Raw genomic sequence first — 230,686 nt, forward strand, 5'->3', positions numbered from 1 at the left:
CTCCTTCAGCCTTCAGCCTTCAGTCTTCCCTCTTCCTCCTTCAGCCTTCCCCCTGTATCTTCCCAACAATTCAAAATCCCACACCGCTTTAACACAGCCACTCCTATCGCGTGCCTTGACAGACAGGGCAAGCGTTGTTACTTCATTAGCACTCTGTAACATAGAGTGCTAATGAGGTAAAACCAATGACTCTGAATAAAAGACAAACTGACGTACTGCTCACTATAATCAAAAACTATATTATGACAGGCCAGCCTGTGGGATCAAGGACTGTTTCCAAAGACTCAACCCTGAAACTGAGCCCTGCTTCCATCAGAAATATAATGGCCGACCTGTCAGACGCAGGCTACATTGAACAGCCCCACACATCAGCTGGCAGAATTCCCACGGCAAAAGGATTCAGAATATACTTGGATTCCAACCTTGAAGTGGAACCTGTTTCTTCGGAGATTCAGGAAAAAATAAAGGCCACGCTGACCAGTGTAGGCCCTGATCTGTCCCAGACTCTCAGTCAGGCCTGTAAACTGCTTTCTGTTCTGTCCAACCAGATCAGTCTCATCATTACTCCAAGTCATCAGCTCATAAGGTGGCAGCAGATTGATTTTGTTCTGCTGCGCCCTGGACTGGTCATGTCCATCCTCATCATGGAAGGAGGAATGATTCAGAATAAGGTCATCAAGGTAGACAAGGAAATATCATCTGATGATCTCATCAGGTTCAGCAATTATCTCAATGAGCATTATCAGGGCAAAACACTGCAGCATGTTCGAGCCGGAATTCTGGACCAGATGAAAAACGCCAGACAGCAGTTTGAACATCTTTATGAAAACGCCCTGAAACTTGCTCAGGAGTCTTTTCAAAACACCACAAGAAAAGTTTTTGTTGAGGGCACTCATTATCTCTTTACAGGAAATGAACATGCGGACATCAACAAAATGCGCGAGCTTTTCCGAATGCTGGAGGAAAAGTCCAAGCTTCTCAAACTTCTGGATCAGACCATAGAAAGCAGAAACCTGAATATCATTCTGGGCCAGGAACAAAAAATGGATGAATTAAGTGATTTTTCATTAATTTCATCACCTTACAGCTTACAGGACAATATCGGCACGGTAAGTATCATCGGTCCCACCAGAATGAACTATTCAAAAATAGTTCCGGCTGTTGACTTAACAGCAAAAATTCTTAGTCAGTTCCTGCAGGAAATATACGAAAATTCAGAAGCAGAATAGTGTCACTGAGTTGCAAACGTTCCGCCCCGACAAACCGAGACCAATCCTGCGAGTAGCTTAAAGTGAGTCATCTCTCTTAAAATTGAGACACTCCCTGTGCCAGGCACAAATTTTTGATCATTAAACGAAACTTTTTCGGTAATTGTTAATGGATTTCAGGAGAGCCCCCAAAAATTTCGAAAATGCATAGTTCTTAGCGGGTTTACCCACTACAAAAAATACTCTGGAGGTTAGGATATATGTCTGAAGAAAAAGACAGACTGGATTTTGAAGAATATGAGATGGAAGGGCAAGATGACCCTCAGGAGGAATTGGAAGAACACATAGAAATATCCTTTGATGAACTCAGATCTCTTTGTGAAGAAAAAATTTGTCCTGAATGCAGATTGCTCAAGGAAGAAAAAGATAAGGCGCTTAGAGCTGTGGCTGAGTCTGATAACTACAAGAAACGACTCAACAGGGAAAAGGAGGAATTCTGCAAATTTGCCGTATCTTCTTTTGTTGAGGAAATAATTCCTGTGGTGGACAACCTTGAACTGGCTCTCGAGCATGGCAGAAAGAATGATGCCTGCAAGGAACTTGTCAGCGGTGTGGATATGACTTTGTCCATTTTCAAGCAGATCCTGGAAAAAAACAAGCTTGTTCAGGTCGGCTATGTGGGAGAGCCTTTTGATCCGAACTTCCATGAAGCACTGGCTCAGGAAGAACGAGATGACATGGATCATGAAACAGTATGTCATGTCATGCAGAAAGGGTATGTCCTCAACGACCGCTTATTGCGGCCTGCAAAAGTCATGGTCAGCAAAAAATCTTGTTAAAATGTTTAATGCTGATCTTTACAACCAGAATATTATAATTATGAAAGGATTTATTTAATTTTTTAAAAATTGTATTTGTTTATAGTTTTCAAGTGTGACGGAAATCTGATTCACTTCAGTTGCTTTATTTTTCACACACCTGATGACATTTTCTTGTCTGCCGGATGTGGCTGCTGAAAATCAGATTCTTGTACTGCACTTGAAAACCCTGAACAGATACGACAAATTAAGGAGGCTCATAAATATGGGAAAAATAATCGGAATCGACCTTGGCACCACCAACAGCTGTGTATATGTCATGGAAGGCAAGGAGGCAAAGTGTGTAAGTAACCCTGAAGGAGGCCGCACCACACCTTCCATTGTTGCCTTTACAGACAAGGAGCGACTTGTAGGTGAAATAGCCAAAAGACAGGCAGTTACCAATTCGGAAAAAACTATATTTGCGTTCAAACGACTGATGGGGCGTCAATTCAATGATCCGGCACTGACCGACTGGGTAAAAAGCTGCCCTTATATAATTACAGAAGGCTCAGGTGGCGATGCGCACATTCAGGTAGGGGACAAGAAGTACAGCCCGCCGGAAGTGTCTGCAATGCTTCTGCAGAAACTCAAAAGTGATGCTGAAGCCTATCTCGGTGAAAAGGTAACAGAAGCAGTAATCACTGTACCTGCTTATTTTAACGACAGTCAGCGTCAGGCTACTAAAGATGCAGGTAAAATTGCCGGACTGGAAGTAAAGAGAATAATTAATGAACCTACTGCCGCATCTCTTGCGTATGGTGCAGACAAAAAGGCCAATGAAAAAATCGCGGTCTTTGATCTTGGCGGCGGTACATTTGATATTTCCATCCTCGAGGTTGGAGACAATCTTGTGGAAGTTCGTTCCACCAACGGAGACACCTTTCTTGGCGGCGAAGACTTTGACCATAAAGTAATTGATTACCTCGTCAGCGAATTCAAAAAAGAAAATGGCATTGATCTTTCCCAGGACAAGATGGCTCTGCAGCGTCTGAAAGAGGCTGCAGAAAAGGCCAAAAAAGAGCTGTCCACCACCATGGAAACAGATGTCAACCTGCCTTTTATCACTGCTGATCAAAATGGTCCCAAGCATATGAATATCAAGTTGACCAGGGGTAAGCTGGAAAGACTGGTGGAAGATCTGGTTGACCGGACCATCGGCCCCTGCAAAAAGGCTTTGAGCGACGCCGGGGTTTCAGCTTCAGAAGTGGACCAGGTTCTGCTGGTTGGCGGCATGACCCGTATGCCTCTCGTACAGAAAAAAGTAACTGAATTTTTCGGCAAAGAACCCAACAAAAGCGTCAATCCCGACGAAGTTGTTGCCATGGGAGCCGCCATTCAAGGAGGAATCTTTTCCGGAGATGTCAAGGATGTTCTTTTGCTTGATGTTACTCCTCTGTCTTTGGGCATTGAAACCATGGGCGGTGTTTTTACCAAACTCATTGACCGCAACACCACCATTCCAACACGCAAAAGCCAGATTTTTACCACCGCCGCAGACAATCAGCCTTCGGTTTCCATTCATGTTCTCCAGGGTGAAAGACCCATGGCCAATGACAATATGACTCTTGGAAGGTTTGAACTTGCCGGCATTCCCCCCTCACCACGCGGGGTTCCTCAGATTGAAGTTACCTTTGATATTGACGCCAACGGTTTAGTTAATGTCTCAGCCAAAGATACCGGAACAGGTAAAGAGCAATCCATTCGAATTACCGCTTCCAGTGGTCTTTCAGAAGATGAAATCAACAACCTGGTCAAGGAAGCTGAATCTCACGCTGAAGATGACAAAAAGAAACAGAAGCTCATAGAAGCCCGCAATCACGCTGATACCCTCATCTATACTACTGAAAAATCACTGAGAGACCTTGGTGATAATATTGATGCTGAATTGAAGGCTGAAATTGAAGCCAAGTCCGAGGACCTGAAAAAGGCCATGGAAGGAGAAGATGAGGCTGAAATTCGCAAGGCCACTGACGAGCTGTCCCAGGCATCCCACAAACTGGCTGAGAAACTTTACTCTCAAAAGACTCAACCCGGAGGAGATCCCGGAGCACAACAGCCAGGTCCTGGTCCTCAGGGGCAGGCAGGTGCAGGTCAGAAGGGATCATCAGGAGATGATGATGTAGTCGATGCTGACTACACGGAAGTCAAATAAACCTTGACAGCATCTTATGCACCTTTCTATTCTAGCCCGGTTCAAGTTTGAGCCGGGCTTTTTTGTATTATTTTTAAACTGAATTCTAAGGGAAATTCTGTCAGATGCATGTAATTAAATCCATTCTGATAATATTATGTCTTCTTACGCTTTGGGCCTGCGAAAAACGCATCATGCCTGAACCTGAAGCTCCGGAAGCACCCTTGATGCGTCAGGCAGCATCCTACTGGGACAGTAGGGACTATGCCATGAGCCGGAGCCTGTACAAGGAGCTGTCTCAGATTCCAGATCTGCCCCGCAGACAGAAAAACATCATTTTAAGACGCCTTGCCACCAGTTCGTATTACCTTGAAGATTATGAAAGTGCCGTTAACCAGCTTGAAGAATGGTCCAGAATTGATCCCTCAGCTGTAAGGTTGTGGTCCTGGCACGAGATGTATGCCGATTCTCTGAAAAAGGTTGTAGGCGAACAGCGATACTATCAATATTTTTCAGAACTGATCCGGGACAGACTGCTGCCTGCGGAGATACGCACGCAAGCAGTCATGGAGCTGACCAGGATTGATTTTGCCCGCCACAACTTTCAGAATGCAGCCCTGAATCTGCAAACACTCTATGCACAGCTTGAGACATTCCAGAGCAGAGCATCACTTGAAAACAAGTTCATCTCATATCTTGTATCTCTTCCTGCCAGCAAGCTGAACCAGGCTGCGCAGGCCCTGATTCCCATGGATCAGACAGATTTTCCCTGGAGTGTTTTTGCATGGCATTATCATGCCTTAGTGCTTGAGCAGACTCCTGGGATGTGGAATGATCTCCTGCCCAAGTTCCAGGCTCTTATTAAGCGCGGACAATTTGCCGATCCGTCCCCGTATCAGAATCAACTGCAGGCATGGATGGATAAATTTGGAGTTCCAGCCAGGGAAATCGCACTTCTACTGCCTTTAAGCGGCAATTTTTCATCAGCAGGCTGGAAAATAATGCGCGGAGCAGGATTGGCTCACTGGCAGTCTCTTTCTGACAGCAACCCCATAAAAATAAGATTCATCAATACTGATGAAGAGGGCTGGTTAGAAAAACTGCAAAACATGAACTCCGTATCTATGGTGGGTGGACCTGTATCAAGGGCCCATTGGGATGATATCCAGAGAGCCGGTCTTAACTCAGACAAAACGTTTTTTACTTTTTTGCCAGACATAAATGATGAAGGGCGCTCAGGCTGGAGATTTTTCACCAGTCACAGAGATCAGATACGTTCCCTTCTCATGAAGACAACTTCAGGTTTGAATTTTACCAATTTTGCACTTTTTTACCCTGAAGAAGAATTTGGAAGAGCTTATGCCCGAATTTTCCTGGAAGAAGCAGAAAGGCTGGGGGTAACAGTAAGTAATGTCAGCAGTTACCCGGCAGACGACCCTCAGCGCTGGAACCGCATCGTTGCCTCACTTTTGGATATTACCAACTTCAGCAGTCCTTACTTGCAACCCTCACCTGACTTTCAGGCAGTTTTCATACCTGACAGCCTTTCCAGAGCCAAGGGCATGCTTCCCCAGTTCTTTTATCACGATCAGAATCAGCTGGTCTTTATGGGGCCTATGCTCTGGTCGGAATCCCATTCACCAGGCTTTACTGAGCACCAGTACTTTTCTCTGTCCATGTCCCCGGGTCCCTGGGATGCGCAAAGCTCTAAAACAGCCTCCATTGATCTAATCCATGGCATGGAAGAGAATCTTCAGGATGAACCGGACTTCTGGGTGGCCTTAGGATATGATTTTATCAATTTTGCCATGCATACAGGTGAGTTGCCTGCCCCATCTCAGTACTATAACATTAATCAAACCCTTCATTCCAGCACTTTCAATCACTGGAGCATGGCCCCCATCACCTGGGACATGGAAGGAAATGCTTCACAGGACCTGTACATTTTTCAGCTGGAACGTAACGCATTATCCCGTGTAGATCTGGATTACTTTGACTCTCTGATTCAGATTCGAGAGCAAAGAAAAATTCACTGGCGGGACGAACTCTGGCAAAGACGGCAAAGCCAGGAGAATAACTGAATTTTAATCTCTCATTGAAGTTAAACTGTCAATGGTCTGTCTTTGTCAGAAACAAAATATTTAATTTGTAAAATGGAGCAAACAAGCATGGATATATCACCGCAGCAGATTGCAAAGATTGCCAGCCTTGCAAGGCTAGAATTAAAAGATGACCAAATCCTGAAATTCGCTCAGCAGTTTAATGATATCATTGGTTATATGGACAAAATGAACTCATTGGACACCCGGGGCATCGAACCTATGTATTCTCCATGTGAGAATACTTCTGTAATGCGTCCAGATGAGGTCATTAATGAACATGAACGCAGCAAACTGCTCAGCAATGCTCCCATGCAGGATGGCAAGTACTTTATAGTTCCCAAAATTATCTAATGCGAGCTGTGCCCACAACCCGGTTATGAGTTATCTGTTAATTATTATCAGGGTAAGGCTGTGGATTCAGGCTTTTGTTATTCAACGATTAACAATTAATTATTAGCTGATAACAATTTCTTGTTTTTTGCTACAGAATTGAAACGATAAATTTCTAACCTTCAAATACATATCAAAATCAGGATATATTATGACGGATATTGTGAAAAAATCCCTGCTGGAAATTAGAGAACTGCTGAAAAGAGGCGAAGTCAAAGTATTAGATGTGGTTAACAGCTGTTTTGATCAGTTAGAAAAGTCAGAACCAGTCATCAACGCCCTTGTAAGCTGGAATAAGGAAGCCTGCCAGACCATGGCTCAGGAAATGGACAAAACAGGCCCGGATAGTCAGAAGCCATTGTGGGGAGTACCAATCACCATTAAAGATGTCATCTGTACAAACGATTTCCCAACCACCTGCGGTTCAAAAATTCTGCAAGATTACAGACCATGCTATGATGCGACCCTGGTGGAAAAACTGAGGCAGGCCGGTGCTATCATCATGGGTAAAAACAACATGGATGAATTCGCCATGGGATCATCAACAGAGAATTCAGCTTTCAAAACCACGAAAAATCCATGGGATATCCAAAGGGTGCCCGGTGGTTCAAGCGGTGGCTCTGCTGCCAGCGTTGCTGCCTGGCAGTGTTATGCATCCATTGGTACTGATACCGGCGGCTCCATCAGACAGCCCGCTTCGTTTTGCGGCATTAACGGATTAAAGCCCACCTACGGCCGTGTCTCAAGGTTCGGGCTTGTAGCTTATGGTTCATCCCTGGATCAGGCCGGGCCCATGACCAGGAATGCCCGGGATGCAGCTCTTATGCTGAATGTAATCTCAGGCCATGATCCCAAAGATTCCACTTCTGCCCCAAAACATGTACCTGATTTTTTACAGGCTACTTATCAGCAGACCAGCCTTAAAGGCTTGCGCATTGGTCTTCCCAACCAGTACTGGAAAGGTCGTATGAGCCAGGAAACCAGCCAGTGCTGCACAAATGTTCTAAACGCTGCCCGGAACGCAGGATGTAAAGTGGTTGAGGTGGACATGCCCCATGCTGATATGGGCATTGCCGCCTATTATATAATTGCCATGGCTGAAGCCTCATCCAATCTGGCCAGATATGATGGAGTCAAATACGGGGTAAGGGATAAAGACAGCAAAGATATCCTGGAAATGTACCGTAAAACCAGATCCATGGCTCTTGGTGAAGAAGTACAACGCCGGATCATGATCGGCACTTATGTTTTGTCCGCTGGATATTATGATGCCTATTATAAAAAGGCAGCACAGATCAGACGCCTTATTCTTGAAGATTATATGCGAGCTTTTGAGTCCTGTGACATAATATGCGCTCCTGCGTCTCCATCCACTGCTTTTAAGATTGGAGAAAACATTCATGATCCCTTGCAGATGTATATGACGGATATTTTCACAACCTCACTTAACCTTGCAGGACTGCCTGGCATGACAATTCCAGCAGGGCTGGGCAATGAAAGCGGCATGCCCGCAGGTATTCAGATATTTGCCCCTGCTTTTCAGGAAGCAACCATTCTAAGCACTGCCCACATTCTGGAAAGCGCGCTGCCTCCACTTGGCATTCCTGCGGGGCTCACCGCTTCCTGATATATGAAAACTGCAGTGGCCTTAAGCGGCGGAGCTGACAGTCTTTATGCCTTACTCTCCCTTCATGAGGCAGGCTGGAAACTGATGCCGGTCCACGCCAGATTTTTTAAGACTGACCATCAAAGTCATGAAACAGAAAAACTGCTTGCAGATTTTTGCTCCACCATAGGTTTGCAATTGACAGTACTGGACCTGGCTAAGAAATTTAAAACCCTGGTCATGGATCCCTTTGTTCAGGATTATATTGACGGACTTACTCCTAATCCTTGCGTTACCTGCAACCAGCGGATAAAGTTCGGGCTCATCATGGATCATGTCAGATCTCTCGGAGCTGATCAGCTTGCCACCGGGCACTACGCACGAATTGATTCCAATAATGATATTCCAGCACTTTTTCGAGGGCAGGACCCCTTAAAGGATCAAAGCTATTTTTTATCCCTGGTTCCAGTTAAGGTCTTAAACCATGTAGTTTTCCCCCTGCAGACATCAACCAAGAAAAACATTTTAAAACTTCTCGGTGAAAAAGGAATCACCCCTCCGGTTCCCGGGGAAAGTAATGAAGTTTGTTTCATTGAAAATGACTACAGATCATTTATTCAGGAACAGAGACCAAACCTCAAAACCCTGAAAGGCCCTATCATGACCACCAATGGAACAGTGCTGGGACAGCATCAGGGACTATGGCACTACACTCCAGGTCAACGTAAAGGACTGGGCATAGCCTATAAACATCCACTATATGTCATTGAAAAAAACTTTCAAAACAACGCCTTGATTGTAGGCAATGCTCAGGAACAGATGAGCAGAGGGTGTGAAGCCAAAGATATCAATATCCACGTAGCTCCAAAAAACTGGCCCGAAACAGTCATGGTACAGATTAGATATCGTTCCAGGCCTCATCCAGCCATAGTGACCATCAATAAATCACGCATGACTGTCAAATTTTTAAACCCTCAGGATATTGCTGCTCCAGGTCAGATCGCAGCTGTTTACTCGCAGCATGGCCAGGTTCTCGCTGCAGGCATAATAACTTCTTCTAAACCATGAACTTCCACATCATCACCCTGGGATGCAAAATCAATCAGTATGAATCTCAGGCCATTACTGAATCCCTGGCCCGCAGAGGCTTAAACTGCTCCAGCACTCCTCAGGAAGCAGAGATCATTATAATTAACAGCTGTGCAGTAACCACGAGAGCCGTCAGGGATCTTAAAAAATGCTGCCGCAGAATGGCACGACAGAATCATACAGCAAAAATAATTGTCACCGGGTGTGCAGCACAAGTTTTTGAGCAGGAACTCCAGAGCCTTGATGAAGTGGCACAGGTAGTTGCGCAAACACATAAAACCAGATTCCTCCAGGGCCTTGAACAATTGGAAAGTACCTCCTGCCAGGAACAGGATTTTTTCATCTCAGACTTTTACAGGTCACGGGCCATTGTCAAGGTACAGGATGGGTGTGATCACAATTGTACCTATTGCATAGTTCCTCAAACCCGGGGGGTACCGAGAAGCAGGGAACCACAAATCATTCTCCAGGAAATAGAAGGTCTTTTGCAAAAGGGGTTTACAGAAATTATTATGGGAGGGATTAACTTGCGTCTTTATGGCAGAGATTTAAGCCCTCAGAAGGATTTCTGGGATCTCCTGGCCTTTGTTTGTCGCCAAACCATGGCTGCACCTGAAAATTTTCGGCTGCGCATGAGCTCTCTTGAGCCTTCAGAACTTAATTCCAAGGCGCTTGACTGCCTGAACAGGTATAATCAAATCTGTCCGCACCTGCATGTATCATTACAAAGCGGCAGCCCGGCAGTTTTAAAAAAGATGAACCGGTCTCACTGCAACCCTGCAGAACTGATACGTTTTTGCAATGACCTGAAATCCATCTGGCCTGTTTACGCTCTTGGCGCAGACCTATTAACCGGATTTCCCGGAGAAACCCATGAAGACTATCTTGACACTTTCAGGATTATGAACCAACTTCCCCTTACTTATGCGCATGTCTTTCCATTTTCTCTAAGACCGGGAACGCCCGCAGCCAGATTCTCAGGCCAGATCAGTTCTACTCTGAAAAAGGAAAGAGCAGCCTCTTTACAAGCAGCAGCTCTATGCTGCAAACAGAAGTTTCTGCAAAAAGTTCTCAGTCAGCCCAAGCTGCAAGTGGTCATAGAAAATGAAAACAGAGGAATGTCAGAATACTATATTGAATGTACTGTGCTTGATACTTTTCCTGAACTCCCCCCGAGAAGCATGATCCAGGCTCAGCCACTATCAGTGCAGGACAAAGGGCTTTGTGTAAAAGCACTGTAACTTACAAGCTCTTCACCCGGGCGGCCCGGGACCGAACATGCGAGTAACTGAAAATGAGTCTCCTCTATGGACATTGGGACAGTCCCCGCGAGGTACTATAAAAAAGATTGATGCTGCATTGGTTCCTGGAAAAAATTTGCTTAAATGATAAAATTTACACAGCGAGGGACAGTCCCAGTGCCAGGTGCATATTTCCCATCTTTGACGGAAATTTTCTGGCAAATGTTCATGTATCATAGGCAAAAATCGTATAAATGTGAAAACTGTAAACGTCAGATTTTGTTGATAATTTGGTTTTAGTTACTTAGAAGGATGAATAGAACCAGGAATAATGGACAGGGAACAAAAATTTTGACTACCAGCTACCAGCTACCAGCTATCAGCTACCAGCTACCAGCTACCAGCTAAAAACTACGAGCTAAATATCCATGAGTACACCCAAAATTCCTGAACCTGGCAAACTAATCCTGTCCATACTCAGTTCTAAGTGGTCGCACTTCTGGCCTGCACTTCAGTCAGACTTAGAAATTGAGTTTGGACCTGTTGACTACATTACAGATATCATTGATTTTACCGAAACCAGATACTACGATCATGAGCTTGGTGTACCCATTTTTCGAAGAATACTAACCTTTTCACCCCTGCTCCCATTAGACAGACTGGTTGATACCAAATTATTCACCAACACTTTAGAAAACAAACATCTTTCCAATGGCAAACGAATTTTTAATCTTGATCCAGGACTGATCACCCTTGAAAGGTTAGTGCTGGCCACAGGCAAAAACTTCACTCATCGCATATACCTGTCTCAAGGCATATGGGCTGATTTGACCATGATCTACACCAAAGGAGACTGGAAAGCTCTGGACTGGACATTCCCTGACTACGCATCCTCCAGAATAAAGCATCACTTGCGGATCATTAGAAATAACTATTATAAACAACTGAATATGGGCAAGGAAAATTAGCATGGCAATAAGCATGACCGGTTATGGTTCTAAAACCATGACCCGACCGGACTGGACAGTTACCTGGGAAATTCGCAGCGTAAATCACAGGCACCTTGACATCAAATGGAGAGTTCCACATACCCTTTACTTTTTGCAGCAAAAATGGGAAAAAATCATTCGCGCACATGCGTTACGCGGCAGACTCGATGTAAACCTGCACCTCAGAATCAACAACCCTGAGATACTGGGAATAGGCTTTGACCAGGCCATGGCCGGGGCCATGCTGACCCAGCTTGAAGACTTTGCAAGAAGCTCGGGTCATGACTTTGCACCGGACCTGAATCTATTTCTGAGAAACTCCTCATTATGGGTGGAGGAAAAGTCAGGCATTAACCCTGAAATGGAAGAAGATCTTGCTCTGACGCTTAAAACCGCTTTGAAGCACTGGAACGAGTCAAGGCAGACAGAGGGTCAAAACATGCTTAATGACATCGTCTCCCGCCTGGAAAGCCTGGAATCATTGCTTGAACATATGGAAAGTTTTGTTGCAGATAATACAAGCAACCGCTTCAATGATCTCAAGGACAAACTTTCCAGAATTATGAATGACTTGAATATTGAAGCAGACGAAAATCGTTTTCTCCAGGAGTTGATCATTATGACCGACCGACTTGATGTATCTGAAGAGATAACCAGGCTCAAAACGCATCTTAAGGCCATGCGCCAACTCACTGATCAACACAGTGAAATCGGACGCAAACTTGATTTTATGCTCCAGGAAGCATTTAGAGAAATCAACACCTGTGCCAATAAATGCCAGAATACAGACATCAGCCGGGTGGCTGTTGATTTCAAGGCAGAGCTGGAAAAATGTCGTGAGCAGGCCCAGAACCTTGAGTAAGTCAGATTAGCAGGAATATACTAACGCGGGCTGTACCCGCAACCCAGTAATCTGTTATCTGTTATCTGTTATTTGTTATTTGTTAATGATTAGTGGTTAATTGTTATCAGGGTAAGGCAGTGAATTCAGGCTTTTGTCTTCAACAATTAGCTTTAACTATTTTTGATAACAATTTCTTGTTTTTTATGACAGGGTTTCAGGAGTAAGTTACTAATGCAAGATAACAAACTTAATCTTTTAAATATCGGTTTTGGCAATTTTGTTGTCAGCTCCCGGGTTGTGGGCATTGTCAACCATGGTTCGTCTCCCATGCGCAGGCTCAGAGAAGATGCCCGCAATGCCAACATGCTTATTGACGCTACCCAGGGTAGAAAGACTCGGTCATTGATAATTACTGACTCCAACCATATCATTCTGTCAGCCATTCAACCTGAAACTATCTCCCAGCGTCTTGAAGGGACCAGGGGTAAATCCAATGAATAAAGGCATCCTGTTAATTATCAGCGCTCCATCAGGTACAGGTAAAAGTACTCTTATCAACATGCTCATCAAGGATTATCCTGACATTGGCTTTTCCATTTCATATACTACCCGAAAACCGCGACAGGGGGAAGTACATGGACAGAATTATTACTTTGTCACAAGAGATGAATTTCTAAATCTTCGAGAAGAGAATTTTTTTGCTGAATGGGCTGAGGTACATGGCAATTTTTACGGCACCCCTGCCAAAGAAGTAACCAGGGCCATTGATCGCGGAAAAAGCCTGATCTTTGATATTGATGTTCAGGGAGCTGCTCAAATCAGAAAAAATCTGCAAAAAGGAGTATTGATCTTTATTTTTCCTCCTTCACTGAAAACTTTAGAACAAAGACTTTCCCGACGCGCGACTGATTCGTCAGATATCATTGCCCGCAGACTGAAAAATGCTCAGGACGAAATCCTGCAAAGCACCATGTTTGACTACTGGATAATTAATGATGATTTGCATCAAGCATATGAAGATCTCAAGTCCATTGCCAGGGCTGAAAAATTAAGACCTTCGTGCCTGCCCAGTCTGCCGGAGCGTGTTGTAAAGTATGATTCCATACACACTGGATAGTAATTTTTTTTAAAGGTAGTGCAACAGCATGAGTAAAATTATCATTGCCTTAGACTTTGCTGAACCTGTCCATGCCTTGGATTTTGCAAAACAAATCCAAAACAAGAATGTATGGGTAAAAGTCGGGCTGGAACTTTTTATTAAAGGCGGGCAGCATATCGTATCCAGCTTGCGTGAAATGGGCTTTTCTGTTTTTCTGGATCTTAAGTTTCTGGATATACCCAACACTGTAGCTGGAGCTGTCAGGTCCTGTTCAGCCTTTGATGTTGACATGATAACCCTGCACATCTCGGGCGGCAGGCAAATGATTGAGGCAGCCATTGATGCTCGAAATTCATGTTCCGCACTTGACAAAGCTCCCCGGCTGATAGGAGTTACTCTGCTCACAAGCATGGATACCAGAGACATGCCTTTTGTTGAAAATATAAATGCCGGCCAGATTGCCCGTAAACTTGCCCTTGACGCTTATGCCTGGGGGCTTGACGGCTGTGTGTGTTCAGGACTTGAAGCAGCAGACATCAGAGAAAGCACGGCAACAGATTTCAAAATCGTGACTCCAGGTATTCGCCTGCAATCCATGGGCGATGATCAGAAAAGAACAGTAACACCGAATGAAGCAGTTAAGGCAGGCTCAGACTTTCTTGTCATTGGACGCCCGGTTACCAGAAGCTCTGATCCTCTACTCGCACTGCAAAAAATAATTTCTTCGATTCAAAGCTCAAACAATTGAGTATCTATGAACCTGATTTCATAAACGCAAAATACTCGCCATTAATTATGTTGCTAACAAAGCATTTTTAGAGTACTCTGAAAAAAGTAATCAAGGAGTAATACTCATGTCTACCAATCCTGAACAAGATATTCTCAAAGATCTTGAAGATGACAAAACCTTAATCACCGGAGTTTTTTCATCCCAGAGCTTAGTCAAGGTCGGCACCGGAACAACTCAGAAAAAAACCATCCAGAAAACCTACTGGTTTGTTAAAGAACTCGAAGACGACCAGGTGGAAATCCAGCCGTTGAACATCAACTATGTTCCATCAGGCCCCAAAAGTATTATCTCCAAGGATGATCTGCTGGAAAAGTTTTCGCCAGAGCCTGAGTACTACACCTATACTGTATATCCCAAGATGCGGGAACTCAACAAGACCATTGCCAGGGCAGACAGACACAGGCAGAAAGGTGAGAGTTTCAGCGCAGAGTTTGAATATAACAACGCCCTTAAGGTGGATGAAGAAAACATAAGAGCCAACTTCGGACTGGGACTTACTTATCTCGAAAGAGGCGACAAGGACAAGGCCAATAATATTTTTGAAAGACTGGTAAAATTAGACGCTGCCTTTGAAAAGGAACATAAGCATCTTTTTAATGATTTTGGCATTAACCTGCGCAAACAGGAGATGTATGCTCAGGCTTTGGAATATTATCAGAGAGCACTCCAGCTTGTAGAAAATGATGAAAACCTGCACTATAATGTTGCCAGAGCGTATTTTGCTTTTAAAAAATATCCCAAGACGCTGGAGCACCTCAAAAAGGCCCTGCAGTTAAATCCTGATTTTCAAGAGGCCATTAAGTTTGTCAAATACCTGAAACAAAAAAAACTGGTTAAATAAATTTTACCGACCGGAAGCTTTATCATGGACTTATACAGTGCGGAACAATTCATGGTTCAATTATCAGAAGTCGGCAATGAACTGCCGGTTTCTCCTGATATACTTGGAGCCCTTTTTCAAAGCACTTCATCATATTCCTATATGAGCATGGATGATATATCCATGCTCATATCAAGAGATCAGGGTCTCACAGCCAAAATCCTCTCCAAAGCCAACTCAGCCTATTACGGTTTGCAGGGTCAGATATCCTCAGTTTCACGGGCCCTCAATATTCTGGGCATGGCAGAGTTGCGAAGAATCATTTTGTTTATTGCCTTGAAATCCATGGGTGCCAAAATTAAAAATCAGGTCATTAATCTTGATGAATACTGGGATCACCAATGTACAGTGGCTGTAATGGCCGGAGAGATATGCTCCATGTGCGGACGCAATGACTCTGAAGATCTTTTCACCATGGGCATTCTGCATGATATGGGCAAGCTCATGATTGCCATGTGTCAGCCATGGACCTGGTCAGCCATCACAAAAATTGCCCGTAACTCCGGGATGAGTATTTATGATGCAGAACAGGATTATTGGGGAATTGACCATGCCATTGCCGGATCCATGGTTTTAAGACGCTGGAATCTCCCGGAAAATCTTACCGAAGCTATCAACTGGCATCATATCCCTGAAAAAGCAGCGGAAAAATACAAGGATCAGGCACGAATTATTTTTCTGGCCGATACATTGAGTCATCACCTGACCAACAGTGCTGAGCCATTAGACAACCAGGCTTTTGCCCGCTTAGATCTGGACCCCGACGAAACTTTGGATATAGCTGCCAATATATCTACTACTTCGCGCCTGACTAACCTCAAAAACCTCTTTATCAACTAAGGTCGTATACCTCTTTGACACTCCTTGTTAGATAATACCGGCAAGCATGTGTCTGAATGAGTCCATAACGGCCTGCCTGAAAATTATTCCGGACAAAAAACCTAAAATGCATTCCCATGTTTCTCAGAATACACTTAAATGGCGTGTTAAAAACACCGAAGTTTCAAAACAGTTTATATACGACCTGTCCAGGCGCTTGGAAATCTCACCCGTCTTGTGTCTCCTTCTGCACCAGAGAGGAATGACCACCTACGATGACATGCATTTTTTCCTGAGTCCGGGGCTCCGTTATCTTCCTCCTTTGCATGAATGGCCCTGCCTGGAAGAAGCCGCCCGTATCCTTGCAGCATCCATCGAAAACAAGGAAAAAATCGCTGTATGGGGTGATTATGATGTGGACGGAATCACATCTGTTGCACTAATTAAGGATTTTTTTAACCAGCGAGGTTATGAAATAACCCCCATCCTGCCCCATCGCATGGAAGACGGCTATGGTCTGAACATGCATGAAATGGAAAGCCTGGCAAAGGAGGGTGTCAAAACTCTCATCACTGTTGATTGCGGCATATCCAACTTAAAAGAAGTTTCTAAGGCCAGAGAGTTGGGCATAAAGGTGATTCTTACTGACCACCATCAACCTGGTCAGGAACTGCCCCCGGCCAACGCCATTATAAATCCCAAAATCAGCGGACCATGTCCGCATCCCGAACTGGCAGGAGTCGGCACAGCTTTTTTTCTTATGGCTGCACTAAACAGAATTCTTCCGGGAGATCAGCTTGATATACGCAATTTCCTTGACCTTGTAGCCTTGGGAACCATTGCTGACCTGGTCCACCTGGACCGTACCAACAGAATTCTGGTCAAGAATGGATTATTGCTTCTTGATAAGCATGAAAGGCCAGGCATAAAAGCCTTGAAAGAAGTAAGCGGCATCAATGGAAACAGCAATATAGGAGCTGGAGAAGTCGGGTTTGCTCTGGGGCCGAGAATCAACGCTGCAGGAAGGCTTGACGATCCAGCCATTGCCCTGGAACTTCTGCTTACATCTGATCACGACCTTGCTCTAAAACTGGCTCACAGACTGAACAAACTCAATGAGCAGCGCAAAAAAACAGAACAGATCATCTTAGAACAGGCCCGGGAAATGGCCTTAAAGATGATGGATTACAATAGTTTTGTGCTTTATCATCCAGAATGGCATCCTGGAGTTGTCGGCATTGTAGCCTCAAGAATTGTTGATGAGTTTCATAAGCCCTGTTTTGTTCTAACGCAGGACGGTGACTATTTAAAAGGCTCTGGACGCAGTATTGAAAAATGCAACCTCTATGAAAGTCTTTGCGCCGTCAGTCATGTTCTGGAAAAATACGGCGGCCACAGCCAGGCTGCCGGCCTTTCCATTGCCCCGGACAATCTTGAAGAATTCCGGCAGCTTTTTGATGAACAGGTTGTTAAAGCTCTTGGCCCAGGCCCGGTTTCAAGAGAAATTATGCTGGATGCTGCACTTAACCTGGATGAAATAAACCCTGAGCTCATTTCCGAGCTGGAACTTCTTCAACCTCTTGGTCCCGGCAATCCCCGTCCGGTGTTTCTTTCACCCGAACTTACAGTTCTGGACCAGACTTTATTTGGAAATGACAAACACATCCGTTTTCATCTCAAGGATGAAAATAGCGAAGTAGCCCTCCGTGCCCAATTCTGGAGAAAAGGCGATACATGGGGACAAAAATCCATTAAAGGCAAAAAAGTAGTTGTGGCCTATACTCCTGCTATTAATCACTACCGCGGAGTAACGAGCATCCGCTTGAATATCAGAGAAATTCTGAGCGTAAAGTAACAGACAGGCGAATTTTACAACCTTACTGGAACAAGGATCGACAGGCTGGAGTTTTGAGTTTTAAGTTTTAAGTTTTGTGTGTTAAGTTTTAAGCTTTGAACTTTAAGCGTTAACCTTTGAGCTTTAAGCTTTAAGCTTTAAAACATAGGCAGCCTGGATGAATTTACATTATACTGATTGCAATCAATCTCAGCAATTAACACTTACCCATAGAGGAGATATTTATGAACAGGCTGTTGTGGGTTTGGATTTTTTCAGGGTTGTTCTTTTTTATTGTTTCACCTGTAATGGCGCAAACTTTTAAGTCAGATCCAGATCGTATTTCTCTTAAGGCAGAAACTCAGTACAGGTTTAAATCAGGCATCAAAAACAGCCGTACCGATGTTTCCAGCACCAGATATAACATTTCAGGCTCATACTCATACTTTACTCTTGCATACGAACATACTCACTACTCGTGGGACCATGCAAACCGGTCTGAAATAAGCGATGCAGACAGTACTCCGTGGACCGGACTGCACCAGGTCACTCTGTCCGGAAGAAAATCATTTTTTTTGAGCCGGCAATGGATGATCAATGCAGGCTTCAGCTCTTACAGCGCATTTGAAAAGGAGCTTTCCAAGTCTTTCGGAGGTTCTGCCGACGTTTCTTTCATTCGAATATTTCCCAATGGATGGTCTGCCGGCGTTGGTGCAGTAGGACTTTACCATCCTGTACGCAGCTTTTTCCTTCCAGGTATCCAGGTCAGTTATGCGCCAACAGGAGAATCAGGTTTTTCTGCCCGTCTGGGGTTGCCCAGATCTCAAGTCAGATACGGATTTAACGAAAAAATTGCAGCTCAGGCATACGGATCACTGGCATCAAGAGTTTACAGACTCAAAGACAACAGCCCTGTAAGTTCCAAGGGCTACTATTGGGATAGATCAATCAAGCTGGGTCTGGAAATGGAACTCAAGCCTCTGGAGCAGATGACCATTAACTTTGGTCCATATATTCTGGTGGACAGGAAGTGGAAATTATATACGAGAAGCGGAAAACGCATCAGCACGGAAAAACTGGATAACACTCCGGGGGTACGTGCATCAGTGAACTGGCGATTTTAAGACAAATCAAATCAACCAAGAACTAAGAACCAGGAACTTTGAAATCTCAAGATGCAAGGCTATTTTAAAATAACCATTCTGTTAATGATTCTTGTAACAGGAATAGTCTTGCAGAAAACTGAGATTATCGACCTGAAAGATGCCCTGTCAAACCTCGAAATTCTGGCGGAATCATGGTGGCTGCCCCCCATAGCAGTGCTTATCCAGATAATCCTGTATATGCTGGCCTTTCCAGGTTCGCTGCTTATGTGGACTGTTGGAGTAATATACACTCCATGGGCAGCAACCTTGATTGTAACAGCTGGAGGACTTTTCGGCAGTCTTGCCGCCTATTACTTTGCATCACGCATGACTGACGGAGCGCAAAGGTTTCAGAAAACAAAAGTTTACAAAATCATGCAGAAAAATTCCGGATTTCTTCAGCTTTGCGCCCTGCGCTGTCTGCCGGGTTTTCCTCATTCCTTCATCAATTACAGTGCCGGTATTCTAAAAGTAAGGATGATTCCTTTTATTATCAGTACAACTCTTGGTTTTGCCTTTAAAGGATTTATCTATTGCTCAGCCATCTATTCAGCCCTGCACCTTGATGATCAACAGCCCATAATCACCATGAGCACTCTGCTGCCCCTCATTGTTCTGGTCCTGTTCTCCCTGCTGGGGGTTGTCATCCAAAAAAAGTACTTTCAGGCAGACACTCATAAGACTTCCGGGTAAAAAAAATTACAATAGTTGTTAAAGATTACTATAATATAACGATGACACTACAAATTATAAACAACCCATGTCAGCTTTTTCCTGACAACTGTTGAAATTGGAGAGGTGATCATAGTGCGTTACATAAAAGAACCCGCCTTCGTCAATCGGCAGGGCGAGCTGGATTACCTGAATTCCTGGATACAAGAACGTCCGGAGCACATTCTGTTCCTTTATGGTCCCAAGTCCAGCGGAAAGACGACGTTGATTTATCGGTTCATTGAGCGGAACCTGTCCCAGAAAGAATACGAAATCAAGCATTTCAACCTGCGCAGATTGTTGCTGGTCAACTATGAGAGCTTTTTGCGGGCCTTTTTCGAGCGCAAGAACAGCGAGCAGGTCAAAGAGACCCGACAGTATGATCTGAAGGTGTTCAAGCTCAGCGTGGAAACGCTCAAGGGGCTGGAAAGCAAGCAGCTGGATCCGTTCATCGTCATGAAGCGGGAATTGGAAAAAATCGCCAGGAAAGGCAAGCGCCCGCTGATCATCATCGACGAGTTACAGGCCCTGTCTGAGATATATTTCAACGGCGGCCGGGAGCTGCTCAACGAGATGTTTAACTTCTTCGTGGCCATGACCAAGGAATCACACTTGTGCCACGTGCTCATTGCCAGCTCGGACGGGTATTTCATTGAAAGGCTGTACAACGACAGCAAGCTAAGAAAAACCAGCGAGCTGTTTGAAGTGGACTACCTGCCGAAAGAGGATATTGTTTATTGGTTGAACAATCTGGAAAAAGAGTCGAGTATCACCGATTTTACCTTGACCAGTGAACAGATTGAATACGTCTGGGAGCATTTCGGGGGCAGTATCTGGGAGATATCCACCGTACTCGGGCAGTTTTTGAAGGTGTGCCGGGATGGAATGGTACCACAAAAAGAAATGGAGCGTGTTGTGGCCAGGTATGTCTTGCAGGCCATGAGCTATTTTGAGGAGTATGCCGCCCTGGATACTCCCAAAACGGAATTACTAAGGGAAATACTGAAAAACGTTCAGTTCATGGGATATGCAAAGGAATCCCGGATGGGACGTATTCTCGAGGAGAGTCACTTTCCGGACAAGGAATCCTTGCAGGAAGAACTTCATTACCTGGTTCAGCAAAATTTTCTTTACTACAACCCCACCCGGGGGGAATACAGGCTCCAGGGCAGAAGCATGGAGATCGGGCTCGAGATGTTTTTGCGGGAGATAGATGCGCAAATGGGATGAGAGCTGGGCGGTGATGATAGTCGGGGATAAAGGGCGAACATATGGTTCGCCCCAGTAAAACAACTAATCTAAATCTTAAACCTCTAAGCCACCCAGTCATCATCCTCTTCTATGGGAGCAAAACCTCTGCGCATAGTGTTCTCTGTCACGCATCTCGGGTCAAGGAACTGTACAAGATAATCAGGCCCGCCAGTCTTGGATCCCACACCTGACATTTTAAACCCGCCAAATGGCTGCCTTTCCACAAGCGCACCAGTGCTGCCCTTGTTAAGGTAAAGGTTGCCCACACGAAAATCTTTCCTGGCCTTTTCCAGGTTGCTGGGACTTCGACTGAATACAGCACCGGTCAGTGCAAACTGGGTGGAATTGGCCCATTCAACAGCCTGATCAAAATCTCTGGCTTTCATTACCGCCAGAACCGGACCGAATATTTCCTCCTGAGCTATTCTATGCTCGGGAGTTATACCGTCCACAATGGTCAAAGGAACATAAAAGCCTTTGTCCGGAACTTCAGAACTGTAAAGAATACTGCCCTCCTGCCTGGCCACATCAACATACTCCAGAATCTTTTCCTGAGCAGATTTATCAACTACCGGCCCCATATAGCATTGCGGATCTTCAGCTGGCCCAATTTTCACAGATTTGGCTGCTTCCACCAGTCGGGTAATAAACTTATCGTAAATATTTTCCAGAACAATAACTCTCGAGCAGGCAGAGCATTTCTGGCCCTGGAATCCATAAGCTGAATACAGCACTTCCAGAACAGCCTCGTCCAGATCAGCATCATCATCAACAATTGTGGCGTTTTTACCACCCATTTCAGCGATAACTCGTTTTACCTGCAATTGGCCCGGATAAACAACTGAGGCCTTGTTTACAATGCGCAGACCAACTTCCATGGAACCAGTAAACGCAATCAGGCTGACATCAGGATGCTCAACAATATAGTCACCGATAATTCTGCCTCGTCCCGGTATATAGTGAAATACTCCATCAGGTATGCCTGCCTGGCGGTATATTTCAGCCAGACCATAACCAATCACAGATGCCACTCCTGCAGGTTTGTATAATACGCAATTCCCTGTAACCAGGGCCGCTGAAGTCATTCCGCAACTGATGGCCAGAGGAAAGTTCCAGGGCGAAATAACCGCAGCAATGCCTTTGGACTGATAAAAAAGATGGTTGACCTCTCCAGGTGCCCTGCCCATGCGCCTGGGCGTTCCCAGTCTTAACATTTCCCTGGCGTAATATTCCATAAAATCAATGGCCTCACCCACGTCAGCATGAGCCTGATTCCACTGCTTACCCACTTCAAGCACCTGCCAGGCTGAAAGCTTGAAAATATCCTTGCGGGCAATATCAGCAGCCTTGAACAGGTAGTTGGCTCGATCTTCAGGACTCAAATCACGCCACATGGGCAATGCCTCTCTGGCACCATTGAGTGCCTGGTCAACCTCCTGCCTGGAAGCCTGACATACGTGTCCAACCACTTCATCAGGATCAGCTGGATTCACTGTAGTAAGCCGATCATCGGTTATGACCTCTTTATTGTTAATTATCAGAGGATAAACACCTCCCATTTCGTTTCGAACTTCTTTAATGGCTGCAGGAAAGGCTTCACGTTCTTCCAGCAAGGTGAAGTCAGCAAAACTCTCATTGACAAATGGAGGCACCTTGCCCTGAGGCTTTTCCTGAGGTGGTCTGGCTGCCTTTTCATTTTTAGCTGTGATCACTGGATCTTCAAGAAGTTTGTCGGTATCAGTGCCTTCTGCAAAACTCTGGCGCAGAAATGACTCATTGGCGGTATTTTCAAGAAGTCTGCGCACTAAGTAAGCCATGCCCGGCAGAATCTCCCCGTAAGGAGAATAAAGTCTGACCCTTTTGGCCACATTAAGCAGCCCCTTACGCACAGGTTCAGCCATACCGTAAAGGACCTGAAACTCATATCTTTGCTCAGGAACATTCAACTCAATGGCGGTCTCCATGACAGCAGCAATGGAGCGAATATTATGAGAACCGCAGGCATAATAACATATATCACTGTTTTCCAGAATCTTTCTGGACTGCCTTTCAAAAGCAGCATCAGTTTCAGCTTTTACAACATAAACAGGAACTTTCCAGCCTGACTGTTTGGCAATGACTGTTTCATAATCCCAGTAAGCCCCCTTGACCAGGCGAATGGCTATGGGCAAACCCTGCTCACGCGACCATGAAAGAAGCTCTTCCAGATCATTGTCTGTATCCACAAGATAAGACTGCAGCACAATAGCCAGCTCATGAAAATCCTTGAGATCTGCATCAGCCCGCAGCCTCTTATAAACCTCAATGGTAATATCCTTAAACTTGTACTGCTCCATATCAATACAAAGATGAGCGCCAATTTCTTTGGCCTTGAGAGCAACAGGTTTGAGCCTTCTGCATATTCCCGCTACTGATCCGGCAAAATCCGAGGGTCTGGCCTGAGAATAAAGAGCGGAAGGCTTAATGGACACATTGATCTTAGGCGCATACCCCCAGTCCTTATCACCCTCAGCACCAAGAGCTTTCCAGCTTCCCTGACTGGAAGCCAAACCATCCAGAAGTTCCAGATAGCTTTGCTTATACTGTTCTCCTTCAGCCTCACTGACAGTTGCCTCTCCAAGAATGTCTACAGCAAAGGCAAAATTATCCTTGCGCAGCTTGTTCAGACTTTTCTGAGCCTGCTTAATGTTTTCACCAATGATAAACTGTTTGGCCATGCTCTCAATATTGGATCGAATGGATTTGGCCATTAATTTTCCAGCAAGGCCGCCACCCCAGCCGGAACTTTTGGCACCCCACTTCAGAACCGAAGGAATATCCTGCCCTTCACCTCCAAAATATTCCTGGATATGCTTAGTCAGAGACTCTGAAGTATTCAGATATGGAAGGACATCCACAAATCGAAACAGCTGAACCTTAAAATCTTCATTGCGCATTGCCCAGTCCATTACTTTACCGGTCCACCAGCCTTTATTGAAAATTGACGGAGCCTCGCCACTGATGCTTTTAAAAAATTCCTGTCCTCTGGCTCTGATTTTCACATTCAGCTCATCGCTGTTCATTGGATATCCTCCTCTTAAAAAAGTTATCAGGCATCAGTTTTACGCCTGAAGCTGCTTGATCAAATAAGAATCTATTTCTTATGCAAGCGCGGTTCAGCCTGGAGATATAAACCCGCGCTTTCCTTAATTGTATTGAGAACAAAAGTAGTTCGAGTATCCCTTATACCCTGAACCTCACCCATTTTCTGCAGTAAAGCGGTCAAAGCATCAGTATCAGCCACTCTTGCCTTGACCATATAAGAATATTCACCGGCAATAAAATATACTTCCTGTATGTGCTGAATTTCAGCCAGTTCTTTGCCGACCCTGGTTGAACCTACATCTTCATCAGTCTTGATCAGGGTAATTACTGTCAGGGTCAGACCTATTGCCTTGGGATCAATCCTGAGCTCATAGCCCTTGATTACTCCTTTTTTCTCCAGCTTGCGTATGCGCTCCAGGATTGCCGAAGGAGCCATACCAAGACGCCTGGCAATTTCCGCATTGGATACACGGCAGCTTTCTTGAAGCAAGTTCAAAATCTTTATATCTTTTTCGTCAATCATTCTGTTTCTACCTGCTTTTTGTACACTATTATTCAAAATATTAGGCACGGTCAAGAACTTTCTGTTTTTTTTATAACTAAAGGGACAATTAATAAGGGCCTTTCATCCAAACAACATGAGGATGTTTGCCACCAAACTGTTGGCAAGGGACAAGCACATCTGTCTACCTTTCGATTACAAAAAAAAGTCATTTTATGAAATTTACAAAGAGTGTTTCAGCCAATACCGGTTACATAGCCATGAGCGAGAAAATCCAAAAAATAGAATCCCAGGGTCTGCCAAAAAATCTTGAAAAAATAGAATACCTTTTGCCTGAGCTGGAAAAACAATTTGAACTTTGTATGCTGGATATAGAAAATCACCTGAAACCTGAACAAAGAAGCTTTAAGAAGTGTGTCCGTATGACAAGATAAGTGCTCTGTCTACCCTGTCTGCCTTTTGAAAAAAGTTATAGCTTGTCAAGATGAAAAAAATTTGATAATGATAAGTTACAACCTCTCATGTTATAATCTCCTTGTCTGTTCACCAAGCTTATTTTTTCTCACAGGTTCGGTCCCCGACCGCCCGGGTGAAAAGCTTCTAAGTAACTAAAACCAAATTATCAACAAAATCAGACGTTTACAGTTTTAATGTTTTTACGATTTTTGCATATGATTGATGCACATTTGCCTGAAAAATTCCGTCAAAGATGGGAACTTTGCGCTTGGCACAGGGACTGTCCCTCGCTGTGTAAATTTTGTCATTAAAGCCAATTTCTTCCAGGAACCAATGCAGTATCAATCTTTTTTATAGTACCTCGCGGGGACTGTCCCAATTTCCAGAAAAGTGACAGACTCGTAAAGTTACTCACAGGTTCGGTCCTCACCAGGGATGCCTTGGGCCAAAGCTGTGAGCAACTTATACCCCTCGTCCCCCTGGCTAAAGCTGGGAACAAGCGCAAATATACTGAAGCTTGTAAGTGCCTGAATTTATATTTTATATAATTCTATGAAGTTATCGTAGAAAGGTGATGATCAGGAAGGTGGCGGATATGGTCAATCCCAAAGCCCAGAACATGAATCGGTCAAGGCGACGGTTTAAACCCTCGAAACGTTTATCCATGGCTTCAAAACGCTTATCCATAGCTTCAAAACGTTTTTCCATGGCCTCAAAGCGTTTATTCATGTTTTTTTGCATTTCTTCGAAGCGCTTATATGAGGCATCAAAACGTTTATCTATATTCCTTTGCATTTCCTCGAAGCGCATATTTGTCTGTTCTAACAGAGATCTGGTCAATTGCTCATGGGCGCGCTGGGCTTCTTCAACTCGGACTATACGCTCAATAAGCGAGACATGACTAGCTCGTTTTTCCTGAGTTGCTATGAAATCTGCCAGGATATCGGACAGTTCTTCGCGGACCATATTCTTGAATTCCGGACTGGAAAGGTAGTCCAGAGAATTATTTGAGGGATTGCTTGTTGAGGCTGTATGAATGTCCATAATTTTTTTCTTAATACGCCGAATAATAATCGTCCATACGAATTGCGTTACATGCAATATGACCTCAATTCTTTTTTGACAATTTTGAAGTAAAGGGAAAAAAACAGGGAGGCAAGTACTATCCTGACACCAGTATTATGCGTTTTAAGGTTTCAGGATCAGAAAACTTCAGCTGATAATCAAGGCAATAAGAGTAAAAAAGGCTGCATAAATAATTGAACTCAGCACAATAAGGTTTATGAGTTCATCAATCTTGGATTTTGAATAAGCATTATCACCACTGCCTATTTCCGGCTTGATGCGCGTCTTGCCGAAATAAGAAGCAGCTCCGCCCATGCGCACATTTAGAAGATGAGCAGCAGCAGACATTGTCCAGCCAGCATTGGGACTGTCTGTTTTGCGGGCATCCCCGGCAATTCTGGACCATGATACTGAACTTTCAAGACGCAATATTCTACTGGCCACCAGCATTGACAAGGCACCTGTTCTCGCCGGTATCCAGGCCAGAATATCGTCAGCCTTAGCCGCCGCATAACCCAGATCCTTCCAGTGCGACACCTTGTAACCCCACATGGAATCAAGAGTGCTGACAAATTTATAGGCCCAAACCCACGGAACTCCAAGAAGACTTAAATACATAAACGGCGCACAAAAAGCATCATTATAGTTTTCAGAGACTGACTCGGCAAGGGCTTGATAGAGCCCCTGCTGATCCAGATGTTCTGTGTCCCTGCTCACTAAACAGGCTACAGCCTCCCTGGCCTGCTGTATATTTTTGCCGGCTATGAGTTTTTGGGCTTTACGTGTTTCATGGATCAGACACCCAAGGGCCAGAGATGCGTAACCGAGATAAAGGGAGATGACCAGACCGAAAAAGGGAAGAGAAATACAGAGAGAAACAAGGAAAAGAATGAGAAAAACACCCAGGAAAAGAACGATAAAGCCGCATTTCCTGAGGCTGAAACCGGTTATTCTGCACTTATGCTCGATAAAGTTAATGGCTTTGCCAAGAACCTTGACCGGATGTGGCCAGGAGCGAGGATCACCGACGATCAAATCAACAATATAGCAAAATAAAAGAAAAATAATTATGTTTACAAACACTTATACGCTACTTTATTTCCTTGAAAAAGCGCTGTGAAAGTACAAAAAAGGGCCTGTTGAAAGCAGACCCTTTTTATAAAACTAAAAAAATGAGTGAGTTAATGACTCACAAGTATAAAAAACATCACGTACTACGCAGTCCTCAGAGCTTCAAGCTTCTGCCTGTCTCTTTTATTTTTTCGGTACTGATTTAAAATAACCAAAGTTACAAGGGAAATACCTATTATATCCTTCACAATATCAGGGCTGAAGCACAGATAAGTTCCAACACCGAAGACGATCCATTCGATAAGTGTGGTTTTCCTGACAAGATAAAACATGGACCAGGCAGAAAAGGCGATGGTACCAATGGTGGCTGCAAAGTAAACCATGGCAATTTCCTGAACACTGCCCTGCAGCACCATAGCCGGCTCATAAGCAAAAAGAAACGGCACAACATAAATCAGCTTGGAAAACTTCAATGCAGTCCAGCCCGTGCGCCACGGATCAGATCCGGCAATGGCCGCACCAGCATATGCAGCTACGCACACAGGTGGAGTTACGTTGGAGTTCTGACTGAACCAGTAGACTATCATATGCGCGGCAATGAGGCTTACGCCCAGCTCATGCAGGGCCGGCACTGCAAGCACAGCTACAATGAGGTAAGAAGCAGTAACTGGAACGCCCATGCCGAGAACAAGGGAGGCAAAGGCAATAAGAATCATGGCAATCAGCAGGTTTCCACCAGAAAGAGAGATAATCAGATCGGAAAATTTCAGCCCTATTCCACTCAAGGAAATTGTACCGACAATAATACCAATAACACCTACAGTTGCGCCAATGACCAGTGTATTACGAGCACCAACTACTATGGCTCTCCAAATTTGACTGGGACCCATACGATATTCTTTATCCACCCAGCTGATGACAACACAGGAAATAGTGGCCCAGAAAGCCGCCATGCCCGGAGAATATCCAAACAACATCATGGCTACAATAATGACAAGTGGCATGGCCTTGAACCAGTGCTGTTTAAAAACTTCTCTTGCTTTGGGTGAATTTTCATCCACAATGCCGCGAATATTTTGTTTTTTGGCCTCAAAGTGAATCATGACAAATACAGAAATAAAATAAAGAAGGGCAGGAAAAACAGCAATGGCCATGATCTGAACGTATGGAGTATTGGTCATCTCAGCCATTAAAAATCCACCCGCTCCCATAATGGGCGGCATAAACATACCGCCTATGGATGCGGCAGGCTCAATGGCTCCTGCCACATGCGGTCTGAAACCGGCCCTTTTCATCAAAGGGATGGTAAATGAACCTGTGGAAACTGTATTGGCGATGGCTGATCCGGAAACTGAACCAAAAAAACCTGACGCTACAACTGATACTTTAGCCGGACCACCAAGACTTCTGCCAGCAAGGGCCAGGGGCCAGTCAATAAAAAACCTGCCCACTCCTGACTGCTGCAGAAAGGAACCAAAAAAGATAAATATAATTACATAAGTCACCAGAACATTACACATGACTCCGAAAACACCGTCCTGAGTCAGGTACAAAAAAGTTGCCAGACGCTCAATATCAAATCCTCTATGCGCAATGATGCCGGGCATGTATGGACCAAAATAACCATAGACAAGAAAAAGCAGGCCTCCAATGGTGATGGACCACCCCAAAACCCTTCTGCTGACTTCAAGAGAAAGCACAATACCGACAATACTTACCCAGATATCCATCTGAGTCTCTGCACCCATTCTGTAGGCCAGATTTTCAAATTCCAAAATCCAGTATCCAACAACAAATATGGACGTAAGAGCTAGACCAATATCTACTATTGTCGGGCGATGCATGTTGGATTTGGACCAGAAGGGAAAAGAGATAAAAATCATCACATAGGTCAGCAGCACATAAACACCACGATGGTATTGGTCACTAAAGGGCTGTACACCTGCGGAATACAAGTAAAAGAATACCATTGCCGCACCCAACACACATACCAGTACATGCCAGAACGGGGTCAGCCTTCTACCAAACTTGGATTCCTTGGCCTTTATTTTTTCCAGCTCTTGTTTTTGTTCTTCTGTAAGGTCCTTGATATCCGACATCTCGCCTTTACACCTCATATTTTAAAAATTTGACAAAGGGGACACTACAGCGACATTCTGTGTAAATTATTGTCTGGCCATCGGGAACAGACACTTTTGCCGGACTCAAACCGTAAAACCCGGCGGCAATAGAGCCAGTCATCTTTACAATTGGTATCTGTTTAGCGCTTTTAAGGAAAGCAGGGGACAGGCACTCCGGGACCCACTTGATCATCAATTTGTGCTCAAAATGACTCATTTTCGGGATAAGCGGGTCCCGGAAGAGCAGTCCCCCTCCGGGCTGTATGCCTCCGGGCAGGAAGCCGTGCCACATGCAAAGCGCTAAACAGATACTACCATTGAATAAAGTATCACTGTAGTGGTAATAGTTTAGTAACTTACCGTTTCAATCCTGTAGAAAAAAAACAAGAATTTTTTATAACCTTGAAAGAGCAATGATGCCCAAGATCCTTATTCTTCAGCCTTCAGCCTGAAAAGTAAGGTTATCGCCCAAACTTAACTATTCTTGTTTAAATTGGGTCGTGGGCACAGCCCGCATTAGACCTGAAAAAAAAGAGAACCGGACTAAAAAATCCGGTTCTCTTAAAAAGATCATTACTTTACGGCTTCAAGTGCTCAGGAATATCAATACCCTGCTCGCTCCAGAAGCGATATGCTCCAGGATGCAATGGAACTGACGCACCCATAATGCCGTTTTCAATGCTCATTTCCCGGGCAGCACCGTGAGCTGTACGCATATGCTGCAGACCGGCTTCGGAAAAAATGGTTTTTACAGATTCATACACTATGTCTTCATCCACTCCTGCTCCGGCGCACCAGAATGTTGAGTCCTGAAAGGAGTACACATCGTTTTCCTGACCGCGATATGTTTCGCCGGGAATAACAACTCTCTCATAAAATGGGTATTCATCATAAAACCCGGACTCTTCAGCATCAATATGCAGATTGACAAGATCAATTCTGGTCTGGGTGGCAGCTTCAATAACCGAGGCATTGGGATAACCCACAAGCACCCAGAAAGCATCAATATTACCATCTCTAAAAGCAGATGCAGCAGGTGAGTAGCCTAAGAACTGAGGTCTGATGTCATCCCATATTCCAATGTGCCTGAAAAATCTTTCTGCAGACAGTGCAGCACCTGATCCGGCATTACCTACGGCCACTCTCTTGCCTACAAGATCTTTGGCTGAAGAAATCTCATCTCTTGCTCTTACAACCAACTGGGCAGGAGCACCGTACAAATAGGCCACAGACATTACATTTTCGTATTTCCTTTCGTCATTGGGAAGCAGCCCCAATCTGCCAAGGTAAGCATCCCCTGAGTAAACAATACCATAATCTATCTGACCGGCGTTGATTCTTCTAAGGTTTTCACCAGATCCTCCAGATCCCTCAGATGACATTTCAAGATTAGGCACGTGCCTGCCAAGATATATGGCCATGCCATTGGCAAAATAGTTGAATGTACCGCCGGTGGGACCGCCGCCAAAGGCAAGAAAAGCCCTTCTCTGAGCATCTGCCTTGTCAAAGCTCAAGCAAAAGGACAAAGCCAGAAAACCGGCCAGCAAAAAAATTAAACTACCCTTTTTCATTTAGACCTCCTAAAGTCTGGTTGAGTTAAAAAAGCTCTAATCTTATTTTGTTACATAATTAAAAACCTGAAAACGCTGTTTAAGTCAAGATTTTTTTTAAATATAATAAATTATTATATCAGCGTGCTCCATAAAACTCCGGGAAGTTACTGCATCATCCACTAAGACAAAATAGTGCCAACCCTTTATGAGCTTAACAAGATCAAGCCGAAAGCCTTGACTCTCAGACTGTCTCCATATTTTGGGAAGTGCTGCAAGGCTCCACACAAATGGCAATACCCTTTAACGAAGCAAATCTTGAAGCTTTCCACCCTATTATGTATGAACATCTTATCGGTTTCTCAAAAATTTTCAAGTTGTTCTTTTTTTCACTTTATACCGGTCATTGGAGGGAGTAATGGTAAGGGGTTGAAGGATGGAGGCTGGGGATTTAAGGTTATTTCCTAAGAAGCTCCTCACCCGGGCGGACCGGGACCTAACCTGTGAGTAACATAAAATAGCCTTAACGCGTTAGAGATTGCCGCGCTCGAAGACTCGCTCGCAATGACACCTGAGCTGTCAGGGATGTAGTTGCTCAAAACCTGTCACCCACGAGGGAGCCTAAGCGACCGAAACAATCTGTATGGTAAAACCATAATGCTGTGAATTTATTACTAATTTGGTTTTAGTTACTTGTAAGCTCTTCACCCGGGCGGACCGGGTGAGGAGCTTATAACTAAATAAAGTGTCGCTGTAGCGTTAAAGGTTTATCAATATTGCTACATATTGGCTTTGACCTTTTCCATCAGCCTCAGAAACTGATTGCAGAAACCGGCCTCATTGTCATACCAGATTATAAGCTTGACCATGGTTCCATTCATAACTGTGGTGGAAAGGGCATCAACTACACCGCCGTGAATGCTGCCATTGTAATCAATGGAAACCAGAGGCTTGACAGTATACCCCAGAGGGCCTTTCATGGGACCTTCGGCAGCAGCCTTGAGGGCATTGTTCACATCTTCTGCACTGGTGCTCTTTTCCACTTCAGCCACAAGATCAACAAGCGATACATTAGGTGTAGGAACCCTTACTGCCATTCCATCCAGCTTGCCTTCTAAGGCTGGAATTACCTGACTGACTGCCCTCGCCGCTCCAGTAGTGGTAGGGATCATGGACATGGCCGCAGCCCTGGCCCGGCGGATATCCTTGTGAGTTCCGTCCAGAATGCGCTGGCTCATGGTATAAGCATGAATTGTAGTCATAAGACCATGCTTGAAACCAAAATTATCCACCAGAACCTTGGCTGCCGGGGCAAGACAATTAGTGGTGCATGACGCGTTGGAAACAATCCTATCATCTGCTTTGAGAGTAGAATCATTTACTCCCATGACAATGGTTGCATCAGCATTTTTACCAGGAGCACTGATAAGCACCTTTTTGCCTCCGCAGCTTAAATGCTTCTCGCAGCTCTCGCGATCAGTAAACTTTCCTGTTGTTTCAAGAACCATGTCCACACCAAGATCTTTCCAAACCCACTCGCCAGGACCTTTCCTGGTCACCTGAACTTCCTGGCCGTCCACTGCAAAACCGTTGTCTGTGGGGCTGACTTCCTTACTAAAAGTTCCATGGACTGAATCAAACTGCAGCAGATGAGCCAGTTGTTCATTATCTGCTCTGGCATTGACTGCCACAAGCTCCATTTCCTTATTTCCGGCCAGAAGCCTGGCCATATACCTGCCGATTCTGCCAAAGCCGTTCATACCTACCTTAATGGCCATTTATATCTCCTTTATATCTTGTTTGATGATCCAAGAACAGTTTTGATTTTGTGCTGCACCATATCCTTGACTGCCTGGCGGGCGGGTTTAAGATAGCTTCGTGGATCAAATTCCTGTGGATTTTCCTTGAAAAATTTGCGAATAACAGCAGTCATGGCCAGACGAATATCTGTGTCAATATTTATTTTACACACACCCATGGTTGCAGCCTTGCGCAGAAAATCTTCTGGCACTCCCTTGGCATCAGCAACCTGTCCGCCGTATTCATTGGCCATGGCAACAAATTCCGGCAAAACCGAAGAAGCACCATGAAGAACTAAGGGATATCTCGGCAACATGGAGGATATTGTTTCCAGACGGTCGAAATCAAGCTTTGGCTCTCCTTTGAACTTGTACGCTCCATGGCTTGTGCCAATGGCAATAGCGAGAGAATCGCAGCCCGTACGTTCAACAAATTCCGCTGCTTCATCAGGCACTGTATAGACATTTTCTTCAGAACTTACTTCATCCTCTACACCTGCAAGCCTTCCAAGTTCAGCTTCAACCCATACATTTTTATCATGGGCATATTCCACAACCTGCTTAGTCAGCGCAATATTCTCCTCAAAAGACAGATGAGAACCGTCAATCATGACTGAGGTAAAGCCCCCGTCAATAACTTCCTTGCAGATTTCAAAGGTCTGTCCATGGTCTAAGTGCAGGACAATAGGCAGATCAGCTTCCTCAAGAGCTGCTTCCATGAGTTTAATAATGTATCCCTGGCCGGCATACTTTCTTGCACCGGCAGAGACCTGCAGAATCAATGGTGATTGCTCTTCTTCAGCTGCTTTGATGATTCCCTGAATAATTTCCATATTGTTGACGTTGAATGCGCCGATGGCATATTTACCATCATACGCCCGATCAAACATTTCTTTGGGTGACGTCAAGGGCATAACAGAACCTCCTTATAGTATACAATGGTTTGTTTGAAGCTTAAACCGTTTCCTGAAATCCGGCACCGGTTTTCAGGAAACGGTTTACATCTAAGTCTCTATATACCTGCCCGACCATAGTCAGCAGATTGCCATGACTATCTTCGAACCAGCCATGATAAATCAACAGCTGGAATGACTAATGCGGGCTGTGCCCACAGCTCAATTTAAACAAGAATAGTTAAGTTTGGGCGATAACCTTGCTTTTCAGGCTGAAGGCTGAAGGCTGAAGAATAAGGATCTTGGGCATCATTGCTCTTTCAAGGTTAAAAAAATTCTTGTTTTTTTCTACAGGACTGAAACGGTAAGTTACTATTAATCAGTCACAAATATCGCAAGAGCCTTATATCAGGGCTTTCCCCTGCCGTGCAGAAGGTTGTACCACCTTTAACACAGGCTGTTGTGTTGATTGAAATTAAGACATACTAATCGATTGAACAAGTTCTTGCAACTCATTCATGGCAGCAAAGTTGGTAAGTTCAAATCTAAGAGGAGTTAAAGTGATATAATCCTTGCTAAGCAGTGCCCGATCAGCTCCAGGATCAACCTTTTCCATGGGAATTTCCCCGCCCAGCCAGTAGTATGGTCTGCCTCGCGGATCCTTGCGGCAATTATAATAATCACAATAGACAACATTGGTCTGAGGGCAGACCTTGACACCTTTGACGCTACTCAACGCACAACTTGGAAAATTCAGGTTCAGAACATTTTGCGCCGGAAGCCTGTCCCATGGAAATTTCAAGAGCAGTTCAGCAGTCCAGGCTGCCTGGGCGCTCAGATCTGTCGGCCTGAAATCATCTATGGATACTGCAAGAGAAGGAATTCCAGCAAGAGCGCTTTCAGTTGCTGCGGACACAGTTCCTGAATAAAGAACATCAATACCCACATTGGCCCCGTTGTTGATGCCGGACACCACAAGATCAGGCATTTTATCAAGATAGGCATTCATGGCCCATTTTACGCAGTCCACAGGAGTTCCGCTCACTGCCATGCCCTTGTATCCATCCTCAGAGATTTCCTTAACTCTCACAGGAGAGAAAATTGTCACTGAGTGACCTACAGCGCTCTGTTCAGTGACAGGGGCCACCACACGAACAGTGTGCCCGGCCCCTGTCAACGCCCGGTAAAGGGCCTTGATGCCTACAGCATGTATGCCGTCATCATTTGTCAGGAGAATGTCCATTTTTCCGGAGCATCGGGGTAATCTCTCTTGGCCTTGTTAAACCCCGCATTATAAGCTTTAAGGTTAATATCAATAATTTTCGCCGGCAACGTGCTTTTAAGGCTTTTGCGCACTGAAGCAGGCTTCATAAAGGGCAGAAAATGAGTCAAAGCACCCAGGGTCACAATATTTGTAGTCTGCACCAGTCCGACCTTTTTGGCCATATCTGTAAATGGCAGGCCCCAATAAATATTTGTCGGAGTCTGAGCCACCATGGAGGTGTCTACCACCAGAAAACCGCCATTTTTCAGGTTGGTGAAAAACTTGTTGCACGCCTCCTGACTCAGAGCTACGAGAAGGTCTAAGTTTATGGTTTTAGGATAGCTTATGGTGGAGGAACTGATGACCAGATCTGACCGGCTGGCCCCCCCTCTCGCCTCAGGACCATAACTCTGAGTCTGGGTTACGTAAAAGCCGTGATCCAGAGCCAGCGCCTGGCCCATGATTTTTCCAAGAGTCAGAATGCCCTGCCCTCCAAGACCGGACAGGCGAATTTCAAACCTGTTCAACGGAGTATCTTTGATCATTTCCCACCTCCTGTAAGCTTTTGACGCGCCTCAATATATCTCTGTTCAAGTCCTGCGCAGTCCTTTTGCACAAAAATACCCGTTGAAATCCTGTCTTTCTGTTTTTCAGGGGGAAGTTCCCTGTACTTTTCGATGGGAGTGGCGTTTTTTTTCAGCCATTTATACATATCAACAGTGGTTTTATATTTGTTCTTGCGCCCAAACTGGGTATGACAGGGAGTGATAAGCTCGACAAGGTTGAACCCGGGATGCTCCAGGGCGGTGGAAATAAGTCTGTCCATGAGATTGGCCTGCATTACCGTGGCTCTGGCCACAAAGTTGGCCCCGCAGGCTCTTGTTACTTCAGCTATATCAAACTCCTTTTCCATTTGCCCGAAAGGTGTTGTGGTGGAATAGCAGCCAAAAGGAGTAGTGGACGAACTCTGACCTCCGGTCATGCCGTAAATATGGTTATTGAGGACCAGAGTAGTCAGCCCGATATTTCTGCGCGCAGCATGAATCAAATGGTTCCCACCAATTGACAGGGCATCTCCATCACCCATGATGACAATAACCTTGAGCCTGGGATTAGCCAGCTTGATTCCTGTGGCAAATGTCAGCGCCCGGCCGTGTGTTGTATGAACAGTATTAAAATCAACATAAACCGGAATCCGTCCTGAACATCCAATTCCGGCAACTACCACTATATCATCCTTGGGGATGTTCATGGAGTGAACACTTCTAATCAAAGAACCAAGTACAATCCCATGTCCGCATCCTGGGCAGAACACATGGGGAAATTTCTTGGTGTGCCTCAAATAATTATGTATGAGTTGAGTTACTTTTGCCATATCTTATCCTTTAAGGATTTTTTTAAGTATTTCGCCGGGCGTAATGATCTGCCCGTCAATTCTGTTCAAAGTAAGGACCTTGGTCTGACCATTGTTTACCCTTTTTACCTCACGGGAAATCTGCCCCATATTCATTTCTGGAACAAGAACCGATGAACACTGTCGGATCATCTTTTCCACTATTGGCCTTGGAAAAGGAAACAGGGTCCTGAGCTTGAGAAGACCAACCTTTTCTCCCTGTTCTCTGGCCAGCTGCACAGCAAGCTCAGCCGACCTGGCCACACAGCCGTAAGCAATTATGCAGCAGTCAGCATCCTCGCACTGCACTTCGTCCACCAGCTGTATATCATAAAAGAACTGGTCAATCTTGCGAAACAGGCGGTAAACAAAGTGCTCCACCTCTTTGGGTTTGGATGTTGGATAGCCGTGATCATCATGGGTCAGACCGGTGACATGATATCTGTAGCCAGTGCCCACTGGAGGCATCGCTGATACGCCCCGCATGTTGTCTTCAAAAGGCATGTACCATTCTGGGGGCATACTGGGCAGAAGCCTGGAATAGATGAATGCATCTTCTGGATCAGGAATAGAAATCTTTTCACGGGTGTGGGCTGTTATCTCATCCAGCAGAAGAATAACAGGAGTTCTGTATTTTTCAGCAAAGTTAAAAGCAGTAACAGTCATTTCCAGGCATTCCTGAACATCCCCGGCTGAAAGAACAATAATGGGATGATCCCCATGAGTGCCCCACCTGGCCTGCTGAACATCTCCCTGGGCCGGACTGGTGGGCATCCCTGTACTTGGTCCTGCTCTCATTACATTGACAAGCACCAGGGGGACTTCTGTAATGCACGCATACCCTATATGCTCCTGCATCAGGGAAAAGCCCGGACCTGAAGTGGCGGTCATGGCTTTTCTTCCAGCGAGAGAAGCACCGATTACTGTTCCTAAGCTGGCAATTTCATCCTCCATCTGAATAAAAACGCCATTTTCCAAAAATGGAAGACGTCTTGCCATCTCTTCTGCAATCTCAGTGGATGGGGTGATGGGATAACCCGCATAAAAATCACAACCTGCCAGTAAAGCGCCCTCGACAACCGCTTCATTGCCAAGAGCGAACACTTCATTTTGTCGTTTCTTTTTTGCTTTTGGTGGCATATTTTTTCCTGTAATTTATTGTTTTGTTATAGCAGTGCAGCCCCTTGTAAATGTCTGGGTGACTGAATTCTCCTGGGCATATGTTCTAAACTGGACAGTCAAAAATTCTTGTGCAACACTTTGGATTTATTGCCATTTTCCAAACTTTAGACATCCAGACGTCCTCAAAGCCTAACATTTGAAATCATAATGATTTTTATTCAACTAATAACAGTTAACTGATAACTTTCAACTCTCAAGTTCTGAAATACCAACATAAAATACCAACATTAGTGCAAAGCAGCCGCAGATAATCCAACACCCTTATTCCCTTTAAAGACTGCTGATAAGTAATCAGCCTTGCGAGGCAGCTGGCTGAGGATTGTCCGGTGTTGGAACTGCCTCAGGTTTTGCTGATTCATCTTCTCCGGCAGCAAATTGCCCGGCATCAGCACCACAATTGTTTGCATCCTGATTTTTGGGATAAACCATGATGGCAAAATCCGGACAGTGCACCTCACAGAAACCACAGTTTATGCACTCCTCCTCATTAACAACTTCTGCCTTGCCCTTTGGGCTGATTTTCAGTGTTTTGGTGGGACAAAAAGCTGCACATATTCCACAGCCTTTACACCAGTCCAGGTAAATCTTTACCCTGCTTTCTCCCTTTTTTTTAGCCATGTTCCATCCTTTTGTAATTATATCAACGTTTAAAATAATCAGTCCCGCCCTCCCGGGACTGACCTGCCATTTTGTTTTATCCTCTGACACAGGTAAAATCTATTTCGCCTTTTCATGCAGCATATATCCAGACTTTTACAAATATTCACTTATACATTGAGAGCATTACGCGTTTTCTTAAGTCTATAAATATGAGGTGATTGTTTAGCTCCCTGGGTGTGGCACTAAGGACTGTCCCCAGCCCATTATACAAAAAAGCCCGTAATAGTTTAGCCCTTTTCTAAGGTAAGCAGGGGACAGGCACCCCAGCCCTTGTTTTTTGTTGATGTAAAACACAGATTTAATAAAACAAGGGCTCGGAGAGCTATTCCCCCTCCGGGCTGTATGCCTCCGGGCAGGAAGCCGTGCCACATGCAAATGGCTAAACTGTTACAAAAGCCCAATATTCCCGGTACAATTTCTGCTGCAGCCATTTATGGGCTTTATTTCAATAAAAATCAATGATAATAGCAGTTCAACGTTACCTTCTTGCCGGATCCAGTAAAACAAAAATGATTCATACCCCGTAAGAACGAGCCCATACTTCAAGCTTAATTATTTGACAACAGTATGAAAGAGAAAAATTTATTTATTCAGGATATCCAGGATGGAATGAAAGTCCATGATCTGTTCATCGTAGTTGAGAGCAGGCTGGACCAGGCCAGAAACGGTCCTTACTGGCAAATGACCCTCCAGGACAGCAGCGGCACTATTCCAGCAAGAATCTGGAGCCCTTTAAGCCGCAACTTTGAACAGATCGCTTCAGAACAAATTATTGAAGTAACTGCCGCTGCCCAGAGCTTCAGGGATCAGCTTCAGTTGAATATTGAAACATTGAATTTTGTACCCCCTGAGCAGACTGATCTTTCTTTTTTTCTGCCGGTTTCCTCCATCCCTCCAGAGGAGCTTTACCAGGATCTGATGCGTCTTCTGCATCAAAAAGTAATATTCCCCCCCTGGACCAGGTTCTACAAAAAAATCCTGAAAAACAATGATATTCGTGAGGCCCTGGTAAAAACTCCCGGTGGCAAAACAATACACCATGCCTACATGGGAGGTCTTCTGGAACACACCCTTTCTGTATGCAGAATATGCGACAGTATCTGTGATTTGTATCCTGCCCTTGACAAAGATATACTCTTAGTCAGTGCAGCATTGCACGATATTGGCAAAGCAAGAGAAATTTCAGCGGGTGTTTCCAGAGAATACTCTACTGAAGGAAAACTAATGGGGCATATCTTTCTTGGTCTGGAAATGATCAATCCTTTTTTGAGCAAAGCACAGAATCTTTCACCAGAGCTCATCATGCATTTTAAGCATATCATTTTAAGCCATCACGGAGAGCTGGAATATGGTTCGCCCAAAAGGCCTAAAACACAAGAAGCCCTGCTTCTGCATTTTGCAGACAACCTTGATGCCAAGATGAATACCATTGATAATGCTCTTGACAACCCATCAGACAATCATGACAGAGCAGGACATTGGTCCCAGTTTCAGCGCAGCATGGGACGTTTTTTATACAACCCGCACCGTACACCAAAACCCGAGCAGCCTGAACCAGAGCCCAAACCTTCGCATTCATTGCAGAAAGTACGAAAAACTATAGCTCGCCAGCCTACTCTTGCAGCCGACCCAGATTTCTCAAGCTCTGACACGGATGCCAACTCTTGAACATGTATACAGAAAACTGCCGCTATGCCGGATTTGCTTAAGGAGGTAATGTGTTTATCAGTTTTGAAGGTATTGAAGGCTGTGGAAAATCCACCCAGGCCCAATTGCTCGCCGGGCACTTAGAAGAAAATGGTATTTCAACAATTTTGACCAAGGAACCTGGAGGAAGCAGGCTGGGTTTAGAGCTGCGCGACATCCTGCTTTCCATGGAAAGTACTGACCTTGTACCGGAAACAGAGCTGTTTCTTTATCTCGCCGACAGAAGCCAGCACGTGCATACCCTGATCAAGCCTGCCCTTAGTAAGGAACAGGCAGTCATCTGCGATCGCTTTGCTGATTCCATGATTGTTTACCAGGGGTATGCAAGAGGACTTGATATTAATCTGCTGATCCAACTGAATCAGGCCGCTGTGCAGGGAGTCGAGCCGGAGCTTACAATATTGCTGGATCTTCCTGCTGACGAAGGACTGAAAAGGGCTCTAAGCCGCAACATTCAGAAAAAAATGACCAAATCAGAAGGCAGATTCGAAGCTGAAAGCCTGGAGTTTCATGAGAAAACCCGCAAGGGATATCTGGAATGGGCCGGCATCAACCAGAACAGATTTCATATTATTGATGCCCGGAAGGGTGTCAGTGAAATTCATGAAAATATAGTCCAGCAGGTAAAAAAAGTTTTTTTCCAAAAATATTAAAAAAAAGATTGACAACCTGTTGCAAAGTCATTATTCATCTTTTTCTCGCATCGGGGGCGGGTAGCTCAGTTGGGAGAGCATCGGCCTTACAAGCCGAGGGTCACAGGTTCGAGCCCTGTTCCGCCCACCAGATGTTTTTCATATATGCGGGGCCGTAGTTAAGTTGGTTATAACGCTGGCCTGTCACGCCAGAGGCCGCGAGTTCGAGTCTCGTCGGCCCCGCCACAAAAAATACAGTGCTGTCAACACTGTTAGTTAAATAAATATTTTTGCACTGCGCAAACAAAAAAACCTCAGAACTCATTGTTTCTGAGGTTTTTTTATTCTGGAAAGCATCAACTGTGAGCCCTCCTGAAAATCAAAACCCGGACGAATCAAGCCCAACCTGCTCTTTATGTACCGGAAAATCACGACTATTTTTTCAAGGCTTTAATCGCAGCTTTTATATTTGTAATGTCTGCCAGCTGGTCTTTGTACCCCCATGGGAACACCTTACCACTGCACAGGAAAAAAAGAGATATCTCCTTCATAATAATGATCCCCGGGACAAAGGGTATCAGAATTTTTTAAAACCTGTCTGTCAGCAAGTGATGTTGCACCACAAACTGCCTGCTTCAGGTATGGATTTCGGCAGCGGAACAGGCTCTCCCCTTCCCATGATGCTGCAAAGCCAGGGGTTTAATGTAAAAGTATTTGATCCGCTTTTTTCACCAGACCATAAGTTACTGCACAAAAAATATGACTTTATCACATGCACTGAGGTTGTAGAACATATGCGCACACCAGGTCAGGATATCCTGACCATGTGGAACTTGATTAAACTTGGCGGATCACTTTATATCAAAACTCAATTTCGTCTTCCAGAATACGATTTTGGCCAATGGGCTTACATGAGAGACCTGACTCACGTCTGTTTTTACTCTAAAAAAACCATGTACTGGCTGGCCACATTTTTATCGGCAAACCTGCTCCTCCCAGGCAGCAACATCACCATCCTCAGTAAAAAAAAGTAATATACGCCAACGCCAAAGCTATCTTTTGATGCGCAAGGCAGTCAGCAGGGAGCATTGCGCGTTTCTGAAAAGTCAATTTGGGGACAGTCCCGAAGCCGGGGACAGTCCCCGTGCCATGCAGTTAAAATTAGATTTTAACCCCAAAATAGCTATGACAAACAGCTCATTTTTTATGTTTTCAGAAACGCGTAATACGCAAGGCAGTCAACATACGTCTGCATTTAAACAAAACAATCAAGGACAGCATGATGACCCATTCAAAGCCTGCCTTTTGAGTTGAAGCCACTGTACATCCACCTCCGGAACTGCTGCTGTCAGCATGGATGCAATCATCTATGCCGGTAACTTCTACGATCCAGTCGCAGTAATTTGAAAGCCGCACATACACTCCGTACACATCAGGCGTTCCGCATTCAAGACCCCAGCTTGTCACTCCCACCAGCACAAATTTACCCCTGTCATACACCACAAGAGGCCCTCCGGAATCACCATGACAGGTATCCACTGAACCGTCTCCTGGCCCTGCCCCTATCATATTGTCTGTAACCTCATTTACCCCTATGTACGCTTTGACAAGATCTTCCTGGTTGACCAGAGGAGTACTGGCCTTTTGGAGGTCTAAAGGGTATGTTCTATCTCCATCAAGTGCCCCCCAGCCAGTTATCCAGGCCGTGTTGCCTGGTAAAGCCCTGCTTAGAGGATCGCCTGATTCTATAATTGGTATATAGCCCCAATCCGTGGCAACATCAGGTGGATATTCAATATACAGCAAAGCAAGATCAGAATCATAATTATACGGATCATAGCCGGGATGCAGCACCTGCTTCTTAACCGGAATCATCTGGCCTGCTTCGTCCCTCAAATTACTTCGCCCGGTAAGCACAAGCATATCTTCGGGGGCGCGTTTCAAGGTGCCGCTCATATCCACAAGGCAATGCGCGGCAGTAATGATCCACTGCGGTGAAATAAAGGTACCACCGCAAAAATGAGCTCTATACGGATCACGCACATTGGCATTGAGCAGAGCTATGTTCCAGGGCCAATCAGCAATATCAGCATCCTCTCCACCTTTTATCTTTGGCAGTACTGACTCAAGCTCTGAATTTGCTTCAACATTCAGAGGCAGGATGGCAAAAATAAAAACAAAAAAAATCCGGAAAAAAATACTCATTGTGTTTCTCTTTATCACTACAGCTACATTATGTGTTAATTATTGCCCCGGACACCAGGGACAGGAACTTGTGGCGACTTCAAACCGCAACACAGATGGACTATCCAGCGGCAAAAGAGCCAGTCCATTGAAGCTAAAGTAAAGTGTAGCTGTAGTTTTACTGAACTCCACAATATTTTCTAAACACTCTCTTAAATTCTTCAATATTTACCGGCTTTGCCAGATAATCATTCATTCCAGCCTTTAAGAAGCTTTCTTTGTCTCCAGGCAGGGCATGAGCAGTAACCGCGATAATGGGAATATTGCTCTTGGCTCCCAGTTCTTGTGATTCTCTGACAGCTGCTGTTGCTTCCAGACCATCCATTACAGGCATCTGCACATCCATTAATACAAGATCAAAGTCATTGTCCATTATCAGCTGAACAGCCTGCAAACCGTCATTGGCCAGGACTATCTTGTGCCCCATGGTCTCAAGCATTTTGGAAATGATCTTCTGGTTTACAGGTTCATCTTCTGCCAGCAAAATCTTCAATGATGTCTGCCCGGTGTAAGCATCTGCATCGATAGTGTCATCTTCGCGACTCGCGTGAGACGTTTGAAAGGTCAGTGCCACATGAACTGCAGTGCCATACCCTTCCTCACTTTCCACGGAAATATTTCCGTCCATCATCTCCACCAGCCTGCGCACCAGCCCCAGACCAAGTCCTGCGCCCTCATGACGGCGCGAATATGATCCATCTGCCTGAACAAAAGGTTCGAAAAGCTCATCCAGCTTTTCACCGGCAATACCGGGTCCGTTGTCAACCACGGAAAAAAGAACTCTGCACTTATCCGGTTCCAATTGAGACAAGGTAGTGACAGACAGCTCAACCTTGCCCCGGGAAGTAAACTTGATGGCATTTCCCACAAGGTTAAATAAAACCTGCTGAACTCTTGTCTTGTCTCCAATTAGAGTCTCCGGCAGGTCAGGATCAACATGGCACTCATACTCAATTCCTTTTTCCTTGACTGAAAGCATGAACAGGTCGTTGACAATTGAAGTCAACTCTTTGGGGCAGAAATGTTTACTTCTGATGGCCATTTTACCGGATTCAATGGTGGATAGATCTAGAATATCTGAAAATAGACTGGCCAGTCTTTTGGCAGAAATGTTTCCAAGATCAATCATTTCCTTCTGATCGGGATTCATTTCCCAGGTGGACATTATTTCCATGATTCCGGTTATGCCGTTGAGGGGAGTTCTGATCTCATGGCTCATATTATTAAGAAATTGTGACTTGGCCAGACTGGCAGCTTCTGCCTTTTGTTTGGCCTTGAGCATTTCCAGCTCAGCTTTTTTCTGAGCAGTTATGTCTCGGCTTATGGCCAGTACAGACTGAATTTCACCTCTGGCATTCTTTTCAGGGAAAAGTCTCAGATCATGAAAAACAGGTTTGCTTTCAGAACCGAGAAGCATCTCTCTTTCCACGCGTTCACCTGTTGCAAAAACCCTGGATATAACTCCTTCCCAGAACATGCACATTGCTTCAGAAAACCCCAGTTCTCTATGCGTTTTGCCAATGTACTGTGCAGCATCAAGGTCGCTGATCTCTGAAATTCCGGAGGAAACAAACTGATGCCGTGCGTTGCTGTCAAAACGCATGACCACATCGGGAAGCTCTTCAATGAGCACTCTGTTGCATTCCTGACTCTGATGCAGCAATCTGCTCAGCCTGAGGTGAGTCTCCACCCTGGCATCCACTTCTTCAGGCTGAATTGGTTTGGAAACATAATCAGCACCTCCCACAGCAAAGGCACGAACCTTGTCTTGAGGTTCACTCAGGGCACTGATGAAAAGCACAGGAATATCCTTGAGTTTGTCATTACTTTTGAGCTGTCTGCAAACCTCATATCCATCCATTTTGGGCATGACAATGTCTAAGAGGATCAGATCAGGAGGATTGTCTTCTGCTGCTGCCAGGGCATCAGGTCCATTTAAAAAGGCTAAGACTTTGTAACCTCTGTCCCGCAGCAGGTCCATCAGTAGTTTAAGATTTCCAGGTGTATCATCCACCAGCATGATGTTACCGGTTCTTGGCATGCACTTCATTTATCATTCCTTCCTTGGTTGAGTGCCTGCTTATCCACAAGCACTGGATCATGTTCCTTTTTCATTTCACTCACCCTGCTTAAGCAACTGCCTTATCCCGGCATAGTCAAAATTTTCAGCTTTGGAACGTAATAATTGGGCACCTGCTTCATCTTCTAAGGCAGCATCATCTATCAGTTCCAGAAGACGGAATATATCACCCTGAGAAAGCACCTCAATAATGGATTTGCGCATTGTTTCTGAAAATTGAGGAGTAAAAGCAGATGGCCTGTCCGGACAGGGGATTGAGTCATGAGTCAGGGTATGCTTGTCCGGCAAAAGATATTCCAGATTCCATGCAGGGCGGACTGGTACTTTTATAGTGAACCGACTGCCCTGACCAGGAGTGCTTTCTACATGAATATTGCCGCCCATAATTTTAATATACTCTAAGCTGATGGACAGCCCCAGACCTGTGCCCCCTGCTGAAAGACCCTTTTCTGTCTGATGGAACGGATCAAAGATCTTTGAGAGCTCATGTTCGTCAATTCCTGGACCTGTGTCTTCCACCTCAATAATCAGGGTCTTGTCTGTCTGATTTTCCTCATGGGGCTGATCCATTATCCGGCATTTGAGTTTAACATGACCTTTATCAGTAAATTTAACCGCATTTCCCACTATATTGATTAAAATCATTCGTAATTTGGAATAGTCTGCCCGAACCTGTACGGGCAGTTCAGGAGACTTTTCAAGGCGCAGTTCAATACCTTCGGCACCGTGTGAGAACATTTTCAGAATATCGTCCAGCATTTCCGGAAGAAAAAAATCATCCTCATTCAAAACAAGCTTGCCCGCTTCTATTCTGGACATTTCAAGAATATCATTGATAAGGCGCAGCAGATGTCCGCCATTGTCCTGAATAAGTTTTATATAGTTGACATTTTTCCTGGAAAGCGAGGAGTCGCGCAGAAGGACATGGGTAAAACCCAGCACAGCGTTCATGGGAGTTCGGAGTTCATGACTCATATTGGCCAGGAATTTACTTTTGGTTAGATATGCTTCCTCAGCCCTTGCAGCCATTTTTCTAGCTTCCTCCATAGCCGAAGCAAGCCGCTGATTGGCTTCCATGATCTGTTTCTCAGCCTTTTTGCGCTCATAATTGGAATAAAGCTGTGCAATAATGGCGGCCACAGTAGTGGCGAAAGCTTCTTCATCAGGATGCCATCTTCTAACCGAACCTGCATGCTCAAAGCAAACAACCCCTTCCATTCGGCCTTCGATAAATATTCCGGCATCAAGCAGTGAGCGGACCTGCATTGGCTCAAGATATTCTTCAGAAAAACATCTCGTACGCGGATCTTCCAAAGCGTTCTCAACTGCTATCCTGTTTTCTCTGGCAATGGCTTCAATGTACTCTGAACAGTTTTTCGTCTGTATTGCCATATTAAATTGCGGTATGTTTTGAACACTGGAGAACTGCCCAACACAATTAAGCCATGCCTGATCATCAGAAAAATTCCACACACTTACGCGTCTGACATCTGTAACTCTGGTACTGACTTCAAGAATCGTTTCCAAGGCATTCTCAAGATCTCCTGAAGTTACGTAAGGATCTAAGGCAAGCCTGGCTATGGCTTTTCTCTGGGCAAACGCCCGTTGCTCGCTCAGGGCAAGAACCTGTTGCAGCTCCTTATGTTCCTGGATTTCCCTGCGCAGCTTTTCTGTACGGTCCTGAACCATAATTTCTAAATGATCTCGACTTTCCTTCAGAGCATTTTCAGCATTTTTACGTGCGGTAATGTCTACCACAGTCAATTGGCAATCATTGCCGGCACCTTTTGCGCAGAGATTCATGGTCACATGAGCCCAGAAATGCTCTTCCTTCTGCGGAGAAATCCTGATCTCCATAGACTGCTGCTGCCTGCTTTTGTAGAGCTTGTTGAATGCACGGACAAATACACTCTGATCCCCGGCCACGACAAAACGTACAAGGCTTTTTCCCAGCAAACCTGCACGGGGGGCACCCAGCATCCGGGACATTAAAAGATTGATTTCTTTTAATACTCCTTTCTCATCAACAGTACAATAACCAACAGGAGCAAGATCAAAAAGATCAAAATATTTTTTACGGACTGCCTCCACCTCCTGCTGCGCCTGGCGAAGTTCTTCATTCTGTGTGTCCAGTTCCACCTGATGGATCAGCAGTTCATTTACAAGTTTTCGAGCCTCTTCACCCGAAAGCTCTTTAACATCACTAAGGTCTCGAAGGTTATACGTCCTTGCAGGTTTAGAGCGGAAAATACTTAGAGCATGATTAGCGGGCAGATCACTTGAATTTATATTCTCCCTGGATGATATTTCCCAGTGCGGTGGTTTGCTTTTGTTTGTCATGGCAATATGGATGAAGTGCTAATCTGAACGTAAGGCCTGGATGGGAATAAGGTTGGCAGCTTGTCTGGCAGGATAAAACCCAAAAAAGATACCTACCGCTGCAGATACTCCCACACCTATAAATACCGCGCCGTAAACAATCATGAATTCCCATCCGGAGAATTTTGAAATTCCAAATGACACAGCTATTCCAATAATAATCCCCAGAAATCCGCCCAGCAATGACAAAATTACAGACTCCATAAGAAACTGACTTTGAATATCTTTTTTCTGGGCTCCCAGGGCCCGGCGGATTCCAATTTCTTTTTTTCGTTCGGCCACAGAAACCAGCATGACATTCATTACACCCACTCCGCCAACAATCAGAGAAATGCTCCCTATGGCCCCAAGCAGCAATGTAAACATCTGCATCTGTTTTTCCATATGCTCAATAATCTGCTCTGCGCTGCGCACAGTCACAGATTCAGGCCGTGACAGATTTTCAAAGTAATCCTGCATTCTTTCCTGAGCCATATCATGAGTCAGGTTAGAGTCCTTTACTACCATAACTTCTCTGATTGAACTGCTTTCACTCATGCGCAAGGCTGTAGAAATGGGTATCATCAAGCCTTCATTGCTTTCCCAGGGCCGCATGGGACCAAAAGCTACAGGTTCCAGTTCACCTACAACAGTGAACATGCGATCCTCAAAAAATATCTGCTGCCCCACCAGCTGTTCCATACCTTCCTGCCGCAGATTGTTGGCCAGTCCACCACCAATAACAGCCTGATACATGAGATAGTCCAGGTCAGAGATGAACCTTCCTTCAGCAACACGCATCTGATTAATATCAATGAATGACTGTGTAACACCGATGGCTGCTACATTAAATCTCTGTCCTTCCACCCTCAACACCCCATGCGCAGATGCATAGGGAGCAGCACTGGAAATACCTTCTATGTAGTATTCCAGATCCGTGACATCATCTAAGCGAAACCCTGTATTTTGTTCGCCCCTGCGCATATCTTTCTGCACCTTTAAAACATCTGTTCCCATTTCCATAAACTGTTTCATGCTCTCACGCTGAACAATGGTTCCAGTGGAAACAAGAGCAATCACTGAGCCAATACCGATAACAATCCCAAGCAGGGCCAGTATTGTGCGCTGCTTGGATGATGCCAGACTGCGAACAGCCTCTTTGATATTTGCCTTAATCATAATAAATTACAGCATTACGCCGTCGCGCATGCTCATTTTGCGACCGCACTGGGCGGCAATTTTGGGATCATGAGTGATGATGACCATAGTTATATGGCTTTTGCTGTTGAGTTCAAGAAACAAATCCATGATGTCCTGGCCGACTTTTGTGTCCAGAGCACCTGTAGGTTCATCAGCAAGGATAATGGCAGGATCAGTACTCAAGGCGCGGGCAATGGCTACTCTTTGCTGCTGTCCGCCGGAAAGTTCGGAAGGTTTGTGCTCACGGCGTTCATCCATATCCACCAGTTTAAGAGTGGCCCTGGCCTTTTCAACCTGATCCTTCTGCTTCATCCCCCGGTAAACTAATGGTACGCAGACATTCTCTAATGCAGTCAGTTTGGGCAGCAGATTGAACTGTTGAAAGACAAAACCGATCTTTCGGTTTCTGATCAATGACAGGTCATAGTCATTGAGGGTGGAGGTTTCCCTTTCTTCAAAGTAATATTTTCCTGAACCGGGAAGATCCAGAAAACCCATAATATTCATCAATGTTGACTTGCCGCATCCTGAAGTCCCTACAATGGCCGTCAATTCTCCGGCATGAACTTCCATGTTGACACCCTTGAGCACTTCCACATTCACTGGCCCCATTTTGAATGACTTGAAAACATCAACCATCCTGATCAGTGTCATATTAATCCTGTTGTCCCGGTTCTGTGTTAGTACCTGTTTTACCATTGAGCCAGTCTCTGACCAGCCTCGACTCCGGAAACAATTTCCACATCCCGCAACGTAGTGATTCCTGTTTCTACTTCCCTTTCTCTAACCTGCCCATCAGGCCCCACCAGCCTGACAAAGGACGCTCCCCGGACAACTCTTACAAAAGACAAGGGCACCATCATGGCATTATCGTTTTCATATACCACCACCTCGAGATCTGCAGACATGCCCACCCTTATATATTCGAGACTTTTCTCATCCAGCTCTGGAAAAGTAACTCGGACATCAAAGGTGGCACCCTGACGTCCAGAGCCTGCAACGGCCTGTGCAGATATATGTGAAACCTCTCCCTGCAAAGTTACGCCCGGAAACGCATCTCCCCTGGCCCTGACACTTTGTCCTGGAAAAATTTTTCGTACATCAACCTCGTCCACCTTGGTGCTCACGGTCATTCCCTTAAGATCGCCGACAGCAAAAAGACTTGTTCCAGCACTGACTCTGGAACCTCTCTCCAAAGCAGTCTTTTTGCCATCTTCACCAACAGGCTGGATTACGACACCGGAAACCGGGGCTCTAACCTTTCTTTGCTCGATTTGAACTTCCAGCTTCTCAAGGTTAACCCTGGCATTTTCCAGCTCCATTTCCACCAGCTCGATATTTTCCCTGCTGCCCTTTTCTCTTACAGTTTCAAGTTCATCCCGGGATGAACGTACCTCATCTACGGCATTCTGATGCTGTCGCTGGGCATTTTCCAGTTCCTGACCCGGTATAACCCCTTTTCCAAATAAAAGCTCAGCTTCCTCCAGTTTTCGCTCCTGCAATTCCAGCGAATCCTCAGCTCTGACTAAACTTCTTCGGGCTCTGGTCATTTCCAGACCTGTATCCCAGTTAAGAATTTCATTATAACGCTGCCTGGTTTTAATATAATCACTTCTTGCATTCCGAAGATTTATCTCCAAGTCTGAAGAGTCAATAAGTATGAGCACTTCACCCTGCTCCACCATTTGCCCGAAAGAAAAATTACGCTCCAGGATCCTGCCGTCAAACGGCGCTGTAACAACAATCTCTTCAAGGGGTTCCAAGCTTCCCACCAGGGAAACCGAAGTAGATACAGGGCGCGTGGAGACAGTTACGTGTACAGTTTCATCCTGTGATCTGGTAACATCATCGCTTCTTGCGCTCTGCACAGCCTTAAGCAGATTATCGCCTTGAAAATGATATATACCAATGCTTAGAAAAAGGCCGATGATGAGTAATGTGGAAACAAACCTGACAACCTGAACCCTTTTCGCTGCTTTTTGAAGCTCCTCATTTTTCTGTTCCAGATCCTGATAGGCCTTGCCAAGCTTGCGGGCATCTTCCTCCTGCCTGGCCTGCATCTTTTTCAACTCAGTGACATCTGAAAATACAAGAATAACACCTTTTTTATCCTTATCGTTTTCACTGAGATATGAAGAGCGTACTGACAGGGTAACAACCCTTTTATCGTATCGAGTAAAGTCAACAGTACTGCTTAACCCGATTCCCTGTTCATATACTGCGTCCAGGACCAACTGGTTAAAGTCATCATTTTCGTCCATCCCTGTTAGAAAGACCCGGGCAAAAGTATCATTGATGATTTTTTCAGGAGCCAGACCCAGCATGTCACCGGCAGCTGTGTTGAACATTATGATCCGACCCTGAAAATCAATAGCCATGACACCATCAGCCATATTTTCCAGGATATTTTCAAAAAAATCATGTTTAGACATTCAACACTCCAATGACTGTTGACGATCATCTGTTATCTGTTATCTGTTAATTGTTAATTGTTATTTGTTATCAGGTTAAGGCAGTGAATTCAGGCTTTTGTTCTTCAACAATTAACTATTGATTTGCTACAAGTAACTACAATCGTATATGTAATAAATTCAAAACATTATGGTTTTACCATACAGATTGCTTCGGTCGCTCAGGCTCCCTCGTGGATGACAGGTTTTGAGCAACTACATCCCTGACAGCTCAGGTGTCATTGCGAGCGAGTCTTCGAGCGCGGCAATCCTTGTTGCGAGCGAAGCGAAGCAATCTCGTGTTAAGGCTGATTTTTTAGTTACTCACAGGCTCGGTCCCAGGCTGCCCGGGTGAAAAGCTTACAAGTAACTTCAAAAAAAACTGGACCCCGGATCAAGTCCGGGGTGACGGTTGGAGCAAGTTTTTTACTCTTTACCGTCATTCCGGCGAAAGCCGGAATCCAGGTTTTGATTAGTGTGAGTTGCTCTTGTTCCTATGCTCCAGCTTTGGAACAAGAGGAAAAGTTCCGTCAAAGACGAGAACTTTGCGCCTGGCAAAGGGACTGTCCCTCGCTGTGTAAATTTTTTCATTTAAGCAAATTTTCCCAGGAACCAATGCAGCATCAATCTTTTTTATAGTACCTCGCGGGGTCTGTCCCAATTTCCAGAAAAGTGACAGACTTGTAAAGTTTCTCACACGCTCGGTCCCGGTCCGCCCGGGTGAGGAGCTGCTAATCCCCCAGCATCCAGGTTCTGTTCCCCAGAAATTCCTGCTCCAGATCAGCCCTGTTGGGTGTGAAGTCAATTTCCCAGGTATCTAAGGTAGTGGCCAGCAGTTGATCCAGCATGGTCAGAGAATTTTCATAACTGATAATGGCCTGGTTCAATGCTAATCGATCATCGCGCAGCCGATCCTGGTCCCTGACATAATCCTGGTTTGAAATGCGTCCCATGCGAAACTGGACCTGGCTGACTTCATAATTTTGCTCTGAAAGTTCCACAGTTCTTTGAGCCAGTTTAACTCTTTTTAAACTGGATTCTACACTGCGTACAGCATTTATCACCCTGTTCTCAAGATTTTCCATCTCATTGCTGATTCTCAAATCAACCTTTCTCAGGTTGATTTGTGCCGAAAGCTCAGCTGATTCATGCCTGTATTTTGGCTCTCCATAAATGGGAAGTGGAACTCGCAGGGAAAGACCAACATTCCACTCATCCCTTCTGTAGTCAGGGTCCTGCCTCCTGGAATGCCAGCCCTGCCTGTAGCCGGCATCAGCTGAAAGTTCCCACAATTTCTGATTTTTCGCCTGCATCAGGTCAAGTTGGGCAATTAGTTTCTCATTAAGCACACTAAGGTATTGTGAATTTCGCTCAAAAGCTATTCTGAGACAGTCATTAAGATCTGGCTCAACAGCCCTGAATTCTACCTGTTCTGTGGGAATGATTGTGATATCCTGTCCAATATTCAGTAAGCCAAGCAGGTTAAGCTGGGCATCATCCAGGCTGGCTCTCGCTGATTCAAGAGCAAGTTCCTGTCTGGCCACATTGGCTTCAGACTGGACAATTTCATTGGCTGCTCTTCTGCCTGTGGAAATAAGAAGTCTGGTCAGTTCCATCTGCTCCCTGGCCTGCTCTAAGGAAGCTTTCTGGATGTTCAAGTCCTGATATACATTCAGCAGGGTTCTATAGCTGGTAATAACATTGGTAACAGTATTTATGACCTGGTCCCGAAGGGAACGAACTGCATTTTCCTCACGAATCCTGGCCTTTTCTAAGGAAGCCCTGTTGTATTCAGTTCCACCTCCCTTAAGAAGAGGCTGTCTGATATCCACACCCCAGGCTGAATCCATGGGCTCATTTCTCATGGTATCCATCCTTGATGAACTTCTTGCTCTTTCAGCCCGGTTGTCCCAGATAAAGTTAATTTCTGCTCCTGTAGGTATTCTCTGCCTGACCCTGGTCTCCACGGAAGCACCAGACCTCCTTGACGAAATCCTGGCATCTTCCTGGGCACTGCCTCTATATCTTAGTTCATCCTCAGTATATTTGGTATCAGCCAGCAAATTGACCTCAAGATCAGGGTGAAACTCAGTGAGATCCCGGCGCAAGTTAAACCTTGCCAGCACCCTGTCCAGATAAGCACTCTCAAGATTTCGATTATGGCGAAGGGCCATAAAAACCGCATCAGTCAGGGTCATCTCCATAACCTGTGGATAGCCGGGACTAAAATCTACCTCCCAGGAATCATGAGCAAGGACTAAACCTGATAAAACAAATAATAGAAAAAGGAGAGAAGCAAGAGTGCAGCAAAGTTTTGTACCAACTCTAAAACGAATGTTTTTTTTGTCCTTTGCAAGCAGGGGCCCTAAGGGATTCAGGCTTGTGAAGCATGCCTGATTCACATGAGATGTATAATGCTGTTTACCGGGCATTATTGCAAAAATGAGTTTATTATGCATAAATAACGATAAGTTTAGTCAAACAGGATAGTTTGGTCATGGCTCAGGCCCCTTTAAGCTCTTTAACATGGGCCGCGCATGAAGCAGTCAGACCGGGAAGATCATAACCACCTTCCAACACAGAAACAACTTTGCCCTGAGCATACTGGTCAGCTATATCTAAGGCAATCCTGGTCAATACACTGAAATCCTCCACATCAAGTGCCATTCTGCACAAAGGGTCTCCACGCAAGGCATCAAAACCGGCTGAAACCAGTACAAGCTGAGGTCTGTAATTCTCCATGGCAGGAACCAGTCTGTCCTTGAAAGCAGCAATAACTTCACTGCCGTCAGTTCCGGCCGGGAAAGGAATATTCATGGTTGTGCCCTGCCCTTCTCCAGTTCCGGTTTCATTATAATTACCGGTGAAAGGATACCACATGGACTGATGGGTACTGAAGAAAAATACCTCTTTATACTCATAAAAAGACTCCTGAGTCCCGTTGCCGTGATGGGCATCCCAGTCAATAATCAGTATTCTGTCCATGCCATATTTTTCCCAGGCATACCATGCACCAATTGCAATATTGTTGAACAGGCAAAACCCCATTCCAACATTGGGGCGGGCATGGTGACCTGGAGGACGAACAGCACAAAAGGCATTCCTGCATTCACCGCCAACAACCAGGTCAATGGCATCCAGAACTGATCCAGTGGCTACAAGAGCTGCATCCCATGACCCAGAGCTTACTCCGGTATCAGGAAAACCAAGTGATGAATATCCACCTGCAATTCTCTCCTGCACCAGTTGCACATAAGGTCTGGCATGATTGTAAACAATTTCCTCAGACAGAGCCTTGCGTGGAACAGGATAGAGCAAGTCAGAAAAGTGTTCATGATTTTTCAAAGTATTCATGATTGCCCTCAGCCGGTCCGCGTTTTCAGGATGGCCTGGACCGGCTGAATGGGTCAGAAATACTGGATCATAAAATATTGCTGTCTGAGACATTGTTATTCCTCATCATAAGACTAATGCGGGCTGTCCCAAAACCCAGCTGACACCGGGATCGTCAGGGCACGGGATAACAGGACATTTTTTGTTGTAAAGATAAACACTCAAAGACTTTCATATTAGAAAAGCAGGCCCAACTCAATATTTTTTTATCATAATATTTTGAAATTGGTATCTGTTTAGCGCTTTGCATGTGGCATGGCTTCCTGCCCGGAGGCATACAGCCCGGAGGGGGACTGGCTCTTCCGGGACCCACTTGTCCCAAAAAATGAGATATTTTAAGCACAAAATGATGTTCAAGTGGGTCCCGGAGTGCCTGTCCCCTGCTTTCCTTAAAAGCGCTAAACAGATACTGAAGTTGAACTTTGTCCTGACTCTGGAAACCCAGCATCTCAGCAACAGAAATAATATAGTCCACCTACAGGGAATAAGTTTCGTAGAAACAATATAAAAACTTGAGTATTGGCCCTGATTCTGTAAAAATGATCCCATTCAGCACTTTGGAACTTGAGAATTCAAACATGAATATCCTTAAAATGAACAGAGCCAGCCTTCTGCTTGAAATGTATCAGGCCATGTACGACAAGCTTGGACCCAGCAATTGGTGGCCGGGAGAAACCCCTTTTGAGGTGGCGGTAGGCGCCATCCTTACTCAGAATACAAACTGGAAAAATGTAGAAAAGGCCATTCTCAACCTCAAATCCCGTCAGATGCTGGAACCGGATAAAATGTTTTTCATGACTGATGAAACCATGGCCTCACTTATCAGGCCTGCAGGATATTTCAGAATAAAAACCCGGCGTCTTAAAAATTTTCTCCTTTTTCTTCACAATGAATGCGGTCTGAATATTTCCGTATTGGAAAAATACAACGTTGATGCTGTTCGGGAAAAACTATTACTGGTCAAAGGAATTGGACCTGAAACTGCGGACAGCATTATTCTTTATGCCCTGAACAAACCAAGCTTTGTAGTGGACACTTACACGCAGCGCCTTCTAAACCGGCACGGCATCATCCACGAAGATGCCGGTTACGACGAAATAAGAGAAATGTTCATGTCTAACCTGCCTGAGGATACTTACCTGTATAATGAATACCATGCCCTGCTGGTCAGGGTAGCTAAAAAGTGGTGCAGAAAAAAACAACCCCAATGCGCAGACTGCCCGCTTGAAAGATTTCTCAGCGACAATGCAGCACTTCATACTCCATGATTAAAGCAACCTCTTTTCAGCGTATAGTGCTAAGCCTGAGTCTGGTCTTGATTTTTCTGTGTACAGGTTCCACTGATATGGCGGCTGAAAACATTGAGTCACAGATTGAACAGCGCCGTCAGGAACTTCTCAGACAGCAAAGAACTGTGGAAAGACTGTCCCAGCAGGAAAGAGAAACATATTCAAGGCTGGCCCGGGCAGAAGACCGGCTGGATAAGCTTGCTCACGACGTAGCCTCTCACGAAAAACGGTTAGAAGAACTGGCTGAGCGTGAACAGGAAATACGCAATGAATATGAAGCTCTGTCATCGCAACGAGCAGAAACAAGAGATGAGCTGAGTCTTATGCTCCAGAATATCTGGCCCATATTCCTTGAAAGTCGTGGATCAAGTGCGGCAGATATGCTCAAATGGAACGAGCTGGACCGGCATATATCATGGTTGCGGGCAATTTACGATGCTGCCCGTGAGCAATACGCTCTCTTGCAGACCCAGTCAGCTGACGTTGCCTCCAGTCTGGTCCGTCTTCAGTCCATGCAGGAAGAACAAAAGAATCAAATGCAGCGTACTGATGCAGTCAGAGGGCAAATGCTCAATGAAAAACTGGCTTATTTAAATGAACTGCAGGAAATACGGGCTCAAAGGCTTGCCGGAGAAGAGGTGGTCAATGAAATAATGCAGATCATCGAAAATCTGCGATTTCGCCTCCAGGCCGTTGAGGACAGAGAATTTCCAACTTTGAAAGGTACTTTGTTTCCCCCGGCTGAAGGCAATACCATTGCATCTTTTAATGCTTCTGCAGATCCCCCGCACAATGGACTTAGCATAGCTCTGATGGAAAACGCGCCCGTGCATTCGGTCTCCTGGGGCAAAGTGGTACATAACGGCACATTGCGCGGCTTTGGAAGAGTGGTTATAATACTACATGGCAATGATTATTACAGCCTGTATGCTTATCTCGCAGACAGCCACCTGCAGGTGGGCCAGGATGTGGAAAAAGGAGAACAGATCGGGTTGGCTGGATATTATCCTCAAATAAACTCCCACGGTATTTATTTTGAATTGCGTTTTAAGCAAAAAGCCATTAACCCTGACCCGTGGATAGCAGGCCGCTGATAAGAAGTCTAAACTGTTAATATAAATCTGCCACCATGAATTTTACCAATAAAGATCCCAATAAGCTGGAGGAGATAATGCGAGTCAACCATTTAATAGGTATTTTTGTAATTCTGTTTGTCATAATGATTCTGCCCTGGACAGGTCAGGCCAGAGAGGATCAATATGAAAGCCTGAAAAGATTCAGTCAGGTCATGCACCTGATAGAAGAAAACTATGTCCACGAAAAAGAACGGGAATATCTTCTGCAGGGTGCCATTGAGGGAATGCTGCAAAAGCTTGATCCCCACTCAGCTTATGTGTCCTTAGATGAACTGCGCATGATGCAGGAAGACTTTTCCGGAGAATTTGGAGGTATAGGTATTCAAATCGGCATGAGAGAAAATCAGCTCGTGGTCATTGCCCCCATTGAAGACACTCCTGCTCACAAGGCCGGCCTGCAGCCCGGAGATATGATTCTTGAAGTGGATTCCAAATCCACACAGGGCATGAGCTTGACAGATGCTGTTCGACTTATTCGCGGCCCCAAAGGTGAGGCAGTTGTGCTCACCATCTTGTCGAGAGAAGACAATAAGCCCAAAAAAGTGGAAATTGTCCGCGATACAATTCCCGTGCATTCCGTAAGAAGCTTAGAGCTGGAACCTGGCTATATTCAGCTGCGCATCACTGATTTCAAAGGCAATACTACTGATGACCTGCGCCAGGAAATTGAGAAGTACGCTTCTAACCAGATACTTAAAGGGCTGATACTGGACCTGCGCAACAACCCCGGAGGACTCCTGGATCAGGCTGTATCCGTAGCCGATCTTTTCATGGATCAGGGCTTGATAGTTTATACCCAGGGCAGAGATGAAAGGCAACGCAAGGACTACACAGCTGGAAGAAGGTCAGCTGATGCCACAACTCCCATGATTGTACTTATCAACGCTGGTTCAGCTTCTGCATCGGAGATTGTGGCCGGAGCGCTCCAGGACAGCAACAGGGCGCTGGTCATTGGTGAAAACACATTTGGCAAAGGATCAGTTCAAAGCATCATACCCTTGTCTGATGGATCTGCCATAAAGCTGACCATTGCCCTTTATTACACCCCCAGTGGAAGGTCCATCCAGGCAGAAGGCATATCCCCGGATCTGCGCATACCTTTTGAGCGAAAGCAGGTAAGTGAGGAGGAAGGCTCACAGCATCCGGCCCTGCGTGAATCCGGCCTGCAGATGCATCTGAGAAATCCGGAAATGCGAGATCAGGAAGATTTAGATCAAAGTGAGGAAGTAATGGAACTCTTGGCCCAGGATAATCAATTGCGTCTTTCTCTGGAAATCCTGAAATCAATGCCCAGAATAAAAGAGCTTACTACGACAAGATAATCCCATCATGGCCTCAGCAGCAAAAAAAGGAAAGAAAAAGAAAAAAACCACGTCCTCCAGGAAACGGACTCCACTTCTCGGAGTCCGTTCCCTGTTGTGGACTGCGGCTTTTGGTACAACTTTGCTATGCCTGATTGCCATCCTGCTTCTGCCTCATAAGCAGGACCCTGTGACAACCCATACTGTAAGCGAGAAAGCTCCAGCCCCGACATACAAGCAGCCTGAGCAGTCTGTTGCAGTTCGTGAACCTGTAAAGCCCGAACCTCCGGAGCCTGCTGCACCCAGACCTTTCATGTATGAAGAGCGCATAGGTGCCAACTTTGACCTCAGGGTCTGGGAGGCGGATATGGCCCTTTTACAGACCATGTCCCTCACTGATCAAACCAATGATCTCATGGTACACAAGAAGGTTGAGAACAGATTTTTTTACGGCACACCATATCATTATCAGGAAATTGAAATTTATACAGCAACCCCGAGGGACGAGTTCATTGGCAAGCTGGCCAATTCTCTGAAAAGATTTTTGTCCAATGCCACCCTTGAGCAGGGCCTTAATCCCAATGTCTGGAACATAAACATTGACGGCAAAAAGACCCATAAACTTTTTCTTGAAAAAATCATAGAAAAGCCCCTGCCCGGATCTGGCAAGATGGCCATTATTATCGACGATCTCGGAGGCAGTCTTGGATACGCCCGGCGGCTTGACCAGCTGGATTTCCCTGTGGTTTTTTCCATTTTGCCGTTCATGGACGGCACCCGCAGTGTATCTGATTACGCCAGGGCCAATAATGTTGAAATCATGCTTCACCTGCCCATGGAACCTCTGGGCTACCCCCAGGGTATTGAACCGGGCCCTGGAGCCCTTTTTGTGGGCATGGACTCCAATGAGATCAGAAAGAGAGTTCTGGACAATATCGAGCAGGTGCCCGGAGCCATCGGGGTCAATAATCATATGGGATCAAGATTCACCCAGGACTCGGATGGCATGTCAACAGCCTTGGAAATCATTGGCAGCAAAGGCCTTTTTTTCCTTGACAGTCTTACTACACCTCGCAGCGTAGCCAAAGATGTGGCAGCCCGGAAAGGAGTGGATTTTCTCAAGAGACATATCTTTCTGGACAATATCCAGGACAAACAGGCCATACTTTTTCAACTGAGCAAGGCTGAAAATCTGGCCATCAAACAAGGTATGGCCATTGCCATAGGCCATCCCTATCCTGAAACAATCCAGGCTCTTCAGCACTGGAGTAGAATTCGTAACAGCAATGTTGAGGTTGTCAGAATATCCGAGCTGCTTTCAGCCCAGAAATACAGTACAGCCACCCGCAATAATGCAGGCCGGATCAACTGAACCAGGCCATAACAAAGCCCTTCTCTTTATGGGCAAGAAAACTTTAATAAAGGAGTGACAATGACCCAGCAAACCCTGTCCATCATCAAACCCGATGCCACACAAAGAAACCTGCAGGGAGCAATCCTCAAAATGATTCAGGATGCAGGACTCAAAATTACTGCCATGAAAATGATTCACCTGAGCAAAAAACAGGCTGAAGGTTTTTACGCGGTTCACAGTGATAAACCTTTTTTTGACAGCCTGACCGATTTCATGTGCTCAGGACCAGTGGTGGTAAGTGTTCTGGAAGGCCAGGACGCCATAAGCAAATACCGGGAAGTTATGGGAGCCACCAATCCGGCCAATGCCGATGAAGGAACAATCCGCAAGGCATTTGCGCTGGATATTGAAAAGAACTCGGTACATGGTTCAGATGCTCCGGAAACAGCAGCAACAGAAATCGCATACTTTTTCAATCAGCTGGAGATAGTAAGGTCATGACCATTAGTATTGGTTTCATCGGGGCGGGCAACATGGGCGGCGCAATGATCGCCGGGCTTGCCCCGGGCAAGGATCTGCAAATTCATGTTTTTGATCCGGATCAGGACCGAGTTGGTGCTCTTGTTCAAAAGTACGGTATACAAGCCGCGTCAACCCCCATGGACGTTGCTGACAAGAGTTCGTACATTTTTTACGCAGTCAAGCCCGGGCTGATGAAATCGGTAATCCAACAGACTTTGCCTCTAATCAATGAGACAAAATGTATACTGTCCATAGCCGCAGGAGTGCAAATCAGGAACCTGATTCTGTGGTCGGACAACAAATGTCCGGTAGTTCGAATCATGCCCAACACTCCGGCTCTTGTGGACCGGGGTGTCTTTGCGCTTTGTCTGGAACACTCCCTTCTTGGTTCAGATCAAAAAGATTTAATTACTGCCCTGCTCAACCGTCTTGGGCAGACCTTCATCCTTCCGGAAAAATCATTTGATGCTTTTACAGGGCTTATCGGCTCTGGTCCGGCCTATGTATTTTATTTCATGGAAAGCATGGTGGAAGCAGGTGTGCTGGAAGGGCTGGATCGCAAGACAACAACAGCCATGGTCAGGGAGTTGTTCGCAGGTTCTGCCCAGATGACCTTTATGCAGGATACCTGCATTTCCGGACTGAGGGAAATGGTCACATCTCCTGGCGGAACCACCATCCAGGGTCTTAAAACCCTGGATAAAAGAGCGGTCAGGGCTGCCATTATGGAAGCCGTAGAAAAGGCAACTCAAAAAAGTGCTGAACTGGGCAGGGATTCATGACTTGCAAACCCAGCCCCACAGGACATTCAAAGGACGCAACTCATAGTAAATGATTGACCGGACCGTCACCATGTCCCAGATCAAAGCTGGTCTCAAGGGCCTTTTGCAGATAATCTCTTGCCTTTTGCACAGCAGCGGTTATGTCCTGTCCCTTAGCAACATTGGCTGTTATGGCAGCAGAAAGAGTGCAGCCTGTGCCATGGGTATTTCTGGTGCTTATTCTGGGTCTGACAACAGATACAGGATCAGCGCCGGCAATGCCCAGCCAGTCCACCATTTCATCCTGCACTTCAAAATGCCCGCCCTTTATCAAAACTGCTTTGACCCCCATATCCATCAAAATATTCATGGCCTGCAGCACATCTTCCATGGAATCAATGCTGATGCCGCACAGCAGTTCCGCCTCAGGCTTGTTGGGTGTGATTAGAGCTGCCAGAGGCAGTATTTCTTTTTTAAGTGCCTGCACAGCATCATCTTTGAGCAGTTTGTGACCTGTCTGGCTGACACAGACCGGGTCAACTACAAGGGGCAGCTGCTCGCTGCGCAGGACACCGGCAACTTCCTCAATAATCTCTGAAGAAAAAAGCATGCCTGTTTTGGCTGCTTTTACCGGAAAGTCTTCAAGAACCTTTTCAAGCTGCAGGGCTACAAAACCTGGATCAGGCACATAAATTCCATGCACTCCCATGGTATTTTGAGCAGTCAGCGCCGTTACCACAGAGAGCCCATAGACATGGTGCATTGTAAATGTCTTTAAATCGGCCTGAATACCGGCCCCACCCCCTGAGTCAGAACCTGCAATGGTCAAGGCACAGCTCACAGCTGCAGTCATATTTTTATCATTTTTCATGCTAAACCTACACTAAATTCTTACCGGAAGGAAAAAGGTATCTGTCTTACTTTTGTTTCTTAATCTTGGCCCAGGCATCACGCAAGGTCACTGTGCGATTAAAAACCGGATTGCCTGGCGTAGAATCCCTGTCAACACAGAAATAACCGAGTCTTTCAAACTGATAGTTTGTACCTGGATCAGGATTTTCCAGTCCGGGTTCAATGCGGCAATCATCTATGACTTGCAGGGAATCCGGGTTGATATGCTCTGTAAAGTCAATGCCCTTTTTCTCATCTTCAGCCGGGTTTGGCTTTAAAAAAAGGCGGTCATAAAGTCTGACCCCGGCTTTTGCCGCGTGCCTGGCTGATACCCAGTGCAGAGTTGCCTTGACCTTTCGTCCATCTGGAGAGTCTCCCCCTTTTGTAGCCGGATCATAAGTACATCTTATTTCAACAATTTCATTGGTTTGCGGATCTTTAACCACTTCCTGGCAGGTTACAAAATAGGCATATCTGAGTCTGACTTCACGCCCCGGAGCCAGACGGAAAAACTTTTTGGGCGGATCCTCCATAAAATCATCACGTTCAATATATAGTTCCCGGCAGAACGGAACCATGCGCGTACCCATAGCAGAGTCTTCAGGATTGTTAATGGCCTCAAGCATTTCATGACCATCTTCAGGGTAGTTGGTAATGACCAGCTTAACAGGATTAAGCACTGCCATAACCCGGAGAGCTTTTTTGTTCAGATCATCACGGACGCAGTATTCCAGCATGGACATATCTACTATATTGTCGCTTTTGGCTACTCCAATCATGGAGCAGAACTGTCTGATGGAACGTGGTGAATATCCCCTGCGTCTTAAACCCGAAAGGGTCGGCATTCTTGGGTCATCCCAGGACTGAACATAACCTTCGCTCACTAAGCGTGACAGTTTGCGCTTACTCATAACAGTATAGTTTAGATTCAGCCGGGCAAACTCTATTTGCTGCGGATGACATGGAACAGGAAGCTGATCCAGAATCCAGTCGTACAGTGGCCGGTGATCCTCAAACTCAAGAGAACATAATGAGTGAGTAATGCCTTCAAGAGCATCGGACAGACAATGGGCATAATCGTAGGTGGGATAAACACACCACTGATCACCGGTACGATGATGTGCGGCATGAAGGATACGAAAAATAACCGGATCACGCATGTTTATATTGGGGGAAGCCATATCAATTTTAGCTCTCAGCACATGGGTGCCCTCAGGAAACTCACCGTTTTTCATTTTCTCAAACAGATCAAGATTATCCTCAACACTCCTGTCCCTGTAGGGGCTGTTGGTGCCTGGTTCAGTCAGAGTACCGCGAAATTTTCTGATGTCTTCCGGACTCAGACTGCATACATACCCCTTGCCTCTCTTTATAAGCTCAACGCCAAAAGCATACAGATCACTAAAGTAGTCTGAAGCATGATAAAGATGTTCCCCCCAGTCAAAACCCAGCCAGCGGACATCATGCTTTATGGCGTTAACATATTCAGGGTCTTCCCTTTTTGGATTGGTGTCGTCAAAACGCAGGTTGCACCTTCCTCCATAATCTTCAGCAACTCCAAAGTTCAAGCAGATGGACTTGGCATGGCCTATGTGCAGATATCCATTTGGTTCAGGCGGAAAACGGGTTATGACATGTTCATGCTTGCCAGCGGCAAGGTCAGCCTCAATTATGTCTCTGATAAAGTTTGAGCGGGGTGCAGTTTCCATCCTTACCTCTATAATTTATGATTTGTTACTAATGCGGGCTTTGCCCACAACCCAGCTATCTGCTATCTGCTATCTGCTATCTGTTATCTGTTAATTGTTAATTGTTATCAGGGTAAGGCAGTCAATTCAGACTTTTCTTCAACAATTAACTAATAACTAATAACAAAAACTAATAACAAATAACTGATAACAATTTCATGTTGTTTTATGACAGGGTTACAGGAGTAAGTTACTAAAAAGCCTCAATGTACTTACTGACCATACCCATGAGTTCCTGATTATCAATAGGTTTGGAAAGGTAGGCGTTCATGCCGCTGTCAAAACATTTCTGCCGGCTTTCGGAATCAGCCAGTGCTGTCACAGCTATAACCGGTACATTGCTGATGCCTGAAAATTTTCCTTCCCGGATCATCCTGGTCAGCTCAAAACCATCATATTTGGGAACCATGATATCCATCAGCACCAGCGAAATATCAGGGCGGGACTGCATAACTTCAACAGCCTCATCCCCATCCATGGCCGTAACCACAGTATATCCTTTTTTCCTGAGCATCTTTTCTATCAGCATGAGGTTGATCTTTTCATCCTCAACCACCAGGATCAGTTTCTCTGTGTCATGAGATGGGACATAATCCTGAGCAGGGGCCGCATCCTCTACTTGAACTACAAGGTCCACCAGTACATGAAATCTGCTGCCCTGCCCATGAGTTGACTCGTATCCAATGCTTGCCCCAATGGTGTCGGCAAGCTGTTTGCAGACACTCAGACCTACACCATAGCCTGCCCTTCTTTTCTGATGAGCACTTTCGTTGATTCCAAAGGGTTCAAAGATATCATCAGAAACATCTGAAGGAATACCAATTCCACTGTCAATAACTTCAAACATCACAGACAAATGGCCATTATCACCTGCCTGACCACCTGCCGGGTCTAAATTTGTAACTTTAAGCAAAACCCCTCCTTTCTGGGTGAACTTGATAGCATTATCCATGAGGTTCCAGATGATCTGTCTGATGATGCTGATGTCACCAATAAGTCTGGGGGGCAGTTCTTCAGCAAGATCAAGATCCAGATAAAGATCTTTGTTTCTGGCAATGGGTAGAAAATAACCTGTAATTTTGGTCATTTCCTCCACAATGTCAAATGGTTGTTTGTGAGTGCAGTAAAGACCTTTCTGCAGGGTGGACAACTCCAGTATCTTGTTAATGGATACAAGCAGCTGCCTTGATGAATCAAGAGCCATTCCAATGTATTCTTTTTCAGATGGCTGAAGATCTGACTCCATAAGAGTCTGCAGGATACTCATAATGCCATTGAGCGGAGTTCTCAGTTCATGGCTCATGGCTTCAAGAAATTTATCCTTGGCCTGATTGGCGGTCTCAGCCCTGCTCTTGGCTTCCTCAATTTCCTGTTCCATCTTTTTTCTTTCAGTTATGTCAAAATGAGTGCCTACAATCCTTATGGGTTTGTTATCTGAATCTCTGGATACAATCTTGCCCCTCGCTAAAATCCAGCAAATATCTTTGTGTCTGGTCAAAGCCCTGAATTCAAGGGAGTAGTTCTCTCCGTCTTCCATGGCCTTGCCAAGCTTGTTTTCCACTGCATCGATATCATCAGGATGAACAATCTGTCTGAAGCTGTCATAGTTCATGGGCAGTTCGTTGGGCTCATAACCCAGCATGGTATACCATCTTGGACTGAAATAAGCATTGCCTGAAACTACATCCCAATCCCACAGGGCATCTTCAGTTGCTTCCATGGCCAGGGAAAACAGTTCATTGGTTTTTTGAAGCTCATTTTCCACCATTTTTCTTTTTTTTCTATGCCGCAAAAACCAAATCCCATAACCCATATTCTGAGCCACTCGTTCCAAATGGGCAATATCATCTCTGGAAAACTCAGCCTTCATTCCTCCATATATGCTTAATGCTCCAAATCCTACACCGGCATGAGCCACCGGCAGCGAAAGAATATATTTTATATCATACCTAGCAAATAAATCTTTCCATGGGGTTGTGGAAACATCGTTTACAGGGTTTTGAACCAGAATGCTTGTCCCGGTTCTGATGGCTGAACCGGTAGGTTCCTGGCCCATGGGATCAGCTGCCCAGGAAATTTTCATTTCCTGGACCATTTCTTTTTTCTCTCCGCCGCTGGCAATAATCCTGACACTGGATTCAGCATCCATTTCAGCGTAACCCACCATGACCAGGCAGTTTTCCAGACTTTCACCCAGAATAGCGCACACCTGCTCAAGCATGGCAATCTCTTCATTGGCCTTTATTATTACTTCACCACACTTGTTCAGGGCCTCAAGTATCCAGTTGGTGTGCCTCAACTGCTGTTCAAGGCCAGCCAGTTTGGAAACACGCTGACTGAGCTGTGCACCAAGATTCTGATTCATGGCCCTGAGTTCGCTGATCTTGATCAAGGCTTCAAGCTGTGCGGACAGGTAACTGTCTTCAAACGGGAAGCTCATGGTGCTGTCGGGTCCAATGTCTGCCAGGCCTGCATCTTTTTGCGATGACTGCTGGGAATAAACAGCCAGCACTGCTACACCATGGTTTTGAGCAACGGTCCTTAAAGATTCAGCAACATGCTGATAGTCTATTGAGGGACACCCTGTCTCCACAACAAAAATATTTATCTCATTGTGCAGGGATGTCCTGCCTGAAAATGAACTGATGGATCTTGTGGTTACCTCCATATGAGGCAAAAGCTCAGACATGGCTGATTTGATCCGGTTCTCCATGACCTTGTTTTCTAAAAGCAAATGAATTGCAGGCATAATAATAATCTCTTTATCCTATTCAGCTTTTTAGGATTAATTCCCCAGGTAGTTAACAATTTTGGTCACAAATTTTTCCAGATTGCTTTCAAATGCGCCAACTCTGGCCTTTATGCTTTCCATGTCTCCATGGGCAGCTATTTCTTCAATGGCGGCTGCCTGAAAGATTATTTCCTCGTTTTTAAACACAGATAATGCTCCCTTTACCCTGTGAGCAGCCATGACAAGAAGTTTTCTGTCGTTGGTGTCCATAGCCTTTTTAAGATCATTTAGATAATCTTCATTTTCCTGGATAAAAATGGAAATAAGCTCTTTTAGCAGTTCTGAATCTCCGTCCAGAGATTCCAGCGCATCCTCGAGCTCTCTGACAATTGAATCTCCTTCAGCTGAGGCTTCAGTTCTTTCATAAAGTCCCAGTCTGGCATTGAGCTTGGGCATGTCAATGGGTTTGGAAATATAATCATCCATCCCGGCATCAAGACATTTTTCCCGGTCCTGCTTGGTTGCATAGGCTGTCAAGGCAATAATGGGAATACGCTTCACAATTTTACTGGTCTGATCCGAATCCTTATGCTGTGCATCCAAGTCAGCAGATATATTAAGAACATTTTGCTCATATTCTCTGATAAGCCTTGTTGCTTCGAAGCCATCCACATCCGGCATCTGGATATCCATTAAAATCAGATCATATTGATTCTGCTTGAATTTTTCAAAGGCTTCCTGACCATTGGAGGCAAGATCCACAGTATGGCCGCGCTTGGCCAGAATCTTTCTGCTCAGCACCTGATTGACAGAATTGTCCTCAGCCACAAGGACATGCAGCTTCTTTGACGGGATAACATCTTGAGGCCTGATATCTCTATCGGCCACCGGCGCAGCCTCAACCTCTGCAATAGTCAACCCCATAATCGACGATCTGAAATCCTCAAATGAAAAAGGCTTGATAAGCACCTTTTCCAGTCCATGCTCGCGAAACCTGGCCATATCACCGGGCAGAATATTCTGGCACACACCTGCAAAATAAACATTGCCGCTAAGCGCTTTGCTCTCTACAATGGAAACCACCCTTAACTGTTCTTGCTGGTCATAATCAAGGTTAAGCACAAAAAGCACCTTTTGTTGCTGCAGTTCAGCCTGGCTTAAAGCCTTTTCCAGGGCCTGAGCACTGTCAATTTTTTCACCAGGTACACTCAGTTCCTTGAGATAATCCATAACAATGCATGCAGTAAGATCGTTTTGTTGGTAGACAAAGGCCCTGTCAAAACCAGCAATATATTCGGGCTTTTTCTCCCTCTTCCCTGGAGCACCCAGTTTGAGATTGAAACTGAATACACTTCCCTTACCTTTAATACTGTTCACATTGAGGGTACCGCCCATAGATGCCACCAATTGCCGGGTGATGGCCAGCCCAAGCCCGGTACCTCCGAATTTCCTGGTAGTGGAACTGTCCGATTGAATAAACGGGTCCATAATACCCGCCAATTTATCTTCATCAATCCCTATTCCGGTATCACTCACAGCAAAATCAAGCTCAATTTCTTTATCATCATGCTGCAAAAGACGAACTTCTGTAAGCACATACCCTGATTCAGAGAACTTTACGGCATTGCCGGCCAGATTGTAAATAATCTGCCTGACACGTACCGAATCCCCCACTACCAGTCCCACACGGCTGTCTACACGCAGAGCTATTTCCAGTTGTTTTTTTCCTGCTCCCGAGGCAACTGATCTCAAAGCATCGCGCACGCAACCAGGCAGGTCAAACTCTGCAGCTTCAAGCTCCATCTTGCCGGCCTCAATTTTGGCAAGATCCAGAATATCGTTGATTATGCCCATTAGTGCATGAGAAGATGACCGGATCATATCCAAGTACTGTTTCTGTTCCTCGTTAGGATCTGCGCCATAAAGCAACTCCACCATGCCGATTATTCCATTCATGGGAGTTCTGATTTCATGGCTCATATTGGCCAGAAACTCACTCTTGGCCCGGGAGGCCTTTTCAGCCATGTCCCTGGCTCTGATGATTTCCTGTTCAAGCTCCGCTTCCTTGGTGATGTCTGTCACAAAAGTGGCTTTTCTGGGTCTTTTGTCATCGCCTGTATAGTGGGCTGCGTCAGCCTTGATAGTAATCTCATGGCCATTTTTATGCCTGACCCGCCATTTGCCTTTAACCTCGCTGCCCGTGGTTAAAAAATCATGATGCCTTTGCATCCATTCCTTTTTTTCATCAGGATTAACCACCATGGTAAATTGACGCCCCAGGAGTTCATGAGGCTGCCATCCATAAATCTGGGTGTAACTGGGGTTTACATATTCAAAGACCCCATCTTCATTGGTAATGCAAATTCCAAGAGGAGTCCTTTCGATGATTTTGCGAAATTTTTCCTCACTGGCTCGCAAAGCCTGTTCCAGCTTTTTCTGGCTGGTAATATCCACAAAAGAGGTCAGACAGAGTTCAGCATTATGAGAAGCATCCATGGGACGGCTGTCCAAGCGGGCATAAATATATTTTTGTTCCCCTGACCTCAGTCTGACTTCACACTGAGCTGACTGCTGCTGGGAAAATACCTGCCTGAGATGATTGTGAAAAATTGAAAGATCATCAACAAACACATACAGATGAAAAGGACGATTTGTGATTTTCTGGCGATTTGTTCCCAGCTTGTTGACCGTAGTCAGGTTTGCGTCAACCACCAGGCCGTTCTCGCGCATAATTACGAAACCAACAGGCGCAGCCTCATAAAGATCAAAATATTTCTGCTGAGACTTTTCCAGATCCCCCTGGGCGGTTCTGAGCTCTTCATTTTGAATCTCCAACTCCACCTTATGGATATTGAGACTTTCCACAAGGCTTTCAATTTCGTCCATGGGAAAATCTCTAATATCAAGACCTGACTCTCGAATCTTGCTGTCAGCCTTTTCCTTTAGCTTTTTAAAACGAATGTCATCGTCCCAGTTAGTCATAATTTATTCTCCAAAATAGATTCGTGCAAAATATTTTTGCTCGATTCTTTCAAACAATCTGAACCAGCCCTTACCTCGCGTTCCAGGGACAATATAAAGTCTGCAGCAGTTCAAGTATGAAAACCGCTCCATTAACTGTCTTGTTATCTTCTGCAAAAATAGGAGCACCAGTGATGAGCAGATCTTTTTTCTCACCGTTTGAGGTTATTATGGAGTGCACATAATCTTCAATCTTTTTCCTGGACTTAACCACTCTGCTGAAAGGAAGATCCTCAGACGGAATGGGGTTGCCGTCAAGATCACTAATGCTGAAACCAGGATCATCATAGGTCATGGAATTAACTTTGTCCTTGTCAAAGCCCAGAATCTTTGCACATTCAGCATTCACATAAGTAAGCTTCCCATCCATATCCACCATGGAGACAGCAATGGGTGCAGCGCTCAATATACTGGAAACAACCTGTCGTTCCTTGAGCAGCTCCTTCTGGGTGCTGACCTTGTCCGTGATATCCACAAATGACAGAACCACTCCCTGGATAGAATCTTCTCCAGTTTTATAGGGTGTAACCTTAATCATGAAGTGCAGTCCTTCCCTGGTTTCAGCCTCTGTGTTGAATGCCTTTTCCGAATAAAGAACCTGACGCACATCCTTAAAAAAATCCGGATATTCAGGCATGTTATGAGAAAGATGCTCCAGAGGTCTGCCAATATCATTTTTCATTATATTGACAATTGCTGATGCCGGCTTGGTGAACTTCCTGATGACTAAGCTTTCATCCAGAAAAACAATGCCAATATCCATATTGTCTAAAAGATTAGCCATATCTTCATTGAGTTCTGTCAGCTCCGATATTTTGACCTGATATTCGGAATTAACTGTTATCAACTCTTCATTGACCGATTGCAGCTCCTGATTGGTACTCTGCAACTCTTCATTGGCAGCAAGTAGTTCTTCATTGGTGGCCTGCAATTCCTCATTGGAGGTTTCCAACTCTTCAATGGTAGCCTGAAGATTTTCCTTGGTGTATTGAAGTTCCTGTTCTAAGTCATTGATTCTTTTGCGGACGTTTTCCTCAAGATCGTACTTTTCAGCAGATTCATCGGGCCGCTCTCCATGGCCCATTGGTTCAAATACAATTAGAAAGTAAGGATTATTGGAATCACTGACAATGCGTTTGACTTTCAGATTGATGTCACTTTTACGCTTATTGTTCTTGTCCATAACCACAACATTGGAATAGTGGATATCCCTGCTTTTCTTGATAGCCTGCTGCAGTGCCGTGCCTAAGGGAATAGACAGCTCATCACGGGCCATCCTGGTAATATCAATATCCATTTTACCCGAAGGCAGGCGCAGAAATTCATTAATATTGCCAAAGGTATGCAGCACTTCCTTATTTTCATTAACCAGAACACTGGGTGGAAGATACTCGTTAATCAAGCCCTCAAAGACTTTTTCTACTTCATTGGCCAGTCTGGTATTCATATTGGGGACAGGCAGAAGCTTCTGGGAGTATTTCGACCACCTGGGCTCCTGGGATACATCATGTATATTAGTGGCCACCCGTCCTTCACCCACCCTTTGATAGATCTTCCACTTAATGTCCACCGGAGAAAAAAGTTTTCCGGTGTCTCCAACAGTTTCGCTGCTGCCAAGAAAAAGATATCCACTGGTATTGAGGGAAAAATGAAAGTTTTGCAGAACTTTTTTCTGGAGCACTGGCTGCAGATAAATCAACAGGTTACGGCAGGTGATGAGATCGATTTTACTGAAAGGAGGATCCTTGATAATATTATGATGTGCAAATATGACCCGCTCTCTGATATGAGACATGATCTGACAGTTTTCACCCTTGGGCACAAAATATTTTCTGATCCTGCCCATGGACGCATCTGCTGCAATACTTTCAGGATATATCCCTGTCGATGCATATTCCAGAGCATCGCGATCAATGTCTGTGGCAAAAATTTTGATATTATCGCGCAAGGAGTTTTCATCGCAGTATTCAGCCAGCAGTATGGCCAGACTGTAAGCTTCTTCACCTGTGGAGCAGCCTGTGACCCACACCCGAACCACATCTTTATCTTCCTTGCCCTCAAACAAATTAGGTATGACCTTGGTCTTGAGAACCTCAAAAGCCTCTGGATCGCGAAAAAACTTGGTCACCCCAATTAATACTTCTTTGTACAGAGTCTGTATCTCACCCGGATAATTCTCCATATAACGGACATATTCGTCTAAATTCTGGATCTGGTTGATGCCCATTCTGCGCTGGATTCGTCTGACAACTGTATTCTGCTTGTAAAAAGAAAAATCCACCCCTGTTCTGGCCCTGACCAGCGACAGGATCTTGGACATGCCTGTGGCATCTGCCAGTTTGTCATGTCTTAAGTTATCCGCAAGTTTTCTATTGCCTGATACATAACTGAGCAAAGCCTTGGGCATTTCTTCAGGCGGCAGGATAAAGTCAACTATACCTGTGGCAATGGCGCTGGTGGGCATGCCGTCAAACTTGGCTGTTTCCGGGTTCTGAACCATGACAATGCCTCCGGCCTCCTTGATGTTGCGCACTCCACGGGTACCATCGCTCCCAGTGCCGGAAAAGACAATGCCAATGGCTTTTTCCCCAAGATCCTCGGCAAGAGAATGAAAAAAGATATCTATAGGCAGGTTAAGCCCCTGTTCCTGATCGCGCAGAAGAAGCTTGCCATTGAAAATTGTCATATTGCTCTTGCGCGGGATGAGATAGATATTACCGGGCTTGACGCGCATACCGTCTGTTGCTTCCTGGATGGGAATCTTGGTGTGCCGGGAAAGAATTTCTCCCATGAGGCTTTTGTAGTCCGGAGAAAGATGCTGGACAATAACAAAAGAAAAATTCTCCACCTTGGGCAGGTTGTTAAAAAACAGCTCAAGGGCTTCCAGGCCGCCTGCTGAAGCGCCAAGCCCCACTATATAAGCTCTGCTGCCTTTATCGTTTCTGCCATCATCACTTTTTTTCATAATAACCTTCTTTTATGATAAAGCGGGGTAAGCCCGTAATCCAGTTATCCGTTATTTTGGGGACAGACACTCCGGGAGTTCCATTCCTCGTGCCACATCCAAATATCTGAACTGTTTTAATATTTAAAACGCTTTCTGCAGTCTGTAACGCAAATGCGTAAATCTTCTGCCCGAGCCAAGGTTTTTGATTCCAATGCCCATAGCCTTTTTGGAACCAACTATAATGGCCAGTTTTCTGGCCCTGGTCAGGCCTGTATAAATCAAGTTTCTCTGCAGAAGCATAAAATGCTGGGTAACCACCGGCATAACCACCGCCGGATATTCACTTCCCTGAGATTTATGCACACTTACAGCATAAGCCAGATTGAGTTCATCCACTTCATCCAGATCATATTTAACCTGCCTGCCTTCAAAATCCACCAGCACCTCGGAGTCTTCAGGGTCAAATCCGGATATCCAGCCAAGATCACCGTTAAATACCTCTTTTTCATAATTATTGCGAATCTGTAAAACCCGGTCCCTGACCCTGAATGTTCTATAACCCTTGACAATAACATCTGCTCCGGGATTGAGTTTTTCCTGAAGCACCCGGTTCAGTTCCTGAGTTCCAAGCTCTCCCTTATGCATTGGGCTGAGCACCTGAATATCACGCAAGGGGTTCAGGCCGTACACTTCAGGAATTCTCTCGCAGACCATATAGGTAATGAGTTCTTTGATGCGCTGGGGCTCATCCTGCACAACCCAGAAAAAATCCGCCTGGGGCGGATCTTTGGGAGAACTGACAGGAAAATTGCCTGTATTGATCCTGTGAGCATTGACCACTATGGAACTTTCTCTCGCCTGTCTGAATATACTGGTGAGCCTGGCACTGAGAAGAGCCTGGCTGGTAAGTATATCATTAAGAACATCTCCCGGGCCTACTGCAGGAAGCTGGTTGACATCACCCACAAGAATAAGACGACAGGTTACAGGAAGGGCCCGCAACAGGTGATTCATAAGCTGGGCATCCAGCATGGAGGCTTCATCCACAATAGCAGCATCCGCCTTAAGCTTGTTTTCCTCATTATGATCGAATCCTCCCGCAGGATTGTACTTGAGGAGGCGGTGAATGGTGGCTGCTTCAACACCAGTTGCCTGGGAAAGGCGCTTGGCAGCCCGGCCTGTAGGAGCAGCCAGCTTTACTTTAAGACCAAGATCCTGCAAGGTACGGACAATCATCCTGGTAATGGTGGTCTTGCCTGTTCCAGGGCCTCCTGTAATTACGTAGGCTTTGTTGATACATGCATCCAGCACTGCCTGTTTCTGCTCAACTGTAAGGCTGATGCCATATGAATTTTCAAGGGCCGCGATCCTGGCCCTGATCTTTTTTTCTGAAAGTCCGGCAGGATGGGTGGTTAATCCGCAGAGCCTTCTCGCGATCTCATTTTCCACCCGGTAAAATAAACTCAGGTAAACTGCCTGTTCTATCCCCTGTTCAGGAAGGTCTTCAATAACAATCTTTTTCCTTTCCTCTAAGTTCCTAAGAGCCTGCTCCACGCTTTGCTCTTCCATATCACCGAGGGCCTCAATTACCTTCTCAATCAGATTATGGGCAGGAAAAAAAAGATGTCCCTTTTCACTCAACTGAAATAAAACATAAACAATGGCTGCCTGCAGTCTTTGCGGACTATCCGGTTCAGTGCCCAGCTTGAGGGCCATTTTATCCGCAGTTTTAAAACCCACACCCCGTATATCATAAACCAGATTATAAGGGTTCTCAGTAATTATACTGATGGATTCTCCACCGTATTTCTTGTAAATTCGGCCAGCATAAGTGGTGGGAATCTGATGCGTCTGCAAAAAAAGCATCAAAGCCCTTATTTCGCGCTGGCTCTCCCATGATTCCCTGATTTTTTTAAGTTTTTTCGGCCCAAGTCCGTCAATCTCCAAAAGTCTGTCTGGATCTTCCTCCAGAATATCCAGAACTTCTTTGCCGAATTTTTCCACCATTTTATCAGCCATGATGGGGCCAACGCCTTTGATCATGCCTGAACTTAGATAGCGCTTGATACCGTTGACTGTAGCTGGAAAGATCTGTTCAAATTCGGAAACTATAAACTGTCTGCCGTATTTTGGATGATCTTTCCAGCTCCCTTTCAGGGACAGCATCTCACCAGGAACCAGTCTGCCCATAATCCCGCAGACTGTAATCACTCCAGGCTCTTCCGGCGAGGTTACCCTGGCCACGACATAGCCGTTATCTTCATTGTGATAGACGAGATTGTTGACTTCAGCCTTGAGCAGGTTCATTGACGATGAATAGTTATCTTGAGAGTTTAAATGTTATCAGTTGCAGCTGAATCAGTAGCTATGGGCATGGCTCAAGCTTTCCCTGAAAAAAGGCTTAACCGCTTCCTGGTTTTATTGCTTCCAGACCCCAGTCATTTGGCTGCTTTGGCCTGTAAAAAGCTCAGATTGGGTATAGTTCAGCCCTTTTCTAGAAAACTAAGGGACTTGCTTTCTTACAATCATGGGTCAATTACTAAACTGAAAAAGACATGTTCATTTTTCACAAGTTATTGATATTAACTTAAACTGCTCAGGATTACAAACAGAAAATCCCTGTATCAGGGCATTTTTTTCAATCAAATCAATATTTCAGCCCCCCCTTCAACCTCCAGCCTTCCCCCTCCATCCTTTCAGCCTTCCCCCTCCATCCCTCCATCCCTTCAGCCTTCAGCCTTCCCCCCTTCAGCCTTCCACCCTTCAGCCTTCCCCCCTTCAGCCTTCAGCCTAAAGCCTACAGCCTTCCCCATATTGATATCTATTTCAAAAAAAAACAAGCAAGGGGTTGTCAGGCGAAAGCATGTCGGATAAACTTCTTACCCTGCAGTACAGCTAACCTGGGTGCCAGGAGGAGATTGTTCATGAAAGAAAAAACCAAACTGCTTTTAATCATATTTGTGTTTCTTGGAGCATATCTCATTCCCTGGGACAGTGAAATTATCCGGCGATCAGGGCTTGAAGCATTTATGATGCTTCAGTATTACTCCAGAGAGCACGTCATCACCTGCCTCATTCCAGCTTTTTTTATTGCCGGAGCCATAGCTGTTTTTGTATCACAGGCATCAGTGCTTAAATATTTTGGTTCAACAGCCAATAAATTTCTGTCCTATTCTGTGGCCTCGGTTTCAGGCACTATACTGTCCGTCTGCTCATGTACTGTTTTACCGCTTTTTGCCGGCATATACACCCGGGGGGCAGGGATCGGACCTGCCACAGCTTTTCTTTATTCAGGACCGGCCATCAATATTCTGGCCATCTCCCTGACTGCCAGGGTGCTTGGCTGGCAAATGGGACTTGCCAGGGCGGTGGGTGCGATTTTCTTTGCTGTTATTATAGGTCTGCTCATGTCATGGATATTCTGCAAGGATGAACAACAGCGCCAGGAATGCGTTATGCACCTTCCTGATGAGGACGAAAAACCGCGTACCCTGCTGCAGGATTTCATGTTTATCATGGTCATGGTTCTGATTCTGATTTTTGCGGCCTCTACCCGGCCCAGCCCTGATGCACTGCAATTATGGCAGATCATGTACTCATTGAAATGGTTTATGGCTGGTTTTCTGCTTGTTGTTCTGGGTTTGATGGTCAAGTTCTGGTATCTGCCTCAGGAACGAAAAGAATGGATGCAATCCACATGGACCTTTATCAAACTCATTGCTCCCTTACTTTTTATTGGCGTACTGGCTGCCGGCTTTTTCCTGGGCAGACCAGGCTATCCTGCTCTGATCCCTGAACAGTGGATAGCAGGGCTTGTAGGCGGCAACTCATTATGGGCCAATCTCATTGCTTCACTTGCCGGTGCTCTTATGTATTTTGCCACATTGACCGAAGTGCCCATTCTGCAGGGACTGATGGGTTCAGGAATGGGCCAGGGTCCTGCTCTGGCCCTTCTTCTGGCCGGCCCTGCCCTGTCTTTACCCAATATGCTGGTCATTGGAAGCGTCATGGGCTTTAAAAAAACATTTGTTTTTTCTGTGATTATTGTCATCATGTCCACTTGCTGCGGTATGATATACGGCAGTTTTGCAGATTGAGCACCGTCATACATCTGCCTTTTCTCTCAGAACAGGCAAAGTGCTCCCCGCAGACTAATTATTCTAAAATCTGGAGGTATATATGGAAATCAAGGTACTGGGACCAGGATGTCCCAAATGTGATCAGGCCATGAACCTGGTAATGGAAGCCGTCAAGGAAGCCGGGGTTGATGCTGACATTGAGAAAGTCAGTGATACCATGAAAATAGCTTCCTACGGTGTTTTTGGCACGCCGGCCATTGTAGTTAACGGAGAGGTCAAAACTGTGGGTAAACTGCCGACAGTAGCTCAGATCAGGGAGTGGCTGTCCTGATTCTCGAACTGCTGGTTCTTGACTAATGCGGGATGTGCCCACAACCCAATTTTAAACAGGAACAGTTAAGTTAAGGCGATGACTGATTTTTCAGGCTGAAAGCTGAAGAATCAGGATCTTGGACATTATTTCTCATATCAAAGTAAAAAATTTTCTTGTTTTGTGCTACAGGATTGAGGCGGTAAGTTACTAAGTATTCAGGTATGCATAAATGAAAACAGTGCAGCCCGTTTTAAGCAAACACCTGATTCTGATAAAGCCCATATCAGGGCATTCACCAACCGAGGGTATTATTGATGAAAAAATTCGCAGCAGTCATAGTCTTTCTTGGAGCTGTATTTACTCTGATGTTCATGTACACAGCCCAGCAACAAAAGCAGGAGCAGGCATTAAGGGCCACTCTGCCGGACGTACCGGCCCAGGGCATGATCACCTTTATCAATCTCGGAACAGCCTCATGCCTGCCCTGCCAGATGATGGACCCGATTCTTGAAGAGCTTCAGGAGGTATATGTTGATCAGGTTAAAATCGCCTTTATTGATATTGGCAGACATGCAGATCAAAGCCAGCGATTCAGGATAACCAGCATTCCCACTCAAATATTTTTTGACCACAGGGGCGAAGAGTTCTTTCGACATCAGGGTTATATGGACAAGGCATCCATCGTCAATGTTCTTGAAGATCTTCTGAGCAGGCAGAATACAATGACCGACTCAGGCTCCATGTCTCCACAAACTTGAGGAGAAGCTGTCAATTATGCTGGAATCCTTTCTCATTTCCATAAATACATGGATCACTCAGGGTACAACTGCTGCTTTTGCCGGATCTTTTCTGTGGGGCATAGTGAGTGTTGCATTCAGCCCCTGTCACCTTGCTGCCATCCCGCTCATCGTAGCTTATGTGGGTGGACAGCAGAAAATTCTTGATTCAAAGGAAGCCAGTGCATATTCTTTACTGTTTTCCCTGGGCTTGTTTATAACCATTGCCATCATTGGCATCATATGCGCCGCTCTCGGCAGGGTTCTCGGAGATGTGGGAGGCTACTGGCAGATACTTATAGGAGCTATCCTGGTCTGGGTTGCTCTTGGAATGCTGGGAGTACCCCAATGCACCCTTCCAGGCAATTTTCTGCATAAATTCAAAATGCGGGGCTATCTCGGAGCTCTAAGTCTGGGATTGGGATACGGAGTGCTTTCCGGAATGTGCACATTCGGTTTCCTGGCCCCCATTCTGGCCATTATCACTGTTCAGGAAAAGGTTGGAACAGGCATTACCATGATCATTCTCTTTGCTCTGGGGCATTGCCTTCCCATTCTGCTGGCCGGCAGTTCCGCTGCTTTTGTCAGGCGTCTTCTTGAGCTGAGAGCCTGGCATGGAGCCGGTGTCTGGTTTCGAAAGGCTGCAGGCATCGTCATTGCCTTACTTGGAGTCTACTTCATTCTTAATCCCTTTTTCGCAACATAACAAGGACCACCGGGAACAGCCACTTTTGCCGACCTTTCAATTAGCTACAATCGAATATGTAATAAATTCAAAGCATTATGGCTTTGCCATACAGATTGCTTCGGTCGCTTAGGCTCCCTCGTGGGTGACAGGTTTTCAGCAACCACATCCCTGACAGCTCAGGTGTCATTGCGAGCGAGTCTTCGAGCGCGGCAATCCTTGTTGCGAGCGAAGCGAAGCAATCTCGTGCTAAGGCTGATTTTTTAGTTACTCGCAGGTTCGATCCCGGTCCCCCCGGGTGCCGAGCTTAAAACGCAATACAATCTGACTATCCGGGGAAAAAGAGCAGTCCCCTTACAGCTTAAAATGTCGCTGTAGTACTACTCTGCGTCGGGAAACAAAGATGAATGGTGCTCCACAATTAGCCAGTCGTCTCCTTTCTTATGATAAACAAAGGTAAACCTGGCCGGCACTGCTGCCCTGTCTCCACCCTTGACCACATAAAATGTATATGCTCCAGAATTGATGGCTATATCACCAAATATTCTGATATTTTCATGCTGCACTGTGCATGCCGGTTCTAACTGAACCAGAAATTCAAAATATTCCCTGATTTCATCACTGTTGCGCCTTATCCTGGCTGAAAGAGTCGGCAAGAAAAATGCATCTGAAGCATACATGGCCATGATTTTTTCAATGCTGCAGCTTTTCAGTGCGGAGCACCATCCCCGCAAAAAACTGGATATATCTTTTTTTTCCATAATAAAACTCCAAATTTACGCCACATGAAACTTAAAGCTGCAAAAAATCAGCCACTATCCATCGCAGCCTGAGCATCAATCAAAAGGCGGTTAAATTCAATTTCTGGTGGCAACAACAATTCCTGAAAAAATCATCAGTCCGCTGACAGCATGTATCCATCCAACAGGCTCTCCCAAGACAAGAAAAGCTCCCAATCCACTGAAAAGGGGAAGGCTGTAATATATAATTCCTGCCCGGGAAGGTCCTATTCTCGCTATGGCACCAGTCCAGAGATAAAACGAAATCAGTGAGGCACCTATGCCTATATACAATATTGAACCAATAACTTCCAGAGTGAATGTGGGCGCTCCATGAATGGCCATTTCCCATCCTGCCCAGGGAAGAAGCATAATCAGTCCCAGCAGAAAAGTAGACATGAGAAACACCCCCTGACTGACTTCTTCCGGTTTTTTGCGAATGAGAATACTGTAAGCTCCAAAAATGACAGCAGCCATAATCATCCACAGATCTCCCCCGGCAAATGACAAGCTTAGAAGAACTGACAAATCAGCCCTGGTAATAAGCAGAACCACCCCTGAAACAGCAAACAGCACACCCCCTGCCCTGGCTGCGGTTATTTTCTCACTTAGAAAAATTCGAGCAAAAATGATTATAAATATTGGAGTTGAAGTTGCAATCAAGGATAGGTTTAAGGCTGTTGACGTATGGGCAGCCACATAGATCAGTGTATTAAAAAGAGTCACGCCCAGCAATGAAGCAGCAGCGAGATAACCAAAGTGTTTAATGACAATATTTCTGGACTTCCACATACCTGGCCCGGCCAGGGGAAAAAGGGCCAGACAGGCGGTAAGCCATCTGAGCATGGCCAGAGTAGCCGGATTAACAGCTTCATTAAGCCCTCTGGCCACTATAAAATTTCCTGACCAGATCATGGTCGCACCAAGGGCAAAGGCAATTCCGGCCCTTTTATGGGTTATCACATTTTCTCCTCACAGCTCACTGCGCAAAGCTTTCCGCACATGGAGCATCCTTTTTTATCTTCAGTTATGACCAGCTTCTGTCTGACAAGTTCCCTGTCTAAGGAATTGCTGACTATTCCTTCCCAGTCAAGATTCTGCCTGCACTTAGAAATTGCCATATCCTTATCCCATGCCCCGGGCACTCCCTTTTCAAGGTCAGCTATATGAGCTGCTATGCGGGCGGCCATCACTCCCTGGTACACATCGTTTTCACCTGGCAGGCCAAGGTGCTCTGCAGGAGTGACATAGCAAAGAAAATCTGCTCCGGCTGCACCTGCTATAGCGCCGCCAATGGCAGATGTTATATGATCATATCCGGCTGCAATATCCGTAGGTAAAGGCCCAAGCACATAAAATGGAGCATTGTTGCAAAGTCTTTTCTGCAGCTGAATCTGACTTTTAATTTGATTTAAAGGAACATGCCCCGGTCCCTCAATCATGGTCTGAACCCCCCTGGCCACGGCTCTTTTGGCCAGCTCTGCCAGGATCATAAGTTCCTCAAGCTGGGCAGGGTCCATGGCATCAGCAATGCAACCCGGTCTGAATCCGTCTCCAAGGCTTAAAGTAACGTCATATTTTTCAGCAATATCCAGAAGGCTGTCAAAATCCTCATAAAGTGGATTTTCCCGGTCATGTCTTTTAATCCAGTTCATATGAATTGAACCGCCCCGACTCACACATGGCATGACCCTTTCAGACACCTCGAGCTTTCTGACAGAATCTCTGGTGATTCCACAATGCACTGTAATATAGTCAACTCCTTGTTTGCACTGCTCTTCAATTTCCCTTAAAAGCGTCTCACCATCAATGTCGCTCAAAGGCCTGCCGTCCCGCACCATTTTTGCTGCCAGACCGTAGATGGGCACAGTTCCAAGCATTGTTGACGAATTTTCAAGAAACATGGTCCTGATCTGATTCAGATCACCTCCGGTAGAAAGGTCCATTATGGAGTCCGTTTCTGCTTTAAGGGCCATGAACAGCTTGCTTTTTTCAAGCTCCAGGTCAGAGCTTTCACTGCTTGTGCCCAGATTGGCATTGACCTTGGTTTTCAGCCCCTGACCTATGGCTACAACTTTGGCAAAATCATGATTGATGTTTTTGGGGAGCACAGCAAGACCGGAGGCAATCAAATTGCGCAGCTTAGAGGCATCAATGCCTTCATGGTCTGCTGCCTTTCTCATTTCCGGGGTTATGTTTCCTGCTCTGGCCTGTTGAAGTTGCGTATTCATAAAAAAAACCTCCTGTAATTGGTTTCAGGAGGGACAGAAGTAAACTCCAGGTATAAGCTTGTATTTCTCACAAGATGCTGAAATCACTTCGCCAATCCCTCCGCCGGCATTATCCGGATCAGGTTCAAGGGGTACTGTCTCAGCCCATTAGATGGACGCCCCCAGGCGAAATTGCATTTAATCAGAAACACAGGGATAATACAACCAAATTCCCTCAAACTACTTTTTTCACAATTAATATCATTACAGCGTCAAACAGCTACCTTTTTTCATCATTCAGACGAAAAACGGAATCCAGGGTAAGCAAGAAAATAATTTGCTTCCTCAAACAGAAACCCTGTTGACTTTTACTATCTGCTGTCAGTAAAGTTTATCCAATACTGCACGTATCTGGTTAGACCTTTACATATGGCACGGAGTTTTGCTCCTGCCTTCATAGATGCAGGAAAAACACTTTAGAACAAGGACAGAACATGGATACAACAGCTTTGAAAGAAACCATAAAAAAAGAACTTCCGGAATTATTAAGGGATGATCCATCTCTAAGCGACTATATTTTACGCTTAACGAGAGAAGTCTATGCTGACAAGGATGAAACCCAAAAAAGTGTATCTGAAATACTGGATGAAATGCGTCGTGATCGGGAAGAAAACGCACGCAAGTGGGATGAACAAAACAGAAAGTGGCATGAATACAATAGACAATTAGATAAACAAAGCAAGAAATGGGACGAGCAAGACAGAAAGTGGGATGAAAATCAAAAAGTCATAGTAGCTCTATCCAAAAAGATTGATCGATCCATAGGAGCTTTGGGGGCAAGGTGGGGACTACGTTCTGAAAAGGCTTTTCGTGACGCTCTGGCAGGCATACTTGAAGAAAACTTCGGCGTAGAAGTCATCAACATTACTGAGTTTGATGATGCAGGCGAAGTGTTTGGAAAACCTGATCAGATTGAGCTTGACATCATCATCAAAAACGATCTGCTCATCATTTGTGAACTTAAGTCATCCATGAGCAAATCCGATATATATACTTTTGAACGTAAAGCTCGGTTTTATGAAAAAAGACATCAAAGAAAAGCAGACAAGCTAATTGTCATTTCTCCCATGATTGATGCCAGAGCAGAAAAAATTGCCAGAAAGATGAATATAGTGACCTATGGTGACTCCATCGAGGTAGAGCAACTCTGATATGGCCTCATTCACTGTAAACGAGTAATGCTCCCCTTTAAACATTGCCATATCGTTACCATTTTTCAGTATGAACTCGCTCAGGCTTAAACCTGCTTTCAGATTTTGGGCTTTGATCCGGATAACCTATAACAATATAAGCCAGGGGCACCACATGTTCAGGAAGGTCGAACAATTTTGAAAAACCTTGCTCCCTTTGTTTGATTGGGTGGATTCCTGTCCACACTGCACCCAGGCCGAGACCATGACTTGCCAGCAGCATATTCTGCACTGCTGCTGAACAGTCCTGCACCCAATAGCCGGGAAACTTTTCAAGGCTCAGATCACCACAGACCAGAATCCCCAAGGGAGCATTCTCTGCCATGCCAGCATAAGGGTTGATTTCTTTAATGGCTGTCAAAGCCTGTTTATCCCGAACAATAATAAACTGCCATGGCTGCGCATTTCCAGCACTTGGAGCCATCATGGCTGCTTCAAGAACATTTTTTACTTTCTCATCAGATACAGGCTTGTCCTGGTACTTCCTTATACTTCTCCTGGTCATTATTGCCTGAATTACGTCCATATTCACCTCCAGATTTTAAGTAGATAAGCAAATACCTACTATCCACTGCAATAATATGTTGTCAACTCCGGGTTTGCATTGTTCTTCAATTTTCTTTAAAAGCATCTCATCCGGGCGGACCAGGACCGAACCTGCGAGTAACATAAAGTAACATAAGATAGCCTTAGCGCGAGATTGCTTCACTTCGCTCGCAACAAGGATTGCCGCGCTCGAAGACTCGCTCGCAATGACACCTGAGCTGTCAGGGATGTAGTTGCTCAAAACCTGTCACCCACAAGTGAGCCTAAGCGACCGAAGCAATCTGTATGGTAAAACCGTAATGCTCTGAATTTATTAAATATACATTTGTAGTTACTTGTAAGCATCTCATCCGGGGAACCCTTTCAGGGAAAATAGACCAGTCCCCGTACAACATCCAGGGGCCAAACTATTACATACAACCTAATTCCCTCAAACTATATTTACTCAATGAATTCAAGAATAAATAAAATTTGTACCGCAGTTTTAACTGCCTGTCTCGCTGCCTATCCCCTTCCCATACTCAGCGCTGTGCCCATAAACAGCTTTCCTCATGAAATGAAGGCTGATCTGATCCTGGAAAACGATTTTTTCAAGGCCAATACTAAAGAACTGACAGGCACGCCCATAAATCATCCTGAGCAGCATATGGCTGCCCTGCAGCAAAAACTTATGGGAAACAGCCAGAGTTCTTCAGAAGAAGCTCATAACAAAACATTGGAGCTTATCATGAACAACAGTCTGTCAACCGCTCTTCCTTCTACCGCACCAGTTGCTTCAAGCTCAATTCCTCAAAGTGTGCTTCTAAGCAGAATAAAAACTCAGAATACTGATTCAGAAAAGACGGTTGGCAAAGATCCTGGCGTCATGGACGAAACGACTTCCGGTTCAAGGATAAGAATGGCCATATCAGCTGATACTCCGAGATTTCCAGTTAACAAAGTACGACAGAAAATTGACTTTCAGGCCCGCATCAACCAGCCAGACCTCCAGAATATGAACATTTCAGAGCAGGACGATCCTGCAATAAACTTCTTCAGCAATCTGGACGACCTGATTAACCATAGACGAATTAGCTCAGGTTTCAATTCCCTTTCACTGCAATCTACATTTATAGAAAAGCTGATCAGTCCTGCTCAGGACAATGTCGTCCCTCATCTTCTCAGACAGGAAACTCTCAATGAAATTCTGGCAAGAGTTCCACCGTTCAGAGAACATGAACCAGACCGCAAGGGCAAGGTGAATGTATTGTCAGATTACATGGAACATGCTGCATACAGGGCTCAAAATCCTGCCCAGCCTGCGCAGAGTGTTCAAACTGAAGCTGTAAGGCCAGGACAACTGGCGGCGAGATTTGAATCTGTCAACAGTTCTGCAGCCATTGGTTTCGACAGAAAGGGAGGAACATGCTATGGAATTTACCAGCTTTCATCAAAAATGGGAACCATGGGTGAGTTCATAGAGTTTCTTCATGACAAAGCACCTGATCTATCTAAGCGTCTTCGACAGTCTGGACCAGCCAACACTAATGGCCGCTCAGGCAAAATGCCTGCTGAATGGAAAAAAATTAATGAAGAATACCCTGAGCGCATAACTGATCTGCAGCATGAGTTTATTTACAGCAAATTTTATCTTCCTGCAGCCAGGGGGGTTCGGGCAAGAACCGGTCTTGACATGGAGCAGGCATCACCTGCTCTAAGAGAAGTGCTTTGGAGCACAGCCGTGCAGCACGGAGTTCATGGAGCCATGAATATTTTTCAGAGAGCAGCCACAGCTGTGAATTTTCAACCGTCTGACAGACAGGACCGGGAGATGATAATGGCTGTTTACAATGAACGATCCAGGAGATTCACAGGTTCAAGCGAAATTGTTCGAACCGCTGTCCTGATAAGATTCAGTATGGAGGTTAAAAAGGCCCTGGCCATGCTTAATGATTCTACTGACACTTAAGCCTCATGCATGAAGGCTGAAAAAACAGCAGCCTTACTGAACACCGGTTAGAACCTGTTGCAGCGGTGTATCTGGACATCGCTGATATAAGCAACGATGGCGTAATCTTCGAAATAAGTATAGGAAAGGTGTTCTAAAATCGACTGAGCCAGGGTGCTGTTGCAGATACTGGTGAGACAGATACTGCTGCTCTGATCAAAGCCGCCTTTACGCTTGCCCCGCGTGCCTTCACCCCGGACATCCCAGACTGTATAGCCGGTGACCCCAAGACTTTTAAGGTCCTTTACCAGCATTTTTTCCAGAGCAGATTCTGCAATAATGGTTACGAGTTTTCGTTCAACCGGTGACATAAGTTAGCCTCCCAAACCGTGGACAAAGCTCGCCATCGCATAATAGATGGGGATGCCCGCCAAAATGTTAAATGGAAAGGTGATGCCCAGAGCAGCTGTAAGGTACAGGGTGGGGTTGGCTTTGGGCACTGCAATACGCATGGCTGCAGGAGCGGCGATATATGAAGCGCTGGCAGCCAGGGTTGCAAGCACGGTAGTGCCGCCAAGGGAAAGCCCGCTCATGAGGCCGGCTACGGTTCCCATTGCCCCGCTGAACAAAGGCATGACAATGCCGAACACCACGAGAAAGGGACCTGTCTGACGCAAGTCAGCCAGTCGCTGCGATGTGATAATACCCATCTCCAGAAGAAACAGAGCCAGAGCACCCTTGAACAGGCCGGTAAATAACGGTGCAATGGCTTCACTGCGTTCAGGACCGCTGAGAAAACCCACCAGCAGTCCGGCTATAAGCAGGTAAATACTCTTGCCAAGAAAAACCTCATGAAGCAAAGGTCCTAATTTCATAGATGTAGTGCTGGCACGCATTCTGGCAATGAGAATGCCGATGGCAATGGCCGGAATTTCAAGAACAACCAGCAAAACCGTCATAAAAGATTCATAGCTTTGCCCCAAACGAACCAGGTACGCAATGACCACAGCATAGGTCACAGCACTGACCGAACCGTAATGTGCTGCTATGGCAGCTGCGTCGGGCCTGCTGAAACGGCCAAGACGCCGCAGCAGGGTATATGCAAGTACCGGTATAATCACACCGAGAGACACTGTGGCCAGCATGGGGACCACTACTTCCCCAGGGTTGGCACTGGACAGCTCGATGCCGCCCTTAAGGCCAATGGCAAAAAGCAGATAGATGCTCAGGCCTTCAAAAAGCTGAGGGGGGAATCGGAGATCAGTCTTGAGCAGCCCGGCAGTAACGCCCATGGCAAAACACAAAACCACAGGATCAAGCAAATTATCGAACATGCTCTAACCTGTTTTTCTGCTGGCTGTTTCAGATGAGTCCTGCTTTTTTTCCAGAGAGGCAGCCTTATCCAGCACGTTTTGTGTCTGGCGCTGCATAAAATCATGGACAGCCTCACGTAAATGGCCATGCTTGACGCCCAAAATACGAGCCGCAAGAAGCCCGGCGTTCTGCGCATTATCAATGGCCATGGTGGCCACGGGAACTCCCCTGGGCATCTGCACGATGGAGAGAAGAGCATCAAGACCTTTCAGGGCTGTGATATTAATGGGCACACCGATAACCGGCAAAGTGGTGCATGCAGCCACCATGCCCGGCAGATGAGCTGCCCCGCCGGCTCCGGCAATAATAACCTCAAGGCCCCGCTGCGCCGCATTCTTGGCATAATCAAAAAGTCGCTCAGGAGTACGGTGGGCAGAAACAATGGTCAGTTCGTAGCCAATACCAAACTGCGACAGAATATCAGCAGCCTGATTCATAACCGGCAGATCAGAATCGCTCCCCATAATGATGCCAACTTCAGCTTTGTTCTTCACTGTTTTCTCCATATATTCTCAGGATGTTCTTAAGATGGCGTGCTCTCGAAAGCGCCTGTTGGGGATCAGCATCAAGCACGACTGCATGTCCCATCTTACGGAAGGGTCGAACTTCATGCTTGCCGTAGATATGTACGCTAACCCCTGGTAGGGCGAGTGCCTGTGCAAGCCCTTGAATCAGAGGACGGCCCATTGCACCAGGCTCACCCACAAGATTGACCATGGCAGCAGGTGTATGCTGCTCAGTGCTGCCCAGGGGCAGACCGGCTATAGCCCGCAGGTGCTGCCCGTACTGACTGGTCAGGCAGGCTTCAATAGTGTAATGGCCGGAATTATGCGGACGAGGCGCCACCTCGTTAACCAATAGTCTGCCATCTGTGGTGAGAAACATTTCCACTCCAAAAACGCCCACTCCATCCAGTGCTCTGACAGTCTTCTCTGCCAGGGCTCGGGCTTCCCGAGCCAGATCATCACTGATCCGTGCTGGAGCAAGCAGAAGATCCAGAGCGTTGCTGCGCGGATCAAAGATCATTTCAGCCACAGGAAAGGTTCTTATCTCACCGTCAGCCGCACAGGCAGTCATAACGGCAATTTCCTTTTCCACGGCCACACATTGTTCCAGTATGGATGGAGTGTTCAGGGCAAATTGGAGATCAGTTTCATCACGCATAATAACGACCCCGCGACCGTCGTATCCACCTCTGCGGCTTTTCTGGACCAGGGGGAAGCCAAAGGCCCGGACAGCACTTTCATCCCAGGTATCCAGCCGTGCATAAGGGGCTTGAGGCAAGCCATTTGCTGTCAGAAGTTCTTTCTGGCGCAACTTATCCTGAATGATTTCCAGCAGAGACGGGGAGGGATGGATGACAGAGCCTTCTGCCTTAAGAACATGCAAAGACTGTGTGTCAATATTCTCCAGATCATAAGTGAGCACATCGCTTGCTTCAGCCAATTCACGGATCCTGGCTTTTTCAAAAAAACCACCAACAAACTGGTGATCACTGATCTGCCCTGCCGGCGATGCAGCGGCAGGATCAAGAACCAGCACTTGGCAGCCCAGTTTTTTGGCCTCCATGGTTAGCATTTTGGCCAATTGTCCTCCTCCAATAATCCCCAGGCGCAGGGGAGGACATAAGTGTTGTTTACGGATAAGATGTTCGTTTAAGTGTTTCATATTGTGAGAATAGTGCATCAATAAAACAGGCAGGCTATCCGGCGGCAAAAGAGCCAGTTCCCTTCCAGCTAAAAAAAGTGTCGCTGTAGTATTACAAAAAATGACAATCAAGTACCGTATAAAATAGCAAAATGATTTTTCAAGTCAAGAAAAGAATGACTCACCTTCAATGAATGTTTCAGAAAGTAACTGGCCCACTTTTTGAATTAAATCTCAATAATATTCAACCTGACTATGGAAGTATCTGTTTAGCGCTTTTAAGGAAAGCAGGGGACAGGCACTCCGGGACCCACTTGAACATCATTTTGTGCTTATAACATCTCATTTTTTGGGACAAGTGGGGCCCGGAAGAGCCAGTCCCCCTCCGGGCTGTATGCCTCCGGGCAGGAAGCCATGCCACATGCAAAGCGCTAAACAGATACACTATGGAAAAACCAAAGCCATAAATAACTACCAGATTTCAAAGGGAAGACTCTATGATTATCAAAAATCCAGAACAGCACATGGCTGCAATACAGGACAAAATTCAGCACAGCGGTCCCGTGTCCCGTCAAGATGCCCAGAACAGGCTGTTTGAACTCATCATGGACAAAAAACTGGCAACTGCTCTGCCATCTTCTCTACCCTCAGGTTCCACCACCCTTCCGGCAGGTGTTCTTCTCAATTCATATCCTTCAGGAACAGAGCCTGGAAGCCGGCAGGATTCCCAGGGTCTTACTCAAAAGTCAACAGGAACATCAAAGCTTAGACTTCCCATCACACAGGATACTCCGCGTTATGCATCCAACGCAGTGAGACAAAAAATTGACTTTGCTGGGGCTCATCCTGAAACAATGCCTGTACAAAAGGCAAAAACACAAGAAACAGATACACGACCTGCTCCTTTGCCGCAAATTTCAGATCCCGGTGACAGTATTCCGGCTTCGCTGGTCAGTGCCCTGAATACAGAAAAAATGTCAGGCTTTGATTCCATCACCCTGCAGTCAGCACATAACTATACCAATAATGCGCAATTTATAACACCTGCGTCAAACCAGACTGCCCAGACATCATTAGATCAACTCCTGAGCCGTGCAGCACCTTTCAGAGAGCATGATCCAACAATGAGTCACTCTAAAAGGAAGGCCTACTTAGAACACGCTGCTTATCAGAATATTGACAGATCCATGGCAGCTTCCAGAGCGCAACCCGGGGATGATTTTCAGCCCGGAGTACTTGCAGCACGTTTTGAATCCGCCAACAGTGCCGACGCCATCGGCTATGACAGGCGCGGTGGAACATGCTATGGTATTTACCAGCTTTCATCACGCATGGGTACCATGGGAGAATTTATTGAATATATTCAGGATAAGGCTCCGGATATAGCACAGCGTCTGCAGCAGGCCGGCCCGGCCAATACAGGCGGACGCTCAGGAGATATGCCTGAGGAATGGAAAAGGCTGAACCAGGAATATGGATCCAAATTTGCCGACCTGCAGCATGAATTCATTCATGACAAGTTTTATGTCCCTGCAGCCCGGGGTGTGCAGTCCAGGACAGGACTGCAGATGGACAATGCTTCCCCTGCCCTGCGCGAAGTACTATGGAGCACTGCGGTTCAGCATGGGGTTCACGGTGCCATGAATATTTTTCAGCGTGCTGCTGAGGCTGTAGAGTATACCAAAACCGACAATCCAGACCGGGAAATGATTCAGGCTGTTTATCACGAACGTGGTCGAAGATTCACAGGCTCCAGCGAAGCAGTTCGCACAGCAGTTCACAACAGGTTTGATCAGGAGATGAGAATGGCCCTGGCCATGCTGCCTGGATCCACAGATACTCAAGCCTGAAATGTAAACAAAGCACTCACAGCTGCATTTCGCTCAAGCACTCTCTCTTTCAGGAGAAACATATTCAAGGGGTTGCAACTCATAGACGATCATGAAACAAATACGCCCTCCGGCAGTTAAGAAAAAAAATATCTTGCCAAGTCCATGATGGCTACCTTAACATCTACATTTAAAAGCCTCATTAAATCTTTATTCCGGAGAATTCACCCCATGCCTCAAAACCATGATCAGTCAGTTACCCTGTCTAAGGCTGACTGGAAAATTGACAACCTCCATGATATTTTTCAGATGGCTCCCATAGGAATTTTTCAATCCACACCCCAGGGACGTTTTCTGCGTGTCAATCCGGCCATGTCCCGCATGTACGGTTTTGACCATCCCCAGGACATGGTCAATAACATTACCGACATATCCACTCAGATTTACGTCAACCCCTCGGACAGAAAAAAGTATGTTGAACTGCTGAACACTCATGGAAAACTGTCATCGTTTGAATGCAACCACAAAAAAACAGATGGCACAACCATCTGGGTATCCATGGATGTTCAGGTCATGCAGGACAGTTCTGGAGCAACAGTTTATCAGGGTTTCATTACAGACATAACCAGTCGGATAAAGGCTCAGCAGGAAGTTCAGCAGCAGCTCGTACTTAAGAGCACCATGCTCAACGCTCTTGGCGAGGGAGTTTATGGTGTGGACATGGAGGGCCGATGCACCTTCATCAACCCTGCAGCTCTTGAAATGCTCGGATTCTCTGAACAGGAGGTCCTGCACACCAACCAGCACGATCTTTTCCATTATAAACGTCTTGACGGCAGATCATACCTTCATGAAGAATGCCCGATTTACAAGACCGTCAAGGACGGAAAAATAAGAAAAATCAGGGAGCATTTTATACGTAAAAATGGTGATTTTCTTCCTGCACTCGTCACTGCTGCCCCTATAGTTTCCCAGAATGAACAGACTGGAGCAGTTGTGATTTTTCTTGATACTACCCAGGATCAGAAATACCAGCAGACATTGCAGACTATTGCTGAAAGCAACGTGGACCAGAAAGAGGACGTGTTCAGCTTTCTGGTGCGCAACCTGGCTGTTTCCCAGGGCAAACGCTACGCTTTGATAGGTGCCTTGAGTCCTCATGGCGATGAACTGATTAATACCCTTGCGGTCTGGGACACTCAAGGGTTCACAGACAATTTCAGCTATCACCTCAGTGGAACTCCATGTGAGAATGTGATTAATCGCGACACATGTTTTTATGAGGACCATGTTCAGTCAGAGTTTCCAGAAGATCACCTGCTGGAGCAGATAAATGCCAGAAGTTACTGGGGAACTCCCCTCAGAGACATCAGCGGCAAAGTGACAGGCATACTGGCCCTGCTGGACGATAAGCCCATGCGTCATGACAACAGAACTCTGTCTCTTCTCAAAAGCTTTGCCATTCGAGCCTCCATGGAAATGGAAAGAAGAACAGCCCAGGAAAAATATCAATTTTTATTTGAAAGCATGTCTCAGGGAGCTGTTTACCAGAAAACCGATGGAACCATTATTGATTACAACCCTGCAGCCCTCAAAATCCTGGGCATTACTGCCGACCAGATCACGGGCCGCAGTTCCATGGACCCAGCCTGGAAGACCATAAAGGAGGACGGTTCTCCATTTCCGGGAAAAGACCACCCGGCCATGCAGGCCCTGAAGTCCGGAAAAACTGTTATAGACCAGGTAATGGGGGTCTACCATCCTTTGCATGATCAATACACCTGGATCATTGTCACTGCTGTGCCCATTTTTTCTCAGGGGGCAGACAAGCCTTACATGGTCTACACCACCTTCCAGAATATAACACCCTTGAAAAATGCGGAGCAGGAGCTTGTTCAGGCCAAACAGGCTGCTGAAGCTGCCAATATAGCCAAGAGTGAATTTCTGGCCAATATGAGTCATGAAATCCGTACGCCCATGAACGGCGTCATCGGCATGACCGAGCATCTGCTGGATACTGATCTTACACAAGAGCAGCGCCGATATGCATCAATCATAAAATCCAGCAGTGAAGGACTTCTGGAGTTAATCAACGATATTCTGGATTTCTCCAAAATTGAAGCCGGAAAACTCGAATTGTTCCCTAAGCATTTTCACCTCGACCATCTTCTGAACAGTTTCAATCAGGACATGTCCATGAGAGCCAGAGACAAAAACCTTGAATACACGCATAACTTCCCGGACCATCTTCCATCATGCGTCAAAGGAGATGAGCTTAAAATCCTTCAGATTCTGACCAATCTCATGGGCAACGCCCTGAAATTCACAGAGCATGGCCGGATCAGTCTTGATGTCTCCATCTTGAATCAGGAAGACAATCATATCTGGCTTGAGTTTTCCATAGCCGACACCGGACCGGGCATACCTGAGACAAGCCGGAACTCTCTTTTTGAGAAATTTTCACAGGTGGATTCCAGTGCATCCAGGAAACACGGCGGTACTGGACTGGGACTTGCCATTTGCAAACAGCTTGTTGATCTTATGGAAGGAAAAATGGGAGTTGACAGTACTCCTGGCAAAGGATCACGTTTCTGGTTCCGGATTAAACTGCTGACCCAGAAAGTATGTAACCTTGAATCGGATCAATCTGCTGAAGACAATAAAAAAAGTTCTCAGCCCGCCAGCTCCGCTCCTGCCTCAATCCTTCTTGCTGAAGACAACGAAGTAAACCAGATGGTAGCTGAAAAAATCCTAAAAAAAATGGGACATAAATTAGACATGGTCAGTGATGGATATAAAGCTGTTGAAGCCTTTGAGCAAAAATCCTACGACCTGATCCTTATGGACATTCAGATGCCGGGCATGGATGGATTAGAAGCCACCCGAAAAATCAGGCAGCTGGAAAAAAACACTAACACCACCAGAATTCCCATCATTGCCCTGACAGCCCACGCCATGACTGAAGACAAAAATAAAAGCATAAAGGCCGGAATGGATGACTACCTGACCAAACCGGTCAGGACCCAGGACATTAGTAAAACTCTTCAAAAATGGATCAATATGAACACTGAACCAGCATCTCACCAGCCCAGGCCTGATATCCAGATACCTCGAGTCTTCGACCATGCTGCTTTTCTGGACAGAATTATGGATGATATTGACCTGGCCCGTGAAATAATTGCTGTCTTTCTGGAAACAGTACCTGACAAAATCGGCACCATAAAAAAAGAACTTGCTTCCGGACAAAACATAAGCATCAAAAAATCAGCGCATGCCATCAAAGGCACTGCAGCCAATACAGGCTGCAACACCCTGTCCGATATAGCTGCAAAGTTAGAAAAGGCCGGCTCCTCAGATGACTGGGATGCCATGAAAAACCTGCTCAAAGATCTGGAAGAACAGTTTGTGCTGGTGAAAAAAGAGATGGAGTGCTTCCTTGAGGATGCCTGAGCTTTAAAAGTCAGACCTGTCAGACCAGTCCGACTTGTCCGACCTGTCCGACTCCTCCCTCTTCACCGGCCAGACAGGCACATCCTCCCTGAAACCTTTCTTCCGGCTGGCCTGTCTCATACGGTACATTCGCTCGGTAAAGCCTCCCTGCTCCAGAAAATCTTTTTCTAAGCGCTGCAGCTGCCTGGCCAGCAGAAAACTGGCCTGATGAGTCATGCACAGCATAACATTGGCGGATACTTCCGGGGCAACAGTTTTCATGGCGTGCAGGGCTGCCAGAAGAGGCTCATCAAATACATCTCCTCGACTGGAGAGCTTTAAAGTTTCAATGTCAGGACTGCCAGCCGGAGGTGGGAGCTTACCTGCCAGCCTGGCTCTCATTTTTAGCACCCGTGATGAATCTTTATGCCAGATTTTCAGGTTATTCTGGCAGAGATAATCTTCATAGTCCCGGATAAGCTCCCCAAGACTCGCCCTTGCAATACTGGTCAACTTCAACTCAATTTTTCTGGAGGCCGCAGAACCCAGCGATCCTTCGGCAATATTCTGGACTCCACTTCTCGCTGCCTGCACCATTTGATCTTTCGTCCTGGACATGCGTGGAACAAACCGGTCACAAAAAATCACCGTTCCATCATAAACAGCCAGCGAAACCACAAAGCTGCGCAGTTTCCTGAATCCTCCATGAGCAGGAATAAGCCTGTCAATACTGTCTTTGATCATACCTGTCTCCAATGTATATAGTTTTAGATACAAAACTGAAATAAAGCCTGCAACAGCTTTATAACTCACAAAAAATCACAGTTTCATCATAAACAGCCAGTCAAACCACAAAGCTGCGCAGTTTTCTGAATCCTCCATGAGCAGAAATAAGCCTGTCAATTCTGTCTTTGATCATACCTGTCTCCAATGTATATATTTTCAGATACAAAACTGAAAAAAAGCTTGCAACTGCTTTACTGGCTACCATATAATAAACACATTTCAGACAGCCACTCCCATGCACATTAGAAGGACATACCAAAATGAAGACAAGCCCGTTACATCTCGTTGATGGCAAGTACACCTTCTCCGATCTGGTAGAATTGTCTGCCCTCAAGGCAATGTTTTATGATTTTTCCAAGGCAACCGGTATTTCTTCAATCCTGAAGAGCTATCCTGACCAGCAGATACTTATCAAATCCTGTGAGGGATTATGTACTGATTTTCACGGCAATGATGAAGAAACCAGAATTAATTGCCGGGAAAGCAGCCAGAGACTTACACAGGAACCATGCTCTCCCGGCGCCATAAGTATTGCTGAATGCCCCCTCGGAATAGTTGTTGGTTCATCAGCTGTCTTTATCAAGAGCGCTCATGTAGCCAATGTATTTACTGGCCAGGTCTTTTTTGAGGCGCCAGACAAAACTGTTTTCAGGGAAAAGGCAGAAAAATCAGGATTTGACGTTGCCCGGTATCTCAAGGCTGTGGACGATATACCAATTGTGTCCAGAGAGTCTTTTGAGCATTCATTGCGTCACTTAAGCCAACTGGCCATTATGCTTGGAGAGATCGGACTGTCCAATCTCAAAACAGCAGAAGTTCAGAAAAATCTCAGTCAGAGCGAGGCGAGATTCAGAGGCCTTGTGGAACACCTGCCGCACCGGGTCTTCATTAAAGACACTGACCTGAAATACATCTTCTGCAACAAGCAGTATGCCGATGATCTCGGACTGCAGAACCCCATAATGATCCAGGGTAAAAATGATTTTGATCTCCTTGATGATTATCTGGCCTCAAAATACAGGGAAGACGACACACAGGTACTTGAAAGTGGTGAAGTTCTCATTGTGGAGGAGCCATATTATACCGACTGGCAGGAACGCTGGGTCAAGACCATAAAAGTGCCTTACCGCAATGCCCAGGGTAAAATCATCGGCGTCATGGGAATATTTGATGACATTACAGACCAGGTTAATAACAGGAACGCTTTAAAAGTTCGGGAAGAACAGTTGAGCGAGGTTATTGAGAACCAGACCGAGCTTATCTGCCGTTTTCTTCCCGACGGGACCCTGACCTTTGTCAATGAAGCTTACTGTCGCTACTTTGATAAAACCAGGGAAGAACTCCAGGGCAGGCAGTTTCTTCCTCTTGTTCATGAGGATGACGAACAAATGGTAAATGAATCCTTTTCTTCCCTGAACCTGGAAAAGCCCCAGGTTACTTATCAGCACAGGGTTATCATGCCTTCCGGAGAGATAAGATGGCAGCAATGGACTGACCGGGCTTTTTTCGATCACCAGGGCCGGATAACCGGCTACCAGGCTGTAGGCAGAGATATAACCCAGCAAAAAGAGGCAGAAGAAGCTTTGAAAGCCAGTGAAGCCAGATACAGGGGGCTTATGGAATCCCAGCATGATCTCATTGTCCGGGTAGATACCGGGAACAGGCTGACTTATGTCAATGACACTTATTGCAAGACTTTTGGCAAAACCCGCGAACAATTGCTGAACCAGCCTTTTGCACCTCTGGTGCACGAAGATGATATAGAACATACCCTCAAGGCCATGGAAGATCTTTATCATCCCCCCTACAGAATACAGGTTGAACAAAGGGCCAAAACCGTTGACGGCTGGCGCTGGCTGCATTGGGAAGACAGTGCCATACTCAATGAGCACGGGGAGATAGTGGAAATTCAGGGTGTAGGCAGGGATATCACCGAACTCAAAAACCGGGAGGAAACCCTGCAGTCCATTTTCAAGGCCAGTCTTGAAGTAGCTTTTGTCATTACCGCCTTTGATGATCAGGATCTGTCCATCATGGAATTCAGTCCCGGAGCAGAGGAGATATTCGGGTACAAAAAAGAAGAGATTCTAAACAGGCCAGTTTCCATACTGCACTCAGCTGCAGATCCTGACACCATAAACAGTGCCCTCAATGACCTCAAAAATAACAGGTCATGGCATGGCAAAGTAACACTGGTCAGGAAAAATGGACAGCACTTTCCAGCCCTGTTTTCAGCGCATCCTTTCAGGATGAATGGTCAACCAGCCACTCTTGGGGTATCCATAGACATCACAGAGCTGGAAAAAACCAGGCAGGAACTTGTTGAGGCCAGAAAAAAGGCTGAATCAGCAAATCAGGCCAAAAGTCAGTTTCTGGCCAATATGAGCCATGAAATAAGAACTCCCATGAACGCTATTCTGGGCTTTGCTCAGATACTTGAAAGGGATGCGTCTTTATCTCCACAGCAAAGAGAACATATCCAGACCATCAACCGCAGCGGCAAGAATCTTCTGGATATCATCAATGATATCCTGGACATTTCCAAGATTGAATCCGGCCGTATCAAGAACAGGCCTGAAGATTTCAACCTGCATGAACTGCTGGATGATCTTGAAGTTCTGTTTTATGCCCGCACAGCTTCAAAAGGCCTTGCTTTGACTTTCAGCAGGCATGATCAGCTTCCTGAATATATCAGAGCAGACCAGGGCATGCTCAGGCAGATACTTATCAACCTTCTGGCCAATGCCGTCAAATTCACAGAAAAAGGGCACATATCACTGAATGCCGAGACCATCTCTGCATCCTCGCAGGATCACTCCAGCGGCGACAATCTGTTGTACATATCCATAGAAGATACCGGTGTGGGCATACCACCTGAAGACATAAACTACTTGTTTGAACCTTTTTTTCAGAGTTCTGAAGGAACCAAGGCCGGAGGAACCGGCCTGGGTCTGTCCATCAGCAGCCAGTTCTCCAGAATAATGCAGGGCAATCTTGAAGCCCGAAGCCAGCCGGGCAAGGGATCCATTTTTACTGTAAAAATTCCATTCACCCCTGCCCGAAACGTTATCCCAAAAAACCCCAAAAAATTGCAGCAGGCTGTCAATATCAAATCCCATTTTACAGCCCGCAGAATCCTTGTCGTGGATGACCAGAAAGACAATCGCGCGCTTCTGTCCAACCTGCTTGCCCCTCTTGGATTTCTCATTCAGGAAGCAGAAAACGGATCTACCGCACTGGAAATATTCCAAAAATGGCATCCTCATGCCATATTGATGGACATGCGCATGCCTGTAATGGACGGATACGAAGCTGTAAAAACCATCCGCTCTCACCCCAAAGGAAGGGAAGTCTATATTATGGCCCTCACTGCCAGTGCCTTTGAATGTTCCAGAGATGAAATTCTGCGCACCGGGGTTAATGAATATGTACGCAAACCATTTAATCCCGACGAACTTATCTCCATTCTTGGTGAAGCCCTGAAGATAGAATACCAGTACGTTCAGGTAGAGCCGGAATCCCATGAGAATAAAAATGGCTCTTCCCAGTCAGACAGTTTAAGCCCGGAAAAGTGGCCCCTGGAGACTGTCCAGCAGATGCAGGAAGCAGTTGAATTTGGTGACATAGCCGAGATTAAGGCGCTCATCTCCAGAATTGAACCTGTTGACCCTGCTGGAGCAACCCGGCTCAACAGACTCGCTGATACGTTTGATTATCAGGCAATGCAGCAGATACTTGTCCAGGCGGAGGAAAATAAATGAAAGATACCCGGCAAGATACCGTTATGATCGTGGATGATACTCCGGCCAACCTTAATCTGCTTACTGATATTCTTAAGTCTCAAGGCTACAGGGTTGCTGCCTTTCCTGCAGGGGAAGATGCTCTGAAAGCTGCCTCCAAAAGGCCACCAGACCTCATTTTGTTAGATATCAAAATGCCGGAAATGGACGGTTATGAGGTTTGCAAAAGAATCAGACAAAAGGACATCCTTGCTGACACCCCCATAATATTCATCAGTGCCCTGAATGAACCCGAAGACAAGGTCAAGGCCTTTTCCCTTGGCGGGGTTGACTACATTACCAAACCATTCAACGACCAGGAAGTGCAGGCCAGGGTGGCCACACATATCAGACTGCGTCATCTCAACAGGCAGCTTCAAACTCAAAACCAGCAACTGGAACAGCTTGTGGAAAATAAAGTCAGAGAGATTGCTGAATCCCAGCTGGCCACCATTCATGCTTTATCCGAGCTTGTTGAATCGCGTGATGTTGAAACCGGGGGGCACATCGAAAGAACCAGGCTCTACTGCAAGTTTCTGGCCTTAGAAATGAAAGAAAGCCCAAGATTTTTCGGCAAGGTTGGCAGCTCTTTTGTTGACAACATCTATAAGCCTCGCCATTGCATGATATTGGAAAGTTTGGAGTTCCAGACAGGATTCTTCTTAAAAAAGGCAAGCTCAACCGGCAGGAATTTGATGAGATTAAATCTCATGTAACCATTGGTCACCAGACTCTGATCAAGGCCAGAAAAAAATATCCCAACAACTCTTTCCTTAATATGGGCATTGAGATAGCGAGGTGGCACCACGAAAAATGGGATGGAACCGGATACCCAGACGGACTTTCCGGCACCCAGATTCCATTGAGCGCCAGGGTTATGGCCATTGCTGACGTGTATGATGCTCTACGTTCCAAACGTCCCTACAAACCGGCCTTCACTCACGAGCAAAGTGTTGAGATAATCAGGGATGGCTCAGGTACGCATTTTGATCCGGATATTGTGACATTGTTTGAAAAAATTGAAAAAAAATTTGCTGTTATTCATAACAGACAGAAAAACAGCCAGGAGGAAGACAGTATATGAGCCAGGACCAGCAACCAGCAACAGTCATGATCGTGGATGATACTCCGGCCAACCTGAATCTCTTAAAGGAGATGCTGGAGTCCGCAGGATACAGAGTGGTAGCCTTTCCTTCCGGTCCCATGGCCCTGAAGGCTGCTGTCAGAAAGCCCCCGGATATTATTCTGCTGGACATCAAGATGCCGCAGATGAATGGTTTTGAAGTTTGCCAAAGCCTGAAAAATCAGGAAAACACCCGGAATATTCCAGTCATTTTCATCAGCGCCCTGAATGAAACCCAGGACAAGGTTCGAGCATTTTCCGTGGGCGGAGTTGATTACATCACCAAACCTTTCCAGTCTGAAGAAATCTTTGCCAGGGTGGATACCCATCTCAAAATCCGCTCACTGCAGAAAAAACTTGTCAATCAGAATCGTAATCTGGAAAAAATAGTTCAGAACAGAACCAGAGAGCTTGTTGCAGCCCATGAAAAACTACTGGAACAGGATAAAATCAAAAACGATTTTCTGCACATGATTTCACATGAAATACGCACTCCAGCCAACGGTGTTCTCGGTATGGCTGAGATAGCCTTTGCCCTGTGCCCTGACTCTGAGGAAAAATCAGAATATGAAATACTGTTTCGCAAAAGCAGCCAGAGACTTGTTGATCTTATAGATGACGCCACCCTCATTGCGGACATGGAAAACCTTGACCTTGGCTCGTCAACAGGAAATGACATGCAGACTATTCTTGACCATGTCCGCTTGGAGCTTCCGGAAATCGACATACAACTCTCTTCGGGCACTAAACTCCGGGACATCCTGCTGGCAGGAGACCACACCCTGCTGCAAAGATCTCTCAGCACCATTTTGCTCATGGGGGCCAAATTTTCCAGAAATAACCAGCAAGTCCGGGTGAACATCCAGCAAAACCAGGATATGATCACCATAACCATTGATATGGACAATTTTTCACTTTCCCAGCACGAGGCAGAAGAGTTTTTTAACTTTGAATCACCTGTCAGATCATCTTCCGCCCTTCAGGAACTTGGCCTGGCCCCTGTGGTGGTAAGCAGGTTCATAAGCGCTCTCGGAGGTGAACTGGAATTGATCTGGCAGGGTGACTTTTCAGGACAGCTGAAAGCTTGCTTTTCATCTGCTGCAGGTTAGCAGTTGCACCTGCATCCGGGATCCGGGATCCGGGATCCCCCGGGCAAACCATAACCATTTACAGAAGGAGTACTGAGCCTTCAGCTGAATCCAGCAGCTCAGCCCAGTAAATACTACAGCCCCATGAGCAAATTATGAGTAACTTAGGACCCTACATCAGAAACAAAAGACTGGCTCTGCACGATAAATATGCAGGATATTCCATCCGCAACCTGGCCAAAAGAATCGGTATTCATCACTCATTCTTAAGCAAATTAGAGCGTGGCGAAGCTGACACTTTAAGTGAGGAAAAAATCATACTTATTGCGAGAGAACTGGGGGAAGATCCTGATATCCTCATGGCCCTGGGCGGCAAACTTTCAGAAAAATCCATCCAGATCATAAAAGAAGATCCAGCCAGCTTCATCAACACTTTACGCAATACACAACATCAGAGCACAAATGAGCCCGCCAAGCCTGATTTTTACACTCAACGCCTTGAGGAGCGCAAGGCTGAACTGGAGGAAATAACCATGCGCCTGCGTCAGGAAATGAAGGAAAGAAAGGAAGCTGTCAAAGCTTTACAATTAAGCGAGGCCAGGCACAGGGCCATGTTTGAAGCCAACGCCGCCATGCAGCTTATTATAGACCCTGATACCGGCAGCATCCTGGATGCCAACCCGGCGGCCTGCGCTTTTTATGGTTATGAACGAGCTGTCATGCAGTCTATGAATATCAGCGATCTTAACACACTTTCAGGACAGGAAGTGAGTTTTGCCCTGAATCAGGCCAGGATCCATCACCAGACAGTTTTCAGTTTCCCTCAGAAAAAGAGTTCCGGACGGACATGTGAAGTTGAGCTTAGATCAGCCCTGGTTCCTCACAATGATAAAATGGTTTTACATTCCATAATCATTGACGTAAGCGAAAGAAAACAGTTACAGGAATCTTTGAAGCGTGACTCCATAATCAAAGATGCTCTGGCCAGGGCATCTCAGAGACTTTTGGGAGAGGCTTTCAGCCTTGAGGACATTTCCCGCATCATATTGGACAAATCCAGAGAATTGACCCAGAGCAATCAGGGGCTTGTGGTTTCCATTGAACAGACCACCGGTTATGCCTGGGGATACGCCCACACACTGGACAGCAGTCCGGGCAAGGCAGGAAAGGGTATGATGAAGAAAATCTCCTTTATCCCCGACAGTCGAGGCCGGTATCCAGGTTTATGGTTCACCTCAATTAACTCAGGCAAAACCTATCTGACCAACAATGCCCCGGAAGACCACGACAAACATGAAGACTTGATTCTTGACCCCCCCAGGAACAGTTTACTTTCCATTCCGGTCATGGACAAGGACAGTCCCAGAGTTATCGGTCTCATAGCTGTCGCTGACTCTATCCGCCAGTATACTCCGCCGGACATCGGGGTGATTAACGACCTTGCAGTTCTTTATTCACTGTGTCTGCACAGACTTGGTGAAGAGAATGCTGCAAAGGAGAGCAAAAATTGAATCAGAACCATACAGATAAAGCAACCATTCTGGCTGTTGATGACGATCGCACCGCTCTGGACTTTTTAACCTTTCACCTTGAGAATGCCGGATACCATGTCCTGCAGGCCTCTACAGGCGCTGACACGCTGCAGACATTAAATGAACATAATCCTGATATCATTCTTCTTGATGTTTACCTGCCTGATGCCATTGGCATGGAATTGTGTTCATCCATCAAAGAGCAGAAAAAATCAGATGCTCCGTCCATCATTCTCATGTCCACCTGGGCTTCTTCAGGTGATATGGCGGAGAACCTGACCAAAGGTGCAGACGATTATATTCGCAAACCCATTGATCACAAAGAGCTTCTGCCCAAGATTAATGCAGTCCTCAAATCCAGAGAAGCTGAAAATGAGTTGCGCATGCAGGGGACCATCATGCAGACCATACTGGACAGTATCCAGGAAATGGTTGTCTACATGGACCTGGACCACGTAATTCGCTGGTCCAACAAAACCGTTTCCAAAGTAACCGGGTTGCAGCGCTCTGAGCTGGCCGGCATGAAATGTCATGAAATTATGCGGAAAATACCCGGAATATGTCATGACTGTCCCATAAGCCAGACTTTTCAGAAAGGACGCATGACCGAAGGCGTGATAAAGCTGGATTCCGGACAATACTGGAACATCCATGGCTATCCTATTCATGCCCCAGATGGCCGACTCACCGGAGTAGTCCAGATGTCCATTGACATCACAACTCAGGAACACGCCAAGCGTAAGATTGAATATATGGCCCTCCATGATCCCCTCACCGGAATTGGCAACAGAGCACTGTTTATGGATATCTTTTCCCAGAACCTCATCAGGGCCAAAAGATACGGGCATATTTTAGGCCTTTTATATATTGATCTGGATGGTTTTAAAGCCATTAACGACCAATACGGACATACTGCAGGAGATCACCTGCTGACCACCTTTGCCCGACGAATCAAAGAAAATATTCGGGAATCCGATCTGCCCGCGAGAATGGGCGGAGATGAGTTTGCAATCATCCTCCCGGAAATGACCGGTATGGACGAAGCCAGAAAGGTTGCTGCGAGAATTATCAATTCCCTGCACAACCCGGTCATGATTCAGGATACCCCGATAACAATAAAAGCAAGCATTGGCATCAGTGCCTATCCATATCACGGAGAAAAAGTGGATCAGCTTATTAAAATTGCAGATCAGGCCATGTACAGGTCCAAAAAGTCATTGGACATAAAGATAAGTGAAGGGGAAGACAGGGAATGATTGAACAGAGGAAGCCAGCTCTGGTCATGGTAGTAGATGACGAGCAGACAGCAAGGGATTTTCTAATCTTTCATCTTGAGAATCAGGGATTTGAGACCGCCAGTGCTGATTCTGCAGAAAGTCTTATGAAGGAACTGAAAACAGTCTTTCCCGACATTATCATGCTGGATGTCTATCTTCCTGATGCCAATGGTCTGGAGTTGTGCGCTGAAATCAAGGCCCTTTATAAGGATAATCCACCTGGAATCATTGTCATGTCCGCATGGGCGTCACCTGCGGATATGGCTGCTTACCTTAACTATGGAGCTGACGCCTTTATCCTTAAACCCGTGAACCCCAGAGAGCTTATCTCCCTTATGGAGTCCACCCTGTCCATCAGGAATAAGATCTCTGAACTGAGCAGGAAAAACCAGTTGCTCACGGATTTTGTTGACAATATTCCCGACCCGGTCAATATTAAACTGCCTGATCTTTCTGTACTTCGTTACAACAAGGCTGCCCTGAACATGCTCCAAAAAACCCACAGCGAGACCAGGGGCAAAAAATGCTTTGCCCTCATAGGCAGGGACAAACCATGTGAACCCTGTGCTTCCCTGCACACTTTGAAATCAGGCAAACCATCCTCTAAAGAAAGGTATATTCCAGAACTGGATATTTATCTCAACTGCAAGGTCAATCCTGTCCTGGATGAACAGGGCAACATTAAATATCTTGTGGAACTTATTCAGGACGTGACAGAGCGCAAAAAGGCACAGATGGCTCTAGAACAGGCCAAGGAGCAGGCTGAGGCCGCCAGTGCAGCCAAGGACCGTTTTCTGGCCAACATGAGTCATGAACTCAGGACCCCGGTTAATGGCATTATGGGCATGCTGCAGATTCTGGAAATGGAAACCAGCCATGAGGAGCACCTTGAATATATTGATCTTGGTGTGCAGTCCTGTCAAAAACTCACCACCCTGCTTTCAGACATTCTTGACATTTCCAGAATAGAAGCCGGCATCATCAGTCTCAATGAACTCAGATTTGATCTGTGGGAAACCATTAACCTGACCCGACAGCTGTTTTGCCTTGCCGCTCGCCAGAAAAACATTGCCCTGAACTCCTTTATTGACCCTGACATACCCCGACAAATGCTGGGAGACCCCATCCGGGTCCAGCAGATCCTGACCAATCTGACCGGCAACGCTATAAAATTCACTTATGAAGGACAGATCAGCATCCAGGCTCATCTGCTGACTCCTTTAGACCAGGACAGCCACAGGGTGCTTCTGACAGTTCAGGATACCGGCGTCAGCATACCTGACACTGAAGTAGAGAATATGTTTAATCCCTTCACTCAGGCAGATGACTCCCTTAACAGACCTTTTGAAGGAGCCGGACTGGGCCTTAGCATCGTCAAATCCATTATCGGGCTTATGAACGGCAATATTTCCGTAGAAAGTGAACAGGGACTGGGCACCACTATATATGTAAGTCTCTCATTTGGCAGGGTCCATGAAACACAAGAACAGAAAGAAACCATAATTCATGAAGAAACTCCCCTGGAAAAAACCTGCCGCAATCTCAATGTTCTTGTAGTGGAAGATGACCCGGTCAATCAGGAAGTTATGATGAAACTTCTTATGAAACTCGGGTGCAAACCAGATCTGGTCAATGACGGCAAGCCCGCTCTGGAAATTCTCGGCAGAAAACGGTTTGATATTATTTTCATGGATGTCCAGATGCCTGTCATGACCGGTATTGAAGCCACAAGACACATCAGAATGGCGGAAAAAAGACGGAAGGAAATAAAATCCGAACTCCGGGATCCTGACATAAACCGTCCGCTGGAAGCAAGACTGCATCCTGACCACCCTGAGAGAATTCCCATCGTGGCTGTAACAGCTCACGCCATGGAAGGCGACAGCAGCAAGATTATCTCCGCGGGCATGGATGACTATATTTCAAAGCCTGTAGAAATGCGTCATATACGGAATGTACTTCTCAAGGCAGGTTTGCCATAATGAACGACTATCTGGAAAGCCAGTCTCGTTCTCACTGGGAGTATGACAGCATATATGTGGGCAGACAACCGGTGTTTGATGCTGGTCTTAAACTTAACGGTTATGAGCTTTTTTACCGATCTGATTCCAAGGCTCCGACCGCCCTTTTCCAGGATGCGGAACAGGCTACCCTGAATGTCATTCAAAGCGCTTATGTTGCCCCGTTTATAGACATCAAGGACAACAACTTCATCATGGTCAATTTTTCCTTTCAGGCCTTAGAGACTCGTGCTCCTTACGCCCTGCCACCTGGAAACACCGTCATCAAGCTGTCCGGACACGCTGATAAAAGCCCCACAAGAATAAAGTATCTCCAGAACCTTAAGGATGAAGGCTACACCCTTGCCTTAGACGGGGGCATCATGGAATGCGCCCGCTGGAAAGACTACATGGATATCTGCATTGTGGATGCCCTGGATCCGCATGTAAGACAGATAATGAACCGGGCTGACCGCATCAGACAGGCAGGTCTGACCCTCATGGCCAAAAGAGTGGAGGATCAGGATAATTTTCATATTCTTAAAAATGCCGGATTCAGCCTGTTTCAGGGTTTTTTCTTTCAAAAACCCGAGACAGTAAAAGGCACCAACCTGTCTACACATCAGATCATGCGCCTCAAAATTCTGCAGGTCCTGCAGCAGATGGATCCGGATTTGAACAAACTTGCGGAACTGTTGGAAAAGGAGGTCTCTCTTGCCTACAGAATTTTGCGCTATGTTAACTCAGCCCATTTCAGCACACCGGTCAAAATTAAGTCCATCAGACACGCTCTGAGTTACATAGGCATAAATCAACTCAAGACCCTTCTTGAGGTTTTTCTCATCAGAGGAATGACTCCCAGCAGCAAACCAAGTGAACTGCCCTTTACTTCCGCGCTGCGGGGGCGCTTCCTGGAACTGGCTTCACGAACAAGGCCCGACCTGGCCAGGGAGTCAGACTCCTTTTTCCTGCTTGGTCTTTTATCTCTTTTAGATGCCATATTTGATATGCCCATGCACAAAGTGCTGGAATCATTACCCTTAGATGAAGATATCAGGAAGGCCCTGTGCCAGGAGCCAAGTCCTTATCTGCCCTGGCTTCAACTGGCCATTGGTTTTGAAGAGGCTCACTGGAGTAAAGTGGATAAACTCGTTGAAAAACTTAGCCTGGACCCCATAGCCACTGCGAAAAATTATTCAAAAGGACTCATGTGGACCAAGGATTTTTTCAGTTTGCACACTTGAAGCGCTACGGCAGAAGTTAGCTGGAATACATCATTATTTAAAAACTGCTCAGGAGCACTATGCTTTTTCTGAAGTCATTCATTTTTTTGCGTATGCAATCCCAGGTGTTCCTCAAACTGTTGCAGACTTTTATTCTTTTTGTTCTTTTGAGCATATTCATGCATGGTCCTCCTGCTCAGGCTGAATCGCATTTTTTCCCAGACTTTGAAGCTCTGTTTGAAAGACACGGATCAATTATGCTGGTTATTGATGTTGACACTGGAAAAATTGTCAGGGCCAACCAGGCAGCCTTAGACTTTTACGGATACTCTTCCAGTGAAATTAGACATCTGACCATCCATAACATAAACGCCCTGTCCTTTGCAGAAGTGGAAGCTGAAATGAGAAAGGCCATTTCTGAAGATCGAAACTTCTTCCAGTTCCAGCACCAGCTGGCCGACGGTCAGATCCGCCATGTTGAGGTTTATTCATATCCATTTAGCACTCAGGAGGGCAACCTCCTTTACTCCATTATAAATGATGTTACTGCGAGAAAGCAGGCCGAGCAGAACCTGAAGGCTGTCATTGCCGCATCAGGCATAATTTTTCTGCTGCTTGGCATGACCGCTTTAGGCCGTCACTTTTCCAAAAGCAGGATCGCTCAAAGACAGGCCTTGGAGCGAGAAGCAAAGCTGAGTGCTATATATAAAGCTGCCCGTAACATTGGCATTATTGTTACTGATCTGGATTTTAAAATTGTAGAGTTCAGTCCCGGGGCTGAAAAAATTTTTGGCTTTTCCAAAACCGAAGTGCTGGGCAAACACGTTGGAATGTTTCACAAAGAGCAGGACATTTCTAATTTTCCAGACTTTATAAAGCGCCTTAAATCCTCAAAACAGGGTTTTTCCATAGAAACCGAACTTCGCAAACGAAACAATGCAATATTTCCTGCCATCCTGACCATTGAGCCTTACCAGGATCATAACAACAATATTGTGGGAACTCTTGGCATTTCTATTGACATTACAACTCTCAAAAAGGCTGAGGAAAAACTCATCCAGAGCGAGGCCAGGTTCAGGCAGATGGCGGAAAACATTGACGAAGTATTCTGGCTGCGCTCTGCTGACAACAGGACAGTTCTTTATGTCAATGAAGCCTATGAAACGATATGGGGCAGGACGTGCCAAAGCCTTTATGACAATCCGAGCGATTTTATCTCTTCAGTGCATCCACTTGATAAACAAAGGGTCATGGAAGAATACAACAAGGAACTAAGTGACACATCTGATGGACGCTTCAACCTGGAGTACCGCATTCAGCGTCCTGACGGCAGTATCCGCTGGGTCTGGGCCAGATCTTTTCCTGTCAAGGATGAAACAGGGATTACTGTCCGTTATACTGGTATAGCAGTGGATGTCACTGAGAGAAAAATTGCTGAACAGGCCCTGGCCGGCAGTGAACTAAAGCTTCGAGGCATTACAGATTCCACTCTTGATGCTGTGCTTATGATGGATCATAACGGAAACATTTCTTTCTGGAATCCGGCCGCTAAATCCATTTTCGGCTATACCCGGGATCAGGCCATGGGACGTAACCTGCATATGCTTCTTGCTCCACCGGAATATCATGACCAATACCGCCAGGCCTTCCCTGAATTCCAGAGAACCGGAAAAGGAAGCGCTGTGGGCAAAAATATTGAACTGAAGGCTTTACGTTCCGACCAGACTGTTATTCCTGTATCCCTGTCCCTGTCTGCCTTTGAGTTAAATGGAAAATGGAACGCTGTCGGTATTGTCAGAGACATATCACAATTAAAGAAAAATGAGCAGGAACTTATCAAGGCCAAGGAGCAGGCTGAAGAGGCCTCCAAAGCCAAGAGCATTTTTCTGGCCAATATGAGTCATGAAATACGCACCCCCATGGCAGGCATTATGGGCGCTTTGAAAATGCTCTCCAGCACTGTCAAAGACCCAGATTCCCACAAGCTCATATCCATGACTCTGGATTCTGCTTCCTCCCTGAAACAAATAATCAATGACATACTGGATTTGTCCAAGGTGGAAGCCGGAAAAATGGAACTGGTCTTTCATGAGTTCAGCCTCAGGGAGCTTTTGCACAGAGTTGAGGGCCTGTTTTCCATTCAGGCTGAGTCAAAAGGACTAACCCTGTCATGCCAGGTATCAGATGAGCTTTCTGACAGGTTTATGGGAGACTCTTTCAGACTTGAGCAGGTCTTGCGCAATCTCGTGGGCAATGCCATCAAGTTTACTGATAAGGGCTGGATTATTATGCGGGTCAACCCATTAAAATCCACAGACCTCAAAACAACTCTGCTCTTTGAAGTTGAAGATACAGGAGAAGGCATTCCCCATGATCTCAAAACCAGAATCTTCGAAAGCTTCATCCAGGCAGACTCATCATATTCCAAAAAAATCAAAGGTACCGGACTGGGACTGACCATATCCCAGAAAATCATCAACATGATGGGAGGAAAAATTGAAATCAAAAGTCAACCAGGAGCAGGTTCCATCTTTTCATTCAATTTAGAGCTTGATGCATTGCCTGAGAAGAAACAAAAGGTTCGCTCTGCTGAATCCGCATCAGATGCCCCTGCCCCTGCATCATCACCAAAGTTGAATATCTTAGTAGCTGAGGATGTGGAACTTAATCAGGAATACCTGAAATTTGTTCTCAAAAATCAGGGACATCATCTAACCTTGGTTAATAACGGATTGAAGGCTGTTCAAGCCTTTAAGCCTGGAAAATATGACCTGATTCTCATGGACATCCAAATGCCTGAAATGGACGGCACTACAGCAGCTGAAAAAATCCAGACTATTGAGGCTGAGTCCGGCCTGGCACAAAAGACTCCCATCATAGCCCTGACTGCTTATGCCATGGCCGAAGACAGGAAAAAATTCATGAAGGCAGGGATGGCAGGATACGTGTCCAAGCCCATCAACAAGGACAGTCTTATAGGTGAAATGAAAAGGGTATTAAAGGAGCAATCATGAAAAATTTATCCAACAGGAATCAGGAAAATAAATATATCTGCTTTGCCAAAGATCAAAGAATTAGAACCCAGGATGCGTTTGCACTACTCTTCACATTTACTCTGTTTCTTTTTGCTCCCGGTGGGGTAAAGGCCCAGGAGAACCCGATAATAATTGGATTAAACGCAGACATGAGCACTGCTGATGCTGAATCAGGTCAATCCATTAAGCTCGGTGCCATGGCTGCCATTGAACAAATCAATGCCCAGGGAGGAGTTCTGGGCCGGAACCTGAGCCTGAAGATTCTGGATCATCGCCGCAACCCGGCCAGAGGTAAAATCAATATGCAGACCTTTGGCCGCAATCCTGACGTCATAGCAGTGCTGGGCGGCAAACACACCCCTGTTGTCCTGGCTGAACTGGAAACCGTTCATGAACTGAAAATCCCCTACCTTATTCCCTGGGCCGCTGGTACTACTATCATTGAAAATGGATTCACTCCCAACTATGTATTCAGGGTTTCAGTACGCGATGAATATGCCGGAGGATTTCTCGCTCGTTATGCGGCGCGCCAGGGTCTTGTCAGACCAGGCCTTGTGCTGGAGCAGACCGGATGGGGAAGATCCAATGAAAAATCCCTTGTCAATGCCTTTGATCAGCTTGGCATCACCCCAGCCTGGGTGGAATGGTTCAACTGGGGGGAAAGTTGTTTTATGAGTTCTTTAGAAAGGCTGCACAGGGCAGGAGCCGACTCATTTATTTTTGTAGGTAATTCCCCTGACGGAGTGAGTTTTATCCGGTCTATACTGCAACATCCTGAGTCCATGAAAACCCCCATCATATCTCATTGGGGTATTGCCGGAGGTGACTTTGAAGAAATCCTCGGGGCTGACCTTGACCGGGTAAATCTTGCATTCCTCCAAACTTTTTCATTTTTTGATCCTCCTTTCCCGGAAAGAGCCCAGACTGTTTTTGAACTGCTCCAAAAAGTTTCCCCGGACATTGCATCAGTAAGAGACATCAAGGCTCCTACCGGAGTAGCCCACGCCTATGACCTGGTACACATCCTGTCCAAGGCCATCAACCTTGCCGGCATATCCCGGCGAGAAGATGTCCGGGAAGCACTGGAAAACGTTCCTCCCTACCATGGTCTAATGCGTGACTATAAGCCTGCTTTCACTCCTCAAAATCATGACGCTCTGGATGCCGACGATTTTCGCATGGCCCGGTTTGTCCAGGGAATTATTAAACCTATCAAAGACTGACAGTCATGTTGTTCAAAGCGCCCAAAAAATTAGTAAGCCATGTTCTGGTCTGGATAATTCCGTCCACACTGATCATTCTGTTGATCACCGGGACAGTCATGCTTCATCTGAATAACAGAGCCATGGACTCAGAGGTGGAATCCAGGCTGGAACATATGATGAGGCACACCAGTGACCTGCTTCGGGAAAACATTACATCCATCCAGATTCAGACCTCCACTATTGCTCAAAACGAACTTGTCAGAAACGGTCTCATCGACACGCAGGAACGTTATCGTTATCTGCCGGTCATGTTCCGCTCACTGGGCAGGGTTTCCGGCTCTCAGACCCTGGCCAGGGTTTCTCTTCTGGATTTCATGGGCAACGAAATTATTTCCAACAATGTAGATCCAGGCCATACCATCCCCGGACTTGCAATGAACCACACCCTTGAGGAAGGCAAGGATGTTCTGGTGCTTGACATGAATGGGCTTCTTTATGCCACCCCCATATTTATTCATGGCTTTGTGGAAGGATCCATTGCAACATCCATGAATTATTCTTCACTGCAGGATCTTTTTGTTGACTGGGACCGTCTCAATTATGCTGTAAGCCTGCAGGATGAACAGGGTAATGGTCTGCTGACCAACTTATTTTACAAAGATCATGCTGGTTCTGACCAGATAAACAACAACCCGGACTGGGTAACCCTTACCAGACAGTGCTCAATTCCCGGCCTTGAAAATTACTACCTCATAGTTGGCCTGCCTCATACCATTGCTTACGCCAGTGGTATAAATCTTAGAAACCAGATGCTCATATCCCTTGGCCTGGCCTTGTTTTTTGCCATGTCTGCAGTCATCATGTCCGCCCGCATGACTGCCAGACCCATCAGGCAACTTGAGGCAGATGTCAGCTTCATGGCCGGAAAAAAAGACCTGAGCTTGAGACTGCCTGTTGCCGGTGTCTCGGAAATTCAAAATCTGGCCCAGTCCTTCAACCTGACCCTGGCCTCCCTGGAACAGGTATACACATCTAAAAAACGTCAGGATCAGCTTTTATCCGGCAGTACCGCTGTCATATATTCGGCTCCGCCGGACAAGTTTCAGGTAAGCTTCATCAGCAGCAATGTTTACAGCATTCTGGGATACACATCACAGGACATTCTGGACAATGAACAATGGTGGTTAGACAATCTGCACCCCGAAGACAGGGAACAGGTCCTGGAAACTGAAACCCGGTGGTACGATTCCAACGCTCCTCATCCATTAGTCATGAATTACAGGTTCAGGCACGCTCTTGGACACTGGATCTGGATTGAAGACCGCATCCAGGCCATTAAATCAAATGACGGAAAAATTCTGGAAGAAATCGGTTCACTGGTGGACATCAGCGCCCGCAAGAAAGCCCAGGAAAAGATTAAAATCAACGAAGAAAAATATAGATCTTTGGTGGAACAATCAGTTGACATGGTCTTTCTGCACGACCTCCATGGCAATATTATTGATATCAACCAGGCCGCCATTAGCCAAACCGGATATTCCAGGCAGGAACTATTGTCCATGAACGTCTTTGACCTGCATCCAGACGCATCCTCTAAAAATAAAATAATTGACGTCTGGGCAGACTGGCAGCCTGGAGAGTCCCAGACCGTTGAAGCCATTCATAAATGCAAAAATGACACTCATGTTTCCGTGGAAGTAACCACCGGCAAAATATCCATTGGCAGGGAACACTTCATTCTGGCTCTTGTCCGTGATATCACCCAGCGCAAGCAGGCTGAGCAGCAGCTTATCATGGCCCGGGATGCTGCACAGGCTGCCTCTAAGGCCAAATCCGAATTCCTGGCCAATATGAGTCACGAAATACGGACCCCCATGGCCGGAATTCTGGGAGCCTTGGACATGCTGTCCTCCAGAGTGAAAGATCCCTTCTCACAAAGAATTATTGCCATGACCCTGGAATCAGCCGGATCTCTGCATCAGATCATCAATGATATCTTAGATTTATCCAAGGTCGAAGCTGGAAAAATGGATATCCAGGAAAAAGAGTTCAACCCCGAGGCTATTGTCCACCGGGTTATTGAGCTGTATTCCATTGAAGCTCAAAAAAAGAACATTGAACTTATCAGAGAAATTGATTCTGACTTACCCATGCTGGTCAAGGGAGATCCCTATCGATTAGAGCAGGTTTTGAACAATCTGGTCAGTAATGCCATCAAGTTTACAGACCGCGGCACTGTTACTGTCAGCGTTAGACTTGTAGACCACGACCACAACAGTTCAGAGGTATCATTCGCAGTAGAGGATACAGGCACAGGCATTGCCGAAGAATTTACCCAAAAGATTTTTGACAGCTTTTCTCAGGCCGATCTTACTTATGGCAAAAAACATCAAGGCACCGGACTCGGACTGACCATCTGTAAAAATCTTGTTCATCTAATGGGGGGTGAAATTACTGTCTCAAGCAGACTCAACCAGGGCAGCATCTTTACTTTCAGCCTTCCTCTAAGCATTGTAAGACAAACTCCCCAACAGGAGCAAAATTCTGAGACCGCCCTGTCTCCTGGAACAGAACCACTACCTCTCAGGGTATTGATTGCTGAAGATATGGCCCTGAATCAGGAGTACATCCAGTACCTCCTGAATCAAAAGGGCTACCTGACTGAAATTGCCGAAAACGGCAGGCAGGCTGTAGATCTCTTCAGACAGGGCCGTTTCGACCTCATACTCATGGATATTCAGATGCCCGAGATGGATGGGCTGGAAGCCATGCGGGAAATCAGAAAGCTGGAAAGCAATCCAGGCCTGCCTGAATTCCAGAACTCCAGAATTCCTGTCATAGCCCTGACTGCTTATGCCATGAATGAAGACAGGGAAAGATTTATTGCCGCAGGAATGGATGGCTATGTCTCCAAACCCGTCAACCCTGAAATTCTTTTTGAAGAAATAAACCGACTGGTAAAATATCCTGTTCATGCAGATAGTAAATCTTCCGTCATCGCCCCGGAAGAAACAGAGCATCAGCCTGCACCAGAGCAGAGCTCTCTGTTTGATTTTAATGAAATTGATGAAAAATACGCAGGTAACAGGCAGTTCTGGCAAAAAATGTTCACTAGGTTTGTTGATGAGGAGCTGGACAGTTATATTCATAATTTAAAGAAGGCTGCTGAAAAAGATGATATGGACAACCTGTTTGCCCTGGCGCATAAGTTAAAAGGCGGACTGGGTACATTGTGCGCATCGGATGCGGCTGAGGCTGCCGCTAATCTGGACGGAGCTGTCCGCAACAAAGAAATTGAAAAAATCCCTGAGGCCATGCAGGAACTGCTTGAAGAGCTGAAAAAGGTTAATTCTTTTCGCAACAGTTTATCTTCTCCCTGACAGGCAGGGGCAGGCTTGTGCATGGTTTATCCTGTTCACGGACTGCAGCACTGAAACAGGAGATGCAAATTAATAACAGGGTAATAGTTTAGCCCTTTTCTAAGGAAAGCAGGGGACAGGCACCCCAGCCCTTGTTTTTTGTTGATGTAAAACACAGACTTAATAAAACAAGGGCTGGGAGAGCCAGTCCCCCTCCGGGCTGTATGCCTCCGGGCAGGAAGCCGTGCCACATGCAAATGGCTAAACTGTTACATAACAGGTATACCCCCGTCGGGTGTTAAAACAACAAATATTTTTATGACCCGTTCCCAACGTTTTCCCAAATCCATAAATTCAGTCATCATCCTGATTCTGCTTCCAGTATCATGGCTTGCTGCTGTGTCTTATCTGATTCATGAAAAAAACGCTGGTATTCAGCGCTACCTGCAGGAACAGACAGCAATTCAGGAAACCGCATGGAAAGCTACCACCAACCTGCATAAAGTAGGTATGAAGGCTTATTTTGAAGCTTATATTATGACTCCAGCCATCCTGGATATTCTGGCTTACCACCGCCATGAACCAAAGCGTATGCAGGTATCCAGAACAAGATTATATGAGGAGCTTCTGCCCCTGTATGAGCAGGTTCTGTCAGAACAAGACATTCAGCAGCTTCATTTTCATACCAAGCACGGCAACAGTTTCCTGCGTTTCCACTTTCCTTCACGTTATGGTGATCCCCTGGCTCATATCAGGCCAAGCATCAGAATCGCCAATTCCCGATTGGAACCGGTTCAGGGTTATGAAGTCGGCAGAGTGGTTTCAGGGTTCCGCAATGTATTTCCCATAATAACCCCGGAAGGCGAACATCTTGGCAGCGTTGAGTTAAGCCAGCCCATTGAGGCATTCAGAACAGCCATGGCCGAACTTGATGAAATTAGAGAATACACTTTTCTCATAAATGGTCCCCTGCTCATGCCCATGCTTTTTGAAGAGCAGAAAAGCTTATATGAGGCCAGTCCCATTCATCCTGACTGGTATTATGAGGATCCTCACAGAACTCTTCCTCATGCCCCGCCTCCCATGTCCAATACTGCCGAAATTCTTGCCGCCACCATGGGAAAACACGACAATACTTTTCAAATTATTGAGAATGGACTTTCCGGTTCCGTGGATCTTCGTCTGGGCAGGCACTATTACGTGGGTACTCTTACAGCAATACCAGATATTGAGGACAAGGTGGCTGCGTATCTGGTCTCATTTGCCGCTGCCCCTGAGCTTGATGCAATTAATTACAGATTTCTGGTTGATGTCAGTCTTTCTGTAATATTTGTCCTTGCCCTTGGCTGGACAGTCCTGGGACTCATCAGGGCCAGAAACGCTTCTGAAGCAGCATCCAAGGCAAAAAGCGGTTTTCTGGCCAACATGAGCCATGAAATAAGGACACCCATGTCCGGCATCATGGGCTCCATGCAGATTCTGGCCAGCAGGATCAGCGAGCCTGAATCATCAAGAATCATTGCCATGACTCTGGATTCTGCCAGGTCATTACAGCAGATTATCGATGACGTCCTTGATCTGTCCAAAGTGGAAGCTGGCAAGCTCAAGCTTATCAACCGGGTTTTTTCACCCTTGACCTTATTGCAGAAAGTCAAGGACTTATATTATTTTCAAGCCAGGGAAAAAGGTCTTGAGCTTAAAATAGAGGCATCACCTGATCTACCTGACTATTTATGGGGAGATTCATACAGACTGGAACAGATCCTGCGCAACCTGGTTAATAACGCCATAAAATTCACCCATTCCGGTGAGGTGGTCATTGGTGCCAAACCTTTAAAACTAATGACTGAAAAAGTCAGGATACGCTTTGAAGTTCGGGATACCGGCATAGGTATTTCTCATGAGTTCATGCCTCATCTGTTTGACAACTTTGCCCAGGCTGACATTACTTATGCTAAAAAATTTCAGGGCACTGGACTGGGGCTTTCCATCTGCAAGGAACTGACAAAAATTATGGGCGGAGATATTTTTGCAGAAAGCAAACCTGGACTGGGCAGTTCGTTTTCAGTCATATTGACCCTGCCTGTAGCCCAGGCCCCTGAAACTGATGAAAACACATCAGCAGAAAGCATGACAGCCTTGCCATTTTCAGCCCCCAAGCTTAAAATACTTGTAGCTGAAGATGTAAAAATAAACCAGGAATACATTAATTTCGTCTTGAAAAGGGCCGGGCACAGCACGGTTCTGACTTCCAGCGGAAAGGAAGCGCTGGAGGCTTTTCAAAAGGAACCCTTTGATATCATCCTGATGGACATCCAGATGCCTGAAATGGATGGCCTTGCTGCTACAGAAGCCATTAGACGTCTTGAAACAGACAGTGACCCAACCCCCACTATTGCTCTCACCGCTTATGCCATGGCTGAAGACCGTAAAAAATTTTTACAGTCAGGCATGGACGGATATATTTCCAAGCCCATTGACCCTGATCTGCTTTTAAATGAGATAGTCAGACTTGCCAGGCCTGAAACGAAAGCATCAGGCGTTTCTGAAAAGTCAATTGGGAACAGTCCCGAAGCCAGGGACAGTTCCCGTAACAAGTTGCTGAACGCTTCCCCCAAAACCTTGAACTCAGAAACACAAGATGATACCAAAATGAAAACAAAACCACAGATAAAGTCTGAAATAAATGGTTCCCGGCCTGAGGCGACTCAAAAAGATAAAAAGAATAATCTCTTTCAGAAGAGCCAGCCTCCGGTCAGCGCTCAGTGCATTGAAGAGCGATACGGGGAAAATGATGACCTGTGGCAGATGATGATGGACAGTTTTGTTGAGACAGAGATACCAGAGTACATGGAAGAACTTAAAAAGCATGCTGCGCAAAACGATATTGAAGCTACCTTTCGCACCGCTCACAAAATAAAGGGGGCGCTCGGAACTCTTTGTGCTGAAAAAGGTGCAGCCAAAGCAGCAGCACTGGACCATGCGGCCAGAAACGAACAGCATAACAAAATTCCACAGGCCTTAGATGAACTGCTAAAGGAACTGCAAAACATCAAGGATTATTATACAGGCATTTCTAAGTAACTACAAACAAATTGGCAACTAAATCAAAGCATTATTAATCAGGATAATATTATGTCAGTCAGTGATGATCTGAAGCTGTCCATGCAGGACATCTCAATACTTTGCGTGGAGGATGAATCATTTTCCCTGCGTTTTCTAACTGAAACCCTTAAACGCATGGTTAAGGAGGTTCATTCAGCCCAGGACGGGCAGGAAGGGCTTTATGCCTATTCCCGCTTTTCTCCGGACATAGTTATTACAGATATTGAAATGCCCAGACTCAATGGATTGGACATGGCTGAGGCCATTCGCGAGTCAGATCCTGAATCCGTCATCGTGGTTTCTACAGCCTTTGACAATATTGATTACCTCAAAAGAGCCATTACTCTGCGTCTTGATGAGTTCATATCCAAGCCGGTTAAACCTGCTGAACTTAAGAATGCCATTGTCAGAGGGCTTGAAAAGATCAATGTCAAACGAGAACAGAAAAGATACCAGCGCTTTACTGAACTGATGCTGGGGGGCATGCCTTTTCCAGTCATGCTCATAAACCACTCCCTGTCACGGGTGGAGATTGCCAATCCTGCTGCCAGGGCAGTCGGATATGATCAGCAGTCACCCTTGAAGGGAGGATTTTTCACTGACAAGATCAAGATGTTCATGCAGGAAATAGCTATACCCAAAACCATATTTCGTACCCATGACCAGCATGTTACATCTCTCCAGGCGTTTGATAAGTCATGGGATGTATACCTGAAACCAGTTGGCAGCCAGAACGTAATTTTTGCAGCTGTGGATGTCACCTGGCGTAACCACCTGGAAAAACTCCGGGATGATGTTGAGCGTATAACCAGGCATGATATGAAAACTCCCTTAAATGGTGTAATTGCCATACCAGACCTGCTTCTGGAATCCGACAACCTCTCGGAAGAACAGATCGAGCTGATTAATTACATTAAATCATCCGGACATACCCTGCTTAACATGGTCAACCTTTCCCTTGACCTTTACAAAATGGAACAGGGCAAATATTTACTCAAGCCTGAACGTCTTAATGTTCTGGAAACTATCAACAAGGTACTGGTTCAGCTTGGTCCTCTTGTCAGAGGAAAGAATATCACAGCTTCCATACTTTTTAATGCCCGCCCTTTGCATCAGGACACCGTTATTATGGCCATGGGTGAGGAGCTTTTGTGCTACTCCATGCTTTCCAATATTATCAAAAATGCTTTGGAGGCATCCCCGCATCAGGAAACCATCACCATCAATATTGAATATGTTCTGGATCAGGTCATGATTTCCATTCATAACAAGGGTAGTGTTCCAGAAGAAATAAGGGCATCATTTTTTGACAAACTGTCCACTGCCGGCAAAGATTCCGGCACCGGTCTGGGCACTTATTCAGCTCAACTTATGGCCAGGACCATGAAAGGACATATAGAAATGGAAACTTCCATTGACTATGGAACATTTCTAAAAATATTTCTGCCCAAAGCAGCTTAACAATTGCACGGGAGCATTACGCGTTTCTGAAAAGTCAATTGGGGGCATTCCCGAAGCCAGGGACAGTCCCCTTGCCAGGCCGTCACAATCGGGTTTTAACTCCAAAATAGTTATGACATACAGCTCGAATTTATAGTTTTCAGAAACGCGTAATGCTCCCCAATTGCATGCTGTGACCGGGCTTAACAGTCAAAACCAAGGAGAAATTATGATTGTAAGGATATGTGAAACCGGTAAAGCCAGTTCATTTATTACCAAACTCAAGGAAGTGGAAAAGCATCCCCAGGTAAAAGCCATAATGATACTTGCCTGTGATGCAAACGGCTTCACACCGGAATCTGTTGACCAGGCTCTTAAAGACTGCCCCCATCCTGTTATGGGTGGAATATTTCCCCAGATTATTGCCAATGCCGAAAATATGGAAAAAGGCACCGTCATTGCCGGTTTTTTTCATGACATGAAATGCTCTGTTGTCCAGGGCCTTAGTAATAATGATCTGGATCTGGATGACGCTGTTTCCGAATCTCTCGACGGCATTGACTGCGTGGGCAAAACCATGTTTGTTTTTGTAGATGGTCTGAGTACGCGCATCAGCGCTTTCATAGAAGGGATGTTTAATAATATCGGACTTATGCCCAACTATATTGGCGGAGGAGCAGGATCTCTTTCCTTTGAGCAGAAACCATGCCTTTTCAGCAGCGAGGGCCTTCTGATGGATGCCGCCATTCTGGGAGTTTCAGATGTTGCCAGCGGCATAGGCGTTGCCCATGGCTGGCATCCTGTGTCCAAAGCCATCAAGGTCACCCAGTCTGAGAAAAACAAGGTAATTTCCCTGAACTGGGAACCTGCCCTTCAAGTATACTCCAAAACCATCGAGGAACATTCAGGGTCATCTTTTGCTGACCAGGATTTTTTTGACATAGCCAAGGCTTACCCTCTCGGCATTGTCAAGTTAGACACTGAAATGGTGGTCAGAGACCCCATAATGACTGAAGACAACAGTCTTGTGTGCGTGGGAGAAGTGCCTGAAGGTTCTTTTGTGTATATTCTGCATGGTAATATGGAGTCTCTTATCCAGGGTGCTGTGCAAGCCAGAGATGCAGCAGTTGCCGACTATTCAAATCATGGCGATTCATCATTCTTCTTTATGGACTGCATATCCCGGGTACTCTTTATGGGCCAGTCTTTTGAAAATGAGTTGCAGGCTGTAAGCACTGGCAGTTTTTTGTTCGGCGCTCTGACCCTTGGAGAAATTGCCAATACAGGCGACTCTTATCTTGAATTTTATAATAAAACAGCTGTCGCTGGAATTCTAAACGATCCACTTAGCGGTTAGCTTTAAAACTAGTCGGGGAAGTATCCCCTGTTGTGAGTATTCACAGGCAAGCCCCGAGCCAGAACTGTGAGCAACTGAAAAGGTAGTGAGCATTATGCGCGATGATCTGTATAAAGAAGTTCTCCTGGAAATAGCTCTTTCCATCAGTGGAGAATTTGACCTTAAAGCCCTTCTCAAAAAGTGCCTGCCTCTTTTTCTGCGCAAACTGGACTGCACCGCCGCAGGTATCTACACTCATGGCCAGGATACCCCTGAACTGAAAATGATTATGCCCATGGCCATGAAATCCAGCGAGGCCATACAGCAACACGTGGCAAAATTCAGCCGGGATATTCTCCAGGACCCGGTTCAGGGCTGGTTTTTGTCCACGACAGACAACAGCCATTATTATTGTTTCCCCTTGAATGGATTCGGTTTTCTCATCATGGTCAAATCCTCTCCTTTTGAGCGTTACTTTATTAATGAATTTATGCCCCTGACTCGAATGCTGGCCAGAGCCTGCATATCATGCGGGGAAGTACAGAAAAGAATTGAGGCGGAACAGGGGCTTATGCGACAAAAGGCCCACTTTGAATCATTGTTTACCAACACCAATGATGCCATGGTCTATTTTGATAATAAAAACAGGATTTTTAATATTAACTCCCAGTTTACAACCATGTTCGGTTATGATGCCCGGGAAGTCATGGGGCAGGACATTAACAAAGTAGTTGATCCGCACCACAGGGAACATGAATATGGTTCTGAGCGCATCCTGGCAGGTAAAACCGTTGAGATGGAGGCCACAAGGTACACCAGGACCGGACAGCCTAGACAGGTTTTACTCAAGGGTGGTCCGGTCATGGTCAACCAGACAATAGTTGGCGGTTATGCCATTTATTCTGACATCAGCCACCGCAAGCAGGCTGAACAAAAGCTGATTCAGGCCAAAGAGGCAGCTGAAGCAGCCTCGAGAGCCAAAAGCGACTTTCTGGCAAATATGAGCCATGAAATCAGAACTCCCCTCAACGGGGTGGTGAGCATGATGAATATACTCAGTGAAACCAGTCTGAGTGCCGAACAGCGTGAATACGTTGACATGGCTGTTGTTTCTGCTGATTCCCTGCTGGGCATCATTAATGATATCCTGGACTTTTCCAAAATTGAGGCCGGCAAACTGGAACTTGTGGAAAGATCATTTGATTTGGAGCAGGAAGTCAACAGAGTTATGTCCATCATGTCCGGAAGGGTCAGGAACTCGGAGGTGGAACTTTTAATTAGCTACGATATCCATGCTCCGAGGATGGTCAAAGGTGACAATCTTCGACTGAGGCAGATATTGTTCAACCTTGTAGGGAATGCTGTCAAGTTCACAGAAAAGGGACACATTCTGCTGGAAATCAAATGCCTTGAACAAAGCTCTCAAAATGCGCGCCTTAAATTTCTTGTCCGGGATACAGGCATAGGCATACCTCCACAAAAACAGGAAGAAATATTCGAACATTTTACCCAGGCTGACTATTCTTCCACTCGCCGGTTTGGGGGCACAGGACTGGGACTTGCCATAAGCAGGCAACTTGTGAATATAATGGGTGGAGAACTCAAGGTCACGAGCAGTCCTGAACAAGGCTCGGATTTTTATTTTGAACTGGACCTTCCTCTAACCGACCCGACAGAAAGTCCTGCCCATGTCTCTCTCAAGGGTCTTACAGCTCTTATTGTTGATGACAACCCTGTCAACCTGAGAATATTGAGTGAATATCTAAAAAGCTGGGAAATGGAATATTTTTCAGCTGACAGTGCTGAAAAAGCCCTTGAGCTTCTTGAAGACAGCAGCAAAAGTAATAAAGATATCCATATAATTATTACAGATCATGGCATGTCGCCTGTTGATGGACTTGAGCTTGCTTCCCGCATAAAAAGTAAAAGCCAGTGGAAAGACATTCCCATGATTGGATTAAGCTCCTTCTGGGGCCAGGTGAAACCACAGGCTTTTTATGATCAGGGATTTCAATCCTTTTTGCCCAAACCCACCAACCGTTCCGACCTGTTGGAAAGCATTCAATGCTCGTTGAGTGGTGCTTGCGAAGTTGAAACAGACCAAACCACTGTTAGACCACAGAGCGTATCCCCTGCCGGCAATCCTGAGTTACAGTCATGCGACTTTAAACTGAACAAGGTTCTGCTGGTGGAGGACAACCATATTAACCGCAAATCAGTTATGATAATGCTGAGAAACAATGCGCAGGAGATTATCACTGCTGAAAATGGACAGCAGGCAGTTGAACTTTTTAAGCAGCACTCCTTTGACGTTATTTTGATGGATATTCAAATGCCGGTAATGGATGGTTTCCAGGCTGCCAGGCTTATCAGGCAAATAGAAAAGGAACATTACCTGGCAGGCCCGAGCAAGACCGAATTCAGCAGCGAGACAGAACCTGGCAATTCCCTGGCTGAACAGGCACCCCTCCAGGTTCCTATTATCGCTCTTACAGCCAATGCCATGGCCGGAGACCGGGAAAAATGCATTGAATCCGGCATGACTGACTATACCACCAAACCAGTTTCCAAAAAAATACTATTTAAGACCATAAGCAGACATCTACCTTGCCAGGCCTCATTTTCTCAAGTTCAAGTATCTAAATCTAAATCTGAATCTGAGCCCGTACGGTCTTCTCCGCAGGAAAACTATGACCTGGAGTCTGCACAAGCTATTGAGCCTGAACTACAAAAGACTCAAACCGGCGATCACAACATGGTCTTCAACCACATGGAGTTCATGGAAAGATATGAGCATGACCTGAGCATTGCCCATGATATAATGACAGATTTTTTTGAAGATTTGCCAGGTGCTGTATCGCGTATTAAAGAAGGTAAGGATGCCGCTGATGATACTGAAACCGAAAGAGCAGCACACAAGCTCAAAGGTTCAGCAGTTTACGCAGGTGCTGAAATCATAAGTAATGTGTGTGAGAACATAATGTGGCATGCCCTGCTCAAGGAGTGGGACGATGTCAACAATGAACTGCAGACACTCCAGAATGAAATCCAGATTTTCAAAAAACAGGTTGGAGATTTTTTTGAGAATCAGGGCATGAAACTGGAGATATAGACCATTATTCACAAATAAACCTTGCAACAAGGAGTTCAAACATGAAAACATCAAGACGAAACTTTTTTCAAAGCCTGGGCCTGACCATTGGTGGCATTGGACTTACTGCAGCAGCAGGAGGTGTATCAACAGCTGGAGCTGAAGAACCGGCCAGGGAGAAAAAACAGGGGCCGGGCAAGGTGGGGGTTGAGTGGCTCGGGCACGGCAGTTTTTTATTTGTATCCAGCGAGGGAAAAAGAATACTCTTCGATCCCTGGATTGCCACCAATCCATCCTGTCCTGGCAAATATAAAAGGAAAGGCAGTTTTGAAAACATCGACTACATTATCTGGACCCATGGTCATGTGGATCACTTCATGCTGGGTGATGCCCAGGATCTCATAGGCGACTACAATCCCAAAATTATTGCCCCCTGGGAACTGAGTTTTTTTATCAAAAGCGAGATTCCTCAGGCCAACACCTTGACTTTTACACTTGGCAACAAGGGCGCTACTTCAGATTTCGACGGAATCGGCATATCCATGGTTGAAGCCTTTCATTCCGCCGGAGCCCAGCTCACCGGTTTTGAAGGAACCAACCGGTTTGTAGGGGAACCTGTTGGCTATGTTTTTGAGTTTGAAAATGGTCTTACCCTGTATCATTCCGGAGACACCTCCCTTATGTCCGACATGAAAACCGTAATTGGCGATTACTACAAGCCTGATATCTCCATTCTGCCCATGGGCGGGGTGTTCACCATGGGACCTTCCGAGGCAGCGCACGCCTGTTCCATGATCAATTCCAAGCTTGTCATTCCTGAACATTACGCCACTTTTCCGGTTCTTGAGCCCAATGCAGAGAGGTTTAAGCAGGAAGTGGAAAAGCGAGCTCCCGGTGTAGAAGTTCTGGAACTGCAACCAGGCAAGATGGTCAGTTTGTCATAACTTGTTGTCTTCATATGTCAAAACAACCCCTGGGGCGAACCCGCGTGTTCGCCCTCAAACCAAAACCATTTTGCAACTTTTGGAGAAGCAGATGTCCGATCAAGCGGAAACAGGCGCATTTAAAATGCGCGTAAGCATTTTTCAGAAAATCATCATCCCTGTTCTGGCGCTGCTTCTTCTGGCCATGGGTGTGGCCACTTACATAGGCATCAACTTAGAAAGCAAAGCCCTCAAGGAACAGCTCAAAGAATCCGTCAAAACAACTGCCATGACCACAGCCACAATTTCCCGTAATGCCTTTAATTCTCTCAACTGGATTTATCTCGAAGAGTTTCTGCACGGAATTGATCCTGCCGGTTCTGGCGGCATTATCTCTGCCAAGCTGGTCAATGCTGATGGGGAAGTATATATGGCTCATGACCGGGAATATTACGGGACAACTATGGACCCTGAACTGCTTTCCAGTGACCTGACAATCCATGAAGATTATTTTTTTCAAGACTATGATATAAATGGGCTTTTAATAGTTTACCCCGTGCAGATCGGCCAGCAGCAATGGTATGTTTTTCTTGGAGCATCCCTTGCACATGTGGAAGAGGCAATAAATGAACTAATCAAGCGTTCAGTACTGTGGTCCATGATCATTGTGGTTCTGGCCACCATAGCCATTGCCTTCATCATTCGAACTATAGTCCGGCCAATTTCTTCTCTTGTTAAGTCAGTGAATAGAATTTCAAAAGGCGACCTGGAACATGAGACTGAAGTAACCTCAAAAGATGAAATCGGACTCTTGTCTCATGAATTCAACAAAATGGTCAAAAATCTGCGATCTGCCCGGGCTGATCTTGAAAATTCCATGCGTGAACTCGAAATTACCAACCAGCAGCTCGAGGAGGAAACCGCCCAGGCCAAGCGTCTCGCTGTGGCCGCCCAGCAGGCCAGTAAAGCCAAGAGTGAATTCCTGGCCAATATGAGCCATGAGATCAGAACTCCCCTCAACGGAGTAGTCAGTATGCTGAGCCTTGTGGAAGAGACTGAACTCAGTTCTGAGCAGGAAGAATACGTAAAAATGGCTGCCATGTCTTCTGAAACACTGCTGGCCATTATTAACGACATCCTTGATTTTTCCAAGATTGAAGCCGGCAAGCTGGAATTGACCGAAAGAGAATTTGACCTGGAAAATGAAGTGGCGGATCTTCTGTCAGTGCTGGCAGGCAAAGCAGGGGAAAAGAAACTGGAAGTGCTCATGCACTATGACTTTGATGCTCCAAGATTTATCAAGGGAGACAATCTGCGACTCAGGCAGGTGCTGTTCAATATTGCAGGCAATGCAGTAAAGTTTACAGACCAGGGCCATGTCCTGCTGGAGGTTAAATGTCTGCGAAGAGACCATGAGTCCGCACTCTTGAGAATCTCAGTAAAAGATACCGGCATTGGAATCGCACCGGACAAACAAAGGGAAATCTTCGAACACTTCACCCAGGCTGACTATTCATCAACCCGAAAGTATGGTGGAACCGGTCTTGGTCTGGCCATAAGTAAAGAAATTGTGAAACTCATGGGAGCAGAACTCAAGCTTGAAAGTACCCCTGGCCAGGGATCAGAATTCTACTTTGAAATCCGGTTTGAAATACCGAAGGAGCAAGCCCAGCAAACATCTGAATTTCATATGGACAACATGAAAATCCTGGTGGTGGATGACAACGAGGTCAATCAGTCCATAATATCAAGATATCTTTGCGATATTGGAGCAGAGTGCCATCTCGTGGAAAACGGCTATAAGGCCATGGTCAACCTTGAAGAAAGCATCAAGTCCGGAACCCCCTATCAACTGGCTGTAATCGACTATGCCATGCCGGGTATGGATGGGCTGGAGCTTACACAGCATATTCGCAGAAAAAAGGATTTTGATCAGATGCCCATTGTGATGCTCAGTTCATTCTGGGGACATATCCCGGCCAGGGATCTGTATGACGCTGGAGTGGACTCATATCTTCCCAAACCAGTTCGAAGAGGCCACCTTCTTCAGGCCATCCAGGGTGTGCTTGAAGGCCGCAGGGAAAAATCAGCCGGTGCTGACTCACCCCATGAACCATTGGATAGCATACACGATTCCAACACTCATGAATCCAGGAAGCAACCGGATGCTGACCAAAAATCATCCGGATCTTTGAAAATCCTTCTTGTTGAAGATAATCCTGTCAACAGAAAGTCTGTAAAGTATATGCTCAGCAAAATTACTGATAACATCGCAGTCGCTGAAAATGGACAACAGGCTGTAGAAATGTTTCAGTCACAAGATTTTGACCTCATTCTAATGGATGTGCAAATGCCGGTAATGGACGGTCTTGAGGCCACCAGGCAAATCAGAAAGATAGAAAAGACTGAAAATGCAGACATGAACAACCCCCTGACTGACTCAGATAATTCAAGTCCTGCTGGAGTGCCCATAATTGCTCTTACAGCCAATGCCATGATCGGTGACCGGAAAAAATGCCTTGAAGCGGGCATGAACGACTACCTGTCCAAGCCATTGCGCAAAAATGATCTGCTGAGTATTATTGAAGGCATGATCCCTGACATGCTGTCTGCTTCAAAAGCACAGAAACCTGGAAAGCCTGACCAGGCAATTTCTGATGAAAACTGCGATGTTCCTGAACATATGTCCATCTTTAATGAGAAGGACTTTATGACGCGCTATGAAAATGACTATGAAATTGCATCAGAAATATTAAAAGACTTTCTTGAGGATCTGCCCCTCAACCTGTCACAGATCTTGGAGTGTGTTCAGTCTGCCGACCCTGTCAGCACAGACAAGTCAGCCCACAAGCTCAAGGGATCTGCCGGTTATATAGGGGCGGAAATACTTCAGCACCTGTGCTCCTCCATCATGAAGCATGCCCGTCAGGATCATTGGGAACAGGTAAGTATCGATTCCATGCAACTTAAGGATCATGTGGAAAAATTTGTCCACGCAGCCAATGCCTTTTTAGCTCAACATAACAATTAGGCGCTTAGTGGAAATTTCAAACAAACATGTTGGTTGTTAAAAATCCTTGCTTTCATGTTTGTGGGGACAGGCACCCCGGCACTTATTTTTTATTGAGCAAGAAACAAATTAGAAAAATAAATGCCGGGAGAGCCAGTCCCCGTGCTCAATCCGTCATTCATAGGTTTACCTGAAGCTGCCCCGAAGGGGCCACTTTTTCCGTGCAAGGTCGCGGAAAAAGCTTAGTAACTTACTGTTTGAATCCTGTGGAAATAGCAAAAAAGTATTTTAATCTTGAAATAGCAACGATGCCCAGCATGCTTATTCTTCAGACTTCAGACTTCAGACTTCAGTCTTCAGCCTTTAGTCTTCAGCCTTCAGTCTGAAAAGTACGGTTATCGCCCCAACTTAACGATCTTTGTTTAAGTTGGGCTGTGGACACAGCCCTCATTAGACACATACTTAAAACTTATAACTTGCAATTAAAATACAAGGTCCCACCATGCAGGTACTAATAGCAGAAGATGACAAAATCAGTCGCAAGACTCTGGCCCTGTACATCAAAAAACTGGGCTATACCCCTTTGACAGCAGCCGACGGAGAGGAAGCTCTTCAGCTCTGGGCGGAAAACAGACCCCGCATCATCCTTACAGACTGGAACATGCCTGGACTGGACGGGGTCGAGCTGTGCACTAAGGTGCGTGAAGCGGAAATGGATGAATATACATATATTATCATGATAACGTCCCGGGATGATTCTGATGACCTGATCCACGGCTTTGAATCAGGCGTCGACGATTACCTCACCAAGCCGGTCAATAAAGCTGAGCTGGCAGTAAGGCTCAAATCCAGTGAAAGAATCTTCAGCCTGCAGAGTAAGGATACAGTCATATTTGCCATGGCCAAACTCGCGGAAACAAGAGACCCGGAAACCGGCCTGCACTTAGAACGAATCCAGAGCTACTGCAAGCTGATTTCGGAATTTCTCCTGAAAAACTCCATCTACCCTCAAGCAGTCACCAGAAGATTTATTGATGATATTTATGCCACCAGCCCGCTGCATGACATCGGCAAGGTAGGCATTCCCGACCATATCCTGCTCAAACCGGGCAGGCTGGATGAAAGGGAGTTTGAAATCATGAAAACCCACACTACCATTGGTTACGATACTCTGCGCAGCACCATTGCCCAGAATCCCAAGGCGAACTTTCTAAAAATGTCTGCTGAAATAGCAAAGTACCATCATGAAAAATGGGACGGCAGCGGTTACCCGGACGGACTTAAAGGCGAGGACATCCCCTTAGCAGCAAGAATCCTTGCTGTGGCTGATGTCTATGATGCTCTGGCATCCAAAAGAGTCTACAAGGATGCCTTTTCCCATGAAAAAACCAGGGCCATAATCACTGAAGGCAAAGGCAGCCATTTTGATCCGGCTCTGGTGGATGTTTTTCTAACTTGTCAAGACGATTTTGCCAAAGTGCTGGAAAAATTCAAAGAAGCATGACCGACAGGGGATCATCATATTGTCTCTGTTATTCAGACCAGTTATTTACTCAAGTGTTAGGGTTTTGAAAAAGTATCCCGGTAGCCTTTTAGTTCTTCCAGGGCACCAAGCAAATCCGTTGTCAGTCCCGCGACGCTGTGATGATCACCGTCTTTGACAGCAGAGTCCAGTTGCACTGCGAGGTATTCAGCCCTGTCCGCCCCGAGAAGCCCAAGAGATCCCTTGAGGGAATGAGCGGTTTTTCCAAGTTCCTGAACCTGATTGGCAACAGAATGTTTTTGCAGACTTTCCATATACCTACTCATGTCCCGTTCCAAAAAACTGGAAAACATCTTGTTCCAGAACTGCTCATCACCTGAAAAACGCAAACGAACTATATCAGGATTGATTATTTCATAATGATTATATTTATGTTTTGTATCTTTTGAAGACAAGCCGGAATCCTGAGATCTTTCAGAAGATAACGCCAGCAATCTGGACATTTCCTGAAACAGCTCACCTTCATTAACCGGCTTGGAAACAAAACCATCCATGCCTGATTTAAGAAACTTTTCCCTGTCTTCTGCCATGGCATAAGCTGTTAAAGCAATAATGGGCGTCCTGGACCCTCTGCCTTGCATCTGGGAGTTGTTGTCACTTTGTGCCTGATGCTCTTTTTCAAATGCAGGACTATGGTCATCTTCAATTTCTCTTATCTGCCTGGTTGCTTCAACACCATCAATCTGAGGCATCTGGATATCCATTAAAATAATGTCGTACTTCTTTTCCCTGAACCTCTGAACTGCTGTGCTGCCATTATCAACAATATCTGCTGTGCATCCCATGCGCTTCAAAATAAACTCAATATAATGCTGATTAACCTGGACATCTTCGGCCACCAGCACCTTCAAAGGCATTTCAAACTGTCCATCCCTGGTCAGCTTGAGCTCTGATCCTGGTACGGATCTATCAAAAGCCTGTTGCTGAGTATCTGATTCAGGCAATATAAAGCTCAGATGGAAGCTGAAAATACTCCCGTATCCTGGTTCGCTCTGTACTTCAATCTTTCCTCCCATAAGCTTTACAAGCTTGTTGGATATGCTGAGCCCCAGTCCGGTACCCTGTTTGCTTTTACTGTATGAAATGTCTGCCTGAGAAAAACTTTCAAAAAGCCGGGGCATAAACTCAGCATTGATGCCAACACCAGTATCCTCGACCTCAAAAACAAGTTCCGCTTTTGCTCTGGAGATATTTCTTGAAGACAGTCTAACATTAACCTCGCCCTGGGGCGTGAATTTTATGGCGTTGTTGATAAGGTTGCGCAGGACCTGACTTATCCGATGTGCATCTCCTATTAGAAAACGGGGTACGTCGTCAGCAATCCAGCTTTTAAGCTCAATATTTTTTTCACGGGCCTGGAAAGAGTAGAGACTGACCGCCTTATCCAGCAAAGCTGCAATGTCAAACTGCTCACTGCATATTTCAAGCTTTCCGGCCTCCACCTTGGACAGATCCAGTATGTCATCAATGATCTGCTTCAGAGAATTGGCTGAATCTAAGGTCATGTTGATGATTTTTTGGGACTCTTCATCTCGGGTCAAAGCAGACATCATTTCCAGGGCCCCCATAATACCCGCCATGGGCGTGCGTATTTCATGGCTCATATTGGCCAGAAATTCACTCTTGGCCCTGCTGGCCTTTTCAGCCTCATCCCTTGCCTTGACCAGATCCTGTTCAATGGCTTTTTCCTCTGTTTTATCAGCAAGGTATCCATGCCAGATCACTGTATTATCCGACATCTTTTCCGGTCTGGCTATGCCTTTCAGGTACCTTTCTCCTTTTGCAGGAAGATTGACCCAGTACTCACAATGCCAGATGGATAAATTCTTTGAAGACTCCTCAATGGACTCAGCAACTCTGTCATACTCATGTGGCTGGATTCTGGAATAAACCTTGGTTGCGTCTAATCGTACCTCTTCCGGAGAGACTTCATAGACATCCCAGATACCTGCACTGGCAAAGGGAAAACAGCTGGTTCCATCAGGGTTTATCTGAAACTGGTATATTGCTCCGGGAACCTGCTCGGAAAGTTTGCTCAAAAGTCTGTCCCGGGCTGCAAGTTTTTGTTCAGCATCAACCCGGTCAGTTATGTTTCGTGCCACCGCGTAAATCATATCGTCTTCCGGCCTGGCTCTCCACTCTATCCAGCGGTATGACCCATCCTTATGCCGGTACCTGTTCACAAACTGCAGTACTTCTTTCTGCATGGACAGGTCCTTAGCTTTCTGCATCGTATCCTCCCAATCATCAGGGTGGACAAAATCCAGGAAAGGCCTGCCTTTGAGCTCTTCTACATTATATCCCAAAACATCCTCCCACTGGGGATTCAGCCTGACAAACTCACCACTTGTATTGGCAATACACAAAAGATCCAAACTGGAAGTGAAGTAATTTTCCAGCTCTTCACTTTTTTCCTTCAGTGCATATTCAGTTTTTTTTCTGTCAGTTATGTCAATTATTCCAGCCAGTGCGCCAAGGTAATTTCCATGGTCATCCATAAGTGGCGAGGCAGAGGTATAAACATAAACCGGGTATCCCTGCTTGTGCAGAAGTGTAAACTCATGCTGTTCTTTTTGTCCCTGTTTTCTGCGCTCTGATTTTTCATAATACATTTCTCTGTCCGGCTCATCGCAGAAATCAACAACCTTCTTTCCCATCATTTCATCCGGAGCATAACCGAGCATATCAGCCATTACCTGATTGACAAAAACAGTCTTTCCATTGTGATCGATCTGCCATATTCCTTCATTAAGGTTGTCCACAAGCAGACGATATCTGGACTCACTTTCAAGCAAGGCTGCTTCAGCCTGCTTCTGTTCTGAAACATCGCGAACAAGAGCTATGGCCCTGTCTTCTCCCAGTGGAGAAAATCTGCATTCGAAGCTATGAATTTTACCATGTATGGGCAATTGATACTGAATGCTCTGTAAGCTGCGGGTCCTGAACATCTCAGACATGGAACTGTTGATTTTTTCTGCCAGGTCCTTATGGATAATTTCAGCAATATTTTTGCCCATGAACTGCTCTACAGGCATGTATAGCTGTTTTTCAGATCCAGCCTTAAAATCAAGAATATCCCCTTGACTGCCAAGTACAAAAAGCAAATCCGGCACAGCATTAAGCAGGGATGAAGTATACTCGTGCTGATTCTTAAGCTGACGCATGCCTTTTATTTCTTCGGAAATATCTGTAAATACCACTGCGAAATGATACTTTTCAGGCGAAAAGGCATGCCCTTTATACCACTTGCTTAAAGGTTCGGAATACTGCTCAAAATCCTTTTGCCGCTGGTTTATGGCTATATCTCCATAAAACGATATCCAATTGAAGCCTGAAGAAAAAAAATCCGGCACACACTCTGTAATTTTCTTGTTGAGGATATTTTCCGCCTTTAGACCTGTAAGTCTTTCAAAGGCTTGATTGACCTCTAAAAAAATATAGTCCACAGGCCTGTCCTGATCATCCAGTACAATGCGGTGATAGGCATAACCGAAAGGTGAAGACTGGAGTAACCTTTTATAACTATCTTCTTTCATAATACTACCTTTGCTCAGCAGTGGCAATTCAGCCGGTCCTGAAGTCCTTAAGTTCTTCCAAACAATTTATCAGTTCCCCTGCCAGAGTCCGGGAACTGGAATGTTGACCATGCTTTGCCTCAGAATCCAGCCTCCTGGCCTGATACTCCGCCCTTTCAGCCCCAAGAAGCGCCAGCACTCCTTTAAGCTTGTGCGCAACCTTTCCCAGTTCTTCCAAGTCATCACCTTCCATGACTTCCTTAATATCCTTAATATATTCAGGTAAATCATTTTCCACAAACTCGGTGATCATTACTTTCCATAAATCCTCGTCATCAGCGTAGCGTTCCCTGATGGAATCAAAATTGATTAGAGGAGTATTTCCTTGATCTGCTGTTTCCGGATCAGGAGGCACATTAACCAGTACATTGGATATTTCCTTAAGTAATTCTTTCTCATTGACCGGTTTGGATACATATCCGTCCATGCCGGCATCAAGAAACTTCTTTTTTTCCTCAGCCATGGCGTAAGCAGTCAGAGCAATAATGGGAATGCAGCCCTTAACCGCATTTATCTCACCATATTCAGCGCAATGCTGCTCCTCCAGCTTTCTTATCTGCCTGGTTGCCTCTACTCCATCCATTTCAGGCATTTGAATATCCATCAGAATAAGGTCATATTTTTTCTGCTGATATTGTTTAACCACTTCCACTCCGTTTTGCACAATATCAGCACTGTGTCCATTTCGTTGCAGCACAAAATTAATATATTTCTGGTTAACTCTCACATCTTCTGCCACAAGAATATTTAATGGCCTTTCAAGTACAGTTGTTCTGGTGTGAATTTGTTTTGGTCCCTGATCATCTTCATCCTGCGAAGGTTGGCTTAATTCAAATTCAGGAACATCAAAAGTCAGGCTGAAGCTGAAGGTGCTGCCCTTGCCCTTTTGACTTTCAACATTGATAACACCACCCATCAACTTAACCAGATTCTGGCATATGGCCAGCCCCAGTCCTGTACCCTGGGTCTTTTTGCTGTAAGAAGCATCTCCCTGGGAAAAACTGCCAAAAAGTCTTGGCATGATCTCCTGACTGATGCCCACGCCCGTATCCTCAACCTTGAAAAAGAGCACGGACTGTGAGTCAAGGTTCTGCAAAAGATTAACCCTGACTTCCACCATTCCTTTATTAGTAAACTTGATGGCATTATTTACCAGGTTGCGCAAAACCTGGGTTAACCGGTAGCTGTCTCCAAGAAGGGTTGATGGAACATCTCTGCTCACACTGGTCTTCAGGATAATTTTTTTTTCTCTGGCCTGAAAAGAATAAAGATCATTCACCTGCTCCAGCAAACTTCGAAGATCAAAAGGCTCATGCTGCAGTGTCATGCCTCCTGCTTCGACTTTTGACAAATCAAGAATGTCATCAATTATCTGCTTCAGGGAGTTGGCTGAATCCAAGGTCATATTGATAATTTTCAGGCATTCTTTATCCTTTATTAAAGCAGACAGCATCTCAAGAGCTCCCATTATTCCAGCCATGGGTGTGCGGATTTCATGACTCATATTGGCCAGAAATTCGCTTTTAGCCATATTTGCTTTTTCAGCCTCATCCCTGGTCTGAATCAGGTCAATCTCGATGCTCTTTTTTTCGGTTATATCCATGATCAGCCCATCAATATAGGCCAGATTACCGTCATCATCAAAAACTCCCTGCGCATTTTCCTCAATCCAGCGAAGAGTACCATCTGCATGGGTTATCCTGTACATTATCGAGTATGGCTCTCTAATTTCAAGCCCGGTGGACACTATATCATTCACCAGGCTTGAATCTTCCGGATGTATTATTGCTGAGTAGGCCATATCCCTGTTGTTGATAAACATATCAGGATCATACCCGGTAATGGACTTAAAAGCATCACTTATGAACAGCATGGTCCAGTGCTCATCTTTGAGACATCTGAATATGGCACCTGGCGAATTTGCAATAAGATTGTTTATCCAGGAGTTGGCTTTTTGCAATTCTTGATTGATCTTTTGTATTCTGTCCTGAGCAAGTTTCTGCTCAGTAACATCCTTGCCCACTGACTGCAATTCCGTCACCCGTTTTTGAGAATCTAAAATGACATAGTCAGTCCACTCCTGCCATGCTTTAGTTCCATCTCTGTAAATTACGGGATGAGCATAAGTCTGCGTTGGGTTTCGAGCATTGAGCGCAGCCAGTTTTTTTAAAACGGACTCATGCTGGTCTTGAGGCAGAAAATCCAGAAACTTTCTGCCCACCAGACTTTCTGCATCCATGTTAAATGCCCTGCAATAGGCTTCATTGACAAATGTAAGAGTAGTATCAGGAAGAAACCTGCAGATCATTTCCTTCTGCGACTGAACCACAGAAGCCATACGCTGCCTCTCTGCAAACAATTCTTCTGATTGATCAACTATCTTCTGATTGAGGAAGTTTCTTCGCCTTAAAATCCATCCTGACCCTGCGGTCAGAAATCCAAGAAACACAAAGAAAGTTGCAGGCAAAACAGCTGAACCTGCCACAATTTTTCTCCACTCTCCGGCATCCAAATCCAACCCGAGAACAGCTATTATCTCTCCTGTATTATCATCAAATATGGGGACAAAGGCCGATATCCATGTTCCCCATTGATCTGTCAACGGACCTTCTACAAAGGCAATCCCGGTATCAAAAAGATCAACCAGTCTTTGAGAGGCTTCAGTGTACACTTCCCCGGGTCGAGCATGATCAATATCTGAGTCTTCAGGTTCCAGAAAAGGAGTATCCACAAGAAAATAAACCCGTCCCTGTTCATCTCTTGCCATGAGATACAGATCAAAATAAGAATAAATATCTTGTTCGTAATATTTTTCCAGCTGGAAAAACTGGCGGACAAGAGAATGGTAGGAGGGATTGAATTCATCCCTTGCGTCTCCGAACAGAGAAAAGACTTGATGAAGATCAATAGTATGCTTTATGATGGAGGCCTCAAACAGAAGATTGTCCCTGAGCTCTCTTTCTGTTTTGTGGACTGTCCACCAGGTAAAGGCAATGCCAGTCAGTAAGACCGTAATCAGGGCAGATAAAATCCAATAGCTGAAAAAAAATCGTCTGGACTTCTTGTTAGTGTCTGTCACATCAAAACCTCAAACATCATCTTTTTTGTAAACACTTTTAAACAGTGATGATGCTGACTTTTTAAATCGTTGAAAAGCCTCACTTAGATCAGCCTTGCCTGTGCTCTCCAGTCTTCTGCGGTTCAACTGGGTATGCAGTGCTGCGTCATAGGCTGAAGCCATTGTCAGACTTAATTCATGTACATTATAATGCGTTTTGTCAGAAGCAACACATACTGGAACCCATTTATCCAGCTTAAGCAGCCCCTTGTTGTACTCCAGTGCGTCCCTGATAATTCTGTCTCCGGGATTATCAGGTGACTCAGGGTCATAAGGAGGCTGCCAGGCACCCCCAAGTCTGAGGCGGTCAATATGTGTAAGCACGCCTATGAAAACGGGCTTTTTCCTGGAACGATTGGCAGGTTCCATAAAAAACGAATTGATCCTGGCATATAATGAAGTATCCAGTTCTTTGGAGGATTGACTGGCTTTGACCACCCAAAGCACCATATCGCTGTTAACAATCTGGTTCAGTATAAATTTTTCATTTTCTTCCTGTCCATCAAGACCAGGAAGATCCACAAGATGCATCACATCATATCCATCAATTCCACATCCATATGTTAATGCCCTGTCTGTGGAGGGCAGCCTGCTCACCTCTGCCCTGATGTGCCCTGTCAGGGCGTTGATGACAGCTGATTTGCCTGCGCTTACCTGACCAACCACACAGACTCGCAAAGGATGAGGATCAGGTGCGTGTTCGTCCTTATCCCTGCCTGAAAAATCTTTATCAGATTGTTCATCAAATCTGAATCTTCCGCTGTATAGATCAATAGCAACTGAAGCAACCTCCTGAAGAAATGAGGCTTTGAGTCGGAACTGCAGTTCCTGACTGACTCCGGAAAACATTTTGCCAATAATCAATCCCCTGGCTTCAGCAAGAAGTCCATAAGGTGTAAATACCCTGTATGTACGGTAAATATTCCAGATTTTACCTGCTTTTGTAGCCTTGTCCTTGTGGTCATACAGCATTTTCATGGTGGATATATTGAACTTTTCAATATATGGCACATGTTCCTTGAGAGTGATCCTGTATCTTCTGCTGACTTCCTCCATCATTTTCAGAAGCTCAATAGCTGAAAAGCTCAGCTCTTTTCTGCTGCCTTGGCCATGATACTTTTGCGCGATATACACTGCTGTTTCCCTGACATGCAGTCCCATGGACGACCAGAGGGAATTATCCCTGAGCATTGCCAGGATAAGTTCATTGACTTCCTCCCAGACTGTCAGATCAAATTCGGACCATTCCTTAGAGGGCTGCACCATGGACTCATCCACCTGCTCCAGGACTGCGGAGCCTGCTCTTCTTTTCATGAGCCAGAGCGCTGCTGCGCCAATTACAGCGCAAACACTTAAAAGCCCGGTAAAATAAAGCATATAGCCATACTTGAAAAGAGCATAGCAGCCAAAACCCACAACAACCACAACAGGCAGGATGACTGCCAGTAGAACAAGAGGTGCCAGACCAGTGGAAAGCCGGTTTAAAAAACTGAAACTATCCTTTGCCGGTTTCATTGCGGGCAGCCTCTTTAATGCCTTCAAAGGCTTTTTTGTATGTTTTCATGAGCTCTTCCCTTGAAACTTCCTCGCCTTTGCTCTTATGATAAATATATTTGCAGGCCACACGGCCTAAGGCATAAGTAGCACTGAAACTTACGACAGCTGCAGTAGCACTGCCTACAGTCTGTCCGTAACCTGGTATCAGTTTGGCAAGCTGACGGATTCCAAGCCGGACAGCAAAGTTAGCTCCAAAACCTGCTCCGAGAGCTGCGGCAAACTCGGCCATGGATCGCCTGTTCCATTCCAGACCGTATTTTTCTGCAATAAAATAGAGCATTCGGGCCTGCACAGCCGGTACCGTCACTGTACCGGTAACCGGCACTGCATCACTGGCGCCTGCTATCCCTGCATGCCACAGAATATCTTTTTTCAGCTGGACAAACAGTTTTTTCTCCAGGTCAAGATGTCCCCGGTCTTCCATTAGCTCTGATATTATGGGCATAAGATAAGATAACTTCTCGGTAAGCTTCATGATTCCAAAAGATGAACCGTCATTCAGCTCAAAATCTACCTCTACAAAGTCAAGTTTGCTCCCCCAGGCCTTTTCAACCTGATCCTGGTTGTACTTAACGCACTGAAAGCGCTCATGCTCACTTTCAATAAGACAGACAGCAGTGTGAACCACAAGTGCATGCTCAATTCGTGCATTTTTTTTGATAAGACTAAGTGCTTTAAGCACATGGCTCTGCTCAGGCTCTTCAGCCTTCATTACCACAATGAGGGCATTGGATCTGTCCTGACAGGCCCTGATATCTTCACCAGGATCATAATCAGATTCACCCAGTCCTCTGGTATCCAGAAAACGCATCAAGGGTTTGTCCTCTGGAAAATCATAGCTCAGGGAAGTGCGGGTGCATGGCGCAAAACCATTACCTGTCTCAATCGTAGTGTTTCCTGTGACAGCCTGAATAAGGGAAGACTTTCCAGCCCCGGTCTTCCCGAGAAGCCAGAGAGTGGGCAGGGTTTGTCTATGCTTTGTAAAGGCTGCTGACAGGTCAGGCTCATTAGGAGTACTGAATATATTTTTAAAATCCGGAAAAAATTTCATGGGATTGCGTATTGTTATGGCAGGATACAAGAAGTTCATGTTTACATGCTGTGCACTTTCCCTGGAAGAAGAGTCAGTCTGCAGCATAGCAACTGTTTACCAGCTTTTTTTGATATACTTGAAACAATTTTTCGTCAATCTTTATGCAGGTAAAATCCATTAGCCAGCATAACATTACCAATGCTCAAAAATGCGACTGACTTACAAGTAACTATAATCGTTTTGCTAATAAAATCAGACGTTTATAATTTTCATACTTTTACGATTTTTGCTCATGATTGATGCACATTTGCCTGAAAAGTTCCGTCAAAGATGGGAACTTTGCGCCTGGCACAGGGACTGTCCCTCGCTGTGTAAATTTTATCCTTTAAGCAAATTTTTTCCCGGAACCAATGCAGCATCAATCTTTTTTATATTACCTCGCGGGGACTGTCCCAATTTCCAAAAAAGTGACAGACTCTTAAAGTTACTCGCAGGTTCGGTCCCGGTATTCCCGCTTCTCTTCAAGAGGTCAACCCACTTCTTGACCTCAGACACAAAAACAAGTAACCCTCAAGTGAAAATATATAAGCATCAACAGGCATGAGGCATTCATCATCATTTCTTATCAATATTATTTCAAAGCACTAGAGAGCCAAGGCGATCCAAAGTAAAGGCAATAAACTATGGACATCAAATGCTGGGGGGCCAGAGGTTCAGCCCCTGTCTCTGGAAGGGAATTTACCAGGTACGGAGGTCATACAAGCTGCCTTGGGGTCAGCGCCGGCAATCCAGCCCAGGCAGTGATGCTGGACTTTGGTTCAGGAGCCTTACCATTAGGTCACACCCTGCTTGAATATAACATCTTTGAAATTGATGTTTTCGTCACCCATTCCCACTGGGATCATATCATGGGCTTTCCTCTTTTCCCACTTATTTTTCAGCCTGAAGCCAGCATAAATTTTTACTACAACCCCAGATATCAGGGGCATCCTGAAAAACTTATCTGCCAGAGCTTGATGAAACCGCCCCACTTTCCTGTAAGATATGAAGACCTGCCATGCAGCATAAATTTCATACAAACAGACACAACTTTTAACTTTGGACCTTTCAAGGCCTCTACTATTCCACTCTCCCACCCCAATGCCGGCCTTGGCTGCAGACTGGAATACCAGGGCAAAAGCCTGGTTTTTCTTACTGACAATGAACTCGGCCTCAAAAACAAACCGGGACGTACCTATGAAGAATATGTCCACTTTTGCCATCAGGCAGACCTTCTAATTCATGACGCAGAATACCACACTATCAAAGAGTATCAGGCCGCCAGAGGATTCGGTCACTCTCTTGCCAGTGATGTAATCAGACTGGCTCACGATGCTCAAGTCCAGTCCCTGGCTTTTTTCCACCACAACCGTAATCGGACTGACAGGCAATTAGACGATTCCCTGCGCAGGCTTCAAAAGGAATTTTCCCATCTTATCAGATTTCATTTTTTTGCCTTTGCCGAGGGCCAGACCGTCAGCCTGAATTAATCCTTGACCATGGGGATGATTTAATATATAAGCATCATAATTAATATATAAATTTTAATTTCTAACCAACCTTAATTCACCCCATGAAAAAATTCAATTGGCAACCATGGGCACTGCTTGCGCCTTCGGTCAGCGCTATTTTTTTCCTGCTTGTTGTTCCTGTTCTGTTTGTTGTTGTTTACAGCTTCTGGCTCCGGGCCCCTACTGGTGCTGTTATTCCAGACTTTCAGTTCGGTAACTATGCCAGATTCTTTGAAGACTTTTTTTATCCCAGCATCCTCATCAGAACCATTCGGGTTTCGTTAATCTGCGTTTTTTTATGCCTGATTTTCGGATACATTCCCGCCTATTTTTTTCACCGCAGCAAGTCACGCTACCGCCAGGCCATGATCCTGCTCATCATGCTTCCCTTCTGGATTAGTTTTATCATCAGAACCATGAGCTGGGTCAACATTCTGGGAGCCAATGGTTTTGTCAATCATGCCCTTATGAAAATAGGCCTCATATCCGAGCCGCTATCCCTTCTCTACAATGAAGGTGCTGTTCTTATGGGGCTGATTCAATTCCTGCTGCCCTTTATGATCCTTAATATCTTTGTCAGCCTTGAGGGAATTGACAAAAATTTGCTGGAAGCCGCAAGAAGTATGGGCTGCAATGAATGGCAGGCTTTCAAGGAGGTGACACTGCCTTTGAGTCTGCCCGGAGTGAGTGCCGGATGTCTTCTGGTATTTGTGCTCACCGCAGGGACCTATCTGCCGCCAATGATTCTTGGCGGTGCCGGCAACGAAATGATTGCCAATCTGATATTCAACAGGGTTATCGGCACTCTTGACTGGCCTTTCGGCTCGGCCATCAGTGTCATTCTGCTCATTCTTCTTGGAACCATTGTCTGGACATACAACCGTTATCTCGGCATCAACCAGCTTTTCAACGCCTTCAAAGGAACTTAGTCATGCTGAAAATTTCAGGCTGGTCTCTCATCAGGTTGTTCACCATCATGGTCTATGTATTCATGTTTCTGCCCATTGTGGTGGTCATCATCCTGTCCTTCGACACCCAGCAGTTTGCCAGCTTCCCCATGCAGGGTTTCACTTTGCAATGGTATTACGAACTGGCCCAGAATGAATCCATCATCAGGGCCTTTAAAAGCTCCATTATGCTTGGGGCCCTGGCTGCTCTTATCTCTACCAGTATTGCAATACCGGCAGCCATGGCCTTTGTCCGCTACAGCTTCAGAGGTAAAAACTCCATCAATACCCTGCTTCTGGCTCCAATAATGGTGCCTGAAGTTGTCTTGGGGGTAGCTCTTTTACTGTTCATGCGCTGGCTTCAACAGCCCAAAAGCTTTGCCATGCTTCTGCTGGGTCATGTTATGCTTACCTTGCCTTATGTGCTGCTCATTGTGCAGGCCAGAATGGTCAGCATCAATAATGTCTATGAGGAAGCAGCCAAGTCCCTTGGAGCTAATCCCCTGCAGACCTTCAAGGAAGTAACCCTGCCTCTGCTGCTGCCGGCAATTCTGGCAGGCATGCTCTTTGCCTTCACCATTTCTTTTGACAACATAACTGCAACTCTGTTCTGGGCTACTGCTGAGCACCAGACCGTACCGGTCAGAATCTTTGGAATGCTGAGACACTCCATAAGTCCGGAGATAAACGCTCTCGGTACAGTCATGATCTTTTTCACCATTATGACACCTCTGATTGCTGCGCTCAGCATCAGATACTTTTCCAGGAAAAGTGCCTGATCTGCACCAGGAATATTGATATGAGCATTACACATTTTTTGAACCATTACTTTTTTTAACTCTTAAGACGTGAGGAGGATTTTATGAAAGAAAGGCTTAATGAAGTGAAGCATCAGTATGAAAAGGGCAATCTGTCCCGAAGGGATTTTGTTAAATACCTTGGCATTGCCGGTGTTGCTGCCGGCCTGGCTGGAGGCCCTTTTGGAATGATTCGTCAGGCCATGGCCGCCGGACGGATTCGCTTTGACGGATGGGGAGGGACCACATCTCAGGCCTTCAGAAGATACGCCTTTGATCCATTCACTGAAGCAACCGGAATCAGGGTTATTGACGGGGAATTCGGCGATATGGACTCCTACCTGACCAGAGTTATAGCATCATTTCCTCCGGGTGGAGAATTCAATCTGGCCCATTTAAGTGGTGTATTCGACTATGCCAGATACGTAGGTCTTGAATTTCACACCAAACTTGATGAAAGCAAAATCACCAATCTGAGTCTGGTTATGAATGCCATGATTGAGCCTTACCGCAAAATAACTCCTGATGGGCTGTCAGCAGTACCCTACAATCTTGGTCAGACCGGCATTGCCTATAACACAAAATATATTTCCAGGGACAAGGCTGAAAATCTGGGAGCATCCCTGCTCTGGGACGATGAAATCAGTGGACGCCTGGGAAGCTGGGGAGACTGGAGGACCAATATATGGTATGCAGCCCTGCATACAGGCCAGAGCCCCAATGATATTCAGGATATGGATGCAGTCTGGAACGCTCTGAGTGCACAGGTGCCCATGGTCCGAAAATACTGGGCTTCAGGTGCTGAACTTATGAGTCTTCTGGCCAATGAGGAAATCCATGCCACGGTTGCCTGGTCCGGACGGGTTGCCCATTTGCAGGATCAGGGTTATCCCATTGCCTTTCTGGCTCCGAATGGCTGTTATTCATGGCAGGAATGTATTTTCGTCATGAAGGGTACTGATATTGACGTAGCTCATCAGCTTCTTGACTTCATGCTTGCACCGGAAGCCTCAATAGCCGTTGCTGAAGGTCAGATGTACCCGCCAAGCCTTGATCCCAGCAAAGTTGAACTTACTGACAAAATAAAACAACTGCCTGCTTTTGATCCCACAGGAAAACTTGAAGGTTATCTCTTTGCTGATCCTGAATACTGGAATGCCAACCAGCTGGCATGGGCTGAAAGATGGGACAGAATCAGAGCCAGAGGCTAATTTTTATCTGTTCATCATGCTACTCTAAGTGCGGAACTGTGATTTACTATCTCTCCGCATTCAAACTTGACTCCCGGCAACAGTTTGCCGGGAGTCAACATTAAAAATCAGGAGTTTTTCTTACAGTGGAAACCACACAAGACAACCATGTGGTCCGTTTGAGGGGCATTGTCAAAAAATTTGGCAAGCTGCAGGCCGTGAAAAAAATTGATCTGAATATTGAGCAGGGATCACTTGTCACCCTTCTGGGGCCTTCAGGCTGCGGAAAAACAACCATACTGCGCATGATAGCCGGTCTGGAACATCCCACCAGCGGAGAAATTTTCATCAAAGGCCGACTGGTCAACAATATCCCCATTCACAAACGAAATCTGGGCATGATTTTTCAGAACTATGCCCTTTTTCCCCATAAGACCATTTTTGATAATGTAGCGTTTGGTCTCAAATACCGTGATGTTCCCAAGATAGAAATTAAGGACAGGGTCCGAAAAGCTCTGGAAATGGTTCGTCTGCCTGATGTGGGCAAGCGATATCCATCACAGCTTTCCGGGGGTCAGCAGCAGCGCATAGCCCTGGCCAGAGCTATTGTTATCGAGCCTGATGTTCTGCTTATGGACGAGCCATTGTCCGCACTGGACGAAAACCTCAGAGAAGACATGCGCCGTGAGATTGACAACCTTCAGCAGATGCTGGGCGTAACCACCATATTTGTCACTCATGACCAGCGTGAAGCACTGAGCATGTCCGATAAAATCATTGTCATGAAGGATGGTGTTCTGCAGCAGGAGGGACCACCTGAGGAGGTATATAATTTTCCATCCAACCGCTTTGTGGCTGACTTTCTGGGCTCATCAAATTTTTATCCTGCCAGGGTTGAGGATGTGGAAAACGGTCAATATTCCATCCGCCTGGACTCGGGTCATGTCATCACTTCCGAGCACCCTTCCCAGTGGAACCAGGGTGATCGGGTAGAACTGGTGATAAGGGCACAGAAATTTTACATTTATGCTGAGAACGAAGCACCGGAAGAAAATCACGGTAACCAGTTCAAGGGAGTTATAAAGGACCGCAGTTATATGGGGGGCGAAGTCAGCTATTTCGTAGATTTGGAAGGCGGACTGTCCATTCACGTCATAAGTATTGTCAATTTGCGGGCCCTGAAAATCGGCGACAAGGTTGTTGTGGATGTAGCACCGAGGCATTGCGGACTTTTACCGGGCAACTGATTATGATACCTGAACATATACTTCAAGCATTTAATAATTGTTTTTCACAAGGCATTACCACCATAGATTCTCATACAGCAGGAGAATACACCAGACTTGTGGTCAGCGGCATTGAACCTGCAACAGGCAGGACCATGGCGGAAAAAAGAGTGGCTTTCATGTCCCGTTATGACCATGTAAGAAAACTGTTGACCATGGAACCTCGCGGCAACCGGGATATTGTGGCAGCCCTTGTTACAGAACCAGCGACCCCTGAAGCAGTTCTGGGACTAATATATATGGACGCACGAAGATACCCCTACCTTTGTGGGCACGCCACCATCGGAGCTGTCACTACCTTAGTGCAGACAGGACTTATACCGGCTGAACCTGATGAAAACGGTCTGGCCGAAATGATTGTGGACACCCCTTCCGGCCCCATGCCTGTTCAGGCTGAAATCAAGGCTGACAGGGTCATTTCCGTATCCTTTACTTCAGTTCCGTGCTTTGTTCTCACAATGAACCAGGGCCTGACCATTCCCGGAATCGGGAGGGTGACCATTGACCTTGTATTTGCCGGTGGTTTTTTTGCCATGGTGGATCTTGATCAGCCGGTTTTGCAAAAACTGTCATTGGACAACAATCAACTCATTGCCCTGGGCATGCAAATTACAGAACAGTCCTGTTCAGAATTCAAAGTCAGTCATCCGGAAAGGCCTGAAGTGTGCACCATTGACGTTACCGAATTTTACAGGCATGAAAATCCGGATGAGGGCATCAGCTATGTGGTTTACGGCGATTCACATCTGGACCGCTCACCCTGCGGTACCGGAACATCCGCCAAAATAGCCCTCCTGCACCACAAGGGGCTCATATCGAGACATACTGAATATATCAATAAAGGCCCCCTGAAAACCAAATTCAAGGCACGTATTGTCCGCGAAGTCATGGTTGGCAGCCATCAGGCAGTCGAGGTCTGTATTACCGGCAGCGCCAGCATTACCGGACTGCACCATTTTGTCCTGGATGAACATGATCCTTTCCCCAACGGTTTTTTAATCTAATGCCAATCATATGCGCAAACCCGACCTTATTCTGGAAAATGCCCGGATCCATACCATGGATCCGGAGATTCCCCTTGCCTGCTCAGTAGCAATTGCCGGCAGAAGGGTTATGCATGTCCAAAGGGATGCAAAACCTGAAATTGCAGGCGGTCCCCGTACAAAACGCATTGACCTGGAAGGCAGGCTTCTCATGCCGGGCTTCTGGGATTCCCATTTTCATTATTATCAATGGGCCATGGGGCGCATGGACATTGCCCTGGACCAGGCAAAATCCTTTACCCACTGCATGCAGATGATCCGCGCCAAGGCTCTGGAAATCAAGACGTCCAACAAACTGCTCTGGGTCCAGGGACAGGGTTTCAATGAATCAGACTGGCCTGACAACAGAACTCCCCTTCGTCAGGACCTGGATGATGCATGTCCTGATATCCCGGTCCTTATCTGGAGATGTGACCTGCACCTTGCCGTTGCCAACAGCATGGCTCTGGAACTGAGCGGGCTGGCTGATGACAGGCCTGATCCCATCAAGGGACTGATAGGCAGGGATGAGCGAGGCAGGTTAGACGGCATTCTCAGAGAAGAAGCTATAAACATTGTCAAAAGAGTGGCTCCTGAACCGGACCTTACAACCACAACAGCCATTATGGGCCAGGCTCAGTCAGGCCTTCACGCCCTTGGCATTACCGGTGTTCATGATGTGCGGCTGGCTGGCAACCAGTCTGAATCAGCCCTTACATTCAGAGCCTGGCAGGCTCTGCGCCAGAACACACAACTCAAATTGCGCTGCTGGACCAGCCTTCCTGGAGAGGAAAGGGAGTCTGTTCAGAGACTCGGCCTGCGGACAGGGCTTGGAGATGAATATCTGCGAGTGGGTCACCTCAAATATTTTATGGATGGAGGCATGGGTGCCAGAACAGCCTGGATGCTTGAACCCTATCTTGACACAGGAACAAACGGTCTGTGCCTCATTTCTCCAGAGGCCATGCTCAGAGAGGTTATTGCCGCTGATCAGGCAGGTCTTGCTGTTATGGTTCATGCCATAGGAGACAGGACATGTCATGAACTGATTACTGTTTTTGAAAATGCTGCCATGGCCATGCCCAAAAAAAACATTGAACCTGCTTTGAGCCACCGTATAGAGCATGTCCAGGTTATCCGCGAAAATGATCTGACAAGACTGGCGCGTCTTGGCATGCCGGTATCGGTACAGCCGGCTAATATGCTGCTGGACATCAATATGATTGATCAGTGCGCGGGAAAAACAGGAAGATATGCCTATAACTTCGGATCCATGACTGATGCCGGCATAGATGTCATGTTCAGTTCGGACTGCCCTGTCTGCACCCCCAATCCTCTTGTTGGAATACAGGCCGCTGTTACCAGGGCCAGAAATGATAAAAGTCCTGATGGAGGCTGGTACCCTGAACAGAAAGTATCCCTGGACCAGGCCCTTGCAGCATACACTTCCACCCCGGCCAGGGCTTACAAATCATGGAACATCCACGGAAGCATCACTGCGGGAAAGTTTGCTGACATGGTGGTGTTTGAGGACAATCTGTTCAAGGCCGATGTCCATCATATTCACCGCGCCAGGGTGGCCATGACCATCTTTGATGGAAAGATTGTTTACCAGGCAGACCATAGCTGAGCCGTAATGAATCTTAGTAATTTGCCGCCTCAATCCCGTAGCAAAAAACAAGGTTTTTTGTAATAGTTAAGCCCTTTTCTAAGGAAAGCAGGGGACAGGCACCACAGCCCTTGTTTTTTGTTGATGTAAAACACAGACTTAATAAAACAAGGGCTGGGAGAGCCAGTCCCCGTGCCACATGCAAATGGCTAAACTGTTACGATTTTTTTAACCCTGACAAGAACAATAATGCTCTGGATCCTAATTCTTCAGCCTTCGGACTTCAGCCTTCAGCCTTAAATCTTAAGTCTTAAGGCTGAAAAGTACGGTTATCGCTCCAGCTTAACGATCCTTGTCTAAATTGGGTTGTGAGTACAGCCCGCGTTAGAGGTTTGCAAATGAATACATTTTACCTGTGCATGGCATTGTTTCTCGTCATTAATATTCTGGCCGGCTTGTGGAGAGTTGTGGCGGGTCCCCGGCCTGAAGACAGAATGGTAGCAGCCCAGCTTTTCGGCAGCACGGGCGTTGCTACCCTGCTTTTACTGTCTCAGGCCCTTGACTCTCCATATATTAAAAACGCAGCTCTGGTTTTTGCCCTGCTTACGGTCATGGCTGTGCTGGCCTTTGTACGCAATACATCCCATGGATTGAAGCAGGATATTGAAAAATGAATATTTTTGAAATTTTGTCCATTATCTTCTGCCTTTGTGGCGGCATCTTCTTCCTGGGAGGGACTGTTGGCCTGATACGTTTTCCAGACACCTACAGCCGGCTGCATGCTCTGACCAAGGCCGATAATCTGGGGCTTGGATTTACTGTTCTTGGCTTGACCCTGGTCAGCAGCTCTGTTCCGGAGATTCTCAAGCTTGTACTTATCTGGACCCTGGCTCTGATAAGCAGCTCCAGTGCCTGTTACTTCATCGGCAACCACATGTTTCAAATTAAAAAAACAGTCAGCAGACAAAATGAATCTAATTTTTGATTTATTCATCGCCATTTGTCTCATAGCCGTATCAGTTAGAATTATCCTGGTTAGAGAACACTTTCAGACCATCGTCCTTTTCATCACTTTTGGACTGTTTCTCGCTCTGGCCTGGACCAGACTGCAATCTCCGGACATAGCCATAGCAGAGGCAGCAGTAGGCGCCGGTCTGACCGGGGTACTGCTCATGGACAGCCTGGGGGCAATTAAAACATCCAGAAAACCTGCCCGCAACCGGATTCCTCTGAAACTGGTTTTTCTAACCATTGCACTAATTATTGCCCTGAGTTATTCTGCTGTGCATATTCCCTATGACTTTTCAGGACTCAGCCAGGCAGCCCATGATGCCATGCCCGCATCAGGACTTGAATATCCTGTGACTGCAGTCCTTCTGGATTTTAGAGGCTATGACACGTGGTTAGAACTTGGAGTACTTCTTGCTGCGGTAACCGGAGTGCTGGCCTTGCGCCGCAGAACCAACCTTACCGGATCTTTGCTCCCAGCACCTGCCGAGCCTGTGGGCCGTTGGATAATCAAAATTCTTCTGCCCTTCATGGTCTTGATTGGCGGCTACCTGCTCTGGCTTGGTGCTTATGCCCCTGGCGGAGCTTTTCAGGCCGGGGTTGTTCTCGCTGGAGCCGGAGTCATGCTCTGGCAGGCAGGACACCCTTCCATTGCTGTACTGCCCGGTATATGGTGGAGAATATTATTATGCTCAGGATTTAGCGCTTTCCTTATTCTCGCTGTATTGTCTTTATTTTATGCAGATCAAATGCTTACCCATCCGCAATCCAAAGCCTGGATCCTGGGAATTGAATATGCGGCCACCATCTCCATTGCAATTTGCCTTGTCAGCCTGATTCAGGCATCTCCGGGCTCAAAACCGGACTCAACGATCCCCAATTAACTTCTGTGAAAAAACATAGCCATGACATCATTAGTAATTTATCCAATAACAGCAGTCATCCTTTTTTCTGTCGGACTTCTCGGCCTTGTAAGCCATCCAAATCTGCTGAGAAAGATTGTCTGCCTTAATATAATGGCCGGTGGAGCGTTTCTTTTTCTCATCAGCCTGGCTTACCGCGCCGGTGATCCTGCAATGGATCCTGTACCCCAGGCCATGGTCCTGACAGGTATTGTTGTCGCTGTCAGTGCTACGGCCTTTGCCCTTTGCCTGGCCCGGCTCATCAAGGAAAAGACCGGACACTGCAGTTTCGATGATAACAGCGAACAATAACTTATCTGATGCCTGAACTGCTTATTCTAATTCCATTTTGTGCGGCTGTTGTGTGCTTTTTTATTTCCGGCAAGATTCAGGCGTGGACAGGTCTGACTGCTGCACTGCTCATTGTGACTGCTGCACTGAAGCTGAGCAGAGATATCTATACCAGCGGTATTCAACGCCTGAACCTTGGAGGATGGGATGCTCCTTTAAGCATTGGACTGAAGATTGACGGGCTTTCCATAATCTTCATCCTGCTTACTGCTGCAGTGGGCCTGATGGTCAGCCTTTACAGTGTCTGGTATTTTTCAAAAGAGGATGAAGCTAAGCAGGCAACATACTTCTGGCCTTTATGGTTTCTGCTCTGGGGCGCTCTGAACTCCCTGTATTTTGTTGCTGACATCTTCAATGCCTATGTAGTCCTGGAACTGATCAGCATCAGCTCCGCTGCTCTAAGTGCCCTGACCGGAACAACAGCATCCCTCAAGGCAGCCCTGCGTTATTTCCTGGTGGCCATGGCCGGGTCCATGTCTTTTCTGCTTGGAGTGGGCTTTGTTTATGCTCATACCGGCGCGCTGGACATGCAGACCATAGCTCAGGCCGCAGATCATGGCCCTCTCATGTTTTCAGCTCTGGGACTTATGACCGTGGGTCTGATAATGAAAGCAGCTCTTTTTCCATTTCATTTCTGGCTTCCTCCAGCCCATGGCCAGGCTCCTGCTCCTGTAAGCGCCATTTTGTCCGCCCTTGTTACCAAAGGTTCTTTTTTTCTGATTTTAAGGCTCTGGTTCTCTACATTTCCCATGGACGCCTCAATGCACTACCCGGCGCTCTTCATGGGAACAGCAGGAGTTATGGCTGTACTGTGGGGTTCATACCAGGCTGTAATTCAGACCAGGATAAAACATATCATCGCTTATTCCAGCATTGGACAGCTCGGCTACCTGTTCATAATCTTCCCTCTGATGTTCATTAATTCCGATCCCTATTGGCAGCTGGAAGCCTGGACCGCGTGTATTTTTCAGGTAGTATCCCATGGACTGGCCAAAGCAGCACTGTTTCTTGCAGCCGGAAATCTCATTCTGTTTTGCGGTACCGACCACATAAAGTCCATGCGTAATATTGCCGGCTCACTGCCTATGACTACCTTCACCCTGGGCCTGGCCGGAGTAAGTCTCATGGGACTGCCCCCCAGCGGAGGTTTTGTGGCCAAGTGGATGCTTTTGCAGTCCATCATCATTAGTGGTCAATGGTGGCTGATCATTGCCCCGGTTATGGGTGGTCTGCTTACAGCTGCTTACATATTTAAAATCCTGTCCAGCACATTTGTTTCCGACCGCAATGTGCTAAAAAAAAACAATATTTCATTTTTTATGGAAAAATCAGCTCTGATACTGGCTCTTCTTGCCATGCTTATGGGCTTCAGAGCTGAAGAAGTAATCTTTCTGCTCCAGGAAAGGATGAGCTTCGAGCTTTCAGGGGGATATCTGCCATGAATCTGGACTTCTGGCTGCCCGTTCTTGTCTTGTCCAGTTCCCTTTTCACCGGAATAGTCATCTTCTTCCTCAAGGAAGAAAGCACCAGACTTAGAACAGCGCTTAACCTGCTCGGGGCGTCCATAAAAGTAGTTGCGGTTCATTATATGGCTTACAGATTGCTGGTCCTGGACATTATCCATGAAATCAGCTTCAGCATGGGCCTTGGTTTTGACTTTATTATCAGGGTTGACTTTCTATCCCTTATGTTTGTCAGTCTGTCCAGCAACCTGTGGCTGGTTACCACTCTCTATGCTGTGGGTTATCTTGAGGAATCGCCCAACAGAAGCAGATTCTTCGGATTTTTCAGCTTGTGCGTGACAGCAAGCACCGGCATCGCCATGGCCGGAAACCTGATTACTTTCTTCATGTTTTACGAATTTCTGACCCTGACCACCTACCCCCTTGTAGTGCACAGAGAAACGAGACAAGCCCTGGATGCTGGACGAACATATCTCTGGTACACCATTCTTGGCGGAGCCATCCTTTTTGTAGGCATAGTCTCGCTGCAGGTTCTGGCCGGTCCTGTGGACTTTGTGGACTCGGGATTCATGCAGTCCCTGGGGCATGAACATCACCTTACCTTGAAAATAATTTTTGCATTGCTCATTATCGGTCTCGGAGTAAAGGCAGCCTTAGTCCCCCTGCATGGCTGGCTTCCTGTAGCCATGATTGCGCCTGCCCCGGTATCAGCCCTGCTCCACGCCGTAGCAGTGGTCAAAGCTGGAGCGTTTGGAATCGTCAGGGTGGTATTTGATGTATTTGAAAGAGATTTTGCAGGCAGTCTCGGCCTGCTGGGACCTCTTACCGGCATTGCCGCCATTACCATTATCTATGGATCCATAAGAGCCCTGACCCAGACAGATCTAAAAAAACGACTGGCCTATTCAACAGTCAGCCAGGTATCCTACATTACTATTGGAGCTGCCCTGATTGCGCCTTTTTCCACAGTGGGAGCCATTGTCCACCTCGTGCATCAGGGAGTGATGAAAATCACCATGTTTTTTTGTGCGGGAAATATTGCCGAAACCCTGGGGCTGCATAATATTCGCGAACTTAAAGGTGTTGCACGGCGCATGCCTCTTACAGCCATCATGTTTACCCTGGCGGCCTTTGGCATGATAGGCGTTCCCCCCATGGCCGGATTCATCAGCAAATGGTATCTGGGATTGGGCGGGTTGGACAGCAATAATGCCTGGGTGCTGGGTGTTCTGGTGCTAAGCAGTATCCTCAATGCTGCTTATTTTTTACCCGTTATCCACACCATGTGGTTTGAAAAGCCGGACCGGGAATGGAAAACCATCCGCTCCAGCAGACTCGAAGCCCCCTGGATGCTGCTTACTCCACCTGCTATAACTGCCCTGGCAGCTTTACTTGCCGGTTTGTTTGCCAATTGGGAATGGAGTCCCCTGGGGGTTGCCAGACAAATTGCTGTGGGCATGGGGGTTTACCCATGATCTGGATCCTTGCTGTTTTTTTTCCTCTTGTGGCTGCATTTTTCTGCCTTTTGCCCGGTAAAGGCTTTCTCTCGGGCAGACTGCTCATGGTCTGTGCGCCCTTGCCTGCCCTTTTCATGGCCCTGAGCGGACAACATGACCAGGGGATTGAACTGAATAATTTTCTTTTGCAGTCTCGCCTTGGATTCACCCCCTGGGGCAGGGAACTCCTTACAGCCATATCCATTGTCTGGGCTGGAAGTTCCATTTATGCCGCCTTTGGCAGATGGAACCTGACCAGATCCTTTGCAGTAATGTTTCTTTTGAGCATGTGCGGCAATCTGGGGCTGATTGTGTCCCTTGATGCCATCAGCTTTTATCTGTTTTTTGCTCTTATGACTTTCTCATCCTACCCGTTGATCATCCATTCAAGAGAGGAGCATACCATAAGGGCGGGCAGAATCTATCTGATCATGGCTGTACTTGGTGAAGGACTGCTTCTCGCAGGTTTGATGACCTCTGTTGCTCTGACTGGCAGTCATTACTTCAGCGACATACACCTGACTATGGCCACTGTCCCCGAGACTCACCCTGTCTTTGCAATGCTCTTTGCTGGATTCGGCATCAAGGCAGGTCTTGTCTTTTTGCATTTCTGGCTGCCCCTGGCCCATCCTGCTGCTCCTGTGCCGGCCAGTGCAGTGCTGAGCGGGGCCATGATCAAGGCCGGACTTGCCGGATGGATGTTCTTTTTTCCGCTGGGAATGGCTGACTTTGGTCTCTGGGCAATCATTCTGTCTGTCATGGGTATTACCGGCACATTCTGGGGGGTTCTGGCCGGAATGGCAGAAACAAGGCCAAAAGTTATTCTGGCCTTTTCCAGTATAAGTCAGATGGGTTTGATGACCTTCTGTTTTGGCCAGGGCCTTTTTATGGAATCTTTGTGGGTAATGGCCGGACCAGCCATGGTTTATCTGATTATGAATCATGCCCTGTGCAAGGCAACACTTTTCCTGCAGACAGGAATCTCAATGCGCATATCATCCGGATATGCCGGACTTATAAAAGTTCTAAGTATTATTCCGGCTCTGAGCCTGGCCGGAGCACCATTTACAGCCGGCATTCAGGCCAAGTATCTGCTCAAGGACGTTGCAGGACAAGGTCCATTTGGATCCATCAGTTCATGGATCCTTTCCCTGTCATCTGTTTTGACAACTATCCTTCTTACCCATTTTTTCAGCTGCCTTGAAAAAACCAGCATCTCTGGAAAATCTGATGCAGCAAAATACTCATCATGGTTAGTAATGATACTAACTGTTCTTGTGCTGCCCTTTACTATTCATCATTTTCAACCCGATCTCCGGCCGTATCTGCTTAACTCTTCAACTGTTATATCAGGGCTATGGCCTGTCATATCAGGCATTGCCATCTACATATTCTTCAGCAGGTTTATCAGCCGGAAAGCAGCACGCACAGTGAATGCGCTCCCAGTATTAGCCGAACTTCTGGAAAAAGCCTGGTATCATCTCAATTCAAGGATCAGGCAAAGCAGGGTTTTGGGATCAGAACAGGTCAGCATGAATTTTTCACAATATACAGATATGATTATCAGCAGCAGACTGGCCGTAAAAATTTCCAGAGGACTTGAAAAAAAATTTTATTCCTGGACAGTGTTTGGTCTGTTTTTCATGGTATCCATCCTTTTTTTTATTTTTCTTGCCTGGATCGGTCAATTTAATTCATAATAAACTTGTATTGAAACTGCATGTAAAATCAGTCTTGCCCACAGCTATGTCATATGTTATTTTTATCTCTGTCATATCTTTATAGAGTTTGTAAAACATGATAACAAGGAAACACTCATGGAACTTAAAGATGCCATAAAAGCCGCATTACAAGAGTTGATTATCCCTGAAATTAAAACACTCAAGGCAGAATCACTGCAACTAAAAGTTTCCCTCGAACATACCAATAAAAGGCTCGATGATATTAATATCCATCAGGCCGATCAAAGCAGACGGATAGATGACACAAACAAATGCATCGAATCGATGCGTACTGAATTCAGCCATAAATTTGACGGAATTAATAAAAGATTCGAGGACGTAAACAAAAGATTTGATGACGTAAACAAAAGGTTTGATGACGTAAACAAAAGATTCGATGACGTAAACAAAAGATTCGATGAGGTTTACAAGCGATTTGATGATCAACGTAGTGAATTCAGCCAAAAGCTTGATGACCTAAGAGCCGAACTCAGCCAAAAAATTGATGACTTAAGAGCCGAACTTAGCCAAAAAATTGATGAACAGAGAGCCGAATTTAGTTTAAAATTTGAAGAAGTTTATAAAAAATTCGAAGCTGTTAACAGTCGTTTCGACAATATGAACAACAGATTTGAAAAAATGACATCCGAATTCCACAACAGATTTGATGCGCTGAACAAACGCATTGATGACCTGCAGGCGGCAATGGTCCGTCGGGAGGAGCACAGTGACATTATTGAAAGAATACATCGTCTGGAGCTTGACATGTCCGAGATTTACCGAAAAGTGGCAGCCTGAGATCTAACCTTTTCAAAAAAATAATGAAAATCAAAAATAATTTGTAATCATCTATTTTTATTACATTTTTTGATAGGTCAATATGTCTTTGGAACCAGACCAGGTATCTATCCAAATTTATGAACTTTATTTCTTGCAACCAGGAACTTTCAAAATATTATACACCATGTCCATAAATGAAAAAAGCAATTCTGAAAATGAAGACTTTAGACTGTTTACCGGTCTTTCCAGGCATCCGGTTAAACTACTCCCTGGTCTAACAGTCAGAATTGTCATCTTTTCCATTATATGGTGGGGGCTTTCTGCCGGGGTAATGGACCAGATCATTCTCATGCTTTTCCTGATCCTGGCTTCAGCCCTTATAAGCATCCTTCTAATTCCACCTCAGAAGGTAAACATAACCGGCATGATACTTTTTATCCCTTTTTTTATTCGTCTATCTGTGATGGGCGGAATTGATGTAGCCTTCAGGGCCTTCAGACCATCCATGCCTCTGAAAACAGGATTTGTAAAATATCCATTAAGCCTCTCTCATCAAACAGCCAGGGTGCTGTTTGTCTGGGTGGTGAGCCTTTTGCCTGGTACAGCTTCGGTCTGTCTCAAAGATAATGTCATGAACATTCATGTTCTGGACCGCAATATTAACCATACTTCAAACTTAGAGAAACTTGAGCATAAAATTGCACTGATTTTTGGTTAAAACAGGACAGTCATTTTTTTATCAGCTTTTCTAACAGCTCAATATGTCTTTGAGCCCATGCCAGTAGTCTATCGAAGTATATTGACCTTATTTCTTTCAACCAGGAACAAATAACAAAGAACCACGAACCACGAACCTCTTTCTGCAATTAAATTAAACCCAACCCTTGACAATCGGCCAAAGATCAATCAATAAGAAATATTTCGTGTTGGTTTTCATTTGTCTGTATATAATGAACCTCCACCTGAATTTCATAAACAGTTCATAACTAAAGACAAAACTTTATTGTCTGAATGCCTGCACTGTGAAATTCAAAAGAGTGGGCACTGCTCATCCTGATAAATACCAGATCGGAACAAGCTCCGTTCTGGACAGGGAACAGCTGTCCGCTCCACTCCAAGCTATACTTAATTTACTGGGGTGGGCCTTTGGGTCCACTTTTTTTTTGACTCTAAGCATCTCACCCTGCCCTGAGGACTGTTGAGCACATTGAGACTCACCTTTGTAAAACCGTTTAGTACTTACATGGACTGCAGGCAGACAGTGAGTACGCCGGGTACTGAAAGTCACCTGTTTGTGGAGCTTTGTTATGAGTAAAGAACAACAATTAAGCAAACTAACCGAGCTTGCTGAAATATATTGTCGGGCCCTGGGCGTTTATCTGTGGGGCATTGAGTACCATCCCGGTCCTGGTGGAAAAAAAGGCATACTGCGCATCTATATAGAAGCTGAAAATGGAGTGACCATTGATCACTGCGCAGAACTCAGCAGGCAGATAAGCGTTGCTCTTGACGTTGAGGATATAGTGCCCGGTGCTTATAATCTTGAGGTGTCTTCACCAGGTCTTAACAGGCAGTTTTTTCATATTGATCAATTGCCTGATTACCTGGGACAAAAAGTTAAAGTTGTTCTCAAGACACCGAGGGACAACCGCAAAAAGTATTCCGGCACTTTATTGAGAGTGCAGGATCATGAAATAATAATTGAATCGGACTCCAATGCACAATGGACTTTTCCATGGGACGAAATCCATAAAATAAATCTTGCGGGTTAAGCGCATGAATGTCCTCAACTGTTTTTTCAAAAATTAAGTAATGCTCCCATACAATACCACCATTTTTACGGAGGAAGGCAATGAGCCTTGATTTAAAGAAAGCCATAGATCAGATCAGCAAAGACAAGGGGATTGACAGAGACATGCTCATTGACACCCTTGAAGAAGCTGTCCGCGTCTCTGTTAATAAAAAATATTCCAACATGCTGGATATTGAAGTTAATTTTAATGAAGATACCGGTGAAATCGATGTGCATCAGTACAAAATCGTTGTGGACGAAGTATATGACCCTGAAAATGAAATTAACCTGGAAGATGCCCTGGAGCATGAACCCAACTCGCAGATTGATGACGAACTGGGCTTCAAGTTGGAAATAAAAGATCTGGGCCGAATAGCAGCCCAGTCCGCCAAGCAGGTTCTAATCCAGAAAATGCGTGATGCAGAACAGGAAATCATTTATGAAGAATATAAAGACCGCATTGGTGAAATAACCAGCGGCATTATTCAGCGCCGGGACCGATCAGGCTGGATTATCAATCTGGGAAGAACCGAGGCCGTGTTGCCGCGCTCAGAACAGATTCCCAAAGAGCGCTTCCACAGGGGAGACAGAGTTGAAGCCTTTATTATCGATGTGCGCAAAGAAAGTCGAACTCCACAAATCGTTGTATCTCGGTCACATCCTGACTATATGTCCGCACTTTTCAAGCGTGAAGTTCCCGAGGTATCCGACGGCACCATCAAAGTAATGAATGTGGCCAGAGATCCGGGCAAAAGAGCCAAAGTTGCGGTGCTGTCCAAAGATTCAGACGTTGATCCTGTAGGTGCATGCGTTGGTGTCAAGGGATCTCGTATTCAAAATATTGTTCAGGAACTCAGGGGCGAAAGAATTGATATAGTTGTCTGGAAACCGGATATTGCTGCTTATGCTGCCAATGCCCTTTCTCCGGCGAGAATCTCACGCATCACTGTGGATGATGATGACAAGACCCTGGAAGTGGTTGTTCCCGATGATCAATTGACTCCAGCCATTGGTAAAAAAGGCCAGAATGTTAAACTTGCCTCAACCCTTCTGGGCTGGAAAATAGATGTTTACACTGAAACAAGATACGGACAGATCAACGAACACCAGCAGATCATTGATCAGCTGGCCAGTGCAGCTGAAATATCAGCCAGTGAATTCGCTAAGCAGGGCTTTGAAAGTCTGGATCAGCTCCTGCAGGCTTCTGATGAAGAACTTATGGACAAACTCGGGCTGAACCAGGAAAATCTTCAAAATCTTAAAAGCGCCATCAACTTCCTGATTCCCAAGGAAGAGAAAACCGAGGAGCATGATCATGAACAATCTGCTCAAGAGTCTGCAGATGATGCTGAAGTTAAAGATTTAGCACCAGAAGCTGATCCGGTCATTGAGGGAAAAGAGCCAGACCAGATGCCGGATGACAGCAGCCTGCCTGATTCAGATGATGACCAGACCATGGAGCAGGGTGAGCATGATCAGGAAAAGCTGAGCGATGAAACAGCACACAACACTGATCCACTCCAGGTGGAATCAGAGCCCGATAATCAGGAAAATAAGTAATGACCAAGCATGTGCCGGAAAGAACCTGTGTAATCTGCAGATCAAAAAAACCCAGGCACTTGCTTCTAAGATACACATGCCCCGAAGATGGCCAGGACCAACTCATGCCGGACCCGGACAAAATCGCTCAGGGGCGGGGTTTTTATACATGCGCTGACACGGAATGCGCTGAAAAAATTATTAAATTCAGGGGATGGATTCATAAGTGCAAGGGGGTAGAAAAGAATGTCTGAGAAAATAAGGGTAAGGGAATTGTCCCAGGAAATGGGCATTTCCAATAAGGAATTAATCCATCTGCTGAGGGATTTGGGCATAACAGTTAAAAGTCATATGAGCAGTCTTGATGAAGATCAGGCCCGGCAGGTTCGTGAGTACTATTCAAGTCAGCCTGTGGAAAAAGTTACTCAGAAGGTCACCAAGTCCGGGGTCATTTTACGACGCAGAAAGCGGGTAGCGCCCGAACCGGAGTCTGAAGAAGAACCTGATGTAAAACCTGAAGAAAAACCTGAAGAAACAGAGCAGGATAAGGCACTCGTATCTCAGGAGACGGCTGAACCCTCTGTTGTCCAAAAGGCAGATACCGAGGCAACCCTGCCCGATGATACTCCTGCTGAACAGGAGCCGATTGATGTACAGGCTGAACCACCTGTCAAGGAAGACCCTTTGCAGCCTTCAGAAACAGCCCCTGAAGCCATTGCTGAAGAAGATCTGAAAAAACAGCCCCCCAAAACCATTCCAGAAGATAAGCCTGAAAAACCGGTCAAGGAAAAAAAGCCTGCCCGTAAAAAGAAAGCCCCTGCAGAAGCACAAGTAAGAATCATCTCCAAACCTGATCCTGTCCCTGAAAAGCCTGCAGCTCCTGTTGATCAGGTTAAACCAGCAGCACCTGCAGTCACCGCAGCCCCCAAGCCTGCAGACTCGGAAGAGGATGATGGCAAGAAAAAACGCAAAAAGAAAAAGGGGCGCAAGGATAAACGAGTGGTGGACTTCAAGGAATACTATAAAGATAGCGAAGAAACCAAGAAAGCCTCCATCAGCTTTAAAAAACAGAAGTCAACCAAGGTTGCTGATAAAACCGGTGGAAAATTAAAGCTCTTAAAGGATAAGAAAAACAAGCTTGATGAGAAGGCCAAGGCCCAGACTCAGCCCATAAAGACATCCAAGAAAAAGATTAAAATTGATGAAGCCATCCGCCTTGCGGATATGGCCAGACAAATGGGCGTTAAGGCTCAGGATATCATCAAGACGTTGCTTGGACTTGGCATAATGGCCACCATCAACCAGTCCATTGATTTTGATACAGCAGCTATTGTAGCGGCTGAGTATGGTTATGAAGTTGAGAAGACCGGATTTTCAGAAGATGAATTCATGATACCCAAAGAGCAGGATGCACCTGAAGATCTTAAGCACAGATCTCCTGTGGTCACCATCATGGGACACGTTGACCACGGCAAAACTTCTCTGCTTGATGCCATACGCGAGTCCAAAATTACTTCAGGCGAGGCAGGCGGCATCACCCAGCACATAGGAGCCTATTATGTTGAGACTCCGCGTGGTGACATGGTATTTCTGGATACTCCCGGCCACGAAGCATTTACTGCCATGCGTGCCAGAGGAGCACAGGTTACGGATATTGTAATCCTGGTAGTTGCTGCTGATGATGGTGTTATGGATCAGACCAGGGAAGCAGTAAGCCATTCCAAGGCGGCAGGAGTTCCCATAGTTGTTGCTGTCAACAAGATGGACAAGGAAGGAGCAAACCCTGACAGAGTTATGCGCGAGCTGGCTGAACTGGATCTGGTGCCTGAAGACTGGGGTGGAGATACCATCTATACCCAGGTTTCCGCCAAACAGCAGACCGGGCTGGACAATCTTCTGGAGATGGTTCTCCTTCAGTCTGAGGTGCTGGAACTCAAGGCCAATCCGGATAAAAGTGCTGTGGGTCACATTGTTGAAGCAAGGTTAGACAAGGGACGTGGAGCCATTGGAACCCTGCTGGTTCAGGACGGTACCCTGAAACAGGGCGATGCATTTGTCTGTGGCCTTTACCATGGCAAGGTCCGGGCTATGTTCAATGACAAAGGTCGCAAAATTGACATTGCCGGTCCATCCACCCCTGTAGAAGTACAGGGGTTTGAAGGCGTGCCCGAGGCTGGAGATGAGTTTGTTGTAGTAGCCGACGAAAAGGTAGCACGCAAAATTGCTGAAACAAGACAGACCAAACAAAGGGAAAAGGACCTGGCCAAGGAATCCAAAATCACTCTGGAAAGTTTTCTTGCTGCCAAGGCTGACGGGGAAGTGCTGAATCTTAACCTTGTTCTCAAGGCCGATGTTCAGGGTTCTCTCGAAGCCATTTCCGAAGCCCTTCACAAGCAGTCCACTGATACTGTCAAGATTAACATTATCCATGCCGGAGCAGGTGGCATATCAGAATCCGATATTCTCCTTGCTTCAGCGTCCAATGCCATCATAATCGGATTTAATGTCCGGCCAACTGCCAGAGTCAAGGATGTAGCCGAGCGTGAAAGCGTTGAAATCAGGTTCTATGACATCATCTACAACCTGGTAAATGATATCAAGGATGCCATGACCGGTATGCTGGCCCCCATTATCAAGGAGCAATACCTTGGGCAGGCAGAAGTTATCCAGACATTCAGCGTACCCAAAGTGGGCACTGTGGCAGGCTGCATGGTCTCTGACGGAAAACTTACCCGTAATGCCAAGGTCAGGCTCTTGCGTGACGGTGTTGTCATCTTCACCGGCAAGCTTGATTCCCTCAAAAGGTTCAAGGATGATGTCAAGGAAGTAACCAAGGGTTACGAATGCGGGGCAGGTCTGGAAAAATACAATGATATCAAAATCGGTGATATCATAGAAGCTTTTGAAGAAGTTGAAGAAAAGGCTACGTTGTAAAGTATGATAGTTGGAACCCTGCAGATTAATTTTCGCCTGTATGGAGTCACATCTCTCAAGGCCAAAAGAAAGATCAGCAACAGCCTCAAACAAAAACTGAAGAATAAATTCAACCTGGCAGTTGCTGAAACAGGATTTATTGATAATCTTGACTATCTTGAAGTGGCCATGGTCACTCTGGCCAATGAGAAGGTAAGGGTTGAAGAAATACTTAACAAGGCCCTGGCCATGGTGGAAGCCATTACTGCCGATGAAATTATTGAAGTTAAAATAGACGTGTTTGGAGCCTGAAATGCGAAGATCAACAACAAGAAGGTCATCCCGAATGGCCGATGAAATTATGCGCGAACTGGGCCGGATTATTGTCCAGGAAGTTCAGGACCCCAGACTGGAGCTTCTGACCATAACAGGAGTCCGCATGAATAAAGACTTCAGTATTGCTGAAGTTCTGTATACCCATTACAATGGACAATCCAGCGAACTTGAAGACAGCCTGCAAAAAGCCAGGGGGTTCATGCGCACAACTCTGGGAAAAAATCTCAGACTGCGCTACGTGCCAGACCTTCGTTTTACATGGGACTCATTTGTTGAGGAAATGGTATATGATGGAAAGTCTTGATAAAATTATCCAGGTTCTGAAGCAAAGCAACAATTTTCTCATTACATCCCATGTCAACCCGGATGGTGACGCCATAGGCTCCATGTCTGCCATGGCATTTATTCTGCAGACCCTGGGCAAAAAATTTTGTGTGTACAATGAAAGTCCCATACCCGACAAGTTCAACTGGGTTAAGTGGCCGGCTTCAGTTTCCCATGAATATGAGCCTGGCAAGCACGAGTGGATGATTGTCCTGGACTGCGGGGATCTGGACCGGGCCGGAGAAAAATTAGCAGGCAACGCTTCAGGCAGAATAATCAACATCGATCATCACCTTGGCAACCCTGAGTTTGGTGATATAAACTGGATCAAAACCGATGCTTCATCCGTTGGGGAGATGGTAGCCACCATCGCTGAAAAACTTGACATTGAACTTTCCGGCCCTCTGGCTCAGGGCATATATCTTGCCCTGGTTTCTGATACAGGCTTTTTCAGCTATGGCAATACCAGTGTTCACTCATTGGAGCTGACAGCCAGGCTTATTAACAACGGCCTTGTTCCCGGACGCATCAATCCGGTTATCCTCAACCAGTGGACTGTAGGCAGACTGCACCTGCATGGACTGGCCATGCAACAGTCATCATTTCATCTTGATAACCGCATCGGATTAGTCAGTGTTACTAAGGAAATGCTGGACAAAACAGGAACAACCCCTGATGATTGCGAGGGCTTGGTCAGCGCTGTAAGGAATGTCAAATCCGTTGATGTGGCCATATCGGTACGTGAAGACGAACCAGGGAAAATCAAGTTCAGCCTGCGCTCTTCAGGTGATATAAATGTACAGTCCATGGCCCGGGAACTGGGTGGCGGAGGCCACAAGAATGCCTCGGGCGGGATAATTTACGGTTCCATGGATCATGCCACCAGTCAACTTTTAGATGTTGCCATGAAACAGCTCTCATGAACAGCGCAGTCATTGTTCTGAACAAGCCCCATGGCCCTACTTCTGCTGCTTGCCTCAACAAGATCAAAAAAAAATTTAAAATTAAAAAACTGGGGCATGCCGGCACCTTAGATCCCATGGCCACTGGCGTTCTGGTGGTATTGGCGGGTCAGGCCACCAAACTGGCTGATTATATCATGGATGGACGCAAAACCTACTACGGAGAATTGCGTCTTGGTTTAGAGACAGACACCTATGACATTCAGGGCATAGTTCAACAGGAGTATGATTATTCCCACGTACAGCCGGATTTGATCAAAAAAACTGTCCTGGAATGGGAATCCCTCCTGTCCCAGCAGGTTCCGCCTGTTTCAGCAGCCAAACATAAAGGCAGGCCCTTACATGCCCTGCAAAGAGCTGGACAAAAGGTTCCAGTAAAGTTTAAGGATATTAAAGTTTTCAGAGCGGAAATCATTAAAATTGATATTCCCTCAATATTTTTTCGGGTAACCTGCTCAGCAGGCACCTACATACGTTCCCTGGCCCACAGCCTGGGGAAACGACTTGAGTGCGGTGCCGTACTGACAAAGCTTATCCGGGAAAAAAGCCATCCCTTCAGCCTGGGCCAGGCAGTTGAGCTTGACAGACTAATGGAGGCAGATTCCTGGCAGGACTATGCCCTGTCCATCAGTCAGGCCCTTGCACACTGGCCAAGACTGAAATTAGACAGCAACAATGCTCGCCAGGTTCGCCACGGACACCCCATTGAGGCATCATCTTTTCCTGAAGTCAAAGCTCAGGAAAATGAAATGGCCCTGATGGTGGATTCCAGTGGTGAACCTCTGGCTCTGACTGCTTTGGAACACTCCCGGGATGGTCGTTGGATGTGGACCGTTAAACGCGGTTTGTGGACCAGCCATTAAACTGGCTGACATCGTTAACCTTGAGATGCATCATAACTTCATGTTCTGCTGACATGGCAGACTATAAGTCAGATGAACCAGGGCTGCGGTAAGGTTTAAAAAAACAGTCAAACTCAGGAGGATAGCGCTGTGGTTATGGAGCCCCAGGAAAAGGCCCGAATTATTGATGATTACAAAAAACATGACAACGATACTGGATCACCAGAAGTGCAGATTGCGCTGCTAACAGAGAGAATCAAGTATCTAACCGAGCATTTCAAGACCCATAAAAAGGATTTTCATTCCAGAACAGGCCTGCTCAAGCTTGTAGGAAAAAGAAGAAACCTTCTCAACTACCTGAAAAACAAGGATGTTGAACGGTATCGCGACATTATCTCCCGCCTGGGTCTTAGAAAGTAAATTCAGCATCGGATGCGGGCCACAGATACATTCTGTGGCCGCACCCATGCTCCAGCCTTTTCAGACCGTGCGCGTGACATCCCTTTGAAGGATCCTGATGAGAATGCTTCGGTTCTTACATCCCGATTGCTCCTGAATGAACTTTTTCAAGATTAAACCCCGCTTTAACACCACACTTAAAAAACAAACCTATAATTAAGGATTATTTAACATGGCAAACAAATTTAAAACTATTCAAACCAGTACCACGGCCGGAGACAATGAAATTGTTTTTGAAACCGGCAAACTGGCTAACCAGGCAGACGGTTCTGTTGTTGTCAGAGCCGGAGACACTGTTGTTCTGGTCACAGCAGTGACCCAGGCCATGCAGCACGACCCCGGATACTTTCCATTAGTCGTAAATTACCAGGAAATGTCTTATGCTTCCGGCAGAATTCCCGGCGGCTATTTTAAAAGAGAAATCGGAAGGCCCAGCGACAGGGAAACACTGGTTTCAAGACTCATTGACCGCCCCATTCGCCCGCTTTTTCCAGGAGAATTTCGTGATGAGGTGCAGGTCATTGCCACAGTTCTGTCTGCGGATTCTGAAAATGACCCTGATGTCCTGGCCATCAGCGCTGCTTCAGCCGCTCTGCATATTTCCAAAATACCTTTCAGCGGACCCATCGCAGGAGCCAGAATCGGGTATATTGATGAACAATTTGTTCTCAATCCCAGTGAAAAACTTCTTGAACAAAGCGATCTCAATCTTATAGTTGCGGCCACGAGAGATGGAGTGGTCATGGTGGAAGGTATTACTGACTTTCTGCCGGAAAAAATCATAGCTGATGCTATAAACTGGGGACAGGAAAAAATAATCCCCATTATTGAGGCTCAGGAAAAATTGCGCGAGCTGTGCGGAAAGGAAAAGATTATCCTGAACGTTGAGCCTGACACGGATCCAGAGCTTGAAAAAATTATTTCTGATCTAACCTCTGATGAGCTTTCCAAAGCCTTGTCCATTCCAGATAAAATGGAGCGCAAAGAAGCCAAAAAACTTTGCTTTTCCAGAGTCAAAGAGGATCTATCCACCCAATTTTCTGAAGAACCGGACAGGCTAGATAAGGTTGGCAAAATTCTTGAAGAACTGGAAAAGTCCATTGTGCGCGAAAAAATTCTGCAGACCAGAACCCGCATTGATGGACGTGATCTTACCACAGTCAGACCCTTGACCATGGAAATAGGGCTGCTTCCCAGGACCCATGGTTCAGCCCTTTTCGCCAGGGGAGAAACCAAATCCCTGTGCGTGGCCACTCTTGGCAGCAGTTCTGATGAACAGCGCATTGAGACCCTGACCGGAGACAGCACTAAAAGATTCATGCTGCATTACAATTTTCCCCCCTATTGTGTAGGTGAGGTAAAGTTTCTGCGCGGTCCCTCAAGAAGGGAGATCGGTCACGGCATGCTGGCTGAAAGAGCCATCACTCCAGTACTGCCCTCTGCAGAAGAATTTCCATTCACCATCCGCATAGTCTCTGAAGTCATGGAGAGCAATGGTTCATCATCCATGGCTACTGTTTGCGGCGGCACCCTGTCTTTGATGGATGCCGGAGTACCCATCAAAGAACCTGTTGCCGGTATTGCCATGGGACTTATCAAGGAAGGAGACGAGTATCTCGTTCTAACAGATATTCTTGGCGATGAAGATCATCTTGGTGATATGGATTTCAAGATTGCCGGAACCTATGGTGGTGTGACAGCGGTTCAGATGGACATTAAAATTCCGGGCATTCCCATGGATGTAATGTATAAGGCGCTTGAGCAGGCTGGAGAAGCTAAAAAGGTTATTCTTGACGGCATGAAAGAAACCATAGCTGAACCGAGATCAGAGCTTTCACAATATGCTCCCAAGACTGAAGTTGTCTATGTGGATACAGATAAAATCAAAGATGTTATTGGCCCTTCAGGCAAAAACATTAAGGCCATTACAGCTGAAACCGGCTCATCCATAGATATTGAAGACACTGGAAAAATCACCATTTTCTCCGCCACCCACGAAATCCTTGAAAAAACCAAGGAAATGATCATGGTATTTAATCAAAAGCCGGAACTTGGCAAGGATTACCTTGGTGAAGTAAAACGAATTCTGGACTTTGGTGCAGTAGTCGAGATCCTTCCTGGAGTTGACGGACTGGTTCATATTTCACAGCTTGATACCAAACGCATTGATAAGGTCGGTGATGTAGTCAAGATTGGTGACCAAATAAAAGTCAAGGTTATTGAAGTTGGGGATCGCGGCAAGATTCGTCTGAGCAGGATGGCTGTAATTATGGAAGAAAATGGTGAAAAGTTTGATATAGACTCTGCAGCCTTCAAGCCTGGTCCCAAAGGACGAAGCTCAGACAAGGGGCGTCCCCCGAGAGGCCGCAGATAATAAAGACAACAAAAGCTGAATCCTGAATAACAGGCCTCAAGCATGGATGACTTGAACGCGGAGGCAGTCATGCTGCCTCCGTGTTCATCACTGGTTCATAATCCTGTCAGCATGGTAACTGCTTCTGACCAAAGGACCGCAGACCATTTTCAATCCCATTTCTTCACCTGCTTTTTTATACCCTGCGAATTTTTCCGGAGGCACGAAACGTTTTACAGAAACTTTCTGCATTGATGGCCTCAGATACTGACCAATCGTCACCACATGAACTCCGGCTGCTGCTGTATCTTCGAGAACCTGCAGTATCTCATCATCAGTTTCTCCCAACCCTGCCATTATACCTGTTTTAACAGCGATTCCCCCACCATGTCTGTCTACATGACGCAAAAGCCCCAGGCTCTGTTCATAATCAGCTCCGGGCCTTATTCTCAAATACAGACGTCTTATGGTTTCCAAATTGTGCCCGATAACATCAGGTTTCGCAGCCATAACTGTTTCCAGAGCATCAAGGCTGCCCTGAAAATCAGGTATCAATACCTCAAGGGTTGCTCTGGGATGATCCTGCTTAAGTCTATGCAGTACCGCTGCAAATTGTCCTGATCCGCCGTCCTTCAGATCATCGCGGGTAGTGGATGTAATTACAATATGCTTCAGCCCGAGCTTGGACACAGCCTGAGAAATCTTTTGAGGTTCTGAAGGGTCCACTGGTTCGGGCTTAGCCTGGCCTACATTGCAAAATGTACAGCCCCGGGTACACTTGTCCCCCAGGATCATAAAGGTTGCCACTTTTCTGCTGAAGCACTCATAAATATTTGGACAGGCTGCGTTTCTGCAAACCGTGTGAACTTTTGCATCGGCAAGCATCCTGTCCACTTGTGTGAATTCGCTTTTAACTGGCAAAGGCACACGCAGCCATGGTGGTTTTCGTGGAAAATTATTATTTTTCACAGGTTTTCGCTGATAGTTTTCTGAGCTTTTGAGCAAGCACTGCTGCATGTTTTCTTTTTGATAACAAAGGCAAGTTCATAATAACTCCCAGGCCTTCGGTCAACTCATGAAACACTATGTCATTGAGAGAACTGAGTACTGCTGTATTGACCATGGCATCCACACTCATAATATCCCTGATCAATTCTATGGGGCCTGAGTGGTTTAAAGACTAATGGAGTACTACCCTGTAAGCATAAGTCCTCTGCAGATTTTGACTACTGGCTGCCCGCAAAAATCCGACATTCACTATGGAAGGAAAAACCGTCCTTACCAGGACTTGTCTTTCATGTTGCATTTTTTCACCAAACTGATAAAAAATCGTCCTATGATAGCCATGTTGTTTAAGCTTGTGGGTGGAATCGGCCTGTTTGTGCTGGGAATGATACTGCTTACCGACGGACTGAAATCATTTGCCGGACAGTCTCTTAAAAAAGCTTTAATGCGTTTTACCGGCACCCCTCTCAAGGCGTTTGCCTCCGGTACACTGGCCACCATGATGGTCCAGTCATCCAGCGCCACCACAGTAACAGTTATCGGGTTTGTCAGTGCCGGCCTGCTGGCTTTTCCCAATGCAGTGGGTGTGGTCCTCGGGGCAAGTTTTGGAACAACAGGCACCGGCTGGATTGTTTCCGTATTAGGCCTTAAGATCAGCGTTGGTTTTTACGCTCTGCCGCTTGTAGGGATTGGAGCCTTTTTGAAGCTCCTGGCTCAAAGCCGCTGGAAATATTTTGGAATGGCTATGGCTGGATTCGGACTCATATTTATTGGAATAGAATCTCTTCAGGAAGGTATGGGGGTTATATCCACTCAGTTCAATCTGGCTCAGCTTCCTTCATTTGGTCTGTGGGGTCACCTGCTGGCCATGACCATCGGCGCCCTCATGACTGTAGTCATGCAGTCATCCAGCGCTGCTGTCGCCACAACTCTGACTGCCTTGCATACTGGAGCTGTAAGTTTTGATCAGGCAGCATCACTGGTCATTGGAGCTGCTGTCGGAACAACTGTAACCGGTGCTCTGGCGGCAATTGGTGCCAGTGTCCCTGCCAGGCGTACAGCCCTGGCTCATGTGCTCTTTAATCTTGCTACCGGCCTCATAGCAGTTATTTTTCTGCCTGGACTTTTGTGGATCATTGGTCTTATGCAGTCATATCTCGGTCTTGATCCCGGAGCTGTCAGCCTGGCCGCATTTCATACTTTTTTCATTGCTGTGGGGGTTGTGATCTTTCTGCCTTTTGCCGGCAGGTTTGCAAGATTTATCGAGAAAACCCTGCCGGACAAAGGTCCAGAGCTTACCAGGCACCTTGACGATTCGTTGCTGCATGCCCCTTTTGTGGCCATGGAAGCAACCAAAAGGGTCATGAAGAAGAGCGCGATACTTTTACTGCAGGGAGTCTATGCTGGAATGTACAATCACAGACACAATGCAGGGCGCTCTCTAATTATGGTCCAGGAAGCTCTTGATAAAACAAGGGAGTTTTTTGCACGGATTCCAAATGCATCAGAAGAAGAACCCTTATCAAATAACAGGGTTAACCAGATGCATGCTCTGGATCATCTCATGAGGTTGACCACCCATTTTTACCCTCCTGCGCGTGTAAGATTCATGTTGACCAGGCAGGAACTTCAGCCAGCTTTAAAAATTGCCGGAGAGCTTCTGGAACTGGCATTGTCCGGACTACAGGACAAACAGGGGGGCGACTGGACTGCAAAGGTGGAACAAAAGGCCGGAGAACTTGCAGAATTACGCAGGCAGGAACGTCCACTGGTCATAGGTCAGACAGCAGGTGGGACATGGGAACCTTCTCTCGCACTGGAATTTCTGGACGCCATGCGCTGGTTGGACAGGGTCTGCTACCATATATGGAGGATCTGTCACTACCTTGGCAGTGATCAAAATGACACTATGCTTTCCAGCAACTCTTAACACTGCAGCCAAACTTGTAAAGTACAGGCTGCAGCGAACTGGTTCCCTGTCAGCAGGCTAAGCAGTTATTACTTTCGCCCCTTTCCAGGAAAGCAGAAAATAATTTCAATCTCAATTACAACCAGATTTACTGCCGGGGAAGCAGTCCTTCCTTGCCTCAAGCAGGTGGCTTAACTGTTACTCATAACCTTACAAACACAAGACAGACAACATCATTAACATAGCCATCTTTGACCTTGTATTCACGGTAACCTTCACTGACCTGACACCCAACCGCATAAGTATTGCCCTGCAGTTCTATACTTCCTGAATACTGCCTGCCTCTTTCCATGCTGAAAAAAAAATCATCCAGAGGAATAATATCTCCGGGACTGAATTGGGAACTTGTGGATGAGATAATCATTTTATTGCGATTACAGAAAATAGCAAAGCTGTTTGCCAAGACCTCTCCGGACTTATCTCTGGGAAGAGTGTCCTCCAGCATGGACTTAAACTGCGGTTCAGAATCAAATACAATCTGTATGACACCTACTGGTCTGCTCAAATCATCAGGATGCCTTACTGCTGTTGAATAAATATATGTCCTGCGCCCGCCATAAAGCTCGGAAGGATTAAATTCAGATACACAATATTCCTTGCTGCTTTTAAGTCCCATGGCTGCATTCACCAGCTGATGATCAAGGTTTTTACCAACAAATTCCTGCCCTCGTGGAAATTCCTGATTGACAAGACGCTCTTCAAGCTCTTCAGGAGGATTGGATACTGCTGTAATTTTACCTTTGGTGTCAGCCAGGACCAGACGCAGGTAAGGTGTATAGAGGTTGTTTATATATTGCAGATTTTTCGTCAGTTTATGCAGATCATCACGGTCAAGGCTTTTACGTTCTTCCTGTAAAGCCAGAAGGCTGCGAAACATTGGTGTCAAAGCCCACCAGCATACATCATTGGCCCGTTCATAAAGGTTTCTATCAGCAATATTGTTGGCCTGAAAAGCTCTGAATGAAAGTTCGGTGAAGAGTGTGGAGACAATCTTTTCCTGCATGCTCTGAATAGAATTTGAAAAAATATTGTTTATTTCATCACCAATTTCACCAACAAAACGAAGCACTTCCACAAAACCGTCAGCCTGAAACCTTGCCGCCTTGACCTGACCATTCATACTGTCATTTTTCATGTCGTCGAGAACTTCTTCAGCCTCACGCTTAATCGTTGTGAGGCCTGGCGCGAACTGGTCCAGTCTGGATATAATGGATTCATGTTCCTGTTTATCCTCTTTACTTTCATTGAGTGCCTTGTCCAGACCAATCATGGCATGACCATACCAGGGCAGCCCGAAAAATCCCTGGTACCCATCAGTAACAACAGTAGTGCTTAAATAGGGACTACCCTGATAGCTTACCACCTTGAAATCATCATCCAGAACCCGCTGCACCCTGTTTCCAACTGACACGAGATCCTGATTACTTGATGCTATCACCACATCCTGTTTATCAATTATACATAAAAGGGGTTTGTCAGCACGGTCCTGCCCCAGGAGGTCATTAAAAATTCCTTCCATTTCTTCCTCGAAATTAAAGCACAGGCAAAGCACTCCCAAGGCCTCTTTTGTTGATGGGTGTTCAATTTTCTGGGCATAAATCAACACATTATCTCTTTTGGGAAACAGATCGCAAGGTCTGAAAACTTCTACATATTTATCAGGATTCCTGTCATCTTGCAGATCTACGGATAGAGTCTGCCCCACAATCGGATCTTTCGAGTATTCAACATGCTCATTTTCATCAAACCGTGCCATAACCCTGCCATGAACATCCATGATAATGATATCAAAATAAACAGTGTACTCATACTGATAGTCCTTGAGTCTGTCATGAATTAAAAGGCTGCAGTCATGGTAATCATCTGATTCATCAAAGCCTGCAGCACACCTGTAAAGAAAATCAATAATCTCTGAGTCCGTGGCGAGATAACCAACATCTGCTGTTCTTTCAAAAAGATTGCGCATTAATATGTTAATAGCAAACTTTGCCTGATCTGTAAGACTGCTGACAGACTTGTTCACAGCCTCATGCACCAGGGCATCAACAAGCTGATCCTGAATTTCAGTAAATTTATATTTTGTAGCACGCATGTCCTTGATAAGGGGTGAAAAAAGCATGGTCGCCTCTGCAGGCATGTGAGCAGTTTCTATAAGCCCGGCAGTAATGGCGCCTTCCCAGCGCTTGTTTACAGAAAAAAACTTCTGGGTATAGTTGTTTATTTCCCGCATATTGGCCAGCAGAATGGTTTTATAACGTTCAACAGAGTTATCAGACATGCACTACCTCCAGCATATAAAACTTGAGCATTTCAGAGAAATTTTGAACACTATCCCCATTAAGGTTAAGTGAATACCGATTTATAGCTCGCCCAGCCCGAGATACGCTAAAAAATAACCAAAATGTCAAAAAAGACATGAAAAAATGCCCAACATATCAAATAAATTATTTTTTTGTAAATATACTCAACCCGTCAAGCCTGTATAAAATAATCTTTGCTGTCCATCAACTACAAAATTTGCTTTTTTGTAACAGTTTAGCGAGCTGCTTTCACCTCAGCCTTTTCGTCACTCGAAAAATGCCACTCCTTTTTGCAAAGAACTACAATCTTATTGGAAATAAAACCATATACTTACACATTTCAGTATATTTTCTCTTGTTTCCCGGCTCCAGCCTGGGGATACCTCTTTTTTTTTGTGGCTCCAGCCACATTTTGAAGAAGCGGCTGGAGCCGCAAGAACTAAACGCCCCCAGGCTGGAGCCTGGGAACGATTGGTGGATGTGCCAATTGTAAACTTTGGAAAATTTAGGCTTGATATGACTTGATGTTTGTGCTTTTGTGAAAAACGAAACAAAAGAAAACGTAATAGTTTAGCCCTTTTTCAAGAAAGCAGGGGACAGGCACTCCGGGCTCCACTTGAGGGTCAACCGATGATTTAAACGTCTCACTTTTGAGACAAGTGGGTCCCGGAAGAGCCAGTCCCCGTGCCACATGCAAATGGCTAAACTATTACAAGAAAACAATCTTGCCCTTTACAGGAGAAGCTTATGCCAGGCACCCAGACCTCACTCAGAAAATTTGTTGCTCCTGAATTCATCTATGGTCCAGGAGCAAGGCACCTGACCGGCAATATTATATCCCGTCTCGGAGTAGAAAGGGTAATGGTGATCTCTGACCCAGGGGTTGAAAAGACAGGTCTGGTCAAGGACATTTGCAAGACCCTGGACGCCCATAACATAGAATATTCATATTTTGATCAGGTTTCTCCAAATCCCAGGGATGTTGAAGTAATGCAGGGTGTGGATTTTTACAGATCTCATGGAGCTGAAGCCATCGTTGCCGTAGGAGGTGGAAGTCCTATGGACCTGGCCAAAGGGGTAGGGATCGCAGCCTCCAATAACCGTCACATCCTTGATTTCGAGGGAATAGATCAGGTAGAGCTACCATCTCCCCCTCTTGTATGTATTCCCACAACAGCAGGAAGTTCAGCCGATGTATCGCAATTTGCCATCATCAATGACACTATACGCAAGATAAAAATTGCCATAGTCAGCAAGGCTGTTGTGCCCGACATGGCACTTATCGATCCAGAAACCACCCTCACCATGGATCCTGAACTCACTGCAGCCACAGCCATGGATGCCCTGACCCACGCTGTTGAGGCCTATGTTTCCAAGGCTTCTTTTTCCATAACCGATGCCCACGCCTTAGAAACCATCAGACTGGTCAGGGCAAATATCATTGAGGCTGTTAAAAACCCCGATGATATGTTTTATCGGGACAAGCTCATGCTGGCCAGTCTGCACGCTGGACTGGCTTTTTCCAATGCCATTCTCGGTGCGGTGCATGCCATGGCCCACAGTCTGGGAGGTTTGATGGACTTTCCTCATGGATTGTGTAATGCATTGTTGCTGTCGCATGTTGTCCGCTATAACTTCGACAGTGTGCCGGATAAATATTCTGATATCGCACAGGCTCTGGGGCTTGAAACCCAGGGCCGTTCCTCTGATGCCATCCGGGACAGCTTAAGCAAAAAACTGTATGACCTGCATTTTGAAGCAGGCCTGACCAAAACCTTTGGCCAGCTCGGCTTAGATCCAAAAGCCATCCCTCAACTGGCGCAAAACGCTGTAAATGATCCATGCATGCTTACAAATCCCAAGGAAATGAGCGCTACTGATGTCGAAAAAATATTCATCAAATCCATCTAAGTTAAATGGAAGTCAAGACGCTTTAAACAGGCTCATTGGACTTGGACCCAGGTCCATGCAAAAAAGCTATTACCCTGAACTCAAGGCCAGATTAGATGAGCTTACCCGTTTTCGTAACCTTCTGGACAATATAAATGATCTCATAATTCTCATTGATATACACTCCGGCCTTATTATTGATACCAACAAGGCCACTGAAACCCTTCTCGGTCTGCATTCAGGGCAAATCCTAAAAAATCCCCTGTCCACATTCATGGATAAAAGTGAAGCAGACAAGATCCTTAACTTTTTCCAGCAAGAATATATCTGCTCAAAATTATTCCGGGTACAGCTCATCACAAGCAACAGAAAACTTATTCCTGTGGAAATTAATTGCAAAATTGTCAAACTGAAGCCCAATGGTTATGGCGTGCTCATAGCGAGAAACATGACAGCTCAAGAAGAGGCCAGACAGGAGATAGAAATCCAGAGGGCCTTTTTCAGGCAACTCTTTGACAACTCCCCCAAAGCCATTGTCATGGAGGATGAATTATTTTGCGTAGCAGATGTTAACAAGGCCTTTGTGTCCCTTTTTGGTTATACTATTCAGGAAGTTGTGGGTACAGACATAAACAGCTTCATTACCCCTGATCATCTCTCGGAAGAGGTTACCGGCATCAAGCAGCAAGCATATAAAGGCATAACCCAGAACATGCAGACCCGCAGAACAACCAGTTCCGGTCAGACCATTGACGTTGACATTCTATGCATTCCTGTCACCTTTGGAGGAAGATTTAATGGTCTTTTCAGCATTTTCACAGATATCACCCAGAAGCTGCAAATTGAAATCAACATGTCCAGACAGCAGAAACTGGAGTCCATTGCCCTGCTTGCCGGCGGTCTTGCCCATGACTTTAACAATATCCTTTCGGTCATTTTGGCCAATACATCCTTAAGCAAGATTCACGCTGCACACAATAAACCCCTGAAAGAAAGCCTGAACCGCATTGAAAATGCTTCCAGCAGAGCAAAAGATCTGACCATGCAGCTTCTTACCTTTGCCAAGGGAGGTGAACCTGTCAAAAAGACCATTGATCTGCGCAAGGTGCTTCAAGAGACTGTCAAGTTTGCTCTAAGCGGTTCATCCACAAGAGTGGTCTTTCATATTGATGATGATCTAATGCCCATCTATGCTGATGAGGGTCAAATCTCCCAGGTCGTACAGAACTTGACCATAAACGCCTCTCAGGCCATGCCGGAAAAAGGTCTGCTGAACATTTTTGCCGGCAACATGGCTCTGGGTAAAGAGAATGACTTCAATCTGGCTTCCGGTAAGTATGTATACATTAAATTCAAAGACACCGGACCAGGCATTACAGCAGAGGATTTGACTCGCATTTTTGATCCATATTTCACCACCAAGAAGAAAGGCAGCGGTCTGGGACTGGCTATAACTTATTCCATAATCAGAAAACATCAGGGCCACATTCATGTTAGCTCCACTCCTGGTGAAGGAGCTGAATTTTTCATTCTCATTGAAGCATCTGACAGTCTTCCTGAAGACTCTGCCAGCTATTGCCCTCTAAAAAAAGTCCAGGCCAGGGTCATGATTATGGACGATGAATCAGATATCCTTGAAGTAACGTCTGAATATCTTGAGGCCATGGGATACGAGGTTGTGACAGCCAGGGATGGACATCAGGCCATGCGCAAGTTTGAACAATATCTATCAAACAGGGCACCCATTGACATACTGGTCACTGATCTTACAATTCCAGGCGGGATGGGAGGCAGAGAACTGAGTGAAAAACTGCTTGGCAATCATCCGACTCTACCCATTATTGTCACCAGCGGATACGCCCATGATGAAGCCATGGCTGATTATTCAAAATTTGGCTTTGCTGCAAGAATTATCAAACCTTTCAGCATTGAAGAGCTTGACCATTTAATCCGGCAGTGTCTCGCAGCCAAGTCAGTAAAACAGCCATAAGTACAGATCTTTCTTGAATTTACCTGTAACCGCTCGACCCGCACTCCCCGGCACAAGCTTACAGGTATCGGCCTTCAAGACTGGAGCCTGCAGCCTGCAGGCTATTGAATGACACGGCTTAAAGCCGCCTCAATTTTGCAATTTATTTGATGCACTGCAGGCAAGCCATGCAGTTACAAAAATTACAACAAAAGGAGATAACAATGATGCACAAAATTACAATTGAAGGAATGAGTTGCCAGCACTGCGTACGCGCGGTCACAGATGCACTTAAGGCCATTGATGGCATTACAGACGTTGAGGTCAGTCTGGAAAATAAAGAGGCTGCCTTCCAGGCGCCCGACAACCAGGACATGGAACAGGTCAAAAAGGCTGTTTCTGATGCGGGTTACAAGGTAGTATAAGTCTCTATCTGAAAGTATTTTTCCTGCAGGATTCAAAAAAACAAACTGCTAACCTTAAAACTGGAGATTATAAATGTCGGATCAAACCCTTGAAGCCCTCAAGGATATTTCAGAAGTATTCAAATTCGAACTTTGGCTGAGGTTTTACTTTATCCAGGAAAATGATGGAAAAATTATGCTCAAAATTGAAGATCAAGTTCTGCAAAAAATGAAGGATGAGTACGAACATCTTGCAGGACTGGCTGAGCAGCTCAACAACACAGAGCTAAGTCCTGCAGAGTGCCAGAAAGCCATTGTGGATCATGTTTTTAAACAGTTTGACGGAAAAAAATATGAAATGGGCTATGTACCCAAGATATTGGATATGGCTCCATTTAAGGCCGAAATTCAACTCTTCAATACATGGGCTCACCTGCATGAGGATCAGCTGGATAAAAATCTTTTGAGCTTTACAAAATGGAATGAGCTGTATGACGAATGGAAACGTTCAGAAAACGCACAGAAGATGGAAGTATCATTAAGCATGCAAAATATCCAAAATACCACCCAGCCAGCCTCCAACAGCACCAATTGAACAGTATTGTATGCCAGCTCCCATGTCCGCCATGGGAGCATACACTAAATTTGCATTTACATAATTCAGTTGGATCATCATATTTCATTAATAACTGTTGGGGGGAGTGTGATTTCCTGCACCTCTGGCTCAAGCATCCTGGCAGCATCGACAAGCATTCTGGTGTAACGGCCAGGCAGAACCTTTCCCTTACGCGCTATGAAGGTTGCCTTTCTGACTTGCTATTGCTTGCTCTATTGACCTGACCACTTCCTGGGGTTCAAGATCATCACCGCGTTCAACAAGAGCAAGAGTCAGATTGATCTCTCGCTGAATATGAGGGGTCTTGATATTAAAGTATTTTCTCCAGGCTGCTGCAGCTGCCTGAATATCTCCGTCTATGGCGTGGCTGAGTCCAGTATAAAGCACCGCGTAATCATCACCGGGTTTAATAGTTAAAAGCCTCTCCCATACCTTTCTGGCCTCATGACTATCTCCCAGGCGCAACCTGCAAAAACCCAGTTTTCGCAGGGCCTCCTGATGCAAGGGCTCCTTTAAAAGACATGCTTCATAGCTCTGTGCTGCAAGCTCATAATCCTTTTCCCTCAATAATCTATCCGCCTGGACAATATCCGGATCAAAGCCCGATGATTCCTCCTCCATATCCTGGCCGCGAACATGACGCATAAAACCGCGAAACAAATCTCTGCGTGAAAACTTATTTAACTTTTTAGCTTGCATTTAAAATCTGCTGGTTGCCATTTTATATATTTCATGGGGATCAAGAATAAGGACTACACTTCCATCTCCCATGATGGTGGCTCCGGAAATACCAGGCTGCTCTCCCATATACTCCCCAAGCGACTTAATGACGACTTCCTGCCTTTCCAGTAAAGTATCAACCACAAGACCAAGTCTGCGATCCCCCACAACAATAATAACTACGGGCAAAACTTCCCTGTCTTCATTATTGACCGGCAATTCAAGAAGTTCGCTTAATTCAGCCAGACCAAGGACTTCACCACGCAAAGTAACTGCTTTACGATTGTTTATTTCACTGAGTTTTGCCGCTTCAATCTTGGTGGTTTCCGAAACAGCATCTAAAGGGATGGCATAGGTCTGTCCAGCCATCTTAACCATGAGCGCATCAATAATGGCCAGAGTCAAAGGCAGGGTTATGGAGAATTTTGAGCCCTTGCCCAGAGTGGAGTGAACCAGCACGCTTCCTTTGAGGTTTTTTATATTATTTTTAACCACGTCCATGCCAACGCCACGCCCGGAAATGTCAGTCACCTTCTCTGCAGTGGAAAACCCAGGAGCAAAGATAAGATCAATGGCTTCCTGATCTTCCATGGACTGGGCCTTTTCCTGTGTTATTATTCCCTTTTCCAAGGCCTTTGACTTCATTTTTTCCGGATCTATACCCCTGCCATCATCCTCCACTTCAATCACTACTGAATTGCCACGATGCGCTGCACGAAGCCACACAGTGCCTAAAGGGTCTTTGCCGGCCTTGACGCGCATATCTTCCTGCTCAAGTCCATGATCAAGAGAATTGCGGATCAGGTGCACCAGAGGATCGCCAATAAGTTCTACAACGCTTTTATCAAGCTCTGTATCCTCACCTTCAGTAATAAGCTGCACTTTTTTGTTGCTTTTGCGGCTGAGATCGCGCACCAGTCGGGGAAACTTGGTAAATACAGTCTGCACCGGTACCATGCGCACGTTCATTATGGTTACCTGGAGGTCGTCAGATATCCTGGCCATGGAATTGGTGGTTTCTGTAAGCTGCTGGGCTATCTCCTGCACATCATGGCCTTCTTCAAGAGACTTGGACAGCATGGCAAAGCGATTACGATTGATAATAAGCTCACCAATGAGGTTCATGAGATCATCTAACCGTGAATGATCCACTCTAATGGTAGAGGCAATGGTAGGCTTGGTTCTGTCCTTTTTGGAAGGAGGCTGATTAGACTTGGAGGCAGGCGCGCTCTTGTCCGGCTCCTTTGGGCAGGCCTGGTTATCCTGGGTTTCTGCTTGAGAAGGCCCTGTTTGAACTCCGACATCAGAATCTTTTTCAGGCTCGGTCTGCTTTGATTCAACCTCCCGGGACGCATTCTCAGGTTCAGTATCGACTGAACCCGGACCATTGGAAGCCTGGTCTGATTCAGCTGTTGTTTCTGAATCATGTTCGGGTTCAAGACCTGGATCGGGTTTAGAATCAGAAGAACTTGCAATGCTTGTCAGCTTATTATCCACCATGGACTGCAGGATACTTGTTTCCTGCTTGAGAAGGTCACCCATCAGCTCAAAATCCAGATCAGATTTGCGGCCCTGATCTACTAATTCAGCAGTCCTGGCTGCATAAGTCTTTAAATCATCAAAACCCATGTAACCCGTGGAATTCTGGATGGTCACCAGAGATCTGTACAGACCATCGATAATTTCCTTGTCAGCCTCACCAGAATTTATTTTTTCCAGCGCCAGCTTCAGGTTTTCAAATTGCTGCGCCACTGCCTGTTCAAAAATCTGGAGATCCTCTGGATCAAAGTTTTCCTGATCGCTTGCAACAGACTCAGATCCGTTGTCTTTATGGTCTGCCTGGCTTTGAGTGTTTGACTTTTCAGACTCAGCAGGCGAGTCATCCTGTTTTTGAGACTGGACTTCCGGCTTATCAGGTACAGAATTCACCTCTTTTTTAAACTTAGGCTGATTTTGAAGAGCCTTGTCAACTTTTTCCAGAACATCTGATATATCATACCCGGTGACTTCAGAGCTTTCCCTGTCAACATTATTCAAAACTGTTTCCAAAGTATCGGAAATAGTCAAAAGAACATCAATAAGTTCGTGAGATATTTCCAGTTCATTATTCCTGACTTTATTCAGGATGGATTCAGCCTCATGAGAAAGCCTGTTTATTTCCTTAAACCCGATAATGGCACTGTTGCCCTTTATGTTGTGAAAGCTGCGAAACAGATCATTGATAACTTCCCTGTCAAAATCTTCGTTACTCTCCAAAGTGATAAGCATGGAGGTGACTTCTGCCAGAATCTCCTGAACCTCTTCAATAAAATCATTGAGATGATCCTGGCTGACCATGGTCAAGGCATAACTTTCTTCGGTTTTAAACAGTCCCGCATCCCCGGCCTCAGCCTTAGATGTCTGGTCTGACTGCTGCTCAGCCTCATCTGAAGATGGCTTTTCTGATGCAGGTGAATCCACACCACCGGATTGCATCAGTTCTTCAATATGCTTGATTATATGTGCAGTATCAACCTCACCTTCATTACCCTGGGCTTCAAGATTTTCCACCATTTCCCTGAGAGCATCTGTAGCTTCCAGTATAAGATCCATGATGCCGGAGGTAACTTTCATCCGACCTCTCCTGAGCTCATCTAAAATATTTTCGCCCTTATGAGCCAGAGAGTTCATAAGCTTGAGCCCAAGAAAACCTGAAGCACCTTTCAAAGAGTGCATGGGCCTGAAAATATCATCCAACAGGGAAAGATCGTCCGGATTCTTTTCAAGCTCAAGCAGCTTGGGCTCAATGGTCTCCAGATGTTCTCGTGCTTCTACCACAAAGTCAGCGTATACTTCAGGATCGTAAAAGTCTTGATTCATATATCTGCCTGATGATTGTTAATAAACTAATATCATTTCAAGGAAAACATGGGACAGGCACTCCGGGAGCCACTTGAACATCAACCAGTGATTTAAATGGGTCATTTTGAAGGCAAGTGGGTCCCGGAAGAGCCAGTCCCCCTCCGGGCTGTATGCCTCCGGGCAGGAAGCCATGCTGCATGCAAAGGGCTGTTGCAAAATAATATTATATCCCCCGGGATAAGTGAAAGATCGAAAAACAAACTCAATGATTACTGAAATGCACATGCAGGTATTATATGAGTTCTATGCTACCTGCCTGGAAACTTCTGGCCCAGAGCGTCAGCCCAGTAACATTTTGACATTTTTAACCAGCTTGTCCGGCTGGGCTGGTTTGACCATATATAAATTGGCTCCCAGCCCGAGACCCTGCTGAATATCGCTGTCCCTGCCCTCTGTAGACAGGATTACTACCGGGGTATCCCTGAACATCTCTTGTTCACGAAGATTTTTGATAAAGGTAAAGCCATCCATTCTCGGCATATTAACGTCTGAAATAATCAGATCTATACCTGATATGGAGTATAGTTTCTCTAAGGCATCCAATCCATCCTCGGCTGTAGTCACCTGAAATCCCTCTTTTTTTATAATAAAGGCTATCAGGTTGCGCACGGTTTTGGAATCATCAACCACTAAAATATGCTTAGACATGACCCCTCCGAAAAAAAGGTCTCAAGTGACGTTGCAGTTTAGCTCTATGTGTATGACGCACGGTTTTTTATTCGTAATAATTCAGCCATTTTTAAGTAAGCAGGGGACAGGCACCCCAGTCCTTTTTTTTTGTTGATGTAAAACACAGACTTAATAAAACAAGGGCTGGGAGAGCCAGTCCCCCTCCGGGCTGTATGCCTCCGGGCAGGAAGCCGTGCCACATGCAAATGGCTAAACTGTTACCTCATATATTTTTAAGCGTCTCTATTCATTCAAGAGACGTCCGACTATAGCGTCAATGGACAGAATAGAAATAATCTTTTCTCGATTTTTTATCAATGCGGCCACATAGCTTGAATTCATGGCCAGGGCAGACTCAACACTCCATTCTATGTCTTCTCTCGGCATACGATACATGGTGGCTATTCTTTCCACAAGCAGACCAACCTGAAAGTTATCCTTTCTACAGACCACAATAAATCTGTTCTCAACATCTTTGCCTTTACCGGGATTAAGAAGCTCTGCCAGCCGGACTATGGGGGTAACCTTTTGTCTGAGATTGATGACACCTTCAAGATAAACTGGAGCTGCAGGCAACTTGGTGGGCTGGATAAATTTAATAACTTCATTGACCGTTTCTATAGGAAGAGCATACTCTTGTCTGCCCATGAAAAAACTGACCAGTTGAACATCATCCATGGCCTTGAGACGCTCTTTATCTCCCAGGGCAGGCGCCTGATCCTTGCTGGTATGTTTTACCTGATCGTTTCTAACCTGGACCTCTGGTTCAGACTGTTTCTGATCCTGATCTGCTGAATGTAGTACAATAGTGTGCCCGGATTCGGTCTCATCAGCAAGTGCGGATTTTATACCCGCAGTATCACCGTTGAGATATTTATCGATAAACAGCTGTTCTGAATCAGATAATTTTGTGCCTTTATCAGCATGGTCAGCATCAAAATTCTGTTCAACAAAGTATTCTTCAGGAGTTTTCATAATTTTTTTATGCCTCTATCAATCTCTCTCGCCAGCCTTGTGTATTCCTGAGCGCCTCTCGATTTGGGGGCATAGTCATGAATAACCCTCCCCCTGGCACTGGATTCCCTGAACTTGGTATCTGTATTGATTACTGTTTCAAAAAGCCTTGGCCCCATTTTTTTGCGCAGAATATTGAGTATCCTGCGACATGCTCCTGCTCTGCGGTCAAACATTGTTGGCAGCACTCTATACTTTATCGGACTTTTCAGAGCTTTGTTTAACAATCGCATAGTGTCAAAAATCAATTTAAAACCGTGTAGAGCCAGAAAGTCAGTCTGAGTTGGTATTATTACCTCATCAGCAGCTACGAGGGCGTTGACCAGAATTACTCCCATTTGCGGAGGGCAGTCAATAATGATAACTTCATAGCCTCTTCTGGTCTGCGCCAGCCATTTTTTCAGGATCAGCCCTTTTCCTGGAACATCTTTCAGATCTGCATCCAGCTCTGAAAGCTGAATACTGCTTGGTGTGAAGTCGAATCTGGGTTCAGAGTGAGTAGGATATATGGGACTGTTTTGCTGATCTGGAAAATTGGGATAACTCTTAAAGATATCTAATGCAGTCCGCTGTGTTTTTTCAGGAAAAAAGGCCATATGAATTGACGCACATGCATGCGGATCCAGGTCCATGACCAGAATTTTCCTGCCCATTCGAGCAAAAGATCCACCAAGGCTCAATGCCGTGGTGGTTTTACCCACACCGCCCTTTTGATTGGCTACAGCTATTACATAAGCGGACAAATCCGCCTCCCTTTGGGAATAATGAGTTCGAGTATCTGCTTAGCGCATTTTTAACCTTAAACCTCCAGCCCTCAGAACACCCTTCTCTGTTACCGATAGTTTAAAATCATTTTTCTAAGGGCCTGCCAGTCATCCTCGTATAGATCTACAAAACGCAGCCCGACTTCATAGCTGGTAAGAGGAATTCTTTCCTTTACCCAGGCCACTTCTGCCACAGCCTGCAGATATTGCCCGAGATCACTTTCAAAAACCTTAAAAAAGCCAGGATGATACTTGTTAAAGCTGGCTATGAAAACCCTGACCTGGACCTGCTGATTTTCCTGAAAACGCCGATTGCATATAACTCTCAATCCGCCAACACTGATATCAGCAGATTCAACTTCAGTCTTTTTCTGCCCTTTCAGAGGAAAAATAAAGTCCTGGACCTCCACCCTGAATTTCTTAGGTATTCTGGCATATTCCCGTCTGTCATTATCCTTGTTAATAACCTAACCCTCCTTCAGATAAACAAGAGCTCCTGGATGATGAATCGGTCTGAAAGCTCTGGAAATATTGTGCAGTGATTCAGAATGCCCGATAAATAGATAGCCTCCCGGAAGCAAATTATCGTAAAAAGAATTTATAACATTTTTCTTCATTTCATCATCAAAATAAATGACTACATTCCGACAGAAAACAATATCTGATCTGGGTACTTTCTTGAGCTGGAAGCGATCACTCAGGTTAATCTGACCAAAATCCACCAGCTGCTTGACACTGTCCTGCACAACAAATCTGCCCGGCTTTTCTTCATTGAAATATTTCCTGACAATCTCAGGCGGTGTTGTCCGCAGGGCATATTGGGAGTAAATCCCTCTTCTTGCTGCAGCAAGCACTGATTGTGAAAGATCATTGGCGGTAATGCGAATCCGCCACAAAGGAAGCTCCGATCCCAGAAGCTCATGCAAAACTATGGACATGGTATAGGGCTCCTCTCCGGTGGAGCAGCCAGCGGACCAGATATGCATGTACTTCTGGGCCTTGCTTCTTTTGGTCTGTATCAGCTCCTTGAGAATTATATCCTGAAAGACCTTGATCTGTGGAGGATTGCGAAAAAAGCTGGTTTCATTAGTGGTAATCACCTCAAAAAGTTTATTGAGTTCAATCTTGCGGTTAACATCATAACGAAGAAAGTAGAAATATTCCCCGAAACTCTTGAGATTGTGCTCTTTAAGCCTGTTGGCAAGTCTGTTTTCCAGAAGATACTTGCGATTATCACCAATATAAATTCCACTTTGTTTGTAAATAAAATCACGCAGCTGCAAAAACTCATCATCCTGAATCTTGAAATCTTTTTTCAGAGTTATGCTTTTGGAAAATGAAGCACTCATCTATTATTTTACTCCATACCCTGTTCCTGCAAAATATCAAGTGCGCGCTCTGCAGCATCCTGAATCTCGGTATCAGGATCGTCAAGAATATCTAACAGCGCCCTGAAACATACCTGTCCGCCTATGGTGCCCAAGGCTTCGATTATTTTAATTTTCTGCAACTTGGAACTGTTGTCCCATAGAGATATAATCTCTGAAGTGACCCTGCTGGATTTTTTGTCGCCAAGGGCTTCAATAGCCCTGATCCTGACCCATTCATCTTGATCCTCGAGAGACTCGAGAAGGTAGGCCACTGTTTCCTCGTGTGGACATTTGCCCAGCAATTCCACAAGAGCAAGGCGAACTTCCCTGTTTTCATCATTTATGACCTTAATGGCTGCGGGAATGATTTCCTTATCATCCGGGCACACCGTAGCCATGGCATCCAAAGCCATTTTTCGGACATCCGGGGAATCATCTGTCAAAGCCTTTTTCAAAATATCAAGGTTTTTCCCTGCGCCGAGTCTGCCTACAGCATAAACCGCCATCAGCCTTTTCATGGGGTCAGCGCTGGTTATCATGGGACGAAACTGTGCAGCCACAGCCTCTCCGCCGATGGTCAGCACTGAATCCAGCGCCGTCTCCTTGACATCATTCCAGGGATGATCCAGGAAAGACATAAGTTCGCTGATGCATTCATCATCTTTAAGCTTATAACCGATAAATTTCAGGCTGTTTTTCAATACGTCGCCGTCTTCATGAGTGCGCAGGATATGCAGAAAAAAATCTCTGGCCTCTGAACCGCCGGTATTGTAAATTTCCCGAGTAATGGCTCTTTGCAGATCACGGCTTTGCACCTCAAAAGCATGGGTAAGTCTGTTAATGGCATCCTTTCCTCCTATCCTGCCCAGAGCCCGCACCGCTACAAATGCCTTGGATTCATCTTCCGCTGTCAACCCATCGGCCAGGGCCTGGGAGTAACCAATGGAAACCAGCGCATTTTCTGCTCTTTCCAACCTCTCAGAATCCCTGTCTGAATCAAGTTCTGCCGCAATAGTAATAATTTTGGCTGAAGCCTTTTCACCCCCCACATAACCAAGGCCGGCCATGGCTACATCCTGAGTTTCAGGATCATTATCCTCAAGAGCAACCAAAAGATAGTCATTGAGTTTATCTCTTTCTTTTTCACTTAAAAAAGCCAGTGCCTTACCGCCAAGAACCTTTATGATGGACTTGACAATCTTGTTGCGTAAAGCTGTCGGTGAGGTTTCGGTTTTTTTCAGGAGCATGGGTACGGCTTTAACATTGCCCAGTTCTCCCAGAGCATCCACAATCATGGAAGTAACCAGTTCTGAACTGTCAGCAAGAGCTTTGATCAGAGCCTGAATTGAAGATTCATCTCTGAGTTTGGCGAGCGCTTCCACCACAGCGTATTGAACCCACTCTTCATCCTTAAAGGCCTTGTTCAGGCATGAGGATGCTTCAGACCTGCCCAACTCTCCCAGACTGACTGCAGCCTGGTACCTGACATTGACGTTTTTATCTTGCAGCAAAGCGTTGCATAAAGGACTGACAGCAAGGTATGATCCTGACGATCCAAGAATATCCGAGGCGAAAATACGCATATCCTCATCTTCATCATTAAGCAGCTCAATTAGTGAGTCCAGATCCTGGTGACCAATATGGCGAAGAATATCCATTGCCAGATTTCGAACCTGGGGCAAATCACTTCTAAGCAGCGGGATCAATGCCTGCACGCATTCTTCTCTGCCAATCTTGCGCAAAGCCATGTCGGCAGCTTCCTGGACCCCGAGACTCTCACTTTTCAAAAGCTCGACAAGTTGCGGAGCAGCATCGATCAAGCCTTTATCCCGAGCCGCAAAAGCTCCTTCTCTTTGTTTTTCCGGATCACCACTTTTTAGAAATACCATGATCTCAGAAATGCTCATCTCGTCCATACTATCTCACCTTGATTTGATATATCGCAGGTATTTTCAACATTCAGCCATCCCCCAGCCTCCAGCATTCAGCCTCAAACCTTCCGTCTTCATCCATAAGCCTTCCGTCTTCAACCTTCAGTCTTCAAACTTCCGTCTTCACCCTTCCGTCTTCCGTCTTCCGTCTTCAACCTTCAACCTTCAGCCTTCCGTCTTAAGCCTTCAGCCTTCAACCTTCAACCTTCAGCCTTCCTATTCACCTGTCTGTTTCAACATAAAGACTCGAATTTATGGCATTTGCCATTGCCTCAAGTTCAACAACCTGATCTGCCAGACCATCATCCACAACTGCCTTGGGCATGCCGTATACAACGCATGTATCTTCGCTCTGGGCCAGAACCAGCCCTCCCTTGAGCTTGAGGTCTCTTGCGCCCAGCAGTCCATCATTGCCCATACCTGTGAGTATGACACCCACCGCGCGCTTTCCTACACCCTGGGCAGCAGAAGTGAAAAGAACATTGGCTGATGGCTTGTAAAGGGCATCCACCGGTTCAAGACCAACACCCACTTCAATGCGGTAAACTTTCTGGATGATCTTTAAATGCTGACCACCCGGGGCTATATATACCCATCCCGGCTTTAGAACATCTCCTGATTCCGCCTCTTTGACATTAAGTCCGGTTGAATCATTGAGACGTCTGGCAAAAGGGCCTGTAAAAGCAGCAGGCATGTGCTGGGCAATAAGAATAGAAGCCGGAAAACTGGCTGGTAATTCAGCAAGGATTTTTTGCACAGCAGGCGGTCCACCTGTGGATACACCAATAACAACTACATCACGGACAACTTTTCCTGAAACAGAGTCCGGTATTTCCCTGACTACTCTGGGCACTCTTTTGGGGCGCTGTATAGCCGCAAGTCTGACAGTTCTGGCTTTTTTCCGGGCCACGGCCTTAACCTTGGCCTGCAAATCATTTTCAATTTTGACAATATCCAGACTGACCTTGGAAAGTTGCTTGGAAATAAAGTCCACAGCCCCGTATTCCATGGCTTTAAGAGTCGCTTCAGCACCATCCGTGGTCAATGAGCTGACCATGATCACCGGCCTTGGCATCTCCATCATGATATGCTTAAGGGCAGTCAGCCCGTCCATGACAGGCATCTCAATGTCCATGGTCACAACATCAGGATCAAGCTTGCGCACCAGTTCAAGCCCTTCCTGACCATTGCGGGCCATACCCACTACATCAATTTCAGGATCTTTTTTAAGCATAGTGCTGATGGCTTTGCGCATAAACGCTGAATCATCAACAACTACGACTTTAATGACTTTATTCATATTATTTTGACTTTAAATGGATCCTGCATCCTGCAGCCTATTTAAATACAGGCGACTGGAAGCCGCCTCCACTTTGAAGAACAGTTCCATATTTGGAAATAGAGACATCCCCCGCGAGGTACACTAATTATCTGTAACTTACCTGTAAGCTCCTACCAGCTAAAAGCCAGGAACCGCTCATCTTTGACTCGTTCTTAGCGGCATTGTCTGCATATCCTTCTGAATATTCTCAAAACCATCGCGGTTAAGTAAATCCACCCAGCTGTCAACCAAATCACTTTCCCATTGGCTTCCTTTTCCACTTAACAGGATATCTCTGGCTTTTTCCCATGGCAGGGCCTTGCGGTATGCACGGTCCGAAGTCATGGCCTCAAAGGCATCCACTACACTGATTATCTTGGCCAAGCCTGGAATCTGACCATTGGAGATGCCTTCAGGATAACCCTTGCCGTCCACGCGTTCATGATGATGAAACACCACCGGCAAAGTCTCTTTCAGAGACCAGACTTGAGAAAGTATGTCCCTTGCAATGACAGGATGGGACTTCATTACCTCAAATTCTTCGTCACTGAGTTTGTCCGGCTTGTTAAGGATATGATCAGGAATGCCGATTTTGCCAATATCATGCAACACACCTGCAGTATAAAGGGCATCAAGTTCTTTGGAGTCAAGTTTGAGATAACTGCCAAGTTTGACAGCATAGACTGCAACCCTCTCAGAATGGCCCTTGGTATAATAATCCTTGGCTTCAACCGCCTTGGCATAAGAACGGATTATATCAATGTTCTGATCTCGCATGCGGGTGTACATCTTGGCATTTTGAATGGCAGTTGCCACATGAGCAGCAAAAACACTAAGCAACTGCAGGTCATCATTGGAAAAGAGGCTGCTGTCTTTTCTCAGGAGGACCACGGCACCAACCCGGTTCTGCTGAGAAAAAAGAGGAACCACCATCAGGGAGTAAGGAAATTCCTGGTCTGCGAACATGGGTAGCTGACGGGCAGTATACTTATCAAGCAAGTATGACTTGGATTCATTCAATGATTCCTGAGCCAGCCTCTGAACCCTGGCAAAAAATTCAGGATCTTCACGAAAAAGCCTGCCTCTGATCACTGATTTGGTCAAATTGCTTTTACCATCAGCTCTGGTGAACAGAACAGCACTGTCCGGAGAAAAATTACGCTGAACCTGCAAAACAAACTCATAACATATGGATTTGAGATCAAGCTGGGCATTAAGAGCATTGCTCAGATTGAGCATACGCACTATGTTGCTTAACCTGTTGCGCTCCAGCTTGGCGGTTCTGTCCCTGATCACCTTGCTGACCTTGACCAGAAGGTGATTTATATTAAATGGTTTGGGCAGATAGTCTGCTGCCCCCTTTTTCATGCACTCTACAGCAGTTTCAATGGTGGCGAAACCGGTCATGATCAAAAAATCAATATCAAGCTGCTTTTCCTTGATTTTCTCCAGCAGCTCCAAGCCATTCATCACCGGCATCCGAAGGTCTGAGATGATAACATCAACATCTTTATTGGCTGAAACAACCTCTAAGGCCTGCTGCCCGTCTCCAGCCTGCAATACATTATAACCTTCATCCTTCAGTGCGTCTCTGCAGATTTCCCGCAGGCTTTCCTCATCGTCCACCACGAGAATTTTTACTGTTTCATTGCTGATATCCATTTTGCTACATAAACCTTCCTGTTGATTTTCAATTCATCGTAAGATATATTAGTATCTATTGCGCTTCTATGGAAAGCGATGGAAAGCGGGGACAGGCACTCCGGGACCCACTTGAGCATCATTTTGTGTTTAAAACAATTTTTGGGACAAGTGGGTTCCGGAAGAGCCAGCCCCCCTCCGGGCTTTATGCCTCCGGGCAGGAAGCCATGCCACAAGCAAAGCGCTAATCAGATACGATATATTTATTTTTATCAAGTCGGGATGTGGCTCAGTTTGGTAGAGCGCAGCGTTCGGGACGCTGAGGCCCGGGGTTCGAATCCCCGCATCCCGACCAATGCTTCCGGTATCAGGAATATTCAGCCTGCATTTTTATGGCTCCAGGGTCTTCACCCCTTTTTGTGTCCACCTCAGGACGCCCCACACATAAGTAAGCAAACCCCATTTCTCCAAGTATCCTTGGAGAGTAGAGATTCCTGCCGTCAAATATTATGGGAGAAGTAAGTTCCCCTTTGATTCTTTTGAAATCAGGATTTCTAAACTGATTCCATTCTGTGACAACAGCCAGTGCATCTGCACCTGACAAAGGTTCATACTGATCATTGACAATTTCAACCAGAGCATTGTCTTTAAGCTCCTGTGCGGCATTTTCCCCTGCTTCTGGATCGTAGGCCCTGATTCTCATACCATTGGAAGTTAGTTGACGGATGATTTCCAAAGCAGGAGCCTCTCTTATATCATCTGTATTGGCCTTGAAGGCCAGGCCCCACAAAGCCAGAGTTTTATCTTTAACGCCGCCTTGAGGCTCAAAATAACTCAAAATTTTTCGGGCAATCACCTGCTTCTGCTGTTTATTGAGTTCTTCCACAGCAGTCAGAACCCCGGGTGAATATCCATAGTCTAAGGCTGTACCAATAAGCGCCTTGACATCCTTGGGAAAACATGACCCTCCATAGCCTGCCCCCGGGTATATAAAGTGATAACCAATGCGGTGATCAGAACCTATTCCAGTCCGTACATCGCCAATATCAGCCCCGACTTTTTCACAAATATTGGCTATTTCATTAATAAAAGATATCTTGGTAGCCAGCATGCAGTTGGCTGCATATTTGGTCATCTCAGCACTGCGCACAGACATGACTATCAACTTGTCTCTGCTTCTGGCAAAAGGAGAATACAGGGCCTTGAGCAACTCAGCAGTTCTGATGTTGTCTGTCCCTACAATAACCCTGTCCGGCTTCATAAAGTCTGATACAGCGTCACCTTCCTTGAGAAACTCGGGATTAGAAACAACATCAAACTCAAGCTCTGCTCCGCGTGTTGATATCTCGTCACGGATTATACTGCGCACCCTGTCTGCTGTGCCAACAGGGACAGTAGATTTGTCCACAACAATTTTATAGTCCTGCATATATCGACCCACTTCATGAGCCACTTGATAAACATAGGACAAATCAGCCCTGCCATCATCCCCGGGAGGAGTTCCAACGCAGATGAATACAAACAGACTGTTGGCTAAACCTTCCTTGATATCTGTTGTAAAGTGCAGCCTTCCCTGGCTGAAGTTTCTCTGCACCATTTCTTCCAGCCCAGGCTCGTAAATATGTACCTTGCCTTGAGTCAGGCTTTCAATCACCTTGGGATTGATGTCCACACAATAAACGTTATTGCCCATCTCCGCGAAACAGGCCGCGCTTACCAAGCCTACATATCCGGTACCAACTATGCAAACGTCCACATTATTCTCCTTTAATCATATTGTACAGTCTTTTGCGCAAAATAAAAGAGACTGCAATAATATGTCCTGTTTTTAAATCCTTTGCAGGATAGCTTTATTTTATTTCAAAGATAGTTTCAACAAACTTTTTTTCGTCCCGACCATTACCTTTTGCCAAAGAACAGCTATAACTCCCTCAAATCCAAAAAAAAGGGGGGCGCCTCTTGAGACGACCCCCCTGTATTCAAATGTTTGCAAGTAAAAAAATTATCAGCTGTTGAGCTTTCTCTCCTGTGGGAAAACAGGCAGATATCTGTAGGACAGGCTGATAATCAGAATACAATATGCTGTGACTTCAATACATGTCATCCACTCAGTCCAGGCCGGTACATAAACCGTCCAGGTATCAAAAGGCATGACTGGATGAGCAAGGGTCTGCACAGTAAAGACAAACCTGTTAACCACTACGCCGACGCACGCCAGAAATGCTCCGAGATAAAGCAGGCCTGGCTGATTGCGGAACTTGGGAACAATGAGCATGATTGCCGGAATTACTCCGCACAGCCCAAGTTCAAACCACAGCAGCCACGTACCGTATACTTCATTGTAAAGCTGGCTGAAAGTCAGTCCCATTTTGGGCAAGGTATCAGTGGCCCAGTACCATGTATCCAGTATCTTGAAAAAGAGATAAAAACACAGCAGAGAACCTGCTATTTTACCGAGAAGCGCCTTGGTCTTGAAGTCTACAAGTTTGCGTCCGGTAATCTTTTCCATCATTGTGGCCACAAGCATGGTGAACGCAGGACCTGAGGCAATGGCTGAAGCAATAAACAAAAAGAATGTCCATGGCCAGATGAAAAAATGTTCACGATACGCAAATGGCTGGCTGAACAGAACTCCGTACATACCACCCAGGGATCCCTGGTGAAAAAATGACAGGAAGGTTCCTATTCCAGCAAATAATGGCATGTACACGTGAAAGTTGTGTGCCAGATGATGCAGAAATCTGATTTTATTAAGCTTGCGGTTTTCAAGAATAATGGGAATAAATTCAATGATAAGCACTATCAGATAACAGGTTATGCAAAAGATAACCTCTGTCAGCATGGAGTGCACATTGGGGTGCCAGTATCCAAACCAGGCTCTCAGGGGCTGTCCAACTTCAAGAGTCAGGATGATCATAGCCCCGGAATAGCAGACAAAACCAACAATCACTGCCAGATTAATTATGTTTTTAAGTTGATCGATTCTAAGGATATAGGTTAGAAATCCCGAGAAAAAGGCCCCTGCCCCAAGAGCAATAACTGCCAGATCAAAGACGATCCACAATCCAAATGCAAAATAGTTATTAAGCCCGGTTGTTATCAGTCCTGTGGACCAGACTACATATGAGGCATAAACCCCGAGGAGTACGAACACTCCCAGAAACCCAATCCAGACCATAAATTTGCCAAAAGAGCATCTTTCGACGCCTTCAGGAAGCCATTCTTTATCAATCATTGCTTACACTCCTTTGGTGGGTTCATGTTCAAGGTAGTTATCGCCCTGTCTGCGCACCCACTCCCTTTTGCTCATATAGTAAAGCTGAGGGTCGGTGCCGAGCCTTTCCAACAGCCTGAATGCATAGGGGCTTTTGGCAAGCTTGGCTACTTTATGCTCAGGATTCATGAGGTCACCAAATGTAATGGCGCCAGTAGGACAATTCTGGGCGCAGGCAGTAGTATAATCATCCTCATCCAGCTTATTGGGATCCCTGCCGTCATACCTGGCCTTTTCTTTGGCAGCCTTGAACCGGTGATGGCAGTAATGACACTTTTCAACTACTCCTCTCGGCCTGGTGGAAGTAAAAGGAGTCAGGGTTTTTTCCATTCCCTGGGGCCAGACCGGATCATGCCAGTTAAAATAACGGGCACGGTAAGGACAGGCTGCCATGCAATAGCGACAACCTATACATCTTGGTGATATCTGACTGACTATGCCCCCTTCCTCATCCTTGGTGGTGGCAATTACCGGACAGACAGGCACGCAGTTCGGGTTACCGCACTGCACACAGGGTCTTGGCAGATAGGCGATATCATGATCAGGAAAAGGTTTTCCATTGGAAAGCCGATATACCAGCATCCAGGTCATGGAATACAACTTGTCGGTAGCGTCCGGCATGGGAGCCATATTGTTTTCAGCCTGGCAGGAAATCATGCACGCTCCGCAGCCGGTGCACTTATCCAGGTCTATGACCATCCCCCATTTGATTTTAAACTCTTTTAATTTGTATATAGCCATTTTTTACCTCTTAATGTCTTTTCATAGGAAGCGATTAAGCAATGCTCACTCTGGTCCTGTTCCATACCGGGACTCCAGTTCCCTGCTCATCCTGGACTACAAGCAGTTTATAGGCATTGTCACCTTTACATCTGCTGAATTCATCCCAGGCAGTATGACCGAATCCGGTAAGAATAGCTGCTACATCGTCCATTACAGTCTCTGCAATATTCACCAGCGCCTTGCAGGTACCTGCCTCAGAGGTCAGGGTGACCACCTGTCCCTGGCGCAAATTATGCTTAAAGGCTGTAGCGCTGTTGATTTGTATCAGGAAACCATCCGAGGTAAGTTCGCTTTCTTTTATGGTAACGGTGGCGAAAGGCGGGATGGCTATCTTGTCGTTCCCTATGCGTAACTTGCTCAAAGGAGCCAGCTGCACTGGATACTGTGCGTTGCCATTCTCCGGAGGAGCTGCTCCAAGACTAAGTGGAAGAGTCGGAAGACCCTGGTACACATGATTATCGCTTGTATATACATCCCCTCGCAGAATGTTGCGCCAATTGGCTCCAATGGCTTCTGCTCTGGCCCGCATAACTCTTTCTAAAGAATTGTAGCCCAGATCCAGTCCCAGCTTGCCGGCCATGGCAAGAATCACATCCCCGGTTTCCATGGTGTTGAAAATTGGATCAATGACAGGCCTGGCTGCACTGTAGACAACCTTGCCGCTGCCAAAAGGAGTATATGCATCGTCTGATCTCTCAAGAAAATGAGGGTTGGGCAACAGCAGATCACATTTTTTGGCCGTTTCATCCATAAAGGTATTGAAGCAGACCTTGAATGGAATTTGCTCAAAGGCTTCAGCCGCTTTTTCAGCCCCTGGCAGCGCGTATACCGGATTGGCGTCATAAACCATCATGACATCCGGAACGTTATGACCTGACTCTATCCCCTGCATGAATCCCACCAGACTTCTCAAGGCAGACTGATCCGGGCTCACAGCAGCTTCAACCACATTGGGAGCAAATGGCAGGGTCTTCATACCACCAGGTTTATTGAGATTATCAAGAAGCAGGTTCACAAGTAAGCCTGCCGCCAGGCTCAGAGAGCCATTTCCCTTACCGGTTTCCGAGCCGGAAATGACAACAGGATTTGAAGCTCTTGTTAATTCCATGGCCAGTTCACGAATCTTATCCGGTGCAACACCAGTTGATGCGCTGACTTTGCCTGGATCATAGTTGTTGACAATATTTCTTCTGACCGGACTCAAATCTGCTCCAAGAGCACGTCCTGCCCCTTCCTGAATGAGGTAGTAGGCTATGCCAAGAGCCAGAGCCTCTTGCTGGCCAGGCTTCATGGGCACCCATTTGTCTGCAGATGCACCTGACCCTGTCTGTACAGGACCAGCATATACAAACTTGCCCTTTCTTGCACTGAAAGCTTTTTGGTTGCGGACAGGTGTACCCCAGTTAGAAAGTGCGTCAGCCCCCAGCATCAGGACATAGTCCGAATTTTCAATGTCGTACCCAACCTGACCGTTACCGTTCATCAAGCCGTCCCAGGCATGGGTGGTTGTCTGATAATCTCCAGGCATCTGAAAAAAGTTCGGGCTGCCCATTAAAGTGGTAAAACCCGAGAGCAACTCATTTATTGTTCCGTTTTCATCTCCGCTTACAACTGCAAGCCGATCAGATCCTTGAACCTCACGTAACTTTTCCTCTAAGATTGATTTGGCTTCTTCCCATGTAATGGACTCAAACCTGTCCGGGCCTGTTTTTTTCATGGGCCCTGGTATCCTGGAGGGGCTGTAAAGCAGCTGTACAGCACATGCTCCAAGAGGGCAGATACCACCCTGACTCATGGGATGATCCTGATCTCCTTTGGCTGTTACAGGGCGTCCGGCTACTGTTACAATTTCCAGTCCACATCCCGAAGCACACAGCTTACAGGTTGATTTGACATTGTATATTTCCCCATACTCCAGACTTGGAATCCACGGCCAGTTTTGTGTCCAGATGGATATATCGTCTGTGATTTTCCAGGGCACCGGGGTAAAAAGTGTCCCGGCAGCTCCGCCGACTACAAAGGTAATAAAACTTCTTCTGTCAAGTGCCATTTTTTACCCCTTTTTATTTATGACAAACATAGCAAGCATTGCTTGTACCGGTTTCAGCATGGCATCGCTCGCATTCCCACATCTTCATTGTGTCCCTGCTGTACTTGGTCAGCCTGTTCTCATAGTATTTTGGCCAGGCTTCAGCTGTTTCCACGGCCGGATGACAGGTCTGACAATCATACATTTCATGAGCAATATGCGAGAAATAAACGTTGTCAGGCTGCTTTTGATAAATGAGCCAGGGAACTTCCTTTTCCTCCCACACATACTGCTCAACAAAAATAATCTCGTCAGGGTCATCAAACATGACATCCATATGACATGCTGAGCATTCTTCAGTAGTTGGTATGCCCGAGAAAGAGCCATCCTCATAATAGTAGTGACAGTCATAGCAGTCCATCCCCACCACTTCTACATGAGAGATATGGCTGAACCAAAAGGGCTGCTGCTTTTCACTGAACAGCATTTTGGGAAAAAGCCCCCATCCGAAAACAAGGGCGCCGATAAAGCCCACCACAAAAGGGAGCAGCAAATAGCTTTTTTTCTTTTTCGCCACTTTTTCCTCCGTTCAATCCATAAAAAATTAAAAAATTATATAATGAAATATCATTAAAGCCCCCGGCCGAGCCAAAGGACTTTGCGCAGATGCTGAGACCATTTGATTGACGAATTGTTTTGCGTACACTATGCAAGACCTGCCACAGGTGTCAAGAGCAAAAGAAAAAATTCACAAAAGAAAAATTACAACCTCTCTCCAGAACCTTTGATTTTTATATGATCCAAGACTTTAATATCCTTATTTCAGGGCATTTGAAGGAGCTTAAGGACACTTCTCAGTTCAGAACCATTCCTTTACTTGATCATGGATCCGAGCTCTTTCTTGAACATGAGAATCAAAGACTACTTAACCTTGCGTCCAATAACTACCTTGGCCTGGCCAGTCACGATGCCCTCAAAACAGCCGCCATTAATGCAACATCTGTTTATGGTACTTCAGCTTCAGCCTCAAGGCTCATTTCAGGAAATTTTGCACTTTATGACCAGCTTGAAAAAGAACTTTGCGCTTTCAAGAAGAAACCTGCTTCGCTAATTACAGGCTCAGGCTACTCGGCCAATCTCAGTATACTGAGCAGTCTTGCAGGAAGGAATTCCGTAATCTTATGTGATAAGCTCAACCATGCCAGCATCATTGATGGAGCCTTGCTCTCAGGTGCCAGACTCCTCAGGTATCGTCATAGTGACATGGACCATCTCAAGTATCTAATTACAAAGCACCAGGACCGGCCTGACAAATTCCTGATCACAGATACAGTTTTCAGTATGGATGGCGACTTTGCCCCTCTTGAGGACATTGCTGAAATATGCGCAGGAAATAATATTATCAGTATAATAGATGAAGCTCATGCCACAGGAATTTTCGGGCATGGCCGGGGCCTGGCTCATCAACTTGGCCTCACGGATTCTATAGACGTCCATATGGGTACCTTCAGCAAAGCATTAGGATCGTATGGAGGCTATATTGCTTCAAGCAGAGATATAATTGATATGATCATTAACAAAGGCCGAGCCTTTATTTTTTCCACTGCCCTGCCTCCAGGTGTCATGGCAGCCAATCTGGCTGCTTTGAAACTTGTCAGCAGCAATCCGGATAAAAGCGCAAAACTTTTAAACATTGCTGCTCAGCTCAGGGCTCACCTTAAACAACTGGGTTTTGACACCGGTTACAGTCAGTCGCAGATTATTCCTGTTATTCTTAAGGACAGTCATATAGTGCTTAAAGCCAGACAAAAACTCATTGATAAAGGCATATTTACCGGCGCTGTTCGCCATCCTACAGTCCCTGTAAACACAGCACGCCTGCGCATTTCTCTGCGAGCAGACCTCATGCCTGAACATCTTGATCTCATTTTTCAGGCTTTTGACCATCTTGCCAGCGAACTGTCTTTACCGCCTGCATGTCGATTATGAACATCTTTACAACCTTGAGGTTGATTAGTAAAAGAGATTGTTGACAGTTACTGGTTCCTGGTTCTTTGTTCTTTGTTCTTCGTTCGTGGTTGCTGGTTCTGTTTTTGATTTTCTGTTCATTAATGCATCTTTAGTGGTAATAGTTCAGCAAGATCGAATAAGAAGATCAGGCGCTAAACAATTGCCATTTTTGAAACTTTTTTCAGGAGCTTTGTATGCGACAATTTGAGATAAAATGGGCTGTTTTTGATTATGGAGGAGTACTTGCTGAAGAAGGTTTTGTGGCCGGACTAAAGGCTATTGCAGAACAGGAAAATCTTGACCCTGATACCCTGTTTGAATCCACCAGGGATTTGATTCATGACACCGGTTATTTAACCGGCAAGGTTCTGGAAGAAACCTTTTGGAGAGAGTTTAGAAAGCAAACCGGTATTCAAAGAACCGATGATGACCTGAGAAATCAAATTTTGTCCAGATTCAAAATTAGGCCCTGGATGCTGGACATTGTCCAGGAGCTGAAAAAAGCTGAAATAAATACAGCCATTCTCAGCGATCAGGTTAACTGGTTAGATGAACTGGACGTCAGGGACGACTTTTTCAAATATTTTGACAGGGTATACAACAGCTTTCATGTAGGTCTCAGCAAAATTGAAACCGACATCTTTGACGAGCTTATTACCTGGCTCAATGCATCTCCTGCAGAAATACTGTTTGTAGACGATCACCCTGGCCATACAAGAAGAGCTGAGTCTCGAGGGCTTCAAACTATCCATTATCAGGACAGACAAGGCTTTACAGTCCGTTTATCCCAATTATGCCCGACGATTACCAGCGCATAGCGCCTGTTTACGATTTAATTCTCGACCCTCTTCTCAATCCCCTCAGGCGCAGGATTTCCAATATAATGCAGGAGTACAGGGTTGGAAAAGTGGTGGACCTTGGATGTGGCACAGGAAAACAGTGCGCGTTTCTTCACCGCGCAAACTTGGATGTGTATGGAGTGGACAGGTCTGCATCCATGCTTTCCAAAGCCTCAAATAACACTCCTGAAGGGATAAAGTATCAGCTTCAGGACTTCACAAGTACTGCGTTCCAGGATAATTACTTTCAGGCATCATTGATCAGCCTTGTTCTCCACGAGCATGATCAGAAAACGCAGCACAGCATGCTGACCGAGGCAAGGCGTGTTACTGAACAGGGTGGCATAACGGTCATTCTGGAGCATCATGTGCCAGACAGTCTAAGCTCCTGGATAATGCACCATATTTCATGCATACCTGAAAGGCTGGCTGGTCGCAGACACTACCATAATTATATTTCCTTTATGAAAAACAGGGGACTGCCTGGTCTGCTGGATAGTCGCCATGATCTAATTATAGTACGTGCTGAACCATATTTTTTTGGAGGGCTTATGCTTTATGTGTTAAAGTGCGCCTGATGCGGTTCGGCCTGTAAACAAATAACAAGACAATACGAATCCTGAAAAGCGCTAAACAGATACAAAAAAAGGAGAAAAGTGATGTTGACTGAAAAAATGGAAAAAAATCTAAACAAACAGGTTAATGCCGAACTTTATTCATCTTATCTTTACTTGTCCATGTCCGCTTATTTCAGCGAGATAAATCTTGGAGGATGTGCTCATTGGATGCGTCTCCAGGCCGAAGAAGAACTGGCCCACGGCCTGAAAATCTACGATTACATCAATGAACGGGGCGGAAGGCCCGTTCTCGGCAGTATTGACGCACCTCCCCAGTCCTGGGATTCACCTGTGGATGTCTTTGAAAATGTCCTCAAGCACGAACAAAAGGTAACGTCCATGATCAATGAACTTGTTGATCTGGCCATAAAAGAAAAAGACCATGCTACCAACAATTTTCTGCAGTGGTTTGTAGCTGAGCAGGTTGAAGAGGAAGCAAGCGCCAGTGACGTTTTGCAGAAGGTAAAACTTGCATCCAGCGATGCAGGCGGTATGTTTTTCCTTGACCAGGAATTTGGCAAAAGGGTTTTGCACAGTGAAGAATAACTTTTGCCGGCAGGACCTGGACAGCACTCTGCCTCCTGGGCCGTTCAGGCCTGCTGCGCGCCTGATTCTGGCTTCAGCTTCTCCAAGGCGTCAGTTTCTCTTGTCCACCCTTGGCATAAGCTTTGAAGTTATTCCTGCAAATTATCGGGAGCCCCCTCCGCGCGAGAATCAGCAACCACAAGATTATGCTTTGGAACTGGCAGCAGCAAAAGGAAATGAGGTTGCTGAAAAAAATCCGGCAGCCATAGTCATCGCTGCTGATACCATTGTGGTGCATGACAATATCATTATGGGCAAACCCACTTCCAAAGATCACGCTCTGAAAATGCTAAAGTCTTTACAGGGATCAGTTCATCAGGTCATAACAGCAGTGAACATCAGCTATGCAGCTTCTTCTAAGCAGGAAGCATTTTACAATATTACTGATGTAGAAATGGCTGAAGCATCAACTGATCTTCTAAAATGCTACATTAACACTGGTGAGCCCGCAGACAAAGCAGGCGCTTACGGCATTCAGGGCTTGGGAGGATTTCTAATTAAATCTCTAAGCGGATCATACACCAATGTGGTGGGATTGCCTTTATCAGAAGTTTGGAGCAGGCTTTTGCAGATTCAGGCAATAAGAGTGTCAGGATCTGTGCAACCCTTGGCGTGTGCATAGAAATTCGCTGTGATGGCAAGCTTTTCAAGGAAAACAGATGGGTAACTTGAGACTCAACAAGACAAAAATTCTTACAGGTGCGGCTACTCTGGGCTTTGTGGGTCACCTTCCCAAAGCCCCGGGTACCTGGGGGTCCTTTGTGGCCATGCTTGCAGCACCATGGCTCTTTATTCCATATTCACTGAGCACCAAACTCACTATACTTTTCGTTCTTTTTTTTGTGGGTTCCTGGGCCTGCTCAGCTGCTGAGAAGACCTTTGGCAAAAAAGATCCCAGTCAGGCTATTATTGATGAAGTTCTTGGTCAGTGGATAACCTTCCTGTTCATTACCACTGCAGCCATTTTACCTCTGTTGCTTGGCTTCATCCTGTTTCGAGTTTTCGACATTACCAAGCCCTTTCCTGTGCGGCAGTCTGAAAAATGGCTTCCAGGCGGCTATTCAGTTATGCTGGATGACCTTATTGCTGGTCTTTACGCGTTGGCAGCCTTAAGTTTGATACTTTATCTGATCCCAGCTTAAATACATGCACTAGTTCAGAATTATTACTGAAACCCTGCCAAAAAAACAAAAACATCTGAACCGCAAAGGTGCGAAGGTCTCAAAGTTAAAGACAATAAAGAAGATATTTTTGAAAACCTGACATCGGCTTTCAAAAAGGCTGCCTTTTCATTTGCCGCCTGCCTTGTTAAACAGACATAGTCTCCGTCGCAGACGGGTTTAACTGGGTTCCCCGGCAAATGAAAAAACTTCTTTCTTCCTTTGCGCCCTTTGCCTGCCCGGTTAAACAACGCTGAAAGCGTTCCTGCGCAGCAGGGTTTAACTGGGCGTCTTGAGTGAGTCTTTTTACCCAGGGCTAAACTATTACAAAAATTCAATAAGCAGGGAACATTCCGGATGCTCCCTGCTTTCCCAAAAAGATCAGCTTATACTTTTATGCCTGATCTTTCATTTCCTGGACCAGAGACTGAAGATCACTGGCCTGTTTTGCCAGATCACTGATTGCCTGGGCAGACTGTGCCATGACGTCAGCAGTTTCACCTGCTACCCTGTTAATATCATCTACAGAGCGGTTGATCTCTTCACTCGCTGATGACTGTTCTTCTGAAGCAGTAGCAATGGCGCGAACCTGATCTGAAGAGCGCTCCGCAAGAGAAACAATCTCCTCGAGCTGTTGGCCTGACAGGTTGGACAGATCAGTTGCTGTTTTTACTGACTCCACAGTAGAATCAACACTCTTGGCATTGTTTCTAACGTCTTCCTGAATGGCTTGAATAGATTCTCCAACTTCCTTGGTGGCGTTCATGGTCTTTTCAGCCAGCTTTCTGACCTCGTCAGCTACAACTGCAAAGCCCCTGCCGGCTTCACCTGCTCTTGCAGCCTCGATGGCAGCGTTGAGCGCCAGGAGATTGGTCTGGTCTGCTATATCTTCAATAACAGTCATAATTCTTCCGATTCCCTCAGCTCTTTGCCCCAGTCCTGCAATCTTGGACTTTAGCTCTTCAGCTGCTGTCTGGACCTGTTTAATAGCCTTGATGGCATCCTGCACGGTCTTGGAACCCTTTAAGGCGTTATTCTGGGCTTCTTCTGAAAATTCAGCAGCCTGTGAGGCATTTTTGGCAACTTCAAGAACAGTAGCGTTCATTTCTTCCATGGCGGTTGCTGTTTCCTGTGTCCTTTGCTGCTGGTCTTCAGACCCGCGACTGGCCTGCTCCACCTGAGCGGAAAGTTCTTCTGATGCTGAAGATATACTTTCAATAATATCTTCAATTTTTGAAGCTGCACTGAGCATTCCTTCTCTTTGAGCCTGCTCAGCCTTCTTCATGGCCTCTTCAGCCTTTAAGCGAAACTGTTCGGCTTTTTCGGTTTCTTCTCTGGCCTGGCTGGTTTTCTCATCCGCCTCAAATATTTTTTCTTTAAGATTGTCCACCATTACCTGCAGGCTTCCTGCCAGATCCTGCATTTCATCCTTGGAGCTAACATCAAGCTGCTGGTCAAGATCTCCATTAGAAACCTTGGAGGCAAAATCATTTATCCTTTTAAGGGGCCTGATTACTGCATAGTTAGTGGTCAACTGCCCTACAACCAGCAAAAGGATTAAAAGCCCGGCCATAATTGCCAGCAAAGTGATTGTAAGGTTACGGATTAATGCCTGCTCAACAGATGTATCCAGCACGTAGGCCATCACTCCTACCTGGTTTCCTGTGAAATCAACCACTGGAAACACTGACAATGAATAGTTTCCTGCAGTTTCCACAGCCAGTTCACGTGTGCCTCTCTCCAACAGTCTGGATGAAATTAACTGGTTTATTCTTGCATCTTCAGTGCCTGAAACCTTGACGAACCGGTTATCAATAACAGGATGGCGGGACTCATCCTGAAGCCTCTGGGCAATACGCAGCAAATCATAATTCATGTACAAAAGCAGCTCATGTCCTTCAGCTGCTGCTGCCGCCTCAACAATGGGCTCAAATTCAATAAGCATTTCCACTGAACCCAGCTGATTACGGCGATCATCCATAACAGGCAGAACACTGCGCACAGTAAAACCGCCTCGACCAATTTCAAGCCCTTCAACAGCCCTGCCCGAACGGTTGACCTGCATAACTGTTTGCCTGAATTCTGAAATATCATCTGATTCATCAACCCATTGTCCGTCACGTATGAAATTTTTCTCTCTCCACAACCGAACCAGGCTTCTGCCATTGGGAAGATGAAAATGAAGCATTAGGGGCTCACCTCTGACTGCTTCAAAACTGTCCAGCATGTCACTTAGGTTGGCACGCAGCATCTCCCTGGCTCTTTGTGATTCAGGAGAAGCACCGTCATTGATATTTCCGGAAAGAGCAACCCGGTAAGCTTCCGCCACTGCAGGCAGCCTGGAAAAAAGAGCTGATACTGACTCTGCCTCGCGAAATGCAAGAGACATGGCTGAGTCAATTTCATCTGCTTTACTTTGTCCGATTTCGCGAATGAATTCATTGCTGACACGATTCAGCTGATAGTTGAGGACAACAAAAATAATTACTACCAGTGCCACCAGCGACACTAACATGGGAATAAATATTTTCCCCCTGATCTTAAAACGCATATCAACCTCCCGAGGCTGTGAAAAAATTAACTGAAACAGAATCAGCCAAATATATTACGGACATGAATTAATGACTGTCAGCGGCTATCTGCAAGGCTTGCAGCCTAAAAAAATGTAGTGAGCATCACTGAAATAGATATCAAATAAATGCAAATATTACCGGATAGTTTCATTTTTGTCTACACAGATTATCTTTTCACAAACTGAAAACAACAAATTCAGTCAGTGAGTATACAGCCGACCTGCAAGGGGCAAAACCAGGATTGACACTAAAGCTTTCCACAACTATCAGGCTTCCTATGCATGAAGCAGTAAATCATCACCCCGGCATGACTGACTCACGAAAAAGACTCTTTATCTCGGGCTGGGCCGGTTTTCCGGAACTTTTTCCACAAATATCAAGAAACTTCACTTTTGTTTTGCCTTTTGGTCCTGAGCACGAGTATTTTGAACAAAAATATGTGAATCAACACTGGGATACAATTGCAGGCTGGTCACTTGGAGCTCATCTTTGCCTTAAAAAATTACATGAGCTCAAAACCTCGCATCTTATTTTGATTGCGCCGTTTCTTGACTTCTGCACCTACACGCCGCCGGAAAAAGTAAGAGAGATGATCGCCGGTCTTAAACGTAAACCACAAGCCCTGACCCGCTGGTTCTGGAAGCAATGCGGCATAACCCGGACCGGCATCAGGATTGAGCATCATCAGGAATTGCTTATGGGGCTTGAGTATCTACTTGATTCAAGCATCAAAAGCCTGCCAGAAGTCACTATAAATTCTGTCACCATAATGCACGGAGTCAGAGACAGAATAGTCCCTGCCCGGGCATCAGAAATATTACTGGAGTCCATACCTGGTGCCTGCTACATTACGTTGCCATACGGTCACTTTATTCCTGAAGCTGAGATTCTGCAGCGCATCAAGACATCAAATTAATACTGAAAACTGAACATAGATCCTGGCCCTCTGGACCATTATCCATACTGAATCTCATTGAATAAGCGTTAATTCACAACATTTTCTAAAAAACTTCATTGTCTTCCGTGTATTCCGCGGGCTGTATTTTTTATTTTGAAAAGAAACTACAGGTTTGTTTGAAATACCCTGAAACGCCTATACATGCATAATACTATTCGCCACAAATTTGACAGGTCAAGCATTACATACAGGGCAAACGCCCCTGTCCAGGATCACGTTGCAGCTAAATGCGCCATGAGAGTTCCGAAAGGATTCTCTGGCAATATCCTGGAAATCGGAGCAGGTGGTGGTCTGTTAAGCGAAAAAGTACTTGCAAGAATTAGTCCTGCCAGTCATTACTATGCCTTAGACATTTCTAAGGCCATGCTCAACATCATTAAAAATCCCGGCATGCAATCAGATATCTTTCCTGGCATTGAAAAAGTGCAGGCTGATGGAGAATACCCGCCCTTTCAAGATTGCTCCTTAGATCTTATGCTGAGTTCTTCCACCATGCAGTGGTACAAAAACAGCCCAGCTTCAATGACTCGAAATCTTCAACTTTTAAAACCAGGTGGACTGTTTTCCCTTGGCCTTTTTGTGCAAGGCACTTTTAAGGAAATGGAACATGTCAGCTCTTTAACAGGGTTTGGATCAACCCATATTCTTCCTGTAGCTTCTGAGTGCCTGTCTGCTCTGCAAAAAGAAAAGTTAGAGCTTGCTTCAGAAATAGAAACCAAAACAATTCAATATGACTCAGTTCTTTCATTTCTGAAAAAACATAAGCAAACAGGTGCAACTTTTTCAGGAAAAAAAGCTCGATTTGGCAGGGAAAGGCTTAGAAAATTTATTGCTGCATACGAGGAGCATTACGAAAAAGATGGGAAAATTCAGGTCAGCTACCAGATTTTGTATATATGGGGCCGCAAGTTGCTTTGAGCAAATGTCAAACCCTGACTGTCTGGTTTGGTTGAAATAGGATCATAGGTACTTAGAAGCTCCTCACCCGGGCGGACTGGGACCGTACTTGTGAGTAAGTTTAAGACTCTGTCACTTTTCTGGAAATTGGGACAGTCCCCGCGAGGTACTATAAAAAAGTAATGATACTGCATTGGTTCCTGGAAAAAATTTGCTTAAATGAAAAAATTTACACAGCGAGGGACAGTCCCTGTGCCAAGCGTAAAGCTCTCATCTTTGACGGAATTTTTCAGGCAAATGTGCATCATTCATAAGCAAAAATCGTAAAACATGAAAATTGTAACCGTCTGATTTTATTAGCAAAAAGATTGTAGTTACTTGTAAGCTCCTCACCCGGGCGGCATGGGACCAAACATGTGAGTAACTGTCTTTAAAGTGGAGCCTGCATCCTGCAGGCTATTTAATTCCAGGCGGCTGGAAGCCGCCTCCACCTTGAAGAACAGTCCCATATTTATGCCCCTCGTTTTCAGGCTCCAGCCTGGGGGCGTTTTTCTCTTGCGGCTCCAGCCGCTTCTTAAAATGTTGCTGGAGCTACAAAAAAAGAGGTGTAATAGCCTCAAAACGTTAGAGATTGCCGCGCTCGAAGACTCGCTCGCAATGACACCTGAGCTGTCAGGAATGTAGTTGCTGAAAACCTGTCACCCTCGAGGGAGCCTGAGCGACTGAAGCAATCTGTATGGTAAAACCATAATACTCTGATTTTATTAGCAAAACGATTCCAGTTACTTAGAAGCACTAAAGCACCTCAAGCCCCATCTCCCTGATCAACCTCATATCTTCACCACTGTTTCTGCCTTGTCTGGTAAGATAATTTCCAGTCATGACCGAACTGGCCCCGGCCGGATAAATAAATGGATGCAGCTCACCAAGGTTTTCCACTCTACCGCCACATACAATAATATCTTTTTCCGGCAGAATATAACGAAGCATGCAAATGATTTTCAAACATCTCAACGGAGTTATGCGCGGAGAATTTTCCAATGGGGTGCCTGGAATGGGAACCAAAAAATTAACTGGTACACTAACAACATCCAATTCTTTAAGCACCATAGCCAGCTGTATGACGTGAGCGTCAGTCTCACCCAGACCGAAAACCGCACCGCTGCATACATCCAGACCAGCCTTAACAGCGGCATTTATGGTCTGGACGCGATGAGAAAAATCATGGGTGGTACATATTTTTGCAAAAAAATCAGGTGCAGTCTCAAGATTGTGATGGTAGCGAGTAAGACCTGCTTCCTTTAAAAGTTTAAAATCCATCTCAGTCAAAATACCAAGAGATGCACAAACACTGACATTACGTGCCTTAAGCTCAACAACCGCCTTACAGACCTCCTCCACTTCATTGCGGGACAGTCCTTTGCCTGAAGTCACAATGGAGAACCTTCCGCACCCGGTTCCTGCGGCTACCATGCCGATATCCACAAGCTCATGATGAGATTTCAGTGGATAGTTATGGATACGCTGCTTATAGTGGGCTGATTGAGCACAAAACGAACAGTCTTCAGAACAGCTGCCTGACTTGGCGTTGGTAATGGAGCATACCCCGATTTTTGCTCCATGATATTTTTCTCTCAAAAGAGTGGCTCCAGGGAATAGTTGAAACGTATCCCTGTAAGGCAGCTCCAGAAGATTCTTGATTTCTTTTTCCGTCAGACGCTGGCCTGACTCTGATTTCACAGCTAACTCATAAAAATAGTTCATCAAATTTTTTCCTTAACATATCAGGAGTTATTGACTCAAGAGAGTCAAGCTGGGCTATAACCTGGACATTGCTAAACCTTTCAATAGCCTGTTTATGGTCACGATTGATTCCATCGCTTAAAATAACGCCCAGAATATCAATAGAGCGGGTTTTCAAGGCTTCAATGGTCAGCAGGGTATGATTGATCACTCCAAGTTTGTTGCGGGCTACTATCAAAGCTGGCAGATTCAGCTTTTGAATCAGGTCGATCATCAGGAAATCATTATTAAGAGGTACCAGCAGTCCTCCGGCCCCTTCAACAATTAAAGGAAACACATCAGGAGATTTGATCTTCTCCGGATCAATATATGAACTGTCTAAGGCAGCTGCGAGATGAGGAGATAGTGGTTCTGCAAAAGAATAAACTTCCGGAATAATCCTGTTCTCCGTGATACCGGCCATTTGCCTGACCATATCACTGTCTGAGACCAGCCTGGAACCTGTCTGCACCGGCTTCCAGTAAAAAGCATCAAGTCCGCGCACCAGCATGGAACTGACTATGGTTTTACCAGCTTCAGTATCAACCCCTGTTACAAAAAATCTGTCAGGAAAAACAAATGCCATCAATTGTTCCTGGTGCCTACAATAAGCTTTTGACCCGGGTGAATGGCATCATTGGGTGACAGGTTATTCAGTTCCCTGATTCTGTCCACTGATATGTTATGCCTGAGTCCTATGCGAAAAAGATTTTCACCAGGCTGAACTTCATGTAAAATATGATCTGCATCTGCTGAGGGAGCTGCTGCAGGTTCAGGAGGTGCAGGCCGTGGTGCCGGCTCTGGCGCAGGCCTTGGTGCCGGCTGCGGTGCTGGACGCGAAGCAACTCTTGCAGATTGATCTTCCATCTCTGAAAACCTCTGCCGCAAATCGTCAAGAGTTTCGCGCTGGGCCTCTAAAGCGGCTCTAAGATCAGCGGTTTGCCCCGGCTCTGCTGCAAAAGGATCCCGGCCTAACAATTGTCCTTCAATTTCCATGACCCTGTGCTCCAGAGTATCCATTCTGGCAATCACTTCTCTTAGCTCTGCCACAGGATATTCCGGGCTGCTGCCACCCCTGGCAAAGATGACAATAATCAGAATAAGAATAATCGCTCCTGCTGCAGCCAGGGCATAAATAATCATGTTTTCCTGCTGCCGGCCCGCATTTACTGCTACATTCCTTCTTCCGCTGGAAACAGGCGTTTCCTGCTCCAGATCATCAAGCTTGTTAATCCAGTTTTTCTTTTCCATGATAAACTCCTTATCTTGAGAGCTTTATAGTTTTATTTACTTGAGAGTTAAAAGTTATCTGTTATCTGTTAGCTGTTAGCTGTTAGCTGTTATTTGTTATTTGTTATTTACCATCAGCTTTGTCAACAATCTCAGCTACTTACCAACGCCTCACCCGGGCGGCCCGGGACCGAACCTGTGAGCAACTTAAAGAGTCTGTCACTTTTCTGAAAATTGGGACAGTCCCCGCGAGGTACTATAAAAAAGATTGATACTGCATTGGTTCCTGGCAGAAATTGGCTTTAATGACAAAATTTACACAGCGAGGGACAGTCCCTGTGCCAGGCGCAAAGCTCCCATCTTTGACGGAACTTTGCTGGCAAATGTGCATGAATCATAAGCAAAAATCGTGAAAATGGTAAAAATTATAAACGTCTGATTTTATTAGCAAAACGATTCCAGTTACTTGTAAGCTCCTCACTCGGGAGATCGGGCTGCATGGGTGAAGCGTTCATTATGTTCAAAATCCCATGCTTAAACCTTCTACCTTCACCCCTCATTCTTCTCCCTTCTCCCTTCAGCCTTCTCCCTTCAGCCTTCTCCCTTCAGCCTTCAGCCTTCCACCTTCAGCCTTCTCCCCTCAGCCTCAAATATTCTCAGCTGCATAGCGCATCGCTTGTGTCAGCTTAGCCACATCTTCCCTGTCTGCCACATATGGAGGCATTACATAAATCAAATTCAAAAAAGGCCTGATCCACACCCCAAGCTCAACAAACATCTTCTGAGCCAAAGCTGTATCCACCATGTCCTCCATCTCCAGAACTCCAATAGCACCCAGCACTCTGACTTCCCTGACCCCGGGCAAATCAATGCAGCTTTCAAGCCCCTTGCGCAGTTCCTGTTCTATAAACATTATCTTTTTTTGCCAGTCACAATCAAGTAAAAGTTGTATACTCGCCACAGCTGTAGCGCAGGCCAGGGGGTTGCCCATAAAGGTTGGACCATGCATAAATGCTCCGGGAGATCTGCTGGATATAACCTCAGCAATCCGGTCAGTACACATGGCAGCGGCAAGGCTCATGTAGCCTCCGGTCAAAGCTTTGCCCACGCACATTATATCCGGAGTAATGCCGGCATGCTCACAGGCAAAGAGTCTGCCTGTTCTGCCAAAACCTGTGGCGATTTCATCAGCAATAAGCAGAAGATCATATTGTCTGCAAAGCTGCTTAACAGCATTGAGATATTCAGGTGAATAAAATTTCATCCCCCCTGCCCCCTGAACAACAGGCTCAAGAATAAATGCAGCAACTTCACGGTGATGCTGCTTTATAAGATCTGCCGCTTTTTCGAGATGTTCAGGCAGGCAAGGTTCAGCAAAACCGCATCCAGGCGATGGTGCAAAAAAATTCCTGGGCAGAAAGCCTGAAAACAATGTGTGCATTCCAGTTACCGGATCACAGACAGACATTGCCCCGAATGTGTCCCCATGATAGCCTCGTTCAAGGCTTATAAACTTTGTTTTTTCAGGTTTACCAGCAGCATGCCAGTATTGCAGCGCCATCTTCAAGGCAACTTCCACGGAAACCGAGCCTGAATCACAGAAAAAAACCTTTTCCAATCCCTGGGGTGTCAAGTCCCTGAGCATTTGCGCAAGTTCAACAGCAGGTTCATGGGTAAAGCCGCCAAACATGACATGTGCCATCTTGTGCAGCTGTTTTTGCACAGCCTCATTTAAAACAGGGTGATTATAGCCATGAATAACGCACCACCAGGAAGCCATACCATCAACAAGCTCTGTTCCGTCTTGCAGCCTGACCCTGACACCGGAAGCTGATTCCACAGGGTAAACTGGCAGAGGTGAAGCAAGAGAAGTGTAGGGATGCCAGATATGGCCCCGGTCAAAGTCGAGCATTTGTGTCCAGTTCATAAGTATTTACGGGTTTGATGTTCACAATTGGCAGTTTTGATCATTTTTCTTATACCCATCCAATGGCCCTGACAACAATCTGTACTCCAGCAATCTCGTACGACTTGGACAGCCTGGCCAGAATAGTCTCATCTTCCAAAGGAACGAAAAGAGCTATAGTGATGGAAGGTAAGGTAAGATTGCTGGCATAGCTTGCAGCCTGCTGGATATAACGTTTCGTTTTGGCCTGATTTGTATAGTTTTTTACCTCAATGACTCCTTCTTTGTCAGTGCATTTCAAATGCAGATCTACGCGGCCATTACCTGTAGGAAACTCGGGGCTGACGATACAATAGTCCTGCACTGCGTTTTGCAGCCAGGCATAAAGATGGAAATGTCCCACGTACTCAGTATAGTGCAAATCTGTGCGACGAGGCTGATTGTGCCAGGGATTGAGCCCGGAATCCTTGAGCCGTTGCAGGTAAAAAACATAACGATCCAGCAATGCAGGCAGATTTAATTCCGGCCCTGAGAAAACATCCAAAAGCTCATCCATCGGCTCTAATGGCAGTATCGGGGGCCGCTCGCCCATCAGATCCCTGGTCAAAGCATTGTAAAGGCATGTCTGAATATAAGGTGAAGCAAAGCGGCATACATACCTGACGGCTCCACCATCAAGATTTTTTTCCTTGTCGATCACACCCAGCAGATAAAGATAACTGCACCACTCGGCTCTTATGCTGAAGGGCAGATCAGAGCGAGTAAACAGGTCAAGAACCTGGGGCAGATAGGGCGACTGTGCTTTCTTAATAAGATTGAGGATGGAATTATTCCACTCAGTATGCACAACAGCAAGATATGTCTCTTCCCAAACTGCCATATCAATTACCTTATCCTGGCCTGGATTGAATTTGGTGGTCAGCAACTCTCCAAACCAGCAGACCAGACCAGGCTGTCCGCAAGTAGCTGCATGGACAGCATTTACTACCTCCGGGCTGACCTTTTGCCCACTTTCAGTCTGGTACTGACCAAATAGATCACTGACTTCCGCCTTTGTAAAATTCGGCACATGCAGGGAACGCTGAACATTGAAGGGCGATCCCCGCTCACTATCTACACCGAGAACAGCCCTGACACCAATGAGAGCCAAACCATGCAGAACAAAATTACTCCGATCCAGATACATGTCTCGGAACAGACTCACCAGTCGATCAATGACTAAGGCCGGCAGTTTGTCAAATTCATCAATCAGCAAAATAACAGGGCGATCAAACAAACCTGAATCAGCCAGGAACAACTCACTTAGTTCCTCCCAGGATCTGGGTCTGTCAATTCTCTGCTTAAAGGCACGGCGGAACAAATGCGGTACCCTGTCCAGAAAAACATCCGGCGAATCCTCCTGTTCCATAACAATGCCCTGCATGGACATCATGGCCACATGAAACAGTTCTTTATATTGATCTTTAACAGCTTGAGCCACCTGCTGCATCACCCATGTCTTTCCAGACTGTCGGGGTGCCCAAAGGGTAAAATAGTGTCCGCCTTTCTGGGGATTGCCTATCAACTGCTCAATACAATTATCAATCAAGGCAGTGCGCGCAACGCAGAAATGCTCTTGGCAGTCCACAGGTCCGTATGAATGAAAATATCTCATGACATTGACTCCTGCACATCTATTTCCGTATACCCTTTATCGCTGAAGCCACACTTTATTTTAAGCTGGAAGAAGACTGGATGTTTTGAGGCTCGCGGCGGGCACAAGTGCCTGCTCCCGGTAGCCGGGACAATCTTTTTTTAGCCTTGACAAGAGCAATAATGCCCAAGCTCCTAATCCTTCAGCCTCAAGCCTTCAGCCCTCTGTTTTCTGCCTTCAACTTTCCGCTTTCTACTTTCTACTTTCTACTTTCTGCCTTCCACCTTCAGCCTTCAGCCTTCTCCCTTCTCCCTTCAGCCTTCAGCCTTCAACAACCGCCAGAACGCTTCCACAAAAAACAAGATTCACGCTGCTGCCTGCTCATTTGCTTTATGCAGGCAATCTTGACAGCAAAGAGTACAGATGGCAACATAATCGAGATAAAATAATAATCACTTGAGAGTTCAGATTTCGTAGAGTTAAATAAACACTTATAAAATCTTACACCTAACCCCAATACTGTCAAGACACACCATCACAGTCACATGATTAAACCAGCCGACCACGCCCAGCGCTCTTATGCCTTAGATCCATCAAAATCATTTATAGTTCAGGCCCCTGCAGGTTCAGGCAAGACAGAACTTCTGACCAGACGTTTTCTGCGTCTTTTATCACTGGTACGTGAGCCTGAAGAAATCCTGGCCATTACTTTTACCCGAAAGGCTGCTGCTGAAATGCGCAGCCGCATCATTACCTCCCTGAAAGATGCAGCGCTCGGCACAACTGTAGAGCAGCCTCACGAGGCTGAAAACAGAGCTCTTGCTCAAGCCGCCCTGGACCAGGACCGTCAAAGAGAATGGAATATTCTGCAGAATCCATCACGGTTAAAAATCAGAACCATTGATTCTTTCTGCCTTTATCTTGCCGGTAGAATACCGGTTCAATCCGGCCTTGGTGGAGAACCTGAAGTTACCCAGGATCCCAGTCATCTTTACAGCCAGGCTGCAGAAAATACTCTGCTGGAACTTAATCGGGACAGTCAATGGTACGAGCCATTGAAAAGAATCCTTCTGCTGCTGGACAATGACTGGGCAAAAGCCAGAGATTTGATCATCAACATGCTGGAGCTCAGGGATCACTGGCTAAGGCTAATTGGATCCGTTCCAGACCGTGACAATATGCGTCGTATTCTGGAAAACCATCTGCAGAATGAAGTTCGGCGCGGACTGGAGCATCTTTCACTGGTGGCTGGCAGATGTCTTAGTCCTGAAATCATTTCCACTCTTGTGAGGTGTATGCGGCATGCCTGTTCCAACCTCGAGAACACCAACCCGCAATCCATTATTCTGAAATGGAATGATGCACCAAAGTTTCCTGGTGCCAAATACGCTGACAAAGACAAATGGCTGGCCCTCAGGGAACTTCTTATGACCAGACAGGGAGAATGGCGGAAAACAGTTACCAAAAACATCGGCTTCCCTCCGGCTCAGAAAGGTAAGAAGGGTTGCGAGAACAGTGAGCGCAAATCAGAAATAATAGAACTTCTAAACAGCGTTTTTCCTTCTCAGAAAGATTTCAAGGAGGCTCTGGTCGGCATTGACCTTCTTCCCGAGGCCGAATTTCTCGACCCCACCTGGCAGGATCTATCCAGCCTGGTAGACATTCTAACTATGGCTGTAGGCCAGCTTTACCTCGTCATGGTTCAGAAAAAACAAGTGGACTACACAGAAGTTGCCAGGTCTGCTCTCCAGGCCCTGGGCAGCGAAAGTGAACCTTCAGAGCTGCTTTTGCGCTTAGATTATCAGATTCAGCATATTCTTTTTGATGAATTTCAGGATACCAGCATCAGCCAGCAGGAAATGCTGACCCGCATTACTTCCGGATGGACCGGCAATGATGGCAGAACAATTTTTCTTGTAGGTGATCCCATGCAATCCATATATGCTTTCAGGGACGCAGATGTTGGTGTTTTTCTAAGCGCTAAACAGACTGGAATAGGACAGATTAAACTCCATCCTCTGGAATTGAGTGTCAATTTTCGTTCTGATCAGGTGGTTGTGGACTGGGTTAATCAAGTCTTTCCCGATGTTTTCCACTCTCATGAAGACCTTGTCAGTGGAGCTGTCACCTACTGTCCCATGCAGGCATGGCATGGTCAACAGGGGCTGGTTCAAATTCATCCCTTTGTTGATTCAGAGCCGACTGTTGAGGCAGCAAGAGTATTGGATATAATCAACGATACCAGAGATAAATATCCTGAGGACAGTATTGCTGTACTGGTCAGAAACAGATCCCACCTGCAGGATATTGTCGGGCTTATGCGTGGGGAAAAAATTGACTTTCAGGCCGTGGAAATTGAACCTTTGCATGAGCGACAGGTGGTTTTAGACCTTTTATCTTTGACCAGAGCATTGTTAAGACCAGGGGAATCCCTGTCCTGGTTGTCTGTTCTGCGCGCCCCATGGGCTGGTTTAGATCTCAAAACTCTGACCAGTATAGTAGAACATGACCGGCAGAAATCCATTCTTGAAAAAATTGCTCAACCTGATTTGCTCAAGGGAATTGACCATGAGGCTCTGAAAAGAATTGAAAAACTTAAGTCCATAATAATTCCTGCCATCCAAAATCGAGATAGAAAGCCTTTGAACTCCCTTGTGGAAGCTGTCTGGTTTTCTCTGGGCGGACCTGCCTGTCTTGAAACCAGTCAGGAAATTGAAGATGCCCAGGCATTTTTCAGACATTTGCAATCCAATCTGAAAAGCTGGTCCATCGAAGATCTCAAGCATTTCCAGGAATCACTGGCCAGGCTGTATTCCAGGCCCGGCTTTCAAAGCGACAATCCTGTCCAGATAATGACTGTACATAAGGCCAAAGGCCTGGAATTTGATACTGTCATTATCCCGGCTCTGCAAAAACCTCCAAGAGGATCAGACAAGCTCATGCTGCAATTCATGGAATTGCCGGCCCAGGATGAAACAGGATTTTCCAGACTTCTTCTGGCTCCCATCGCACCTTATGGAGAAGAATCTCACCCTACTTATAAATACATTGAGAATCTTAAAAAAGAACGAGAATTAAATGAAGCCGGCCGCCTTTTATACGTGGCTGTAACCAGAGCAAAAAAAAGGCTGCATCTGACAGGTACTGTGAAACAAAAGCTGATAGAAGATCAATTGCACATCAGCACTCCCCCTGATAATACTTTTGCCAAAATTATATGGACGGTCCTGGAGCCTGAATTTTTAAACGCGTCTGCTAATAGCAATGGGCTCAAGCAAACTACAGCTGAACCACAACCCAGGCACAACATCTTGACAAGGATTGCCCCGGACTGGACCCAGCCTGAGTTGCCAGTCAATCAGTTTGATTTTCTGAAGAAAACCCAGTTGACCAAAGAGAGCTTTGAACCTGTAACATACCACTGGGCCGGTGATGCCATCAGGCATACAGGCACACTTGTACATGATCTTCTGCGGACCATAGCCCAGCAGGGGCTGACAGACTGGAGCGATGAAAAGGTGGACAATATGGAGGATTCCATAGAGAAAGCCCTTTTACGCCTTGGAGTAAGCAGAGTCGATCTGAATCTTGCCATGAAAAAAGTAACCAGGGCCATCAAGAACACCATTAATGATCCAACAGGCAGATGGATCCTTGACAATCATAAACAGGCCCGTAATGAATACGCCTTAAGTTCTTACATTGATGGAAAACTGATCAGGGTCGTCATGGACAGAACTTTCCTGGACAGTTACAATACAACATGGATAATCGACTATAAAACAGGTACCCACGAAGGGGGAAACCTGGAAAGCTTCCTGCACACTGAGATGGAAAGACACAGCAAGCAGATCAGCACGTACAGGAAGATTATGTTTCTTCATGGCGCAAAAAACGTAAGGGCAGGTCTGTATTTCCCTCTTCTCAAGTCATGGTTGGAAATGCCCTGAGTTCGCATTTTATCAATGACAGCAAGTTTTTGCATGAAGTGATTCCAAGCAACTAAAACCAATACACCGTAATGATTAAAAAAATAATTGACTTTCTAAGCAAGAATATCTGGCGGATCAATACTGAGGATTTGCCGGCGCTCAAAGGCTATTTAGTTCATTTGCTGCAGATAGTTATGCTGGCTGTATACGGATTCGGCAAAAACGACTGCATGCGCCGAGCCTCAGCCCTGACTTACTATACCCTGCTTTCCATAGTACCTGTCATGGCCATGGCCTTTGGCATTGCCAAAGGTTTTGGACTGGAAGATGCCCTTTACCGGCAGCTTGAGCATTACCTTGGAGCTCACGAGGATATCCTGGAACAGGTAGTCGGGTTTTCTTATACACTTTTAGAAGAAACCAGGGGCGGAATCATTGCTGGGGTGGGTTTTATTTTCCTGCTCTGGTCTGTGGTCAAGGTACTGACCAATATTGAACTGTCATTCAATGCGGTTTGGGGTATAGAAACACCGAGAGGATGGGTCAGGAAAATTACCGAGTATATTTCCATCATGCTCATAGCTCCAATCCTGATTATCATATCCGGAAGCATGACTGTCTTTCTGTCAACAGAACTCGGAGTTCTGGCCACAGAAACCAGATGGCTGAGCTTTATGGATGTTCTGGCTGGCCTCGTCCCCAGAGTCTTGCCGTATCTTCTTATCTGGCTGCTGTTCATCTTTTTGCTCATGGCCATGCCCAATACCAGGGTCAAGCTCAAATCAGCGGTAATTGCCGGCATTATTTCCGGAACCCTTTTTCAGATCATGCAATGGGTTTACATAACCATTCTCATGGGTACTCTGCAATATAACGCAGTTTATGGCAGTTTCGCCGCTCTGCCACTTTTTCTGATCTGGCTGCAGGCAAGCTGGATGATTGTTCTCTTTGGTGCTGAACTTTCATTTGCCCATGCCAACGTAAGGCGCTTTATCTATGCCTCTGAGGTAAAAGACATCAGTCAACATCATAAACATAAAATATCACTGCTGACCATGACCCTAATTATCAAAAATTTTCAGATACAAGGCCAGGGCACAGCCTCCAGCCAGATTGGTGACAAGCTCGGTCTGCCCCCCCTGCTTGTCAATGAAACCATAAAGGATCTTGTAAAAGCAAAGCTCGTTGTCAAAATTTCACAAACTGAAGAAGAACATAATGTTTATCAGCCAGGAAAAGATATTAACATTTTAAGCATCAGCTATGTACTTCAAGAGTTGCAGAAAAGCGGATCATCAGATATCCCTGTAACCGGAGGCCAGGCTTGGAGATACATATCCACGTCCATGGATCGATTCTATGAAGCCGTGGAAAAGTGTCCCGATAATAAATTACTCAAGGACATGCCTGAACTTGAATAAAACAGAAAACCTGTTATTGGTTAATTATATTAAAATAAGACAAAAAGGACCGGTTTATGGACGCAAACAAAATCAAGGACAAAATAACTCCCCAGGTATTAGAGACAATTTTCCCCATTGAACGCAGCAATGACTTTTTTGAAGCATTTTATGGAGATTCTGCTGACAGCCATTTTGACATTCGGCTTGGCCTGGAGAAAGTTGAAGAATCAAGGATTATACTTGCCTTCCACCTTATTCAACGCCCAGGCAAGTGTCTGGCCTGCAATATGACCTATGGACTGCCCCAGGTTCTGGACAGACATCCCATCATCAACATCAATGGACTTGTCAGTGATCTTGCTTCGCAAGTTGGACTTGATCCATCCCAAGTTCAATGGAAGCTGGGCAATACTCATGAAAAATCATCGGAATTGCATACAGTCCCTTTGATTATTACATTTAATTGAGAGTTAGACGCTTATAAGTAACTTGAATCATATTGCTAATAAATTCAAATACTTACAAATTTCAGTATATTTGCTCTTGTTCCCAGGCTGGAGCCTGGGAACACCTATTTTTTTGTGGCTCCAGCCACATTTTGAAGAAGCGGCTGGAGCCGCAAGAGTAAGATGTCCCCAGGCTGGAGCCTGGGAACGAGAGGTGTAAGTTACTCGCAGGTTAGGTCCCGGTCCGCCCGGGTGAGGAGCTTACAAGTAAATTAAAATGTCCCAATTTTCAAATATGGGACTGTTCTTCAATGTGGAGGCGGCTTCCAGCCGCCTGGGCTTTAATAGCCTGCAGGATGCAGGCTCCACGTTTGAAGACAGTTACTCACAGGTTCGGTCCCGGGTCGCCCTGGCAAAACGTCTACAAAGTTATCTCTTCTAAGCTCTTTCTAGGTCTCGGGGCTGGATCTTCTGCAGGATACCCAACAGCAAGTAGTGCCACAACAGCCACATCAGGTGACAAATCATACCTGTCCTTAATCGCCTGCTCCTCGTACATCCCCACCCAGCATGTTCCAAGTCCGAGCTCCACAGCCTGAAGCATCATCTGTGTAATGGCTATGGAGCAGTTGGAAGCTGCTGCCGCACGCAACACCTCCTGACTGGCATTTCCGGCCTTGTTAACATACTCTTCAATACCTGCCTGCATCTTTGGCGGCAAAACACCGCTATCTTTCAAGAATCTGAAACTCGCTCTGGCATCATCAATGTACTTACTCAAATCAGCGCAACAGATAATAACTGCATTTGCTCCACCAATCCAGCGCTGCCCCTTGGTGACTTCATCAGCCATCCAGGCAATGTCATCTTTATCCTGGACCACCTTGAACCTCCAGGGCTGGGCGTTTAAGCCTGATGGAGCCAGTCTTGCTGCTTCCAGAAGCTGAGTGATCTGCCCCTGCTTGATTTCTGCATCCTTAAATTTCCGGATGCTTCTTCTTGCCTGAATAGCCTCAGTTACATTCATAATTTCCTCCTTAAATTCTTTACATGACATCACTCACAACCCATTTATCAGCCTGATTAGTTATCAGCAAAAGGGTTGATAAGAATTATCTTTTCAACTTGAGAGTTAAAAGCTCTTCACCCGGGCGGACCAGGACCGAACGTATGAGTAACTTTACGAGTCTGTCACTTTTCTGGAAATTGGGACAGTCCCCGCGAGGTACTATAAAAAAGATTGATGCTGCATTGGTTTCTGGAAGAAATTTGCTTTGATGAAAAAATCTACACAGCGAGGGACAGTCCCCCTCCGGGCTGTAAGCCTCCGGGCAGGAAGCTGTGCCAGGCGCAAAGTTTCCATCTTTGACGGAACTTTTCTGGCAAATGTGCATCAATCATAAGCAAAAATCGTAAAAATGTGATAGCTGTAACTGTCTGAATTTATTAGTAAAACAATTATAGCTACTTGTAAGCTCCTCACCAGGGGGACCGGGACCGAACCTGTAAGTAACTAAAAAATCAGCCTTAACACGTTAGAGATTGCCGCGCTCGAAGACTCGCTCGCAATGACAGCTGAGCTGTCAGGGATGTAGTTGCTGAAAACCTGTCACCCACGAGGGAGCCTAAGCGACCGAAGCAATCTGTATGGCAAAATCATAATACTTTGAATTTATTACATATACGATTGTAGTTACTTAGAAGTTATCAGTTTATTGTTACTATTTGAAGAAAAAAACATTATGATTTCAAATGGTTAGTCTTTGGAAACGTCTGGATATCTAAAGCTTGTAAAATGGCAATAAATCCAAGGGGTTGCACAAGAACTTTTGACTGTCCAGTTTTCAAGTTAAAATCGTTTAAGCAGACTTTCCCCAGGTTCGGAAACCAGCCCCTTCCATAAATTAAAGCACATAAACAAAAGGACAAATGTAAAGGGCAAAGCCGCAGTGATGGCCATCTTCTGCAATGCAGCCAAGCCTCCTGACACAAGCAGTATGGCAGCCACAGAAGACTGAGTCACCCCCCAGATCATTTTTTTAGACAGTGATGGGTTAGGTGACCCATCACTGGTCATGATGCCAAGGACAAAGGTAGCTGAGTCTGCTGATGTAACAAAAAAGACAATCAAAAGCAGAATTGCCACATTGGATAAAATTGCCGCTCCAGGGTAGTAATCAAATACAGCAAATAAGGCAGTTGACACATCTTTTTGCGCTGCCAGTCCTATTTCAGCACCCTGTTCAAGCTCTAAAAATAATGATGATCCCCCAAAAACACTGAACCATACAAAAGTCATCAAGGTTGGCACAAGTAATGCCCCGCTGATAAACTCCCTGATAGTCCTTCCCTTGGAAATCCTTGCCACAAAAATCCCAACAAAAGGTGACCAGGCAATCCACCAGGCCCAGTAAAACAGAGTCCAATTCTTGTACCAGTCATGCCCCAGGAACGGATTAACCGACAGGCTCATTTCAAGAAAATTGCCCATATATCCGCCCATTGTATCTGTAAATACATTGAAAATATATGAAGTCGGCCCAAAAATGAGCATAAAGACAAGAAGCATAGAAGCCAGAAAAATATTGGATTTACTCAAAGTCTGAATCCCTTTGTCCAGTCCCACGGCAGCAGAAACCATAAACAGGCAGGTCGTGATGAAAATAATGATAAGAGTGGCCGTGTTGCTTGAAGGCAATCCATAAAGGTGCTCCAGACCACTGTTGATCTGCATGGCACCCAGCCCGAGAGATGTGGCAATACCGAAAATAGTGGCAAAAACCGCAAGAGTATCAATCAGATATCCCCAGGGGCCGTAAATCCGATTGCCCAGCATGGGGTAAAAGCAGGAACTTATCAAGGGCGGCATTCCTCTGCGAAAAGAAAAATAGGCAATGCTCAGGCTCATAACAATATAAATTGCCCAGGGGTGGAGACCCCAGTGAAAAAAACTGTAACGCATGGCAAAAGTTGCTGCCTGTCCGCTCTGACTTTCCAGGTATTCAGGTGGATCCATAAAATGACTTAACGGCTCCGCCACTCCCCAGAATATCAGACCAATGCCCATACCAGCGGCAAAGAGCATGCTGAACCACCCGAAGTAAGTATACTCCGGTTTCTCGTGGTCCTTTCCCAGTTTGATTTCACCATACTTGCTCAGGGCCAGGACAATACAAAAAACGAGGAAAAAGAAGCCGGACAACATGTACGCCCATCCAAAGTGGGCTATAATGGCACCATGGAGCGCAGTGGAAAATGTGTCCAACCCTTGAGGGTCATAGATGCCTGCAAAGACAAATAAACCCACAATTATCAATGATGTGGTAAAAACTTTATTTTCAAACAAAAGCTCCTCCCTGTATGCTGTTTACTGCTATGCTGCCTGTCAATTTGCAGCAAGCATAGCCTCAAGCTCAAGTCTGAGATGCTTTGCTGCCGGGGCAGTCTGCTCAAAAATTTCTTTAGAACGATGAAAGTGCAGTAACCTGATATCTCTAACTTCAGGTTTAATGTAAAGATCCGGCTTGAGCCATTTCATTTTCTGAGCAGTAATGGCCTGTTGCATTATTTCAAAAGTATTGAACAAAGAATCTGTAAAGTCTATCTCATTGGAGTCATTGTCTGATTTTTCCCCGGATACGTCAATTGCTACTGTATAATCGCATTTCCCTTCAAGCAGATCATATGGGAGAGGATTAACAGTGCCTCCGTCTACAAGGAGACGTCCATCCCTTGGAACCGGAGCAAACAGCCCTGGAACAGCCATGCTGGCTTTAACGGCTGAAATCAGATCCCCTGAGCTCATAACAACCTGGTCTTTCTTCCAGTAATCAGCTGCCACAACATACAACGGAATATCAAGTTCCTCAAAACTGGAAACCTTGATTTTCTCTTTCATAAAGTTAAGAAATCCCTGACTGTCTACAAGACCTCCAGCATCCAGGTCCAGCCTGAGTATGTCCATAAGCTGCAAACCGGAATCGCCCTTTACCAGAGATCTGAAAACATCAAAATTATCACCGGAAAATTCCTGTACAATCTCCCGGATCTCTTTGCCTGAAAGGCCTGAAGCATACAAAGCGCCCATAATAGCTCCGATGCTTGAGCCTGCTATGGCACAGGGTCGTATTTCAAGCTCATCAAAGACTTCCAGAACTGGAATATGAGCCAGCCCGGTAGCTCCTCCTGAGCCTAAGGCCAAACCAATGGAAACAGCATTCTCCTGACCTGCAAAAGACCAGGAGCCTTTCAAAGGATTAACCGCCATCCAGACAGCTGTCATGCCCGCTGCAGTTAAAAAATTTCTTCGTGACAGCTTACTTGATTCATATCGCATTCTTTGCCTTATTCCTTGATGAATATTCGTTTTTTGTAATAGCAACTTACCTTTTTTAAGCCTGTAGAAAAAAACAAAAAAGTTTTCTAACCTTGAAATTGCAACAAAGCCCAATATCCTTATTCTTCAGCCTTAAGTCTTCCACCTTAAGCCATAAGTCTTCAGCCTGAAAAAAATACAGTAATCACCCCAACATAACGTTCCTTGTTTAAATTGGGTTTTGAGCAGAGGCCGCATCAGTCAGGATTTTTTTGAAAGGTAAGTGAACCTGGACAGTAGTCTGTCCTGGAATAGAACTGTCAAGCGTCAGTAAACCATTGTGGGCTTGGGCAGCCAGTCTGGCAGAATATGCTCCAAGTCCGCTGCCGGTTTTTTTCCCGGCAGAAACATATTTCCGGGCGTAGCGCTCACGGATTTGCATGGGAACTTCACCTTGATTTGTAATGCTGATAATCAGCTCATCCGACTCTGAGTTAATGCTGACAACGACTTGCCCACCCCGGGGCGAAGCTTCCACAGCATTATTAACAAGATTCAACAGCATGGAATAAACAAGAGACTCCGCACCATGAAAGACAATGGGCCTGGCTTGGTCAACAGACATGCCGTCAACCTGGATGCTAACCGTTACCATATATTGCCTGGCAAGGATGGACACATCTTCTTCAATTTGACGAAGCAAAGAAAGCATGTCAATTTTTTCTGCCTGAAATACATACCTTCCCTGTTCGATTTGCAAAATTTCAAGACGTTGGTTAAGCATATCCCGGAGACGCAACCCTGCAGACTTGATACGCTCCAAAGGCTGCAGGGCTTCTTTGCGGTCTTGTATGAACTGAGATATCTTCTCCGGCAGGTGGATAATGGGAACCAGAGGACGTTTGAGGTCATGGGCCAGCAGATGTTCCACCTCTTCACGAAACCTCAAGTTACGCTCAATCTCGTCTTTTTGTTCCAGGATCTGCCTGTTCAATGCATCACTGATCAGCAGCAGCATGGACAAAGATACCAGAACAATGACTCCAATGGTACTCAAGGCAAACCCTGTGTGAAATACTCCGTGCCACCAGTTCTGTTCAGGAGTAACTGCGATATGTAAAAAAAAGCGCAGCCAGAAGATTGTTCCATTAAAGATAAAAAGCCAGCCAGTAAGCCGGATTGATCGACTCAGGGGAACAGAACTCAGCAGGCTCAGTGCAATCCCATAATTCATTATGGAGTAGACAATATTGGTCACTATTATGCGGACAAAAATAGAGTCATGGATAGCACAAAACCAGAATAGTCCTCCCATATGAAACAGCAAAAGCACGACAATAAGCATGAGTTGTGACCTGCTGAACCCTGGACGACCAAGATAAGTCAGGAAGCCTCTCCAGAATAGTATGTAATCGAGAAATATTAATAGATGTGCCACCTGTATGGACAGGATATCTGGGATGACCCCACGCATGGCGAGCAAAAAAAGACCCACTGTAAGCAATATATACCCGCAAACCCACCATCCGGGTCCTTTTACGGGAAAACTAAGTCTGTAGACCACACAAAAGAATATAGCGGCAATGAATACGATAAAAGCTTGAGCAAAAAGTAATGTTTTTATTTCCATATTAAACTATTCAAAATATTTGTCTATGCTTGAGCAACAGACATCTATTTGCACATAGGGAGGCGTTCTAAATGCCCGGCAAACTGGACGAAATTTACGTCAAAACCTTAATTGTTGATGACGACCCTGAACATGCTGAAGTATTCTGTGATTTAATTTCAGACTTGAAGTTGACCATTTCCATAGCCAACAGCGGCCAAGAAGCCCTGAGCTTATTACAGAAACAAAAATTTCAGATAGTACTTACCGATCTGATCATGCCGGGCATGAACGGTATGGAGTTGATGCACCAGATTTTGGTTCACCATCCAGCCATGATTGTAATCATGATAACGGGTTCAGGTGACTTGCAGGGAGCAGTAAGGGCCATGCAGCTCGGTGCTTTTTCATATTTCAGCAAGACCGGGGAGCCAGAAGATTTACGTAAAGAAATCCGCAAGGCCATGGAAATCATTAATTTGCGGAAACAAGTGGCACAACATGTTCCCGCAAAACTTGCTTTGCCATTGTCAGACCATAATAACTCAACAGCGCCACCAGTCTCCCTGAAACAAGCCAGACGCATGGCTGAAGCAGTTCACATCAGAAATGTATTGATACAGGTTAGCGGCAACAAAACACAGGCTGCCAGCATTCTGGGTATTACCTACCGACAGCTTTTAAACAGGCTCAAGGATCTGGAGCTTTAATTAGATCCCAAATCAATCCTGCCCCTTCAGCATTTTAGATCTTGTCTGCATACTACCTCGGCAGAGTAAATGCTCTGGTCTCTTACCCTGCCTGTCTCGGTTAACTTTGAAATCTTAGTTTATCCGCGTTGCAGAGGCATGGTAAGGCAGTGCGGACCACCGTGTCCTGCCCATAATTCCCGAGCTTCAAAGGTTTGAACTTCAATTCCATCCTGTTCCAGAGCAGCCCTGGTCAGGGGTGTTCCATTGTAAGCGATAACCTTGCCTGGAGCTGTAGCCACAACATTGGCTGCCTGCCTGCGCAACTCACCAAGTGTCCTGCCAAGGAAGAATGCAAAACTATCAGCACTGTCATCCGGCTCCCGGCCTCCTACATAGGTGACCTTATAGCCTTTGGAACGAATATAATCCACAAGCTTCATTTCGCCTGTATCTTCTTTTTTGCCTGACCCAGCTCTGTATATGGATATTTTTCCAAAGTTTTTCAGAAATTCAATCCCCTGATCCGCATCTTCAGCAGATATTTGCAGGTCAGCGCGGGCACCTTTAATATATCGAGTCAAGGGATCCTGGCCAGCGTACTCCTCTTCAAGCAACCAGGGCATTGTCAGTGCATGCTTGTGGTTAACATGCGTAAAAAAGGTATCAAGATGCAGGAAAAGATACCTTAAGTTTGCCAAAGCAGCGCTTAGTCCCTGGTCTGATCCACGTGAAAGATAATCAGTCTGATGAACCTGCACAGCAACAACATCCATCCCCAGCCTTTTTGCCAGCATTGGAGCAGCCCGCGGATCAGTACGCTGACCTGTTCCTATAAACATGGTCTGTTCGTCAACAACCTGGGCGTCTCCACCTTCCAGAATTATTCCCTCGCTGACCGCGTCAAAAACTACTGGAAATTCTGAAAGCATGGGGGAGTGCAACAAGGCAAACCTCAAAACTTTGTTTTCCCGATGCCGCCTGTTGGAAAAGGCATTGCAGACCACCAAACCTTTTGGAGTCATAACTCCAGCATCCCTGGTCCATATTGATGAGCTGGTATCGTTAAAAAAGTTGCGATAAGTTCCGTCATTCCAAAGCTTGTATTGATATGTGCGGTCGCGTCCAAGCAGTGTCTCAGCCGTAACCTTGTCTGCACTGCCGGATAATCTGGGATGAGCTACGCTTAGCCATGACTGCCAGCTCCCTGATTTTCTGGCCTCTTCAATGGCGCTTTCCAGAATGACTTGAAGTTCCAGAGTTTCTGCTCCACTTTCACGGAGCAGACTAAGCAGTAAGGAGTGCTGCTGCACAGATGCCTCAATATCCTGTTCAAGATAAGGAGTCAGGGAGCTGCTTGTACGATCCACAAGGTAGTCGTCCAAAGTAGGACTGTGTACAAGAACTCGCTTGAGTATGCCTATATCGTTTTGGACAAAGGCATGGCTGGTTCCAAAAGCTGAATTAAGTGGAACAGCTATTCCGGTTAGAGTAAAAGCCGCAGACAAAGCTGCACCAGCGCTTAGTTTTAAAGCTGTTCTGCGATTCATTTTGGATTTTATGAAACTGTCCATATATATTCTCCATAAACTGGTTCATACTTGAGTGTTCAAAGTTCCCGGATCTTCATTCCTGGGCGTAAGAGATAAAGTCAATAAATTTGAATACATACCTGTCCAGAAAGACATATTGATCTGCCAAAAACGCTAATAAAAGGGTCACTCAACGTAAACCCGGAAACGATCATCAGGAGAACCTGCAAAGAAAACATAACTTCCATTAGGAACATAGACAGATCCGGTGTCCACCACGCTGTCATAAAGCATGTCTGTAAGGCTTGTCACAATAACCCGACCTTCATCAGGCTTTTGAAATCTGAGAACCAGGTCATCCTCAATCCTCAGCCATTCATTGAAACCGTCTCTGCCGATCCTGACGCTGGCAGCCAGATTTCCAAAGGGAATAGAGCTTATCTGTATACCTTTAAAATCATCTGCAAGAGAAAACAGGAAGTTTTGATGCAGAGACCATAAGCTTTCCTGATATTCGGTAAAAAGAAAACCTGATTGATCGCGAAACGCTGTTGCCGCCATGCGGGCGGAAAAGTCCCCGTCAACTTGTTTTATCCCGTTAAAATCAAGATAGCCGGGAAGCTCTGGATGCATCAGTGATCGTGCAGGAAATACGTAAACGTCATTAATGTACGCAGGCGCATTTCTGACCAGCCATACCTTATTGTGAAGGTCTTCCTTGAGTTGCCGGGGCTGTTCTGCGGGCTTAAGTTTCTGGTACATGAGACGATCAAACTCGTACGGATATTCTCCGCTTATGACTATATAATCGTTGTCCTCAACAGTTGTGAAATACACCTCCAAGTTGGCGTCAAAATTAAAAAAAGACCCGTTGTTGTAGGTGAAGGGCATTGTTGGCCCGGCAAGCCCAGGGTATGACATCCCGTCTGGCTGCGGAATAATGAGCAGGAGCTCATCATCTCTGTCAAAGCTTATCTGCACCAGGTCGCCTCCAGTGTAGTATCCCTCATAATCCAGAATATAGTCTGGAATTGGTTCTGGAAGTACCGGCTTTGTCGGGGTTTCTTCAGAAATTTTTTCCATCAGTCCCTTGTCCAGCATCAGCCCGTCCAGGACGGGGCGGGTCAGAGCTTCGACGGATGCTCTGCCTGATATGCTCAGAGCAACCACAAGCCTTTCCTGGGGTATAACCTGCAGATTGGTTGAATAGAATCCAGTACCACCGGTTTTGGCCAGTACCTGGAAGCCCTTCTCCAGATACCCCGGAAGCTCTGAATAGTCCCAGCCGAATGCATTCATCATCTGCCTCCCCCTGAGCTTGTCGGAAAAGGCAGTCGGCTGTGAGGACAAGAGCATCTCAAGGGAGCTGTCCGAGAGGATCCGGCCCGGTCCTTGCGGAGTAAGACTGTCTCCGAAACGGCAAAGATCTTCTGCGGTAGATGATAAACCTCCGGCACCATAAACAGGGAAGACCTCCCGTGGATACTTTACCCCTGTTTCCGTCGCAAAGTACTCAGCCACATTGACCCCGCCGCTTTCTCCGATACTGGCCCCGGTGTTCACCATACTCAGAGGTATGAAGATTCTTTGCGTCAAAAACTCAAGATAGCCCAGGCCGGAAACACGCTCAACAATCATCTCAGCCAGGGTGAAGCCATCGTTGCAGTAAATGGACATGACACCCGGGTCATGCTTAAGGTGGCTGAGCCCAAGAATTTGCAGCATGACTTGATGCATGCCATGGTCCGGCTCGTATCCAAAGTAAAACGAAGAACCAGGCAGGCCGGAGGAGTGGTTGAAGAGCATCCTCACGGTGATGTCCCTGTAACGCTCATCCTGCATGGTAAATTCAGGAAGATAGGTCTTGACTGGTTCGTCCAGGACTATTCTGCCTTCGTCCACCAGCATCAGGATGGCCACCGCTGCAAACATCTTGCTGGTAGAGCCGATGTTGAACCGTGTATTGGCATCCACTGGCCGGTTGGTGGCCCGGTCCGCCACGCCTATACCCTCGGAATAGACAATTTCACCATGGTCCATGATGGCAACAGTGGCGCCGCTGCCCATGCCTGAGGTAATGGCCTTCCAGATGGTCTCCCTGGCCGCTGTCACAGCGTTGGCATACTCTGATGAAGCCTCCTTGTCAGCGGCTTTGAGACCGGTTCCGGGGAGAAGGACAAAAAAAGTCAAACATAAGGCTAAAAAGGCAATACATCTTTGTCTAAGCATTGTTTATCTCCATGTAATAAAAAAAATGTTCTGTAATATTTTAGACCTTTTGATGCGGGCAGACCTTCTCCTTTACAGAATCCAGGATTAATGGCTGTGATCAAACGGTTTCCTGCTTACAGTGAATAATGTCAAAAAAATATTGACTTTCTCTTGTCCAGGCGAGTCAACCCAAGGAAACGGGCTTTTTGTTTGAGTTCCTCCACAACTGATCCAGGTACATTTTTCATAAGTTCGGGAAACTCTGCTGCATTGCCTGCAGGATGATACTGGCCCATAATATTTATATAAGTGTCAGCAGGCAGGTTCTGAGCTATAAAGTCCAGCCACATCTCTGATCCAGCCAGGTCATCCGGCATTACAAGGTGCCTTATCATCAGCCCCTTATAAGCTCTGCCCTTATCATCTATGATTAAAGAACCCATCTGCCTGTGCATTTCAAGAACAGCCTGTTTTGCTTTTTCAGGATAATCAGGTGCATGTGCATACTTATCCGCATGCCGGCTGTGGAAAAATTTGATGTCAGCAAGGTAAATATCTACAATGCCGTCAAGAAGTCTGAGGGAGCTCAGCTCGTCATAAGAGGATGTGTTGTAGACTAGGGGAATTTTTAGCCCTTTGCTGGAGGCGATGAGTATACTTTTTAAAATTGGCAGGATCACATGGGAAGGGGTGACCAGATTGATATTTTCAGCCCCACTGCTCTGCAGATCAAGAAATATTTCTGCAAGATCGCTATGTGAATATTCCTTAAAGCCTGAAGTATTGCAGCTTATGTCGAAATTCTGGCAGAAAGTACAACCCAGGTTGCAATGAGCAAAGAAAACCGTGCCTGAACCTCCCCGGCCCACAAGGGGGCTTTCTTCTCCAAAGTGCAGGTTGTACGAAGCTACCTGTGCATATCTTTCAGTGCTGCAAAAGCCTGTTTCACCATCCAGCCGGTTAACCTCACATTTCCTGGGGCAAAGGGTACAGGACAAGGAAATTTGTTCAGCCTGTGTGATTTTGTCAGCAATACGGCCGTCTTTAAGAGAGTTGATATATAATGGTACTGCTGTCATGATGAAGAGCCCTCTATCATTGAACAAATTGATTACAATGCTATCAAGATGAAAACATGCCGGAGACTGAGCTCAAGACTGCTTGATTTCGGCTTGTTCAATGGGATCAAATCCCAGTTCAGTTAAAATATAATTAAGACGCTGAACATGGACTGGCTTCACAAGATAGGCATCTGCTCCACCATCATACATGGCTTTTTTGACATTTTGCTCGTCTCCGAGGGCTGTGAGCATGATTATCCTTACCAGCTGGGAGCGTTCAACGCCCTGTGACATCTCAAAATCACGTATCTGCCTTAAGGCCTGCTGACCATCAACTCCAGGCATCATAATGTCCAGCAGAATAAGATCGTATGGCTGCTGAGAAGTCCAGGCCCTGCGAAAAGCGTCCATCGCTGCTTTTCCATCCGTGACCTCTTCACATTCTCCATATGATTTCATAAGTCTTTTTAATACCATTCTGCTGTAAAACTGATCCTCAACAATTAGTACTCTCATGTTAGTCCTCCTTGAATCCATTACCGGACCCTGAAGGTAATCCTTAACATAAAAACTGACTACTGTAGGCCGTTTCCACCTTATAGATGATTAGACGGATTTACTCCTGTAAGCAGACACTAATAAATTTAGATAAAGATAACCTCAGTGCCGATTCCTCCCTTGGTGAAAATTTCCAGAATAATGGAATTTTCCACCCTGCCATCAATAATATGCGCCTTTTCAACGCCTTCTTCAATGGCTTCAAGACAGCATTTGAGCTTGGGGATCATACCGCCTGAAGCCGCACCGGATTCAATAATTTCCACTGCCTCCCTTCTGGTCAGAGAGGAAAATTTCTGACCTTCAGCAGACTTGACCCCATCAACATCGGTCAGCAAAATAAGTTTTCTGGCCTTAAGGGCCGAAGCTACTGCACCGGCAACAGAGTCAGCGTTGATATTATATGTTTCCCCATATCTATCCACACCTACAGGGGCTATGATGGGGATAAATCCCTGATTTTGAACTGCCACAATAAGCCTGTTGTCAATATCAATGACCTCACCCACTTTGCCAAGATCAATAATTTCGGGAGGAGCATTTTTTTTGTCAATAATCATTTCCAGCTTGCGGGCCATAATGGTCTGTCCATCTTTGCCTGAAAGACCAACAGCCCTGCCCCCATTGAGATTGATTAAATTGACTATCTCCTTGTTGACCTTGCCCACGAGAACCATTTCCACTACATCCATGGTGGCCTCATCCGTGACCCTAAGGCCCTGGCGAAACTGACAGGCAATGTTGAGCTGTTCAAGCATGCGGCCGATCTGGGGGCCGCCTCCGTGAACTATGACCGGATTAATGCCAATATACTTAAGTAGAATCACATTAAGAGCGAAACTTTTTTTCAAGTTTTGATCAATCATGGCGTGGCCACCATACTTGATGACCACGGTCTGTCCATAAAACTCCTTGATATAAGGCATGGCTTCCAGAAGTATTCTGGCTTTGTAAGCCGCGCTTTGAGTATCTATTCCGGTCATAATCCTGCCTTTATTGTAGAAATTATGTCTCAGTTTAGCGCTTTGCATGTGGCATGGCTTCCTGCCCGGAGGCATACAGCCCGGAGGGAGACTGGCTCTTCCTGAACCCGCTTGTCCCAAAAATAAGATATTTTCAGCACAAAATGATGCTCAAGTGGGTCCAGGAGTGCCTGTCCCCTGCTTTCCTTAAAAGAGCTAAACAGATACGAAATTATAACATGCTGATTTTGCTGTCTGTATGTTTCAAATTACTTGTTAATACCTCACCCGGGGGGCATGGCCGGAACGTTTTTAAAGAATGTATCTTGAGAGATCTTTGTCAGCCTGCACATCCTTCAGCTGATCCAGAACGTAATCTTTATCAGCAGTTATCTTCTGACCTCCCATCTCCGGAGCTTTAAAGGACAGTTCCTGCAACAGCTTTTCCATAATGGTGTAAAGCCTTCTGGCTCCTATATTTTCAGTTTCATCATTAACTTTCTGGGCAAAACTGGAAAGCTCAAGCAGAGATTCATCCGTGAAATCAAGGGTGATGCCTTCTGTTTCCAACAGGGCTTTATATTGTTTTGTCAAAGCGTTTTGAGGTTCTGTAAGAATTCTGTAAAAATCTTCACTGGTCAACGCGGTCAGTTCCACCCTGAGGGGAAAGCGCCCCTGAAGCTCAGGAACCAGGTCTGAAGGCTTGGAATAATGAAAGGCTCCGGCAGCAATGAATAAAATATGATCAGTTCTGATCATGCCGTATTTGGTGTTAACCACACAACCTTCCACCACAGGCAGAAGATCTCGCTGCACGCCTTCTCGTGATACTTCAGCTCTGGAGCCTTTATCGCCGCCGCAGACCTTATCAATTTCATCAATAAAGACGATGCCGCTTTGCTCCACTCTTTCCCGGGCAATCTCGGTTACCTTGTCCATATCCACCAGCCTTTCAGATTCCTCCTGCACCAGAATCTCATAGGCATTTCTTACCTTTACTTTCTTGGTCTTGGTCTTTTTGGGAAAAACCCGGCTAAACATATCACGAAACTGCATTTCCATGTCCTCAAGCCCGGGCATAGCCATTATTTCCACATTGGCGCCTGTCTTGACATCAACTTCAACAACCCTGTCATCAAGCTTGCCGTCTCTCCAGAGTTTCCGAAGCTTTTCCCTGGTCCGGTCATGCTGTTCTTCTGCCTGAGCAGCAGGCGGGGGCACCAGGACCTCATCACCAGCCGGTTGCGCTTGTGGTTGAGACTGCTGGAAATTCTGATGAGCAGGGGCTGGTGTTTTTTTAGGAGGAAGCAGAAGATCTAACAGTCTTTCTTCAGCATTGGCCTCAGCTTTGGACTGGACCTTTTTTCTTTCCTCTTCCCTGACCATGTTAATGCCTATCTCCATGAGATCTCTTATCATGGATTCCACGTCCCGGCCCACATAGCCTACCTCTGTAAACTTTGTGGCTTCAACTTTGAAAAAAGGCGAACCAGCCAGTTTGGCCAGACGTCTGGCAATCTCGGTTTTTCCAACACCGGTTGGCCCGATCATTATAATGTTCTTAGGTGCTATTTCCTCTCTTAATTCAGGATCAAGCTGCTGCCTGCGCCATCTGTTGCGCAAGGCAATAGCCACCATGCGTTTGGCATCATCCTGCCCGATAATAAATTTATCCAACTCTGATACAATTTCCCTTGGAGTAAGTGTGGTACTCATTAAAACCTGTCCTTTCAGTCTATTTTTTCCAGTATGATTTTGTCATTGGTATATACACATATTTCTGCTGCAATCTTCATGGATTTCTCCACGATTTCCGAGGCCTTGAGTTGAGAATTTTCACTCATGGCCCGGGCAGCAGCCAGGGCATAAGCACCGCCCGACCCTATGGCAGCTATGCCGTCATCCGGCTCAATAACATCTCCGTTGCCAGTAATTATCAGCACATTGTTCTTATCCGCTACAATAAGCATGGCTTCAAGCCGGCGCAGATACTTATCCATGCGCCATTCCTTGGCCAGTTCAACGCTGGCCCTGAGCAGGTTTCCCCGATATTCCTCCAGCCTGGCCTCAAACCTTTCAAACAGGGTAAAAGCATCAGCTGTAGCTCCAGCAAAACCTGCTATAATCTGATCATTATACATTCTCCTGACTTTCCTGGCAGTATGCTTCATAACCATGGCCTGACCAAATGTTACCTGGCCGTCTCCAGCCATGGCCACAGCCTGATCCTTTTTCACTGCCAGAATAGTTGTTCCCTTTAACTCCATATAATTGCTGCTCCTTTATCGCGATTGTAATTTAGTGAATCTCTTTGTTGAATGGCCAAAGAAATTATCCATTATCAATATCCAGGGCAAGCCGGATTTTGGTGACAAGCTCTTGAACCTGATAAGGCTTGGCAACAAAATCCAAAAGTCCATGAGAACCGGGATCCCTGGACATGGGATGATCCATATATCCGCTGGCAATAATAATTCTTGCGTCAGGATCAATCTTGAGTATTTCCCGTGCGCATTGCTCTCCCCCCATGCCGGGCATACCCAGATCCATCACAATAACATCAATGTCATGAGACGAAAAAATATCAATGGCTTCTTCACCAGAACCTGCATCAAGGACCTTGAAGCCATAATGCTCAAACATGTCCACGGTTATTTCTCTTATATCCGCTTCATCGTCAACCACCATAATAGTGGGAGCGTTGCCGGAACTGACCTTAATGATTTCATAGTCCAAGTCCTGTTCCGATGGCTTTTGCTGCTTACTGGCTGGAAGAAGAATTGTAAACTTT

General features: G+C 45.8%; 175 protein-coding genes, 3 tRNA genes and 1 riboswitch (1 of these 179 only partly in view). Of the genes, 101 read left to right on the top strand and 77 right to left on the bottom strand.

The genetic code is table 11. The features are described 5' to 3' along the window. Positions 1–185 precede the first annotated feature (185 nt). The 19 genes from hrcA (at position 186) to LZ23_RS22695 (ending at position 20,968) form a co-directional block, all read left to right on the top strand. Positions 186–1,229 (top strand): heat-inducible transcriptional repressor HrcA, encoded by a 1,044-nt coding sequence (gene hrcA, locus LZ23_RS13425; RefSeq protein WP_045214932.1) that lies wholly within the window; start codon positions 186–188, stop codon positions 1,227–1,229. 239 nt (positions 1,230–1,468) lie between these two features. Next, positions 1,469–2,047 carry a nucleotide exchange factor GrpE gene (gene grpE, locus LZ23_RS13430; protein ID WP_045214933.1) on the top strand — a complete coding sequence of 193 codons (579 nt, stop codon included), beginning with the start codon at positions 1,469–1,471 and terminating at the stop codon, positions 2,045–2,047. Between the two features lie 244 nt (positions 2,048–2,291). Then, entirely contained in the window at positions 2,292–4,220 is a 1,929-nt protein-coding gene (gene dnaK, locus LZ23_RS13435) for a molecular chaperone DnaK (protein ID WP_045215462.1), read from the top strand. Between the two features lie 104 nt (positions 4,221–4,324). Beyond that, positions 4,325–6,280: a type 1 periplasmic-binding domain-containing protein gene (locus tag LZ23_RS13440; protein WP_045214934.1), complete on the top strand. Its 1,956-nt coding sequence runs from the start codon at positions 4,325–4,327 to the stop codon at positions 6,278–6,280. An 87-nt stretch (positions 6,281–6,367) separates the two neighbouring features. After that, positions 6,368–6,652, top strand: coding sequence for an Asp-tRNA(Asn)/Glu-tRNA(Gln) amidotransferase subunit GatC (gatC, locus tag LZ23_RS13445; protein WP_045214935.1), 285 nt, complete (start codon positions 6,368–6,370; stop codon positions 6,650–6,652). 190 nt (positions 6,653–6,842) lie between these two features. Then, on the top strand, positions 6,843–8,318 hold the full coding sequence (gatA, locus tag LZ23_RS13450) for an Asp-tRNA(Asn)/Glu-tRNA(Gln) amidotransferase subunit GatA (protein ID WP_045214936.1): 1,476 nt from the start codon (positions 6,843–6,845) through the stop codon (positions 8,316–8,318). A 3-nt stretch (positions 8,319–8,321) separates the two neighbouring features. After that, the gene (gene mnmA / locus LZ23_RS13455) at positions 8,322–9,365 is read left to right on the top strand and encodes a tRNA 2-thiouridine(34) synthase MnmA (protein ID WP_045214937.1); all 1,044 of its coding nucleotides are present in this window, start codon (positions 8,322–8,324) and stop codon (positions 9,363–9,365) included. Further along, a complete protein-coding gene (gene mtaB, locus LZ23_RS13460) occupies positions 9,362–10,627 on the top strand; it encodes a tRNA (N(6)-L-threonylcarbamoyladenosine(37)-C(2))-methylthiotransferase MtaB (protein WP_045214938.1) in 1,266 nt (421 codons plus the stop codon). Before mnmA ends, mtaB begins: the two co-directional genes overlap by 4 nt. Before the next feature lie 428 nt (positions 10,628–11,055). Beyond that, on the top strand, positions 11,056–11,595 hold the full coding sequence (locus LZ23_RS13465) for a DUF4416 family protein (RefSeq protein ID WP_045214939.1): 540 nt from the start codon (positions 11,056–11,058) through the stop codon (positions 11,593–11,595). A gap of 1 nt (position 11,596) precedes the next feature. Beyond that, positions 11,597–12,478: a YicC/YloC family endoribonuclease gene (locus LZ23_RS13470; RefSeq protein WP_045214940.1), complete on the top strand. Its 882-nt coding sequence runs from the start codon at positions 11,597–11,599 to the stop codon at positions 12,476–12,478. A gap of 213 nt (positions 12,479–12,691) precedes the next feature. Then, positions 12,692–12,961: a DUF370 domain-containing protein gene (locus tag LZ23_RS13475; RefSeq protein ID WP_045214941.1), complete on the top strand. Its 270-nt coding sequence runs from the start codon at positions 12,692–12,694 to the stop codon at positions 12,959–12,961. Then, entirely contained in the window at positions 12,954–13,577 is a 624-nt protein-coding gene (gmk, locus tag LZ23_RS13480; protein WP_045214942.1) for a guanylate kinase, read from the top strand. The genes LZ23_RS13475 and gmk overlap by 8 nt, the downstream gene beginning before the upstream one ends. Positions 13,578–13,605: 28 nt before the next feature. Next, the gene (gene pyrF, locus LZ23_RS13485) at positions 13,606–14,307 is read left to right on the top strand and encodes an orotidine-5'-phosphate decarboxylase (protein WP_045214943.1); all 702 of its coding nucleotides are present in this window, start codon (positions 13,606–13,608) and stop codon (positions 14,305–14,307) included. 106 nt (positions 14,308–14,413) lie between these two features. Continuing rightward, positions 14,414–15,190: a tetratricopeptide repeat protein gene (locus LZ23_RS13490; protein ID WP_045214944.1), complete on the top strand. Its 777-nt coding sequence runs from the start codon at positions 14,414–14,416 to the stop codon at positions 15,188–15,190. Between the two features lie 24 nt (positions 15,191–15,214). Beyond that, entirely contained in the window at positions 15,215–16,069 is an 855-nt protein-coding gene (locus LZ23_RS13495) for an HDOD domain-containing protein (RefSeq protein ID WP_045214946.1), read from the top strand. Positions 16,070–16,175: 106 nt separating this feature from the next. Further along, positions 16,176–17,903, top strand: coding sequence for a single-stranded-DNA-specific exonuclease RecJ (recJ, locus tag LZ23_RS13500; RefSeq protein ID WP_045215463.1), 1,728 nt, complete (start codon positions 16,176–16,178; stop codon positions 17,901–17,903). Between the two features lie 224 nt (positions 17,904–18,127). After that, positions 18,128–19,006 (top strand): hypothetical protein, encoded by an 879-nt coding sequence (locus LZ23_RS13505; RefSeq protein ID WP_045214947.1) that lies wholly within the window; start codon positions 18,128–18,130, stop codon positions 19,004–19,006. 51 nt (positions 19,007–19,057) lie between these two features. After that, entirely contained in the window at positions 19,058–19,720 is a 663-nt protein-coding gene (locus LZ23_RS13510; RefSeq protein ID WP_045214949.1) for a TVP38/TMEM64 family protein, read from the top strand. A 114-nt stretch (positions 19,721–19,834) separates the two neighbouring features. Then, positions 19,835–20,968 (top strand): ATP-binding protein, encoded by a 1,134-nt coding sequence (locus tag LZ23_RS22695; protein WP_052507368.1) that lies wholly within the window; start codon positions 19,835–19,837, stop codon positions 20,966–20,968. Between the two features lie 83 nt (positions 20,969–21,051). Here the strand turns inward: LZ23_RS22695 and pruA are convergent, their stop codons facing one another. Continuing rightward, a complete protein-coding gene (gene pruA, locus LZ23_RS13520) occupies positions 21,052–24,051 on the bottom strand; it encodes an L-glutamate gamma-semialdehyde dehydrogenase (RefSeq protein WP_045214951.1) in 3,000 nt (999 codons plus the stop codon). Between the two features lie 71 nt (positions 24,052–24,122). Next, complete coding sequence (locus LZ23_RS13525) at positions 24,123–24,596, bottom strand: Lrp/AsnC family transcriptional regulator (protein WP_045214952.1); 474 nt, start codon at positions 24,594–24,596, stop codon at positions 24,123–24,125. 194 nt (positions 24,597–24,790) lie between these two features. On the opposite strand from LZ23_RS13525, the gene LZ23_RS13530 reads away from it, so the two are divergent. After that, on the top strand, positions 24,791–25,009 hold the full coding sequence (locus tag LZ23_RS13530; protein ID WP_045214954.1) for a hypothetical protein: 219 nt from the start codon (positions 24,791–24,793) through the stop codon (positions 25,007–25,009). Between the two features lie 580 nt (positions 25,010–25,589). Here the strand turns inward: LZ23_RS13530 and LZ23_RS13535 are convergent. The 11 genes from LZ23_RS13535 to LZ23_RS13590 all read right to left on the bottom strand — a co-directional run bounded on the left by LZ23_RS13535 (position 25,590) and on the right by LZ23_RS13590 (position 37,986). Further along, complete coding sequence (locus tag LZ23_RS13535) at positions 25,590–26,075, bottom strand: hypothetical protein (protein ID WP_052507369.1); 486 nt, start codon at positions 26,073–26,075, stop codon at positions 25,590–25,592. 168 nt (positions 26,076–26,243) lie between these two features. Beyond that, positions 26,244–27,179, bottom strand: a complete 936-nt coding sequence (gene cbiB, locus LZ23_RS13540) for an adenosylcobinamide-phosphate synthase CbiB (RefSeq protein WP_045214956.1) — start codon at positions 27,177–27,179, stop codon at positions 26,244–26,246. Positions 27,180–27,310: 131 nt separating this feature from the next. Continuing rightward, a complete protein-coding gene (locus tag LZ23_RS13545; RefSeq protein ID WP_084591059.1) occupies positions 27,311–29,266 on the bottom strand; it encodes a TRAP transporter permease in 1,956 nt (651 codons plus the stop codon). Positions 29,267–29,865: 599 nt separating this feature from the next. After that, positions 29,866–30,858, bottom strand: a complete 993-nt coding sequence (locus LZ23_RS13555; protein WP_045214962.1) for a TAXI family TRAP transporter solute-binding subunit — start codon at positions 30,856–30,858, stop codon at positions 29,866–29,868. Positions 30,859–31,616: 758 nt separating this feature from the next. Beyond that, complete coding sequence (gene gap / locus LZ23_RS13560; RefSeq protein ID WP_045214964.1) at positions 31,617–32,615, bottom strand: type I glyceraldehyde-3-phosphate dehydrogenase; 999 nt, start codon at positions 32,613–32,615, stop codon at positions 31,617–31,619. An 11-nt stretch (positions 32,616–32,626) separates the two neighbouring features. Then, positions 32,627–33,550 (bottom strand): class II fructose-1,6-bisphosphate aldolase, encoded by a 924-nt coding sequence (fba, locus tag LZ23_RS13565; protein ID WP_045214966.1) that lies wholly within the window; start codon positions 33,548–33,550, stop codon positions 32,627–32,629. A gap of 454 nt (positions 33,551–34,004) precedes the next feature. Beyond that, complete coding sequence (gene surE, locus LZ23_RS13570; protein ID WP_045214968.1) at positions 34,005–34,772, bottom strand: 5'/3'-nucleotidase SurE; 768 nt, start codon at positions 34,770–34,772, stop codon at positions 34,005–34,007. Then, positions 34,757–35,338 carry a 2-oxoacid:acceptor oxidoreductase family protein gene (locus tag LZ23_RS13575; protein WP_045214970.1) on the bottom strand — a complete coding sequence of 194 codons (582 nt, stop codon included), beginning with the start codon at positions 35,336–35,338 and terminating at the stop codon, positions 34,757–34,759. The genes surE and LZ23_RS13575 overlap by 16 nt, the downstream gene beginning before the upstream one ends. Then, on the bottom strand, positions 35,335–36,168 hold the full coding sequence (locus LZ23_RS13580) for a 2-oxoacid:ferredoxin oxidoreductase subunit beta (RefSeq protein WP_045214971.1): 834 nt from the start codon (positions 36,166–36,168) through the stop codon (positions 35,335–35,337). Before LZ23_RS13580 ends, LZ23_RS13575 begins: the two co-directional genes overlap by 4 nt. 3 nt (positions 36,169–36,171) lie before the next feature. Continuing rightward, the gene (locus tag LZ23_RS13585) at positions 36,172–37,326 is read right to left on the bottom strand and encodes a 2-oxoacid:acceptor oxidoreductase subunit alpha (RefSeq protein ID WP_045214973.1); all 1,155 of its coding nucleotides are present in this window, start codon (positions 37,324–37,326) and stop codon (positions 36,172–36,174) included. Positions 37,327–37,659: 333 nt separating this feature from the next. Then, a complete protein-coding gene (locus LZ23_RS13590) occupies positions 37,660–37,986 on the bottom strand; it encodes a 4Fe-4S dicluster domain-containing protein (RefSeq protein WP_045215469.1) in 327 nt (108 codons plus the stop codon). A gap of 609 nt (positions 37,987–38,595) precedes the next feature. Between LZ23_RS13590 and LZ23_RS13595 the strand changes: the two genes are divergently transcribed. From LZ23_RS13595 to LZ23_RS25680, 5 genes are all read left to right on the top strand, one after another. Next, positions 38,596–39,696, top strand: a complete 1,101-nt coding sequence (locus LZ23_RS13595; RefSeq protein WP_084591060.1) for a 3'-5' exoribonuclease YhaM family protein — start codon at positions 38,596–38,598, stop codon at positions 39,694–39,696. Positions 39,697–39,746: 50 nt separating this feature from the next. Continuing rightward, on the top strand, positions 39,747–40,388 hold the full coding sequence (tmk, locus tag LZ23_RS13600; RefSeq protein WP_045214975.1) for a dTMP kinase: 642 nt from the start codon (positions 39,747–39,749) through the stop codon (positions 40,386–40,388). A gap of 54 nt (positions 40,389–40,442) precedes the next feature. Further along, positions 40,443–40,518: transfer RNA gene (locus tag LZ23_RS13605), tRNA-Val, on the top strand. Between the two features lie 18 nt (positions 40,519–40,536). Next, positions 40,537–40,613: transfer RNA gene (locus tag LZ23_RS13610), tRNA-Asp, on the top strand. 365 nt (positions 40,614–40,978) lie between these two features. Then, a complete protein-coding gene (locus LZ23_RS25680) occupies positions 40,979–41,401 on the top strand; it encodes a class I SAM-dependent methyltransferase (protein WP_157493234.1) in 423 nt (140 codons plus the stop codon). A gap of 178 nt (positions 41,402–41,579) precedes the next feature. Here LZ23_RS25680 and LZ23_RS13620 read toward each other — a convergent pair whose 3' ends face one another. From LZ23_RS13620 to LZ23_RS13660, 8 genes are all read right to left on the bottom strand, one after another. Continuing rightward, on the bottom strand, positions 41,580–42,572 hold the full coding sequence (locus tag LZ23_RS13620; protein ID WP_052507371.1) for a serine protease: 993 nt from the start codon (positions 42,570–42,572) through the stop codon (positions 41,580–41,582). A 157-nt stretch (positions 42,573–42,729) separates the two neighbouring features. Continuing rightward, complete coding sequence (locus LZ23_RS13625; protein WP_052507372.1) at positions 42,730–44,661, bottom strand: response regulator; 1,932 nt, start codon at positions 44,659–44,661, stop codon at positions 42,730–42,732. A gap of 66 nt (positions 44,662–44,727) precedes the next feature. After that, positions 44,728–47,031 carry an ATP-binding protein gene (locus LZ23_RS22700; protein ID WP_052507373.1) on the bottom strand — a complete coding sequence of 768 codons (2,304 nt, stop codon included), beginning with the start codon at positions 47,029–47,031 and terminating at the stop codon, positions 44,728–44,730. An 18-nt stretch (positions 47,032–47,049) separates the two neighbouring features. Next, positions 47,050–48,228 (bottom strand): ABC transporter permease, encoded by a 1,179-nt coding sequence (locus tag LZ23_RS13635; RefSeq protein ID WP_045214977.1) that lies wholly within the window; start codon positions 48,226–48,228, stop codon positions 47,050–47,052. Between the two features lie 6 nt (positions 48,229–48,234). After that, on the bottom strand, positions 48,235–48,948 hold the full coding sequence (locus LZ23_RS13640) for an ABC transporter ATP-binding protein (protein WP_232300497.1): 714 nt from the start codon (positions 48,946–48,948) through the stop codon (positions 48,235–48,237). After that, positions 48,942–50,681, bottom strand: a complete 1,740-nt coding sequence (locus LZ23_RS22705) for a PAS domain S-box protein (protein ID WP_052507375.1) — start codon at positions 50,679–50,681, stop codon at positions 48,942–48,944. The genes LZ23_RS13640 and LZ23_RS22705 overlap by 7 nt, the downstream gene beginning before the upstream one ends. 749 nt (positions 50,682–51,430) lie before the next feature. After that, positions 51,431–52,897 carry a TolC family protein gene (locus LZ23_RS13655; RefSeq protein WP_198145997.1) on the bottom strand — a complete coding sequence of 489 codons (1,467 nt, stop codon included), beginning with the start codon at positions 52,895–52,897 and terminating at the stop codon, positions 51,431–51,433. Between the two features lie 304 nt (positions 52,898–53,201). Continuing rightward, positions 53,202–54,146: a histone deacetylase family protein gene (locus tag LZ23_RS13660; protein WP_045214981.1), complete on the bottom strand. Its 945-nt coding sequence runs from the start codon at positions 54,144–54,146 to the stop codon at positions 53,202–53,204. 539 nt (positions 54,147–54,685) lie between these two features. Here LZ23_RS13660 and LZ23_RS13670 point away from each other — a divergent pair. From LZ23_RS13670 to proC, 6 genes are all read left to right on the top strand, one after another. Then, positions 54,686–55,360, top strand: a complete 675-nt coding sequence (locus LZ23_RS13670; RefSeq protein WP_045215482.1) for an endonuclease III domain-containing protein — start codon at positions 54,686–54,688, stop codon at positions 55,358–55,360. After that, positions 55,357–56,475: a murein hydrolase activator EnvC family protein gene (locus tag LZ23_RS13675; protein WP_045214985.1), complete on the top strand. Its 1,119-nt coding sequence runs from the start codon at positions 55,357–55,359 to the stop codon at positions 56,473–56,475. The genes LZ23_RS13670 and LZ23_RS13675 overlap by 4 nt, the downstream gene beginning before the upstream one ends. A gap of 77 nt (positions 56,476–56,552) precedes the next feature. After that, entirely contained in the window at positions 56,553–57,839 is a 1,287-nt protein-coding gene (locus LZ23_RS13680; RefSeq protein ID WP_045215484.1) for a S41 family peptidase, read from the top strand. Positions 57,840–57,846: 7 nt separating this feature from the next. Next, a complete protein-coding gene (locus LZ23_RS13685) occupies positions 57,847–59,190 on the top strand; it encodes a divergent polysaccharide deacetylase family protein (RefSeq protein WP_052507376.1) in 1,344 nt (447 codons plus the stop codon). A gap of 60 nt (positions 59,191–59,250) precedes the next feature. Next, positions 59,251–59,673: a nucleoside-diphosphate kinase gene (gene ndk / locus LZ23_RS13690; protein WP_045214986.1), complete on the top strand. Its 423-nt coding sequence runs from the start codon at positions 59,251–59,253 to the stop codon at positions 59,671–59,673. Further along, complete coding sequence (gene proC, locus LZ23_RS13695; RefSeq protein WP_045214987.1) at positions 59,670–60,476, top strand: pyrroline-5-carboxylate reductase; 807 nt, start codon at positions 59,670–59,672, stop codon at positions 60,474–60,476. The genes ndk and proC overlap by 4 nt, the downstream gene beginning before the upstream one ends. Positions 60,477–60,516: 40 nt before the next feature. On the opposite strand, the gene thiD is transcribed toward proC, so the two are convergent. From thiD to recD2, 6 genes are all read right to left on the bottom strand, one after another. Further along, on the bottom strand, positions 60,517–61,326 hold the full coding sequence (thiD, locus tag LZ23_RS13700; protein ID WP_232300498.1) for a bifunctional hydroxymethylpyrimidine kinase/phosphomethylpyrimidine kinase: 810 nt from the start codon (positions 61,324–61,326) through the stop codon (positions 60,517–60,519). Positions 61,327–61,372: 46 nt separating this feature from the next. Beyond that, positions 61,373–63,055, bottom strand: coding sequence for a glutamine--tRNA ligase/YqeY domain fusion protein (locus LZ23_RS13705; protein ID WP_045214989.1), 1,683 nt, complete (start codon positions 63,053–63,055; stop codon positions 61,373–61,375). A gap of 232 nt (positions 63,056–63,287) precedes the next feature. Then, a complete protein-coding gene (locus LZ23_RS13710; RefSeq protein WP_045214991.1) occupies positions 63,288–65,843 on the bottom strand; it encodes a response regulator in 2,556 nt (851 codons plus the stop codon). Between the two features lie 36 nt (positions 65,844–65,879). Next, positions 65,880–68,807, bottom strand: coding sequence for a PAS domain S-box protein (locus LZ23_RS13715; RefSeq protein ID WP_045214993.1), 2,928 nt, complete (start codon positions 68,805–68,807; stop codon positions 65,880–65,882). A gap of 70 nt (positions 68,808–68,877) precedes the next feature. Further along, positions 68,878–71,811, bottom strand: coding sequence for a chemotaxis protein CheB (locus tag LZ23_RS13720; RefSeq protein ID WP_052507377.1), 2,934 nt, complete (start codon positions 71,809–71,811; stop codon positions 68,878–68,880). Positions 71,812–71,934: 123 nt separating this feature from the next. After that, a complete protein-coding gene (gene recD2 / locus LZ23_RS13725) occupies positions 71,935–74,100 on the bottom strand; it encodes an SF1B family DNA helicase RecD2 (RefSeq protein ID WP_045214995.1) in 2,166 nt (721 codons plus the stop codon). A gap of 617 nt (positions 74,101–74,717) precedes the next feature. Between recD2 and LZ23_RS13735 the strand changes: the two genes are divergently transcribed. The 4 genes from LZ23_RS13735 (at position 74,718) to LZ23_RS13750 (ending at position 77,667) form a co-directional block, all read left to right on the top strand. Next, on the top strand, positions 74,718–75,890 hold the full coding sequence (locus LZ23_RS13735; RefSeq protein WP_045214998.1) for a permease: 1,173 nt from the start codon (positions 74,718–74,720) through the stop codon (positions 75,888–75,890). A gap of 82 nt (positions 75,891–75,972) precedes the next feature. Beyond that, entirely contained in the window at positions 75,973–76,203 is a 231-nt protein-coding gene (locus tag LZ23_RS13740; protein ID WP_045214999.1) for a thioredoxin family protein, read from the top strand. Between the two features lie 296 nt (positions 76,204–76,499). After that, positions 76,500–76,943 carry a thioredoxin family protein gene (locus LZ23_RS13745; protein ID WP_052507378.1) on the top strand — a complete coding sequence of 148 codons (444 nt, stop codon included), beginning with the start codon at positions 76,500–76,502 and terminating at the stop codon, positions 76,941–76,943. Positions 76,944–76,959: 16 nt separating this feature from the next. Then, positions 76,960–77,667: a cytochrome c biogenesis CcdA family protein gene (locus LZ23_RS13750; protein WP_045215001.1), complete on the top strand. Its 708-nt coding sequence runs from the start codon at positions 76,960–76,962 to the stop codon at positions 77,665–77,667. Between the two features lie 359 nt (positions 77,668–78,026). Here LZ23_RS13750 and LZ23_RS13755 read toward each other — a convergent pair whose 3' ends face one another. The 3 genes from LZ23_RS13755 to thiC form a co-directional block, all read right to left on the bottom strand. Next, positions 78,027–78,407 carry an SgcJ/EcaC family oxidoreductase gene (locus tag LZ23_RS13755; RefSeq protein ID WP_045215003.1) on the bottom strand — a complete coding sequence of 127 codons (381 nt, stop codon included), beginning with the start codon at positions 78,405–78,407 and terminating at the stop codon, positions 78,027–78,029. 96 nt (positions 78,408–78,503) lie between these two features. Continuing rightward, positions 78,504–79,388, bottom strand: coding sequence for a DMT family transporter (locus tag LZ23_RS13760; protein ID WP_045215004.1), 885 nt, complete (start codon positions 79,386–79,388; stop codon positions 78,504–78,506). Further along, positions 79,385–80,656, bottom strand: a complete 1,272-nt coding sequence (thiC, locus tag LZ23_RS13765; protein ID WP_045215006.1) for a phosphomethylpyrimidine synthase ThiC — start codon at positions 80,654–80,656, stop codon at positions 79,385–79,387. The genes LZ23_RS13760 and thiC overlap by 4 nt, the downstream gene beginning before the upstream one ends. 77 nt (positions 80,657–80,733) lie before the next feature. Next, positions 80,734–80,829, bottom strand: a riboswitch (TPP riboswitch). Positions 80,830–81,129: 300 nt separating this feature from the next. Between thiC and LZ23_RS13775 the strand changes: the two genes are divergently transcribed. After that, the gene (locus LZ23_RS13775) at positions 81,130–81,846 is read left to right on the top strand and encodes a PD-(D/E)XK nuclease family protein (protein WP_045215009.1); all 717 of its coding nucleotides are present in this window, start codon (positions 81,130–81,132) and stop codon (positions 81,844–81,846) included. A gap of 55 nt (positions 81,847–81,901) precedes the next feature. Here the strand turns inward: LZ23_RS13775 and LZ23_RS13780 are convergent, their stop codons facing one another. After that, positions 81,902–82,411, bottom strand: coding sequence for a nitroreductase family protein (locus tag LZ23_RS13780; protein WP_045215010.1), 510 nt, complete (start codon positions 82,409–82,411; stop codon positions 81,902–81,904). Positions 82,412–82,879: 468 nt separating this feature from the next. On the opposite strand from LZ23_RS13780, the gene LZ23_RS22710 reads away from it, so the two are divergent. Then, positions 82,880–84,379, top strand: coding sequence for a VgrG-related protein (locus tag LZ23_RS22710; protein ID WP_052507379.1), 1,500 nt, complete (start codon positions 82,880–82,882; stop codon positions 84,377–84,379). A 47-nt stretch (positions 84,380–84,426) separates the two neighbouring features. On the opposite strand, the gene LZ23_RS13790 is transcribed toward LZ23_RS22710, so the two are convergent. Genes LZ23_RS13790 through purK form a run of 4 tightly spaced genes read right to left on the bottom strand, consistent with a single transcriptional unit; the run spans position 84,427 to position 87,418 of the window. Continuing rightward, positions 84,427–84,729: a P-II family nitrogen regulator gene (locus LZ23_RS13790; protein ID WP_045215012.1), complete on the bottom strand. Its 303-nt coding sequence runs from the start codon at positions 84,727–84,729 to the stop codon at positions 84,427–84,429. 3 nt (positions 84,730–84,732) lie between these two features. Further along, positions 84,733–85,692 carry a sodium-dependent bicarbonate transport family permease gene (locus tag LZ23_RS13795; protein ID WP_045215014.1) on the bottom strand — a complete coding sequence of 320 codons (960 nt, stop codon included), beginning with the start codon at positions 85,690–85,692 and terminating at the stop codon, positions 84,733–84,735. A gap of 3 nt (positions 85,693–85,695) precedes the next feature. Further along, positions 85,696–86,226: a 5-(carboxyamino)imidazole ribonucleotide mutase gene (gene purE, locus LZ23_RS13800; RefSeq protein WP_269745187.1), complete on the bottom strand. Its 531-nt coding sequence runs from the start codon at positions 86,224–86,226 to the stop codon at positions 85,696–85,698. Continuing rightward, the gene (gene purK / locus LZ23_RS13805) at positions 86,210–87,418 is read right to left on the bottom strand and encodes a 5-(carboxyamino)imidazole ribonucleotide synthase (RefSeq protein WP_332308291.1); all 1,209 of its coding nucleotides are present in this window, start codon (positions 87,416–87,418) and stop codon (positions 86,210–86,212) included. The genes purE and purK overlap by 17 nt, the downstream gene beginning before the upstream one ends. 458 nt (positions 87,419–87,876) lie before the next feature. Between purK and LZ23_RS22715 the strand changes: the two genes are divergently transcribed. Together LZ23_RS22715 and LZ23_RS22720 are read left to right on the top strand one after the other, a co-directional pair. After that, positions 87,877–89,229, top strand: a complete 1,353-nt coding sequence (locus tag LZ23_RS22715; protein ID WP_052507380.1) for a VgrG-related protein — start codon at positions 87,877–87,879, stop codon at positions 89,227–89,229. A gap of 210 nt (positions 89,230–89,439) precedes the next feature. Then, positions 89,440–92,658, top strand: coding sequence for a PAS domain S-box protein (locus LZ23_RS22720; RefSeq protein ID WP_052507381.1), 3,219 nt, complete (start codon positions 89,440–89,442; stop codon positions 92,656–92,658). A gap of 3 nt (positions 92,659–92,661) precedes the next feature. Here LZ23_RS22720 and LZ23_RS13820 read toward each other — a convergent pair whose 3' ends face one another. Continuing rightward, positions 92,662–93,381: a four helix bundle suffix domain-containing protein gene (locus tag LZ23_RS13820; RefSeq protein WP_084591063.1), complete on the bottom strand. Its 720-nt coding sequence runs from the start codon at positions 93,379–93,381 to the stop codon at positions 92,662–92,664. Positions 93,382–93,481: 100 nt separating this feature from the next. Beyond that, positions 93,482–93,628, bottom strand: coding sequence for a hypothetical protein (locus LZ23_RS24190; RefSeq protein ID WP_157493235.1), 147 nt, complete (start codon positions 93,626–93,628; stop codon positions 93,482–93,484). A 55-nt stretch (positions 93,629–93,683) separates the two neighbouring features. On the opposite strand from LZ23_RS24190, the gene LZ23_RS13825 reads away from it, so the two are divergent. From LZ23_RS13825 to LZ23_RS13905, 18 genes are all read left to right on the top strand, one after another. Continuing rightward, a complete protein-coding gene (locus tag LZ23_RS13825) occupies positions 93,684–97,184 on the top strand; it encodes a PAS domain S-box protein (RefSeq protein ID WP_045215017.1) in 3,501 nt (1,166 codons plus the stop codon). Then, on the top strand, positions 97,181–97,918 hold the full coding sequence (locus LZ23_RS13830) for a response regulator (protein WP_198146000.1): 738 nt from the start codon (positions 97,181–97,183) through the stop codon (positions 97,916–97,918). The genes LZ23_RS13825 and LZ23_RS13830 overlap by 4 nt, the downstream gene beginning before the upstream one ends. Further along, positions 97,822–98,286, top strand: a complete 465-nt coding sequence (locus LZ23_RS24730; protein WP_198146001.1) for an HD-GYP domain-containing protein — start codon at positions 97,822–97,824, stop codon at positions 98,284–98,286. The genes LZ23_RS13830 and LZ23_RS24730 overlap by 97 nt, the downstream gene beginning before the upstream one ends. Then, complete coding sequence (locus tag LZ23_RS13835; protein ID WP_052507382.1) at positions 98,283–99,434, top strand: hybrid sensor histidine kinase/response regulator; 1,152 nt, start codon at positions 98,283–98,285, stop codon at positions 99,432–99,434. Before LZ23_RS24730 ends, LZ23_RS13835 begins: the two co-directional genes overlap by 4 nt. 134 nt (positions 99,435–99,568) lie before the next feature. Next, complete coding sequence (locus tag LZ23_RS22725; RefSeq protein WP_052507383.1) at positions 99,569–100,924, top strand: PAS domain S-box protein; 1,356 nt, start codon at positions 99,569–99,571, stop codon at positions 100,922–100,924. Then, a complete protein-coding gene (locus LZ23_RS13845) occupies positions 100,921–102,201 on the top strand; it encodes a GGDEF domain-containing response regulator (protein WP_045215018.1) in 1,281 nt (426 codons plus the stop codon). Before LZ23_RS22725 ends, LZ23_RS13845 begins: the two co-directional genes overlap by 4 nt. Further along, a complete protein-coding gene (locus tag LZ23_RS22730) occupies positions 102,198–104,204 on the top strand; it encodes a response regulator (RefSeq protein WP_052507384.1) in 2,007 nt (668 codons plus the stop codon). The genes LZ23_RS13845 and LZ23_RS22730 overlap by 4 nt, the downstream gene beginning before the upstream one ends. Next, positions 104,204–105,466 (top strand): EAL and HDOD domain-containing protein, encoded by a 1,263-nt coding sequence (locus LZ23_RS13855; RefSeq protein WP_052507385.1) that lies wholly within the window; start codon positions 104,204–104,206, stop codon positions 105,464–105,466. The genes LZ23_RS22730 and LZ23_RS13855 overlap by 1 nt, the downstream gene beginning before the upstream one ends. Before the next feature lie 59 nt (positions 105,467–105,525). Beyond that, positions 105,526–108,459: a PAS domain-containing hybrid sensor histidine kinase/response regulator gene (locus LZ23_RS13860; RefSeq protein ID WP_045215019.1), complete on the top strand. Its 2,934-nt coding sequence runs from the start codon at positions 105,526–105,528 to the stop codon at positions 108,457–108,459. Beyond that, the gene (locus LZ23_RS13865) at positions 108,456–109,703 is read left to right on the top strand and encodes an ABC transporter substrate-binding protein (protein WP_084591064.1); all 1,248 of its coding nucleotides are present in this window, start codon (positions 108,456–108,458) and stop codon (positions 109,701–109,703) included. Before LZ23_RS13860 ends, LZ23_RS13865 begins: the two co-directional genes overlap by 4 nt. Positions 109,704–109,708: 5 nt before the next feature. Then, positions 109,709–113,065 (top strand): PAS domain S-box protein, encoded by a 3,357-nt coding sequence (locus LZ23_RS22735; protein ID WP_052507386.1) that lies wholly within the window; start codon positions 109,709–109,711, stop codon positions 113,063–113,065. Positions 113,066–113,362: 297 nt separating this feature from the next. Next, the gene (locus LZ23_RS22740) at positions 113,363–116,128 is read left to right on the top strand and encodes a hybrid sensor histidine kinase/response regulator (protein WP_052507387.1); all 2,766 of its coding nucleotides are present in this window, start codon (positions 113,363–113,365) and stop codon (positions 116,126–116,128) included. A 51-nt stretch (positions 116,129–116,179) separates the two neighbouring features. After that, positions 116,180–117,610: an ATP-binding response regulator gene (locus LZ23_RS22745; protein WP_052507388.1), complete on the top strand. Its 1,431-nt coding sequence runs from the start codon at positions 116,180–116,182 to the stop codon at positions 117,608–117,610. 208 nt (positions 117,611–117,818) lie between these two features. Beyond that, entirely contained in the window at positions 117,819–118,946 is a 1,128-nt protein-coding gene (locus tag LZ23_RS13885; protein ID WP_045215021.1) for an FIST signal transduction protein, read from the top strand. A gap of 94 nt (positions 118,947–119,040) precedes the next feature. After that, the gene (locus LZ23_RS22750; protein WP_052507389.1) at positions 119,041–122,037 is read left to right on the top strand and encodes a PAS domain-containing hybrid sensor histidine kinase/response regulator; all 2,997 of its coding nucleotides are present in this window, start codon (positions 119,041–119,043) and stop codon (positions 122,035–122,037) included. Between the two features lie 41 nt (positions 122,038–122,078). Further along, positions 122,079–122,960, top strand: coding sequence for a metal-dependent hydrolase (locus LZ23_RS13895; protein ID WP_052507390.1), 882 nt, complete (start codon positions 122,079–122,081; stop codon positions 122,958–122,960). Between the two features lie 91 nt (positions 122,961–123,051). Continuing rightward, on the top strand, positions 123,052–125,970 hold the full coding sequence (locus tag LZ23_RS22755; protein WP_052507391.1) for a response regulator: 2,919 nt from the start codon (positions 123,052–123,054) through the stop codon (positions 125,968–125,970). Between the two features lie 481 nt (positions 125,971–126,451). Beyond that, a complete protein-coding gene (locus LZ23_RS13905; protein ID WP_045215023.1) occupies positions 126,452–127,453 on the top strand; it encodes an HD domain-containing phosphohydrolase in 1,002 nt (333 codons plus the stop codon). Between the two features lie 56 nt (positions 127,454–127,509). Here the strand turns inward: LZ23_RS13905 and LZ23_RS22760 are convergent, their stop codons facing one another. From LZ23_RS22760 to LZ23_RS13925, 4 genes are read right to left on the bottom strand one after another with little or no spacing between them, the layout of a single operon-like run. Further along, positions 127,510–131,028: a PAS domain S-box protein gene (locus tag LZ23_RS22760; RefSeq protein WP_052507392.1), complete on the bottom strand. Its 3,519-nt coding sequence runs from the start codon at positions 131,026–131,028 to the stop codon at positions 127,510–127,512. Between the two features lie 28 nt (positions 131,029–131,056). Continuing rightward, positions 131,057–134,146, bottom strand: coding sequence for a hybrid sensor histidine kinase/response regulator (locus LZ23_RS22765; RefSeq protein WP_052507393.1), 3,090 nt, complete (start codon positions 134,144–134,146; stop codon positions 131,057–131,059). Between the two features lie 9 nt (positions 134,147–134,155). After that, complete coding sequence (locus LZ23_RS13920; protein ID WP_045215024.1) at positions 134,156–135,700, bottom strand: GTPase family protein; 1,545 nt, start codon at positions 135,698–135,700, stop codon at positions 134,156–134,158. Next, positions 135,681–136,832, bottom strand: coding sequence for a YcjF family protein (locus LZ23_RS13925; protein ID WP_198146002.1), 1,152 nt, complete (start codon positions 136,830–136,832; stop codon positions 135,681–135,683). The genes LZ23_RS13920 and LZ23_RS13925 overlap by 20 nt, the downstream gene beginning before the upstream one ends. 626 nt (positions 136,833–137,458) lie before the next feature. On the opposite strand from LZ23_RS13925, the gene LZ23_RS13930 reads away from it, so the two are divergent. The 26 genes from LZ23_RS13930 (at position 137,459) to pnp (ending at position 164,438) form a co-directional block, all read left to right on the top strand. Further along, positions 137,459–138,304, top strand: coding sequence for an MBL fold metallo-hydrolase (locus LZ23_RS13930; protein WP_045215026.1), 846 nt, complete (start codon positions 137,459–137,461; stop codon positions 138,302–138,304). 83 nt (positions 138,305–138,387) lie between these two features. Further along, positions 138,388–139,254 carry an ABC transporter permease gene (locus tag LZ23_RS13935; RefSeq protein WP_045215028.1) on the top strand — a complete coding sequence of 289 codons (867 nt, stop codon included), beginning with the start codon at positions 138,388–138,390 and terminating at the stop codon, positions 139,252–139,254. 2 nt (positions 139,255–139,256) lie between these two features. Continuing rightward, entirely contained in the window at positions 139,257–140,051 is a 795-nt protein-coding gene (locus LZ23_RS13940) for an ABC transporter permease (protein ID WP_045215029.1), read from the top strand. An 83-nt stretch (positions 140,052–140,134) separates the two neighbouring features. After that, positions 140,135–141,280: an extracellular solute-binding protein gene (locus tag LZ23_RS13945; protein ID WP_045215031.1), complete on the top strand. Its 1,146-nt coding sequence runs from the start codon at positions 140,135–140,137 to the stop codon at positions 141,278–141,280. 125 nt (positions 141,281–141,405) lie between these two features. Further along, positions 141,406–142,506 carry an ABC transporter ATP-binding protein gene (locus tag LZ23_RS13950; RefSeq protein WP_045215032.1) on the top strand — a complete coding sequence of 367 codons (1,101 nt, stop codon included), beginning with the start codon at positions 141,406–141,408 and terminating at the stop codon, positions 142,504–142,506. Positions 142,507–142,508: 2 nt separating this feature from the next. Continuing rightward, the gene (locus LZ23_RS13955; protein ID WP_045215034.1) at positions 142,509–143,549 is read left to right on the top strand and encodes a proline racemase family protein; all 1,041 of its coding nucleotides are present in this window, start codon (positions 142,509–142,511) and stop codon (positions 143,547–143,549) included. 10 nt (positions 143,550–143,559) lie between these two features. Further along, positions 143,560–145,197: an amidohydrolase gene (locus tag LZ23_RS13960; protein ID WP_045215035.1), complete on the top strand. Its 1,638-nt coding sequence runs from the start codon at positions 143,560–143,562 to the stop codon at positions 145,195–145,197. A 377-nt stretch (positions 145,198–145,574) separates the two neighbouring features. Next, positions 145,575–145,850: an MrpF/PhaF family protein gene (locus tag LZ23_RS13970; protein ID WP_045215038.1), complete on the top strand. Its 276-nt coding sequence runs from the start codon at positions 145,575–145,577 to the stop codon at positions 145,848–145,850. Beyond that, the gene (locus tag LZ23_RS13975; RefSeq protein WP_045215040.1) at positions 145,847–146,161 is read left to right on the top strand and encodes a cation:proton antiporter; all 315 of its coding nucleotides are present in this window, start codon (positions 145,847–145,849) and stop codon (positions 146,159–146,161) included. Before LZ23_RS13970 ends, LZ23_RS13975 begins: the two co-directional genes overlap by 4 nt. Continuing rightward, positions 146,145–147,068, top strand: coding sequence for a hydrogenase subunit MbhD domain-containing protein (locus LZ23_RS13980; protein WP_045215041.1), 924 nt, complete (start codon positions 146,145–146,147; stop codon positions 147,066–147,068). The genes LZ23_RS13975 and LZ23_RS13980 overlap by 17 nt, the downstream gene beginning before the upstream one ends. A gap of 21 nt (positions 147,069–147,089) precedes the next feature. Further along, positions 147,090–147,398 carry a sodium:proton antiporter gene (locus LZ23_RS13985; RefSeq protein ID WP_045215043.1) on the top strand — a complete coding sequence of 103 codons (309 nt, stop codon included), beginning with the start codon at positions 147,090–147,092 and terminating at the stop codon, positions 147,396–147,398. Positions 147,399–147,406: 8 nt separating this feature from the next. Beyond that, positions 147,407–148,879: a complex I subunit 5 family protein gene (locus LZ23_RS13990; protein ID WP_045215044.1), complete on the top strand. Its 1,473-nt coding sequence runs from the start codon at positions 147,407–147,409 to the stop codon at positions 148,877–148,879. After that, complete coding sequence (locus LZ23_RS13995) at positions 148,876–150,375, top strand: complex I subunit 5 family protein (protein ID WP_045215046.1); 1,500 nt, start codon at positions 148,876–148,878, stop codon at positions 150,373–150,375. The genes LZ23_RS13990 and LZ23_RS13995 overlap by 4 nt, the downstream gene beginning before the upstream one ends. Next, positions 150,372–152,096 (top strand): complex I subunit 5 family protein, encoded by a 1,725-nt coding sequence (locus LZ23_RS14000; protein WP_052507394.1) that lies wholly within the window; start codon positions 150,372–150,374, stop codon positions 152,094–152,096. The genes LZ23_RS13995 and LZ23_RS14000 overlap by 4 nt, the downstream gene beginning before the upstream one ends. 117 nt (positions 152,097–152,213) lie before the next feature. Next, a complete protein-coding gene (locus tag LZ23_RS22770) occupies positions 152,214–152,915 on the top strand; it encodes a hypothetical protein (protein WP_052507395.1) in 702 nt (233 codons plus the stop codon). Positions 152,916–152,997: 82 nt separating this feature from the next. Continuing rightward, positions 152,998–153,615, top strand: coding sequence for a Na+/H+ antiporter subunit E (locus LZ23_RS14010; protein ID WP_084591066.1), 618 nt, complete (start codon positions 152,998–153,000; stop codon positions 153,613–153,615). Positions 153,616–154,204: 589 nt separating this feature from the next. Next, the gene (gene rimP / locus LZ23_RS14015) at positions 154,205–154,669 is read left to right on the top strand and encodes a ribosome maturation factor RimP (protein WP_045215047.1); all 465 of its coding nucleotides are present in this window, start codon (positions 154,205–154,207) and stop codon (positions 154,667–154,669) included. Between the two features lie 80 nt (positions 154,670–154,749). Further along, positions 154,750–156,249 carry a transcription termination factor NusA gene (gene nusA / locus LZ23_RS14020; protein ID WP_084591067.1) on the top strand — a complete coding sequence of 500 codons (1,500 nt, stop codon included), beginning with the start codon at positions 154,750–154,752 and terminating at the stop codon, positions 156,247–156,249. Next, positions 156,249–156,482, top strand: a complete 234-nt coding sequence (locus tag LZ23_RS14025; RefSeq protein ID WP_045215049.1) for a YlxR family protein — start codon at positions 156,249–156,251, stop codon at positions 156,480–156,482. The genes nusA and LZ23_RS14025 overlap by 1 nt, the downstream gene beginning before the upstream one ends. Beyond that, positions 156,475–159,162 (top strand): translation initiation factor IF-2, encoded by a 2,688-nt coding sequence (infB, locus tag LZ23_RS14030; RefSeq protein WP_045215051.1) that lies wholly within the window; start codon positions 156,475–156,477, stop codon positions 159,160–159,162. Before LZ23_RS14025 ends, infB begins: the two co-directional genes overlap by 8 nt. Positions 159,163–159,165: 3 nt before the next feature. Then, positions 159,166–159,453, top strand: a complete 288-nt coding sequence (locus tag LZ23_RS14035; protein WP_045215053.1) for a DUF503 domain-containing protein — start codon at positions 159,166–159,168, stop codon at positions 159,451–159,453. 1 nt (position 159,454) lies between these two features. Continuing rightward, positions 159,455–159,781 carry a 30S ribosome-binding factor RbfA gene (gene rbfA / locus LZ23_RS14040; protein ID WP_045215054.1) on the top strand — a complete coding sequence of 109 codons (327 nt, stop codon included), beginning with the start codon at positions 159,455–159,457 and terminating at the stop codon, positions 159,779–159,781. Next, positions 159,765–160,724: a DHH family phosphoesterase gene (locus LZ23_RS14045; RefSeq protein WP_045215056.1), complete on the top strand. Its 960-nt coding sequence runs from the start codon at positions 159,765–159,767 to the stop codon at positions 160,722–160,724. Before rbfA ends, LZ23_RS14045 begins: the two co-directional genes overlap by 17 nt. Then, entirely contained in the window at positions 160,721–161,626 is a 906-nt protein-coding gene (gene truB, locus LZ23_RS14050; protein WP_045215057.1) for a tRNA pseudouridine(55) synthase TruB, read from the top strand. Before LZ23_RS14045 ends, truB begins: the two co-directional genes overlap by 4 nt. Before the next feature lie 135 nt (positions 161,627–161,761). Beyond that, complete coding sequence (gene rpsO / locus LZ23_RS14055) at positions 161,762–162,025, top strand: 30S ribosomal protein S15 (RefSeq protein WP_045215059.1); 264 nt, start codon at positions 161,762–161,764, stop codon at positions 162,023–162,025. A 211-nt stretch (positions 162,026–162,236) separates the two neighbouring features. After that, positions 162,237–164,438: a polyribonucleotide nucleotidyltransferase gene (gene pnp / locus LZ23_RS14060; protein ID WP_045215060.1), complete on the top strand. Its 2,202-nt coding sequence runs from the start codon at positions 162,237–162,239 to the stop codon at positions 164,436–164,438. An 87-nt stretch (positions 164,439–164,525) separates the two neighbouring features. On the opposite strand, the gene lipA is transcribed toward pnp, so the two are convergent. Both lipA and LZ23_RS24735 read right to left on the bottom strand, forming a co-directional pair. Further along, positions 164,526–165,386: a lipoyl synthase gene (gene lipA / locus LZ23_RS14065; protein ID WP_045215062.1), complete on the bottom strand. Its 861-nt coding sequence runs from the start codon at positions 165,384–165,386 to the stop codon at positions 164,526–164,528. Further along, positions 165,376–165,555: a hypothetical protein gene (locus tag LZ23_RS24735; protein WP_052507397.1), complete on the bottom strand. Its 180-nt coding sequence runs from the start codon at positions 165,553–165,555 to the stop codon at positions 165,376–165,378. Before LZ23_RS24735 ends, lipA begins: the two co-directional genes overlap by 11 nt. A 159-nt stretch (positions 165,556–165,714) precedes the next feature. Between LZ23_RS24735 and LZ23_RS14075 the strand changes: the two genes are divergently transcribed. Then, positions 165,715–167,352, top strand: coding sequence for a Na/Pi cotransporter family protein (locus LZ23_RS14075; RefSeq protein ID WP_198146003.1), 1,638 nt, complete (start codon positions 165,715–165,717; stop codon positions 167,350–167,352). A 181-nt stretch (positions 167,353–167,533) separates the two neighbouring features. On the opposite strand, the gene LZ23_RS14080 is transcribed toward LZ23_RS14075, so the two are convergent. After that, positions 167,534–169,669 (bottom strand): cache domain-containing protein, encoded by a 2,136-nt coding sequence (locus LZ23_RS14080; RefSeq protein ID WP_045215063.1) that lies wholly within the window; start codon positions 169,667–169,669, stop codon positions 167,534–167,536. A 769-nt stretch (positions 169,670–170,438) separates the two neighbouring features. Between LZ23_RS14080 and ercA the strand changes: the two genes are divergently transcribed. The 4 genes from ercA to LZ23_RS14100 all read left to right on the top strand — a co-directional run bounded on the left by ercA (position 170,439) and on the right by LZ23_RS14100 (position 174,549). Next, positions 170,439–171,602 (top strand): alcohol dehydrogenase-like regulatory protein ErcA, encoded by a 1,164-nt coding sequence (gene ercA / locus LZ23_RS14085; protein ID WP_045215065.1) that lies wholly within the window; start codon positions 170,439–170,441, stop codon positions 171,600–171,602. Beyond that, on the top strand, positions 171,571–173,571 hold the full coding sequence (locus tag LZ23_RS22775; protein WP_052507398.1) for a PAS domain-containing hybrid sensor histidine kinase/response regulator: 2,001 nt from the start codon (positions 171,571–171,573) through the stop codon (positions 173,569–173,571). Before ercA ends, LZ23_RS22775 begins: the two co-directional genes overlap by 32 nt. Positions 173,572–173,774: 203 nt before the next feature. Further along, positions 173,775–173,975, top strand: coding sequence for a heavy-metal-associated domain-containing protein (locus LZ23_RS14095; RefSeq protein WP_045215067.1), 201 nt, complete (start codon positions 173,775–173,777; stop codon positions 173,973–173,975). A gap of 73 nt (positions 173,976–174,048) precedes the next feature. Next, positions 174,049–174,549 (top strand): hypothetical protein, encoded by a 501-nt coding sequence (locus LZ23_RS14100; RefSeq protein ID WP_052507399.1) that lies wholly within the window; start codon positions 174,049–174,051, stop codon positions 174,547–174,549. 189 nt (positions 174,550–174,738) lie between these two features. On the opposite strand, the gene LZ23_RS14105 is transcribed toward LZ23_RS14100, so the two are convergent. From LZ23_RS14105 to LZ23_RS14155, 10 genes are all read right to left on the bottom strand, one after another. Further along, positions 174,739–175,269: a tetratricopeptide repeat protein gene (locus LZ23_RS14105; protein ID WP_045215068.1), complete on the bottom strand. Its 531-nt coding sequence runs from the start codon at positions 175,267–175,269 to the stop codon at positions 174,739–174,741. Then, complete coding sequence (locus LZ23_RS14110; protein WP_045215070.1) at positions 175,270–178,149, bottom strand: chemotaxis protein CheA; 2,880 nt, start codon at positions 178,147–178,149, stop codon at positions 175,270–175,272. Positions 178,150–178,470: 321 nt separating this feature from the next. Next, a complete protein-coding gene (locus tag LZ23_RS14120; protein WP_045215074.1) occupies positions 178,471–178,839 on the bottom strand; it encodes a response regulator in 369 nt (122 codons plus the stop codon). Positions 178,840–179,103: 264 nt separating this feature from the next. After that, on the bottom strand, positions 179,104–179,835 hold the full coding sequence (locus LZ23_RS14125) for a chemotaxis protein CheW (RefSeq protein WP_052507400.1): 732 nt from the start codon (positions 179,833–179,835) through the stop codon (positions 179,104–179,106). Further along, positions 179,832–180,617 (bottom strand): ParA family protein, encoded by a 786-nt coding sequence (locus tag LZ23_RS14130; protein WP_045215076.1) that lies wholly within the window; start codon positions 180,615–180,617, stop codon positions 179,832–179,834. The genes LZ23_RS14125 and LZ23_RS14130 overlap by 4 nt, the downstream gene beginning before the upstream one ends. 89 nt (positions 180,618–180,706) lie before the next feature. Next, positions 180,707–181,102 carry a PilZ domain-containing protein gene (locus tag LZ23_RS14135; protein WP_045215078.1) on the bottom strand — a complete coding sequence of 132 codons (396 nt, stop codon included), beginning with the start codon at positions 181,100–181,102 and terminating at the stop codon, positions 180,707–180,709. A 3-nt stretch (positions 181,103–181,105) separates the two neighbouring features. After that, positions 181,106–181,987 carry a CheR family methyltransferase gene (locus LZ23_RS14140; protein WP_045215080.1) on the bottom strand — a complete coding sequence of 294 codons (882 nt, stop codon included), beginning with the start codon at positions 181,985–181,987 and terminating at the stop codon, positions 181,106–181,108. 8 nt (positions 181,988–181,995) lie between these two features. Then, the gene (locus LZ23_RS14145) at positions 181,996–183,924 is read right to left on the bottom strand and encodes a HEAT repeat domain-containing protein (protein ID WP_232300500.1); all 1,929 of its coding nucleotides are present in this window, start codon (positions 183,922–183,924) and stop codon (positions 181,996–181,998) included. A 235-nt stretch (positions 183,925–184,159) separates the two neighbouring features. Continuing rightward, positions 184,160–185,239, bottom strand: a complete 1,080-nt coding sequence (locus tag LZ23_RS14150) for a protein-glutamate methylesterase/protein-glutamine glutaminase (RefSeq protein ID WP_045215081.1) — start codon at positions 185,237–185,239, stop codon at positions 184,160–184,162. 177 nt (positions 185,240–185,416) lie between these two features. Next, positions 185,417–186,922 (bottom strand): HD domain-containing phosphohydrolase, encoded by a 1,506-nt coding sequence (locus LZ23_RS14155; protein WP_045215082.1) that lies wholly within the window; start codon positions 186,920–186,922, stop codon positions 185,417–185,419. 257 nt (positions 186,923–187,179) lie between these two features. Here LZ23_RS14155 and LZ23_RS14160 point away from each other — a divergent pair. Continuing rightward, positions 187,180–187,256, top strand: a tRNA-Pro gene (locus tag LZ23_RS14160). A 12-nt stretch (positions 187,257–187,268) separates the two neighbouring features. On the opposite strand, the gene LZ23_RS14165 is transcribed toward LZ23_RS14160, so the two are convergent. The 5 genes from LZ23_RS14165 to qrcA all read right to left on the bottom strand — a co-directional run bounded on the left by LZ23_RS14165 (position 187,269) and on the right by qrcA (position 193,564). Beyond that, on the bottom strand, positions 187,269–188,657 hold the full coding sequence (locus LZ23_RS14165; RefSeq protein WP_045215083.1) for a UDP-glucose dehydrogenase family protein: 1,389 nt from the start codon (positions 188,655–188,657) through the stop codon (positions 187,269–187,271). A gap of 249 nt (positions 188,658–188,906) precedes the next feature. Continuing rightward, a complete protein-coding gene (gene qrcD / locus LZ23_RS14170; RefSeq protein ID WP_045215084.1) occupies positions 188,907–190,136 on the bottom strand; it encodes a menaquinone reductase integral membrane subunit QrcD in 1,230 nt (409 codons plus the stop codon). Between the two features lie 3 nt (positions 190,137–190,139). After that, complete coding sequence (gene qrcC, locus LZ23_RS14175) at positions 190,140–190,916, bottom strand: menaquinone reductase iron-sulfur cluster-binding subunit QrcC (protein ID WP_045215086.1); 777 nt, start codon at positions 190,914–190,916, stop codon at positions 190,140–190,142. Positions 190,917–190,950: 34 nt separating this feature from the next. Continuing rightward, on the bottom strand, positions 190,951–193,008 hold the full coding sequence (qrcB, locus tag LZ23_RS14180; RefSeq protein WP_045215088.1) for a menaquinone reductase molybdopterin-binding-like subunit QrcB: 2,058 nt from the start codon (positions 193,006–193,008) through the stop codon (positions 190,951–190,953). Positions 193,009–193,021: 13 nt separating this feature from the next. Then, a complete protein-coding gene (gene qrcA / locus LZ23_RS14185) occupies positions 193,022–193,564 on the bottom strand; it encodes a menaquinone reductase multiheme cytochrome c subunit QrcA (protein ID WP_045215089.1) in 543 nt (180 codons plus the stop codon). Positions 193,565–193,782: 218 nt separating this feature from the next. Here qrcA and LZ23_RS14190 point away from each other — a divergent pair, with 218 nt between their 5' ends. From LZ23_RS14190 to LZ23_RS14215, 6 genes are all read left to right on the top strand, one after another. Further along, entirely contained in the window at positions 193,783–194,976 is a 1,194-nt protein-coding gene (locus tag LZ23_RS14190; protein WP_045215091.1) for an aminotransferase class I/II-fold pyridoxal phosphate-dependent enzyme, read from the top strand. Positions 194,977–195,191: 215 nt separating this feature from the next. Next, entirely contained in the window at positions 195,192–195,815 is a 624-nt protein-coding gene (locus LZ23_RS14195; protein WP_045215092.1) for an HAD family hydrolase, read from the top strand. After that, positions 195,791–196,414 (top strand): class I SAM-dependent methyltransferase, encoded by a 624-nt coding sequence (locus LZ23_RS14200; RefSeq protein WP_045215094.1) that lies wholly within the window; start codon positions 195,791–195,793, stop codon positions 196,412–196,414. The genes LZ23_RS14195 and LZ23_RS14200 overlap by 25 nt, the downstream gene beginning before the upstream one ends. Before the next feature lie 81 nt (positions 196,415–196,495). Beyond that, the gene (locus LZ23_RS14205) at positions 196,496–196,999 is read left to right on the top strand and encodes a ferritin (protein ID WP_045215096.1); all 504 of its coding nucleotides are present in this window, start codon (positions 196,496–196,498) and stop codon (positions 196,997–196,999) included. Then, positions 196,989–197,660 (top strand): Maf family protein, encoded by a 672-nt coding sequence (locus tag LZ23_RS14210; RefSeq protein WP_052507401.1) that lies wholly within the window; start codon positions 196,989–196,991, stop codon positions 197,658–197,660. Before LZ23_RS14205 ends, LZ23_RS14210 begins: the two co-directional genes overlap by 11 nt. Before the next feature lie 37 nt (positions 197,661–197,697). Further along, entirely contained in the window at positions 197,698–198,180 is a 483-nt protein-coding gene (locus LZ23_RS14215; protein WP_045215097.1) for a phosphatidylglycerophosphatase A family protein, read from the top strand. Between the two features lie 412 nt (positions 198,181–198,592). Here the strand turns inward: LZ23_RS14215 and LZ23_RS22780 are convergent, their stop codons facing one another. Next, entirely contained in the window at positions 198,593–200,749 is a 2,157-nt protein-coding gene (locus LZ23_RS22780; protein WP_052507402.1) for a methyl-accepting chemotaxis protein, read from the bottom strand. A 299-nt stretch (positions 200,750–201,048) separates the two neighbouring features. On the opposite strand from LZ23_RS22780, the gene LZ23_RS14230 reads away from it, so the two are divergent. Next, positions 201,049–201,687 carry an alpha/beta fold hydrolase gene (locus LZ23_RS14230; protein ID WP_045215100.1) on the top strand — a complete coding sequence of 213 codons (639 nt, stop codon included), beginning with the start codon at positions 201,049–201,051 and terminating at the stop codon, positions 201,685–201,687. A gap of 183 nt (positions 201,688–201,870) precedes the next feature. Next, positions 201,871–202,647, top strand: coding sequence for a methyltransferase domain-containing protein (locus LZ23_RS14235; protein ID WP_045215102.1), 777 nt, complete (start codon positions 201,871–201,873; stop codon positions 202,645–202,647). A 774-nt stretch (positions 202,648–203,421) separates the two neighbouring features. Here the strand turns inward: LZ23_RS14235 and bioB are convergent. The 5 genes from bioB to LZ23_RS14260 all read right to left on the bottom strand — a co-directional run bounded on the left by bioB (position 203,422) and on the right by LZ23_RS14260 (position 209,198). Continuing rightward, positions 203,422–204,390 carry a biotin synthase BioB gene (gene bioB, locus LZ23_RS14240; protein WP_045215103.1) on the bottom strand — a complete coding sequence of 323 codons (969 nt, stop codon included), beginning with the start codon at positions 204,388–204,390 and terminating at the stop codon, positions 203,422–203,424. Beyond that, positions 204,374–204,994 carry a dethiobiotin synthase gene (gene bioD, locus LZ23_RS14245; RefSeq protein WP_045215105.1) on the bottom strand — a complete coding sequence of 207 codons (621 nt, stop codon included), beginning with the start codon at positions 204,992–204,994 and terminating at the stop codon, positions 204,374–204,376. The genes bioB and bioD overlap by 17 nt, the downstream gene beginning before the upstream one ends. Continuing rightward, positions 204,994–205,659 carry a LysM peptidoglycan-binding domain-containing protein gene (locus LZ23_RS14250; protein ID WP_045215107.1) on the bottom strand — a complete coding sequence of 222 codons (666 nt, stop codon included), beginning with the start codon at positions 205,657–205,659 and terminating at the stop codon, positions 204,994–204,996. Before LZ23_RS14250 ends, bioD begins: the two co-directional genes overlap by 1 nt. Before the next feature lie 625 nt (positions 205,660–206,284). Next, positions 206,285–207,565, bottom strand: coding sequence for an adenosylmethionine--8-amino-7-oxononanoate transaminase (gene bioA / locus LZ23_RS14255; protein ID WP_045215108.1), 1,281 nt, complete (start codon positions 207,563–207,565; stop codon positions 206,285–206,287). A 49-nt stretch (positions 207,566–207,614) separates the two neighbouring features. Next, positions 207,615–209,198, bottom strand: coding sequence for an AAA-like domain-containing protein (locus LZ23_RS14260; RefSeq protein ID WP_045215110.1), 1,584 nt, complete (start codon positions 209,196–209,198; stop codon positions 207,615–207,617). A 524-nt stretch (positions 209,199–209,722) separates the two neighbouring features. On the opposite strand from LZ23_RS14260, the gene LZ23_RS14270 reads away from it, so the two are divergent. From LZ23_RS14270 to LZ23_RS14280, 3 genes are all read left to right on the top strand, one after another. Continuing rightward, positions 209,723–213,127: a UvrD-helicase domain-containing protein gene (locus tag LZ23_RS14270; RefSeq protein ID WP_045215113.1), complete on the top strand. Its 3,405-nt coding sequence runs from the start codon at positions 209,723–209,725 to the stop codon at positions 213,125–213,127. A 71-nt stretch (positions 213,128–213,198) separates the two neighbouring features. Next, positions 213,199–214,530 (top strand): YihY/virulence factor BrkB family protein, encoded by a 1,332-nt coding sequence (locus LZ23_RS14275; RefSeq protein WP_045215114.1) that lies wholly within the window; start codon positions 213,199–213,201, stop codon positions 214,528–214,530. A gap of 56 nt (positions 214,531–214,586) precedes the next feature. Continuing rightward, on the top strand, positions 214,587–214,979 hold the full coding sequence (locus LZ23_RS14280; RefSeq protein WP_045215117.1) for a hypothetical protein: 393 nt from the start codon (positions 214,587–214,589) through the stop codon (positions 214,977–214,979). 400 nt (positions 214,980–215,379) lie between these two features. Here LZ23_RS14280 and LZ23_RS14285 read toward each other — a convergent pair whose 3' ends face one another. The 4 genes from LZ23_RS14285 to LZ23_RS22785 all read right to left on the bottom strand — a co-directional run bounded on the left by LZ23_RS14285 (position 215,380) and on the right by LZ23_RS22785 (position 220,903). Then, on the bottom strand, positions 215,380–215,985 hold the full coding sequence (locus LZ23_RS14285; protein ID WP_045215118.1) for a nitroreductase family protein: 606 nt from the start codon (positions 215,983–215,985) through the stop codon (positions 215,380–215,382). 822 nt (positions 215,986–216,807) lie between these two features. Then, the gene (locus LZ23_RS14290; protein WP_045215120.1) at positions 216,808–218,304 is read right to left on the bottom strand and encodes a glycine betaine uptake BCCT transporter; all 1,497 of its coding nucleotides are present in this window, start codon (positions 218,302–218,304) and stop codon (positions 216,808–216,810) included. Between the two features lie 39 nt (positions 218,305–218,343). Beyond that, positions 218,344–219,294 carry a patatin-like phospholipase family protein gene (locus LZ23_RS14295; RefSeq protein WP_052507403.1) on the bottom strand — a complete coding sequence of 317 codons (951 nt, stop codon included), beginning with the start codon at positions 219,292–219,294 and terminating at the stop codon, positions 218,344–218,346. 208 nt (positions 219,295–219,502) lie between these two features. Next, positions 219,503–220,903: a sensor histidine kinase gene (locus LZ23_RS22785; RefSeq protein ID WP_084591072.1), complete on the bottom strand. Its 1,401-nt coding sequence runs from the start codon at positions 220,901–220,903 to the stop codon at positions 219,503–219,505. Between the two features lie 71 nt (positions 220,904–220,974). Between LZ23_RS22785 and LZ23_RS14305 the strand changes: the two genes are divergently transcribed. Further along, positions 220,975–221,592 (top strand): response regulator, encoded by a 618-nt coding sequence (locus LZ23_RS14305; RefSeq protein WP_045215122.1) that lies wholly within the window; start codon positions 220,975–220,977, stop codon positions 221,590–221,592. 119 nt (positions 221,593–221,711) lie between these two features. Here the strand turns inward: LZ23_RS14305 and LZ23_RS14310 are convergent, their stop codons facing one another. The 8 genes from LZ23_RS14310 to LZ23_RS14345 form a co-directional block, all read right to left on the bottom strand. After that, entirely contained in the window at positions 221,712–223,145 is a 1,434-nt protein-coding gene (locus tag LZ23_RS14310; RefSeq protein WP_045215123.1) for an arginine deiminase family protein, read from the bottom strand. A gap of 144 nt (positions 223,146–223,289) precedes the next feature. Further along, positions 223,290–225,332 (bottom strand): serine hydrolase domain-containing protein, encoded by a 2,043-nt coding sequence (locus LZ23_RS14315; protein WP_045215125.1) that lies wholly within the window; start codon positions 225,330–225,332, stop codon positions 223,290–223,292. 131 nt (positions 225,333–225,463) lie between these two features. Further along, positions 225,464–226,393: a radical SAM protein gene (locus LZ23_RS14320; RefSeq protein ID WP_045215127.1), complete on the bottom strand. Its 930-nt coding sequence runs from the start codon at positions 226,391–226,393 to the stop codon at positions 225,464–225,466. 72 nt (positions 226,394–226,465) lie between these two features. Continuing rightward, a complete protein-coding gene (locus tag LZ23_RS14325) occupies positions 226,466–226,891 on the bottom strand; it encodes a response regulator (protein WP_045215128.1) in 426 nt (141 codons plus the stop codon). Between the two features lie 128 nt (positions 226,892–227,019). After that, positions 227,020–227,916 carry an acetylglutamate kinase gene (gene argB / locus LZ23_RS14330; RefSeq protein WP_435050743.1) on the bottom strand — a complete coding sequence of 299 codons (897 nt, stop codon included), beginning with the start codon at positions 227,914–227,916 and terminating at the stop codon, positions 227,020–227,022. A 291-nt stretch (positions 227,917–228,207) separates the two neighbouring features. Next, on the bottom strand, positions 228,208–229,611 hold the full coding sequence (gene hslU / locus LZ23_RS14335) for an ATP-dependent protease ATPase subunit HslU (protein WP_045215130.1): 1,404 nt from the start codon (positions 229,609–229,611) through the stop codon (positions 228,208–228,210). A gap of 14 nt (positions 229,612–229,625) precedes the next feature. Further along, positions 229,626–230,162 carry an ATP-dependent protease subunit HslV gene (gene hslV, locus LZ23_RS14340; protein ID WP_045215131.1) on the bottom strand — a complete coding sequence of 179 codons (537 nt, stop codon included), beginning with the start codon at positions 230,160–230,162 and terminating at the stop codon, positions 229,626–229,628. 64 nt (positions 230,163–230,226) lie between these two features. Further along, positions 230,227–230,686: the end of a hybrid sensor histidine kinase/response regulator gene (locus tag LZ23_RS14345; protein ID WP_045215133.1), read on the bottom strand. The gene runs 2,171 nt beyond the window's last position; 460 of the gene's 2,631 nt are visible here — the last part of the coding sequence; the start codon falls outside the window, past its right edge; the stop codon is at positions 230,227–230,229.

The organism is Desulfonatronovibrio magnus, assembly GCF_000934755.1.
GTDB classification, from domain to species: domain Bacteria; phylum Desulfobacterota; class Desulfovibrionia; order Desulfovibrionales; family Desulfonatronovibrionaceae; genus Desulfonatronovibrio; species Desulfonatronovibrio magnus.

Coding starts and splice junctions, on each gene's coding strand:
- hrcA (WP_045214932.1), top strand. CDS start 186: ATGACTCTGAATAAAAGACAAACTGACGTACTGCTCACTATAATCAAA.
- grpE (WP_045214933.1), top strand. CDS start 1,469: ATGTCTGAAGAAAAAGACAGACTGGATTTTGAAGAATATGAGATGGAA.
- dnaK (WP_045215462.1), top strand. CDS start 2,292: ATGGGAAAAATAATCGGAATCGACCTTGGCACCACCAACAGCTGTGTA.
- LZ23_RS13440 (WP_045214934.1), top strand. CDS start 4,325: ATGCATGTAATTAAATCCATTCTGATAATATTATGTCTTCTTACGCTT.
- gatC (WP_045214935.1), top strand. CDS start 6,368: ATGGATATATCACCGCAGCAGATTGCAAAGATTGCCAGCCTTGCAAGG.
- gatA (WP_045214936.1), top strand. CDS start 6,843: ATGACGGATATTGTGAAAAAATCCCTGCTGGAAATTAGAGAACTGCTG.
- mnmA (WP_045214937.1), top strand. CDS start 8,322: ATGAAAACTGCAGTGGCCTTAAGCGGCGGAGCTGACAGTCTTTATGCC.
- mtaB (WP_045214938.1), top strand. CDS start 9,362: ATGAACTTCCACATCATCACCCTGGGATGCAAAATCAATCAGTATGAA.
- LZ23_RS13465 (WP_045214939.1), top strand. CDS start 11,056: ATGAGTACACCCAAAATTCCTGAACCTGGCAAACTAATCCTGTCCATA.
- LZ23_RS13470 (WP_045214940.1), top strand. CDS start 11,597: ATGGCAATAAGCATGACCGGTTATGGTTCTAAAACCATGACCCGACCG.
- LZ23_RS13475 (WP_045214941.1), top strand. CDS start 12,692: ATGCAAGATAACAAACTTAATCTTTTAAATATCGGTTTTGGCAATTTT.
- gmk (WP_045214942.1), top strand. CDS start 12,954: ATGAATAAAGGCATCCTGTTAATTATCAGCGCTCCATCAGGTACAGGT.
- pyrF (WP_045214943.1), top strand. CDS start 13,606: ATGAGTAAAATTATCATTGCCTTAGACTTTGCTGAACCTGTCCATGCC.
- LZ23_RS13490 (WP_045214944.1), top strand. CDS start 14,414: ATGTCTACCAATCCTGAACAAGATATTCTCAAAGATCTTGAAGATGAC.
- LZ23_RS13495 (WP_045214946.1), top strand. CDS start 15,215: ATGGACTTATACAGTGCGGAACAATTCATGGTTCAATTATCAGAAGTC.
- recJ (WP_045215463.1), top strand. CDS start 16,176: ATGCATTCCCATGTTTCTCAGAATACACTTAAATGGCGTGTTAAAAAC.
- LZ23_RS13505 (WP_045214947.1), top strand. CDS start 18,128: ATGAACAGGCTGTTGTGGGTTTGGATTTTTTCAGGGTTGTTCTTTTTT.
- LZ23_RS13510 (WP_045214949.1), top strand. CDS start 19,058: ATGCAAGGCTATTTTAAAATAACCATTCTGTTAATGATTCTTGTAACA.
- pruA (WP_045214951.1), bottom strand. CDS start 24,051: ATGAACAGCGATGAGCTGAATGTGAAAATCAGAGCCAGAGGACAGGAA.
- LZ23_RS13525 (WP_045214952.1), bottom strand. CDS start 24,596: ATGATTGACGAAAAAGATATAAAGATTTTGAACTTGCTTCAAGAAAGC.
- LZ23_RS13530 (WP_045214954.1), top strand. CDS start 24,791: ATGAAATTTACAAAGAGTGTTTCAGCCAATACCGGTTACATAGCCATG.
- LZ23_RS13535 (WP_052507369.1), bottom strand. CDS start 26,075: ATGGACATTCATACAGCCTCAACAAGCAATCCCTCAAATAATTCTCTG.
- LZ23_RS13545 (WP_084591059.1), bottom strand. CDS start 29,266: ATGTCGGATATCAAGGACCTTACAGAAGAACAAAAACAAGAGCTGGAA.
- LZ23_RS13555 (WP_045214962.1), bottom strand. CDS start 30,858: ATGAAAAAGGGTAGTTTAATTTTTTTGCTGGCCGGTTTTCTGGCTTTG.
- gap (WP_045214964.1), bottom strand. CDS start 32,615: ATGGCCATTAAGGTAGGTATGAACGGCTTTGGCAGAATCGGCAGGTAT.
- fba (WP_045214966.1), bottom strand. CDS start 33,550: ATGCCCTTGACGTCACCCAAAGAAATGTTTGATCGGGCGTATGATGGT.
- surE (WP_045214968.1), bottom strand. CDS start 34,772: ATGGACATTCTCCTGACAAATGATGACGGCATACATGCTGTAGGCATC.
- LZ23_RS13575 (WP_045214970.1), bottom strand. CDS start 35,338: ATGATCAAAGATACTCCGTTGAACAGGTTTGAAATTCGCCTGTCCGGT.
- LZ23_RS13580 (WP_045214971.1), bottom strand. CDS start 36,168: ATGGCAAAAGTAACTCAACTCATACATAATTATTTGAGGCACACCAAG.
- LZ23_RS13585 (WP_045214973.1), bottom strand. CDS start 37,326: ATGCCACCAAAAGCAAAAAAGAAACGACAAAATGAAGTGTTCGCTCTT.
- LZ23_RS13590 (WP_045215469.1), bottom strand. CDS start 37,986: ATGGCTAAAAAAAAGGGAGAAAGCAGGGTAAAGATTTACCTGGACTGG.
- LZ23_RS13595 (WP_084591060.1), top strand. CDS start 38,596: ATGAAAGAGAAAAATTTATTTATTCAGGATATCCAGGATGGAATGAAA.
- LZ23_RS25680 (WP_157493234.1), top strand. CDS start 40,979: ATGTTGCACCACAAACTGCCTGCTTCAGGTATGGATTTCGGCAGCGGA.
- LZ23_RS13620 (WP_052507371.1), bottom strand. CDS start 42,572: ATGAGTATTTTTTTCCGGATTTTTTTTGTTTTTATTTTTGCCATCCTG.
- LZ23_RS13625 (WP_052507372.1), bottom strand. CDS start 44,661: ATGAAGTGCATGCCAAGAACCGGTAACATCATGCTGGTGGATGATACA.
- LZ23_RS22700 (WP_052507373.1), bottom strand. CDS start 47,031: ATGACAAACAAAAGCAAACCACCGCACTGGGAAATATCATCCAGGGAG.
- LZ23_RS13635 (WP_045214977.1), bottom strand. CDS start 48,228: ATGATTAAGGCAAATATCAAAGAGGCTGTTCGCAGTCTGGCATCATCC.
- LZ23_RS13640 (WP_232300497.1), bottom strand. CDS start 48,948: ATGGTAAAACAGGTACTAACACAGAACCGGGACAACAGGATTAATATG.
- LZ23_RS22705 (WP_052507375.1), bottom strand. CDS start 50,681: ATGTCTAAACATGATTTTTTTGAAAATATCCTGGAAAATATGGCTGAT.
- LZ23_RS13655 (WP_198145997.1), bottom strand. CDS start 52,897: ATGACCCTGACTGATGCGGTTTTTATGGCCCTTCGCCATAATCGAAAT.
- LZ23_RS13660 (WP_045214981.1), bottom strand. CDS start 54,146: ATGTCTCAGACAGCAATATTTTATGATCCAGTATTTCTGACCCATTCA.
- LZ23_RS13670 (WP_045215482.1), top strand. CDS start 54,686: ATGAACAGAGCCAGCCTTCTGCTTGAAATGTATCAGGCCATGTACGAC.
- LZ23_RS13675 (WP_045214985.1), top strand. CDS start 55,357: ATGATTAAAGCAACCTCTTTTCAGCGTATAGTGCTAAGCCTGAGTCTG.
- LZ23_RS13680 (WP_045215484.1), top strand. CDS start 56,553: ATGCGAGTCAACCATTTAATAGGTATTTTTGTAATTCTGTTTGTCATA.
- LZ23_RS13685 (WP_052507376.1), top strand. CDS start 57,847: ATGGCCTCAGCAGCAAAAAAAGGAAAGAAAAAGAAAAAAACCACGTCC.
- ndk (WP_045214986.1), top strand. CDS start 59,251: ATGACCCAGCAAACCCTGTCCATCATCAAACCCGATGCCACACAAAGA.
- proC (WP_045214987.1), top strand. CDS start 59,670: ATGACCATTAGTATTGGTTTCATCGGGGCGGGCAACATGGGCGGCGCA.
- thiD (WP_232300498.1), bottom strand. CDS start 61,326: ATGAAAAATGATAAAAATATGACTGCAGCTGTGAGCTGTGCCTTGACC.
- LZ23_RS13705 (WP_045214989.1), bottom strand. CDS start 63,055: ATGGAAACTGCACCCCGCTCAAACTTTATCAGAGACATAATTGAGGCT.
- LZ23_RS13710 (WP_045214991.1), bottom strand. CDS start 65,843: ATGCCTGCAATTCATTTGCTTTTAGAAAACAAGGTCATGGAGAACCGG.
- LZ23_RS13715 (WP_045214993.1), bottom strand. CDS start 68,807: ATGACTAACTGGGACGATGACATTCGTTTTAAAAAGCTAAAGGAAAAG.
- LZ23_RS13720 (WP_052507377.1), bottom strand. CDS start 71,811: ATGAAAAAAAGTGATGATGGCAGAAACGATAAAGGCAGCAGAGCTTAT.
- recD2 (WP_045214995.1), bottom strand. CDS start 74,100: ATGAACCTGCTCAAGGCTGAAGTCAACAATCTCGTCTATCACAATGAA.
- LZ23_RS13735 (WP_045214998.1), top strand. CDS start 74,718: ATGAAAGAAAAAACCAAACTGCTTTTAATCATATTTGTGTTTCTTGGA.
- LZ23_RS13740 (WP_045214999.1), top strand. CDS start 75,973: ATGGAAATCAAGGTACTGGGACCAGGATGTCCCAAATGTGATCAGGCC.
- LZ23_RS13745 (WP_052507378.1), top strand. CDS start 76,500: ATGAAAAAATTCGCAGCAGTCATAGTCTTTCTTGGAGCTGTATTTACT.
- LZ23_RS13750 (WP_045215001.1), top strand. CDS start 76,960: ATGCTGGAATCCTTTCTCATTTCCATAAATACATGGATCACTCAGGGT.
- LZ23_RS13755 (WP_045215003.1), bottom strand. CDS start 78,407: ATGGAAAAAAAAGATATATCCAGTTTTTTGCGGGGATGGTGCTCCGCA.
- thiC (WP_045215006.1), bottom strand. CDS start 80,656: ATGAATACGCAACTTCAACAGGCCAGAGCAGGAAACATAACCCCGGAA.
- LZ23_RS13775 (WP_045215009.1), top strand. CDS start 81,130: ATGGATACAACAGCTTTGAAAGAAACCATAAAAAAAGAACTTCCGGAA.
- LZ23_RS13780 (WP_045215010.1), bottom strand. CDS start 82,411: ATGGACGTAATTCAGGCAATAATGACCAGGAGAAGTATAAGGAAGTAC.
- LZ23_RS22710 (WP_052507379.1), top strand. CDS start 82,880: ATGAATTCAAGAATAAATAAAATTTGTACCGCAGTTTTAACTGCCTGT.
- LZ23_RS13790 (WP_045215012.1), bottom strand. CDS start 84,729: ATGTCACCGGTTGAACGAAAACTCGTAACCATTATTGCAGAATCTGCT.
- LZ23_RS13795 (WP_045215014.1), bottom strand. CDS start 85,692: ATGTTCGATAATTTGCTTGATCCTGTGGTTTTGTGTTTTGCCATGGGC.
- purK (WP_332308291.1), bottom strand. CDS start 87,418: ATGCACTATTCTCACAATATGAAACACTTAAACGAACATCTTATCCGT.
- LZ23_RS22715 (WP_052507380.1), top strand. CDS start 87,877: ATGATTATCAAAAATCCAGAACAGCACATGGCTGCAATACAGGACAAA.
- LZ23_RS22720 (WP_052507381.1), top strand. CDS start 89,440: ATGCCTCAAAACCATGATCAGTCAGTTACCCTGTCTAAGGCTGACTGG.
- LZ23_RS13820 (WP_084591063.1), bottom strand. CDS start 93,381: ATGATCAAAGACAGTATTGACAGGCTTATTCCTGCTCATGGAGGATTC.
- LZ23_RS24190 (WP_157493235.1), bottom strand. CDS start 93,628: ATGGTAGCCAGTAAAGCAGTTGCAAGCTTTTTTTCAGTTTTGTATCTG.
- LZ23_RS13825 (WP_045215017.1), top strand. CDS start 93,684: ATGAAGACAAGCCCGTTACATCTCGTTGATGGCAAGTACACCTTCTCC.
- LZ23_RS13830 (WP_198146000.1), top strand. CDS start 97,181: ATGAAAGATACCCGGCAAGATACCGTTATGATCGTGGATGATACTCCG.
- LZ23_RS13835 (WP_052507382.1), top strand. CDS start 98,283: ATGAGCCAGGACCAGCAACCAGCAACAGTCATGATCGTGGATGATACT.
- LZ23_RS22725 (WP_052507383.1), top strand. CDS start 99,569: ATGAGTAACTTAGGACCCTACATCAGAAACAAAAGACTGGCTCTGCAC.
- LZ23_RS22730 (WP_052507384.1), top strand. CDS start 102,198: ATGATTGAACAGAGGAAGCCAGCTCTGGTCATGGTAGTAGATGACGAG.
- LZ23_RS13855 (WP_052507385.1), top strand. CDS start 104,204: ATGAACGACTATCTGGAAAGCCAGTCTCGTTCTCACTGGGAGTATGAC.
- LZ23_RS13860 (WP_045215019.1), top strand. CDS start 105,526: ATGCTTTTTCTGAAGTCATTCATTTTTTTGCGTATGCAATCCCAGGTG.
- LZ23_RS13865 (WP_084591064.1), top strand. CDS start 108,456: ATGAAAAATTTATCCAACAGGAATCAGGAAAATAAATATATCTGCTTT.
- LZ23_RS22735 (WP_052507386.1), top strand. CDS start 109,709: ATGTTGTTCAAAGCGCCCAAAAAATTAGTAAGCCATGTTCTGGTCTGG.
- LZ23_RS22740 (WP_052507387.1), top strand. CDS start 113,363: ATGACCCGTTCCCAACGTTTTCCCAAATCCATAAATTCAGTCATCATC.
- LZ23_RS22745 (WP_052507388.1), top strand. CDS start 116,180: ATGTCAGTCAGTGATGATCTGAAGCTGTCCATGCAGGACATCTCAATA.
- LZ23_RS13885 (WP_045215021.1), top strand. CDS start 117,819: ATGATTGTAAGGATATGTGAAACCGGTAAAGCCAGTTCATTTATTACC.
- LZ23_RS22750 (WP_052507389.1), top strand. CDS start 119,041: ATGCGCGATGATCTGTATAAAGAAGTTCTCCTGGAAATAGCTCTTTCC.
- LZ23_RS13895 (WP_052507390.1), top strand. CDS start 122,079: ATGAAAACATCAAGACGAAACTTTTTTCAAAGCCTGGGCCTGACCATT.
- LZ23_RS22755 (WP_052507391.1), top strand. CDS start 123,052: ATGTCCGATCAAGCGGAAACAGGCGCATTTAAAATGCGCGTAAGCATT.
- LZ23_RS13905 (WP_045215023.1), top strand. CDS start 126,452: ATGCAGGTACTAATAGCAGAAGATGACAAAATCAGTCGCAAGACTCTG.
- LZ23_RS22760 (WP_052507392.1), bottom strand. CDS start 131,028: ATGAAAGAAGATAGTTATAAAAGGTTACTCCAGTCTTCACCTTTCGGT.
- LZ23_RS13920 (WP_045215024.1), bottom strand. CDS start 135,700: ATGAAACCGGCAAAGGATAGTTTCAGTTTTTTAAACCGGCTTTCCACT.
- LZ23_RS13925 (WP_198146002.1), bottom strand. CDS start 136,832: ATGAACTTCTTGTATCCTGCCATAACAATACGCAATCCCATGAAATTT.
- LZ23_RS13930 (WP_045215026.1), top strand. CDS start 137,459: ATGGACATCAAATGCTGGGGGGCCAGAGGTTCAGCCCCTGTCTCTGGA.
- LZ23_RS13935 (WP_045215028.1), top strand. CDS start 138,388: ATGAAAAAATTCAATTGGCAACCATGGGCACTGCTTGCGCCTTCGGTC.
- LZ23_RS13940 (WP_045215029.1), top strand. CDS start 139,257: ATGCTGAAAATTTCAGGCTGGTCTCTCATCAGGTTGTTCACCATCATG.
- LZ23_RS13945 (WP_045215031.1), top strand. CDS start 140,135: ATGAAAGAAAGGCTTAATGAAGTGAAGCATCAGTATGAAAAGGGCAAT.
- LZ23_RS13955 (WP_045215034.1), top strand. CDS start 142,509: ATGATACCTGAACATATACTTCAAGCATTTAATAATTGTTTTTCACAA.
- LZ23_RS13960 (WP_045215035.1), top strand. CDS start 143,560: ATGCGCAAACCCGACCTTATTCTGGAAAATGCCCGGATCCATACCATG.
- LZ23_RS13970 (WP_045215038.1), top strand. CDS start 145,575: ATGAATACATTTTACCTGTGCATGGCATTGTTTCTCGTCATTAATATT.
- LZ23_RS13975 (WP_045215040.1), top strand. CDS start 145,847: ATGAATATTTTTGAAATTTTGTCCATTATCTTCTGCCTTTGTGGCGGC.
- LZ23_RS13980 (WP_045215041.1), top strand. CDS start 146,145: ATGAATCTAATTTTTGATTTATTCATCGCCATTTGTCTCATAGCCGTA.
- LZ23_RS13985 (WP_045215043.1), top strand. CDS start 147,090: ATGACATCATTAGTAATTTATCCAATAACAGCAGTCATCCTTTTTTCT.
- LZ23_RS13990 (WP_045215044.1), top strand. CDS start 147,407: ATGCCTGAACTGCTTATTCTAATTCCATTTTGTGCGGCTGTTGTGTGC.
- LZ23_RS13995 (WP_045215046.1), top strand. CDS start 148,876: ATGAATCTGGACTTCTGGCTGCCCGTTCTTGTCTTGTCCAGTTCCCTT.
- LZ23_RS14000 (WP_052507394.1), top strand. CDS start 150,372: ATGATCTGGATCCTTGCTGTTTTTTTTCCTCTTGTGGCTGCATTTTTC.
- LZ23_RS22770 (WP_052507395.1), top strand. CDS start 152,214: ATGGAACTTAAAGATGCCATAAAAGCCGCATTACAAGAGTTGATTATC.
- LZ23_RS14010 (WP_084591066.1), top strand. CDS start 152,998: ATGTCTTTGGAACCAGACCAGGTATCTATCCAAATTTATGAACTTTAT.
- rimP (WP_045215047.1), top strand. CDS start 154,205: ATGAGTAAAGAACAACAATTAAGCAAACTAACCGAGCTTGCTGAAATA.
- nusA (WP_084591067.1), top strand. CDS start 154,750: ATGAGCCTTGATTTAAAGAAAGCCATAGATCAGATCAGCAAAGACAAG.
- LZ23_RS14025 (WP_045215049.1), top strand. CDS start 156,249: ATGACCAAGCATGTGCCGGAAAGAACCTGTGTAATCTGCAGATCAAAA.
- infB (WP_045215051.1), top strand. CDS start 156,475: ATGTCTGAGAAAATAAGGGTAAGGGAATTGTCCCAGGAAATGGGCATT.
- LZ23_RS14035 (WP_045215053.1), top strand. CDS start 159,166: ATGATAGTTGGAACCCTGCAGATTAATTTTCGCCTGTATGGAGTCACA.
- rbfA (WP_045215054.1), top strand. CDS start 159,455: ATGCGAAGATCAACAACAAGAAGGTCATCCCGAATGGCCGATGAAATT.
- LZ23_RS14045 (WP_045215056.1), top strand. CDS start 159,765: ATGATGGAAAGTCTTGATAAAATTATCCAGGTTCTGAAGCAAAGCAAC.
- truB (WP_045215057.1), top strand. CDS start 160,721: ATGAACAGCGCAGTCATTGTTCTGAACAAGCCCCATGGCCCTACTTCT.
- rpsO (WP_045215059.1), top strand. CDS start 161,762: ATGGAGCCCCAGGAAAAGGCCCGAATTATTGATGATTACAAAAAACAT.
- pnp (WP_045215060.1), top strand. CDS start 162,237: ATGGCAAACAAATTTAAAACTATTCAAACCAGTACCACGGCCGGAGAC.
- LZ23_RS24735 (WP_052507397.1), bottom strand. CDS start 165,555: ATGAGTGTGGATGCCATGGTCAATACAGCAGTACTCAGTTCTCTCAAT.
- LZ23_RS14075 (WP_198146003.1), top strand. CDS start 165,715: ATGTTGCATTTTTTCACCAAACTGATAAAAAATCGTCCTATGATAGCC.
- LZ23_RS14080 (WP_045215063.1), bottom strand. CDS start 169,669: ATGTCTGATAACTCTGTTGAACGTTATAAAACCATTCTGCTGGCCAAT.
- ercA (WP_045215065.1), top strand. CDS start 170,439: ATGCCAGGCACCCAGACCTCACTCAGAAAATTTGTTGCTCCTGAATTC.
- LZ23_RS22775 (WP_052507398.1), top strand. CDS start 171,571: ATGTCGAAAAAATATTCATCAAATCCATCTAAGTTAAATGGAAGTCAA.
- LZ23_RS14095 (WP_045215067.1), top strand. CDS start 173,775: ATGATGCACAAAATTACAATTGAAGGAATGAGTTGCCAGCACTGCGTA.
- LZ23_RS14100 (WP_052507399.1), top strand. CDS start 174,049: ATGTCGGATCAAACCCTTGAAGCCCTCAAGGATATTTCAGAAGTATTC.
- LZ23_RS14105 (WP_045215068.1), bottom strand. CDS start 175,269: ATGCAAGCTAAAAAGTTAAATAAGTTTTCACGCAGAGATTTGTTTCGC.
- LZ23_RS14110 (WP_045215070.1), bottom strand. CDS start 178,149: ATGAATCAAGACTTTTACGATCCTGAAGTATACGCTGACTTTGTGGTA.
- LZ23_RS14120 (WP_045215074.1), bottom strand. CDS start 178,839: ATGTCTAAGCATATTTTAGTGGTTGATGATTCCAAAACCGTGCGCAAC.
- LZ23_RS14125 (WP_052507400.1), bottom strand. CDS start 179,835: ATGAAAACTCCTGAAGAATACTTTGTTGAACAGAATTTTGATGCTGAC.
- LZ23_RS14140 (WP_045215080.1), bottom strand. CDS start 181,987: ATGAGTGCTTCATTTTCCAAAAGCATAACTCTGAAAAAAGATTTCAAG.
- LZ23_RS14145 (WP_232300500.1), bottom strand. CDS start 183,924: ATGGACGAGATGAGCATTTCTGAGATCATGGTATTTCTAAAAAGTGGT.
- LZ23_RS14150 (WP_045215081.1), bottom strand. CDS start 185,239: ATGAATAAAGTCATTAAAGTCGTAGTTGTTGATGATTCAGCGTTTATG.
- LZ23_RS14155 (WP_045215082.1), bottom strand. CDS start 186,922: ATGGATATCAGCAATGAAACAGTAAAAATTCTCGTGGTGGACGATGAG.
- qrcD (WP_045215084.1), bottom strand. CDS start 190,136: ATGATTGATAAAGAATGGCTTCCTGAAGGCGTCGAAAGATGCTCTTTT.
- qrcC (WP_045215086.1), bottom strand. CDS start 190,916: ATGGCTATATACAAATTAAAAGAGTTTAAAATCAAATGGGGGATGGTC.
- qrcB (WP_045215088.1), bottom strand. CDS start 193,008: ATGGCACTTGACAGAAGAAGTTTTATTACCTTTGTAGTCGGCGGAGCT.
- LZ23_RS14190 (WP_045215091.1), top strand. CDS start 193,783: ATGATCCAAGACTTTAATATCCTTATTTCAGGGCATTTGAAGGAGCTT.
- LZ23_RS14195 (WP_045215092.1), top strand. CDS start 195,192: ATGCGACAATTTGAGATAAAATGGGCTGTTTTTGATTATGGAGGAGTA.
- LZ23_RS14200 (WP_045215094.1), top strand. CDS start 195,791: ATGCCCGACGATTACCAGCGCATAGCGCCTGTTTACGATTTAATTCTC.
- LZ23_RS14205 (WP_045215096.1), top strand. CDS start 196,496: ATGTTGACTGAAAAAATGGAAAAAAATCTAAACAAACAGGTTAATGCC.
- LZ23_RS14215 (WP_045215097.1), top strand. CDS start 197,698: ATGGGTAACTTGAGACTCAACAAGACAAAAATTCTTACAGGTGCGGCT.
- LZ23_RS22780 (WP_052507402.1), bottom strand. CDS start 200,749: ATGCGTTTTAAGATCAGGGGGAAAATATTTATTCCCATGTTAGTGTCG.
- LZ23_RS14230 (WP_045215100.1), top strand. CDS start 201,049: ATGCATGAAGCAGTAAATCATCACCCCGGCATGACTGACTCACGAAAA.
- LZ23_RS14235 (WP_045215102.1), top strand. CDS start 201,871: ATGCATAATACTATTCGCCACAAATTTGACAGGTCAAGCATTACATAC.
- bioB (WP_045215103.1), bottom strand. CDS start 204,390: ATGAACTATTTTTATGAGTTAGCTGTGAAATCAGAGTCAGGCCAGCGT.
- bioD (WP_045215105.1), bottom strand. CDS start 204,994: ATGGCATTTGTTTTTCCTGACAGATTTTTTGTAACAGGGGTTGATACT.
- LZ23_RS14250 (WP_045215107.1), bottom strand. CDS start 205,659: ATGGAAAAGAAAAACTGGATTAACAAGCTTGATGATCTGGAGCAGGAA.
- bioA (WP_045215108.1), bottom strand. CDS start 207,565: ATGAACTGGACACAAATGCTCGACTTTGACCGGGGCCATATCTGGCAT.
- LZ23_RS14260 (WP_045215110.1), bottom strand. CDS start 209,198: ATGAGATATTTTCATTCATACGGACCTGTGGACTGCCAAGAGCATTTC.
- LZ23_RS14270 (WP_045215113.1), top strand. CDS start 209,723: ATGATTAAACCAGCCGACCACGCCCAGCGCTCTTATGCCTTAGATCCA.
- LZ23_RS14275 (WP_045215114.1), top strand. CDS start 213,199: ATGATTAAAAAAATAATTGACTTTCTAAGCAAGAATATCTGGCGGATC.
- LZ23_RS14280 (WP_045215117.1), top strand. CDS start 214,587: ATGGACGCAAACAAAATCAAGGACAAAATAACTCCCCAGGTATTAGAG.
- LZ23_RS14285 (WP_045215118.1), bottom strand. CDS start 215,985: ATGAATGTAACTGAGGCTATTCAGGCAAGAAGAAGCATCCGGAAATTT.
- LZ23_RS14295 (WP_052507403.1), bottom strand. CDS start 219,294: ATGCGATATGAATCAAGTAAGCTGTCACGAAGAAATTTTTTAACTGCA.
- LZ23_RS22785 (WP_084591072.1), bottom strand. CDS start 220,903: ATGGAAATAAAAACATTACTTTTTGCTCAAGCTTTTATCGTATTCATT.
- LZ23_RS14305 (WP_045215122.1), top strand. CDS start 220,975: ATGCCCGGCAAACTGGACGAAATTTACGTCAAAACCTTAATTGTTGAT.
- LZ23_RS14310 (WP_045215123.1), bottom strand. CDS start 223,145: ATGGACAGTTTCATAAAATCCAAAATGAATCGCAGAACAGCTTTAAAA.
- LZ23_RS14315 (WP_045215125.1), bottom strand. CDS start 225,332: ATGCTTAGACAAAGATGTATTGCCTTTTTAGCCTTATGTTTGACTTTT.
- LZ23_RS14320 (WP_045215127.1), bottom strand. CDS start 226,393: ATGACAGCAGTACCATTATATATCAACTCTCTTAAAGACGGCCGTATT.
- LZ23_RS14325 (WP_045215128.1), bottom strand. CDS start 226,891: ATGAGAGTACTAATTGTTGAGGATCAGTTTTACAGCAGAATGGTATTA.
- argB (WP_435050743.1), bottom strand. CDS start 227,916: ATGACCGGAATAGATACTCAAAGCGCGGCTTACAAAGCCAGAATACTT.
- hslU (WP_045215130.1), bottom strand. CDS start 229,611: ATGAGTACCACACTTACTCCAAGGGAAATTGTATCAGAGTTGGATAAA.
- hslV (WP_045215131.1), bottom strand. CDS start 230,162: ATGGAGTTAAAGGGAACAACTATTCTGGCAGTGAAAAAGGATCAGGCT.